The organism is Hymenobacter cheonanensis (assembly GCF_030581075.1).
In the GTDB taxonomy this organism is placed as follows: domain Bacteria; phylum Bacteroidota; class Bacteroidia; order Cytophagales; family Hymenobacteraceae; genus Hymenobacter.
The window spans coordinates 56,231-281,804 of record NZ_JAUQSW010000005.1; the positions used below are offsets into that span (position 1 = coordinate 56,231).

Sequence of the window (225,574 nt, forward strand, 5' to 3'; positions counted from 1 at the left end):
GGCCGCGTGAAAGCTAACGTGAACCTGGCCGAGGCGCTGAAAGTGTACCCCGTAGCCGGCGTGACCGCCCGCGGCCAGCTTTTCGTGGATGCCACCGGCAAGGGCACCTACTCGAAAACCCAGATGCCGGTGGTGAACGCCGCCATCAAGATGACCAACGGCTACGTGAAATCGAACAAGTTTCCGGCGCCCATTGAGGATATTAACCTGAGCGGCACGGTAGTGAATACAACTGGCCAGGTGAACGATACCTACGTGAATCTGCCGCAGTTTCACATGGTGCTGGAAGGTGAGCAGCTCGATGGCCGCCTGGCGGCCCACAACATCAACTCGCCGGTGTTCGACGCCAACGTGAAGGGCACGGTGGATTTGACGAAAATCACCAAAATCTTCCCGCTCCAGGGTATGACCGTGACGGGCCGGGTATCGGGCAACGTGGCCGCCGCCGGCAACATGGCCGATGTGGAAGCCGGCCGCTACCAGAACGTGAAGGCTAGCGGCACAGTGCAGGCCCGCAACGTGACCTACCGCAGTAAAGAGCTGCCGCAGGGCGTGAACATCAGCAGCGCGGCCGGCACGTTCAACAACAACCAGATTGTCGTTCAGCAGCTTAACGGTACGGCGGGCACCTCCGACTTTGCCGCCAACGGCACGGTGAGCAACTACCTGGGTTACCTTTTCACGCCCGGCCAGCCGCTGCGCGGCACGATGAACGTGACTTCGCACAACTTCAACGTGAACGAGTTTATGGTGGACCCGGTGAGCGAGAAACCTACCCCCGGCGCTGTGCAGAAAGCGCCCGCCAAGGCCGACGGCGTAGTGCCGATTCCGAAATTCTTCGACCTCGTGCTGAATAGCAAGGTCGACAACGTGACCTACGACAACCTGAAGCTGCAAAACGCCACCGGCACCGTGACGGTGAAAAATGAAGTGGCGACGCTCAAAAACCTGACATTTAATACGCTAGGGGCTACCTTCGGCACCACCGGCAGCTATAACACCCAGAACCTGGCGCACCCCAAGTTTGACCTGGGGCTGAACATCAAAAACCTCGATTTCCAGAAGGCCTTTGCTTCATTCAACTCGGTGAAGGCGCTGGTGCCGCTGGCCGCCGTGGTGCAGGGCGTGTTCAATACCAACTTCAGCGCCAGCGGCGAAATGGGCCAGGATATGCTGCCCAAGCTGACCACGCTGAGCGGCAAGGGCTTGTTTGACATCGTGAAAGCCAGCGTGTTGCAGTCGCCGGTGCTCTCCCAGATTGCCAGCCTCACGACCCTGCCCGAGTTGAAAAACCTGAGCGTGGTTAACAAGATTGTGGATGCCCAGATTGTGGACGGCAAGCTCGTGGTGAAACCCTTCGACCTCACGGTGGGCGACGTGAAGATGACGCTCGGCGGCACCAACAGCCTCAACGGCCTGCTAACCTACGTGGCGGCCATCAACACGCCCACCGGCAAGCTCGGCAATGCGCTTAGCAGCAAGCTTACGCAGCTTACGGGCGTGCAGAATATTCAGGGCACCGACCGCGTGACGCTGGGCCTCAACATCGGCGGCACCGTGACGAGCCCGGTGGTGAAGCTGACCAGCGGCAGCCTCAAGGACCAGGGCAAAGCCATCGTGACCAACGTGGTGAAAACCAAGCTCACCGACGCCCTCATCGGGCTAGCCAACAAAAACAAGGCGAAAACCGACAGCACCCAGAAGGCCACTGCCACGGCCCAGCAAACCTCGCAGGAGCAGCTTAACCTGGAAATTCAGAAGAAGAAGCTCGAAGCCCAGGAGAAGGCTAAGCAAGCTATTGGGGCGGGATTGAATAGCCTGTTTGGCGGGCGCAAAAAAGCGGCTACGCCCGCCCCGGCGCCGGCCGATACTGCGAAGAAATAGGATATTTTGAAGTAGGCGCAGCGGCATTTGGCAGCGTTTTTGAGGAAGCAGGCCCGGCAACCGAAAGGTTGACCGGGCCTTTTTACTTCGCTAATCTCTTTCCCATGAAAATTTATCGTCTCCTGAGCCTGGCGGCTGCCGCCTCGCTAGCCCTGGCCAGCTGCTCGAAAAGTGCCGACAGTGCCAATGCGAGCGCGGCCAAGCTGGAGGTGCGTCTCACCGACGCGCCCGGCAACTTTAGCAGCGTAGTGCTTGATGTGCAGCAAATTGAAGTGCATCTGAAAGACGATAGTGACCCGAGCGGCTGGCAAACGCTGGCCTTCACGCCGCAGGCCGTAAATGTACTCGACTACGTCAATGGCAAGTCGGCGCTGCTGGTGAGCACCGATTTTGCGCCCGGCGACCTCAAGGAAATCCGCCTGTTGCTAGGCCCCAATAGCTACGTGGTAGGCACCGACGGCCAGCAGTACGCCCTCAAAACGCCGAGCGGCCAGACCTCGGGCGTAAAGCTGAAATTGGATAAAGTGACCCTGGCTGCCGGCTCAACCTACCAATTGCTGCTTGATTTCGACGTGGCCAAGTCCGTGGTGGAGCGCGGCAACTGGAAGGCCGGCAACGATAAGAAGGAGCGCTACCTGCTCAAGCCCGTTATCCGGCTGGTGGCGCAGGACCTGCGCGGCGGCCTGCGCGGCACCGTGAGCCCCGCCGCTGCCCGGCCGCAGGTGCTGGCCATCCGGGCGGCCATCACCGGCCCCGATACGGTGAGCACGTTTGCCGATGCCTCGGGCGCGTATCAACTCAATGGGCTAGCGGCCGGCACGTATCAGGTGCAGTTTTTCCCGACTACGGTGGCCCCGATGGGTCAGCCGGCCTACAAAGCCGTGGTGCGCCCCGGTATTGCGGTAACTAATAACCAAGTGACGGACCTGGGCGTGACGCCGCTGAATTAACGGAAGTCATAACGCGAAAAGGGCCATTTCCTGAGCAAGAAATGGCCCTTTTTTGTGCTTGGTGGGCTAGCTCAGCTGCTGCACCAAAGCCAGCAGCTCGTGCTGGGTGGTGCGGGTGTTGTCGTGGTCGTACCAGGCATTTACCTGGGCCGTGATGTCTTTAGGTGGCGTTTGGCGCGCTTTTAAGTCCTGCATCAGCGTTTGCAAAGGCGCTGGGCGCGGACCCCACACGGCGGCCTGAGTGCGCGAGCCGGCGTGCAAGAGCACGGCAATGGGCATGGCCCGGCCACCATTGGTAAGGTAGCGGTCGATGAGGTCAATGTTGGCGCTGCGCAAGAAGTAGCGCGTTTCAATGTGGCCGCCGCTAGCCTGCGCCACGGCTTCCAGGATGGGAACGGTGTGTGAGGCATCGCCGCACCACCCCTCGGTGATAATAGCCCACAAATACTGGCCAGTGAGGCTGTTGAGCGCCGCTTGCAGCGCGGGCAACAGGTGTATCGTGGGGGCAATGTTGTCCATGCGCGCCACGCTTTCGCGATAATAAGGCAGCTGCTTAGCCAGGTGCTCGTCGGGCTGCGGCGTGGCTAGCGCCTCGGCAATATGCTGACGGTAAGCGGCGTAGGAAAGGCCAGTGGCTAGCTGGTCGGTGGTGAGTACGGGGGCGGTAGAAGCAGTCATGAAAAGAGGAAAAGGAATGACACCTTAACGAAAAAGCCACCCCAACGGTGGCTTTTCAGCGCATTACCTAAAACCTGCGCCATTAACCACGGAAGAAAAGCGAAGCCAAAAGCCGTGAAGCTTGCTTTAGTCCGGGTTCTGCCAGCCGCCGCCCAGGGCGCGGTAGAGGTTTACGCTTTGCAGCAATTGGGCCTGGCGGGCATCGGCCAGGCTCAGCTCGGCTTCGAGCACGCTGCGCTGCGCGGTAATTATCTCTAGGTAAGACGCATAGCCGGCCACGAACAGCTCGTTGGAAGTCGCCACGGCCTTGCGAAGCTGGTCTACCTCGCGGGCGCGGAGGTCGGCGGCGGCCCGGAAGTTTTCGAGGCCTTTGAGGCCTACCACCACTTCGCGGAAGCCCGTTTGCAGCGTCTGCTGGTAGCGGTAGTAGCTTTCGTAGTTGCTGGCGATGGCTTGGCGCAGGTCGGCGCGGTACTGCGCCCGGTTGAGGATGGGGCCGGCTAATCCGCCCACCGCCCCAAATACTACCGAGCTGGGGTCAAGCAGCAGGTTGGCCCGGAAGGCGTTGAGGCCCACGTAGGGCGTGAGGGTGAGGCTGGGCAGGAAGGCAGCGCGGGCGGCGGCGACTTCGGCGCGGTTGGCTTGCAGCGCTAGCTCGGCCTGGCGCACATCGGGGCGGCGCAGCAGCGAGGTGGCCGGCAAGCCGGCGGCCAGGGTAGCCGGCAGGGGTTGAGTGGGCAGCAGGCGGCTGCGCCGGATGGGCTGCGGGTAGCGGCCCAGCAGCTGGTTAAGGCTGGTTTCGGTTTCGACGATGCGCTGGCGGGTTTCGAAGGCCAGGCTTTGGGTGCGCAGGGCCTGGGCGGCGAATTGCTGCACGGCCAGCTCGGTGACGCGGCCCGCCTGCTTCTGAATTTTAGTCAGGCGCAGGCCTTCTTCCTGAAAGCGGGCGTTGCGCTCCAGCGTGGCTAGCTGGCTGTCAAGGGTCAGAAGCTCATAATAGGCGCGGGCTACGTCGGCCACCACGTTGGTGATGACCAGGTTGCGGCCCTGCTCCGAGGCTAGCACGCGCAGGTAGGCCGCTTTGCGCCGGCTGCGAAGCTTGCCCCACAGGTCCACTTCCCACGAGCTGCGCAGGCCCACGAACAGGTCGGGCACGAGCGGGCCGGGAATGCGCTGGCGGCCGTCGATATTCTGCGAAAGGTTAGTGTCGTAGTTGCCTACGCCATTGAGCGTGTACTGGCCGTAGCGGTCGAGCGCCGCCGTGCCCGTGGCCGCCACCGTAGGGAACAGCGCCCCGCGCCGCGCCAGGTACTGCGCCTGAAACGTCTCAACCCGCGTGAGGGCCACCCGCAAATCCAGGTTCTGGCGCAGCGCCGTGTCGATGAGGCCTACCAGGGCCGAGTCTTTGAAGAATTGTCGCCAGGGTAAGGAGCCGGTACTGAGCGTGTCGCTCGTATTGGCGGCCTGGGTGAAGGCCTTGGGCATGGCTGGGCCGGCGCTAGGGTCGGCGGGCGCGGCTACGCGGCAGCTGGCGGCGAGCAGGATAATCAGGAGGAATGCGGGTAAGCGGACCATGAGGTTTTTGTTCGGGCGGGCAGCCCCACCCCCGGCCCCTCCCCTGCGGGGGAGGGGAGCCACGGCGGCGTTTAAGGTTATAAAACAAGTGGCTCTAGCGTGTTAGCGCCGAAGCGGCAGGCTCCCCTCCGGTGAACCTGGGGGTTTTTATTATGAAATCAACGCCAGTTAGCGCTGAAGCGGCAGGCTCCCCTCCCCCGCAGGGGAGGGGCCGGGGGTGGGGCTGCCCTAATGCGCTACCAACTCCGGCTCGGCCTGAGCTACCGGCTGCTTCGCCTTGGCATCCAACTTCTTGGGCTTCTCGAAGCTGGCAAACAGCACGTACAAGCCCGGAATCAGCACCATGCCGAAAACGGTGCCGATGAGCATACCGCCCGCCGCCGCCGTGCCGATGGAGCGGTTGCCGAGCGCGCCGGCCCCGCTAGCCAGCACCAGCGGAATAAGGCCCGCGATGAAGGCAAACGAAGTCATCAAAATCGGCCGCAGGCGCGATACCGCGCCCTGCACGGCGGCCTCCAGCACGGTGGCGCCGGCGCGGCGGCGCTGCTCGGCAAACTCGATGACGAGGATGGCGTTTTTGCCCAGCAGGCCGATGAGCATCACCAAGGCTACCTGGGCGTAGATGTTGTTTTCGAGGCCTAGCAGCTTGAGGCTGAGGAAGGCGCCGAACACGCCGGTGGGCAAGCTCAGCAGCACCGGCAGCGGCAGCAGCAGGCTTTCGTACTGCGCGGCCAGCAGCAGGTACACAAATGCCAACACTAGGGCAAACACGTAGAGCGCCTGGTCGCCGCTCAGGATTTGCTCGCGGGTCATGCCGCTCCATTCGTAGCTGAAACCTTTGGGGAGCACGTCGGCGGCCACTTTTTCGATGGCCGCGATGGCATCGCCCGAGCTGTGGCCTGCGGCGGCGTCGCCGTTTATCATGGCCGAGGTGTACATGTTGTAGCGCGTGAGCTGGTCGGGGCCGAAAACGCGCTCCAGCTTCACGAAGGTAGAAAAGGGCACCAGTTCGCCGCGCGTGTTTTTCACGTGCAGGGCTAGCAGGTCGTCGGGCCGGCCGCGGTACTCGGGGCCGGCCTGCACCATCACCTTATACATCTGGCCGAAGCGGATGAAGTTGGAGGCGTAGTAGCTACCCAGCAGCGTTTGCAGGGTGCTCATGGCCTTTTCCACGGTCACGCCTTTTTTGGCGGCCATGTCCTGGTCGATGTGGATGAGGTACTGCGGGAAGTTGGGGTCGAAGCCCGTGAACGCGCCGTTGATGGCCGGCGACTTATCCAGCGCCGCCAGGAAAGCCTGCGACACCCTGGCCGTTTGCTGCAAGTCGCCGCGGCCCGTTTTATCGAGGATGCGCAGCTCAAAGCCACTGCTGTTGCCGAAGCCCGGCACCGTGGGCGGCGGCAAAAACTGGATGTCGGCGTCGGTAACCCCGGCCGTCTTCTTTTCCAGCTCCTTGATGATAGCGGCCACCGACTGCTCGCGCTCGTCCCACGCCTTCAAGTTAATCATACCCATCCCGTAGCTCGACCCGGCCACGTCGTTCACCAAGCTGTAGCCGGCTAGGGTCGAAACCGACTCCACCGGCCCCAGCTTCTGGGCAATGCGCTGCACCTGGGCCAGCACGGCCTCGGTGCGCTCCACGGTAGCGCCGGCCGGCGTGGTCACGTTGATGTACACCATGCCTTGGTCCTCGGTCGGGATAAAGCCTGAGGGCAGGATGCGGCTCACGCCCCAGGTAGCCCCGAAAAACAGCAGCAGCGCCCCGATAGTAACAAGCCGGCGGCCGGCAATGCCGCCCAGCAAGCGCTGGTAGCCGCCGGCTAGCCCCTCATACTTGTTGTTAAAGCCCTTAAAGAACCGGCCCACCAGCCCCGTGCGTTCGCCCTCGTGCTGCTTCAGCAGGAGCGCGCAGAGTGCGGGCGTGAGCGTCACGGCATTGACGCCCGAAATGACGATGGCGATGGCCAGCGTAAGCGAAAACTGGCGGTAGAACACGCCCACCGGCCCATCCATAAACGACACCGGAATGAACACCGCCGACATCACCAACGTGATGGCAATCAGCGAGCTACTGATTTCGTGCATGGCCTCGAAGGTGGCGCTGCGGGCATCCATGTGCTTCTGCTGCATCTTGGCGTGCACGGCCTCCACCACCACAATGGCGTTATCGACCACGATGCCGATGGCGAGTACCAACGCAAAGAGCGTGAGCAGGTTAATCGAAAAGCCCAGCATCTGCATGAAAGCGAGCGTGCCGATGAGTGCCACCGGCACCGCTAGGGCCGGAATGAGCGTGGAGCGCCAATCCTGCAAAAACAAATACACGATGACGAACACCAGTAAAAACGCCTCCACCAGCGTGCGCAGCACCTCGTGAATACTGGCGTCGAGGAAGCGCGACACGTCGTAGGCAATGCTGTACTTCATGCCGGGCGGGAAGCTCGTGGCTTGCAGCTCGGCCATGCGCTTTTTCACGTTGGCGATTACGTCGCTAGCGTTCGAGCCGGGGCGCTGCTTGAGCATGATGGCCGCCGAGGGCTGCCCGTCGTTCTTCGACGACATGCCGTAGGTAAGCGAGCCAAACTCGACATCGGCCACCGCCTTGAGGCGCAGCACCGAGCCGTCGGGGTTCGAGCGAATAACGATGTTGCGGTACTGCTCGGGCTCAAACAGCTTGCCCGTGTAGCGCAGCACGTACTGCAACTGCTGGGCCGCGCCGCCCGAGCTTTCGCCCGACTTGCCGGGGGCCGCCTCCACGTTCTGGGCCCTGATGGCTTCCACAATCTCATCGGTGCCCACGTCGTAGGCGGCCATGCGGTCGGGCTTCAGCCACACCCGCATCGAGTATTCGCGCGAGCCCATAATCTCGGCAAAGCCCACGCCGTTGATGCGCTTAAGCTCCTGCAAGACGTTGATATCGGCAAAGTTGTAAATAAACTTCTCGCCCGCCGCCTTGTCGTCGCTCGTGATGTTGAGGTAGAGCAGCATCGAGTTTACCTCCTTCTCGGTCGTCACGCCGGCCTTGATAACCTCCTCGGGCAATTCGTCAATCACGGTCGTCACGCGGTTTTGCACGCCCACGGCCGCCAGGTCGGGGTCGGTGCCCACCTCGAAGAACACCGTGATAAGCGTCACGCCATTATTGGAGCTTACCGAGTTCATATAGGTCATGCCCGGCACGCCGTTGATGGCGCGCTCCAGCGGCGTAGCCACGGCCTTGGCGCACACCTCGGCGTTGGCGCCGGTGTACTTGGCCGTTACGGTCACCGAGGGCGGCACGATGTCTGGGAACTGCGTGATGGGCAGCGTGAACAGGGCTAGCCCGCCCAGCAGCACCAGAAACACGGAGATGACCAGCGAGAGTATCGGCCGGCGAATGAAGATGTCGAACATGGATTCTGGGTATTAAATCTTGGTCGTTCTGGCGGGGTGCCCCACCCCCGGCCCCTCCCCTGCGGGGGAGGGGAGCCGAGCGTCAGGTCGCGTAAGTAGTCGTCAGGCTCCCCTCCCCCGCAGGGGAGGGGCCGGGGGTGGGGCTGCTACTGCGCGGCCACGGCCAGCGAGTCCATCACCACGGCCTTAGCCTTGATTACCTGCTTGTCGTGCAGCTCGGGCGCGCCCTCGTACACCACGCGCTCGCCGGGCTTCAGGCCTTCCTTCACCACGTAGAAATCGCCTAGCCGCGTTTGGGGCACGAAGCTGCGGGTGTGCACCATGCCGCCAGGGTCCACCACGTACACGTAGTTCTGGTCCTGAATCTCGAACACGGCCTTCTGCGGCAGCAGCAGCGCCGAAGGCAACTGGCTGGTCAGGCGGATTTTACCCGAGGCGCCGTGCTTGAGCAGGCGGTCGGGGTTGGGGAAGCGGGCGCGCAGGGCGATGGAGCCGGTATTGGGGTTGAACTCGCTCTCAGCCGTTTCGATGTGGCCGGCCAGGGGGTAGGGGTCGCCGTTGGCCAGGGTCAGGCGCACCGAGTCGGAGTGCAGCTCGGGGTGCTCGCGGCGGGCCTTGCTGTAGTTCATGTAGCTGCCCTCGGCCACGTCGAAGTAGGCAAAAACCGAGCTGAGGTCCGACACAGTAGTAAGTAAGGTGCCTTCCTCCACCACGCTGCCTACTTTGAGCGGAATGCGGTCGAGCACGCCATCGAAGGGCGAGCGCACCAGCGTGTAGCTCAGGCTAAGGCGGGCGGCGGCCTCACCGGCGCGGGCATCGGCCACGCGGGCGTCGGCCTCTTTTACCTTGCTCGTAGAAAGGGCCAGCTCGGTTTTGGCGATGATGTTCTTATCGACCAGCAGGCGCACGCGGTCGCGCTCCACGCGCACGGCGGCGGCCTGGGCCAGGGCGCTGGCCACGGCGGCCTGGGCCTGGCTCAGCTTGTTCTGGTAAGCGCTGGCATTGAGGCGGAACAGCGGCTGGCCCTTCTTCACGGGCTTGCCCTCATCCACAAAAATCTGTTCCAGGAAACCCGCTACCTGGGCGCGCACTTCCACGTTGCGCACGGCCTGCACGTCGGCCACGTAGTCGCGGTGCAGCTGCTGCTCCGAGGTTTTGAGCGTGACGACCGGCACCACGGGCGGGGCCTCGGCGGTGTCCTTTTCGGCCTTGGCCGAGCAGCCGCCCAGGCCCAGCGCCAGCAAGCCCGCCGCGCCGGCCGTGGCCAGGTAATGAAACAAAGAGCGGCTACACAAGGGGTTCATATGGAAGGAGATATGCAAGTAAAAAAGCCCCGGCCCGCTACTGGGCCGAGGTAGCGGCCGTGGGCACGGCCTGAGGGAGAGTGGTAGGCCGCAAGGCCAGTAGGCTGTCCTGCTGCTGGTGGTCGGCCTGGCAGCGAGCCAGTAAGCGCTGTGTGAGGCGCAGGTCGGCTTCGGTTTCTTGCAGGTCGTCGTAGTCGGCCGCTACTAGCGGCCGGCTGTAGAGTAGAAACCCGTTGAGTACCAGCGACAATGCCAATGCTCCGGCCAGCAGCATCGATAAAAAATTTAGGGACCGGAAGGAGCGGGGCATGGCAAAGCGGGGCAGTGGCAACTGCCCGCAAAGCACTCCAGCCGACATTAAAACGGTATGAGAACCGGATTAGAAAACATGAAAATGGAGTGAAGGCACCATCGGCATGGCGTTTTTTCGGAGAATCACTTGTTTGCTACACCGGCAGCGCCGGCAGCCACACCGTGGCTGTGGTGCCCTCGCCCACCGCCGAGGCCAGCTCCAGCCGGCCACCGTGGCGTTGCACAATGCGCTGGGTAAGGGGCAGGCCTAGCCCATAGCCGGGGCGGCCCACCGCGCCGGCCGCCCGGTAGAGCGGCTCGTAAATGTGGCTCAGCTCGTCGGGGCTGAGGCCGGGGCCGGCGTCGGTGACGCGCACGCGCAGGGTGGCGGGGCTGGCGTAGCCCAGCTCGGCCACTACCGGGCCGGCCGAATATTTGGCGGCATTGTCGAGCAGGTTGAGCAGGGCCGTGGTGAGCAGCTCAGCGTTGCCGGGCAACATAAAGATGTCGCCCTCGGGCTCATTGGGTAAGGTGCCGAAGGCTAGCCGCAGGTCGCGGCCGGGGTACTTGGCGCGGGCAAAGTCCAGGGCCTGGTTCAGGCACTCATCGAGGCGCACCGGCGTGAAGGTGGGCAGGGTGCCATCGGCTTTGGCCAGGGCTAGGAGGCTAGCGGTGAGGCTCTGCAAGTGGCGGGCGGCATCGAGCGAGTGGGCCAGGCTCTCGCGGGCGGCGGGCAGATTATCATCATAGGCCAAGGCCGTTTCGAGGGTGCCGGTGAGGGTGGTGAGGGGCGTGCGCAGCTCGTGCGAGGCGTGGGCCAGGAAGCTTTTTTGAGCCTCAAAGGCCTGCTCCAGCCCGGCCAGCATCTCATTGAAAACGCGGGCTAGCTGCGCCAGCTCATCGCGGCCATTGCCCTCAGATAAGCGCCGGCCCAGGCTGGTAGCCGAAATGCGCCCCGCCTGCCGGCTGATGCGCGCTACCGGCGCCAGCGCCGCGCCCGCGAAGTACCACCCGGCTAAAATGGTGAGCGCCAGCGCTCCTACGTTGCCCACCAGCAGCAGCAGCCCCAGCTGGTGCAGCCGCGCCCAGCCCACCTGGTCCTCAGCCGAGACGAAAATGCCGTATTGCTCGCCCTCGTGGCGGTAACCCATGCCCACGGTTTCGCGCTGCTGGCCGGTGGCAAAGGCGGTGGGCTGGTCGGGCCGCAGGCTAGCCAGGTGCGCCTGGTTCAGGGCCTGGTCAATGTCGTCGGCGCTGCTGTAGCGCAGGTTGCCGTCGGGGCCGTAAATGCTTATCTGCTCGTTGGTTAAAGTCAGCAAATCGCGGCGGCGCAGGCTGCCCAGCTTGCCGGTTTCGAGCTTGCCAGGGCGGATAAGCAGCCGCGCCGCTAGGGTTACGCTCGTGCCCAGCCGGTGCTCGAAGCGCTGCGCCCGCGTGCTGGCATTGAAGTAATAGATGAACGCCGAGAAGCTGACCTGAATAGCCAGCACCACCAGCGTAAAGCGCAGCATCAGCTTATTGCGAATCAGCATGGGTAGCAGATACAAAGTAGAAAACAGTCGTCATGCTGAACCCAGTGAAGCATCTCGCCCGAATTGTTGAGCAGAGCGGATGAGGCGAGCGAGATGCTTCACTGCGTGGACGCCAGATAGGAATGACGACCTTATCCTTGTGTTAATGCCGAGCAGTTGACTTTATCCCTCGCGCATCACGTAGCCCATGCCCACCACGGTATGGATGAGCTTGGGCGAAAAATCACGGTCGAGCTTCTTGCGCAAGTAGCTTACGTACACGTCGATAACATTAGTCGTCGTGTCGAAGTCCAGGTCCCAGACGCGCTCGGCAATGTCTACGCGCGAGATGACGCGGCCGCGGTTGCGCAGCAGGTGCTCCAGCAGCGAGTATTCGCGAGTGGTGAGGTCGATGCGCTGGCCGGCGCGGGTCACGGTTTTGGCGTCGAGGTCGAGCACGAGGTCGGCCATGCGCAGCTCGCGGCGCTCGCCGTTGGCCACGGCGTAGCGCTGGGTGAGGGCGCGGGCGCGCATCAGCAACTCTCTGAATTCGAAGGGCTTGACTAGGTAGTCGTCGGCCCCGGCGGCAAAACCGGCCTCCTTGTCGTCGAGGCTATCGAGGGCCGTGAGCAGCAGCAGCGGCACGCGCTGGCTAGCCCCCCTAATGCGGCGGCACAGCTCCACGCCGTTCACGTAGGGCAGGTTTACATCGAGAATGACCAGGTCGTAGGGCTGCTGCTCGTAGAGCGACCAGCCGGTGCGCCCGTCGTAGGCCACGGTCACGTCGTATCCCTCGTGCTCGAAGCCTTTTTTCACAAACGAGGCCAGCGGCGGCTCGTCCTCAACCAGCAGAATTTTCATAAGCTACAAGGCTAGCCAGCACGGCAAAGCGCCAGCCCGAAAACCAAAACAGGCCGCCCCGCAAGCTAGTGCCGGGCGGCCCGCTAGGGCACTAACAAAAGGCTTATAATTGCGGCGCTACCTGGCCGGCCTGCTCGCGGCAGTAGGTGATAAAATCAGAGTTAACGGGCTCCAGGCCCGCCTCGCGCATTTTCACGGCTACCTGGCCGCGGTGGTAGCTGGCGTGCACCACGCAGTGGGTCAGGATGTCGCTCACCTCCGAGTCGAAGGCATCGCCCTGCGAGTTGGTATACTGAATGTGGCGGGTCAGCTCGGCCTCGTCGGTGGTGGCGCAGAGGTCGGCAAACTTCTGCGACGTTTGCTCGTGCCAGTGGTGCAGGCCGGCCAGGTCGTGCTCTTGCCACACTTTGAGAGGGCTAGCCGTGCCGGTGAGGCGGGCAATCCAGATGGCCTGGGCATTGATAACGTGGCTGAAAATGCGCAGCGCGGCCTTGGGCTCCTCGTGGCCGGCGGCTACTGATGAGTCGAGGCGGCGCAGCAGCGTTTCGTTGGCCCACACGTTGAAAACGCCGAGCTTGGCGATGGTATTAATCATGAGATAGATGAAAAATGAGCGTTTGTCATTGCGAGCGCAGCGAAGCAATCGCATCAGCACGTAATCGTTCGGGTATCGTGCTGATGCGATTGCTTCGCTGCGCTCGCAATGACAAAAGTAAATGCCCTAGCGGGGGTCTTGCCACACGAGCTGCTCGTTGGTTTTGCGCTTGTCGAAGCTGGCGCACTTGCCATCGCCCTTGCCGGTAATCCCGCCCTCGGGGTGGCACAGGACTTTGCCCTTGGCATCGTACAAAACCGACTGCTGGTCGCAGCACGGGGCCGTTTCGTAATACACAGTTTGGCCCTCGTACTGGTAGCGCGAAATACGGATAATGGGGTTGCGCTTGCGCGTGGCCAGAATATTCTGAATGCGGCTTTGCAGCCACTGCGGCCGGGCGGTGCTGTCGAGGCGCATGTCGCGGGCGGGCACGGCGTCCACGGTGTTGGTGCTGGTAGGGGCGGGCGTATTGGGCTCACTCACAAAGCCTTCGGCGGGCGGCGTGGTGGGCGTGTTCACCACCACATCTTGCTGGCAGGCGCCCAGTAGCAGGGCTAGCGCGGTAAACGGAATAAATGAACGGCGCATGGTAACGGGAGGTAGAAAAGCAGGCGTAAAACTGCGTATGCTTACGCCAACGGCCCCCAATAGTTAGCGCCCCCATATGGCCCATATTTTGGGCCCGAACACCAGGGCGCCCACGGCCAGCGCGCCAAATGCGGCCAGCAGCACGCCGGCCGCCGCCACATCCTTGGTTTTGCCCGCTAGGGGGTGGTACTCGGGCGATACCAGGTTGGTAAGCGTTTCGATGGCCGTGTTGAACAGCTCGGCGGCCCACACGCCCGCCACGGCCAGCGCCACCAGGGCCCACTCAGTAGCAGTGAGCCCGAAGTACAGCCCCAGCCCCAGCACCGCCGCCGAGGCCACGGCGTGAAACTGCAAGTGCAGCTCGGAGCGCAGGGCCACCCCCACGCCCCGAAAGGCGTGCCCGAAGCTGGCGATGCGGCGGCGCAGCAGCCCGGGCCGGGCGGGCGGGCGGGGGCTAGCCACGGGCATCAAACTCGGCAAACGTGGTGCGGCGCAGCTCGGGCCACTCGGGCCGGATGATGCTGAAAATCACCGTGTCGCGCCGCCCGCCGCCCTGCGTGAGGCGGTGGCTGCGCAGGGTGCCTTCCTCGGTGGCGCCCATGCGGCGCATGGCGGTTTGCGACTTGTGGTTGCGGCTGTCGGTTTCAAGCTCTACGCGCTCGTAGTTCAGCTGGTCGAAGGCGTGGGTGAGCAGCAGGTGCTTGGCCGCCCGGTTGAGGCCGGTGCGCTGAAAATCGGTGCCCACCCAGGTGTAGCCGATGCTCAGCTTCTGGTTTTCGGGGTCTACGTTGTAGTAGCTGGTGCTGCCCGCCAGCCGCCCGCTAGCCCGGTCAATGATGGCAAAGGCGTAGCGGCGGCCCGCCTGGCGGTCCTGCGCAGCCTGGGCCAGGTAGTCGGCCAGGCTCAGGGCATCGTCGGCGCGGGTGATGGTGAACGCCCAGATTTCGGGCTCGAAAGCGATAGCCTTCAACTCCTCAAAATCGGCGGTGTCGAGCGGGCGCAGGCGCACGCGGCTATTTTCCAGAACGAGGTTTTGGGCGAAATCCATAGCGCAGCAGGCAGGATGGTAGGCCGCAAAGATGCGAAAAAACCGCGCCCAACCGCCGGCTAGCCCTCACGGTTGCGCCGGGCAGTGGCTAGCCACGTAGGCTTTGTACTCGGCATAGGTAGGCTCCTGCACCAGGCTTTTGAGGGCGCGCACGTGCGGGTCGGCGAGGTCGTTGGACTGGCTGCGCAGCAGCATAAACCGCAACCCGGTTTGCAGCGGCGCGCAGTCGCCAGCCTCGGCCAGGGCCTTGGTTTTCAGTAAGGAATAATCAAACGCCGCCCGCTCGCTAGCCTGCGTATCGCGCTGGCCGGGCGGCACCTGGCTGAAATAATGCAGGTGCCCCACCTCGTGGTACAGCACCACTACCAGCCGGTTGTCATCAAAGCCCGGCTGTGAGCTTTCCAAAAAACGACGGTCGAGCCGCACGGCCCCGTTGCCGAACGCGGCGGCCGGCGAGCCCAGCGGCCCCGCATTCGTCACCACCACAAAGCGCCGCAGCAGCGGGTCGTGCTCGCGCACATCGGCCAGCGCCGCCGTGAACTTGGGGTACTGCCGCGCCGCCTGAGCCAGCACCGCCTGCGCCGTGGCCGCATCGACGGGCACCGCCTGCGCCATCTGGGCGCGGCTGGCCAGTGGAGCGAGGCCTAGCAACAGGCCGAAAATCAACAAGTGGCGCATACCTGATTAATAATAAAAAAACGTCCGACAAAAACGTCCGTCATGCTGAGCTTGCCGAAGCATCTCTACCGAGCAACACCCAAGCGGTGCGGTAGAGATGCTTCGACAAGCTCAGCATGACGGACGTTTTTATCTTTTAGTTAAGAGGTTATCTTAATTCTAAAACTAGCCCACGTTAATCTCGCCCACCATGTCCTCAGGCTTCAACCATTGGTCAAACTGCTCGGGCGTGACGTAGCCGAGTTGCACGGCGGTTTCCTTCAGGGTCGAGTTGTTTTTGTGGGCCGTTTGGGCAATTTCGGCGGCTTTGTAGTAGCCGATGTGCGGGTTGAGGGCCGTCACGAGCATCAGGCTGCTATCCACGTGCTTTTTGATATTGGGCAAAATAGGCGTGATGCCCACGGCGCACTTGTCGTTGAAGGCCACGCACACGTCGCCGATGAGGCGGGCCGAGTGCAGGAAGTTGAAAATCATGACCGGCTTAAACACGTTCAGCTCGAAGTGGCCCATCGAGCCGCCCACCGTGATGGCCACGTCATTGCCCATCACCTGGGCGGCCACCATCGTCATGGCCTCGCACTGGGTAGGGTTCACCTTGCCGGGCATGATGCTGGAGCCGGGCTCGTTGTCGGGAATTGAGATTTCGCCGATGCCCGCGCGCGGGCCGCTGCTGAGCATGCGCACGTCGTTGGCGATTTTCATCAAGCTCACAGCCACCGTTTTAAGGGCGCCGTGGGCTTCCACGATGGCATCGTGGGCGGCCAGGGCCTCAAACTTGTTTTCGGCCGTGATGAAGGGCAGGCCCGTGAGGTCGGCAATGTGCTTGGCCACGTTTTCGGAGTAGCCGGCGGGCGTGTTGATGCCGGTGCCCACGGCAGTGCCGCCCAGCGCCAGCTCGCTCAGGTGGGCTAGGGTGTTGTGGATGGCGCGCAGGCCGTGGTCAAGCTGCGAGGCATAGCCCGAAAACTCCTGGCCCAAGGTCAGCGGCGTGGCATCCATGAAGTGGGTGCGGCCGATTTTAACGATGTCCTTGAACTCGATAGCCTTGGCCTTCAGCGTGTCGCGCAGCTTGGTGATGCCTGGAATCGTAGTTTCAACTAGAATCTTGTAGGCCGCGATGTGCATGGCCGTCGGGAAGGTATCGTTGCTCGACTGCGACTTATTTACGTCGTCGTTCGGGGCCAGAAACTTCTTCTCATCACCCAGCAGGCCGCCGTGCAGCACGTGGCCGCGGTAGGCAATGACCTCGTTCATGTTCATGTTGCTCTGCGTGCCCGAGCCGGTCTGCCACACCACCAGCGGAAACTGGTCGGCCAGCTTGCCGTCCAGAATCTCGTCGGCCACGCGGCCAATCAACTCGGCTTTTTCGGCCTCCAGAATGCCCGCGTCGCGATTGGTGAGGGCGGCGGCTTTCTTGAGGTAGGCGAAGGCTTTGATGATTTCCTTCGGCATCTTATTGATATCCTGCGCAATCGGGAAATTTTCGATGCTGCGCTGGGTTTGGGCGCCCCAATAGGCGTCGGCGGGCACTTGCACCTGGCCCATGGTATCTTTTTCGGTGCGGAACTGGCTCATTTGAACGATGTAGGAGTGGGAAAACTGCCTCTGGCAACGGCCGCAAAAGTACACCGGCGGGCGGGCGCGGGGCGGGGCCCGGCAGCCATTGGCGGGGCTAGCCCGTACACCCGGCAGTTTCCCCACTGTTTTCCACGATTATGAACCAGCCCACGCCCACTTCCGACCCCCACACCGAGCCGCCCGTACCCACCGAAGGCAACGGCGTGCCCGATTACTCGCACCTCGAAATCCACACCGAGTCGGACCTGCCCACGCCCGACAAAGCCGGCGGTAGCGCCACCGAGCCCGAAAGCGGCGGCGGCTACAGCGGCTAGGGGCTGCTGTTAGTATTGGCAAAAAGCAACTGCAACTGTCATGCTGACGAAGGAAGCATCTCATCAGGTTTGCACCACAACGGCGCTACCCTGATGAGATGCTTCCTTCGTCAGCATGACAGCCATTTTTAAGCTCGTACCTAAAATCCTGGCTAGCTTGGTAGCCCGGTACGAACGCCCGTGCCGCAGCATCCCTGCCTCATGTCGATTTCTACCCTAGCCCGCGCTGCCGCTAGCCTGCTACTGGCTGCCGCCGTGGCCGGCTGCCAATCCGGCGCTAGTACTTCTGCTACCTCAACTGCCGCCGGCCCCAGCCTCACCGCTTACTTTCCGGCGCCCGAGGCGGGCGTGAAAACGGGCGGCATCCAGGTTGTTCCGATAACGACGCCCAAGGGCAGGTTCAACGTCTGGACCAAGCGCTTCGGCAACAACCCCAAAATCAGGGTGTTGCTGCTCAATGGCGGGCCGGGCGCCACGCACGAGTATTTCGAGTGCATGGAGAGCTTTTTGCCCCAGGAAGGCATCGAGTTTATCTATTACGACCAGCTAGGGTGCGGCAACTCCGACAACCCCCGCGATACCAGCATGTGGAGCCTGCCGCGCTACGTGGAAGAAGTGGAGCAGGTGCGCCAGGCGCTGAAGCTGGATAAAAACAACTTCTACCTGCTGGGCCACAGCTGGGGCGGCATCCTGGCCGCCGAGTACGCCTTCAAGTATCAGCAAAATCTCAAGGGGCTCATCATCAGCAACATGATGATGAGCTGCCCCGCCTACGGCAAGTACGCCGACGAGGTGCTGGCCAAGCAGATGAAGCCCGCAGTGCTCAAGGAAATCCGCCAGATTGAGGCCAAGAAGGATTTCAGCAACCCGCGCTACATGGGCCTGCTGGAGCCCAATTTCTACGCCCAGCACCTGTGCCGCATTGTGCCCAACCCCGAGCCCGTGACCCGCGCCATGAGCAAGATTAATCAGTCGCTCTACGTGACGATGCAGGGGCCTAGCGAGTTCGGCATCTCGGGCAAGCTCACCACCTGGGACCGCACCAGGGACCTGCCGAAGCTCACCATTCCGGTGCTCAGCATCGGCGGCAAGTACGATACCATGGACCCCGCCCACATGGCCTGGATAGCCACCCAGGTGAAGCAGGGCGCGTCGCTCATCTGCCCGCAGGGCAGCCACATGAGCATGTACGACGACCAGCAAACCTACATGACAGGCTTCGTCAAATTCCTAAAAACGGTGGACGACGGCTCGTTCAGGGCCGGCACCAAGCTGTAGGGCCAGCTACTCAAACACCACCGGCACGTCCACAACCTGCGCCGCCCGCCGCCCGCCGCTGATGCCGGGCACCCAGCTAGGGCCTTCTTGCAGCAGGCGCACGGCCTCGGCGTCGTAGTCGGGGCGCAGCTTGCGCACGGCCTCGGCCTGCTCAATCTTGCCATCGGCCCCCAGGTGCAGGCGCACCAGCACCCGGCCCGCCTGGCGGCCGCCATCGCGGCTTTCGGGTTCAAATTCGGCCGCGCCTTTTTTCAGGTACTCGCGCAGGGCCGCGTAGCCGCCGGTGGGGCTGGCCGGCAGGGCCGGCGGTGGCGGCATGGCCGCCCGCAGCTTGGCCAGCGGCTCGCTCACGCGGGCGGGCGCGGCGGCTACGGGCGGCGCAGTAGCCGCCGGAGCCGCTACGGGGGTGTTAACCTCGGCCAGCACGGCCGAATCACGGGTAGGGCTGGCGGCCGGCGTGGGGCTAGCCACCGCAGCCGGCGGGGCCGCTGCCACCGGGCGCGAGCGGGCCGCTGGGCGCCTGGCCACCGCCGGGGCCGTGGTGGCGCGTGGGCGCGGGGGCACGGCGGCCACTGGGGCAGGGGCAGCTGGCGCAGCACCGGCTGCGGCAGAAGCTGCCGGGGCAGAAGATACTGCTGCCACCTCTGGCGCTGCCGGTGCCGATGGGGCGGCGGGCGCCACCCGGGGCGCGGTGGTGGCCGTGATGCGAGCCGTGGCCGGGGCCTGCTGCCGCTGCTGCCAGGCCCACCAGCCGCCGGCCACCAGCCCCAGCAGCAAGGCCGCCGCGGCCGCTAGCTGCGGGGCTAGCCAGCGGTGGCGCCGTGGCATGGCCACTTGCCGCGCCGGAGCGGCCTGCTGCTGCACGCGCTGGCGCAGGCGCTGCTGCAGCTGGGCCAGGGCCTGGTCGGTGGTGGCGGGCGAGGTTTGCAGCAGGCCATCCAAAATGTCGGCGCAGCGGGGGCAGGCCAGCGTGTGGGCCTCCACGCGGTGCTGGGCCGCCGGGGCTAGTGTGCCCGCTGCATACTGGCGCAGCAGCGCCACCGGCAGGTGCGGGCCGGCCGGGGCAGTAGCGTTCAGCAGCGGGTTGGTGGGCAGCATTGGGGTTAATTAGGAGTTATAAAGTATGAATTATGAGTTGGCGAGGCGGTGTAGCAGCGTTGAAGTGGGTGAAGTGAAATGAAGTACAAGGCAACTTTTACTCCTTTATTCCTCACTCTTCATCCTCAGTTCCTTACTTAAGGTGCGCTTGAGCATACGGCGGCCGTTTTGCAGGTGGCTTTTCACAAGGTTGAGGGCTAGCCCGGTGGCGGCTACTATTTCCTGATACGATTTTTCTTCGAGGTAAAACAACTCCAGGCAGCGGCGCTGCTCGGGCGGCAGCTGGCTGAGGGCCAGTTCCAGGGCTTGCAGGTCGGCCTCGTGCTGGCTGGCCTCTTCGGCCTCGGCCCCGGCATCGGGCAGATGCCGGGCGGCCGCGTTTTCCACATCGCTGGCCTCGGGCAGCAGCACCAGCGGGCCGCCGCTGGCCGTGCCACGCTGCCGGGCGCGCAGCTCCATGAGGCAAAAATTGCGGGCCGTGGTGTAGAGCCAGGCGCCAAAATTTTCGGGTGCGTGGGTGCGCAGCTTGGTCACGAGCTGCTCGAAAAGCTGCATGGTAGCATCCTGGGCGTCCTCATCGGGCGGGGCCAGGTAGCGGCGGCACACCGCAAACACCTCGGGCAGGTGCCGCTCGTAGAGCAGGCCTAGCGCGGCCACGTCGCCGCCCTGGCGGTAGCGCGCCAGCACCTCCTGGTCGGAGAGGGCAGCGGCAGGAACGGCGGAGGCACGGCGGCGAAAGAACACGGCAGCAAAATACGCTCCGCCGGCCCGTTGGCGCACAAAAAAGCCCGCGCCGGGGGCGCGGGCTTTTCTTCGGCAGGCAATGATTACTGCTTAGCGGCAGCTTTCATGTTCTCCTTAGTCTGGCGGGCCGACTTGGCGGCGGCGTCGCCCATGGCATTCATTTTGTCGCCGGCGGCATCCATTTTGGCATCCATTTTAGCACCGGCCTCCTTAGCGTTCATTTTAGCGCGGTCGGCGGCGGCGTCCATCTTGGCACCGGCGGCGTCCATTTTAGCGCCCATTTTCTCGCCGGCAGCATCCATTTTGTCGCCGGCGCGGTCGGCGGCGGCGTCCATTTTAGCACCTACCGAGTCGGCGCTGGGGGTGGTTACCTCGGTGGTCGTGGTGGTGGTGCCGTCGGCGTTCTTGGTGGTGTCGGTGTCGGTAGAGCAGGCGGTGAAGCTCAGAGCCACTGCAGCGGCAAACAGGGTTTTCAGCGAAGTAGTCATAAGTAATGAAAAAGAGGGGGTGGTGAAACTGTGCGCCTTAATTAGCTCAAAGTCTAAAAGGTAACCTTTGCCGGCCGGGGCACCCACCAACTTTTTTGGGGTGGGCCTAGTATAGCCAGCCAACGTTACTTTCCCCCCCTGCTCATGGACTCTACTGCCTCGACCCCCCATTCCGCCCCCGCGCCCGAAATTCAGCTGCACGTCAGCGACGAGCAAAGCACGGCCTTGCTCACCGATACCCTCAACCTGCTGGGCCAGGGCCTGCCCAATGCCGACGGGGCCACCGGCCTGCACGAGCTGGAGCGCTGGGAAACCGTGCTGGCCGCCAGCGACCGCCCCGGCCTGGCCAAGATAAAGCAGGAAGTAAGCCTGTTGCGCCGCATGCTAAGCTCCGAAGATACCCAGAGCCACGAGGTGGCCGAGGTGCTGGCCAGCCTCGGCGCCGAAGCCGCCAAGGTGGCCGACGAGTCGGGCAACGGCTACGCCGACCCGCTGCATAACCTGAGCAAAGTGCTCATCAAGGCCAGCAATCTGCTCTCGCGCTAGGGTACCTGGCTTCTCATAAGCAGCAAGCCCCACCGATGTTGAAAGTCGGTGGGGCTTGCTGGTTTCATACTGTTTCAGGTTAGGCACTGCTGCCCGCGCGGGCGTTGGCTACGGGCTGCTGGTGCACACTCTCCACCACTTGGCCACTGACGGTAGTCGTGCCCGTAGTCGGGTCCTGGCTGCAACTGCCTAATAGGGCCAGCAGCAATACGGCGAAGACGTGGAAAATTTTCATCGGAGTAAATTTAAAATATTGAAAAATAAGGCAATAACAGGGGTGGTACAGCCGCCCCTGTTTTAGTTGCTGCGTAATCTTGAGCTGCTGGCGGCTCAGCACCTGCTGGCCGCGCATGATGTGCACGAAGTAGAGGCCGGCGGGCAGCTTATCGGTTTTCAGGCGCAGCACTTGTTCGCCGTGGCTCTGCTGCTCGGCGCGGGGCCGGCCCTGCCCATCGAAAAGGCGCACCGTGATGGGGTTTTTGGCCGAGGCCGAGGCGGCGCTGCCTGGGCTCAGATGCACTTCCACCGCCTCGCGGGCGGGGTTGGGGTAGAGCGTGGCCGTGGACTCAGTAGTGGGGCCGGTCAGGTTATTGGCGCAGTCCGCGTCGTGGGTCACGTGGAAGTAGCTGGTGGCTTGCAGCGGGTTGGGGCCCGCGCAAGCCGAGCTTACCGCTACCGTCACGGGTAGGTAGTCGATGGCCGGGTCGGTGGGCAGGGTGTAGTTTACTTCGGTCTGCCCGTTAAACTGCGGCTGCGCCTGCCCGTTAATCACCCAGCGGTAGTCGGTGCCCAGGTTGTCGCCGCTGGCCGTAAGCGTAGCCGGCAGCCCGGCGCAGTCGCCCGTGATGCCCACGTAGAGGCTGGCCGTGCAGGGCGGGGGCTGGCAGGCCAGCCCGGTCAGGCCCAGCGCCGGGTTGGCGTAGGGGTGCGCGGTGGGGGCTAGCGAAAACTGGCCCGTAACGGCCAGATTGAGGCTGGCCGAGTTCTCGATGCAGACAAAGCCACCGTCTTCTACCAGCAGCCGGCCACTTAGGTTCAGGCTGGCGCCCTGGCGCACTACCAGCGTGGCCCCGGCCGCCACGCGCAGCACCGAGCCGGCGCTCACGCTCAGCTGCCCGCCGCTGCGCAGGTCGAGCAGGCTGTTGGCGGCCAGCAGCAGCGTGGCGGTGTAAGTGCTGCCGGTGCCCACCGCCACCTGCCCGCTATTGTTGACCTGCACCACCGTGGCGCAGTTGGAGGTGTACACGTCGAAGTTGCCCTGGGGTGGGTTGGCCTGGGTGGCCGGCGTGCCGCCGCTCACGGGCAGGCTGCCGTTGTTGAGGTACAGCCGCCCGCCCGCGTTCACCTGCACCGAGGCCAGCAGGTGCCGGTAGGGGCTGCCAAAGTTGTAGGCCGTGGTGAGCGCGGCCGGCAGCCGGTGCGCCGACTCGCGCAGCTCGTTCTGAATCCAGGTAGTATTGTCGGTGTAGTACGACGTGTTGTAGGCGCTGGGATAGGCCGAGCCCTGGCCGTTGGTTATTTGCAGGTGCGGCTCGTTTACGCCACCGGCTGCGAAATAGGCATCAAAAGCATATTTAGCACGATTAGGTCGGTCATTAGGATGAATCTGATTCTTAACATTATACCCAAAGTTCGGACTGTTAATCGGCCCGGCGTCCTGCACATCCAGGGTGCTGATGGTGGGCATGAAGGTATTGGTATTGCCGCCCGACACCAGGCAGTGGCCGCTCACGTCCTGGGCATCGCCGGCCGTGCGCTCGCTGGAGCCGGGCGCGGTGTCGTAGTTGCCCCAGTTGGGGTCATAGGTCTTCGTGTGCTGGTAAATGCTAAACGGCCTCTGCCAGTAAAGCACCGTATGGTCGCTGCGGCCCATGGCGTAGGCAAAGTTGGTTCCGACCACATAAGGAGTGCCTCTGAACGGATTAACGCTGGTGCGCAGCATCAGCATGCCCGGCGACATATCGGGCGGGAAGGCCGCCTGCCCGCTGCCGTTGGCCACGGCCACCTTGCGCAGCAGCGAGGGGTAGCTGCCCGGCGAGGCCTGCCAGGCCTGCCAGGCCGTGCGGTAGGGCGTGGCCATGTCGGCGAAGTGAAACACAATCATCTGCATGGTGGCCTCGCGCAGCAGCTTGGTATGCACCACTTCCTCGACACTGCCGGCGCCTATCCAGGCGCCCTGCAGCCGGTCAAACAGGTATTGCAGGCCCAGCGGCACGTTGGCCCCGCGGTGGGGCGAGTCGAACGAGACGTAGAGGCGGCTGTTGTGGCACAGCTGCTGCTGCTCCATCCAGGCCAGGGCAAAGCGCGAAACCTGCCCGCCCATGCTGGCCCCGATTACCAGCGTCTCGTCGGCGTCGGCGGTGCGGTTGGCGGGCTGGTTTATCCATTGCAGCAGCTCCACCAGCACCATGGCATTGTGCTGAAGCAGGCTGGCCCCGTCCGAAAAATCGAGGTAGATAATGTCGTAGTTGCCCCCGTTGATGCCGTTGGGAAACGTTTGGGTGGCCGGCGCCTGCAGCTGCGCCCGCAGCGCCGGAAACTGCTCCAGGTTTTTGTAGCCGTCGTTGTAGTCCACCATCTCGTTCCAGCCGGCCGTGCCGTTGCGGTAGCCGCCAAACTGCTGGGCCGGCCCGGTTTCAAAGTCGCTGAGCGGCAGCGGCCCCGTTTGGGCAATGTAGTGGTTGAGGCCCGAGGCCCCGGCCGCGTTGCGGTAGGCCGGAAAGTCAATGCCTTCCACAAATACCAGCGGGTGGCGCAGCCGGTGAGTACCATCGGGCAGCGCGGGGTTGTCATCAGCATACTTTATCCAGGCAATGGCCGAAGCCCGGCCATTGGGCCCCGATACCACGCCCGCCGGCGGCACGAAGGTGCCCCACTGGCGGCTGGCTACCAGGCCCAGGGCCACATCGGGGCGGGTAGTAGCCAGCGTGGTGGCACTCAGCCTGGCCGCTCCTATATACCCCGTAGCCGGGTTGCTCACCAGCAAAATGCTGCCACTGCTTACGCTGGGCGGGGGCACGTAGGAGATGCCCGCGCCGGCTGTGCCAGCGCCCGGCTGGGGGGCAGCCGGGGTCAGCCCAGCCAGCCCGGCCGGGGTTATCTGCACCTGAATAGTCGAGCCCATGGCCACGGTGCGCGCGCCGTAGCCATCGCCAAAGTCGAGGCGCACGGTGGCTGGTACCGCGGTGGTGCCCAGCCAGAACTCGGGCCCCACGTAGAGGCTCAGCGTGCCGCCGGCCGCCGGTAGGGGCAGCGCCACCGAAAAAAACTGCCCCGTGGTGTAGGGGCTCCGGCTCCTATCGGGGCCGTCGGCCACGCGCTCGTTCACCGAGTCGATGGTAATAAGCCGGTCGCGGGCGGCGGTAGCCGCAAGTTCATTGTAGGTGTAGCTCAGCATAAGCAGCGGCACGCTGCCCTGCTGTACGCGCTGGGCTACGCGCCCTTGCAGCGTGGCCAGGGTCGGAAACCGGGTAGTATCGAGCGCCGCGTGGTAAAACTCCCAGTACTGCTGCTCAAACGTGCGGTAGCTGGTGGTAGTGTCGCCCTGCCCGGCGTAGCGGTGCGGGTTGGTAATGAACAGCATCCGGTTTAGCAGCACCCCGGTCGGGATGCGCGCGGAATTGAGGCCGCCCAGGGCGGCCCGTAACTCCTTGAGCGGGTTGCCCATGTCGGCAGTGGCTGCCTGCTGGCTCCAGCCAAGCGTATAAGTTGTGGACTCATACAGAAAAGAGAAAAAGGTGAAAAAAGAAGCGTATGGAGCAGGCCGCAGCCTGACGAAGCTGCCGGGTAGCAAGGCAGTATGGGCAAGCAGTGCCCTGGCCTGGCACCGCGCTGCTTCGGAAGCAAACGTAGCCGGGGGGGCCAGCCAGGCAATTTTTTTAGTTTGCTTTAGTAGACTCTTATAGAGCAGGCTTTTCCAAGTTAAAATTCTGATAATAAATAAATTATATGAAATAATTCTGGCACCAGAAAAGTATGGGCTAGCTGCATGTCAAAAATATTCTGTTGCTGTAATACCAGAAAAGTAAATACGCCAACCGGCCGATTAGTAGCACCAAAGGCCAGGCTGGCTGGCAAGGAGCTAGCCCGGCGCCCGCATTTCGCCCCCGGCGGCCCGACCTTTGCGCCCGCAAGTAGCCTAGCCCATGATTACCCTCTACGACCCCTTCGAGGGGATGCAGTTCGGCCCCGGCCGCTGCTTTCTTACCGGCCAGCCCGTGGGCCCGGCCGATACCATCCCGGTGTTTGCCGAGTGGCTGCAAGCTGCCTATGGCCTGGCCGGGCGCCCGCTCTACCTGCTCGACCAGAGCCAGACTACCTACGGCGCCCTGCGCCTGCCGCTAGCCCCCGCGCTGCACCCACGCCTGGCTGAGCTAGAAGCTGAAATTCAAGTAGCCGCCCAGGCCGGCCCCACCGCGCTGCGCGCCCTGCCGCCCGCCCGGCTGTGGCAGTGGCTGGCCAAAATGTTCTACGGCATCTTCGTCACGGAGCTGTTGCAGCAGCAGGCGCCGCTCATCAAGCCCCAGTACCCGCTGGTCGAGAACGCGCAGCTGGTGCAGCGGTTTCGGGCGTTTTTTCAGCTGCTGCAAGGCCTGCGCGTGCCCACCGACTACGCCGATTTTGTACCCGGCTCAGTGTTCGTGCTGGAGGCCGATGGCGCGTATGAGGCGCCGGCCTTTGAGCTGGACGATGACCTCAATACCTTGGTTATGAGCATCAAGCTTGGGCAGTCGGTAATCGTGGCTACGCTCGTCGATATCGGCCTCATCGGCCAGGCCATGCGCCAGGTAGTTGCCGATGCCCAGCGGCCGCTGCACCCGGCGCAGGTGGCCGAGTTCAAGGCCCGCGCCTACTACGCGGCCTACCTGCTGGCGGTGGTGCCCGACATCTACCCGCGCCGCCCCACGCCCGCCGATGCGCCCGGCGCCGAGCTGGTGCTCGATGCCCTGGTGGACGACGTGACGTCGGCCATCTTCAGCCCTTGGGACAACCTGGGCTACGGCCACACCCTCACCGGCCTGTGGCCGCGCTGGGGCCTCACCGAAGCCCAGATTCTGGCCAACCCCTTTCAACCACTCACCCTGCTCTACGATGCCGCTGGCCAGCCCCAGCCTGCCGCCGAGGCAGCCGAGCAGCTGGCCGTGCTCACCTACCAAAATAAAGCGCAGCTATAAGCAAGCTCAACCGAACGGCTAGCCCCCGCTGCCCGTATGCCAAACCCCGGCCCTGCTTCCAGGTCGGGGTTTTTCTTTTCCTGTTCCACTTTATGCGCTCCGTTCTTTTCTCTTCCTGCGCCGTGGCGGCGGCCGGCTTGCTGCTGGCTGGCTGCAATTCGGGCTCCTCTACTGCCGACAAGCCGCGCGGCACTATGCCCGCCGACTCGACCGCCGCCCACGTGCCGGCCCCGGTGCCCGCGGGCTCGCCGCTCACCATCGTGGCCGAGTTTGATGCGCCCCAGGTAACCGGCGTGGCCGTGGCGCCGGGCGGCAAAGTCTTTGCCTTTTCGCCGCGCTGGGATTATAACCCTACCTACCCCGTGGCCGTGGTGGGGCCTAGCAACACCCTCACGCCCTACCCCGATGCCGGCTGGTGCATGTGGAATGACTCGGTGAAAACGGAACCCCTCAAGCACTGGATTTGCCCGCAGGCCGGCTACGTCGATAAGCAGGGTATGCTTTGGATTATTGACCCCGCCGCCCCCGGCCTCAAGTTCACGGTGCCCGGCGGCGTGAAACTGGTCAAGACCGACCCCAAAACCAATAAGGTAGTGCAGGTTATTCCTTTTCCGGAGAGCGTGGCGCCGCGCCACTCATACCTCAACGATGTGCGCATCGACCTGCAAAACAACTACGCCTACCTCACCGACTCGGGCACTGGCGCGCTGGTGGTAGTCGACTTGAAAACCACCAAATCGCGCCAGCTGCTGGCCAAACAGCCGGCTACGTTGCCCGATAAGAACTTCATTACCAAGGCCCAGGGCAAAGCCCTGTACGACCCCATGGGCAAGCCCGGCCAGTTTAAGGCCGACGGCATTGCGCTCAGCACCGACAACCAGTACCTGTATTTCCGCGCCTTGTCGGGCCACTCGCTCTACCGCATCAAAACCGCCGCCCTGCGCGACGCTAGCCTGAGCACGGCCCAGCTAACGGCCCAGCTCGAAAAGCTGCCCGATGCCCCCGCCTGCGACGGCATGGAGCTTGACAGCAAGAACAATCTCTACCTCACAGGCTTCGAAACCGGCTCCATCCTGCGCCGCACACCCGCGGGCAAAATCGAAACCGTAGTGCAGGAGCAGCGTCTCGAATGGCCCGATACCTTTGCCTGGGACCCCGACGGCAATACTATCTACTTCACCACCTCGGCCATTCATAAGCAGCCGAACTGGAATAAAGGCGTGGGCCAGCCCCACGAGCCCTACCGCATCTACAAAATGGCGCTGGCGAAATAATCCTTCCGCTTGGTTTTAGCCAGGAAAAGGCCGCGTTCGCTAGCGTTCGCGGCTTTTTTGAGCCTGGCCAGCGAGATAGCGCGCATCGGACTGGCGGCCAGGCTGGAGTCGGGGGCACTGGTGGCCGCTACCAGCTTGATTTTTACGTTCTTCGTGCAAATGTCGATTTTCTCGCGGGTGTGCGTCAGAATATCGAGGCAATGCCGATGGCGCTTGTTCATGGTGTCGTGTACCGTGTACACGCCATCCAGCGTCGGCGAAATACCCGTGATGGATACTTGGTCGCCGTACTGAAAGTCGCCGCCCCAGCGCGCCAGCAAATCACGCGAAAGAGCCAGCCACCGGGTGCGGCTGCTGTAGTGGGGCTTGATGGTAGAGTTATCAGCTGTCGTAAATGGCTCGTTATCGGTTTGATTAACAACAGGTTGATAAGCAGTGGCCGTAACCGTGTAGGTGAATGGCTCGGCCAGCGGCACCGGGTGGGCGGCGGCCTTAGCAGCTGGTTGCAGGTCGTGGTAAGCGCCCTCCGTTGTAAGAAAAGCAGCCAGCTTGATGCCCACCATTGTTTGGCTCTGGCTTTGACGCCGGTGGTGGGCTACGCTGAGGGTAGCCATCGCTAAGAGCAGAAAGGTTATTAGTTTAGCATTGTGCATTGGTAAGTAGGTGAGTTAGCTGCCATTTAAGCCTGGCATCGCGGGCTGCTAGCTGCGGCAAACGCAGAAAGTCCTTAACAGTGAAGGAGATGCATTGGTTATTGAAAAAAAGGATTGTCCAATAGCTGCGAACTCTTGTAGCCACAGGAGGCAGATTGGTCTTGGAAAATTTATTAAAATTCACGATTTGTGAATATCGATGTCAGGTGTGCTGCATTGTTAGCCTAGCATCGGCAACTGTGCTGCCGCCCTAGCCCAGGCAGGGCAAAGCCACCATGCTGGCTATTTCGCTTAAATTAGCCGTACTACAAAATGGTCAGCAGCTTTCGACAAACATAATCTGCTGACTATCAAACAAATTTGTGAAACCGCATGTAGGTTTTTGACTTATTGCCAATTACTTTACTTTTGCAGGTAATTCAGCCTGACCTTTTCAAATTCCCGTCATGGATACTTACTCTTATATCGCCAATGCTGACGCGGCGGCCATCGAAACGCTTTATCAAGCGTACCGAAACAACCCCGAATCCGTCGATTTTGGCTGGCGTAAGTTCTTTGAGGGGTTTGATTTTTCGCAGCAGTTTCCCGAAGGAGCGTCGGTGCTGCCCGCCACTGGTACTGTGCCGGCCGCCAATGGCAGCTCGCCCAAAACCGCCGCTAGTCCCGCGCCCGGCCCTGTGCCTCAGCCCGATGGCTACGGGGTGCTGAGCACCGAGGCTTCTACCAACGATGCCCCTGGGCTAGCCACCGGCGCGGTAGCCAGCGACAAGGAAACGGCCGTGCGCAATCTTATTCAGGCTTTCCGGAGCCGCGGCCACCTGCGCGCCAAAACCAACCCGGTGCGCGAGCGCAAAGACCGCAAAGAGCGCCTTAACCTGGCCGATTTTGGCCTGAGCGAGGCTGACCTGGACACCAAATTTCGGCAGGGCGAAGACCTGGGCCTGGGCCAGGGCGCCACGCTGCGCGAGATTGTGGCGGCGCTCACGAGCATCTATGCCGGCACCGTGGGCTTCGAGTACACCTACATCCGCGACCCGCAGGTGCTGGAGTGGTTCCAGCAAAAAACCGAGCACGACGCGCTGGCTTTCAACCCCGATGTTGAGTATAAGAAGCGCATTCTGAAGAAGTTGAATGAGGCCGTGGTCTTCGAAAACTTCCTGCACACCAAGTTTCTGGGGCAGAAGCGCTTCTCGCTCGAAGGTGGCGAAACGACGATTCCGGCCCTCGATGCCATCATCAACCGGGGCGCCGAGCTAGGGGTGAAGGAAGTGATGATTGGCATGGCCCACCGCGGCCGCCTGAACGTGCTGGCCAACATCATGGGCAAAACCTACGAGCAGATTTTCTCGGAGTTTGAGGGCACGGCCACGCCCGACCTCACGATGGGCGACGGCGACGTGAAGTACCACATGGGCTACTCGTCGGAGGTAGAAGCCATTAATGGTCAGAAAGTTAACCTGAAGCTAGCCCCCAACCCCTCGCACCTGGAGGCGGTGAACCCGGTGGTGGAGGGCTTCGTGCGGGCCAAGATTGAGCACCAGTACGGCGGCGACTACCACCAGATTCTGCCCATCCTCATCCACGGCGACGCGGCCCTGGCCGGCCAGGGTATCGGCTACGAGGTAACGCAGATGTCGCAGCTGGAAGGCTACAAAACGGGCGGCACAATTCACTTCGTGATTAATAATCAGGTGGGCTTTACCACTGATTTTGAGGACGCTCGCTCGTCTATCTACAGCACCGACCTGGCCAAGATTATCGACGCGCCGGTGATTCACGTGAACGGCGACGACCCCGAGGCGGTGGTGTTTGCGGTGCGGCTAGCCACCGAATACCGGCAGCAGTTCCACGCCGATATCTTCATCGACATGGTGTGCTACCGCCGCCACGGCCACAACGAGTCGGACGAGCCCAAATTCACGCAGCCCACGCTCTATAACGTTATCTCGAAGCACCCCAACCCGCGCGAGGTGTACAACGCCCGCCTGGTAGAGCGCGGCGACGTAGACGCGCAGCTGGCGGCCCAGATGGACAAGGAGTTTCGCGACACGCTACAGGCCCGCCTCGACCAGGTGAAGCAGCAGCCGCTACCGTATAAGTACCAGGCGCTCGAAAACGAGTGGCGCACGCTGCGCCGCAGCACCAACGAAGACTTTGAGCAGTCGCCCGAAACCGGTATTTCGGCCGAAACGGTGGAGCGCGTGGCGAAGGCGCTGACCACGATTCCCGAGAATTTCCGGCCCATTAAGCAGATTGATAACCTGCTGAAGGAGCGCCGCAAAATGTTCTACGAAACCCGCGTGCTAAACTGGGCGGCCGGCGAACTGCTCGCCTACGGCTCGCTGCTGACCGAGAAGCACATTGTGCGCGTGAGCGGCCAGGATGTGCAGCGCGGCACGTTCTCGCACCGCCACGCGGTGCTGCACGACGCGGAGACGTCGGCCCCCTACAACTCGCTCAACCACCTGGAGGGTGAACACGAGCAGCTGAGCATCTACAACTCGCTGCTGAGCGAGTACGCCGTGCTAGGCTTCGAATTTGGCTACGGCATGGCCAACCCCACGGCCCTGGTGGTGTGGGAGGCGCAGTTTGGGGACTTCGCCAACGGCGCCCAGACTATGATTGACCAGTTTGTAGTGAGCAGCGAAAGCAAGTGGCAGCGCATGAACGGCCTCGTAATGCTGCTGCCCCACGGCTACGAAGGCCAGGGCCCCGAGCACTCCAATGCCCGCCCCGAGCGCTTTTTGCAGCTGGCCGCCGAAAACAACATCGTGGTGGCCAACATCACGACGCCGGCCAACTTCTTCCACGCCCTGCGCCGCCAGCTGACGTGGAGCTTCCGCAAACCGCTGGTGGTGATGTCGCCCAAGTCGATGCTGCGCAACCCACTGTGCGTGTCGCCCATCGAGGACTTCACGAGCGGCCGCTTCCAGGAGGTGCTGGGCGATGGCTTTGCCGATGCCAAGAAAGTGAAGCGCGTGCTACTGTGCTCGGGCAAGGTATACTACGACCTGCTCGACGAGCAGCAGCAGTCCGACCGCAAGGACGTGGCCATTGTGCGCCTTGAGCAACTGCACCCCTTCCCCAAAAAGCAGCTCGACGCGGAGCTGGCCAAGTACCCCAAAGCCAAGGTATACTGGGTGCAGGAAGAGCCCGAAAACATGGGCTACTGGAACTACCTGCTGCGCTTCATGCGCCGCGACCTCGAAGACGTGGTGGCCCGCAAGCCCTCGGCTTCGCCCGCCACCGGCTACAACAAGGTGCACGTGAAGGAGCAGAAGGAAATAGTGGCCCGCGCCTTCGACAAGCCCAAGGAAGCCGTGGCCGACGAGCAGATTAAGGAAACCAGCGCCGTCGCCAAGACGCTCGACTAGCCCTTTCCTGCGTAGTGTAAGCCGTAGCCGGTGGTGGCTCGTTTGCTGCCGGCGCCTATTCCTTCTTCTTTGTGGCCAGCAGCCGGCTGCTCTGTGCGTAGCGCTGTTTCTTTGCCTTTAATACCCTCTGCCATCCTCCCATGCCCACCGAAATTAAAATTCCCGCCGTCGGCGAATCCATCACCGAAGTCACCATTGCCAAGTGGCTGAAAAAAGACGGCGAGGCCGTGAAGCGCGACGAAGTAATCGCCGAGCTGGAATCGGACAAGGCTACCTTTGAGCTGCCTGCCGAAGCCGACGGCACGCTCAAAATACTAGTGGCTGAGGGCGAAACCATTGGCATCGGCACCGCCATTGCCCAGCTCGACGGCGCCGGGGCTAGCCCCGCGCCGGCCGGAGCCCCCGCGCCGGCGGCCCCCGCGGCCGCGTCAGCCGACCCCGTTTCGCAGGGCGAGCAAAACCCGCAGGCCAGCGACCAGAGCGGCTACGGCGGCACGCCCGCCGACCGCCCCGCCAGCGACCCGGCCACGCCCGGCGCGCCGGCTTCGGCGCCCGCTGCTAGCCCCGCCGCCGGGGGGGGCGTGGTAGAAATGAAAATTCCCGCCGTGGGCGAGTCTATCACCGAAGTAACGGTGGCCAAATGGCTGAAGCCCGATGGTGCCCAGGTGAGCCGCGATGAGGTAATTGCCGAACTGGAATCGGACAAGGCCACCTTTGAGCTGCCCGCCGAAGGCAGCGGCACCCTGCGCCACGCCGTGAAAGAAGGCGAAACCATTGGTATCGGCGCGCTCATCGCTCGCATCGAAGGTGGTAGCGGTGCGGCTGCGGCTCCGACCGCCAGCGCCCCTGCGCCGGCCGCTGCTGCTCCGGCAGCTTCCCCGCTGGTCAGCAGTGGGGCCAGTACCTACGCTACCGGCGTGCCCTCACCGGCCGCTGGCAAAATTCTGGGCGAGAAAGGCATCAGCCCTGCCGACGTGGCCGGCTCGGGCCGCGACGGCCGCATTACGAAGGAAGACGCCCAGAATGCCCAGGCCAAGCCCGCAGCTGCCCCAGCGGCGGCTACTGCCACTGCCCCGGCGGCGGCTAGCCCTGCTGCGGCCCCGGCCGGCGAGCGCGGCCAGCGCCGCGAGCGCATGAGCAACCTGCGCAAGACGGTAGCCCGCCGCCTGGTAACGGTGAAAAACGAAACGGCCATGCTCACCACCTTCAACGAGGTGAACATGCAGCCCATCATGGACCTGCGCACCAAGTTCAAAGACAAGTTTAAGGAGAAGAATGGCGTGAACCTGGGCTTTATGTCCTTCTTCACCAAGGCCGTGTGCGTGGCCTTGCAGGAGTGGCCGGCCGTGAATGCCTACATCGACGGCGACAGCATCGTGTACTCCGATTTCTGCGACATCAGCATCGCCGTATCGGCCCCCAAGGGCCTGGTAGTGCCGGTCATCCGCAACGCCGAAAAGCTGAGCTTTGACGGGGTAGAAAAGGAAGTGGTGCGCCTGGCCGGGCTAGCCCGCGACAACAAGCTAACCATTGAGCAGATGACGGGCGGCACGTTTACCATCACCAACGGCGGCATCTTCGGCTCCATGCTGAGCACGCCCATTATTAACGCCCCGCAGTCGGCCATTCTGGGCATGCACAACATCATTCAGCGCCCCATCGCCGAGAACGGCCAGGTGGTTATTCGCCCCATGATGTACCTGGCCCTGAGCTACGACCACCGCATTATCGACGGCCGCGAGTCGGTGTCGTTCCTGGTGCGGGTGAAGGAACTGCTCGAAGACCCGACCCGTTTGCTGCTTGGTGTTTAGAAAATATAAAATTGTGTTTTATAAAGGCTGCCTCTGAAAAGAGGCAGCCTTTTTTATAAAATATTCATTTTATAAAAATCTGATTTTCAGGCATTAAAAAAAGCAAGTTTCCTTTTGCTACGTATTTATACATAACCTGTGCTAGTGGTTAAGTGGTATCTTTGATTGATTCTAATATTGTAAAACCAGCTAGTATGAGCCGTTTTGCTTCTCCAAACTGTCATTCTTGCCCTAGCCGCCAAAGCCCGCTGCTGGGGTGCTGCCTGGCTGATGAATTGGAATTTATCGCCACCACTAAGTCGGCGCAGTTTTACCAAAAGGGCCAGGCTATCTACCAGCAGGGCAACCCCGTGCTTGGCATGCACTGCATTCATCAGGGTAAGGTGAAGCTGGCCAAAGTGGGCGGCGATGGCAAGGAGCACATTACGCGGCTGGTGCACCACGGCGATGTGCTGGGCGTGCGGGCAATGCTGAGCGGCGGGCAGTACTCGACCTCGGCAGTGGCGCTCGATGACTGCGTGGTGTGTTTTGTGCCGCGGCCCGATGTGCTGCGGCTTATCCAGTCCAACCGGCAGTTTTCCAACACGCTGCTTCAAATGCTGGCTACCAGCCTGGGCGAAGCCGAAGAGCAGCTGCTGCGCTTGGCCTACAAGCCCGTGCGCGAGCGCCTGGCCGAAGCCCTGCTGCTGGTGCGCCGCACCTTCGACTCGGCCGGGGCGCCGGGCGAGCCGTTCACCATTGCCCTCTCGCGCGAAGACCTGGCCGCCCTGGTGGGCACGGCCAAAGAAACCGTGAGCCGCCTGCTCACCGAATACAAGGATGCAGGCATTGTGGCCACCCGGGGCAGCCAGATAATGCTGCTCGAAGAAGGGCGGCTGCTCGCCATCTCTACCCGCTACGACTAAGCCCGAGCCTACGTCACCCGCTTCTAAAAAGGCCAGCAACCGGATACGCTCCCGGTTGCTGGCCTTTTTTGGGAATAGTAGGAAAACAGATTTCATATTTTATAAATAAAGTACAATTTCATAATTTGCTCATCATTAATTATTTTGACGAAAGTCAAAGAAATATTTGACGAATGTCATTTTTTATAATATGCCTGTAATAGAGCTTTGTAACAGCTGAAAGGGACGTTTTAACGCTTGCTAAGCCCGCTTGCTTTGTCGGCATAAAATGCGCTGTTCAGTATGTCTCATAAATTTTATCCTATTAGCCAAATTCAACAACGGCTTGCCTGGCAGGTACACGCTGCCCGGCAAAACCCCGGCGGGACCTCAGTTGCCCGTGCGCTATGAAGTTACCTTTTCTCCGCTACCTGCCCGGCCTGGGCAGCCCGCCGGTTCGCCAGGTGGTGGGCGGGCCCGGCACCCCTAGTGCCCCGGCCGAAGCCGCCCTGCACTACTTGCTGGCCGAGCTGCCCGAGCTGTTGCTGGCAGCCGTGCTGGACCTGCCTACGGGCCAGCTGCTGGCTACTTATGCGGCCGAGCGCGGCTATCAGCCCAGCCTGCTGGCGGCCCCGGTGGCGGCGGTGGTGCAGCTGCTACAGCAGCAAAGCCCGCCCCCCGAGCAGCCGGTTGAAGTGCTGCTGACGCTGGCCAGCCAGCTGCACCTGGTGCGGCTGCGCTCGGGTAGCCAGCAGGTGCTGTTTCTGGCCGTCGGCAGCCACGATACCAACCTGGCGCTGCTGCGCCAGCTGGCCGAAAATGCCGTGCAGCTACTCGAAACTACTAGCTAAGGCGCTGCTCGCGCTCCGCTTTCTTCCTCCCGCTTTTCACCTTTTTTCCCTCCCTCTTTTCTATGAAGCTCACGGCTACCCCTTTCGACCCTCAGACCGGCGAACTCCTGCCCGTGTACCGCGATGCGTATCTGCGCGGCGATTTGGCCCGGGCTTCGGCCCAAGCCGTGGAGGACTACCTGCACCGCGATGCCGGCCAGGCGCACTCCACCGTTACGCGCTGGCACCAGCTGCATACCGAAGAGGCCGCGGCCGCCCCTGGCTGGGTGCAGCAGCAGCTCACCTTCATCCGCGAGCAGCCCCAGCGCTTCCGCCGCCGCGCCCTGAGCCTGGTAACGGTGAGCGCCCTGCTGGCCGGCGTGAGCATGGCCGCCACCAACCACCCATCCAACGTGCTGCCCATCACCAGGCTGCCCGTGGCCAGCGCCCTGCCCGCCGTGGCCAGCCTCGAAGCGGTGGCCCCCAGCGCCGCCTCAGCCGCGGCCGCCAGCCGCACCGTGCTGCTGCACGGCCGCATCCTGAACGAGAAAGGCCAGCCGCTGGCCGGCGCCACCGTGCTGCGCAAAGGCACCAGCCAGGGCACCAGCACCGATGCCCAGGGCAACTACTCGCTGCGCGTGCCCGCCGATGGCCTGGCCACGCTGCAATACGGCTACGGGGGCTATACCGAGCAGGAAGTAGCCGCTGGCCAGGCCAAGGCCGGCGAAGCCGTGACGCTGCAGCCTAAAGCTCCTAAGCGCAAGCACTGGCTCTTTTTCTAATACTTTGACTTACCAGGGCCTAGCCGCCCTTGCCCGACGACGTGAAAGCGAAAACCTACCGCAAACTAGTCGCCCGCAAACTCCAAGAAGACGCACTAAAACTGCAGCAAGCTTTACCCATTACCCCCCCTAATACCCCTTCCTTAGCCAACATGGCCTACTCTAAGAATAGCCCCGCCGGGCAAGCAGTTGAAGCAATTATTACCGATTTGCCGGGCCTGATGGCCGTGGCCATAGTAGATGTTCAGTCGGGCATGGCCCTGGCTTCGCACTCCAACACGCCCAGCATCAACCCGGAAACCGCCGCCGCCTACAATACCGAAGTAGTAAAGCAAAAGCAGAAAGCTATGGCCGCTCTCAAGCTGCAGGGCGAAACGATTGAGGACATCCTCATCACCCTCACCAACCAGCTGCACCTGCTCAAGCTGAACCCGGCCGGCAGCAAGTTTATTTACCTCGTGGTGAATTCGCGTGATACCAACCTGGCCATTGCCCGCGAGGTGCTGCGCTCGCACGCGGCCAGCATCAACTAACCTGTTTCCTGCGCTAAAACACGGCTAGCACGAGCCCGGTCGCCCAGCGGCCGGGCTTTTGCGTGGGCGGGGTGGCCGTTTTGAGGGGCTTTGCGTTTAATCGCAAATCCTTTTCCGATTCTCCCCTTCATGAAATCCAAGAAGTCGAAAGCTCCGGCCGCGCCCCGCGCCGCCAAGTTTTGGCCCGCGCTGGGCTTTGCCGCCCTCACAGGCTCGCGCGCTACCAGCGGCCCCATGTTTCTCAGCGATTATCTGTCGAGCCGCGCGCTGGCGCCGGGCATGGCTAAGTCGCCGTTGCGCCTGCTGGCCAAGCCCGGCGTGGCTAGCCTGCTCAAGGTGCTGACGGCCGGCGAGCTGGTGGGCGATAAGTTGCCCAACACCCCCAACCGCATTGTACCGCAGCAGCTTACCACCCGCGCCGCCTCGGGCGCGCTGGTAGGGGCCACCTGGTACAAGAGCCAGGGCGGTAGTGCCCTCAAAGGGGCTCTAGTGGGCAGCCTGGGTGCCGTGGCCGCCACCTTCCTGACCTTTTACTTGCGCAAGGGTATCAGCGAAAAAACGGGTATCGACTCCGCCACCGTCGGGGCGGGCGAGGATGCCCTGGTGCTGGCCGGCGGCGTGGCCCTCAGCCCCAAGCCCAAGCGCTAACGATTGCAGCAAAAAGCGCGGGCTTCGGGGGCTAGGTGCCCCCGGGGCCCGCGTATCTTTGCCGGAACCTACCGGCGGCTTCGGCCTGTTTTCGTGCTTATGAATCAATACGACGTTACCGTTATCGGCTCGGGGCCGGGCGGCTATGTGGCGGCCATTCGCTGCGCCCAGCTAGGGCTCAAAACTGCCCTCATCGAGAAATACCCCACACTAGGGGGCACCTGCCTCAACGTGGGCTGCATTCCCAGCAAAGCCCTGCTCGACAGCACCGAGCACTACCACAATGCCCACACCACCTTCAAGGAGCACGGCATTGAGCTGGAAAACCTGGCGGTGAACATGAACCAGATGATAGACCGGAAAAACGGCGTCGTGAAGGCCAATGTGGACGGCATCGCCTACCTGATGAAGAAAAACAAAATCGACGTGCTGCGGGGCGTCGGTTCGTTTGTCGATAAGAACCACCTCAGCATCGCGCCCACCGAGGGCGGCGAGACGCAGCAGATTGAAACCAAGAACGTTATCATCGCCACCGGCTCCAAGCCCACGGTGCTGCCGTTCATTCAGCAGGACAAGCAGCGCATCATCACGAGCACCGAGGCCTTGAACATCCGTGAAGTGCCCAAGCACCTCATCGTGATTGGCGGCGGCGTTATCGGCCTCGAAATGGCCTCGGTGTACGCTAGGGTCGGCGCCAAGGTGAGCGTAGTTGAGTTCACCGACAGCCTCATCCCGACGATGGACCTAGCGCTGGGCAAGGAGTTGAAGCGCATTCTGGGCAAAATCGGCATTGAGTTTTACCTCGGCCACAAGGTAACCAGCGCCACCCGCGCGGGCGATACCGTGACCGTGACCGCCACCACGCCCAAGGGTGAGGAGCTGAAGCTGGAAGGCGACTACTGCCTCGTGGCCGTGGGCCGTGCGCCCTACACGGCCGGCCTCAACCTCGAAGCCGCCGGCGTAGAGCTGGAAGAACGGGGCCGCATCAAGGTCGATGCGCACCTGCAAACCAACGTGCCCGGCATCTACGCCATCGGCGACGTAATTCGCGGGGCCATGCTAGCCCATAAGGCTGAGGAAGAAGGTACCTACGTGGCCGAAACCATCGTGGGCCAGAAGCCGCACATCAACTACCTGCTCATCCCCGGCGTGGTGTACACCTGGCCCGAGGTGGCCGGCGTGGGCTTCACCGAAGAACAGCTTAAGCAGGAAGGCCGCGCCTACAAGGTGGGCTCGTTCCCGTTTAAGGCCAGCGGGCGCGCCCGCGCCAGCATGGACACCGACGGCTTCGTGAAAGTGCTGGCCGACAAGACGACCGACGAAATTCTGGGCGTGCACATGATAGGCCCGCGCATCGCCGACCTCATTGCGGAGGCCGTGACGGCCATGGAGTTCCGCGCCTCGGCCGAGGATGTGGCCCGCATGAGCCACGCCCACCCCACGTATGCCGAGGCCATGAAGGAAGCCTGCCTGGCGGCTACCGAGAACCGGGCTATTCACATGTAGCCCGTTGGTTTTGCAACGCGAAAGCGGCTGAAACTCTGGGAGCTTCAGCCGCTTTTTTGTGCCATTACGCGTGCCAGGCTAGCGGGAGTAGGGCGCCTCAAAGGCCACCAGGTCTTTAGGGTCTTGCCCGTATTGGTTGGGGCCCAGGTCGTCGGCGGTGCAATCCAGAACCAGCAGCCACATAATACCGACAAAGGGCACGAGCACAATGAGCGTGAACCAGCCGCTCTTCCCTACGTCGTGCAGCCGGCGCACCCCCACGGCGAGGCCGGGAAAGAACATGGCCAGGGAATAGAGGCTGGAAATAAATCCGGCTGCATTGGGCGATGGGTCGATAATACTATCCAGAAAAAAAAGCTACTATCCCGAAAATGAGCTGAAAAAGCACAAACATCCAATACTCTTTGCGGCGAGCCCGGCCACTAAAGACGAAGTAATTTTTTAGAGCGTGTAGAAAATACTGCATTAGCAATTCAAGCTTTACTTCCTTACTCGTAAGGCTTTTCAGGCGGCCCCCCGTTTATTAAAGTGGGTTCTGGCCTCCACTCGCAAACATAGATACTACGCAGGCGCCCGCCGGGCAACTTTCTCGCCCCGGCTTGCGAATACGCTAGCCCACCGGCGGCCCACCTGTCGCCCAGTTTCACTATGGCCTTTCCGTTAGAGTTTCTCCTCACCCAAGCTTTACGCCACACACTCATGCCAAAGGATAAAAAGAAACACTCGAAAAAAGACGAGCTGTCGGGCGATATTCTGGAGATGGCGGCCCTCTCGCTCAAGAAGTTTCGCAAGGTGACCAAGCAAATTGGCAAGCTCAGCACCGGCCAGAAGGTAGTGGGCGGCCTGGCCCTGCTGGCCGCCGGCCTCACCTACCTGGCCCAGCAGCAAGCCGATGAGCCCAGCGCAAGCGACGATGAAATGACATCGGCCGTGGACTTCTCTGCGCCGCGCAAGCGCAAAAAGGGCACCAGCCCCGATGCCGAATAGCCTGGCTGCCGCCCGGTGCCGAGGGAGGCTAGCCGGTATTGCACAACCTTTTGCGGGTGGCTGCGAATACCCGGCGTGCGCTAGCCCTGCGCTCATCCTTAGACCCTAGCCCCATGAAAAAGAACAAGAAAAAGAAAGCTGCCAAGAAAGCCGCCCTGCTCGGCGGCACCGCCAAGTCGCTCAGGAAGCTGAGTAAAAACAGTGTGGGCAAGCTCAGCACCACTCAAAAAGTATTGGCCGGCGCCACGCTGGGCGTGCTAGGGGTGCGCTACTTAGTGAAAAAGCTGGGCAAGCCCAAGGCTACCACGGCCGAAGCCGACTACGCCAGCGCGGGCGCCAGCAACGATACCTTTGGTACAGCAGCCAGTGAGTAGCCTGCAGCGGCTACGCTAGCAGCCAGAAGCGCCAGCCTCCCCAGTAGCGGCTGTACTGCTGCCAGAAGGATTGCATTTCGCTGCTGGGCGGTAAGCCCCGCGGCGCGGCGTAGGCGCTGTAGTTCAGGCTGTCGGTAAATACGTGATGCTCCTTGGTTATCAGATTGTAAGTGAAGTAAGAAGTTCTTTCGGCCTTCGCACACAGTATCTCATCAGCTACCTGAAATTTATCGACTTGCTGAGAGCCAGCCATATCTGACACCGTAAAAGGTACGCTGCCCTCGAAATAAGCATCGGTGCCATTTATCTGCTGCATCTCCTCGCCGTGGCCTAGCGGAATGCGCGCTGAATCGCCCAGGCCGTGGTCGCCCCAGTAGGTGCACGAAAACAGAAACAGCGCCGCATAAGCCACCACAAAGCTGCGCCGCCAAAGCCGCCACCCCTGGCGGCTGGCCCATAACCAAGCTAGGTTTGCCGGCCAAGTGTTGGCCAGCCAGGCTAGCCCGCACGCCAGGGCAGCGTAGAAGCTGGCCTGAATAGCAATTTTGACCAGGGTAAAAACGAAGCCGAATAAGTATTCCATAAAAGCCGAACCGGCGCTGCCCGATTGCCCGGCTAAGTACCGACCAAAACTAAAAAAGCGTCGGCCACCCCACGGGTGGCCGACGCTTTTTTAGTTTTGGCTGGGCTGGCAGCGAAGCGCTAGGCGCTCATCTTTACGCGCACGGCGGTCGGGCCTTTCATGCCCGGCTCTACCTCAAACGTTACTTTGTTGCCTTCAAGCAGCGTGAGGCCCCCGAGGGCGTTGGCGTGCACGAAAATGCTTTCCTGGCTCACGGCATCCTTAATGAAGCCGTAGCCCTTCGACGAGTTGAAGAACGTAACCGTGCCGGTGCGCTGGGTATCTTCCGGCTCGCGGTCTTCCTGCTTGGGCACCCCAATCTGGATGTCCTCCAGGTTGATTTCCTTTTTCTTTTTAGTAGGGTCGGGCGGCGTGGTGGTGATGTTGCCGTTCTCATCGACGTAGGCCAGCATCTCTTCCAGGCTGGAATCCTTCTTGTTGGCTTGGCGCTCTTCGCGGCGCTCAGCTTTCTCCTGCTGCTTTTTCAGCCGCTTTTTTTCGTTTTCTTTCTTGCTGAAACTCTCTTGCGCTCTGGCCATAGGGGGTTGATAGGGTATTCGGCTGCTGCCGGCGTGAAACCAGCACCGGGCGGCAACGGACTATTGTAGAACCACCTTGCACCGGAATAAGTCCCGAATTTACTCCTTATTTTCTGAAAAACTGCTGACCTCCCGGCTAGCCCCGGCCGGCAGGCCCGCGAGCAGCACCTCGCCCACGCGCACGCGCACCAGCCGCAGGGTCGGAAAACCCACAGCGGCCGTCATTTTGCGCACCTGCCGGAACTTGCCTTCCGTCACGACGATGGCCACCCAGCTCGTGGGCCCGTGGCGGTCGTCGCGAATGCGCCGGCCCCGCGGCGGCAGGTCGGGCACTTCTGCCAGCAGGCGCGCCTGGCAGGGCAGGGTGCGGTAGGGTGTGCCCTGAATGCTGATGTCGACGCCCGTTTGCAGGCTAGTCAGCGCCTCGGGCGTGAGCAAGCCATCAACCTGGGCGTAGTATTCCTTCTCCACGTGGCGGCTGCGCACCTGCTCGCTCACGCGGCCATCGGTGGTAAGCAGCAGCAGGCCCTCGCTGTCCTCATCGAGCCGCCCGATGGCCATGGTGCCGGCCGGAAAATCACCAAGCTCGCCCAGAAAGTGCTTCTTTTTCACCTCCTTGGCAAACTCGCTGGTAAACTGGCTGAGGTAGCCCCAGGGCTTGTGCAGCACAAAGTGGCGGTGGGCGGGCGGGTCGGTAGCTAGGGGCATGGCCGGCAAAAATACGGCCCCGGGCCGCCGGCTACAGCAGCGCGTCGAGGTTGGCCAGCACGGCGGTGGCCAGGCCATAGGCCAGTACCTGGTGCGCGCGCCGGTTGAGGTGGCTGGCATCGACGAAAAGCTGCTGGCTAGGGCGCAGCAGGCGGTGCGAATCGAGCCAGTGGCAATTGGCGCGGGCCACTAGCCGGCGGCGCAGCAGCCAGCCGCCCACCCGCCGCACGGCGTTTTGGGTGGGGTGCAGGCTCGGGAAGGGAGACAGAAAAATGAAGCTGGTGCCTGGATGCCGCCGAATGCAGGCATTGAGGGCCCAAAAGCTGCGCCGGTGCGCCGGCGAGAGCAGCCACAGCAGCGTTGTAAGCAGGCTGAGGCCGCCCACCCGCAGCCAGTGCCGCACCTGGGCCGCCGGCAAAGGCCAGGCGCTGGCCGCGGCCGCCGGGGGCGCCGTAGGTTTGGGCGGCTTCGTCGTGTGGCCGGCCCCGGCTGGCTCTGGCGGCTGCGGCCAAAGCACCGCGCGCAGCTGCCGCAGCAAGGGCCGGAAGCTGTCGGCAAACTCATGGTTGCCAAGCTGCAACACCACGTGCGTAGGCTGTAGCTGGTCGATAAGCCGCAGGTGCTCGGGCAGGCGCGTAAATTTCAGGTGCGCCACCTGCCCCACGAGCTGGCCCCCTAGCAGCTCGTTCAGCTGCGCTGGAAAGGCCTGGCTGTGCCCAATGGGGTAGCCGGCCACGTGGCAGCCGCCCAACACAACTAGCGCTACAGGTTTCATGGGTGCCAGGCGGGTAAGTAGGGTACTTAGAAGCCGCCCGGCGCCCGGCGTTTAAGCGCGTGCCAGAAAAAAATGTTAAAAGGTAATATTTGCTTGGTTGTGAAGTATTGATGAGCCATGCAACGGGCTAGCCGGCGCATGGCCGCCGCGCCAGAGCCAACCTCTTAGCTTACCTGCCGTTAGGATAAGTCATTTAATTTTCTGAAGCCTTACCTTTTCCATGTCTGATAAACCCACCATTTTCCCGCCCCAGCACCAGGACGCGGGCGCCGGCAAGCCCGGCCTCGAATACAAGATGACCCCCGAGCCCGAATACATTCGCGAAGGCTACAAGGGGGCCGATAAGCTCAAGGGCAAAGCGGCCCTCATCACGGGCGGCGACTCGGGCATCGGGCGGGCCGTGGCCGTGCACTTTGCCCGCGAAGGCGCCGACGTGGCCATCGTGTACTTCCCTACCGAGCAGCAGGATGCCGAAAAAGTGCAGCAGCTGGTGCAGGCCGAAGGCCGCCGCTGCCTGCTGCTGCCCGGCGACCTGAAAGTGTCCGCCTTCTGCGACGAAGTGGTGGCCCGCACCGTGGCCGAGTACGGCCAGCTCGATGTTGTGGTGAACAACGCCGCCGAGCAAAACTGGCACGACACCATCGAGGAGATTACCGACGATGAGCTTGATAGCATCTTCAACCTCAACATCATCGCGCAGTTCCGCATTGTGCGCTCGGCCCTGAAGCACCTCAAAGAGGGCGCGGCCATCATCAATACCACCTCGGTAAACGCTTATAAGGGCAACGAGGCGCTGCTCGACTACACCTCGACCAAGGGCGCTATTGAGGCCTTCACCAGGGCCTTGTCGCTGCAGCTTATCAAGAAAGGCATTCGGGTAAACTCGGTAGCGCCGGGCCCCATCTGGACGCCGTTTGTGACGGGCGTGGGCTTGCTCAAGCTGCCGCTTTTTGGCCACGATGTGCCCATGGGCCGCGCCGGCCAGCCCTCCGAGGTGGCGCCCGCCTACGTGTTCCTGGCTTCGGAAGACGCCTCGTACTTCTCGGGCCAGACGCTGCACCCCAACGGGGGCTCGGTAGTGAACGCCTAGCTAGGCGCTTGCAGTAAAATAGTAGATGCCAGCTCTTTACATAGGGGCTGGCAACTACGTTTTCAACCCGGCCGTATTACGGCAAAACCAGGCGACAAGCCGCACCTTACTTGCTCTTAAACTCATGAAATCCAACCTCCTTCTGCTGGCTACGGCCGCTACGGTTGCCCTAGCCTCCTGCTCGCAGGAAAAGAAGACCGAAACCACCGAAACGACGACCGTGCCCGGCGGCACGGCTGAAACTACTACTACCACCACTACGGACACCACCAGCTACCGCAGCAGCGCCGACCAGCTGGCCAACCAGGTAGCCACCGACGTGCGCGCTACCGATGCCGCTACCAAGGCCCGCCTCCAGCAGATTTACTACAGCCGTGGCCGCGCCCTGCGCGACCTCGACGCCCGCACCGATACCGTGGGCCGCTACGCCGCCGTGCGCAACCTCAACGACATGACCACCCGCGAGGTGAAAACCGTGGTGACGGACCCCGCCGCCTACAGCACCTACACCGCCAACCAGGGCAACTACTACGCCGGCCCCTACACGGCCGCTACCACCACCACCACGACCACCACTACTACCGCCGCCCGCCCCGGCGTGCGCGCCAGCGTAAGCCAGGGCACGGCCGTGAAAAAGCTTGAGAACAAAGACGATAGCCACAAGGTGAAATACGAAAATGGCGGTAAAATCAAGCGCCACGACGATGGCTCGGTGAAAATCAAGCGCGCCGACGGCACCAAGATTAAAATTGACGAGAACGGTCACCGCACCGTGAAAAAAGGCTTGTTTTAAGCCACTCGCTTCTTCCGTAGAAAGGCCCGCTTCCAGCTCGGAGGCGGGCCTTTTTGTGCTCAATGCCCTTGAAAATCCCGGCCGGAGAAAGCGGCGGCTTAAACAGTCCGTCAGGCCGCGCCTAATGTGCAATACATTGCTGTATCTTTCAACTCCTCAACCGGATAGGCCGGATGTATTGCCAGCCGTCGCGGCCTTTTCCACCCCATGTCTGCACTTGCCCCTAGCCCCGCCGCGCCCTCGGTAGCCCCCGACAGCCCCAACCGCTTCGCCGCCGAGTTTGCGGCCCTGCGGGCCAATGCACCCGCGCTGCGGGCCGAGGGCGCGGCGGCGCGGCGGCAGCGGCTGGCCCGGCTGGCCGATTGGCTGCTGGCCAACCGCCTGGCCATTCAGCAGGCTTTGTATCAAGATTTTAAAAAGCCGCCCGAGGAAACCGACCTCACCGAAATCTGGCCCTCGCTCACCGAGCTGCGACACACGGGCCGCCAGCTCAAAAAGTGGCTGGCCCCGCGGGCCGTGGGCACCCCGCTGGCCCTGGTGGGTGCCCGGGGCTGGGTGCAGCCCGAGCCCAAGGGCGTGGTGCTCATTATCGCGCCCTGGAACTACCCGTTTTACCTGGCCCTCGACCCGCTGGCCTCGGCCATTGCGGCCGGCAACGCCGTGGTGGTGAAGCCCGCCGAGCAAACGCCCGCTACCTCGGCCCTGCTGCGCCGCTTGGCCGAGGAGCTGTTTCGGCCCGATGAGGTGCTGGTGCTGGAAGGCGGCAAGGAGGTGGCCGGCGAGCTGCTGCGCCTGCCCTGGAACCACATTTTCTTCACCGGCTCGCCGCAGATTGGCAAAATTGTGATGCGCGCCGCCGCCGAGCACCTTAGCGGCATTACGCTGGAGCTAGGGGGCAAAAGCCCGGTGATAGTGGACGAAACGGCCAACCTGCGCGACGCGGCCGAGAAAATAGTGTGGGGCAAGTTCTTGAATGCCGGCCAAACCTGCGTGGCGCCCGACTACCTGCTGGTGCACGCCAGCGTGCACGAGGCGCTGCTAGCCGAGCTGCAACGAGCCATTCACAACTACTACGGGCCCGATAATGAGGCTATTAAAGCGTCAGGTTCCTTCGCCCGCATTGTTAATACCCACCACTTTGCCCGCCTGGCCGCGCTGCTCGAAGATGCCCAGGCGCGCGGCGCCACCGTGGCCCAGGGCGGCAGCCTCGACGAGCACCAGCTGTACTTCGAGCCCACCATCCTGACCCAGGTGCCGGCCGGCGCGGCCGTGCTCGAAGAAGAAATATTTGGCCCGCTGCTGCCGGTGCTCACCTTCGAGCGCCTGCCCGAGGCGGCGGCCTACGTGAATGCCCGCCTGCCGCCGCTGGCGCAGTACGTGTTCACGGCTAGCCCCGCCAACCGCCGCTACCTGCTCGATACGGTGGCCGCCGGCGGCGCGGCGGTGAACGAGACGATTATTCAGCTCGCGCACCCCGACTTGCCCTTTGGCGGGGTGGGCAACAGCGGCCTGGGCAAGGCCCACGGCCACGCGGGCTTTCTGGCGTTCAGCAACGAGAAGGCGGTGTTGCAGCAGCGGGTGGGCCTCACCGGCATCAAGCAGTTTTACCCGCCCTACACCGGGCGGGTGCGCCGCCTGCTAGGCCTGCTGCTGAAGTACTTGTAGCCGCTGGCCGGGCAATAGCCGGGGCGCTGCCAGGCCGGGCAGAAGTGGTTGGCCAGCAACCGTTTTGTTACTGGCCCCCGCGGGCTCGCAGCGTCCGTAGTTGCGGGTACGCAGCCGCTAGGGTCAGGCTGGTGGCCTGGCCGTGTACATTTGGAGAAAATTATTCCGCATGGACCAAGCTGCTTCACCCCCGCGCCACTACACGCTGAAAGAATACTTCGCGCTGCAAGAAAAGAGCGCCGTGCGGCACGAATACCTGGAGGGCGAAGTGTTTGCAGTTGAGGGTAATAGCATTGCGCACAACATTATTAAGGGCAACCTGGTGGCCGCCCTGCGGCCCGAGGCCCGGCGCCGCGCCTGCCGCGTGCTCGACGAGAGCGTGCTGCTGGTGGTGCGCGCCAACGCCTTTTATACCTACCCCGACGTGCTGGTGACCGGCGACCCCGCCGACCTGCGCGATGCCTACCTGGTGCGCCACCCGGTGCTGGTGGCGGAAATTCTGTCGTCGGCCACGGCCGAGTACGACCGCACCGAGAAGTTTGCCAACTACCAGCAGCTGCCTAGCTTGCGCCACTACGTGCTGGTGTCGCAAACGGCCTGGGTGGTCGAATGGTTTCGGCGCGATGAGGCCGGGCAGTGGGTCTACACTCTGCTCACCACCGCCGAGAGCGTACTCAGAATCCCCGACCTGGGCCTGGTGCTGGCCCTGCGCGACCTCTACGACGACACCGACGTGGCGCCCCGCCGCGTGCTGCCGAGCCTGGAGTAGGCAGCGGGGCAGGCTATCAACCCTTGGCTCGTTCTCAAAAGCAGCCCTGGTTAGCGCCTCTGCTGCATCTCAGCCTGAATCTGGGCCCGCTTCACCTGCATTTCGCGGTAGGAGGTGGGGCCAAGTATCTGGCGCAACTGCTTATCGGACGAGGCATTGATGCGGGCCAGGGCCGCGTTGAGCTGCGGCGACTGCGCCGGGTACTGCTGGCGCGCGGCGTTTACCTGCTCCACGGTCGAGTTTAGTACCTGGCGGGCGCGGGTGGTCTGGTCGGGGCGCAGGTGCAGCACGGTCGTCATGGCATCGGCCAGGTCGCGGGCGGCGGTGGGCGGCGTGGGCGAGTCGGTGGTGCGCACGGGCTCAACTACTACGGGCGCGGCCTCGGGGCGGTGCCGGTGAAAGACGGAGCAGCTGGAAGCCGCCAGGCTAAGCGTGAGGGCGGCAAGAAAGAAGCGGGCAGGTGTCATGGCGAAAGAAGGGCGAAAAAGCGCGTTTGCCTACGGTACGCAAAAGCCGCCCACCCGGGTAAAGCCGGCCGGCTAAAACACCCTAGCGGTAGCCCCGGGGCGGGCGCCGCGGATAGCGCAGCGGCAAAACCGACTGGCCTGACTGCCGCAGCCGCTCATACTGCGCCGGGCTTAGCAGCCGGCACTGGGCGGCGTGGGCACTGTCGACGATGCGCGCGGCGGCGCGGTTGGCTTCGCCGGCCGGCAGCCCGCGCAGGGCCTGAAACTTGGTATGCACACTGTCGTCGAGGCGCCGCAATTGGCTTACCTGCTCCACCGTGACGCCCGGCCCTAGCACCCGGTACACATTCTGCGTGCAATTACCAAAAACCAACAGCGCGGCTAGCCCCAGCAGGGCTAGCCGCGCGGCGGATATTTTAGGTAAGCGTTTCATCAGCGGCAAGTTAGCGCCGCTGGCGCTGGTGCGCCGGTTAGGCGGGCTAGGCCACCAGCAGGCGGGTCATCACCTTTTTTTCCTGCAGGTCGAGCGCAATCTGGGCTAGCGCCTCGCGCAGGCACTCCTCTACCGCATCAACGAGTACTTGCAGCTGCTCGGTGGCAAACTCGCCGGCCCAGGTATCGAGCTTTTCTACCGACGACAGCGGCTGCCAGGCGTTGAGGTGCTGCAGGCTCGGCTTCAGCATATGGGCCGTGTCTTTCAGCAGGTTCAGGTCGGCGGTGAGCAGGCCCCGGCGCAGGTCTTGCAGCGCCTCCTCGCAGCTCTCGGTAAAGGTTTGCAGCATAAATACCACAAACTCGGGGTCGCCCTGGCCCGCCTTCAACAGGTCGTCGATGCTGTACAGATTGGGGCTGCTTACGAGGCGCGCGGGCTCGGCAGCGGGCTCGGCCGGGCCGGCGGCTTCCTGGGCCGCAACCTCGCCGGTGGGCAGCACCCAATCGTGCAGCAGCTGCAGCAGCTGTAGCTCCTGAAACGGCTTGGCCAGGTAGCCGTTCATGCCGGCGGCCAGGCATTTCTCGCGCTCCCCATTAATGGCGTTGGCCGTGAGAGCGATAATGGGCGTGGTGATGGCGAGCTGCTGGCGCAGCAGCGCCGTGGCCGCGTAGCCGTCCATCACGGGCATTTGCACATCCATCAAAATCAGGTCGAAGCGCTGGCGCTGCACGGCCTCTACGGCCTGCGCCCCGTGCTCGGCTTCGATAACATCGACCTCGGCTTGCGTAAGGAACGACTTGGCAATCTGACGGTTAAACATGTTGTCCTCTACCAGCAGCACGCGCTTGCCGCGCAGGTGCTCGCGCTGCTGGGGCGTGAGCGGCGGCATTTTGCGCCGCTTCACCGATTGCGCCGAGCCGATGGGCAGGTGCAGCGTGAAGCAGGTGGTGGTGCCCTTGTTTTTCTGGCTGCTCACATCCACCTCGCTGCCCATGAGGCGCACCAGGTCGCGGCAAATGCTGAGGCCTAGCCCCGTGCCCCCAAACCGGCGCGTCACCGACGTATCGGCCTGGCTGAACTCGGTGAACATGGTGGCCATGTACTCGGGCTCAATGCCGATGCCCGTGTCGGTAACCCGAAACTCGACGGCCACCGTGTCGGCGGGGGCGTCGGGCTTGCTGGGTTTCAGCGCACACTCTACCGTTACCATGCCTTTGTGGGTGAATTTCAAGGCATTATCGGCCAGGTTAAGCAGCACCTGCCGAATGCGGTAGGGGTCGCCGAGCAGCACCGGCGGCACCTGTGGGCTCAGTATCGTGACGAGGCCCAGCCCCTTTTCGGCGGCCTTAAAGCGCAGCGTTTGCTCGACCTGGGCCAGCAGGTGCGCCGGCGAGAAGCCGATAATCTCCAGCATCAGCTTGCCGGCTTCGAGCTTCGAGAGGTCCAGCACGTCGTTGATGATGACGAGCAGGTTCTCGGCCGAGGTAGTGATGGCCTGCTGGTAGCTGAGCTGGTCGTGGGCGAGCGGCGTTTTGGCCAGCAGCTGGCTCATGCCCAGAATGGCGTTCATGGGCGTGCGAATTTCGTGGCTCATGTTGGCCAGAAAAGCCTCCTTGAGCCGCGACGACTCCTCGGCCGCCAGCTTGGCCTGGGTCAGCGTTTGCTCGGCCTCCACGCGCTCCGTAATGTCGAGCCCGTAGCCCACAATGAGGTGCAGCGACCCATCGGGGTGAAACACCGGGTGCAGGCAGCGCAGCTGGTGGCGGGTGCCATCGGGGCGCTCAAAGCTTTCTTCGTAGGTGATAACCCGGCGCGCGCGCACAGCCTGTTCCAGCTGGCCGTGGCGCGTTTCGGCCATGGCGCGGGGCCGGTTGGTGCGCTCAAAGTACGCGAAGTTGTCCTTGCCAATTACCCATTGCCGCACTTCCGGGTCTTTGATACCGCACTCATTCACAAACACGTACCGGAATTGCGCGTCGAATACGCCAATGTCGGTCGGCAATTGGTTAAGCACAAACTCGTAGAACGCCTGCTGCTCGGTGAGCTTCTGCTCGGCCAGCCGCTGGGCGGTGGTGTCTACGCCGGTGCCCACCATCAGGCGCAGGGTGCCATCGGGGCCATACAGGGGCTGAAACAGCCGCTGCCAGTGCTGCGGGCCCTGGTCGCTCGGGATGGTTTCTTCCCACTGCACGGCCGCCTGGCCGTGGCGGGCTTCCTCGAAGCGGGCGCGGCGCGCGGCGGCCACCTCGGCGGGCAGCCGGCGGTAGGCGCAGTAGTCGTCGTCGGTTTTGCCGATGGCCCACTCGCGCACGGCCAGCGTTTTGATGGCGCGGGTATTGATAAAGCGGAAGCGGTGCTCGGCGTCGAACACGACCACATCCACGGCCAGCGAATTGAGGATGGCCTCGTAAAACTCGTGCTGCTCGGCCAGGCGCTGCTCGGTGGCGTGCAGGGCCTCGCTGCTGGTAAGGTAGAGCGTGGCGCAGGTGTCGCCGGGGCCGGGCACGGCCTGCACCGAGTACCAGCGGTCGGCCAGCGTCACGTCTTGCTGCTGGGTGGTGCCCAGGCGCAGGGCCGCCCGCACCAGCGGCAGCAAGTGGCCGTTCGACCGCCCGGCGTGGGTGAGCACGCGGCCCAGCGCCAGGGCGGCGGGGTTGGCATAGCGCACCTGGCCGGTGGCCGTGAGGCGCAGCACCGGGTGCGGGTTTTGGTCGCTCAGCGGCTGCCCTTCCTGCTGGCCCGGCTCGGTGGCCGGGGTAGCAAATGGGGCAGGGGCGGCAATGGCCGGCCCGCTGGCCTCGGCCGGCGCGGTGCCCAGCAGCGCCAGCAGGCGGCCGCTTTGCACTTCCAGCTGGGTTTGCGCCAGGGCTAGGGCCTGGCGAAGCTCAGCAATCTGGGCTTCGGCCTGCACTCGCCAGCTCTTATCATCTTCGGAGGTAATACTAGATGCAGAAGAGGTAGTAGTAGAATCAAATGCAATTGACATATAAAGAGCAGGCACAGATAGACTAGTAGCAAATATACGAGAAAGATGTGCGCTAAGGTCTTTACCAGCTGGCTTTTAATTTTTTCATCAATAGTATTATGGGTTAAGCAAATTATGATTTTTCTAATTTTGGCAGATTGACTTTTTACCTATGTGCCTTAGGCTCTAGCGAGTAGGTAATCAAGAGGTATCTAGCAGGTTTTGCAAAAAGAAAAATGACGCGCGCCGCACCAGCACCGTGGCCGTGGGCTAGGCTGCTCAGTTAGTGGTAGTTGCCTTCAGGCCCTGCGCCGTATAATGAGCCAGCGCCATGATGGTAAGCATGGGGTTGGCGCCGCTGCACGCCGGAAATGCCGAGCCATCGGCCACGTAGAGGCCGCGTACCTCCACGGTTTCGCCGCTGGGCTTGGTGGGGTGGGTGCGGGCCTGGCCGCCGAGGCGGCAGGTGCTCATCTGGTGGGCGCTGTAGAGGCCGTAGCGGTTGGGCTGCCAGGGCAGGCTGGCGAGCCGGGCCAGCAGCTCGGGGTTTTGGAGCACGCCGCCGTGGGCGTGCAGCGTGGGCAGCGTGCCGTGGGGCAGGTACACGGTGTAGGCCCCGGCCGCCACGTGAATTTCGGCGGCGGCGCGCACGCCGGCTAGCATACTGGCGCGGTCGAAGGCCGACAGGCGGTAGTCGATGAGCGGGGCGCCGTGGCGGTCGGTGCGCACCCGGCCGCCGTCGCGGTCGCGTGTCAGCACGATAAACGAGCCCAGGTGGTCGGCGGCCTGCAATAATTGCCGGTGCTGCTCGCCCGAGCGCCAGGGCAGCACCATGGCCAGCAGGCCGGGGTGGGTGGGCGGCGTTTCGAGCTTCACACCAAAGTTGCTGCCGCCCAGGCGCGTAAAGGTGTCATTCACCACGCTCATGCTAGGGCCGTGCCACGAGTGCATGGGGTGCGGGTAGTGCGCGGCCACCGCCACAGTGGGGTGCAGGTGCAGGTGCCGCCCCAGGTGCGGGTGCCGCAGCCCCGAGCGCAGCAGCAAAGCCGGCGTTTGGATGGCGCCGCCCGCCACCACCACGCGCTCGGCCCGCACGCTGATGCGCACCCGCTGGCCGGTGGCGGTGGTGTGCACGGCCTCGGCGCCGGTGGCGCGGCCCGCTACTGTGGTTACGCGCTCGGCCCGGGTATTGGGCAGCAGCCGGGCGCCGTGGGCGGCGGCGGTGCGCAGGTAGGTGTTGAGGGTGCCCTGCTTGTGGCCGTGGGCATCGCCCAGCGTAGAGTAGCCCAGGCCCCGAAAATGCTGGTCCGAGTCGGTCACACCCTTTTCGTTGCGCGGAATGAGGCTAGTGGCCTGCCCCAGCCGGGCCGAGCCGTCGCGCAGGGCCTGGTTCTGGCCGTTGTGGCGCGGGTAGTCGGTATTCACGCTCAGCGCGGCGGCCACCGCATCGAGGCTTTTTTGAAAATCGGGGCCCGTGAAGTGCGGCGCGTCGTGCTCGCCAGCCCATTCTGCCAGCACATAATCGGGGGTGCGGAAGGCGCCGGCCCAGTTTACGGTAGTGCCGCCGCCCAGGCAGGCGCCGGCCAGGATGCCCACGCTGCCATCGCGGGTGCTGAGGGCGCCGCGCGCGTCGTAGAGGCGCCCCAGCATATCCACCTCGCGCTGCGTAAAGTCGGGGCCGTGCAGGTAGGGGCCAGCCTCCAGCACCAGCACGTCGTGGCCGGCCTGGGCCAGCTCGCCGGCCACCACGCCGCCGCCCGCCCCCGAGCCAATTACCAGCACCTGGCAGTGGTAGGTGGTATCGGTGGTGGGGGCTAGCGGCCGCAGAGGGTGCCCGGTGGCGCCGGGCGGGGTGCCATCGGGGGCAGGCTGGGGGCCGGGGTAGCCCAGGGCAATCCAGGCTGGGTTGGGCGAGCCATCGGCCGGGCTGTCGCCGTAGTACAGAAAGGTGCACAGCTTGCGCAGCACCTGAAAGCCCTGGCGCAGCGACGCCAGCCGCGAGCCGGCCCAGCTTTGCAGCAGGTGCTCGCGCTGGGCGGGGGCCAGGGCCCGAAACGGCCGCAGCGGCCCCCACCACGTGAGGCCGGCCAGCGGCTTGTTCAGGATATCAAGCAGCTGCCCAAACTCGGCCTGTGCCCCCAGCGGCTGCGCCTGAATGGCGGCGGCCAGCTTGGCCAGGTCAACCAGAGCCGAGCCGGGCGGCGGGCTGCCCGCCGGCCCGGCTGGGATAAACGTGTCGGCCAGGGCGCGCAGGGTGGCGGCACGGGCAGGAGTGAGCACAAACATGAATGAGCAGGCTAGGGGCTTAGGCGCAGAGGTTGAGGCGGAAAAGATAAGCCGCGATTCGCAAAGTAGTAGGCGTGCCGAGTAGTTTGCCTATAGGGTAAGCTCCGGCTTGCTGAGCGCTAGGGGAGCGATGGCCATGCGCCCAGCAAGCCAAAGCTTACCCTGCATTTTACCTTTGCCCGATGGCCAAGCTTTTGCGCACCCCCGAAACCCAGCACCGCGTTCACTTCCAGGACTGCGATATGCTGGGGCATCTCAATAATGCCCGCTACCTCGACTATTTCCTCAACGCCCGCGAAGACCAGGTGGCCGAGCACTACACCCTGAACATGGGTGAGCTGGCCCGCGAGCAGCAGGCGGCCTGGGTTATTACCAAGCACCACCTCAGCTACCTCAAGCCCGCGCGGCAGGGCGTGCTGGTGCGCATCAGCAGCCAGATTATCCACTTCGACAACTCTAACCTGGTGGTAGAGATGCAGATGCGTAGCGACGATGGCCAGCGCCTGCTAGCCCTGCTGTGGTCGGAAATGGCCTTCGTGAAGCTGCCCGCCGGCACCCGCACCGACCACGCCGACGCCCTCATGGACCTGCTCGAGGAGCTGGATGTGCCGGGCATCGACTACGACCCCGATGGCTTCGACGACCGGGTGAAGGCCGTGCGCCAGGAGCTGAAAAAGGTGCGCCGTGCCGCCGGCCAGCCCGACTAGGCCCGGCCCCGGCCACAACCCCGCGCCAAGGCAGGGCGTAAAGTGGAAACCCCCGGCGGCGAACTCCCGCCGCCTTTCCTTTTCCACCAGTACTATGTCCCTTTTCAGCAGCGATAAGCTTAAAGGCAAGCGCATTGCCATTCTGGCCACCGATGGCTTCGAGCAGGTAGAACTTACCGAGCCCCAGAAATTTCTTAAAAACGAAGGCGCCACGGTCGACGTTATTTCCCTTAAGTCAGGCTCCATTAAAGGCTGGGACATGACGGACTGGGGCGATAAAGTAGACGTGGATAAAACCCTCGACGACGCCAAAGTAGCCGACTACGACGCCCTGGTGCTACCCGGCGGCCAGATAAACCCCGACAAGCTGCGCGTAGAGCCCAAGGCCGTGGATTTTGTGCGCGACTTTGCCCACTCGGGCAAGCTGGTGGCCGCCATTTGCCACGGCTCCTGGACGCTGATTGAGGCCGACGTGGTGCGCGGCCGGCACATGACAAGCTGGCCCAGCGTGAAAACCGACCTGCGCAACGCCGGCGCCGAGTGGCAGGATGCGGAAGTGGTGGTTGATGGCAACTTCATCACCAGCCGCAAGCCCGAGGACCTCGACGCCTTCAATAAGAAAATTGAGGAGAAGCTGCTCGGCACGGCCAGCTAGGGCTGCTTAACCCGCACAAGCAAGCGAAAACGCCTGTCATTGCGCACGCAATGACAGGCGTTTTTATATGAAAATGAGTGGCTTAGCGCCCTAAAATCCACCACATAGCCACATCAAATATCAGCAAGAAGGCGCCTTGCAGCTGCACCGAGCGGCCGTAGCCGTAGAGGCGCTCGGGGCGCCTGGCGCTGGGGTAAGTGGCCCGGTTGAGCAGCCACAGCGCCACCATGAGGTAGCCAATGTCGAGGATGGCGTTGAAGAGAAAAATCTGGCCGGTAAGGTGCATATCGGCCAGCGCCCCGGAGGGGCCGAAGCCCACCGGCGGCCGGCCGGGGTGCGTGCGCAAAATGCCCACCGCCGCCAGCACGGCATTGACGAACGCCCAGGCGCAGTTCATGAGGTGAAAGTGGTGGGCCGACTCGCGGCGGTCGGTGCGCGGCAGGTGGTAGCCACTCACCGCCAGGTTGAGCAGGGCCCAAACGCCGAGTACGCTCAGGCCCCGGCCCAGTAGCAGCTCGTGGTGCTGGTAGGCCGCCAGCCAGGCCGGCGCGGCCACAAGAGTAGAAAGCAGCATAGCCACAAAGTACGCCCCCGGCCCGGCTAGTGCGCAATGCCGATGCCCAGGTACACCTGCAGCACCGAGTTGCGAATGTTAGGGTCCGTTACGAGCGTGCTCAGCGGCTGGCCGTTGTAGGTGAGAGCCGCGCCATCCTTATACAGGTTGGCAAAGCTGAGGTCGTAGCGCACGCCCAGGCGGGCGGGGCCCAGCCGGGCCTCGGCCCCCAGCACGCCCCCAAAATCGAAGCGGTGGTAGCCGCTCTGGCTCACGTCGAGGTCCTGGCCACCGCTGCGGGCGCCGGTAAGCACCGACACCTGCGGGCCCAGGTGAAAACTCAGCGTTTCGGTGATGTTGCCCACAAATAGCACCGGCACCGCCACGTAGTCGAGGCGGTTATCCTGCTGGCCGCCGCTAGCCGCCGTGGTGCTCTGGAAGCCCTTGCGCGAGTACAGCGCCTCCACCTGCACCGAGGCAAAATGCGTGAAGCCGTACTGCCCGTACACGCCGGCGTGGAAAGTCTTCAGCTGGTCGCGGCTGGTAAAAATGCTGGTGCCGCTGCCCTGCAAGTCGCTGTAGCTCAGGCCACCCTTAATACCGAAGCCGGTGTTGCGCGAGGTAGTGCCTTGGCCTTCGGAATAATCGCTGGCCGAGGGCAGGCCCCGTACCTGGGCGTGGGCCGCGCCAGTGGCCGCGAGCGCGGCGAGAAGCAACAATGCGTGTTTCATGCTTTCCCAACGCCCAGCTAGCCCGAAAGTTGCGGGCAATAGCGCGGCAACTGCCCCGCCGGCGTACTTTTGCGCCCGGCGGGCCTGGCGCGCCGCCCGGTTTTGGGGAGTTAGCTCAGCTGGTTAGAGCGCTACCTTGACATGGTAGAGGTCATCGGTTCGATTCCGATACTGCCCACCAATACCCTCTCTACCTCGTGTGGAGAGGGTATTTACTATTAATGCCCCCGGTTTTGCCCCCGGTTTCTTTCGACTGCCTTCTTTTGTTGGTGTGATTTAAGTGCCTATTTCTCGGCACGAGTGCACTAAGGAGTAAGGGTAAAACCATGCTTGGTAGCTTATCATGCTAACCCCTTCTCTTAACAACCTGCCCATTTTTCGCATTGAGCACAGAGACAACTTGCCCTATATTTTAGAGCACGGGATGCACACAAGCGGTCATGCGCAACTCAACCCAAATCACATTTTCATTGGGAATGCAAAGATTACAGCTGATAGGCACAGCAAGGCGGTGCGGCCTGTAGATGTGAGCCCTGAACAAGCTCACCAGTACGGTAATCTTGGAGATTACGTGCCTTTCTACTTTGGGCCACGTTCGCCAATGCTAGGCTCTATTATGCTTGGTACCGAGGGGGTGTTGCAACGGCCTCAAAAAGAGATAGTTTATCTGTGTTGCCGATTCAGGACGGTACTAGAAACTGGTTGGCAGTATGCCTTTACGGACGGGCAAGCCAAGATGACAATCACAGCATTCTATCATAATCCGGACTCTCTAAATAAGCTTCATTGGGACACTATCTACGCCCGTCAGTGGTTTAATACAACAGAAGAATTTGACCGGCGAAGGCGCAAACAAGCTGAATTATTGGTGCATTCACATGTCCCACCTAGCTGGATTGAAGCAATCGTTGTGTATGATGACGATGTGCGTACATTCGCTCAAGCTGTCGTTGACCGCTTGAACCACCCAGCCGTTATTCGAGTAAACCCTCCCACCCCGAAGCTTAATAACTGCGGTTTTTACTATCCATGATTACCTACCACACCGGCGATTTGCTGCAAGCTCCTGCCCAAGCTCTCGTTAACACCGTCAACACTGTTGGCGTGATGGGGAAGGGCATTGCCTTGCAGTTCAAGGAGCAGTTTAAAGAAAACCTGCGTGCTTACTTGAAGGCATGTAAAGAAGGTACGATTGAGCCTGGTAAGTTGTTGGTTGTGCGCGACCACACACTTGAGGGCGGGGAAAAAGTGATTATTAACTTCCCTACAAAGACGAACTGGAAACAGAAGTCCAAGTACTCGTACATAGAAGACGGGCTACGAGATTTAGCCCGCATCATTCCCGAGTATGGGATTACAAGCATAGCTATTCCTCCCCTAGGTTGCGGCAATGGTGGCCTGGAATGGGACATAGTTAAGCCTTTGATGGAACAGTATTTAGGTGGCCTGGCCGATGTGAATGTCCAGATTTTCGAACCTAATGATGCTGTGAAGTCTGTTTTACAGCAACAGAGCGTCACCAAAACAGTGTCCCTGACCCCAGCAAGGGCCATATTTCTCTACAGCATGTTCGCCTATGAAGCGCTAGGGGAGCCAGCCAGTCTGTTTGTAGCGAATAAATTAGCCTATTTCCTCCAACGCATGGGAGAAGATATGCGTCTCAAGTTTACGGCTGCTAGATATGGGCCGTATGCTGATGGCGTACGCCATGTACTATACCGACTCAATGGGACTTACCTGATGGGACTGGAGCAGCAGAGCATTAAGCCCTTTGAACCCGTACAGCTTAATTATGACAGGTTGGAGGAAGTCGTGAGCTTCATCTCTAAAGAGCTAAGCTTCGAACAGCAGCAGAGGCTAAGAGACATGCTAAAACTGATTACTGGCTTTGAGTCAGCGCTGTCTCTTGAGGTGCTAGGCACAGTTGCCTTTATCCTAGAAAAGCAGCCTACCTATAATCAGGAGCAAGTTCTCGAAGCAGTGGGCAAGTGGTCTGAACGCAAAAAAGCAATCATGCCCAAAAAGTACATTGATATTGCTTATAGCCACTTGCATACATACAAAAGTGATATGGCTTTTGCTTAGTAGAGGATTTAAAGTTAAGCCCCGCCAGCACACGCCAGCGGGGCTTTTTTGTTACCCTCGCTTCTTGGGCTTCGCCTGAGCCAGCGCCGTAGCAGCTAGCCGCCGGGCGATGGCTGAAGAGTTGGGGTTGCTGAGGACTCGGCTGGCGAGGCTAGCCATTTTGGCGGAGGTGGTTTTGTTGCTGACCATGGTGAGACAGGGTTTTAGTGGAACCATGCCGCAAGGGTAGCAGGCGACCCCGCGGGGCCGGAAATTGGTGTGCCTCGTTTGGCCATAGTTGGAAAGCCAGCCGCTCCCGTAGCTTGCCGTAGTGAAAGCTTGGTTACTCCTCTTCCTACTTCTGGCTAGCCCCGCTGCAGCGCAGCGCCCCACAGCCGAAGCAGCAAAGCCAGCTGTGTCCTTCTGGCCCATCAACTACCCCACAGGCACAGTGGTATTCACGGCGCCCACCTCGCACCCGCTGGCGCCGGCCCTCTCTCAGGCTGAGCACCTACGCGCTTGGCTTACTATCACCTGCTCGATGTGGACGGAGCTGCAAACGCAGGCCGACTCAACCCAGCTGTACCAAGGCCAGCTGCGTGGCGTGCACGCGGGCGTAGCACTGCGGTTTGCCGTGCAGGTGCGTCGGGAGCGGGCTGGCTGGAAATACCTGCTTCTCGCTTTTCATGTGCGCTCGCCCACAGGTAACCCTGACCTCGTGCACTGGTTGCCTCTAGAGCGCTTGCTTGACGACCGAGACTTTGGCCCTGACATCAGGAGTTTTCAACAGCAGCTACAGCGTGCCTTGCCAAATTTGGGTAGGTAGAAAATCGAGTATCGGCTTTACCAGTTCTTGGTCAGCAGGCCGTTGCCCTTCAGAAACAGGCTACCTCGTGGACAGCATGGTCAGAGAACATCTGTAGCATCCCCCACGCTATGTAGAATGCGCACGTGTAGTAAAGGCCGGCCCCGACTAACACAACCCAGAGGAGCCAGTAAAGGGGCGTGTTGACTTTAGACCGGAAGACGAGTGGCAGTAGCGTGACGGGGAGGGCCAGCCCAAAATAAAGAGAGTAGTCGGTAGCCATTGCCGGAAATAGCGCCATCTGCATGCCCAGTAAGGTAAGTGGCAGTAGTATGAGCAGCCAACGAAGCAGCAGTTTCAGGGTGCGCATGGGCCAGTAGGGTTGGGTTGCTACTTCATTACACCAGCGGCTAATTGGTAACCCATACTTAAGGCCTGTATAGCGCGAGCATCAGACTAGCGTAGTCGACGGCACTGGTACCGGGTGCTGAACTCGCCAACTACGCCACACAGCAAGTAGGAGCAGCACGAGGGCCAGAGCGAAGCGACGGGGCCAGCGAGTGAGGTAGCGGTGGCGACGGTGGGTGAGCATGGGGCAAAGAAAAGCCCCAGCCCAAATGTGGACTGGGGCTTTTCTGACCTAACATCAGTGGGTTACGGATAATGGCTTATCTAATAATTGCTTGCCATCTTTAAACAGGCGCACATGGTAGATGCCAGTAGGCAGGGATAGAGTATTGATGGAGGAACTCACACTTCCAGTCGGGAATACAACCTCTCTTACAACAGCGCCGATATTATTGTAAATAATAGCTTTCCCTCCTTCTCCTAAATTAACGGTTATTTGGCTTGTTGCTGGATTAGGGTAGAAGGCAGGCTCTGCTTGCGCTGACTCAACGGGACTGCTACCTTCCAAGGTGGATACTTTTCCAAAGTCTTGCGTGCTTGGTGGGGGAGGGCTGCTTATGTAATAACTGCTGATAGCCTTAGTGCGCGTCTGTTGCTGCCCACACGCGTCTGTGTAAGTCAATATTATATTTCCACTATAATAATTATTATCTACCTGAACTTTGACATAAGCAGTACCCTGCCCTTCGGTAATATACCACCCATTCGGGAAAGACCAACTGTAGTTGAACAGGTCAGTAGCGGCGGCGTACTGAGCGAACGTTCCACCTGGCATGGTATCAAGACCATCAATGGCTATTCCTCCAGCTGTGCGATTTATGATAAATGTCTCGGTCGAACTAGTTGATGGACATCCACTATTATTAGCCGTCACTGTTACCTGACCAGAGGTTGCGGTTGAATTAGCAGTAGAAAATATAACTCCTGCGTGACCACCTGACACATAAGTACTGCTTATTACCCAGCCCATAGTATTTTGCCAAGTATACGAATCTGCTCCAGGCACAACAGGAATGTAGATACTTGGGTGTGCTAAATCGCAATTCGTTTCATAAGATGATATGGTCGTAGTACCTGTGATATCAGGTGAGCCAACCGCAATCTCGTAAGTACGGTCTCCATGATTGTTATTCCAACCGAAACCATCATTCGAGGTGGTAACATGAAGGTGGCCTAGAGTGCCGCGTACATTAGTCCATCTGATTGTAACAGATAATTGACCATTAAAATTTGTATATCCATAAGTGGAAATCTCCTGCAAACTGACATTAGAATATTTATTGCCCCTATAGTCAGTCCAAGCTACTATTGTACCGGCATCAGCATTGATTTTAATATTAAAGCCGTTTGCTGCGTCACCAGCAATGGAATAAGTAGACGTTGTCCCAGGGCAAGGCTGGGTATCCCCTCCAATGTAAACGTCAAATAGGACATCTGAAGCCCATGCGATGTTACCTGTCAAGAGAAAAAAAACGAAGAGTGGTAGAAAGAATTTCATTCGGCTATCTTGGGAAAGTGAGGAAAAATTTTCTGTAATAATACTACGGATATGCTAGTTATAATAAGGATTGTAAAGTTTTACATTTCAGTTTTCTAGTGCTCAGTCAGGGAAGCTAGTTGCCTTAATTTCTGGTAGTGGCGGTAATCTGCTAGTAGCTTACGGCCAGATTCTTCTGCCACGTAGGACGTGCCTAAAGTAGCCTACCGCAGTACACAGGCACCAGCAGTAGAGAAATCCAATAATGACAACTACTAGGTTGGCCACTCAAAACTCAACTGAATAGGTGGTTATATGCCGGCCCTGCTGAAAGTCATCTAGCTAGGCGCCGCCCAAGAAAAACAGGCTGCCAACTACATAGTAGCCGAATACGACTAGCACAACTCCAACAAAAAGTAGTCAAGGCAGGAAAAAGGACGCACTTTATTCGAGTAGAAACTTAATGCCATGTGCGTAATCCTCCGGCGGCCCACTGCTCACGAAGCTCCCGAGCACCACCGCCTGCCCCTGGCCATCATCCACGCCGACCTCGACAAAGAAGCCGCGTCCCTCATCGGCGCAGTGGTAGAGGTTGACGCCGCCGTCCTCGTCCCAGCGCTGGGCCAGGAAGGTGCCGTGCTTGAGCACCCAGTAGAGCTGCACCACGGGCGAGAGCAGGCGGAAGGCCATGGCTATTTAGGCTGCAGGGAGTAGAACTGCCGACGCCCGTAGTGAAAACTCACTACGACGTCCTGGCTGAGAAAGGAGAAGCCCAGCACCCCCTGGTAAGGCAGCGCCCGGCCACTGCTGGGGCGGGCCAGCGTGGCGAGCACTACCGGCAAATCATGCCAGTCATTTCCGCCCACGGTCAAGAAGGGTAGGAGGGCACGCTGCGCTGCCTGCCGGCCGGCCGCGCCAATCATCACTTCGGACCCCAGTACGCGCGGCCGCGCGGGGGCAGGCAGGCGCTGGCTAAAGGCGGCGTCGAGGTTGTTGGCCATGGCACCCGTGTCGAGTAGCAACCAGACCGGTACCTGGCCAATGGTGCCGGCTACTACAGGCAGACCTTTTTCCAGCGTGAAGGCCACGGAGTCGCGCCGCGTAAACGGGCGCGGCCCTGGTCGGCTCAGGGGGTAGCACGTCAGCTGCCGGTGGGCATAGTCCAGCACTACTTCGTACTCGCGCAGCACCCCGTAGCCTACCAGCCCCAGCAGATGCGGTACCGCCCGGCGGATGGGCGCCAGAGAAGTAGCGATTGCCGTCAGGTTGGCGTAGCGGGCGCTTCCAAGCTGAAAGCTGCGCACGCGCACCTGCTGCTGGGCAACTACGCCCGTGGCGCTCAGCCCGCGGGTTGGGGCAGGCTGCAAGTGAGTGCTGAACGCGGCCTGGTCTAACAGCAGGCCGTATTGGCAGCCCGTATCGAGCACGAAGTCCCCCTTTTGGTCATTGAGCGGCAGGTTGCGCAGCACAACCAGCCCCCCCACCAAATCAAAGGGCAGGCGGATAACGGCGGGCTGGGCGCGGCTTGGTGCCGCCAGTACCAGGAAGCTCAGCAGCGATAGTAGAAGCGTGGGGGCAGGCATGGCGGCAAAGAAAAGCGCTGCTCGCTCGGTGAGGGCCTGGCTACTGGCGGTAAGGCTGCCTGCGCCTGTTGGGGGCTGCCCTACTTCCGCCCGACCTTTGGGCGCTAACTACCCTTTCCATGAAGTATACCTGGTTCCGCAGTGGCGCACTGGCTTTTGTCGCCCTGCTCGCCGTTTCCTGCGCTAAAACAGACGACGCCACCCCCTCGCCGGCAGCTGGCCGTGACGATAACCTGGCCCTGGGCAACCCTAGCGGCGCCGTGGCTAGCTCTGCCTCACCCACGAACTACCTCCTCGTAAAGGCCCAGTACACGCTATCCTATAATCGGGACCAGGGCAAGCCGAATTGGGTGAGCTGGCACCTGAGCAGCGCCTGGCTAGGCAGCGCGCCGCGGCAGGATGACTTTCGGGTGGATGCGGACCTGCCCAGTGGGTGGTACCAGGTGAAGGCCACTGACTACAGCGGCTCTGGCTTTGACCGTGGGCACAACTGCCCCAGCGCCGACCGCACGAGTACGGTAGCCGACAACTCGGCCACGTTCCTGATGAGTAACATGATGCCGCAGGCGCCGCAGAATAACCAGCAGACCTGGGCCAATCTCGAAAACTACGCCCGCTCGCTAGTCGACGCTGGCAACGAACTCTACATCATCTGTGGCTCCTACGGCAAGGGCGGCACGGGTAGCGCGGGCTACGAAACGACTATCGCCGGCGGCAAGGTGACGGTACCGGCGCGCTGCTGGAAAGTGCTGGTGGTGCTGCCGGTGGGTAACAACGACGTAAGCCGTATCACGGCCAGTACCCGGGTTATCGCTGTCAATACGCCCAATGATAATGCGCTCAGTTCAAATTGGGGCAGCTATCGTACCAGCGTCGATGCGATAGAATCTGCTACGGGTTACGACCTGCTTTCTACTCTGCCAATGAGTTTGCAAGCTACCCTCGAATCGCAAACGGATACCGGCCCAACTAACTGAGCCGGGTGGGCCTACCTAAGGGAACGTACCTATAGATACGCTACAAATGAAAAAGCCCCAATGCTTCTGTATTGGGGCTTTTCAAATGCAAGACCTTCCAAGCCTTGCGCTAGTTGTCCGAATGACATAGGACCAAACAAAGGTAGAGTAGGAGTAAGAAAAGGGCAGCCTACTGAAAAAAATATTAGGTGCCACCCAGGACAGCCGTCACATAAGCCCAGACGGTGCAGTTCTTCCTCGTCCCCAATGTGCAATTGCTTCTTAAATAGCTTCAAGCAGCTGAAAGCAAGTTAATTATCACCCACCTTCTAAGATTTGTAAGGCTCTCAATTCATAACATATTGTTAATACACCACTAGCATTGCTTTCATCATTTAGGTTTATTCAGCATAAATAGCAATTAATCAATTATTTAGCCCTCAAGCGGAAGTTGGTAAGCGCTGAGCGTTCTTTGTGTATTGCCTATAATCCGGCAATAATGTCCGTCAGTAATTTCCACGTTTTTCGCTTTCATGAAGAATACTTTACGCCACTACTGTGCGCTTTTACTCTTGCCCCTGCTCGTCATTCAGGCTAGGGGAGTCGCCGCGCAAACAGTAGCGCCAACCCAAGAGGCTTTCGAGTCGGGCACCAAGCCTGACTACGCTACCAGCACCGTTACGCTCAGTACCGGTGACTGGACGTTTACCGACGCGCTGCTCGGTACCGACGCCAACGACCACAAGGCCGGCGTTCAGGCCGCTCGCGTCGAAAACAATGGCAAGCTGACGATGAACTTCTACCTGCCGGGTGGGGCACAGGTCGTCACCGTTAGGCACGCCGCCTACGGCACCGATGCCAGCAGCGGCTGGGAATTGTGGGCGCAGGCGCAGAGCTGCGGCTGCAATAACTGGTCGAAGGTGGGGGCTACCGTTTTCAGCACCACCACCACGCTGCAAACGGCGGCCTTTACCGTAGCCATCCCTGGCAACGTCAAGTTCGAGATTCGCAAGGTCAGCGGCGGCAGCGCCCGCCTCAACCTCGACGACTTTTCCGTAACGGCCTACGGCCAGGTGCCCGCCTATCCCGACAACGACAACCTAGCGATGGGCAACCCCAGCGGGGCCACGCCCGATACAAACTTCCCCAACAACTACCTGTTGACCAAGTCGCAGTACGTGGTAGGCTACAATGCCAGCCAGGGCAAGCCTAACTGGGTCAGTTGGCACCTTGACAAGAGTAACCGCGGTGCGGTTGGGCGCGCAGGTGATTTTGCCAGCGACCCATCGCTACCTACTGGTTTCTATCAGGTACAGCCTACCAGCTACTCGGGCACGGGCTTCGACCGGGGCCACAATTGCCCTAGTGCTGACCGTACCAACACCATTCCTGACAACACGGCGACCTTTCTCATGTCCAACATGATGCCGCAGGCGCCGCGCAACAACCAGCAGACTTGGGCGGGGCTGGAAAACTACACCCGCACTTTTGTAGATACCGGTAATTACGAGGTCTACATTGTTTGCGGTAGCTACGGCAAGGGAGGTACCGGCGTGCTTACCAATGGTACCCTCGTGTATGCCGAAACGATTGACCAAGGGCGCGTGCAGGTACCTAGTCGCACTTGGAAAGTCATTGTACTCTTGCCAGTCGGCAGCAATGACGTAGCCCGTGTGGACGCTAGCACACGCATCATTGCGGTTGACTTGCCTAACGATAACGGCCTCGATACCAACTGGGGTGTCTACCGCACCAGCGTCGATGCCATCGAGGCGGCCACCGGCTACGACCTGCTGTCGGCCTTGCCTACGAGCGTGCAGGCCGTGGTGGAGGCCAAGGTTGATAACGGGCCCACCCAGTAAGCGGCCTCGCCACATTCCCTTCTCGTCTTAGCCGGCGGTTCGCCCGCCTTTGTCTATGTTCCTTTTTACTTTATCCCCCTTGCGCCGGTACTTGCCGGCGTTGCTTGCCTTGCTACCACTGCTGGCGCAGGCGCAGCTCAAGATTACGCAGGCTGCTACGCCAACTACTGAGAGTTTTGACGGCATGAATACCGCCGCCACAGTTGGGACGGCCGCGACACTACCCACCGGCTTTCAGCTAACGCCAACTGCTACTACGGCTGCCCCTACGCCCGTCTACGGCGCGTCCGGTAATACTACCGTAACAACCCAATCCACGACGTACAAAAACAACTTCACAACTGGGGGTAGCTACAATTTTGGCGATGGTGGCACCAACGCAGCAAGTGCCACCGACCGGGCCCTGGGCTTTCTGCCGAGCAGCGGAGCCGGGGCCGGGTTGCCACGCTCCATCTTGGTAGCTATTCAGAATACGACGAGCTCCTCGATACAGGACTTGCAAGTGAAGTTCGACCTGGAACAATACCGCATTGCCTCTGCGACCAATACCTACGCCTGGAGCTTCTTTTCTAGCACCGATGGCGCTGCCTGGACTAGTCGGCCTGACGGGGACCAGAGCTTTGCTGCAAACGCCGCCGCTTCCTCTAGCAATCCTATTTATTACTATCCCCCTAACGTTACCAACAAGGTTGTCACACTCTCTGGCGTGAACTTGGCGAGCGGCAGCACGCTGTACCTGCGCTGGACAATGTCAGGTAGCAGCAGCACCAGCGCCCAGGCCATCGGGCTCGACAATCTAGTGCTCACGCCTACGCTGGGCACTGGCGGTGGCGGTAGCACCACCCCGACAGCTAGCCTCAGCACCACAGCCAGCGCCTATGCCAGCCCCTATTGTGTTACAAGTAACGCTGGCAGCACTGCATTCAACGTGGCCTTTACCAGCAGCAATGTAGCTGCCGGCAGCACCTACGCCGCCCAACTCTCCGATGCCAGCGGTAGCTTCTCCACGGACTTAACCCAAAACCTTATCGGCTCGGGCAATAGCTCGCCCATCTCGGCCAGTATCCCCGCTGGCACACCCAGCGGCAGCGGCTACCGTATCCGCGTGGTCAGTGGCACGCTGGCCAGCGCCAATAACAACGGCACGGACATAGTCGTAACGCTGGCTCCCAGCACCAACCCAGTTACGCTCAACTCTACCGCCGCCCAGGTCTTCACGACCAATACCAGCGGTACGGCGCTGACTGCCAAGGCCAGCGTGGCCTCTACCTATGCCTGGTATTACGGCACCAGTACCGGTACCTACGCTACTGCCATCAGCGGGGCTACATCTGCCACCTACCAGCCTAAGGGCAGCGATTTCCCCGGTGCCGGCACGTACTACCTAGTAGCGCGGGCCACCAGCAACTGCGGCGCCGTGGTCGGCACCAGCGACCCGGTGCAGCTTACTATTTCCCCAGCTGCCACTGCCTTTACGTTGTCAGCTACCAGCCTGCCCGACTTCGGCAGCGTAGCCGTGGGCAGCACCTCGGCCGTTAAGTCATTCTCTGTCTCGGCTACTTCTCTCACCGGGCCGCTCGTTATCACACCCCCGGCAGGCTTCGAAATCCGTACCGGCGCCACGGCCTTCGCCTGCTGCGCCATCACGCTCACGCCCGATGCTAACGGCAATGTGCCCGCCACTACTATCGATGTGCGCTTTGCTCCCCTCGCGGCTCAGCCCTACAGCGCGCAGGTCGCTCTCACCACTAGCGGCCTGTCTGAGCAAGACGTGGCCGTGACGGGTACCGGTATCGCCCCGATTTACCCGGCCGCCGTGGCCAGCATCGCCCCCAGCAACGTGGGTAAAACCTCCGCCACAGCCGGCGGCACCGTGACCGACGAGGGCGGTAGCCCTGTCACCAGCCGCGGGGTAGTGTACGGCTTCGGACCCGACCCGACCGTGAGCAGCGGCTCGGTGGCAGCCGGCAGCGGCCTGGGCACCTTCACGACCCAACTCACGGGGCTGCTGCCCGACAGTGTTTACTACGTGCGTGCCTACGCCACCAACGCCTTGGGCACCAGCTACGGCGAGCAGTTTACGTTCACGACGCAGCCGCAGCCGCTCGATGCCGAGCCCACGACTCCGTCGATTATCGCCGTCAGCAACCAGCGTCCTACCCGCGTCCTGCTCACCTTCAGCGGTGGCCAGCCTGGCGTCAAGCATTTGGTGCTGGCCCGCCTCAACGGTCCCGTTGCTGTTAAGCCGCAGGATGCCACCGCCTACACGGCTAGCCCCGTTTTCGGCCAGGGGCAGCTGCTGGGCACCGCCTCCTACGTCGTACTGTCGGCCGCTCAGGACACGGTAACCATCAAAGGCCTGCGGCCCAACACGCCCTACTCGTTTGCCGTGTATGACTACCAGGATTTGAACGGTACGCCCTACGCTCAGAACTACCTGACTAGCGCGGCTGACTCGCTGACGCTCACCACCCCGGCGCTGCCCCCGACGCTGCTGCTGCGCGAAGACTTCGAGTACGCCGCCGGCACGGCCCTGACGGCCAACGGCTGGACAGCCCACAGCACGGGTAGCAATACGATTAACGTAGCCACGGGTAGCCTGACCTACGCAGGCTACAGCGACGGCAAGGGCAACTCGGCCGCGTTGCGCGCCAGCGGCGAGGACGTGAGCCGGCAGTTCACTACCGTTTACCCTCGCACGGCCGTGTACCTATCCTTCGTGGTGACCGTGAGTAGCGTTAACACCACGGGCGATTATTTCCTGCACCTGGGCCCCACTACGCTCAGTTCTAACTTCCGGCCCCGTGTCTTCGTGCGCCAGGCCGCCTCGGGCAATGCCATTCAGTTCGGTGTCAGCGACAACGGCGCGGCCGTTTATACCACTGCCACCTACTCGCTCAACACGCCTTACTTGCTATTGGTCAAATACAGCTTTGACGAAACCGGCAGCACGAGCGAACTCTACGTGAACCCGGACCCGAAAGGCAGCAGCGTCTATCGCGTGTCGGCCACGCCCGACGTAAGCGTGAGCGGCACCACGTCGCCTTCCGACATCGGTACGCTCGCCTTGCGGCAGGGCACCAGTTCGCCTGCCCTGGTAGTGGATGATATTCAGCTGGCCACGGCCTTCCCGCTCACCACGACTCCGCTGCCGGTTACGCTGACCCAGTTCACGGCTCAGGCCCAGGGCCGCGGTGTGCAGCTGGCCTGGCAAACGGCCAGCGAAGTGAACAGCGACCACTTCGTAGTGGAGCGCTCACTTGATGGGCGCACGTTCAGCCCGCTGCAAACCGTGCCCGCCGCGGGCAGCAGCAGCACGCCCCGCACGTATGCCGCCCTTGACACCCAGGCCCAGGCCACCGGTGCTACCCAGCTCTACTACCGCCTGCGGAGCGTGGACCATGATGGCACCAGCACGTACTCGTCCGTGCAGGCCGTAATGCTGGCGCCCGCCGCTAGTGGGCTGGCCCTATTCCCGAATCCCATAGCCGGCGGCGCGACCACGCTTATGGGTGCCAGTGCTGGCGCCCGCGTGCAGGTGCTCGACGCGCTGGGGCGCGTAGTTGCCACGGCTACCGCAGATGCAGCCGGCACGGCGCACCTGACGCTGCCGGCGGGTGTGGCCAGCGGCGTGTACGTCGTGCGCACCGGGGCCCAGGCGCTGCGTCTGCTAGTCAATTAAGCGGGCCCGCAACGCGCAGGCAAGAAGCCCCCGGCCGTATGGTCGGGGGCTTCTTTATAGTAGGGAAGTAATTAGTAACACTTTATGCACCTGCGTAAATTGGATGCCTGCGCTTCATGCTGGGTTACCACCAGCGTTCTTTGAGGCAGCAAACAAGGTGCTAGGGACGTAAGCCATTGAGTGGTCTTATGTTGCCTGAAGGAGAATAGCCCATACACGCCGTAGTTTGGCAATATGAAAGCTCGCCGTTGCCTACTGGCCTTGCTGCCGGCCGCTGCCCTTGCCTTTGGGACGCCTACCCCCAAGCCCCATCTGGCAGTTATCGCCTACTATGCAGGCGACGCCGCCGCCTTTCAGCAGTACCCTACCGAGAAGCTGACCCACATCATCTACAGCTTTCTGCACCTGCAAGGTACTCAGCTCGCCTTTGACAACGCACAGTCAGCCGCGACCGTGGCGGCGCTGGTAAAGCTAAAAGCGCAGCACCCGCAGCTAAAGGTGCTGCTCTCGCTCGGCGGCTGGACGGGCTGCCTCACCTGCTCACAGGTATTTTCTACCGAACAGGGTCGCGCTACTTTCGCCGCGTCGGTGAAAAAGGTGCTGGAGGCGACCCACACGGACGGCATTGACTTGGATTGGGAGTACCCCGCCATCGCCGGCCCACCCGGCCACCGCTTTGCGCCCGAGGACCGACACAATTTCACCCTGCTGGTTCAGACGCTGCGGGCTACGCTAGGCAGTCGATACGAAATCAGCTTCGCCGCCGGGGGCTTCCCAGCCTACTTGCGTCATTCTGTGGAGTGGCCAGCCGTGATGGCGGTAGTGGACCGGGTCAATCTGATGAGCTACGATTTGGTCAATGGCTACAGTACCCGCACGGGCCACCATACGCCCTTGTACTCGACGCCACCGCAGCAGGAGTCGGTGGACGATGGAGTGCGCTTTCTGGACTCGGTGGGAGTAGCTCCGGGCAAGATTGTCATCGGGGCCGCTTTCTACGCCCGCGTGTTCGGGCAGGTCTCTCCGGCCGCCAATGGCCTCTACCAAACCGGTAGTTTTCGGCGGGCAGTCAACTACCGGGACTTTGGCGACAGCTTGTCAGCGGCGCAGGGGTTCAGCCAGTACTGGGACAGCACGGCGCAGGCCCCATACGCCTATAATCCTCGTCGGCAGGAATTTGCCACGTTTGATGATGCGCGTTCCCTGCGGCTCAAGGCGCGCTACGCGCGGGCCAGGCACCTGGGCGGCGTGATGTTTTGGGAGTTGACGGGTGACGCACCACAACACGGGTTGCTGGACGACCTATACCAAGCAGCTCAGTAGAATACGTAGCCATAAACCATACTCTGCTCACCTTTTTACTCAATAGCACTTCATGCACCCGCGTAAACCGGATGCCTGGGCTTCGCGCTGAGTCATCACTAGCGTTTGGTAGGTGCAGCGGCGCATGGCCGAACAGTCCTCGCTGCTGTGGTACACCTCTGTGCGGCCGTTGCCACAGACGTAGACCTTGGGGCCAGCCGCAACCTTGGGACTAACCTTATGACTGGCCGTGGTTGGGCGGGGTGCCGAACTCGTGCTGCTGTAGGCGCTGCCCCCGGCCGCCTCCACGCTGGCCCAGTCCACGTTAGCCGTAACCTGATTTTGCTCCTCGACGAGGTAGTCGGTGCGCACGTAGCCCGTGTGGCCAGCTACCTGCACCTGACTCCAGCCATCTGGCCTTTCTGCTACCAACTGCAGGCGGCTGGCGCCGGCGATGATGGCACTGGCTTTAGCTGTCGCATCGGGCCGCGCGCGGAGCGTAAGCGAGGTGGCATTGACATAGCGGTATGCAAGACTGGTTTCGGTCTGGATTAGACTGTCAGAAGCAGTAGCCGTCTGGGCTGAACTCCACAATGGGAGCAGATAAGTAAGTAGTAGGAGTAAGATTCTAGGCATAGAGAAAAAGTAGAAATAGGGTGGATGATTTAAAGCAAAGTAAGTATAGGAACCTGTAAGAGTTAGCTCTCACAGGTCTGCGCTTTTATTACCCCCTGTTCTTGTTCGGCTGCTGGTGTAGCTTTCGGGCATGAAAAAGCTGTTGTTACTTGGAGGGCTACTGGTCATGGGCCTAGTGGGGAATAAGCAGGCGCTAGCACAGGCGCAACCCGACGAGCTGCGTCAGCGCATCGCCCGCCTTGATGCGGAGATGTTTGCGGCCTTCAACGCGCACGACATTCCCAAGCTCATGAGCTATTTCACCCCCAATCTGGAATTCTACCACGATAAAGGCGGGCTAGCCGGCTTCGCCCAAACGCAGCAGGGCTTCACGCAGGTTAGCAAGCAGTCGCCGGATATCCACCGCGAGCTGGTGCCAGGCAGCTTGGAGGTATATCCGGTGCCGGGCTACGGGGCTATTGAAGTGGGGGAGCATCGCTTTTGCCATCAGGAGAACGGCAAGCCCGATTGTGGCACGTTCAAGTTCACTATGCTTTGGCAGCAGCAGAAAGACGGGGCTTGGCGCGTGGCCCGCGTGGTCAGCTACGGGCACTAGCCTTTAGCACAGCCTTTTTTTAGGTAGCTTGGTAGCATGAAAATCCTGCTCGTCGCCCTGCTCTGCCTGCTCACCTTCACCTCGGCCCACGCGCAAGCCTGGCCCCGCAACCCGACCACGGGCAAGGTAGAGTTTAAGGGCACACTGCCCTGGCCAGCCAGTGCCAAAACTGAAGCCCAGCGGCGAGCACTGGTGCGGCGGTGGTATCTGGCGAAGTTGACCGATGAGACGCCGCAGGCAGTGGCCGAGAGCGCCCGTACGGTGGTAAGCCCGACATTACTAACTTACGCCGGACTGCCTATTGCTGTTGTAATTGGTAGTGACCGCTTACCAAATCACGCCACGCTCGCTTACATTATAGACCTTAAGCCGCTCCCTCGTGGGTTGAGCTTCCAATTAAGCGAGCTTCAGTTTAGCCGCGTCAACGATACGCACTTGGGCCCTGAGTTAGAACAAGTACTAACGGCCGACTCAGTTGCCGACCGCCCGGCCCTGGCGGCCCTACGCAGGCGGCTAGCCAGCGCGCTCGCCACCTGGTAGTATGCCCAGACGCAACAACGCCCCGACCTGACCGGCCGGGGCGTTGTTGTTTAAAGGGTAGCGAAGCCGCGGGCCTGCTCTATCCCAGCTAAATACTCCTGCTCCCGCATAATCTCATCATGAGAGCGAGGGCCGCCTCCGGTGGGCTTACGCTTTATCTCATCAGTATTATCGGCGGTCTTGGCCGCGTGGTCAGCAGCGCGTGCCGTGTTGTTAGCGGTAGCCTCGGTGTTGCCCACAAGCTGGGCTAAGTAGGCGTTGGTGCGCTGCTGCTGGCTAGCCAGCGCGCCCACGTCGGCGGCCGAGGCGTAGCCCCCGGCGGGCGCGCCGCCCCGGTTAAGGATGCCGCCCGCCTCCAGGTAGCTGGCCGGCGGGGGCTGGGTGTTGACTACGGTCGTGTAGGCGCTCATGGCCAGCGCGCGCATGTAGTCCGCCGGCCCCAGGGTGCGGGCCCGGCCCTCGGTGCGCAGCATCGCCAATACGGGGGCATTGCGGGCGCTCGCGTCCCGGGGCGTAATGGCCTCGCCGCCCTCGGCCTCGAAGCCAGGCACCCCAGCCACGGTGAACGGGATGCCGCCCTGCGCGTGGCGTGGGCCGCGCAGTACCCCGTCACTACCTAGCGCCCCGGTGCCGGCCTCGTACTTTACAGCGGTGGCCAGCGACTTGGCCGAAGCCACGGCGGCGGCGACGGCAGCCACCGCCGCGATAATGGCGGGGATATTGGCCGGGAAGGGTAAAGCTGCCGCGCCAGCCACGGCCGTAACGCCCGCATCTACCGCCTTAGCGGCGGCGGCTACGTTAGCGGCTAGCGTGGTCGCCGCTGAAAGTTCTAAGCCAATCTTTTGCAGGCGGTGCTGTTGGGCGAGTTGGGCTTTTTCTTCCCGCGCGGCGGCGGCCTTGGCGCCCGCAATCTTGCCGACCTCGGCCCGCTCTTTTTCTAGCTTTTCCAGGTAGTACTGGCGCGCCGCGCCCTGGCTATTGGCCAATTTGCTCTCGTCGCTGCTAATGGTGCTTTGCAGTTGGCTGAGCTGCTCGGTGGCCGCCTGCAAACGAGCCTGCGCATCGGTCAGGGCCTGCTGGTTTTGCTGCACGGCCGCGTCCAGGAAGGCGCTAGCCACCTGCTGGCCGGCTTGGTAGAGCTGGCCGAACGAGTCGGTGAAGGCCTGCTTTAACTCTTCAGCCTGTTTCTTGGCTTCCTCCGACGTGGTGGAGTCGACGCCAAAAAAGGCCTTAATGAGTTTCAGCCCAAGGTCAGGCCGTTGCTTGGCCAGGCTATCGGTGTAGACCTGGGTAGTGTAGTCGAGGCCGCCTTTTATAAAATCACGCTCGGCTTGCTTGCCCGCCTCTTCGATATCCTTGCCCTGCTGCTGCTGCTCCAGGCGCAGGGCCTTTTCCCGCGCGTTGTACTCGGCCTGCAGCACGAGCAGGGCTTGGTAGTCGGCCTCGCGCTGGGTGCGCTCCTTGGTCGAACTGTCCTTGTCGAGGCTCAGCAGCAACTCGGCCGTGCGCAGGCGCAGCCCCAACGTGTCTTTGCCCTCTTTTTCGAGCAGGGCAAGCTTGTTCTGGCTGGCCAGCAACTCGGCCTGCCGGCGCTTTTGGTCGAACTCCTGCGCGTGGGCATCTTTAAGCAGGGCAATCTTGTCGAGTTGCTGCTGAATGGCAGCTGCGTCCTGAGTGCCGGCTGCGCGTAGGTGGGCGAGCAGCTTTTCCTCTTGTTGTAATTGGAGCGCAAACGCATCCTCCCCTTTTTGCTGCTCCAAGGCAATTCGCCCCTCCAAAGCCGCTTGCCGGGCCGCAAACAGCTTCTCGTTTACTTCTTTTTCATGGGCAATCTTCAGGGCGGCAAGCACGCTCTGCTGGGCTTCAATCGCCACCTTTTCGGGCTGGGCCGCCGCTTGCAGGGTGCGCAGCTTCTGCTGCTCCAGGTCGAGCTGGGCCTGGTAGGCCTGCTTGCCGGCCGCCTGCTCCAGGCCCAGGATGCCATTGAGCCGGGCCAGCGTTTCGGCCTCGGCCTCCTCCTTGGCCTTTTTCTTCTGGGCCTTGTTGAAGGCCGCCAGCTCGGCCACGGCATCGCCGTAGGCTTTTTTCTCTTCCTCCGTGCCCTGCTTGAGTACGGCAATCTTTTGCTCCAACAACTGACGCTCCTGGGCCACGGTGTTGTAGCCGCCGGCCTGGTTGATTTTGAGCAGCCGCTCGTTTTGGTCAATCTGGGCCTGCAACTCCTGGCGGTGGGCGTCGGCTACTACCCCGGCCGCGCCCTGGCGGTAGGCCGTGGCTACGTCCTTGCCCGCCTGGCTGGCCGTGGCCGCCGCGCCCGCAAAGTCGAAGCTGGCCAAGTCCCACAGCACGGTGAGCAAGTCCTTGCCGCCCGCAATCATGGCCTCGAAGCCCCCCACTACCCCGGCCTTGAACTTGGTAAACGTGCTCTCCGAGCTACTCACCGTATCGCCGAATTGCACCCACAACGCAATCAGCGTACCCACGAGGGCCACCACCGCGCCGATGCCGGTGGAGATGAGCGCGGCGCGCGTGATTTTCGCGCCGGTGCTGGCGCCCTCGGCCGCCGTGAGCCAGGCCTTGCCGCTGGCTACGATGGATTTGACGAGGCTCAGGTTCTCGCCGTTGAGTAGCTTGCTAACGCCATCCACCGAGGCCAGCACGCCCGTGAGCTGCTGCATGCGCTGGGTGTATTCCTGGGCCGTGGCCGAGCTCAGGCCAAATACCTGCCCGAGCGTCGTAACCACGCCCACGGTGCCGGTCAGCGCGCCCGTCAGGATGCCGAACGCCTTAGCCTGGGCCTCGGGGTTGCTGGCCTGCAAGGCCTGGGCCAGCCCGCGCAGCTTGCTTTCCTGCTCGCCAATCTGCTGAATCTTGGCCGCCGCCTCGGCCGAGCCCTCCGTGAGGTGCTGCAATTCGGCCTTGAGCGCCTCCACCTCCTGCCCGATGGCCCCGAAGGTGCCGGGGGCAAACTCCTTGGCCGCCGCCTGCGCCGCGCCCTGGTACTGCTTGACGCTGGCGGCCAGCTCCTTCACCGTCGCCGCCTGCTGGCCCACGGCCGCGCCCGCCGCCTCGGCCGCCTGCTTGGCGGCCTGGTAGTCGATGCGGCTTTCCTGCACGATGGAGTTGAGCCGCTGCTGGGCAGTCACGTTCTTGTCGAGCGCGGCCGCCGCGCGCAGGGCCGCCTCGCCGGCCGGGGCCGCCTTCTGGGCCTGAATAAGTTGCTTCTGCTCGGCCGTGAGCGCGCGCAGGGCCTGGGTGTTCTCGTCGTAGACCTGCTTGGCTTCTTTGGCCTCCTGGTTGGCCGCCGCCGCGCGGTTCTTGAGCTCACCCAGCGCCTTACTGGCCGTGTCAAGCTGCTGCTGGCTTTGGCCTAGGTCTAGCTGAATCTGATAGATTTTAGTAGTCGTGCTCATCGGGCCTTAGCGTTTCGGGTGCTGCGTGAGTGCCGCGCTACGGCGGTGGTAGCAGAGGACGGTAAAAACGTTGCTAGCTGCCTCCGCACGAGCTTGAGCCAGCGTTTGGCCAGCCACCGCCCCATACTCCAGTAGAAGCCCCGTGGGGCCGAAGTCGGCGAAGTCGCCAGCCCCTGCTCCAGCGCGTGCACTACCTGCTCGACCAGGGGCCGAGCGGCCAAATACCTCTGGATAGGCAGGGCCAAGGGTAGCGCACGCAGCAAAAAAGACTGGATGGCGGGCCAGGCCAGGCGCATGGGCAATGTCTCGAAGGCCTGGGCCGCGTCGCGCACCGTCACGGCGCTCTGCGGCTGGCCGGCGGGGCAGTAGAGTACGGCCAGCAGTTGCGGGGCCACGCGCAGTGGGTTCCCCTCGCACCCTTGCAGGAAGGTGGAGAGGGCCTCCCACTGCCCGGCCGTCAAATCGTCAAAGGCCCCGGTGTGGGTGTAGGCCGTGCCGAGGTGGGTGAAGCTTGGCGCCGGCTCGCCAGCCGCCGGTAGCGGGCCGTCGAAGAGCCAGGGGGCGGCGTCGTAGATGGGCAGCAGCAGGCTCAGGCTGGCCAGGAAGGGCTCGGCCGTGGGCAGGCCCAACAGCGTGGCCAGGGCCTCACAGCCGGCGGGATTGGCGAAAGGGTGTACCGTGGGCGTGATGCCGGCGGGCACAGGCTGGGCAGCCAGGGCCAGGGCTACGTAGGGCGCCAGTGGCACCTCGGCCCAGCTTTCGGGCAGCTGCCCGGTGAGTACCTCCCCATCGGAGGCGGTTATCTTGAGTTGGTGCATAGAAGTCGAGAGCTAGGGTAAAAAAAGGGGGCGAGTAGTGGCGCGGCGCCAGGCCCGGCTTAGCCAACGCAGCATCAGGTGGGGACGCGCAGGCGGCGTGGCCGTGGCCGTGGCCTCCAATGCGTGGAGCGTCTGTCCAACCATTGGCCGCAGGGCGAGGTAGCGCGTTACGTCATTAGGTGCTAGGACTTCGGGCACGATGAATTGTAGTAGGAAGGGCCAGGCCAGGCTCATCGGCAAGTGCTCGAAGGACTGTGCGCCCGCCCGCATGTACTCGGCCGTGGGCGCTACCCCGTCGGGGGTGTAGAGCGTGGCCAGCAGCTGCGGCAGGCAGTGCAGCGGGTTACCATCGGTTTCGCGCAGATACCACAGCAGCACCCGCTCGCGGTTGGCGGCGGCCACCGGGCCGAGTTCGGCCGCCGAGGCGTAACGGTAGTGCGTGCCTAGGTGCGTGAAGCCGGTAACGAGCTCCTCGGCCAGGGGCAGCGGCCCGACGAACAGCCAGGGTGCGAGCTCGTAGAGGCTCAGCAGCCGACTTGCCCGACTGTAGAGCGGCTCGCCCGTGGGCAGGCCCAGCAGGTGGGCCAGGGCATTGCAGCCGGCCTCACTAATGTAGGCGTGCGCCGTGGGCGTGATACAAGCCGGCACTGGTCGGGCGGTGGCCACCAAGTCGACGTAGGGCCGAAACGGTACCTCGGCCCACGACTCGGGCAACTGGCCAGTGAGCAATTCACCGTCACTGGCTTCTACGTGAAGTGTACGCATGCTAAAGAGGTAAAAAGTGAGAAAAGTGGGGGTGGATAGGGCGGCCAGCACTCAGGTGCGCACCCACTGCTTTTTGATACCCTGCCGGCGGGCCAGTTCCTGCAGCTTAGGCAGGGCAATGCCGAGCTCGGCGGCGATTTGCGGCATGGTCTGGCGGCCATACTCGCGGCGCAGGTAGCGCACGGTAGCAGCCGCGTGGTGGAGGTAGGGGCGCGGCATGCTAGGCGGGGTCGGTGAGGTTGGCCCAGGCCTGCGCGAAGGTTTTGCGCAGCGCCGCCTTCATGCGTTCTACCCGGCGCCAGATGGGCGTATGCTGCACCTGGCCGAAGTGGGCGGCAATGTCCCGGTACGGCATGCCGTCGATGTGCAGGCGCAGCATAATGCGGTCGGCAAAGCTGAACTGGGCGCGCACTTCGGCCATGACCTGCTCGGCCAGCTCGGCCTGCGGGTCACTCGTGGGGGCAGCGCCCAGCCCAGTAGTGGGCTCGGCCAGCTGCCGATTAACGGCCTTGGCGGCCCACGGCGCGCTGCCTTCGTCATTGCGGCCAGCAGAGCCCGCCTCCAGCGCCTGGAAGTCCAGGCGTACCTCCCGGCCGGCTAGCTGGCTCTGCTTGCGGAATTGATTGCGCAGGCTGGTGTAGAGGTAAAACTGGTAGCGCTCGCCCGCGAAGCCGTTGCGCTGAATCGCATCGTGGCAGTTGAGCAGGGTCTGCTGGTAGAGGTCCATGCCGGCCTCGGGGCAGCCCGTGAGCTTGCGGGCCAGGGCCAGCAAGGGAACGCGGTGGCGGTCGGCGGCTTCGAGACAGGCAATAGCTTGGGCTTCGCGGGTAGCTAATGGTATCATTAACTCCCAAGTTGTCGCCTACTTAACGCAGCCGTTGTGGTAAGTGGTTTCTGGCTAGGCGGCGGCGGGTAGTCCGCCAGCCGCGGCGGGGCCGTGGGCTAGCGCGCCGTAGCACGTAGGCCCTGCCCAGCGAGGGGGCTAGTGCTCGGGCGGGTAACGCCACTGCGGGGCCCCGTTGAAGGCGCGCTTGCGGATGCCGTGGCGTCGGGCCAGGTCGAGCACCTTGCGCGGGTTATCGACGCCGAAGTACTCGGCTAGGCGTTTGAGGCTCTGCTGGGGGTAGTGTTTACGCAAATAGTCGATTTCGGCGGGGGTGTACATCCGGTACTTCATGCAGGGGCGGTAGCGGGGGGAGGGTGTGTGGGCGGTAAAAGGGTGGAGTGCGGGGAGAGCAGGCGCGGGGGGCAGCTGGCTCCCGCCCGTGCGTGGGGGTGTTGCAATGTGTTGCGTGGGGCCGGGCGGCAGGCCGGCGGGCGGGTGAGGTGGGTGCCCAAACTGCGGCGTTGGCTCTTTTTAGGGCGAGTCCGAAAAGTCCGATTTTGCGGAGGCTGGCCCTTTTTATAGGACTCGGAAAACTCGGATTTTGTAGGGTTGGCTCCTTTTTATAGGACTCCGAAAACTCCGATTTTATAGGTAGGCTTCACTGCCTGGTATCGGCAGTTGCCTGCTTTTTATAGGCGTCAGATTCGTCAGGTTTTCTAGCGGCTGGCCCTTTTTGTAGCGACTCAGATTACTCAGAGTTGAGGGCTACTATTGTCTACTGGCTGGCCTGGCTAGCCCACCGTTGAGCCCTTTTTTATAGAACTCCGAAAACTCCGATTTTATGTCAACAATTGTAAACAGGGGCTCGGGGACAATAGCGGGCTGGTTGAATTGGTAATCAGCAGGTTGTGGCAGAAAAGAGGCGGCGCGTTTGTCACAGGGAAAAGCGGCCGTTTTATGTCAAGAATTGTCAAGTGGGCAATACCCAGTAGCAGGGGGCTGCGTGGGCTGCTGCAGCTGGGCGCGCAGGCGGTTGACGTGGGCGCCTTCGCGCAGCAGTTCCTTAGCTAGGCGCTCGTTTTCGCGCTGCACCTCGGCTAGCTGCTGGCTGAGCACCACGGCCCGGTTGACTTGGGGCAGGCGATTGTAGGCGGCGGCCGCGCACAGCAGGGCGGCGAAGGCGGGGCTATCGGTGTCGACGGGCACCCCGGCGGCGAGTAGGGCTAGGCGGGCGTGGCGCAGGTGGTCGGGAATGATGAGCGGGGCGGGCATGAGGAGGTAGGGTAGGGGTGGAAAGTGGGGTCGGGCAGCGCGCCCACGGCCGCCAGCCGGCGCAGGTAGATTGCGTGGGCGGCGTGCTCGGCTAGGGTAGCCGCTGGGCCGGGCGGTAGGCTAGGCCGGCAGGCGGCGCAGCGGCAAGGCTTAGAAAGGGTCATCGTCGGCGGGAGTAGCGGGGAGCGTGATGGGCCGGCCGCCCGGATGCCAGCCCTTGGGCACCTCGTCAAAGGCGCTGGGGCTAGCCGTGCGCAGCAGCTGGGGTTGGTAGTCGGACGTGGCCAGGGTGGGGGCGGGTGTCGCTGACCCTGCGACGGGTAGCACGTTGGTACCGTGTTGGCTGTAGCGCTGCCGGGCTAGCACATCGAGCGGGGCATGGCCAAGCTTAGGGTCCAGGTAGCGCGAGCTTCCCCGCTCATAGTTCAGGCGTACACCCTCCTTGGGTGTCTTCATGCCCACGATACCCTCCTGCTTGATTTTGCGGGCGTAGAAGTCTACGGCCGTATCAGTGGGGTCGTCATCAGCGTAGGGCCGGTGCACCACGAGGAAGTTATCCACCTTGTTGGCCCACATGCGGCCCCCGCTTACGCTGTATTGGTCGGGCACGCGCAGGTTCATTTCCTTGTCTTTGGTGCGCGCATCACCTGACGGGTGGGCGCAAACCACCCCGCATTGGTGCAAGTCCTCAGTGAAGTCGAGTAGCTCATTAAGCTGGGCGCGCAGCATCTCATCTTCGCGCCCGCCGTACTCGCGCAGGTTGCTGGCCAGCGCGTTCCAGGGGTCGATGAGGTAACCCTGCAAGTCGAAGGTGCTGATTGCGTGGCGCAGCACCGGCAGCAGTTCACTGAGTGTGGCGGCCTTGCGCGGGTCGATGAGATGAAAGTGCCCCAGCACCCAGCGCGCCGCATCCTCGTACTGGCCGAAGCTCATGCGGCGCGGGCTTTTGAAGTTGGCGCTCTGCCCAACGTAGCTCTGCACGAGTTTGGTAATGATGCGGCGGGCAGGCATATTCTCAGGCACGTAGAGCGCCCACTTCCAGCCCTCGTAGACGCTTTTGGTGAGCATGAGCTGGAGCATCAGTTCGCTTTTGCCGTGGCCAGGCCAGCCCGTAACTACCGTTACTTCGTCGGGTAGCCAGGACCAATAAGGCGTGAGGGAGGGAAAGTGCGTGGGCCGGCCGTTGGGGTCCTCGTTATCCCAGGCGTGTTTCATCTCCGTCCACACGGCCTCGGCGGTCAGTAGAGCCTCGGTTGCGGGGGGCAGTGGGGCGTAGGCAGGGGCGGCCTGTAGGCTGGCCTGTGTGGTAAAGCGTTGCAGATTAGGCGGCATGGGGCAGGCGTAGGACGGAAGAGGTAGGGGAAAGCGCAGCCACCTCCTCGGGGGTGGCCAGTAGCAGGCCCAAGCGCACGAGGTGACGTTCGTAGGCCGGCAAGGCGCGCCCCCGACTCGGTGGCTGGGTGAGCACGGGCGCGCTTGGTGAGCAAAAGCGTTCCAGAAGGGTGAGGGCTAGGCCTTGCCAGTCGATTTGCAGGGCCTGCTCCAACGGCCGGGGTTGGGTATAGGCTAGCAGTTGGTGTAGCTGCTGATTAAGAGCGGCCACGTTGGCGCGGTGCACGCCTAGCTCCTGCTGCACCTGCGTATCGTAGGCCGCGACCGCATCCAAGGCGGCGCGTAGCATCTGCATGTGCTGAAATTGGTAGTCCGAGAGTTCAGGCCGGGCCAGCGCTTTCTCGCACGAGACGAACAGCGGCAACAAGGCTTGCTCCAGCGCATGGCCGGCGGCCTCGGTGGCCGCCTCCACGGGGGCCGGGTCTTGCGCGGGCAGCAGTAGGGGGAGCGGGGAGGTAGGCATGCGCGGTTAGTGATTGGAAGCCTGGCCGGCCTGCTGCAGGCGGGCCAGGTATTGAGCGTGGGTTAGATTGCTGTCGAGGCCGAACAGGGCGGCCGGGTCGTAGCTGGACGGGGCGTTAGGCGTTGGGGCCGGCGGGCGGCGCTCCTGCTCGGCCTGCCATTTGGCGTAGGCCTCGGGCGTGCTGTCGTACTCCAGTCCTGACCAATCATGCGCGATTGCCCGCTCCATCATTTTGAGCGCAAATCCTTCCTGGTACTTACCCAGCGTGGTTAGTAATCGCCGCAGGGCTGTTACTGGCTTTTTGCGCTGTTTAGGGCCAGCAGCAAACTCGGCCCACAACTTGGTAAATTCAGGGCTTGGGTGGGGCAGCACCAAGGCCGCTATCTGCTCGGCAAGCGCCGCTGGCTTTTTAGCTTTTTTACCCGCTTCCTTTTTTTTAGAAATCAAAGGCGAGGTGGCGGCGCTAGCCGCGTCTACTCCTGCCTTTTCTTTATCTATATTAAGGGTGTCAAAATTTGATGGGTTCTTTGATGGGTTTAGCTGCTCAAAGGCATCAGATTTTGACGAGTTTACTGAATCCTGAACCGTAAACCCATCAAATTTTGACGGGATAGCTGACGGTAACCCATCAAAATTTGATGGGTTTAGCTGCTCAAAGGCATCAGATTTTGACGAGTTTACTGAATCCTGAACCGTAAACCCATCAAATTTTGACGGGATAGCTGACGGTAACCCATCAAAATTTGATGGGTTTAGCTGCTCAAAGGCATCAGATTTTGACGAGTTTAAGAGCCGGTAGGTTGTGGCCGCGTTTCGTCCGGTTCCGCCTGTTGTTATAGCCAGTAGCTCACGCGAAACCAACTGCGCCCGGCAGTCCTTCATCGTATTAATGGCGAAACCGCACACGGCCGCTATGTAGGGGTCAGACTTGGCAAACTCAACTGGCCAGCCAGCCAGATTAGCTAGGTGCAGCAGCTTCAGGTATAGCCGGGTGGTGTTGCCCGAGAACGCCTGCGCGTGGTCGCACTTCTCAAATAGTACGATGTAATCCAGGTAGCTCATCATGGGCGCGTAGTAGCCGCGAAGGGCATGATAGGGCCGGCGCCGTAGCGCTGGTGCATGGTGGCCACGATGCGGCGCACCTGCTCAATCAGGGCCGTAGGGTCGGGCGGTGGGGGCAACGCCGCGTGCCGGGCGTAGAGATTGAGCACGGGGGCGGTGGCCTGCTGGCCTTGCGCTAGCCCGGCCTTATGCCCCCGCACCCAGCCGAGGCGGTAGAGCGGGTCGGCTTCGCGGTAGGCCAGAAGCTGGGCGGGCGTCAGGCGCAGAATGTCTATGTCTACCGGGGGTAGACAGGCCCGCACGGCCTGCTCGTACTGACCTAGTGCCTTCAGCAGCCCCCCAAGGGCCGGTGCTTGAGGCCCCTGCGTGGCGGCGAGCTGCTGCAACTCGGCGCGTAGACTCTGGCTTGCCAGGTTCAGGCGCGCGGTGGCACTAGCGCTACTCACGGGCCCCTCCTTCCTGCTCCGTCGATAGGGATGCCGCCCCTACCTGCTCTACCCAGTCCAGTGCCCGGCGGTAGGTGCACGCATCGCGGGTGCTAGGCTCATTGGCTAGCCCAGCCCGCAGCACGTCCGCCACGTAACCAAAATCCAACAGGCCTAGCGGCCGCTTGGGCGTAGTCAATAGGTACTCGGCTAGCCAGGCGCCGACCTTGTAGAGAGGTAGCGGGCAAAGCTGAGGCAGGAACCATCGGGGGAAAGACGGATGCCAGAGAATATTGCCGCCGGGCGCCGGGGCGCAGCCCAGGCCGGTGGGTGTTTCGTCCGTTGGTGCCGCCGCGGCGGCTAGTGCAACAGCAGCGGCGCTACGCTGGGATAATACTGCGTTGGATAGGCGTAGGCACGAGATAGTGTGCGCCGCAAGGGGCTGAGCAGGGAATGGAGTGGCGGACATAGGAAAAGTGATAAGCAGTTGGGACAGCAGGGCGGCGGGCTAGGTTTGTGGCAACTCGGCCGGGGTGATGCCGCAGCGCAGCATGGCAGCAAAGGCAGCCGTGAGGGTAGCGGGCACATCGGCCGCGGTGAGTTGCTCCAGGGTATGGCCACGGGCTACCTGCTCATCTAAAAAGCCGGCGGTTGCGGCCTTAGCAGGCTCCAAGCGGCGCAGCACCTGGCGGCCCGAGAGCGAGCGCACGCGCAGGCCCCGCGCTACCGCATCGCGCACGTACTGGCTGGGCGTGCGGGCTGTGAGGCACTTCATCACGCCCCGGTGGTGCGCCATGATGTCGCGCGGGTCGCCGTTGAGTCGGAACAGGCGGCCGGCCGTGGCCTTGACCTGTTGCACCTGCACGGCGGGCTTGGTGAAGTCAGGCAGGGGCACCGTGGGTGGCGGCGTGCGCAACTGGGCCTCCATCCGGTCGAACTGTTCGATGTAGCCCTGCCGGAACTCGGCGGCCTTCTTGCCGATGAAGCCCAGCACGAGAAAGGTGAAGCCGGCGCGCGTCATGACGACCTGCCGCTGCTTCTTGCCTCGGCTATCGGTGTAAGTTGACGGCGCCAGGTTAAGCCGCGAAAACTCGGCATCGCATTCTAACTTGTCGAGCGCCTTAAGCACCGACTTATGCGAGCGGCCGAAGGCCTTGGCCACCCGGCGCGAGTCGGTCACCGGGTTGCCTTTTTTGGAGGAATAAACTAGGATACTCATTGGCCCGACTGGTTAGGCAGCAGCGCTTAGGGCCGGGGCGGCTTCGCTGGGCGGGGGGGCAGCCTGGGTGGCCAGCAGGGCCGCGCCCGCCTGCTCCACCCAGGCTAAGGCGCGAGCCAGGCGCAGGGCAGCTAGTGGTGTGGGGTTGTCGGCCAAGGCTTCGGCCAGCAGGTCGCGCAGGTAGCCATAATCAATGAGGTCCAGCGGGCGGCCCTGGTTGTAGTAGCTAGCCAGCTTTTGGTGTATCACGGCTACTTCCACTAGCGAAGTCCCCCCAATTGAAGCCACGTACTCATCGGCAAAAGCGGGGTGCCACATGATTTCGCGGCCGTAGCGCCCATCCGGCCGGTTGTACTGCGCCTGCATCTGCTCTTGCAAGTCCTCGGCCGCATCAATGCGGCGGTGGTACTCGTCGTGAGGCAGTCCGTAGCATGAAACGGCGGGGACAACTGTATGTAGCAAGGTGGCTACGGGAGGCGTGTAGAGAGCGGAAATTTGGGCAGCGTTCATTAGGTGAGGTGGGGTGAAAAATGAAGGCAAAGGCGTGGCCAGACTATGCGAAATAGCCGAGGTAAAAGCCAGGAAATGAAGGGTTATTAGTTGGGCGGCATATCGCCCAGGTACTCGCGAACGGCGCGCTCGCTCACGCGATAGTTTTTCTTGCCGGCGCAGGTGTAGCGCAGCTGGCCGGTGCGCAGCAGCTCGTAGGCTGAGCGCTCGCTGATGTCGAGGCGCGAAGTGAGCAGCCCATCGTGGGGGCGGGCAGGGTCGGGCTCCCCACTCAGGCGGTACACCACCGAGAGAGCAGCCTGCTCGGCCTCGGCGGCCAGGCGGTCACGCTGCTGAGCTTCGAGGATGCGCGCCGTGGTGGCAGCGTCCTCGAACTGTAGTAGGCCGTTGGCAGTGGTGAAGGTGACCATAGCAGCAGGCTCTAGGCGGCGTTAGGAATGGTGGCCAGCGTCTGAGCGGCCTCAATTGCGCCAGAATCTTTAGCCATACGCAATGCCTCTTGCACGGCGGCATGAGTTTAAGTGCTAAACTGACAGCCTGTTGAGTAATGCCTAGCTTTTCTGCAATTTTTTTGACTCCTCCATGAGGAACAATGGAGCGAATATTCCGACCTGCTGCTTTCATATGCATGCTTTTTACTTACATTTGCGTTCATTCAGCTTTACAACTCAAATGTAAAGTAAAATGTTTCGCTTGTCAAGTAAAATGCATTGTAATTCTAGCGAAATGTTTGTAGAAAATTCATAAACATTTATTAATCAAGACAATGTCAGGCAAAACTCCTTTGGGCGCCAAAATACTATCCCTTCGCAAGGGCCTTGGCGAGACTCAAGGTTCTCTCGGTGCTAAAGTAGGTGTAAGCCGCGCAGCTATATCGCAGTTTGAACTAGGTGACAGCATCCCTTCTGCTGAAACAAGAGCTAAGTTATCAGCCGCTTTAGGGTTTGACTTATCCACGGTGTGGAGTACAGCTGCCGACGAGAATGAGTCTAGTGATACGTTCATCAGTTTGATATTTTACTCTATAAATGACTACGCGGGCCTAATAGATAATCCAATTGACTTCGTAACTATAAATGATGATGATTCGGATGGGGAGAGGCTGACCTCTTTGGAGCGCATGCCGAGAAATAGAGTCCCAGTACTTCGAGTAGCAGGCATGGATTATGGCTCCTCTTTCGTAATCGAGATAGGAAGCAACAATATGGGCGCACGTTATCCCAGTGGTGCTCGATATGTGGCAGATGTGGTGCCAATAGACGAGGTAAAATACGCGCTCGGGGTGCATATTTTTGTGTGGAGAAGAAGTCTGATTCTGCGCAGAATAGTCTCTAATCAAGATGGTAGAATCTTAGCTCGGGTTGATGCTACCGGAGAGGAAATAAGCTGGGAGTTCCACGATATCATAAATGAAATGGCAGCGGATAGATGCCAATTGTTTCGACTACGTCAGGCAGTTCATCTACCTGCTGAGGACTAGCTATGGAACTCATCTTCCGCCAGCGCCTCGACCGCCCCGATAAAGCCGGCCGGGCGGCCATCTTCGGGGACCTGCACTGGGCCGGCGGCCACCGCTGGAAGATGCCGACCGGCGTTAAGGTGCTACCCACCCACTGGCAGCCCACTAAGGCGAAGAAAATCCACACGGCCGCCGAAAATAGCAGCCAGTTCAACCTGCGCCTCACCCGGCTGCTCACGGCCGTGCAGTCCGTATTCACCACCGCCGAGGGCGCGGGCCGGCCCGAAGCCACCGTGACGCAGGCCGAACTAGAAGCCGCCGTGCTGGCCGTGGGCGCGGGCAGCCAGCGGCGGGCCCGGCCCACGCCCGCCGCCGTGGCTGCTGCGGCCGCTGAGCAGCCGCTAACCGATACAGCCAGCTGGGCCGAGTTTGAGGCGCGCTGGCGGTCCGAGAACGAGCACCTGCTAGCCGATAGCTACCTGCGCATGTACCGGCAGGTGGTGAGCAGCCTAACCGAGTTCGACCCCAAGCTGCGGCTGGCCGGCCTCACGCGCGAGCGCCTAGCGCAGTACGTGGCCTGGCTGTTTGCCGACGGCAAGCGCGAATCGACGGTGCAGCGCCACTACATCTTTCTGCGCGAATGCCACCGCATGGTGGGGCGAGTAGTGCCGAAGTGGCTGGGCAAGTTCACCGTGCGCCAGGGCCGCCGGCCTACGCTTCGGCGGGCCGAGGTGCTGGCCCTGGCCGCGGCTGCCGACCTGGCGCCGGACCTGCTGGCCGAGCGCGACGCCTTCCTGCTCCAGCTGCACCTGCTGCTGCGCGACGTGGACCTGCGCGCCCTCAAGCCCCACCACGTTAGCGCCCACGAGCTGCCCGGCCACGGCCCGACCCTGTGCGTGGAGCTCTACCAACAGAAAACGAGTGAGCCAGTGCTGATACCGTTGCCGCCGGCGGCGGCGGCTATCTGGCAGCGCTGCGCCGGCCAGCTGAATCTGCCCAGCCAGCAGGAGCGTAACCGCCGGCTTAAAGTGCTGGGCCAGGCTGTGGGGCTGGAGCGTGAATTTGTAGAGGTGATATTCTCAGGCAAAACCCGGAGCGAGCAGGTGCGGCCGATGTGGCAGGTGCTCACCACCCACACGGCGCGCCACACCGGCGCCGGGCTGTTGGTGCTGGGTAGCGAGGGCGACCAGACACTAAAGGAGATTGCCCTGGGCCACGTGTCGGCCAGCGTCTACGGCTACGACACGCTGGAGCGCTACGGCCCGCGGCTACTCGAGGCCTGGCAGGTGGCGCTGGGAACATAGTAGGCCCAGCACTGGTAATCACGAGTGCTAGGCCTGCTATGTTGACTATTATCCAGACTTATTGAATTGTGAGCTTGCCAATGGCCGTACCAGTATGTACCTGATAGAGGCCAGCTGGCAAACCACTTATATCAAGTGTACCGCTAGCCGGTAGCTTCGCCTGCAGGCAAATACGTCCAGTGAGGTCATAAACAGTTACGCTGCTGCTTGATGTGACCTGGCTAAGCTGCACCGTACGACTTGCGGGGTTTGGGTATAGAGTGAGAGGAGCAAGTGTAGCCACTCCGCGCGTGGCAGTCACGATAGTTGGGAAAGCATAGATGCTTAGCTCATTATCTGTTAGTACGTAAGCCATATTATTAGCTGCTACCAGGGCGTTGGCACCTTGGGTGCCCATAGCCACAGCTTCAAGTGGGGTGCTTGCACTCGAAGCCATAAAGTAGCCACGCAAGGGCTCTGCACTACTCGGCGCGGCCGAGATAAATGGACTAGTCTCACCACAAGTGAATACGGTCTGTGTGCCCGCGGCTAGCCGGGTGCCGTAGTTGCCCGCCCGCGACTGCACAAGAGTAGGTTGTAATGGATTACTAAGTGAGTAGAAGCGTAGCGTGTTACTTGGAATACTACCGGCGTATACGGACTGAGCTAAACCAGCGGCGAGTGTACCGCTAGCCGCGCGGATAGTACCAGGCATCGTGCCGGGAGAGCTGATTGGTTGGGCTGGATTACGCACATCAAGCGTGGCAAATACTGCGTTGGCATACTGCACGTACGCCGTGGTGCCAGTAAGGTTCAAGCCAATAATACCACTCAGGGAGTAGGGTAGGTCTATGGTGCGCTCCTGGGCCAGGTAAGTATAGCCTGAGCTGGCAACCATAGGAGTACGATTATAAACATAAGCCTGATTACGGTCATCCGGCACGACGTATATGTAGTCGCCAGTAGCCGCGATAAAGTCTTCCTCGCCGACTACAATATCAGCAGTGCGTACGGCAGGGCTAGCAGGATTACGAACATCTACAGTCCATAATGCTCCAAAATGGGGCGTCGTAAGGTTACTGTGATAGGAAGTCACGCAGAGCAGGCCATTGCTAACCACGGCATGGCGAGGCGGCAGGGCAGAGAGGTTACCCGCGTTGGGTAAGGCAATAGCGCTGAGTAAGCGTGGGGCCGCTGGTGTGCTCATGTCGTATATCCGTAAGCCTTGCTGGCCGGCGCTGGCGGTGAGCACGTAGGCGGTGGTGCCATCGACAACTAGTTCAGTGCCGTAGCTGGGCATGGTCACGCTGCCTAGCTTAGCAAGAGCAGCCTGGGCTCGGGCAGCAACAGTGCCTAGTAGCAGTAGACTGGGAAGCATAAAGTAGTGGATGCGCATATGGAAAAGGACAAGGGAGTACAAATTACAGGACCGATTAGAGACTACTAGCGTTGCACACGGCCTGACCTATTTTATTTTGGCGCATAAGCATTTCACTGCTGCAAGTGCTTACCGGGGGCAAAAGTGAAAATTGCCCCCGGTTTTCAGGTAAAACGCTGCCAGAACTTGCAGCTAGCTCGCCAGCAAAACCCACCCAACAGCGCAGAACGGCACTTTTGCCGGCAGGCTTCGGCACCGTACGGCAAACCATTGAGCACGATACTGCCCACTAAAGATGCCCTTCAGAAGTATTCTGAAGGGCATCTTTATTTCTTGCTTCTTGCGGAGGGCTAGCGAAATAGCTTGCCAGCGAGTACGTTTGCCGTCGTCTTTTTTTTTGCTGCGCCATGCTGTTTGCCATTCTGTTGCCCGGTATCTCCATGATTTTCCGGGGCCACGTGCTCAAAGGAATTCTCTGCGGCATCCTGCACCTTACCCTCATCGGCTGGATTCCGGCCGCCATCTGGGCGGTGGCCTCCTACCAACAGGACCAGGCCGAAAAGCGCCACCGCGAAACCCTGGAGGTGCTGGCCCGGCAAGGGCGAGCCCTGTAGGCTGGAGCGGCCCTAGCGGCTCAGGGCCAGCACTTCTTCCAGCACCTGGCGCGAGTTGGCCAGGCGCGGCACCTTGCGCTGGCCGCCCAGCCGGCCCCGGCCCCGCAGCCAGGCCTCGAAGGTGCCGGCCGGCACGAAGTGCACGCGCGGCGGGGCCAGCGCCAGGTCGCGATGGCGCTTGGCATCGTAGTCGGAGTTTAGCTTGCGCAGCTCGCTGTCAAGCAATTGGCTGAACTGGCCGGCGTTGGCGGGGGGCGGGCCGCTCAGCTCCACGGCCCACTCGTGGCCGCCGCGCGAGGTGCCGGTGGCCGCCGCAAAGTACACGGGCGCGGCCGTGAAATCGCGCACGGCGCAGCCCGTGGCCCGGGCCGCCGCCGTAATGGCCGCCTCCGCATTCTCGACCACTACTTCTTCCCCAAACGCATTGAGAAAGTGCTTGGTACGCCCCGTAATGCGCACCCGGTAGGGCCGCAGCGAGGTAAAGCGCACGGTATCGCCCACCAGATAGCGCCACAGCCCCGCGCTGCTGCTAATGACCAGCGCGTAGCTAGGCCCTATAACCACGTCTTCGAGCGGCACCGGGCGCGGGTCGGGGCTCTCGAACTGCTCGGCCGGCAAAAACTCGTAGTAGATGCCGTGCTCCAGCAGCAGCAGCAGGTCGGGCGCGCCTGGCTCATCCTGCAAGGCAAAGTAGCCCTCCGAAGCATTATAGATTTCGAGGTAGCGCAGCTGCCCGCCGGGCAGCAGCTCGTCAAACAGCCCCTGGTAGGGCCCAAACGCCACCGCGCCGTGCAAAAACAGCCCTAGCCGGGGCCACACCTGGCGCAGGTCGTCGGCGCCGGCCAGGGCCAGCACGCGGCGCAGCAGCACCAGCATCCAGGTGGGCACGCCGGCCAGCACGCGCACATCCTGGCGCAGCACGTGCCGGGCAATGCGCTCAATTTTCTCCTCCCACTCATCGAGCAGGGCTAGCGGCAGGGGCGGGGTGCGCAGCGCCTGCGCCCAGCCCGGCAGGCTCTGCATAATGAGGGCCGACACATCGCCGGCCACCGCGCCCCCGCCAAAGGGGCTAGGCCCCAGGCTGCCGCCCAGGCTCAGGGTTTTGCCCTGAATAATGCGCTGGCCAGGGTAGAGGTGGGTGGCCAGGGCCAGCATATCGCGCCCGGCCCGGTAGTGGTTGTCGTGCAGGGCCTCGCGGGTGAGGGGGATGTACTTGCTGCGGGCATTGGTGGTGCCGCTGCTGCGCGCCTGCCACTGCGGCGCTGGGCCGGGCCACAGCACATCGGGCTGGCCCAGCAGCACTTTTTCCAGCTCGGGGTAGAGCTGCTCGTAGGTGCTCACGGGCACGCGCCCGGCAAACTGGCTGGGGCTCAGGCCCGGCGCGTAGCCGTAGCGCCGGCCCCAGGCCGTGCCCTGCGCCCGGCCCAGCAGGTGGCGCAGCACCGCCGCCTGCGCCGCCAGCGGCTCATGCCGCACCCGCGCCAGCCGGGGCAGGCTAGCCAGCTGAACGGCGCGGGCAACAAGCTGGTCGAGCACGGCAAAGTAGTTAGGAATCAGAAATATTGTCTGTCATTGCCGCGCGCCACTGCGTTAGGCTCGCAAGGACAGACAATAGCGTATAATAAAAATTTTATTCAAACGTCTTGCGCTTGAACTCGAAGTTGCGGCCCAGGTACACGCGGCGCACGGTTTCGTCGGCGGCCAGCTCTTCGGCGGTGCCGGCTTTCAGCAGCTTGCCTTCAAAAAGCAGGTAGGCGCGGTCCACAATGCTCAGGGTCGAGTTCACGTCGTGGTCGGTGATGAGGATGCCGATATTGCGGTGCTTGAGCTTGGCCACGATGCCCTGGATTTCTTCGGTCGCGATGGGGTCCACGCCCGCAAACGGCTCGTCGAGGAGCACAAATTTGGGGTCTACGGCCAGGGCGCGGGCTATTTCGGTGCGGCGGCGCTCGCCGCCGCTCAGCACCTTGCCCAGGTTTTTGCGCACGTGGCCCAGGCTGAACTCGTCGAGCAGCTCCTCCACTTTATCGTGCTGCGCTTTTTTGGGCAGGTCCGTCATTTCGAGCACCGAGAGAATGTTTTCCTCCACGCTCAGGTCCCGAAACACGCTGGCTTCCTGGGCCAGGTAGCCCATGCCGCGCCGCGCCCGCTGGTAGATAGGCAGGCGCGTCACCTCCTCGTCATCCAGAAAAATGCGGCCGCCGTTGGGCTTTACCATGCCCACCATCATGTAGAAGCAGGTGGTTTTGCCGGCGCCGTTGGGGCCTAGCAGCCCCACTATTTCGCCCTGCGCCACGCTGAGCGACATGTCGTTGACGACGGTGCGGGCTTTGTATTGCTTGACGAGGTGCTCGGCGCGGAGTATCATAGGCTATGGGGCAAAGGTAAAACCGGGCGCGCGGGCAGCGCGCCAGCCCCCTAACCGCCATTGCCGGCCCGAAAGTATGCGCGCCTTACCAGGCCGCCCGGCCACCAGAAACTGTTCCGAAGCTGGGTGAAATCTGAGTAAACCAGCCCGGAAAATAAAAATTCTTAAAAAGTTCCCGGTAGTTGAATCCAAGAATGGGACCCGGGCGTAAGTGTTTGACTAACCGATAAATAATTCGGTGAGTAAGTAATCGCTTTTCTGCGCTTTACGCTGCCGTTTTTTTCGTCATACGTGGGTGCAGTGCCCTCTGCGGCCCGCAATTTTCGCAGGCTACACCATGCCCACGCATTCGTTGCGCGGGTCGCTACCCAAGATATCAGCTTGATTTTTTTGCCGGCTTGCCCAGGCTTCCTGCGGCCGGCCCGGCCTATTAGCCAGCTTCCTTTTTTGCCAGGTTATTGTGTTGCTGCTGAGCGCACTACGTAAGTAGCGCGCTCAGCAGCGTTGTCGTCCATTTTCCCACTTTTCCCACCTCATTTTCCCATGAAGCACCAATTAACCAAGCCAATGCAGTGGCTGGTGGCGGCTGGCGCCGTCACGGCGCTCTCGGTCTGGGCTACCACGCGCTACACGCCCCTGGAGGCCAGTAGCCACCGCGAAGCCCCGCTGATTGCCGACGACCCGCTGGCCGATAACACCGATGTGTACGCCTTTGTGGACCCCAACGACGCCAGCCGGGTGGTGCTCATTGCCAACTACATCCCGTTTCAGCTGCCGCAGGGCGGGCCCAATTACTACACGTTCGGGGAGAATGTGCGGTACGAGATTCACGTTAAAAATAACGCCAATACTACGGGCGACGACATTATTTATCGCTTCACTTTTACACGAACCAACCAGGACGGGACTACTTTTTTCAACGTCCGGCTAGGGGCCCAAAACCTCAAAACTGTTTATACCTGCGAGAAAATCGTGGGCGGCGTATCGACTACCATCGTCGCTAATGGCGAAGTGCCGGCCTATAACATCGGGCCGCGCTCCATCAGCTCGGGCGTGGGCCTGAGCCAGGCTTCGTACGCGGCTTACCGCCAGGGCAAGGTGGCCAACGCTACCGGGGGTGGCAGCGAGCAGGTGTTCTGCGGCTCGTCCGACGACCCGTTTTTTGTGGACCTGGGGGCAATATTTGACTTGGCCGGCCTGCGCGTGAACCGCGGCAGCCGCGACGGCCTGGCCAAGTACAACGTGCACTCGATTGCGCTCAGCATCCCGATTTCGACGCTGCAAAAAGACCACAAGGATGTATCGGCCCGCGCCAATATCCTGGACCCCGACTACGTGATTGGCGTGTGGGCTTCGGCTAGCCGCCCCACGTTGCGCACCCTCAACGGCACTGCCGGCAATGGCACCACCACGGCCAGCGGCACCTACGTGCAGGTGTCGCGCCTGGGTATGCCCCTGATGAATGAGGCCATCAACCCCATCGGCAGCAAGGATGCCTGGAACCGCGCCACCCCTTACACCGAGGCCGCCATTACCGATAACTATCTGTCAAACCCCGAGCTAGGCCTCTACACCGCCGACAATACCCCCGTGGCCCCGGCCGCGCCCAAGTCGGCCGGCCAGACCTTCTACGGCGAGAACGTGCCCGCCCTGATGGCGCTGCGCATGCAAACCAAGTCGCTGTATGGCCGCCTGCCCGCGCCGTATGATGGCGGCTTCGACTTCCGCAACCAGGCGCCGGGCCTGTACCCGCTCAAGGGTACGACCCTGGTGGCCAATACGGCCCTGGCCGACAATAACTACGGCAGCTACTTGCTGGTGGCCAACAGCCCCCGCTCGGTGGATTTGAAGCCAATTTTCCATACCGGCGTGCCTAACCTGCCGCCCTACCAGCTAGCCGTGGGCAAAGCCGGCGGCAATCCGCTGGCGGCGGGTAAGCCATTCGTAAACAACTTCTTGCCGCTAATGGGCACCGCCAATGGTGGCCCTGGCGGCGACATGCTGCGCCTGAATATGGCCGTGCCGGCTACCCCGCGCAACTCGCCCGACTTCAGCAACCAGGGCCTGATTGCGGCGGCCGTGCTCGGCCTCACCGACCCACGCTTTAACACGACCCAGACTTTACAGAATATCCCCAACATGGACGGCTTCCCCAACGGGCGCCGCCTCGAAGACGAAGTAGTGAAGATTGAGTTGCAGGCCGTGGGTGGCGCCGTGCTGGCGGCCATCGGCCTGTGGTACGACGACTTTGGCCCCACCGCCACCAACCCCGTGACGCCGAGCCTGAAGGGGGTGCTGAATTTCACCGCCGGGGTTGAGAAAAACGACACGACGTTCCTGGCCAGCTTCCCCTACGTGCAAACGCCGTGGCAGGGTACCCGCATTCGTCGCTAACTCATTGTCTCACTTATTGCTATCGTCTACTCAAATGATTTCCAAACAACTACGCGCTTACGTCGCGCTGCCCGCTTTTGCGGCCGCGGCCGTAGCGGGCCTGGCCACCTGGAGCCAGCTTCGCTACACGCCTCTGGAGGCTTCTTCGCACCGCGAAGCTCCGCTGATTGCCGACGACCCGGTGGCCGACAACACCGACCTCTACGCGTTTAAAGACCCCAACGACGCCGGCAAAATCATCATCATCGCCAACTACATCCCGTTTGAGCTGCCACAGGGCGGGCCGAACTACTCGACGTTTGGCGAGAATGTGCGCTACGAGATTCACGTCAAGAACAACACCGCGACCACGGGCGACGACGTCACGTACCGCTTCACCTTCACGCGCACCAACCAAGACCCTAGCACGTTTTTCAACATCCGGCTGGGGGCGCAGAATCTGAGAACTACGTATACCTGCGATAAAATCACGGCCAGCGGCACGACTACCATCGTTACGGGCGGCGTGGTGCCGCCCAATAACATTGGGCCGCGCTCCATCAACGGCGGGGCGGGGCTGAACTCGGCTACGAGCTACACCGACCGCCGCCTGAACGCCATTACGCTGGCCAGCACGGGCGAGCGCATTTTGTGCGGCCCGGCCGACGACCCGTTTTTTGCCGACCTGGGGGCCATTTTTGATTTGGCCAACATCCGGGGGGCTTCGGGCGGGGCAGGCACGCCTACCGATGGTTTGAGCCACAAAAACTGCCACGCCATCGCGCTGAGCATTCCGGTCGAGAACCTGCAAAAAACGGGTAAGACCATCGACCAGGCGGCCAATATCCTGGACCCCGACTACGTGATTGGGGTGTGGGCCTCGGCCAGCCGGCCCGCTATGCAAACGCTGAGCAGCACCGCCAACCCCACCAACAGCGGCACCTGGGTGCAGGTATCGCGCCTGGGTATGCCGCTCACCAATGAGGTGATTAACCCCGTTGGGGCCAAGGATGCCTGGAACGCCCGCACCCCCGGCAACGAGGCCGCCGAAACCGATGGCTACCTCCAGAACCCCGAGCTGGGCTTGTACTTGGACGACAGCAAGTTTGGCGGCTCCGTGCCGGGCCTGGCCAATTTGCGTACCCAAACCAAGTCGCTGGCCGGCCAGCCCGGCTTTCCGGCCAATGGCTTTGACTTCCGCAACGGTGCGGCGGGCTTGAGTGCCTTGTACAATGCGGCCCCTGGCTCTAATGCCGGCACTGCCTTTGCGCCCTCGCCGGCCGGCTTCGGCGAGTATCTACTCAACAGCGGCCAGTCGGGTAGCCCGCGCTCGGTCGATATCAAGCCCATTTTCCATACCGGTGTGCCCAACCTGCCGCCCTACCAGCTGGCTACCGGCAAAGCGCTGATTTCCGGCGGCAATGGCGTAAACCCGCTCACGGCCGGTAAGCCGTTCATCAACAACTTTCTGCCAGTTATTGGCGACATGCTGCGCCTGAACATGGCCGTGCCCGCCACCCCGCGCACCTCGGCCGATTTCAGCAACCAGGGGCTCTTGCAGGCCGCGGTACTCGGCCTCACCGACCCGCGCTATAACAAGGACGCCAGCTTGCAGAGCATCCCTAACATGGACGGCTTTCCCAACGGGCGCCGCCTGGAGGACGCCGTGGACCAGATTGAGCTGAAAGCCGTGAGCGGCGTGGTGCTGGCGGCCATCGGCCTGTGGTACGACGACTTTACCACGGCTAGCCCCTCGCCCGTAACGGCGCAGCTGGGTAAAGTGCTGACCTTCACTACCGGCGTAGAACGCAACGATACGACCATCCGGGCCACGTTCCCCTTCCTGCAAACGCCCTGGAGCGGCACCAGCCCGGCCAGCGGCCCCACCAACACCGTGGTAGCCCCCGACCTGACGGTGAGCACCGCCATGCCCGTAGAAGCTGGCACGTATAACAACATCACCATCACCAGCACCGGCGTAGCCTCGTTTAATGGCCCCATTGTGGTAAACGGTACGCTGACGGTGCAAAGCGGCGGCACCCTGAGCACGCGCGGTGTGCTGGCTACCAATTGCCAGGCCATCACGGGCGGCGGCAGCTTTGTGCTGCAAGCCGGCGCTACGCTGCGCATCTGCGCCACCGACGGCATTGCTGCCACCGGGGCTAGCGGCGCCATTCAGCTTACCGGCAGCCGCTCGTTCTCCAACGATGCCAGCTACGAGTACATCGGCTCGGATGCCCAGACCTCGGGCGCCGGCCTGCCGGGCCGCGTGCGCAGCCTCACGGTGAACAATGCCGCCGGCCTCACGCTCAACAATGGCGGGGTGGCCGTGGCCCAGGCCGTGGCCCTTACCAACGGCAACCTGACCACCAGCAGCAGCCAGATGCTGACGCTACTCTCGACGCCCACTGCCGGCACCGCCCTCGTGGTGAACACCAACGGCGTGGTGAGCGGCCCGGCTACCATGCAGCGCGCCATCGACCCCTTCTTCAACGCCGGGGCCGGCTACCGCCACTATAGCTCGCCGGTGACCAGCACCACGCTCAGCGACCTGACTACCACGGCCGGCTTCAGCCCGATTTACAACACGGCCTACAACACGTCGACCACCCCTAACCTGGTGACGCCCTTCCCGAACGTGTATGCCTACGACCAGAGCCGCGTGACGACCAGCGGCAGCGCGGGCTCGATTGACTTCGACAAGGGCTTCTTCGTGCCGCAGGCTACTGATGTGATGACGCCGCTGCGCGGCTACGACCTCAACATCGCGGCCAGCTCGACGGTAGACCTGATGGGTACGCTCAACAACGGCCCGCAGAGCATTGCCGGCCTGGCGCGTGGCACCCAAACGCAGAGCGGCTGGCAGCTGCTGGGCAACCCCTATCCGTCGCCCATCGATTTGAGCCAGACGGGTGGCATTGCCAGCACCAACATGGACGCCGCCGTGTACGTGTACCAAAGCACCGGCCAGTACGTGGGCCAGTACCGCAGCTACGTCAATGGCATGGGCGGCGGCACCCCGCTGGTGGCCGCCATGCAGGGCTTCTTTAAGCGCGTGACGACGCCTAGCCAGATGGCCAGCTTCGCCCTCACCAACGATGTGCGCGTGACCACTTTCGCTACCACGCCGAGCTTCAACCGCACCGCCGCCGATACCCGGCCCCAGGTGCGCCTGCGCCTGCAGGGCAGCACGCCGCTCATCGATGAAACCACGGTGTACTTCGAGCAGGGCGCCACGGCCGCCTTCGACCCGCGCTTCGACGCCTTTAAGCTGCCCAACTCGTCGGGCATGAGCATTAGCAGCCTGATTACCAACGAGGAGCTATCCATCAACGGGCTGGCCCCGTTCACGGGTGCTACCGTTACGGTGCCGCTCAACGTGCAGGTGTCGGGCCCCGGCAGCTACAGCCTGAATGCCATCGACCTGCTCAACTTCAGCTCGGCCACGCCGGTGTACCTGCTCGATACCCAGACCGGCGCCCGCATCGACCTCAGCAAGCAGGCCGTCTATAGCTTCACGGCCAATACGGCCTCGCTGCCCGGCCGCTTTAGCCTGCTCTTCGGCGCCTCACCGCTCGCTACGGCCCCTGCCGCCGTGGCCAATCAGGTGAAGCTTTTCCCGAACCCCGCCAAGGGCAGCTTCACGGTGGTAGTGCCCGCCGAGCTGGGTCGTGAGGCCGTTACGGCCACGCTCTTCAACCAGCTAGGCCAGCAAGTGGCCCAGCAGGTATTGCCCATGACCGCCGCCGGTGCCTCGGCCCAGTTCGATGTGTCGTACCTATCGCTGGGCGTGTACACGCTCCGCCTCAAATCGGGCGATAACCAAGTAACCAAGCGCGTAGTAGTAGCCCAGTAGCGCCCCGGCCGGCTAGCCGCCCTGCCCGGGTAGCTAGCCGGCCCAAAGGCACTTTTCCCCTTCCAGCTTTCCTTCCATGAAAAATAAATTTCTTCTCAACGCCCTGGCCACCACGGCCATAGGCTTGTTGCTGACTGCCACGGCGGCGCGGGCGCAGGCGCCCGGCTCGGGTGGCCCCACGCCCGGCAACACTACGCCCGACCCAACCCAGGTGCCCATTGATGGCGGTGCCTCCCTGCTGCTGGCCAGCGGCGTAGCCTTTGGCCTGAAAAAGCTGCGCGACCGCCGGAAGGCGCGCTAGCCCCCTGGCCCTCTCTTGCGCGCCGGCTCTTTCCGCAGGGGAGGGGCCGGCGTTTTTGTTGGCTAAAGTGCCTACGCCGGCTTTATTGAGACCCGGCGGGCGGCCAGTAGCGGCGAGGCCGCTAGCTTTGCTCCTGGCCGGCTCCCGGCGGCGCGTATCACCTAGCTACTTTTCCTATGCCAGCTTCCGACCCGCAAAAACAGCAACTTTTTCAGGCCATTGCCGAGCGCCTCAGCGCCCAGGGCTTTCGCGTAGACCGCCACGACCCGAACCGGCCCTGGGGCGGTTTTTTCGTGCTTGATGAAAGCCAGGCTCAGCAGTTTGCCGACGTGTACTTCAATGGCCTCGATGTGGGCAAGCTGCGCATTGCGGGCCAGCTCAGCCCCAAGATTTTGCTTGTGGCCCCGCACCAGCGCCTGAGCTGGCAGTACCACCACCGCCGCGCCGAAATCTGGCAGGTGGTGGAAGGCCCCGTGGGCGTGGCCATCAGCGACACCGACGAGCAAACCGAAGTAAAATCGTATCAGCCCGGTGAGCGCATCCTGCTGGCCCAGGGCGAGCGCCACCGCCTGGTGGGCCTGGCCGGCTGGGGCGTCATCGCCGAAATCTGGCAGCACACCGACGCCAACAATCCTTCCGACGAGGACGACATCGTGCGGGTGCAGGACGATTTTGGCCGCTAGCCCCGCCGCGCCGGCCCGCGAGCCCAGCGGCCGCCGCTGGCTGCGCTACGGGCTGGCGCTGCTGTTCGTGAGTGCGGGCGTGCTGCATTTTGTCCGGCCCGCGCCGTTTTTGCGCATCGTGCCGCCGGCCCTGCCCGCGCCCGGGCTGCTGGTGCTGCTGAGCGGCGCAGCCGAGGTGGTGGGTGGGCTGGGGCTGCTGCTGCCCGCTACCCGGCGCCTTGCTGGCTGGGGCCTGCTGGCGCTGCTTGCGGCCGTGTTTCCGGCCAATGTATACATGGTGGGCCTAGCCGGTGCGCTGCACATCCCGGCCTGGGTACTGTGGGCGCGCCTGCCGCTGCAGCCGCTGCTGATGTGGGCCGTGTGGCGGGTAGCAATTTGGCGGGGCTAGCGGGTTACTTATTGCCGCTTCCGGGTACTATAAGGCGGACTGACTTCTGCGCAGAAGAGCCCTTTTTCAGATACCTCCCTACCCCCGGATAAGCCATGAAAAAAGTGCTTTGCCTGCTCGCCGTGCCCTTTGCGCTGGCCAGCTGCCACCAAACCGAGAGAACCGAGCTGGTAACGGCTCCCTACCAGGCCCCGCCCCCAGCCGAGGCCCTAGCCCCGCCCGCGGCTGCCGAAACAGGCGATACCTACGCCAAGATTGACGAAAATCTTTTCCGGTCCGTGGCCCGCGAGCCGCTGAGCACCTTCAGCCTCGACGTGGACCGGGCCAGCTACGCCAACGTGCGGCGCTTCCTGACCGATGGCCAGCTGCCCCCGCCCGACGCCGTGCGCGTGGAGGAGCTGCTCAACTATTTCGACTACGAGCTGCCCGCGCCGGCTGCCGCCAGCCCCGACCCGGTGCGCATCAGCACCGAGCTGAGCGACTGCCCCTGGGCGCCCGGCCACCAATTGGCCCGCATCGGCATTCAGGCCAAAAAAGTAGAAACGGCCAGCCTGCCGCCCGCCAACCTGGTGTTTCTGATTGATGTGTCGGGCTCGATGCAGGGCGACGACCGCCTGCCGCTGGTGCGCGCCGGCCTGCAGCTGCTGGTGCGCCAGCTGCGGCCCCAGGACCACGTGGCGCTGGTGGCCTACGCCGGGGCGGCCGGCCTGGTGCTGCCGCCCACCTCGGGCGCCGACCAAGCCACCATTCTCGACGCGCTTGACCGGCTGGAGGCGGGCGGCTCCACGGCGGGCGGCGAGGGCCTGCGCCTGGCCTACGCCGTGGCCCGGCAAAACTTTCAGAAAGAAGGCAATACCCGCGTTATCCTGGCCACGGATGGTGATTTTAACGTGGGCGAAACCTCCGATGCGGCGCTGGAGCAGCTCATTACGCAGGAGCGCGAATCGGGCGTGTTTCTGACCGTGCTGGGCGTAGGGCGCGGCAACCTGCGCGACAGCCGCATGGAGCTGCTGGCCGACAAGGGCAACGGCAACTACGCCTACCTCGATACCCTCGACGAGGCCCAGCGCACGCTGGTGGCGCAGTTTGGCGGCACGCTCTTCACGGTAGCGAAGGATGTGAAGCTGCAAGTCGAGTTCAACCCTAACCGGGTGGCCGACTACCGCCTCATCGGCTACGAAAACCGCCTGCTCGCCAACGAAGATTTCAACAACGACCGCAAAGACGCCGGCGAGCTGGGCGCGGGCCACACCGTCACGGCTCTCTACGAAATTGTGCCCGTGGGCTCGGATAAGCCGTTGGTTGATAACTTGAAATATCAGCCCGGCCCGGCTAGCCCATCAGCCCTGTCCACTACCGACGCCGCCGACGTGCTTACCGTGAAGCTGCGCTACCAGGCCCCCCAGGGTGGCCCTAGCCAGCTGCTGGCCCAGCCCTTGGCCGGGGCCGCCTGGCCCATCGCCCAGGCTTCGGCCGACCAGCAGCTGGCCGCCGCCGTGGCCGAGTTTGGGCTGCTGCTGCGCCAGAGCCCGCAGCGCGGCACGGCCACCTACGAAAGCGCCGCCCAGCTAGCCCAGGCCGGCCGGCCCGCCGACCCCAACGGCGCCCGCGCCGAGCTGGCCCGCCTGGTGCAGCGAGCCCAGGAAATAACGGCGGCCAACCCAACCGCCAGCCTCCGCTAGGGTTAGTAGCGCGGACTACCTCGTCCGCGCTACTACTTTCGCCGCCTATGTCGCAGCCTACTCTTCAACGCCGCCTGGGCTTAGTGCAGGCTACGGCGCTCAATATGATTGACATGGTGGGCATCGGGCCCTTCGTGACGTTGCCGCTCGTGATGGGTTTCATGGGGCCCAACTTCCTGCTGGCGTGGCTGGTAGGTGCGGCGCTGGCCGCCGTCGATGGCCTCATCTGGAGCGAGCTGGGCGCGGCCTACCCCGAGGCGGGCGGCTCGTACCGCTTTCTCAAGCTAGCCTACGGCGAGCAGAAATGGGGCCGCTACATGTCGTTTCTCTACGTGTGGCAAACGCTTATTCAGTCGCCGCTGGTGCTGGCCTCGGGCGCCATTGGCTTTGCGCAGTATTTCAGCTACTTGGTGCCGCTGCCCTTGTGGTGGCAGCCCAAGCTGGTGGCCGGCTCGGTGGTGCTGCTGCTGATAGCCTTGCTCTACCGCCGCATCGAGGACATTGGCAAGCTCGGCGTGACGCTGTGGGTGGGCGTGCTGGGGCTCATGGGCTGGCTGATTTTCGGCGGCCTTACCCACGCCAACCACCCGGTGGCCTGGCTGCCGGCCGGTGGCGTGGGCAAGCTGCCCGCCCTGCTGCTGAGCGTGGCGATGGGCCAGGCCGCCGTCAAAACCATCTATTCGTACCTAGGATACTACAACGTGTGCCACCTAGGTGCCGAAATCGTGCGGCCCGAGCGCGTCATTCCGCGCAGCATTTTCCTGAGCATCCTGGGCATCGCGGCGCTGTATCTGTTGCTGAACTGGAGCGTGGGCACCGTCATTCCGTGGGAGGAAGTGCAGGGCTGGCAGGCCGGCGCCGGCGATAAGTCGCAGTTCATTATCAGCGTGTTTATGGAACGGCTCTACGGGCCGGCCGCCGCGCAGGCGGCCACGGCACTAGTGCTGCTGGTGGCGTTTGCCTCGCTGTTTGCGGTGCTGCTAGGGTACTCGCGCATCCCCTACGCGGCGGCGGCCGATGGCGAGTTTCTGCCCGTGTTTGGCAAGCTGCACCCCACCAAGCAGTTTCCTTACGTGTCGCTGCTGCTGCTGGGGGGCGTGGGCTTCGTGTTCAGCTTGTTGTTTCGGTTGGGAGAGGTCATTTCGGCTATCCTGGCCATGCGCATTCTGGTGCAGTTTGTGGGGCAGGCGGTGGGGCTGGTGCTGCTGCGCCGCCGGCGCGGCACGGCGGCATTGCCCTTCAAAATGCCGCTCTACCCGCTGCCCGTTATTGTGGCCGTTATCGTGTGGCTAGCTGTGTTTGCGGGCATCGCGCCGGCCGAGGTGAGCTGGGGCGGGCTCCACTTCAAGCTCTATTTCCAGTTTGCGGCGCTGGGCATGATGGCGCTGGGCACGCTGGCTTTTCTGCTCTGGAGCAAGCGACAGGGCAAGTGGCCTTATGAAAGGCAGAGGGCGCAAGTATAGCAGTACTAGTGATTACCGCTTACTTTAGCGCCGATGAGAAACACGCTTCTTCCTTCTCTGGCGGTGGCGGGGCTAGCGGGCTTGCTCTCGGCCTGTGCTTCTACCAGCTACCTGCGGCCCGGCTTTCGGCTGGCCGAAGTGCAGAACTTGGTCTTTACGCCACCCATGTCGGCGGTAGCCATTGTGCGCACGGGCTACCACACGGTGGTCGATTCGCAGGCCACGGCCACCTCGGTAAGCCTGCTGCGCAAGACATTGGTGCGGCACCGCTTTCAGCTGGGCTTGCAGCAAGAGCTGGCCGTGCCCGACTCGCTGCGGCCGGCGGCCCGCCAGGAAATCTACCGGGCCGTGGAAGGCATCAAGACGCACCCGCGCCTGGCCGGCGGCGCCCAGCTGCCGGTGCTGGATTACGTGCTTGATAAGCAGCACCAACGCTATGCATTGGTGACGGCCGCTGCGGGCTTCACGCAAGAGGTTACGAAGTACGATATTCGACGAACACAGTCGGGTAACCGCAGTTTGCCTGCGGCCGTGCGCACGCCTGGGCCTGGGCCGGTCGTCGCGCACGCAAAGTCCAACATTTACCTCTTTCTCTACGACCGCGAGCGCCAAGCCATTGTCTACTACACCAGTACGGTGCCCACGGAGGAGCACAACCCCCTGGACGAGGCTAGCCTGGAAGGGCAATTCAGCCAAATGCTACGCAAAGATTTTCCGGTAGTACCGCACTAAGCGCGCGGCGGGCTGCCAGGGTACTGTTTGGTAGCACTGCGCCCTGGGCCGCTGAGCTTGCCGATAGGTGGGTTGAGAGGGCTAGCGATTATCCGAAGCTATAGGTAGCAGATTTGCTGTTTTCGTTGCCCAACGGGTGACAGCTCGCTTCTTTTTCAGAGTTAAAGCGAGGCACTTTTTAGGCATTCTTCCTGTGGCTATGCTTATTTCTCTTGACTGTGTGTAAGCTACTTACCGCGCTGTTATCAAGTGCCTTGCTGGCTGGCTGCACAGCTAGCAGCCTGGTGTACCGCGGTTTTCGAATGCCCCTGGCGCAAGACCTGGCCTTCGTTTCGCCCGTGACTACGGTAGCCGTCAGCCGCAATTTTTCGCCGGCCACCGCCGATAAAGCCGCCACCCTCGAATCGGCGCGGCTCCTGAGCCTGGCGCTGCTACAGCACCGGGCCGCGCTGCGGCTGCGCCAGGAAGTCACGATTCCGGACTCGCTTCTGCTGCAAGCCCGTAAAGAACTCTACGACGCGGTACTGGGTATTGAGGCGCATTGGCAGCTGGCCAGCGGAGCCAATTTGCCGGTGCTCGACTACCTGCTGAGCCAGCAAAGCCAGCGCTATGCCCTGCTCACGGTAGCGAGCGGGCTCACGTTTATTCCGAAGCGGAGCCGCCCCCTGCTTACTGACCAGCCCCGCCTGGGAGGCAGCGCCGGAAACTCGCCCACTACAGACGGGCAGCCGAAATCGAATATCTTTCTGCTCATCTACGACCAGCAGCGGCACGCCATTGTCTACTACCAGCACTCGCCGCCCCTCGCCACAACCGAGCCGCTGGATGCGCTCAACCTGGAAAAACAGTTTGCCAGGCTGCTGAAAAAAGATTTTTCTCCAGCTAAAGGCCTGAATTGAAGCTATTTTTTGTGGCAAAAGAACAAGCGCCCCGGCTGGGCCGCTAGCCGAATTGCGCCCGCACAGCGGTGGCCCAACCCGGGCGCCGGCAGGTAGCCGCAGCGCCAGCCCGGCGCCGGGCTGGCGCTGCCCTTAACTCAACCCAGCCAGTGCCGCAGCCCGCCCGCCACCAGCGCCCCGGTGAGGGTGTTGAGGAAGTTGACCGCGTTGTTGCGCAGGTAGCCCCGCCGCTCCAGCGTGGCCCCGAGCACCGAGTCGGCCAGGTTGCCGGCGGTGCCCGCCACCAGCAGCCACCAAAAGGCCGGCCCCCACCCGGCGCCCAGGCAGTAGCAGGCCGCCAGCCCGGCCGTGCCTGCTAGCCCCAGGGCCGTGCCTTCCAGGCTCACCACGCCGTTGAGGCCGCGCGTGTCGGGCTTCAGGGTGAGGATGTTATAGTAGCGCCGGCCGTACACGTTGCCCAGCTCCGAGGCCAGGGTATCGGCGGTGGCGGCGGCAAAGCTGCCGGCCAGCATCAGGTGGGCTAGCGGCGCCCAGGGCGGCCACTGCCAGGCCAGCAGGCCTGCTAGGCCCGCCACCCCGGCATTGGCCACTACCTGGCCGGCAGTGCGGCGGCCCCGGTTTTCTTCGGCTAGCCCCAGGCGGCGCTTGTCGGCCACGCGCCAGCTGGAGGCAACCGTGCCCAGCCCAAAAAACAGGGCCAGCAGCGTCAGCCCGCCAAAGCCCGTGCCCAAGTAAATAAGAAGCCCCAGCGCGCCGCCCACCCACACGGCGGCCGTCGTCAGCTTGCCTGCCCGCGCGCTGTAGCCCATGCCCAGGCCAAGCAACACTAACACAAAGCCGAGGCGGAGTAAAGTAGGCATAAGGCTAGCCTAGCCGCTTTTCGTAACAAAAAAAGCGCAGCCCCGGCCGAAACGCCAGCTTTATCTCGCCCGCAAAGCGGTAGCCCAGCTTCGGAAACAGCCGCTGCGTGGCCACGTTTTCCGAATTGGTATCCACGCGCAGCGTGCGCAGGCCTAGCTGGCGGGCCTCGTGCTCGGCCTGGCGCAGCAGGGCGGCCGCCACGCCCCGGCCCTGGGCGGCGGGCGCCACGGCCAGCCGGTGCGTCACCAAGGCCGGCGCGGCGGCATCCCAGTCAGCATCGGCGTATTCGGGGTCTTGGTCCTGCGTGAGGGCGGCCACGCCTTCTAGCTCGCCCAGGCGCTCGGCCACCCACAAGTGCTGGCGCTCAATGTCCTGGGCAAAAACTGCTTCGTTGGGGTACTCGCTGGTCCACTGCATGTTGCCGCTGGCATTCATTAGCGGCACCACGGCGCGCACCAGCGCCACGATGGCCGGCAGGTCGGCCGCCGTAGCGCGGCGCAAGGTCAAGTCAGTTGTCATAGTATCTGGAATTGCCTAACAAAAATTAACCGTCAAAAAGAACGTCATGCTGAGCTTGCCGAAGCAGCTTGCTTGCATCGTTGAGGAGTGACCCTAGCGATGCGAGCAAGCTGCTTCGGCAAGCTCAGCATGACGTTCGCTTTACCTGGTTTGGACTAAGAAACCTAGCCGCGGCGCAGCACCTCGGCCGCGTCCTTGGCGAAGTACGTGAGGATGGCGTCGGCGCCGGCGCGCTTGATGCTCATCAGCACTTCCATCATGGTTTTTTCGCCATCGACCCAGCCATTTTGGGCGGCGGCCTTTATCATGGCGTACTCGCCGCTCACGTTGTAGGCCGTCACGGGCAGGTTGGTGTTGTTTTTCACCTCCCGAATAATATCGAGGTAACTCAAGGCGGGCTTAATCATCACCATGTCAGCGCCTTCGATTTCGTCGAGCTGCAGCTCGCGTAATGCTTCGAGTCGGTTGGCGGGGTTCATTTGATAGCTCTTTTTATCGCCCTTCTTAGGCGCCGAGTCCAGCGCATCGCGGAACGGGCCGTAGAAGGCCGACGCGTACTTGGCCGTGTAGCTCATGATGCTGACGTGCGAGAACGCGTTGCGGTCGAGCACGTCGCGTATCCAGGCCACGCGGCCGTCCATCATGTCGCTGGGCCCGATGATGTCGGCACCGGCGCGGGCCTGAGCCAAGGCCATCTGGCCCAGCACTTCGAGGCTGGCGTCGTTGAGAATCTCGCCGGTTTCCTGGTTTACCACGCCGTCGTGGCCGTCGCTGGAGTAGGGGTCCATCGCCACGTCGGTCATCAGCACCACGTCCGGAAACTGGCGCTTGATGTCGGCCACCGTTTTCAAGTAGAGGCCGTCCATGTTGGTCGATTCGCGGGCTAGCGGGTCTTTCACCGCATCGCTCAGGCCCGGGAAGGGCGCGAACGAGTGGATACCCAGCTCCACAGCGGCCCCAATTTCGTCGATAATGCGGTCGGCCGAGTAGCGGTACACGCCGGGCATCGACTTCACTTCGAGGCGCTGGTTCTGGCCTTCAACTACAAAAACCGGGTAAATAAAATCGTGGGTGGTGAGGCGCGTTTCCTGCACCATGTCGCGGATAACCTGCGACTTACGATTGCGGCGGGGGCGATGAGTTGGAATCATAGGAATCAGAACCAATGAGGCGAATAAGTAGCCATAACCAGTGGGCCGGCCAAAAAGATTGCGGCGCCAGCTGCTAGTGGCGTAATATTATCGCATGGTAGTACTTATTCAGAAAGTGAGTGGCCTGGCGCTGGTGCTTGGCGTGGGCGGCCTGGTTGCTTCTTGCGCGAAGAAAGACGCCCCACCCGAAACGCCGGGCTTTCGCCTCTTTACCAATCAGGCGGAAATTATGGACGCCACCGTGAAGGCAAATTTTCGGAAGCGTTCGGCTGACAGGTTTCCTGATGTCTTGGTTTTTGACCCTAGTGAGAAGGTTATATTTATTAATTCTGATACTGTGAAAATAGGTCCGGTTGGCCCCCGGTATTCAGTGATAAAAAAGGGTAACCAGTATCTATTTTATTCCCCGCAGGCAGAGCTAATCTATAAAAGAGATGAGCTAGTTTGGAACATGCAGAAATACGCCGCTCCCAGAGTGCCTATTATCGGTTCTCCTTACTATCTCGGCACAACTCAAAAGGTGCTGGTCGGCTATGAGGAAGGCAAGCAAATGCGATTTCCTTACTTTCAGTACTACTTGATTAAGCCCAACGCAACACCTTTTAATCGCACTTCAGGCTTTCTATTCAACGAGTTAAATGAAAACGTTATTTCTGAAATTACTGGGGTAGATACACTCGCAGTGCAAACCGGTAGTGCCACCACACCCATTCAGTAGGGAGGCCATGTAAATAGAAGCTACGCGGCTAGGCCTTCTTTTTCTTGCCGCCGCTTACCAGGCTATACAATAGAAACAGTACCACCAGCGCGCCCACTGCCAGCCCCAGCCCACCCCAAAAGCTCACGCCCGGAATGAGGGCAAACAGCGCGGCCAGGCCTGCCAGCACCGCCAGCGTTACGCCAATAAAAAATAGCGCCACCCGGCCCAGCCCATTTTCGGCCTCGCCCTCGGTAGCGTGCCGCCGCCTCAGGTGCTGCGTAAGCTGCCAGCTAGCTTTGGCCGGCGCGGCTAGGGTAAGTAACGTGCTTTGGGGCAAAGCTTTAAGCGCGACGGCGAGCCGGCGCGGGCGCAGCCGTTGCGCTGGTGGTGCCGGTAGCTTAGTGCTGGGCGTCGCCGTGGCTTCGGGGGGTGCTGCCGCCGCTACAATCGTTATCTCGGGGCTAGTTGCGGCCGGCGCGGCGGCCACTGGCCCCGACGTGGCCGTAGCGGGCTGAAACTGAAAAGCAACCTGTTCGCCGCGGCAGCCCGCCAGCAGCAGCGCTGGCACCAGAAAGAAAAGTTTTCGCATGAGGCCTTATACTCAAAAAGCCCGGATAACGTCGGCAATAATGACGCAGGCCTCGCGCAATTCGGCTTCGGTGATGACCAGCGGCGGCGCAAACCGGATAATATCGCCGTGCGTGGGCTTGGCCAGCACGCCGCGCTCCATCAGGCTCACGCACACGTCCCAGGCCGTGCGGCCGTCTTCGCTAGGGTTGATAACCACGGCGTTGAGCAGGCCGCGGCCGCGCACCAAGTCCACGGTATCGGGGCACTCGCGCTGCACCTGGCGCATCTCTTCGCGAAAAATCTCCCCTAGCCGGAAAGCATTGTCAGCCAGCTTTTCATCGAGCAGTACGTCGAGCGCAGCCTGCATTACGGCGCAGGCCAGCGGGTTGCCGCCGAAGGTGGAGCCGTGCTGGCCGGGCTGAATGGTGAGCATAATCTCGTCATTGGCCAGCACTGCCGATACCGGCAGCACGCCGCCGCTCAGGGCCTTGCCCAGGATGAGAATGTCGCCGCGCACGCCCTCGTAGTCGGTGGCCAGCAGCTTGCCGGTGCGGCCCAGCCCGGTCTGAATTTCATCGGTGAGCAGCAACACGTTGTGCTGGCGGCACAGCGAGGCCGCGCCGGCCAGGTAGCCCTCGCTAGGCACCACCACGCCCGCTTCGCCCTGGATGGGCTCGACCAAGAAGCCGCATACGTGCGGGTCGGCCAGCGCCTCGGCCAGGGCCGCCAGGTCATCGTAGGGCACCACCTGGTAGCCCGGCACAAAGGGCCCGAAGCCGCCCGTGCTGTCGCCGTCGGTACTGAAGGAGATGATGCCCGTGGTGCGGCCGTGAAAATTGTGCTCGGCCACCACAATGCGCGCCTGGTTGGGCGCAATGCCCTTTTCCTGGTAGCCCCACTTGCGGGCCAGCTTGAGGGCCGTTTCCACGGCCTCGGCGCCCGAGTTCATTAATAATGCCTTATCGTAGCCGAACAGCTCGCAGAGCTGCTTTTCGGCCGCCCCGAGCCGGTCGTTAAAGAAAGCCCGCGAGGTGAGGGTCAGCTTTTGCGCCTGCTCGGTGAGTGCCCCGATAATGCGCGGGTGGCAATGGCCCTGGTTTACAGCAGAATAAGCCGACAGGAAATCAACATACTGGCGGCCAGCCACGTCCCACAGGTGCACACCCTGGCCCCGGCTCAGCACCACGGGCAGCGGGTGGTAGTTGTGGGCACCGTACTGGTCTTCGAGCTGCATCAGCTCTTCGGCGCGCGAGGTGGCGGGGGCGTGGGTGGTCGACATAGAGTGGGCGGGCTAGTGGAGAAGGGAGTCGTTCAAAATTACAAACAAAGAACCGGCCGGTTCGGGTCGGCCCCGCGCCGCTTCTACCTTTGCCCGCCTATGGAAACCTTGCACAATCCTGACGCCCCGCAGGCGGTAGGCCCCTACGCCCAGGCTATTGTGGCCGGCGGCTTCGTGTTTTGCTCGGGCCAGACGCCGCTCGTACCCGCCACCATGCGCATCGAGGCCACCACTATCGAAGAGCAAACGCACCAGGTGCTCCACAACCTGCGCACGGTGCTTGCCAGCCGCAGCCTGGGGCTAGCCGACATCGTAAAAACCACCGTGTTCCTGAAAAACTTCGCCGATTTTGCGCGCATGAATGCCGTGTACGCCGAGGTGTTTGGCGCCCACCGGCCGGCCCGCACCACCGTCGAGGTATCGCGCCTGCCGCTGGAAGCCCTGGTTGAAATCGAGTGCATCGCCGCCCTGCCCGATGGCCGCTGACCCACGCCTGGCCGCCTTCGCCGCCCTGCCGCTGCAGTCCGGCGACTTCTACTACACTCCCGAGGGCTACCTCGTTTTCACCGCGCAGTACCACCGCCGCCGGGGCTTTTGCTGCGGCAACGGCTGCCGCCACTGCCCCTGGAAGAAAAATAAGAACGCCGAATAAAGCCTGCAAAAAAGCGACTAGCGGCCGCAGCAATTTCCTCGCCGCTCATTCTCAATCGCTTTACGATTTGGTAATTGGCTGAAAATTGCCGATATTTGCGGCCCGTTTCGGAATAGCATCATCTAACCCTTCGATATCATGGCCCGAGTTTGTGATTTGACCGGCAAGCGTACCCGCGTAGGCAACAACGTATCGCACGCCAACAACAAAACCAAGCGTAAGTTCTACCCCAACTTGCAGAAAAAGCGCTTCTACATCCCCGAGCAAGACGCCTGGGTTACGCTTAAAGTAGCGGCTTCGACCATCCGCACCATCAACAAGAATGGCATCATGGCCACCTTGAAGAAGGCTAAGGAGCAGGGCTTCATCGTTTACTAGTCCGCTTTTTTTAGCGGCCGGTCGTAGGTTTTTTCGGGCCTGCCAACTGCGCGCCGGTGCCGGCCGCTAGCCCCTGCGGGAGGCTGGCTGCCAGCACCGGCTTCGTTGTGCTAAGCCCCTTAAGCCTGCCAGCACCCATAGCCCGGCACTTGCCCCGCGCAATGCCAGCTAGTTAAAAGCGCTAAAAAAGCAGTGGCAGCCTGACTTTTAGCGTAGTATCACCCCGGCTGCTTGCGAAGTTCAGAAAAAAAACTGTACCTTTGCAGTCCTAAAATTAAAAACTAACCCCCCTCCCGTCGCGATGGCCAAGAAAGGAAACCGGGTGCAGGTTATCATGGAGTGCACCGAGCATAAAAACTCGGGTATGCCGGGCACCTCGCGCTACATCACCACCAAGAACCGCAAGAACACCCCCGAGCGCATCGAGCTGAAGAAATTCAACCCGATTCTGCGTAAAATGACTGTTCACAAGGAAATTAAATAACCTGAGTCATGGCTAAGAAAGTAGTAGCAACGCTGAAAACCGCCACCGGCAAAGACTGGGCGAAAGTTATCCGCGCCGTAAAATCGGAGAAAACCGGTGCCTATACCTTCAAGGAGGAAATGGTACCCGTAGACAAGGTACAAGACGTGCTGGCCGGCAAATAAGCTGCCTAGCCGCTGATGAAGCAAAAAAGTCCCACCTTCGTGGGACTTTTTTCGTGTTTAGGCAACTCCAAAACGTCATGCAGCGCGCAGCGAAGCATCTCGCGTGTATCACTAACCTCTAGCCGTTAGAAATTACTGCTGCACGCGAGATGCTTCGCTGCGCGCTGCATGACGTTCTTATAGTAATAGCATATGGGCCTCTTCGACTTTTTTAAGAAAGACAAGGAAAACAAGGAGCAGCAGCAAGCCCTCGACGAAGGCCTGCAGAAGACGAAAACCAACTTCTTCGACCAGCTCAGCAAGGCCGTGGTGGGCAAAAGCACCGTGGACGAGGCCGTGCTCGACGACCTCGAAACCTTGCTCGTGCACGCCGACGTGGGCATCGACACGACGGTAAAAGTTATCGACCGCATCGAGAAGCGCGTGGCCCGCGACAAGTACGTGAACACCAATGAACTCGACCGCATCTTGCGTGAAGAGATTGTGGCCCTGCTCGACGCGCATGGCGACACCACGGGCTCGCGCGCCATCCTGGATAGGCCCGACAGCCCCGGCCACCCCTTTGTGATAATGGTGGTGGGCGTGAACGGCGTGGGTAAAACCACGACCATTGGCAAGCTAGCCCACCGTTTTCACGCGGCGGGCAAGAAGGTGGTGCTGGGCGCGGCCGATACCTTCCGGGCCGCGGCTGTGGACCAACTCATTGTGTGGGGCCAGCGGGTGGGCGTGCCGGTCATTAGCCACGGCATGAACACCGACCCCGCCGCCGTGGCCTACGACGCCGTGCTGAAGGGCGTGGAGATGGGCGCCGATGTGGTAATTATCGACACCGCCGGCCGCCTGCACAACAAGGTGAACCTGATGAACGAGCTTAGCAAAATCAAGCGCGTAATGCAGAAAGTTATTCCGGAGGCGCCGCACGAGGTGTTGCTTGTGCTCGACGGCAGCACCGGCCAGAATGCCTTTTTGCAGGCCAAGGAGTTTACTCGTGCCACGGAGGTGTCGGCCCTGGCCATTACCAAGCTCGATGGCACGGCCAAGGGCGGCGTGGTTATCGGCATCAGTGACCAGTTCAGCATCCCGGTGCGCTACATCGGAGTGGGTGAGAAGATGACTGATTTGCAGCTCTTCGACCGCCATACGTTCGTCAATTCGCTGTTCAAGAAATAGCCTTGGCACTGAAAAACGACCTAGCGAAAGCGCCCGGCAAACTACCGGGCGCTTTCGTGCGTTGGGGAAACTCATTCAGCTACCAGTTTTTGTGATGCGCGTTCTATACCTGGCCTTGCTGGCCAGCGGCCTGCTAGCCGCCTGCAACTCCAATACCGACACCACCACGACCATCCCCAACGTGCCGGTAAACGTGCAGCTCGACCTGCTAGACCAGCAAAACAAGGCCCTGCGCTTCGATAATGGCGTGGTGGCCATTCCGCCGGGCAGCGCCAACGGCCAGGGTGGCGTAAAAGGCATTTACGTGGTGCGCCAGAATGCCACGAGCTACCTGGCCTTCGAGCGCAACTGCCCTTACCAGCCCCTGAGCGCCTGCGCCACCGTGACACTCGACAAAAGCTCCCGTTTATTCTTTCGGGACAGTTGCTGCACTTCCCAATTCAATCTGCAAGGGCTCGTAACGGGCGGCCCGGCCCCGCGCTCGCTGCGCCAGTACAGCACCAGCCTGAGCGGTAGCTTACTGACAATCACGAACTAACGAAAATGCTGCGTAAAAAAACAGCAAATTTTTGCCGTCGGCTTGTTTTCTGAAAAAACCTGTTCCTATCTTTGTGGCCCGAAAGCGCCGGTTTCGGGATATAAAGCTTCCTTAGCTCAGCCGGTTAGAGCATCTGACTGTTAATCAGAGGGTCCCTGGTTCGAGCCCAGGAGGGAGCGCTTTTAGGTAAAAGCCCGCTGTAAATCATGTATTTACAGCGGGCTTTTTGTTGGATATTCTTTCTGTTTCAGCGTGCTAGCCCCGGCTGGGGCCGTAGAAGTTGCCGCCGTAGTCGCGCGCATGGTCGCGCCAGATGCTGTGGTAGTGAATCTGGCTATGGTAAACGATGCCGTTCTGGCACACAAACTCAATCCAGACGCTGGGGCCGTCGATGCGCAGGTAGTCGCCCTGCGTGGTGAAATTGCCGGTGCCCGCGTAGGCGACGTAAGTATCGGCCAGCTGGTGCTGGTAGCTGGCTAGCAGGCTGGCGGCGGTGGCGTCGTCCGCATCGTTGACCCAGGGCGCCATCGCGGCCATCACGAGGGCTTGCTGAGCCTGGCTGAGCTGGCGGACTGGCAAGCCTATTTTAGTAGTGGGAAATTTGCCATCCTGCCCGGGGCCAAGTACCACGTCGAAGAAGCTCTGGCTGAGCCTGGCCTTGGCTTGCTGGGCCGGGGTGAGGCCGCGGAGCAGAGCTAGCATGGCCGCGGCCTCGGTGCTCATGGGGGAGTAGGTGCGGCCCTTGGGGAGCACTTTGGCGTTGGTGGTAGTAAAGCTAAGGGGCTCAACGCCCTCAAACTTGGGCGTAGCCCCGGTTACGGCCCCCTGGCCAAAGGTGACGTTGGTAGCCAGGTGGTGGCCGCCAAACTGGAGCATCCAGGTGCCGGTGGCAGAGGGCGTGCCCAGGAAGGCGATGAAATATACGCCGCTGCCGTAGTCGCCCGGACCCAGGCCGGGCGGGCCGCCGCGCCGCCCGCCAGCGCCGCGCCGCATACCCGGCGGGGGCGGGCCACCCATGCCGGGTGGGGGGCCACCAGGCCGCATACCGGGGGGCGGGCCGGCTCCCGGCCGGCCGGGCCCGAAGCCAGCGGGCGCCGCATTGAGGTTATCGTCGGCCGCCCGCAGCTGCTGAATTTCGCTGTAGCCTTCGTTGGCAGCGGTGCCGGTGGCGGCTTGTATCACGGCTAGCGCAGCCCTGGTTTGGGCGCTATCAAGGTCGCTCAGCTTCAGGCCTGGCCGGGGTACGAAGCTGGCCGGCAGGTTGGACCACTGCGCGGCCTTGGCGGCGGTAAAGTCCTGAAGCACAGTGTCGCGTTGGCTAGCGCTCAGTGTGGCCAGGAAGGCATTCGCCGCCTTCACTACGTTAGCGGCAGGGCTGGCAGCCTGAGGGGCGGCTAACGAGCTAGCGGCAGGAGCGGCCGCAACGGAAGAAGTGCCAGGGTCTTGCTGGCAAGCGGTACCAACCAGCAGCGCCGCGGCGGCGGCGAGGCAACTAAGAGATTTCATGCAAGTAAACAGTTAACTAGGAGTGGGATAAGCTGTCTTAGTAAGTATTGACGGAGAAGCGGGCGAGTTGGTGAGGCCATAGTCAGGATAGCTGCCAGGTAGCAAATGAGGTAGTATCTGATAGTTTGGCTGTGATGATAATCGTCTAAAAGTCAAGTAGTTTATTAGTTATTTTCAGTCGCTAAGCTGGCTTTCCAGATAAGCATTTCACCCTTGCCGGTGGGCACTACCACGCTCGTGACGCCGGGGGTGGCCTGCACTAGGGCGGTAAATGACTGAAGCTGCTCGTGGTGCGACACCGCATTATCGACCACTACCAACCCGCCAGGCCGCACCAGGGGCAGGAGCCGGGGCCAGAGTTCGACGTATTGTGAGCGGTCGGCATCGAGAAACACGAAGTCGAAGGGGGCCAGGGAGGTGCGCGCTAGCCAGTCGGCTACCGGGGCGGGCACCTGCGTAATGCACTCGCTGAGGCCCACTTGCGCGAAATTGGCGCGGGCCAGGGCGGCCCGGGTGGCATTCAGCTCTACGGTCGTGACGTGCCCGCCGGTGGCCTGGCAGGCATCGGCCAGCCAAATGGTGGAGTAGCCGGTAGACGTGCCGATTTCCAGGATGCGCCGGGCGCCGACGGCTTGCAGCAGCAGGGCCAGAAACGGACCCGTATCGGGCGTGATGTTGAGGTAGCGGTCGGCCCGCTGGGCCACCTGCTGGTCGTGGGCCTGATAATCGGCCGCCAGCTGCTGAAGAAAAGCAAGTCGTGACTCGGTCATAAAAAGCGCGCGGGATGCGGAGAGCGTAGCTACTCGGGGCCTATGGCCGGCAAGATGCAGGCGGAAGCCGGGGCTTTTCGCCGAAATTTTACACATCAGCCGATTTCATCGCCCGGCGCCCGCTATTTGCCGGCTAGCCCGGCGCGCCGGGCCAAGGCCAGCGCAATGAGCCACCAGCGTGCCGGCGCGTGGGCGGGCCGTTGGCCCATCAAGGTAGCCCCTTACATGCAAACGGGCCCCTGGCTGCACGCCAGGGGCCCGTTTGAGGGAGATAAGTGGCCTAGGTTGTACGGACAATTACATTTGCGTTCGTGAGTAATCTAGATGAAATCAGTGACGACGCGTGGGCGGCCTTGGCGCCGCATTTGGCAGGCAAAGCGGGCGACGTGGGCCGCACAGGGACTGATAACCGCCTCTTTCTCAACGCTGTGTTCTGGGTAGCGCGCCACGGCTGCGCCTGGCGGGCACTACCAGCTCGCTTTGGCAAGCACGATACGCTGCGCAAACGCAGCCGGCGCTGGGCCCAAAAAGGGATTTGGCAGCGCTTGTTCCAGGCCGTACAGCGCCCCGACCTGGACTGGGTAATGCTGGATTCGACCGTCGTGCGGGCCCATGCGCAGGCGGCGGGTAGCCGAAAAAAAGCCGTGTCGGCGACGAAGCCCTCGGCCGCAGCCGCGGCGGGCTGAGCACCAAGATACACGTGCTGGCTGACGCCCAGGGCCGGCCGGTGCAGGCTGTGCTTAGCGCGGGCCAGCAGCACGATTGCCGGCGGGCGCTGGACTTGCTGCAAGCCGTGCAGAAAGCCGGCAAAGTACTGGCCGACAAGGCCTATGATACGAACCAGGTGCTGGCCGCTGTGGCTGCCCTGGGGGCCGAGGCCGTCATTCCCAGCCAGCCCCGGCGCCGCATCGCCCGCCCGGTAGATACGGCCGGCTACCGGCAGCGCAACCGGATTGAGCGGCTGATGAGCCGGCTCAAGCAGTTTCGTCGGTTGGCCACGCGCTACGATAAAACGGCCAGCAGCTACCTCGGCTTTGTCCATTTCGTGTGTGCCATGCTTTGGCTTCGCTAATTGTCCGTACAACCTAGTCGGCCTACCAGAATACCGAGTACAGCGCCACGATGATGCCGATTATCAGCACGGCGCCGCCCACGAAAGTGGCGTGGGGCTTGAACATCGACGAGTCGATTTCGAGGCCGTTGGTTTTTACACCGCGCGCGTTTTCGAGGAGGCTGATGAGCACCATGCCGATGATGCAGAACATGAACACGAAGCCCATGCGGTCGAGAAACGGAATCTCATAGATGCTGGAGCCTTCGGGCCGCACGGCAAAGCCAAACGGGGCCAGGAACGACAAATCCATCATGCCGGGCAAAAACTTGAGCAGCACCGATAGCAGGAACCCGCCGATGGTGGCAAACAGCGCCGCGCTCGACGTGGCTTTTTTCCAGAAGAAGCCCAGGATGAACATGGCAAAAATACCCGGCGACACAAAGCCCGTGTACTCCTGAATGTACTGAAAACCACCCTTTTTGTCGATGCCCAGGTGCGGGGCAATGAGCACGCCCAGAATCATGGCTACGACCACGGCAATCTTGCCGGTGGCTACCAGGGTTTTCTCCGAAGCGGTGGGGTTGATGACCTTCTTGTATACGTCGAGCGTGAAGATGGTGGCAATCGAGTTGGCTTTGCCGGCTAGCGAGGCCACCACGGCCGCCGTGAGGGCGGCAAACGACAGGCCTTTGAGGCCCACCGGCAAGATGTTGAGCAGTACCGGGTAAGCACGGTCAGGATTCAGGTCGGCGCCCGAGCCGAACTCGCCGGCGCCAAACACATTCTGCTTGTAGAGCACGTAGGCCGCGATGCCCGGAATAACCACGATAACCGGCATCAGGAGCTTCAGGAAAGCGGCGAAGAGCAGGCCGCCGCGGGCCGTGGGCAGGTCGGCGCCGAGGGCGCGCTGCGTGATGTACTGGTTGCAGCCCCAGTAGTTGAGGTTCACAATCCACATGCCCCCTAGCAGCACGGTGAGGCCCGGCAGGTCGAGGTAGTTGGGGTTGTCGCGCTTGAAAATCATGTGGAAGTGGTCGTTGGCGGCCGTCTTCATGATGCTGAAGCCGTTGAGGATGCCCGTGGTGCCGTTGTGCTCGGCCACTAGGGTCAGGGCCAGGTAGGTAGTGGCCAGCCCGCCCAGGATGAGGAAGAACACCTGGATAACGTCCGTAAAACCAATTACTTTCATGCCGCCCAGCGTAATAATCACGGCGAAGATGGCCAGCGCGTACATGCAGAAGTTCAGGTTCAGGCCGGCGATGCTGCTCACGGCAATGGCGCCGAGGTAGAGAATCGACGTCAGGTTTACCACCACGTAGAGCAAGAGCCAGAAAATGGCCATAATCATGGCCACCGTGCCGTTGTAGCGCTGGTGCAGAAACTGCGGCATGGTGAAAATCCGGTTTTTGAGATACACCGGAATGAAGAACACCGCCACGATGATGAGCGTGATGGAGGCCATCCACTCGTAGGTGGCGATGGCTAGCCCCATCTTGAAGCCCGAGCCAGACATGCCCACAAATTGCTCGGCCGAGATGTTGCTGGCAATCAGCGACGAGCCGATGGCCCACCACGTGAGCGAGCCCTCGGCCAGGAAGTAGTCTTTCGAATCGCCCTCCACGGTGCCATCGTGGCCCGTTTTGCGGTTATAAATCCAGAGGCCGTAGCCGGCGACGATTAAAAAGTAAACAAAAAAGACTATGTAGTCTAGCGTAGCCAGCTGGTGCATAGGGCGGGAAAAAACGAATGGAAAACGAAAGTAGGGCAAATATCAGCTTGCATACCTATGCAAACGATTGCACGATTGAAAATCAACCCTACGGCGCCACGTGCCACCAGTCGATGGCGGCGTAGCCTGGCGCCCCATCGGTCATGGTGCTCAGGCAGAAGAGCCCCAGCTTGGCGCCCACCCAGCGCCCCTCCCGGGCCGTGAACTCGGGGCCGAGCAAAGTGAATTGCCGGCCATCGAGGCTGTAGCTGAACTGGCAGCGTGCCCCGGCCCGCACCGCCACGCGCAGGTAGAGCGGCTGGCCGGCGGCCAGGGGCGGCGCGGTGGCCGCAGTGGTTTCGGCCGCGCCCTTGTCGGCCTGGAGGCAGGTGGTTTGGCTGAGGGCCAGCCAGCCGTCGGGCTGGCGCGTGAGGCTGAGGGTGGCGTAGTCCAGGCCCAGCACTACCAGGCCGGCGCGGTCGCCGGTAGCCAGGCCTTGCAGCGTAAGCTTGGCGGTGGCCGTGAACCGCTCGGCGGGCAGCTTTTGCAGCAGCAGGCTGGGCACGAGGTAGAGATTTGGGGCTTCGGCCGGGGCGGGCCCGGCCGCCAGGGCTAGCTGGCCGGGCGCGGCGGCCGGCAACCCGGCCAGCCACTGCGGCTGCGGGTTGGCCTGCCACTGCCATTGCAGGCCGGGCCGGCCGCTGGCAAATTCATCAGAGGTGGCCGGCACGGCCAGGGGCACCTTGCCGGGCACGGCCGGCTTGCGGTAGCCGGGCACGGGCTCGCCGGTGCCGTCGCCGTCGGGGTCGAGGCCGATAATGGGCCAGTCGTTTTGCCAAACCATCGGTTGCAGGTGCACTACCCGGCCGTAGGCGCCCTGGTCCTGAAAGTGCAGAAACCAATCCTGCCTGCCATCGGGCGTATCGACCCACGCGCCTTGGTGCGGGCCATTGACGGGGCTTTTTCCCTGAGCCATGACGACTTTGTCTTCGTAAGGCCCGAACACCTGCTTGCTGCGCAAGGCCACCTGCCAGCCGGTTTTCACGCCGCCGCCCGGCGCAAAAATGTAGTAGTAGCCGTGGCGCTTGTAAAGCTTCGGTCCCTCGATGGTGGGGTGGTCTTTATGCCCATCAAAAACCAGCTTGTCTTCTCCGAGCAGGCCTAGCCCGTCGGGCGTCATTTCGCTCACGTGAAGCACGCTCTTGATGCCTGCCCGGCTGCCCGCAAAAGCGTGCACGAGGTAGGCGCGGCCGTCCTCATCCCAGAAGGGGCAGGGGTCAATCCAGCCCTTGGCCGCCTTCACGCACACCGGCGCGCTCCAAGGGCCGGCGGGGTTTGGGGCCGTGGTCACGAAAATACCTAGGTCGGGGTCGGGGTAGTAGAGGTAAAATTTGCCCTGGTGGTAGCGCAGCGCCGGGGCCCACACGCCGTTGCCGGGCTGCACGTGGGCGTAGCGGTCGCGCGGCGGCTGCACGGGCAGCGCGTGGCCGATTATCGTCCAGTTAACGAGGTCTTTAGAATGCAGAATGGGCAGCCCCGGCGCCATATTGAAGCTCGACGAGGTGAGGTAGTAGTCGGCGCCTACGCGCACCACGTCGGGGTCAGAGTAGTCGGCGTAGAGCACTGGGTTTTTATAGCGGCCATTACCCAGGTCGGGCACCCAGGGAGCGGGCGTTTGGGCCGGTGCCACCAAGGCTCGGCAGGCAGCAGCTAGGGCAAAAAACAAGGCAAGCAGGCGCATGGCGGGCGGGTAAAGGCCGGAAGCAAAACCTGAAAGTAGAAAAAGGTGGCTGATAGCTGCATGGCGGGCGGCGGGCGGTGCCGCGAGCTAGTAACGCGGCGTTGTATTTTTGTAGGCATACCTACTTTGTTGCTTGTGAAAAAAGCGCTGTACCTCATCGGCTCGCCCAACCAAACCACCCAGATGCACCGTGTGGCGCAGCTTTTGGAAGATGAGTACGAACCCTACTTCAGCCAGCTTTACTACGACGGCTGGATGCGCGGCTTCTACGAGTGGCTGCTGCGCAACAATATCCTCGACAAGACCATTGTGCAGGGCTTGGTAAAGGAAAAAGCCGACCGCTACATTGCGCAGCACCAGCTGCGCCGCGACTTCGAAAACCGCGAGCTGGGCCTCGAGTACGACCTGGTGGTGTGCTGCTCCGACATTGTGGTGCCGTGGCCGCTGCTCAGGCGCACCAAGTCGGTGTTTGTGCAGGAGGGCATGACCGACCCTATGCACCTGTGGGCACGCCTAGTGAAGCGCTTCACGAGCTTTCCCATTCTGGCCATCGGCACCTCGCTCAATGGCATGAACAATTGCTGCGACGTCTACTGCGTGGCCTCTCCGGGCTACGCCGAGCACTTCAAAATGATTGGCGTGGACCCCGGCAAGCTGGTCGTAACGGGTATCCCCAACTTCGACGACGTGGAGAAGCTGCGCAGCAACAGCTTTCCGCACCGCGGCTATGTACTCGTAGCTACTACCGATATGCGCGAAACCTTCCGGCCCGACAACCGCAAGAAATTCATTCGCGCCGCCACGCGCATTGCCGCCGGCCGGCCCATGATTTTCAAGTTTCACCCCAACGAGGAGATGGACCGCGCCACCGCCGAGGTCAAAAAATACGCGCCGCCCGGCACGCTCATCTACACCAGCGGCAATACTGAAGAGATGATAGCCAACTCGGTGGAGTTGATAACCCAGTACAGCACCGTAGCTTACGTGGGCTTGGCGCTCGGTATTCCGGTGCACTCTTACTTCGACGTTGAGGACCTCAAGCGCAAGCTGCCCATCCAGAACGGCGGCACCAGCGCCCAGCGCATTGCCGACATTTGCCGGCAGTTTGGGCGCTTCCAGGGTACCGGGCCGGCCTTCCTCAGGCAGTACAAGCCTGCGGCACCCCAGCCCGCGCCGGCCTCAATGGCCGAAACAGCCCGCTAGCCCTGAATAAGGAACTATTGGGCCGCCAGCGTTACACTTTGTGCCAATTTTGTTACGTTTTATACTTTAAGCAATGCTCACCCTCATTCAGGCCCGGCGGGGCTCGTCGCGCCTTCCCGATAAAGTAAGCCTCGACCTGGTGGGCCGGCCGCTGCTGGTGCGGCAGGTCGAGCGGGTGCAGCAGGCCAGCCGGGCGGGCCGCGTGGCCGTCATCACTACTACCGACCCCGGCGACGACGCGCTGGCCGAGCTGTGCCAAAAGTATAGCATCGACGTGTTTCGGGGCAATGCCCTCGACCTGCTCGACCGCCACTACCAGGCGGCGCAGCACTTTGGTGAGACGGAGGCCGTGGTGAAAATACCCAGCGACTGCCCGCTCATCGACCCGGCCATCATCGACAAGGTGCTCGGGGTGTATGAGGCCACCAGGGGCCAGTACGACTTCGTGAGCAACCTGCACCCCGCCACCTATCCCGATGGCAACGATGTGGAGGTGATGACCCTGGCTGCCCTCGAAACGGCCTGGCGCGAGGCCCGGCGCCCGCTGGAGCGCGAGCACACCACGCCCTTCTTCTGGGAAAACCCCGAGCGCTTCCGGCTTGCCAACGTGGCCTGGGAAACGGGCCTCGACTACTCGATGTCGCACCGCTTCACCATTGACTACCCGGCCGACTACGATTTTATAAAAGCCGTGTACGAAGCGCTTTACCCCGCCAACCCCAGCTTCGGGCTAGCTGATATTCTGACTTTATTAAAACAAAGGCCGGACATTTACGCCTTAAATGCCGACCTGGCCGGCGTGAACTGGTACCGCAACCACTTAGATGAGCTTAAAACCGTGGACGCGGGCAATACAAAGCACTTATAATGCAGGCAGTAAGAACGTCGTGCTGACCCCAGTGAAGCATCTTGCTCGCAGTGCTAGGACAGTAGCCCAACGGTTCGAGCAGATGCTTCACTGCATTTAGCATGACAACAATTTTGATTTGACGTTTCTGTTTCTATGACTTCCGAAAAAAAACAAGCGCTCTCCGAGCTTGCCCTGCGCGTGCGCGAGCACATCGTTCGCCTCAGCACCGATGGCGGCTGCTTCACGGGCGCCTCGCTGAGCTGCGCCGACCTGTTGGTGTATCTCTACGCCGACTTCCTCAACGTGAACCCGGGCAACCTGACGGACCCCGAGCGCGACTACCTCTTCCTGAGCAAAGGCCACGACGTGCCCGCCCTCTACGGCACGTTTGCCGAGCTGGGCTTTATGCCCAAGGAGCGGCTGGCCAACCACCTGAAATCGAACGACAGCATCTACTGGCACCCCAACCGCAGCGTGCCGGGCGTCGAGTTTCACTCGGGCTCGCTAGGGCACCTGCCGAGCGTGGCGCTGGGCGTGGCCATGGATGCCAAGCTGCGCGGCCAAAGCCAGCACGTTATCGTCATCACCGGCGACGGCGAGCTGAACGAGGGCACCTGCTGGGAGGCCGTGCTGGTGGCCAGCGCCAAAAAGATGAATAACCTGACTATCGTGGTGGACCGCAACCACTTCCAGGCCAATATCGCTACCGAGGAGCTGATTCCGCTGGAGCCGCTAGCTCCGAAATTCGAGGCTTTCGGCGCGGTAGTGAAGCGCATTGATGGCCACGACTTTGCGGCGCTGGAAGAGGCCTTTACCGCGCTGCCGTTCAGCGAGGATAAGCCGTCGGTTATCATCTGCGACACGGTGCGCGGCCGGGGCCTGCCCAGCATCGAGCGCCGCGCCGACCGCTGGTTCTGCAACTTCAGCAGCGAGGAAATTACCTCGCTCCTCAAAGAGCTGCACAGCCAGGAAGCCACCAAGCTCACGAGCGAAACCCTGACCGTTAGATAATTAGCAAGATGAATTACGAGCAGCTTATCCACGAAACCGCCCTGGCCGACGAGCGCCTGCTGGTGATGACGGCCGAAAACCGCGCCCTTATCCGCAACCTGCCTGGCCCGTTGGGCGCCCGCTTCATCGATACCGGCATCACGGAGCAAACCCTGATTGGGGCCGCCGCCGGGCTAGCCCTGCGGGGCCGCGTGCCGGTGGTGCACGCGCTGGCGACCTTTCTCACGCTGCGGGCGTTCGAGTTTATCCGCACCGACGTGGGTATTCCGCATTTGCCGGTGAAAATCAGCGCCTTCGTGCCCGGTTTCCTGTCCGATGGCAACGGCCCCACCCACCAGGCTATCGAGGACGTATCGCTCATGCGCGGCATTCCCGGCATGACGGTTTTCGCGCCCGCCGACGAGGCTGATATGCTCGCCATGCTGCCCGCCATCTGGGCCTCGCCCGACCCCGCCTACCTGCGTGTGAACACCCGGCCCGGCACCTACCAGCACGAGCCCTTCGTGCTGGGCAAGGCCGAAATCGTGAGCGAAGGCAAGGACATTACCATCCTCACCTACGGCATGCTCTTCGAGCAAGCGCTCATCGCCAAGGACTTGCTGACTGAGGCCGGCTACTCGGTGGGCCTCGTGAATCTGCGCAGCCTCAAGCCTTTAGACACTGACGCCGTGCTGAACGTGGTGCGTGGCGGCAGCCTTGTAGTAACGCTGGAAGACCACTTCCAGACCGGCGGCCTCTACTCCATCCTGGCCGAGCTGCTGCTAGAGCACGAGCTGACGGCCAAAGTGCTGCCGCTAGCCCTCAAAGAGCGCTGGTACAAGCCCGGCCTGCTGAGCGAAGTGCTCGAATACGAAGGCTTTACCGGCCAGCACATTGCCCGCCGCATCGGCGAGCGCCTGGGCGATGGCGCCCACACTTTCGGCGCCAAAACCAAGGTGGTCGAAAACGAATTTGCCGAGTAAGCTGCTGTGCCACCGTCCGTCATGCAGAGCGCAGCGAAGCATCTCGCTCGCGCCGTCGGGTTGGTAACCTACCGATTCGAGCGAGATGCTTCGCTGCGCTCTGCATGACGTTCTTATTTGACGTTTCTTTTTGTCTCAAGCCCATCTTATGAAATTCCCTAAATCCGACGACCTCTACGCCCGGGCGCAGAAAATCATGACCCCGGTTACCCAAACCCTCGCCAAGGGGCCGGGCCAGTACACCAAAGGCGCCAGCCCCAAGTACGTGAAGCGCGGCAAGGGCGCGCACGTGTGGGATGTCGATGGCAACGAGTACATTGACTATCAGATGGGTATCGGCCCGCTGAGCCTGGGCTACGCCTACCCCCGCGTAGACGAGGCTATTAAGGCGCAGCTCGAAGACGGCATTACGTTTTCGATGATGCACGAGCTGGAAGTAGAGGTAGCGGAGCTGATTCACGAGATTATTCCGAACGCCGAGAGCATTCGCATCTCCAAAACCGGCGCCGATGTGTGCTCGGCGGCGGTGCGTGTGTCGCGCGCCTTCACCGGCCGCAAGGACGTGCTGTGCTGCGGCTACCACGGCTGGCACGACTGGTACATCGGCACCACGAGCCGCGACAAGGGTATTCCGCAGGAGAGTAAGGACTTGGTAAGCGCGTTTGAGTACAACAACCTCGACTCGTTCAAGGAATTGCTGACGCCCGACGTGGCCTGCGTTATTCTGGAGCCGTTCATTTTTGACGCGCCCAAGGATAATTTCCTGCACGAAGTAGCCCGCCTCTGCAAGGAGAACGGCACGCTGCTGATTTTTGACGAGATGTGGACCGGCTTCCGCATCGCCATCGGCGGTGCGCAGGAGTATTTCGGCATCACGCCCGACCTGGCCGTGTACTCGAAAGCCTGCGCTAATGGTATGCCCATCGCCCTGCTGACCGGCCGCAAAGACGTGCTGCAACTGTTTGAGCAGGACGTATTTTTCTTCACCACTTTCGGCGGCGAAGCGCTGAGCCTGGCGGCTACCATCGCCACCATCAGCGAGATGCGCGAGAAAAACGTGCCCGCTTTCCTGGCTAGCCAGGGCAACAAGCTGAAGGAAGGCTACAATAAAATAGCCGCCGACCTCGGCCTGAGCAGCTATACCAAGTGCTACGGCTACGACTGCCGCAGCATTGTGACCTTTGACCCCAGCGCCGGCAACCCGCTGGAAGTAAAGGCCTTCGTGCAGCAGGAACTGTTCAAGCAGGGCATTCTGTGGGGCGGCTTCCACAACATGAGCTTCTCGCACACCGACGAAGACGTAGCCAAAACCCTGGCCGCCTACGAAGCCGTGCTGCCGATGCTGAAAGACGCCATCGACAAAGGCGACGTGGCTAGCCGCCTCGAAGGCGAGCCGGTAGAAGCCGTGTTCCGCAAGGTGACCAATGCCGCGCCGGTGAAGGCAAAGTAGCATGCCCCACCCCCGGTCCCTCCCCTGCGGGGGAGGGGTGCCGGAGGACTTATATCATTGAACTAGCTTAGCAAACCAGCGCTTGCGCCGCCGTGGCTCCCCTCTCCCGCAGGGGAGGGACCGGGGGTGGGGCTGAACGTATGAACTTCTTCGATTTAACCAACAAAACGGCCATCGTCACGGGTGCCTGCGGCCTCATTGGCCAGAAGCACTGCGAGGCGCTGGCCCTGGCCGGCGCCCACGTGGTCGTGGCTGACCTCGACCTCGACAAAGCCCGCGAGGTAGCGGCTAGCCTGCCCGGCGCGGTGCACCTGCCGCTGGCCGTCGATGTAACCTCGCCCGAGTCGCTGGCTGCTGCGCGCGATACCATCATCGCGCATTTCGGGCACATCGATGTGCTGGTGAACAATGCCGCCATCAACGACATGTTTGAGAACCCGGCGCTGGCGGCCGACCTCAGCAAGTTTGAGAACTTTCCGCTGGCTACGTTTCATAAAGTGCTGGAAGTGAACGTGACCGGCATTTTCCTGGCGGCGCAGGTTTTTGGCACGCCAATGGCCGAGCAGGGCAGCGGCTCCATCATCAACGTGGCCAGCACCTACGGCATCGTGGGGCCCGACCAGAGCATTTACCGCAACGAGGCTGGCGAGCAAACCTTTTATAAGTCACCGTCTTACCCGATGACCAAAGGGGCAGTGGTGAACTTTACCCGCTACCTGGCTGCCTACTGGGGCGCCAAGGGGGTGCGCGTGAATACGCTCTCGCCGGGCGGCGTAGAGAACAGCCAGGACGCCTTCTTCGTGAAGCAATACAGCGCAAAAACGCCGCTGGGCCGCATGGCCGCGCCCACCGACTACCAGGGCGCCGTGGTGTTCCTAGCCTCCGATGCCTCGGCCTACATGACGGGGGCCAACCTCGTGGTAGACGGCGGCTGGACGGCCATCTGAGCCAGCGAACTAGTAGCGCGGCGGCGGCAGGCCTGCGCGTGGTAATGTGCGGCTGTCGTCCTGCCCAAAGGAGCCGCGCCCGCGCTACTAGCCGTTCTGTATTAATTTCGGATAGAATTTCACCCAACCCTTACATGAAGCACGTTGACCTCGCCGCCAAAGCCAGCCGCATTAAGCTCGTTCTGACCGACTGCGACGGCGTTCTTACCGATGGGGGCGTGTACTACGGCGAAAGCGGCGAGGTGCTCAAGCGCTTCAACATCCGCGATGGCATGGGCGTGGAGCGCCTGCGCGCCGTGGGCGTCGAAACGGGCATCGTGACGGGTGAGCGCTCGCCCTCCGTCAGCAAGCGCGCCGAGAAGCTCAAAATCACCGAGCTGCATCTGGGTATCAAAGACAAGGCGCCGTTGCTGCTGGAAATTCTGACGCGCACCGGCCTCACGGCCGAGCAGGTGGCTTTTATTGGCGATGATACCAATGACGTAGCTATTCTGGGGCTGGTGGGGCTAGCCGCCTGCCCCGGCGATGCTACGGTATTTGCCCGCAACGCGGCCGATTACCGCTGCCGGGCCCGCGGCGGCCACGGCGCCTTCCGCGAGCTGGCCGAGCTGATTATCAGCTGCCAGGGCGGGGCGCCGGTGCCCAACCACGGCTCGGAGTAGGGCCAGCGTAAAATAAAATCGCGTTGCTTGCGTCAGTTGGCGGCAGGGTAGCCCAAACTCCCCGCTGGCTGCGCTGTTAGGTTGCTTTTCGTTCTTTTTCGGCTTTTATTTTTTGCCCACCACTCTACTATGTCTGTAGTTCAAATCAAGAAAAACCGCGCCATTGGCCCCGGCCAGCCGTGCTACATCATTGCCGAAATCGGCATCAACCACAACGGCTCGCTCGACCTGGCCAAGCAGCTCATCGACGCGGCCGTGACGGCCGGCGCCGACGCCGTGAAGTTTCAGAAGCGCACGCCCGAGCTGTGCGTGCCCAAGGACCAGTGGGAAAAAATGCGCGACACCCCCTGGGGCCGCATGAGCTACATCGACTACAAGCGCAAAACGGAGTTTGGCCTGGCCGAATACACCGCCATCGACGACTACTGCAAGGCGAAGGGCATCGATTGGTTTGCCTCGTGCTGGGATGAGCCCTCGGTTGATTTCATGGAGCAGTTTCAGCCCGTGCTCTATAAAATGGCCAGCGCTTCGCTCACCGACAAGCCCCTGCTCGACCGCGTGCGCGCCACCGGCCGCCCCCTCATGCTGAGCACCGGCATGAGCACCCAACAGGAAATCACCGACGCCGTAGCCTACGTAGGTCTTGATAACCTGATGATTGCGCACTCGACCTCGGCCTATCCCTGCCCGCCGCAGGAGCTGAACCTGCGCATGATTCAGACCTTGCAGGCGCAGTTTCCCGGCACGCCCATCGGCTACTCGGGCCACGAAACCGGCCTGAGCACCACCGTTACGGCCGTGGCCCTGGGCGCTACGTTCGTCGAGCGGCACTTCACCCTCGACCGCGCCATGTGGGGCTCCGACCACGCCGCCAGCGTGGAGCCGGGTGGCCTGGCCAAGATGGTGCGCGACATCCGCGACACCGAGGCGGGCCTCGGCGACGGCGTGAAGGTGGTGTACGAGAGCGAGAAAGAGCCCCTGCGCCGCCTGCGCCGCGAGGTAACGGCCGCGTAAGGAAGCGCATTTATCAAGCGCTCTTCTTAAGCCACATTCAACAACGTCCGTTATGCTGAGCTTGCCGAAGCATCTTGCCCAAACCGCTAGGGGTACTAATTCCAACGGTGCGACCAAGATGCTTCGGCAAGCTCAGCATGACGGACGTTGTGTATTTTTAACCAACTCGAAACCCTAGCCTTTTTGCTGAAAAGCGAACATTCGGCCGCGCCAGGCAGTTAAGGGCGGAGTTATCAAGTCATCGAATACGCTATGCTAGAGTCGATAAGCCAGTTCTACCACAGCCTCAACGCCGTGGGCCGCACTACCATGATAACCACGCCCATCCTGCTGCTGGCGGTGGTGGTGCTGCTGGTGCTCGAGCGCAGGATGCCGTACCGCAAGGGCCTGCCTTTTTTCCGCGAAGGGCTGTTTGTGGATTTGTTCTGGTACACGCTGGTGCAGAGCTACTTTCTGCAAATCCTGATTTTTGGGTTCCTTATCGCGCCGCTGGCCAAGCACTTCGGGGCTCAGTTCCACATCATGGATAGCTGGCCGGTGGTGGCGCAGGTCGCGTTTTTTGTCGTTACCCACGACTTTTACATCTACTGGTTTCACCGCTTTCAGCACAGCAGCGCCTTCTTTTGGCGCACCCACGAGGCGCACCACTCGGGCAAGCAGGTGGACTGGCTGGCCGGCTCGCGCTCGCACATCGTCGAGATTATTATCAACCAAACCATCGAGTTTGCGCCTATCGTGCTGCTAGGGGCCAACCCCGTAGTGGTGCCCATCAAGGCGCTGATTGATGCCGTGTGGGGCATGTACATTCACGCCAACATCGACGTGAAATCGGGTAAGCTGCAATATTTTATCAATGGCCCCGAAATGCACCTCTGGCACCACGCCGACCACGAGGAGGTGTACTACGCTAACTTCTCGACCAAATTTGCGGTCTGGGACTGGCTCTTTGGTACCGCCTTTTTACCCGAAAACCGCAAGCCGCAGCGCTGGGGCCTGCCCTACGCTTTCCCGAAAGACTATTTTGCGCAGCACGCCTTCTCGGTGGTGCGCTTCGATGAGAAGGCCCTGGCCGAGCGCTCGGCGGCCTTCCGCACCTACCACGGCGTGCGCTGGCGGGTGCTGGGCTGGCTAGGCCAGCGCGTGCCCGCTGCCAAAGTTTTGCAAGGCTGGGAAGTGCCCGAAGACGTGCACGAAACCGTGCCTGCCCCCCGCCCCGGCGGCAACCCCACGGCCGAACCCGCCGTTGCCTCTGAATCTTCCCGCCCCGCCGTAACCGCCGCATCTTGACACTAAGCTTTAACCCCGCCTGGCTTTTTCTTTTCCTCGCTTCCGTGATGGAAGTATGCTGGAACTATAGCCTCAAATACACGAGCGTGGCCAAGATAAAGGCCATCGACTGGTCACACTTTTTCTCTTCGGCCACGGGCGTGCTCACGCTGCTGCCGGCCATCGGGTACGTAGGTTTTGGGGTGGCCAACGTGTTTTTCTTCTCCAAGGCGCTCAACGTCATTCCCGCTTCCACGGCCTTCGCCATCTGGATGGGCATTGCCCTGGTCGGCATCAAAATCGTGGATACGCTGGTGCTGAAAGAGGCTTTTCAGTGGGTGCACGTCTTTTACATCGGCTGCATCCTGGTCGGCATCATCGGCCTGAAGCGCACGGCGTAGAACAGGTTGGCTAAAACAAAAAATAACGCCAGGCTTCGCGAAGCCTGGCGTTATTTTTTGGTACGCTCCTGAGCGGTTACGCCGCCGCCTGCTTGGCAAACTGTACGTTGATAAGCAGCCTCACATCGTCGCCGAGCACGATGGCGCCGGCCTCGGTGATGCCGCCCCAGCTCAGGCCATAGTCTTTGCGGTTGATTTTGCCCGTTACCTCAAAGCCGGCCTTGGTGTTGCCGTAGAAGTCTACGGCCGTGCCACCGTACTCTACCTCGAGGGTTACGGGCTTGGTCACGTCCCTGATGGTGAGGTCGCCGGTGAGCTTATAATCGCTGCCACCCGCCTTCGTGAAGGAGGTGGACTGGAATTTAATTTGCGGGTATTGCGCGGCGTTGAAGAAGTCTTCGGCCTTAAGGTGCGCATCGCGCTGCTCCTGGTTGGTATCGATGCTGTCTACCTCAAGTGAAAATTCCACCTGGCCGTTGTCGAAGTCATCGCCTTCGGTTTGGGCAGTGCCCGCAAACTTTTTGAACGAGCCGGTTACGGTTGAGATAACCAAGTGCTTGATTTTAAACTGCACTTCGGAATGCATCGGGTCGAGAACCCATTTGGTAGTGGCCATGCTTGGAAAGAAAAAGGGTGAAACGTGCGGCAAATATAGCGGCAATTTTCTTAAATCATGTACCAACATCATTCGAATTAACTCGCAGCTGAGGCAGTAACTTGCCTCATGCGAAAACTGCTTGCCGCGCTAGGGCTGGCGCTGCTCTCCGGCGGCCCGGCCGGGGCCCAAAGCCTACCCATTCTCAGCCAAAACCCGCCCGACCTGCGCTGGCAGGAAATCCGCAGCCCGCACTTCCGGGTGCTGTATCCAAAAGGGCTCGACACGGCGGCCCGGCGCACCGCTGGCCGCCTGGAGGCCGTGCACGGCCCCGACGGCGCCACGCTAGGGGTGCAGGCCCGGCCCATTGCGGTGGTGATGCAAAACCAAACCACCGTGAGCAACGGCTTCGTAACGTTTTTGCCGCGCCACGCCGAGTTTTTTACCACCCCCGACCAGGGCCAGGGGCTGGGCACCGTGGACTGGCTCGATGGGCTGGTGGTGCACGAGTTTCGGCACGTTAACCAGTTCGATAAGGCGCGGCAGGGATTTGGGCGGGTGGTGGTGCCACTCCTGGGCGACGGCGGGCTAGGGGTGGCGGCGGTGGGCGTGCCGCAGTGGTTTTTTGAGGGCGACGCGGTGGGCACCGAAACGGCCCTCACGCGCAGCGGGCGCGGGCGCATTCCGTACTTCGGCGTGGGCCTGCGGGCCAATTTGCTCGAAGGGCGTCGCTATACTTACCAAAAGGCGGTGAACGGCTCGCTACGCGACAACGTACCCAACTGGTACGTGCTGGGCTATTATTTAACTTCTTATGCCAAAGCGCACTACGGCCCCGACGTGTGGCGCCGGGCGCTGGATGAGTATTACCGCTTTCCGTTCTACCCCTTCTCGTTTTCCAACGGCCTGCGCCGCACCACCGGCCTGCGCGTAGAGGACCTCTATGCCCGCACCATGCGCGAGCTGGACTCGACCTGGCGGGCGCAGGCGGCCGCCCGGCCCGCCCCCACGCCGGTGCGCGAGCTGGCCGGGCAGGCGCCCCCACGGGTGTTTACGCAGTATCAATACCCGCAGTATGTGAGCGACAGCACGGTGCTGGCCCTCAAAAGCGGCCTCGGCGATATTGCGCAACTGGTGCTGCTAGGCCGGCACGGGCGCGAAGAGCGGGTGTTTACGCTGGGCCAGCAGAATATTCCGGAAATGCTGTCGGTGGGCGGGGGCAAGGTAGTGTGGCCCGAGTTTCGGCAAGACCCGCGCTGGGGCCAGCGCATCTACTCCGAGCTGAAGGTGCTGGATTTGAAGACCGGCCGGCTCACGCGCCTGGGCCGGGGGCAGCGCTACGCGGCCGCCGCGCTTTCGCCCAATGGCGAACTCATTGTGGCCGTGCGCACCGACGAGGCCTACCACCACGCGCTGGTGATACTCGACGCCGCTACCGGCGCGGTGGTGCGCACGCTGCCCAACCCGCACAACGACTTTTACCAGCAGCCGCGCTGGTCGCCGAGCAGCCAGGCCATTGTGGCGGTAGCCCTGAGCGCGGCGGGCAAGACCCTGCAGCTCATCGAGCCCACGAGCGGGCTGGAGGTCAATATATTGCCGGTAGCCAACGTGAACCTGGCCAACCCGCAGCTGTGGGGCGAGTACGTGCTGTACAATTCGCCGCAGTCGGGCGTGGATAATATCTACGCCGTCAAGTACAGCACGCACCAGACTTACCAAGTAACGAACCGGCCCTTTGGCGCCTACCACGCGGCCGTGGCCCCCGATGGCCGCCACCTGGCCCTGCACGACTACCGCGCCACCGGCGCCCGCGTGGTCGAAATGCCCCTGGACCCCAGCACCTGGCTAGCCCTGCCCCAGCCCGCGCTCGACGATGCGCCCGCGCCCTTCGTGGCGGCGCTGGCGGCCGGCGAGCCGGCCGCGGCGCGCATTGCGGCGCTGCTGGCCTCGCCCGATTCGAGCGGGCCGCGCTACGGGGTGCGGCGCTACCGGCCGCTGGCCCACGCCTTCCGGGTGTTCAGCTACGGGGTGGTGCAGAGCCCGAGCGGCAACGCCGTGAGCGTGGGCCTGCGCTCGCAGGATTTTTTGAGTACGACCCAGCTTTTCGCGGGCCTGAGCTACGACCAGACCGAGCGCACGCTGGCCGCTACCGGCGCCCTCAGCTACCAGGGCCGCTACCCGGTGCTCGACGTGGAAGCTACCTACGGCGGGCGCAACGCCACGCGCTACTTCGACCGCGCCGCGCCGCTCGACAGCCTGCGCGGCACGCAGTGGCAGTATGCCCGCCTGCTGGCCGGCGTACGCCTGCCGCTGGTGCTCACGCGCTCCAAGTACTTGCAGGCCCTCACGCTGGGGGCCTACTACCTGCACGAGCGGGTGTATAACTACTCGGCTACGCTGCGCAGCCTTTCCGAAGTGGGGCCCAACACGCCGCTGCACGCCGTGCAAACCTCGCTGGCCTACGCCAGCCAGCTCAAGCAGAGTGCCCGCGATGTGGCACCGCGCGGCGGCGCCACGCTGCTGGCTACGTATCGCACTACGCCCTTTGGCACGGCCTTGCAGGCTAGCCAGGTGGGGGTGCAGGCAGGCGTGTACCTGCCGGGGCTGGCCAGGCACCACGCGGTGCGGCTGCGCGGCGGCTTCCAGTATCAGCAGCAGCAGCAGTACAGTTTTACCGCCGCCATCTCCTTTCCCAGGGCCGAAACGAGCTACGTGAGCTTTGACCGGCTAGCCGTGGGCAGTGTCGATTACAGCCTGCCGCTGGCCTTCGTGCACTGGTCGGTGGGGCGCGTGCTGTACGTGCAGCGGCTGCGGGCTACTGCCTTCGGCGATTTTGCCCGGGGCAGCAGCCTCGTCAACCTGCGCACTACCACGGGCCAGCTAGTGGCCACACGGGTTTACCAGGATTACCAAAACTACGGGGCCGATTTCATGGCCTTGTTCAACGTTTTTCACCTGCGCACGCCCCTGGAGGCGGGGGTGCGGGTGGCTTACAGCAGCTACCAGCAGGCATGGGTGGTGCAGCCGCTGGCCTTCAACGTGCGGCTGTAGCGGCCGCCCGGGCCCGCGCTATTTCGCAGCGGCGCGCTCCTGGTCGGCTAGGGTAAAGCGCGTGAGGTAGGCCGTTTCCTCGGCCACGTCGGCGTGGGCCAGGTTCGACTCGCGGATGAGCAGCACGCTGCCGTATAGCAGCAAAAGCGCCCCTAGCACGCTGAGGGCGGCGATAATCCAGGCCCGCGAGATGTTGGTAAGCTCAAACACGCCAATGGCCAGGATGCTGCCAATAAAAATGCTGAGCGTGAGGTGCAGACTGGTCATGGCCCGTTGCAGCAGCCGCGCCCGCCGAATGGCAAACAGGAGCTGCTGCGTAAGGTGGCCGTGCTCGGCCGGGTCGGGCGTGGAGGTGGTGGCCTGCTGCTGGTTTTGGCGCAGCAGCTGGGCCACCTCGCGCTGGCGGTCGAGGCTGCGGCTGAGCCGCTGCGAAGTGGTAAGAATAAGCGAGCCGCACGCCGACACCAGGATGGCCGGCGTAAACATGGCCGACAGAATGGAAAGCGTACCCGAGAGGTTGGCCATAAAGCAGGGCTGGCGTCAGATGATAGGCTTGACTTCCAGCTCTTTCTCCTTAAGCGGCGCCTTGGCCTTGCCAATGATGTAGCGCATCCCCTTATCTTGGGTAATGTAGTTCCAGGCCCAGGCAATGAACACGGCAATGCGGTTGCGGAAGCTCACCAGGGCCAGCACGTGCACCAGGCTCCAGCCCAGCCACCCTAGCCAACCCGTGATGTGGTACTGCTTGCCAAAGAGCTGAATATCGCCCACCGCCCGGTGCCGGCCAATGGTTGCCATGGTGCCTTTGTCTTCATACACAAAGGGTTGCAGCGGCTGCTTTTGCAGCAGGCGCTGCAAGTTCTCGCCCAGCAGCCGGCCCTGCTGAATGGCGGGCTGCGCCACCTGCGGGTGGCCATCGGGGTAGCCCTGGGCCGCCATCTGGGCAATGTCGCCGATGGCAAACACATTGTCGTAGCCCGCCACCTGGTTGAATTCGTTGACCTGGTAGCGGTTCGACTTGAGCAGCGCGGCGGGGTCGAGGCCCGGCACCGGCGCGCCGGTTACGCCCGCCGCCCAAATAAGGGTGCGCGCTATCAGGTTTTCGCCGCTCTTGAGCGTTACCGTGTAGCCGTCGTAAGAAGTCACCCGGTTATCGAGCCACACCTGCACGTTCAGCTCCTCCAAGTACTTGAGGGCGTGCGCCGAAGCCTCGGCCGACATGCCCTTGAGCAGCACCGGCCCGCTCTGCACCAGGTGAATATCCATCTGCTTCAAATCCAGCTCGGGGTAGTCGCGCGGAAACACGTGGGCGCGTAGCTCGCTCAGGGCGCCGGCCATTTCCACGCCGGTGGGGCCGCCGCCCACAATCACGAAGTCGAGCATACTGTTGAGCTGCACCACGTCGCCGATTTGCAGCGCCTGCTCGAAGTTGGAGAGCAGTGTATTGCGCAGCTCAATGGCATCGGGAACGCTCTTGAGGCTGATGGAATTTTTCTCCATCTGCTTGTCGCCGAAGTAGTTGGAGGTAGTGCCGGTGGCCAGCACCAGGTAGTCGTAGCGCACCTGGCCTATCGAGGTTTCGACTACCTTGGCAATTGGGTCAACGCACAGCACCTCGGCCATGCGGAAGAAGAAATTTTCCTGCTCGTTCAGAATCTTACGAAACGGCGACACGATGCTGTCGGCGTTGAGCCCCGCCGTGGCTACCTGGTACAGTAAAGGCCAGAACCCGTGGTAGTTCTGCTTGTCGATGAGCACTACCTGCACCGGCGCATCGGCCAGCGACTTGGCTAGCTGGAGGCCGCCAAAGCCGCCGCCCACAATCACAACGCGAGGCTTGCCGAGGTCGGCGATTTTCGTAAGTCCTTCCATAGGGATAAAGTGGGGAAGCGCGAAGCTAACGCTGCCAGGCCCAGGGCCTAATACGGCCTGGCTGGGTATTGGTAGGCCCAAGAACGCAAAAAGGTCAGCAACGTCGGTTGCTGACCTTCGGGACAGTGGCGGTTATCTCCTTATTTGCTGTTGGTATCGAGGCTCTTAAGGTAAGCTACCAGCTCGGTGCGCTGGGTCGGAGTGACCACGTAGAAGGGGTGCGGCGAGGTTTTACCGCGCTTGGGGTCTAGCAGTTCATCAAGACTGTGCACCGAGTCGTCGTGCAGAAACACCGGCTTGCGGGCCAGGTCGAGCAGCAGCGGCAAGGCATTGCCCCGAATGCCGCCGCCCGGGCTGGCGTCCACCACAATCATCTTATCGTCAAACGTGCCGGGCGCATTCTGAATGGGCGTGAGCGGGGCCTTGCGCTGGGCAATAACCTTGGGCGCGTAGGCCGGCCAGATAACGTTCATGGGCACGAGCTTGCTTTGCACAGCCACGCCTTGGTTGGTATTGTGGCAGGCCGTGCATTTTTCTGACACGAACAGCGCGCGGCCTTTAGCCACCAGGGCGGGGCTAGCCGCCCGGCCCTGGGGCGCAGGCAGGCTGTTCACATAGGCTTGCAGGTCGCGGAGCTTCTGCTCGTCTACGCGCTTGCCGGTGGGCGTGGGCGGGTCGCCGGGCTTGCCCTGCATGTGGGCCGTCACGTAGGGGTAGCCCGTGACGCCGGTGGTGGCCAGCACGCGCTGGTAGCCCGCCAGCATCGAGTCGCCGGCCGTGGCGCCCAGGGTATGAATAAACTGCTTGCCCCCCGGCGAAAGCAGGTTGGTCTGGTCAAACAGCGCGGTATAAACGGTATTATTAAAATCGTTCAGGTCACTGTTCTGGCCCGATGAGCCGTAGGGCGCTGCCAGGTCCTGGCGGAAAAAAGGCGCGATATGAATCGGGTTGCCATTGCCATCGGGCGAGTCGTCAAACGTACCGATGGGATAGTATTTCGGATTGCTGAAATAAGCGTCAAACTCGGCCTCCGTCGATTTGGCCGTCAGGCCCTTGGGTGCGCGGCCAATGGTGCTGCCATCGGGGTTTTGCAGCTGCGCTGTGGTGAATAGCGCCCGGGTGTTGGCGCCCGTAGCCAGCAGCTTACCCACATTGAGGCCGTGCGGCGTGGGCCCGTCGATGCGCTTGCCAATGGTGCCTTTGCCCGTCACTTCATACATCGACTTGTCGGTAATGGCATGGCACAAGGCGCACGTCACGCCCACCTTGCCACCCTTGGGCACCATGCCAATAACGGCATTGGCCTTCACCAGCGCGTCGAGCGTGGCGGGGTCGTTCAGCTTGGGCGCCTTAGCGGGCGAGAGGTCGGTTTTAACCTCGCTGGCCAGCGCGGCTTTCAAGTCGGCCGGAATCGCATCTACGTCAAAGCTCACGCCGGCTTGCAGGGCTTGCAGCACCGTTAGCTTGGCGGCTTTCATGCCTTGAGGCATCCGCACGGCATCGGTCCAGAAGCCCTCGTCGCCAAAAGTTTCGTAGCGATATACATCACGCCCGGCCTCCACGCTGCCCGTCCGAAGCGAGGCATTGGTGGCCGTAGCACCCGTTGTAGTAGTGTCACCCACGGCCTCGTGAGCGGTGGTGGGGGTGCTGGTTTGGCTGGTCGAGTTGCCTTGGCAGGCCACCACAACCACAGCCAAGCCCGACACCAACAGGGCCGGAATGCGTAAGTGCTGTAAATTTTTCATTGAGCAAAGGCAAAGAAGCGGGTGCTTAAGTAAGCGTTGGTTCAACCATACGCCCAGCAGATAATCCGGGTTATCAAACGCTTAGGTGAAATGTTTCGAGCATTGCGCTTGTGCCAGGGGCAAGAAACAAACAGTCTCTTGGTGGTCAACTCACTAAGTGCGGTTGCCGCAGTGGTTAGAAAATGATATAACCTTCTGCCTCTAAAACAGGTAATCAAATTTTTAGCTGTTCACAAACCTATCCTTTTCCCATGAAAAAAATCCTTTTAGGCCTCGCGCTAGCCCTCGGGGGCGGCCTGAGTGCCTGCTCCTCCGCCGTGAACGTGGAGCAGCAGTCCAATGTAAACTTTGCTAATTACCGCACCTTCGACTTTGCCGATACGGAGGTAAAAGCCCCCGGCGACCCAAACCCGCTGCTACGCAGCCCTATTGCCCAAGACCGCATCAAGCAGGCCATTGCCAGCGAAATGGCTAAGCGCGGCCTGCGCGAGGTAGACAATAACCCCGACCTGCTCATCACCACCCACACCTACGTGGAGCGGGCCGAGCGCACGGTGTACGACACCTATCCCGGCCCTAACTACGCCTACCCCTACGCCGTGGGCTACCGGGGGGCTTTCCTGCCCATCAACTACGGCTACTGGTACACGCCGGCCTACTACAGCCGGCCGCGCACCGAGCAATACCGCGAGGGCACGCTCATCATTGACTTCATCGACCGCCGCACTAATAACCTGGTGTGGCGCGGCTCCCTGGCCGACCCGGTTGATGACCCCGCCCGCCTGGGCAGCGAATTCAGCAAGTCGGCCAAGGACATTCTCGATAAATTCCCGGTTGATAAAGAGAAAAAATCGTAGGGCCGCTTAGGTACTAGTAAAATTCAGCGCGCTGCCGGCCCCGGGCCGGCGGCGCGCTTGTGGTTTAGGGCTAGCCCCTAGTAGTGCTGCTCGATGGCGACGGTAACTGCGCCCGCCGCAAAGCCGGCGTGGAAGAAAAAGCCGCCGGGGCAGGCTTGCTCACCAAAGCCGCGGCTAGCCCCGGCCCGCTGTTCCACATGCTCAACCGGGTGGCGGTGCAGGCGCCGCAAGCCTGGTGGCTGGGCGACCGCGCCGCCAGCATGGCTGCCTGTCCGGGCATTTGGCCCGCGCATTTCAGAGGCGTAGCCCGCGGCCCCGGCCAGCTGCCCAAGCCCAATGCTACCCTGTGGCAAGTGCTGAAGCACGGCTGCTACTTCGCGGCCAGCAAGCGCAAAGCCCAGGGGGCCAGCGCTGTTGGCCCGCACCTCGACCCGGCGCGCAACACCTCGGCTAGCTTCCGCTGCTGCTGCGAAGGGCTGGCCGCGCGGCAATAGCTATGCGCCCTCTTTCTCATAAAAGAACTCGGCCGCGCCGGCTGCCCCTAGCCGCTGCTGCGCCTCGCGGGCGCGCAGCTCGATGCGCCGGATTTTGCCGCTGATAGTCTTGGGCAGCTCTTCGACAAATTCCAGGATGCGCGGCATCTTATACGGCGCCAAGTGGGCGCGGCCGTAGGCAAACAGCTCCCGGGCCAGCGCGGGGCTAGCCACGGTACCGGGCGAGAGGATAACGAACGCCTTGATTTCGTGGCCTTTGATGGGGTGAGGCGAACCCACCACGGCGGCCTCCACCACGGCTGAATGCTCGACGAGCACGCTCTCGACCTCGAAAGGGCCCACGCGGTAGTCGCTCGATTTTATCACGTCGTCGTCGCGGCCCACAAACCAGAGGTAGCCATCGGCATCGCGGTAAGCCTTGTCGCCGGTGTAGTACAGGCCGTGGCGAAACACGCTGGCTGCCCGCCCGGGCTCGCCGAAGTAGCCGGTAAACAAGCCGTTGGGCCGCCCGGTGCCGGTGCGCACCGCAATGTGGCCCTCGGCCAGGTCGGGCAGCTCGCGGCCCTCGTCGTCGGCAATTACCACCTCGTACATAAACGATGGCCGGCCCATGCTGCCCAGGCGCACCGCATCGCCGGGCAGGTTATACACCATGCAGGTGCTTTCCGACTGCCCGTAGCCGTCGCGGATAAGCTGGCCGGTGCCGCGCTGCCAGGCCTCAATCACTTCGGGGTTAAGTGGTTCGCCGGCGCTCACGCACTCGCGAAAGCTGAAATTATACGCCCCCAGGTCTTCGAGCACCAGCAGCCGCAGCACCGTGGGCGGCGCACAAAACGTGGTAACGCGCTCCCGGGCCAGCGCCGCCAGCAGCGGCCCCGCCGCAAAGCGCCCGCTGCCTTGGTAGGCCACCAGCGTGGCGCCCACGCTGAGGGGCGCAAAAAAGCTGCTCCAGGCAAACTTGGCCCAGCCGGCCTGCGCAATGTTGCAGTGCCGGTCGGTGGGCCGCAGCCCCACCCAGGCGGCGGTGCTGAGGTGGCCTACGGGGTACGAAAAGTGCGTGTGCGTCACTACTTTGGGTAGGCCCGTAGTGCCCGAAGTGAAAAACAAAAACAGCGGGTCGTCGGCGCGGGTGGTGGCGGCTTCAGCGTGGGTGGGCAGGTCGGCTAGCCCCGCAAAGCCGACCCAGCCGGGGCGCCGCGCCGCAGGGCCGCCCACCAGCATCTTGAGCCGGACGCGCTGACCCAGGACCTGCTCGGCGGCGTCTATTTTGGCCGCGTTCTCCGGGTCGGCAATGACTACGGCGGGCAGCAGCCGGCCAAAGCGGTATTCCAAATCCTTTACGGTGAGGATACTAGCCGCCGGAACCAGCAGCTGCCCACCCTTGATGCCGGCCACGTAGGTGGCCCACAGCTCGGCACACACCGGCACCATCAGCATCACGGCCTGCTGCGGCAGCACCCCGGCGGCGCGCCAAAAGTGCAGCAGCTGGTTGGCCCGGCCGGCCAGCCCGGCGTAGGTAATAGGCTGATTTCCCGTGTCATCGGCCAGCACCAGGGCGGGCTTGTCGGGGTGGTTGGCCACGTGCAGGCCTTCCAGAATTTCGGTAGCCCAATTAAAGTATTCGGGCTTGGGCACCGGCCGGGCGGCCAGCTCGTGGTAGGTGCCGGCCTCAACAATACGCTGAAATTCTTGAAAGTAGCGTTGCATACGGTGGAGTAGCGTGGGGTGGGAGGCTGCAAGGTAACCGGCGCCGGCTAGGAACGATTTGCGGCCAGCCGTAAGTTTACAGAGCAACCAGCAGCCCTTAGCCGCCTCCTTATGAAGACTTTGCCATTGGCCGCGCTAGTTCTGAGCGGCTTTTCGTTGGGCGCTCGGCCCACGCTGCCGCCCACCAAAGCCACCGAAACCGTGACGGTAGTGGTGTCGGCCCTGGCCTCGACGCAATCGGTGGTGAAGCTTAATTTTTACAACGCCGCCGACAAGTTTTTGCAAAAAGACCAGCAGGCGTTTCGGGTGGTGGTGAAACCCGAGGGCAAAACCGAGATTTCGGTGCCCGTGGAGCTTACGCCCGGCGAGTGGGCCGTGGCCCTGACCCAGGACACCAACAACAACGACAAGCTTGACAAGAACTTTCTGGGTATCCCAACCGAGCCCTACGCGTTTTCCAACAATGTGCGCCCGCGCTTTGCCGCGCCCAAGTTTGAGGAGTGCAAGTTTATGGTGAGCGGCCCCGGCAAGGTAGTGGCCATAACCGCCTGGAACTAAGCCCCTGGCGCGCCCGGGCCGAGCGCCCGCACCGGCCGCAGGCTACCTAAAAACTGATTCGTTTTTTTCGACGGAAAAAGCCCCTGATAATGCACATCAGGGGCTTTTTTGTGAACTATACTTGGAAATAAACTCAGCCGCTTGCTGGCTAAGTTACGGTTTTTTATTTGGCTTAAAGCCATGATTTATTGTAACATTGGGGCCAATAGTGCGAGCTAGCGCTGCATGTTGGCTCGCACTGCACTCTTTTTTCTGCAATTCTGACTATGATGCAACGCGCTACGCTCATGCGCTTTAGGCGAGTATTCGTGCTGCTAGGGCTGGCAAGCCTGCCGAGCGCCGCCGCCTGGGCACAATGCACCACGTGCAGCACCACCCTCGACGCTAAAACAAACAACTATACGGCCAAGCGCGGCGAAGTAGTGTGCATTCCGGCGGGCGTCACCTTTACGGGCACCATCAACGTGCCCCAGGATGGGGTCACGATATGCAATAGCGGCACTATCACGGGCACCATCAGCGTGAACCCGGGAACGGTGGGGACGGTGATTAACAACGTGGGGGCTATCTCGACCAACAACATCCGGCTGGACGCGGCCACCGTTATCAACAACGGGAGCAGCGATGGCGGCACAACGGTGGTGGCGGGGGCTAGCTGGGGCGGCTACCTGGGCGGCACCATTACGGCGGCTCTCACCATCACGAACTACGCGGGCTGGCAGGCGCAGCTACAGCCTCTGCCCGGTGGCACTATCAACAACCGCAGCGGCGCCACCTGGAGCGGCTACCTAACCGTGGGTGCCGACCTGGCCATCACCAACGCGGGCACCTGGACCTCGCAGGTGCAGGAAGGCAGCAACAGCCCCACCATCAGCATCATACAAAACGGCGGCACCTGGAGTGGCTACGTGGGTGGCGGCAGCGGCTCGCTGCGCATCACCAACAATGCCAGCTGGACGCAGGGCTTCAACTTCCCGAGTGGGGCGAATAATGCCTTCACAACGGCCCGCGGGGCTACTACTACCCTCAATGGCTACCTGGGCATGGGCGGCACGGTGGCGCTGACCAACAGCGGCACCATGAACGTACCCAACGGCATGGCCGCGGTGGGCAGCACGTCGAGCCTGACCAACGCGGCGGGCAGCACCTTTGCCGTGACGGGCGATTTTACCAACCAGGGCACACTCAGCAACCTGGGCACGCTCACCAGTTCGAGTAATTTTACGAATAGCGGTACTATTACGGGCGGCGGGGCCGCGCAGCGCGGCAATTTCCGGTCGGCGGGCTACACCGTGAACAACGGTAATTTTGGGGCCGACGGCAGCTACCTCGATTTCTGCGACAGCACGCCGCCCACCCCCGCCAGCAACGGCTTCGACTCGCGGGGGGGCACCGTGGGAACCAACGTGACGTTTTGCGCAGCCGCACAAAGTACTACACCGCTTCCCGTTGTGCTTACGCACTTTAGCGCGCAGCAGCGCGGCGCCGTGGTACTGGTGCAGTGGGCCACCGCGTCGGAGGTCAACAGCAAGGAGTTTGTAGTGGAGCGCAGCGCCGACGGCCGCCAGTTTGAGGCCCTGCAAACCGTGGCCAGCCGCGGCACCCCAGCCGCGGCCAGCACCTACACCGCCACCGATGCGCAGCCCCTGGCCGGCCTCAGCTACTACCGCCTGCGCCAGGTAGACCAGGATGGCACCCGCCGCTATTCGCCCGTGGCAAATGTGAGCCGGGCCGTGGCCTTTGGGGCCTACCCCAACCCCACGCCCGACGCCCTGACCCTCGACCTGAACACGCTGCCCCCCGGCCCCTGCGCCGTGCGCCTGCTAAGCCTGCCTGGCCAGGTGCTGCTGAGCCAGGCGCTGGCCGGTGGCCAAACCCAATTGCTGAGCCTGGCGCCCCTGCCCGCTGGCACCTACCTGCTCGAAGTAACCTCGGCAGCCCAAAGCCGCAGCGTGCAGCGCGTGGTAAAGCGCTAGCTAGTAGCGCGAAACGGGTGCCCGCCCCGCGCCAGCCGCTCGGCCAGCTCCACGGCGTAGCGGGCGCGGGTGTCCGGGCGCTTGGCATCGGCCACCTTGCGGGCCATAGCCCGGCGCATGGCGCCAGTTTGGGCCTGGAAGGCCGTTTCGGCCTCGGGCCAGGCGGCCAGGGCCTCGGCCAGCTCATCGGGCAGGTCTACGTAGTCGGGGTTCGGGTCGGGCGTCAGGCTTACCTCCAGCTCCTGGCCAACTGCCAGCCCTAGCCGCTGGCACAGCTCCTTGCGCAGCAGCAGGTAGCGCCCGCCGCCTTCCTGCGGCAGCAGGCCCAGGCGCTCGGCGTGGCCGTTGAGCGTGGCTACTACGCGCTTGGTAGCCTTGCCGCCCACCGCCTGCCACGCGTGGGCGGGTACCTGCACAACCTGCGTGGGCATGAAGCTAGGGCCGCCGGCCTCTAATACAGCGCGAAATGTATTTGTCATACTATCAAAGAGTTGTCTAAAAAATAGCGCTGGCGGCGAAGCGCAGGGCTAGCCCGCCCGCACCTGCCCGGTGCCGCGCACCAGCCACTTATAGCTCGTCAGTTCCTCCAGGCCCATCGGGCCGCGGGCGTGCAGCTTCTGGGTGCTGATGCCGATTTCGGCCCCTAGCCCGAACTGCGCGCCGTCGGTGAAGGCCGTGGAAGCGTTGGCGTACACGGCCGCCGCATCCACCACCTGCAAGAAGGTGTCGATATGCCCGGCATCTTCCGAAATAATGGCCTCGCTGTGGCGCGAGCCGTGCGCGGCAATGTGGTCGAGGGCCGCGTCTAGGTCGGCCACGGTTTTGATGGCCAGCTTATAATCCAAAAACTCAGTGCCGAAATGCGCCTCGCTCGCTTCGGCCAGCAGTGCGGCCGGGTAGTGGCCAGCCAGCGCCGCGTAGGCCGGCGCATCGGCAAAAAGCTGCACCTGCGCCTGGGCCAGCGGGGCGGCCAGGGCCGGCAGGTCGGCCAGGCGGTTTTGGTTGATTAACAAGCAGTCAAGTGAATTGCACACGCTCACGCGGCGCGTTTTGGCATTGGCGATGATGGCCGCGCCTTTGGCTAAGTCGCCGGTTTCATCAAAATACGTGTGCACCACGCCGGCCCCGGTTTCGATGACGGGCACGCGCGCGTTCTGGCGCACGTAGTCAATCAGCCCCTGGCTGCCCCGCGGAATAACCACATCTACCAGCCCCACCGCCAGCAGCAGGGCCTCGGTGGCGGCGCGCTCGGGCGGCAACAGCGTGGCGGCGCCCAGCGGCAGGCCGTGGCGCAGCAGCACCGGCCCGGCCACCTCAATAAGCGCCGCGTTGGAAGCCGCCGCATCGGAGCCGCCCTTCAGCAGGCAGGCGTTGCCGGTTTTCAGGCACAGGGCCAGGCTGTCGAAGGTCACGTTGGGCCGCGCCTCGTAGATGATGCCCACTACCCCCAGCGGCACGCGCACCTTCTTCAGCTGCAAGCCGTTGGGCAGCGTCTTTTCGCTGATAACCGACCCTAGCGGCGAAGGCAGGCCGGCCACGTTGCGCAGGTCGTGGGCCATGCCGGCCAGGCGCTCGGGCGTGAGGCGCAGGCGGTCGTGGCGCGGGTCGGTGGCGGGCAGGCGGGCCAGGTCTTTGGCGTTTTCGGCCAGTACAAAGTCGATGTGGGCGAGCAGGGCGTCGGCCAGGTCGCGTAGCGCGGCATCGATGGTAGCGGGCGGCACCGTGGCCAGGCGGCGGCTAGCCTGCCGGGCGGCGCGGAAGTAAGCAGTATACTCGGTCATGGCGCGTAGGGTAAGCGTTGGCTTGCCTCTTTACTGGCGGGAAAGGCAAGCTAACGCCTACCCTACATTTTCGGTCAGAAACAGGTAGTCGTAGTGCACCAGCGGGCGCTGGCCGTGCTGGCCCAGGCGCTCGCGGGCCTTGTCGGCGCCGTACTCGGCCAGGCCCAGGCCCAGCGCGTGGCCGGCCTCATCAACGAGCCGGATGAGGTCGCCTTTCTGGAAATCGCCTTCGATGCGCGTAATGCCCACCGGCAGCAGGCTGGTGGCCTTGGCGGGGGCTAGCAGGGCGGCGCGGGCGCCGGCGTTTACGTGCACGGTGGCCTGCGCGGCCTGCGCGTGGGCTAGCCACTTCTTGGTGCCCGACGCGCGTTTGCTGGGCTGAAACCAGGTATTGATAGCGCTATCAGCCAGGATATTGGGTAGAATATCGGCCTTCTTTCCATTGGCAATGTGCACGCTGATGCCCAGCCCGGCCACCTTGTGCGCGATAGAGCACTTGGTGAGCATGCCGCCGCGCCCGAACTGCGAGCGCGTGGCCGTGATGAACTCGGCAAAGCTGGTGTCGTGCGGCGCAATCTGGCGGATAACCTGCGCGCCCGGCTGGCTAGGGTCGCCGTCAAAAATACCGTCCACGTTGCTCAGGATGATGAGCGCATCGGCATTGAGCATACTGGCTACCAGCCCGGCCAGCTCGTCGTTGTCGGTAAACATCAGCTCGGTTACCGAAATCACATCGTTTTCGTTTACAATGGGAATGACGTTTTGCTGGAGCAATTCCTGGAAGCAGTTGCGCATGTTCAGGTAGTGCTGGCGGTCGCGGAAGTCCTCCTTGGTCACCAGCACCTGGGCGCCCAGCAGGCCGTGCGGGGCCAGCAGCGCGGCGTAGAGGCTCAGCAGCTTTACCTGGCCCACGGCGGCCAGCAGCTGGCGGCTGCGCACGGCATCGGCCTTGGGCGGCAGCGTGATGAGGCTGCGCCCCGCTGCCACTGCGCCCGACGATACGAGGATGATTTCCAAGCCCTGGTTTTTGAGGCCCACTATCTGGGCCACCAGTTGGGCCATGCGGTCCTCGTCGGGCAGGCCATTGGGCTGGGCGAGCACGTTGGAACCGATTTTGACAACGAGGCGGCGGTAGGGCAGGGGCATGGCAGCGGCAGAGAAGAGGGCCAAAACTACCGCCGCCCGGCTACTTAGCGCGTGTTAAGCTTTGCCCAACCCAAATGCCCGTCATGCAGAGCGCAGCGAAGCATCTCGCTCTCGCCGCTAGGATTGCTAACCTAACGATGCGAGCGAGATGCTTCGCTGCGCTCTGCATGACGGGCGTGTTAATATCAGTAGACCTTCTGGGGATAGCGCTGTTATTAGGGCTCCCTTATCGGGGCCGCCTGGCCCTGCTTATTCCCTATGAAAGCCTATAAACTGCACGACCCCAAGAGCCTCGCCAACTTCAAGCTGGGCGACTACGACGAGCCCACCGCCCGCGACTACGAGGTGAAAATTCAAATTAAAGCCGTGTCGCTCAACTACCGCGACTGGGCCCTGGCCAACGGCTGGTTTGGCTACCCCGGCGAAAAGCTGCCCATGATTCCGTTCAGCGACGCGGCCGGCGTGGTTACGGCGGTGGGCGCGGGCGTCACCCGGTTTCAGCCCGGCGACCGCGTGGCTGTCAATTTCTTCCCCGACTGGGCCGACGGCGCCTTCACGGCCGCCAAGGTGCACCGCTCGCTGGGCGGCAGCACCGACGGCGTGCTGGCCGAGTACGTGGCCTTTCCCGAAAGCGCGGTAGTGAAGGTGCCCGACTCGTTCTCGTTTGAGGAAGCAGCGGCCTTTCCCTGCGCGGGCGTCACGGCCTGGCACTCGCTGGTAGCGCAGGCCCAGCTGCGGCCCGGCGATACGGTGCTGCTGCAAGGCACGGGCGGCGTGTCCGTCTTTGGTCTCCAAATCGCCAAGCTGTTTGGTGCCCAGGTTATTATCACCTCCAGCTCGGATGAGAAGCTGGCCCAGGCGAAAGCCCTGGGTGCCGACCACGGCATCAACTACAAAACCACGCCCAATTGGGAGGATGAAGTGCGTGAGCTGACCCAGGGCGAAGGCGCCACCTACGTGCTCGAAGTGGCCGGCCAGATGGCCCGCTCGCTGCGCGCCCTTAAGCCGGGCGGCACGGTGTTTCAAATCGGGCAGGTGTCGCCCAGCGACGAGGCGCCCAACCTGCGCATGGTGCCGCTGCTCACGCAGCGCCTGCAAGGCATTTACGTAGGCAGCACCCAGATGCTGAGCGACTTGCTCAAGGCATTCGATACCAATCAGCTAAAGCCCGTTATCAGCGAAGTTTTTGACTTCGATAAAGTGCCCGACGCCCTGGCCCACATGGGCAGCGGCGCGCACTTCGGCAAGATTGTGGTGCGCGTGGGCTAGCCCATATTTAGCGAAAAAGGCCGGCTGTTCGTGGTAGAGCGGCCGGCCTTTTTCGGTTTGATAATCCCGCCTTCCGTATAGCCCCACCCCCGGCCCCTCCCCTGCGGGTGAGGGGAGCCAGTCGTCTGCTGACGTTGGCTTGCGTCAGGCTCCCCTCCCCCGCAGGGGAGGGGCCGGGGGTGGGGCCGCACGCTAGCCCGGCAACTGCAAGCCCGCCAGCTGCTTATTAATAAAATCAAGCTCCTCGAAGCTCAGCTGCACGTCTATCGCCTTGGCGTTTTGCACGGCCTGTTCGGGGTTGCGGGCGCCCACCAGCGCCACCGTAATGCCGGGTTGCGCCAGCGTCCAGCGCAGCACCAGCTGGCCGAGGGTGGCGTTTTTGGTTTCGGCCAGAGGGCGGATTTTATTGAGAAACTCGTTGACCTTCGTCACCGCCTCGGGCTTGAACAGCTTGTTAGTGCTGCGCAGGTCGCTGGCGTCGAAATGCTGGCCGGGCTTCATTTTGCCGGTGAGCAGGCCTAGCTGCAAGGGGCTGTATACCAGAATTCCCTGGTGGTGCTGCTGGGCGTAAGGCACCACGTCTTTTTCAATGTCGCGGCGCAACATGCTGTACGGCACCTGGTTGCTGGCTAGCTTGATGGTCTTCTCCGCTTCTTCCAACTGCGCCACCGAGTAGTTGCTGACGCCCGCGGCGCGCACCTTGCCCTGCTCGATGAGGCGCTGCACAGCCTCCATCGTTTCACTTATCGGCGTCGTCACATCGGGCCAGTGCTGCTGGTAGAGGTCGATGTAGTCGGTGCCCAGGCGCTTGAGGCTGTCCTCGCACTCCTTGATGATGCTATCGCGGCTAGCATACTTGTACACGTCCACGTCCTGGCCGTCGTTGTTTTTGGTCTTCATGGCGAAGTCGCCCTTGGCCTCGTCCCAGCGCATACCAAACTTGGTGAGCACCTGCACCTTGTCGCGCGGCAGGCTCTTAATGGCCTCGCCCACAATCTGTTCGCTCAGGCCCATGCCGTAAATGGGCGCCGTGTCGATGCTGGTCACCCCCAGGTCGTAGGCGGCGTGAATGGCGCCCACGGCGTCGTTTTGCTCGGTGCCGCCCCACATCCAGCCGCCGACCGCCCAGCTGCCAAAAGTGATGCGCGACACGCGGACGTCGGACGAGCCTAATTTCTGATATTCCATAAGTTAAGAAAGACAAAGACAAAAAAATACGTCTTCCTTAACCCCGCCGCCCGGCCGAAGGTTACGCCCCGGCTAGCCCCGGCGGGCCGAACGCGGGCGGCTGGCCGGGTGTTGAGCAGGCAGGAAACCAAACATTTTGCCGCCCGCGCGGCTTCGTGCCTTTCCAGTCATCCCCTAGCCTTGTCTTCCTATGAAAGTTGAAATCTGGTCCGATGTGGTGTGCCCCTTTTGCTATGTCGGCAAGCGCAAGTTTGAGAACGCCCTGGGCCAGTTTGCCCACCGCGACGATGTGCAAATCGAGTGGAAAAGCTTTCAGCTCACCCCCGATTTTGTGCCCGTGCCCGGCGAGAGCATCCACGCCTCGCTAGCCAAGAAAAAAGGCGTATCCGAATCTGAAGGCCGCCGCATGGGCGACCAGATGACGCAGATAGCCAAGGAAGTAGGCCTAGCTTACGACTTCGACAAGACTATTCCGGCCAATACCTTTTTAGCGCACCAGCTCATCCACTTTGCGGCCCACCAGGGCCAGCAGGGCGCCATGAAGGAGCGCCTGTTTGCCGCCTACTACCTCGAAGGCCAGGACCTGAACTCGCTCGACACCCTGGCTAGCCTCGCTGCCGAAATCGGCCTCGATGCCGCCGCGGCCCGCCAGGCCCTGGCGGCCGGCACCTACGCCAACGAAGTGCGCCGCGACGAGTACGAGGCCCAGCAAATTGGCGTGCGCGGCGTGCCCTTCTTCGTCTTCGACGATAAATATGCCGTGTCGGGCGCCCAGCCCAGCGAAGTATTTGCCGAGGTGCTTGACAAAGTGTGGGCCGAGGCGCACCCCAAAGCCCAGCCTACTATGCTGGCCAACGGCCCCGCCTGCGGCCCCGAGGGCTGCGACTAAAAGTAGATGAGCGTGAAGACGATATAAAAAGCCCCGGTGCCCACGCGCCGGGGCTTTTTAGCGCAATGGGGGCTAGCTGAGCCATTGCTTCATACTTTCGCTATCCGGCCCGGCGTAGGTTTAGAAGTGCGCGGGGCCAGCGCTGCTTTAGCTGATTACTATGATTGATAAAAATTCAACCAACGCACCCATAATCAAGCGGTTGGGCGCGTGGCTGGTGCCGGTGGCGGGGGCGCTGTCGCTGATGGCCTTTCGCCTGCCCACCGACGAAAATCCCATCCGCATTATTGCCGAGAAGCTGAGCGCCTACTACGCCGCCACGCTGCCCGAAAAAGCCTACCTGCACCTCGACCGCCCCGCCTACGGCACCGGCGAAACCATCTGGCTCAGCGCCTACGTGGTCGATGCCCTGCGCCACCGGCCCGATACGCTGAGCAAGGTGCTGCACGTGGACCTGCTCTCGCCGCAACGCCAGGTGGTAGCGCGCCGCACGCTGCGCCTGGTGGGCGGCCGCGCCGCCGGCGATATTGAGCTGGGCGACAGCCTGGTGGCCGGCACCTACCTGCTGCGCGCCTACACCACCTGGATGCTCAATGCCGGCCCCGACTACGTGTTTCAGCGCCAGCTGCAAGTGTGGCCCGCCTCACCCGACCAAGCGGCCTCGGAGCCGCTGGCCCCCATCAGTACGAAAACGGCCGCCGGGCCAGGTACCCTGCCCGCCGGCAAGGTCGATGTGCAGTTCTTCCCCGAAGGCGGCACCCTGGTGGCGGGGCTGCCCGCCACCGTGGGTATTAAGGCGCAGGCGGCCACCGGGCGCGGGGCGGCCATCAGCGGCCAGGTGCTCGATGAGCAGGGCAAGGCCGTGGGCCCGGCCTTTGCGGCGCCGCACGCGGGCATGGGCCGGGTCAGCTTTACGCCCGCCGCCGGCCAGCGCTACCACGCCCGCGTGAAGCTGCCCGATGGCACCAGCGCCGACTACCCGCTGCCCGCCGTGCAGCCCACCGGCTACAGCCTGCACGTGGCCGACGCCGGCGATAGCTACACCGTGGAGGCCCGCTACAAGGGTGTGCCCGGCGCGCCGGTGCCCGGCCCCGTAATGCTGCTCACCGAGGTGCGGGGCTACCTCGTGGGCCTGGTGCCGCGCCCCATCACCGATGATGGCGCGCCCGTGACCTGGAAAGTTACCAAAGCCCGCTACCCCAGTGGCATCCTGCACCTTACGCTGTTTGATGCCCAGAGCAGCGTGCAGGCCGAGCGCCTGGCCTTCGTGCTGAACGGGCCGCCCGCCCTGAAGGTGGTGCTCACGCCCGACCGCGCCGCCTATGCCCCCCACGACCCCGTGCACGTGAAGGTGCAGGTGCAGGATGCCGCCGGCCAGCCCGTGGCCACCCACCTCTCGGTAACCGTGGCCGAGGCCGGCGCCGCTGGCCTCGACCCCGAGGGCGGCAACGTGGCCACCAACCTGCTGCTAACTTCTGACCTGGCCGGCTACGTCGAAAACCCGACGTATTACTTCCAGAATAACACCGCCGAAACCACCCAGGCCCTCGACAACCTGCTGCTCACCCAGGGCTGGCGCCGCTACGTGTGGAAGCAGGTGCTGGGCCCCGGCCGCCCGGCCTTTCCCTACGCCGTCGAGCAGGACATCACGCTCGCGGGCCGGGTTACGGGCATGGGCCAGAATGGCATTCCGAACAGCCAGCTCACCTTCATCCAGAGCAAGCCCACGCGCAGCGTGCTCACTGCCAGCACCGATGCCGAGGGGCGCTTCCGCTTCACCGGCTTTCCGGGGCGCGATACGTCGGTGGTAACCTTGCAGGCCCGCCGCCAGACGGGCGGCTCCAACGTCATGATTCGGCCCGACCTGGGGCCGCCCACCTTTGGGGCGCCCCTGCCGCCGCTGCCGCCCCTGGCTGCCGCCTCGCCCGCCGTGGCCGACTACCTGCGCCGCAGCCGCCAGCAGCAGGTGCAGGAGCGCCAGAACCGCCCCCAGGGCGACATTCGCAACGTGCAGCTCGGCAACGTGGCCGTGACGGGCAAGAAGGAGCTGGTGGCCCGCGATGACCCCCGCCGCCTCTACGGCGCGGTGGCCAATACCGTCGTAGACTTTGCCAACAACCTCTCGGCGCAGTCGGGCCTCAGCATCTTTCAGGTGCTGCAAGGGCGCGTGGCCGGCCTCACCATCACCGGCAGCCCCCCCGATATGAGCGTGCAGATTCGGGGCGCGGGCACGCCTATCTTCATCCTCGACGGCATGAAGGTTGATGACCAGGCCATCAGCTCCATCCCGGCCAATCAGGTCGAGAGCGTAGAGGTATTTAAAGGGCCCGAGGCGGCCATGTTCGGCAACGGGGCCAACGGCGGCGTAATTGCCGTGTACACCAAGCGCGGCGACAAAAACTACCGGGGCGCCGACAAAGGCCCTAGCCCCGGCATTTTGGTGATAAAGGTGCCCGGCTTTTACCAGGCCAAGGAGTTTTACCAGCCGCGCTACGGCGCGCCCGTGCTCAATGCGCCCGCCTCCGACGCCCGCCGCCTCACCCTCTACTGGGACCCCGAGTTCAGCACCGACATTAAGGGCCAGGGCGAGTTCCTGTTCTACACCGCCGACGGCGGCGGCAATTTCCAGATTGCCACCGAGGGCGTGAGCCTAGCCGGCGACCCTAGCCAGGGCAAAGCCACCATCTACGTGGCTCCCAAAACGAAGTAAGCTGCTGCCACGGCTTCGCAAAAAAAGCCCGCCGCCGGGTGCAACATCCGGCGGCGGGCTTTTTTATGCCTCGGGTAGAAAATGCCCCTAGCTGGCCGCCCGAAACACTTTGTCTTCCAGGCGCTTGATGCGGGGCTCCTGGCCTTCTACGCCGGGCAGGCGCTGGGCCAGGCCATCTACCTTATCGGCATCTGCCCGCATCAGCTGCAGCATTTGCAGCTGCGTCTGTACCACGCCATCGAGGCGCGAGTCCGTGCTTTCCTGGCGCTTCAGCAGCACCCGCAGGGCCTCCACGGCCACATCTTGCCGCTGTCCCTGGGTCTTGATTTCAGCCAGCAGCACGTCCTGCCGCTGCTCGGTTTCGGTGTGGCGGGCCTCTGATATTTTCAGGATATTGATAATGTCGCCAATCTGGTCGCCAACGGCATCCAGGCGTATTTCCTGCCGCTCCAGGCTGGCGGTATGGCGAGTTGCAATTTCTGCCAGGCTGTGCAGTACCTCGGTGTGGCTGTTCAGTACCTCCGTGTTGCTATGGATTACCTCGGTTTGGCCATTTAAAAGCTCACCCAGGCTGTTGATAGATTCACCGTGATTACCAAGTATTTGCAGAATGCGCGCAATCTGCTCCGCTTGCTGGTCCTGCTTGCGGGCCAGGTCCACCAGCAGGCTCTCTAATTGGTCGAAGCGTTTATTAATATCCATTGGCCGGGCTTTTTATTTGCTAAGGTACTGGTTTCAAGCCAATACCATTTCGGCGGCCCCTAGCTCCACGAGCAGGCGCTGGGCCATGCCCACGTTCCTGATGCCATCGATGGTGATTTGCAGCTTGTCTTTCTGGTCCTTCATGCGGGCCGTGCGCGGGTGGGTTTGCACGAAGTTGAGAATCTGCCCAAACTGCTCGCCCTGGAAGTAGGCCTCGTGCCCGGCGCCGGCGGGCAGGTAGGCCCGCAGCGTTTCGCGCTTCAAGGTCAGCTTCTCGAAGCCCAGGCGGCTAGCCTGCCAGCGCAGCTTCACAATATCCACGAGCTGCTGCACCTGCTCGGGCAGCGGGCCGAAGCGGTCGGTCATGCTGGCCACCAATTTGGCCAGCTCCTCGGGCTTCTGCGCGCGGTCGAGCTTGGCATAAAGCTGCAGGCGCTCCGACACGTTGTTGACGTAGGTATCCGGAATGAGCACCGGCAAATCAGTCTCAATCTGGGTTTCCTTGGCGCCCTGGCTGAGCGCGCCGGCCGCCAGTTGCAGGCGCTGCTGGCTGGTGCCGGCCGTGCCCTCGCCCAGAAACAGGTCCCGAAACTCGGTTTCCTTCAGTTCCTGCACCGCTTCATCCAGCACCTGGTGGTACGCCTCGTAGCCCAGGTCGTTGATGAAGCCCGACTGCTCGCCCCCTAGCAGGTTGCCCGCGCCCCGAATGTCGAGGTCGCGCATAGCCACGTTGAAGCCCGCCCCCAGGTCCGAAAACTCCTCCAGTGTGTGCAGGCGCTTGCGGGCATCGGAGGGCAGGTTGGCTACCGGCGGCGTCAGCAGGTAGCAGTAGGCCTTGCGGTTCGAGCGGCCCACGCGGCCGCGCATCTGGTGCAAATCGCTGAGGCCCGTCAGGTGCGCCCGGTTGATAATGATGGTGTTCGCATTTGGAATATCAAGCCCGCTCTCGATGATGTTGGTCGAAACCAGCACGTCAAATTCGCCCTCCACAAACTTCATCATGCGCTTTTCCAGCTCCTCGCCTTCCATCTGGCCGTGGGCAAACGTGACCCGGGCATTGGGCACCAGCCGCACTATCATGGCGGCTACCTCGATGATGTCGCTCACCCGGTTGTGCACAAAAAACACCTGCCCGCCGCGCTTCAGCTCGCGCGCCACGGCATCGCGAATCAGGGTTTCGTCGAACACGTGCAGCTCCGTGGTTACGGGCTGGCGGTTGGGCGGCGGCGTGGCAATCACGCTCAGGTCGCGGGCGCCCATCAGCGAAAAGTGCAGCGTGCGCGGTATCGGCGTGGCCGAGAGCGTGAGCGTATCCACGTTCACCTTGATTTCTTTGAGCTTGTCCTTGGTTTTGACGCCGAATTTCTGCTCTTCGTCAATGATGAGCAAGCCCAAATCCTTGAATTGTAGCTTCTTATTAGTTAGCGCGTGTGTGCCGATGAGAATATCGGTGCGGCCCGCCGCCACGCGCTCCATCGTCTCCTTCACCTGCTTCGGCGACTTGAAACGGTTGATGTACTCCACCGTCACCGGCAGGTTGGCTAGCCGGTCGCGGAAGGTCTTGTAGTGCTGCATCGCCAGGATGGTCGTGGGCACCAGCACCGCCACCTGCTTGCCATCGGCCGCCGCCTTAAAGGCCGCCCGAATGGCAATTTCCGTCTTGCCAAAGCCCACGTCGCCGCACACCAGTCGGTCCATGGGGTGGGGCTGCTGCATGTCGTTTTTCACGTCCTCCGTGGCCTTGGCCTGGTCGGGCGTGTCTTCATAAATGAAGCTCGATTCCAGTTCGGCCTGCATAAAGCCGTCCTTCGAAAAGGCGAAGCCCGGCGCCGTTTTTCGCTTGGCATACAGCCGGATAAGGTCGGCCGCAATGTCCTTAACCTTCTTCTTAACCGACTTCTTCTTGTTCTCCCACTCCGGCGAGCCCAGCTTGCTCATGGTGGGCGGCGCGCCCTCCGCGCCGCTGTACTTAGCTATCTTGTGCAGGGCGTGAATGCTGACCGTCAGCACGTCATCATCGCGGTACACCAGGCGGATGGCCTCCTGCACGTGCCCGTTTATCTCAATCTGCGTCAGGCCCGCGAAGCGGGCAATGCCATAGTCCTGGTGCGTCACGTAATCGCCGGGCTGCAAGGTTTTCAGCTCGCGCAGCGTCAGGGCTTTCTTCTTCGAAAACTTCTTGGTTTCCTGCGCCCGGTAGTAGCGCTCAAACAGTTGGTGGTCAGTGTACACAGCCAGGCCTAGCTGCTCGTCTACGTAGCCTTCGCGCAGGGCAATGAGCAGGTGCTGAAACTGCACGTTGGGGTCTAGCTCGTCGAAAATCGTGCGCAGCCGGTCGGCCTGACGCACCGAGTCGGCGGCGATAACGGTGGTGAAATCGCGCACCTTATTCTCCCGGATATTCTTCAGCAGGCGCTCAAAATCCTTGTTGAAGCTCGGCTGCGGCTTGGCCGTAAACTTGAATTCCTGGGCACTTTTAAAGTAAAACCGCTTACCAAACTCCACAACGGCAAACTCGTCGAAGCACTTTTTCAGGCTCTTGCCGTTCTCAAACAAGTCGGCCGGCTTCGACACAATCTGCATGCCGCCAGCCTCTTCCAGTACCTTCTTAAAGTTGCTTTCGGCCTTGTCAAACAACTCCGTTACCACATCCAGCGTCTGGCGCATATCCTTGACCCACAGGCAGCTAGTGCGCGGCAAAAACTCCAGAAACGACTCGCGCCGCTCCTGCAAGAGCTTGGTTTGCACGTTCGGAATAATGCTTACGCTCTGGCGCGGCTCTACCGAAAGCTGGGTTTCGGGGTTAAAGGTGCGGATGCTCTCAATCTCGTCGCCAAACAGCTCGATGCGGTACGGCAGCTCATTGGCGTAGCTGAACACGTCTACGATGCCGCCGCGCACCGCGTACTGCCCGGCCTCGTACACAAAATCCGACTTCTCGAAGTCGTACTGCCCTAGCAGCTCGCCCAGAAAATTCACGTCCAGCTTGTCGCCCACCTTGGCCGAAAACGTGTTTTGTACCAAGCTTTGGCGGTTGATAACCTTCTCGCTCAGCGCCTCAGGGTAGGTTACGATGAGCGGCGCCGCCCCCAGTGCCGCCACGCCAGCCTGCCGGCTGGCATTGAGCTGGTTAAGTACTTCGGCGCGCATCAGCACGTTGGCGTTTTCGGTTTCGTCAAACTCGTAGGGCCGCTTGTAGGAACTGGGGAACAGCAGCGCTTCCGGCCCCTCGGGCAGCAGGTGGCGCAGGTCGGCCATAAAGAGCGCCGCCTCGTCCTTGTCGTGCAAAACGAACACGTTGGGGTGCGCAAAGTGGGCGCTGGCCGCCGCCACTACGGCATCTTGCGAGCCCACCAGGCCGCGCAGCTGCACGCGCAGCTCGCCGCCGCGGGCCGCATCGTCGGCCGGGCGGCCGGCCTCGGCGGGCTGGTAGGCGGCTAGCAAGCGCGCGCTCAGGGTTTGCAGCTCGGCGTCGAGGCGATAAAGACGAAGAAAATCAGCTACTTGCACAGGATATTGCTAACGGACAACTAAAAAACGGCCAGCCCGGCCGGGGAAATTCCGGTCGGGCTAGGCGCTGGGTTAATACCGCTGCCAAGCTCCGAAAGTTTCCGCCGTAACTTGGGCCAAGATTTTTAGTATAGTAGTGATATGAATCCGCGTGACCTACCTGAAGTCGTGGCCGAATTAATTATTGAAATGCACGAAGTGCGCTCGGAGCTAAAAGAAGTGCGTACCGAAATAAAGGCTATGCGCGAAGACCTGAAAGCCATGCCCGAGCAGATTGGGACGGCTACCATTCGGGCGCTGGAGCCCTTCCTCAATCGCCTGCTGGAGCACGACGACCAATTGCGCAAGCACGAAGGCCGCCTCAATAATCTCGAATCTCCCCAGCAGTAAGTAGTTAAGTAGTTGCGCGGTTCTGCTCACCTGGCCATTGGCCTCATTACGGGCCTAGCCGTGGCTAGCCTCGTGCCCCAAATTCCGTTTTCGGTAGCCGGCATTGCGCTGGCGGGCTTCTCCTCCCTCGCCCCCGACCTCGACCACCCCGACAGCAAGCTCAGCCATCGGCTAGGGTTCGTACACGGCTACGTGCGCTGGGCTTTTGGCGCGGCGGCGCTGGGGCTGGGCGCCTACGGGTATTTTCAGCAGGTGCCCGGGCCTGAGCAGCGCCTCACCTACATTGCGGGGCTGGCCTTCGCGCTGGTGGGCGTGGCGCTGCAGGGCGGCTCAGCCCGCAAGCTGGCGCTGCTTTTTACGGGGCTAGCCACGGTGCTGGCGGGCCTCTACGCGCAGTTTGTGTGGCTGAGTTTGCTAGGGGCCTTCATCAGCCTGGCGCCGTTCACCGGCCACCGCACCTGGACGCACACTATCTGGGCCACGCTGCTCTGGACCTACATCGGCTACCTGGCCAACCGTAGCCTGGGCTGGCGCGGCATAGCCCACTATGCCGGCGCCGGCTACGCCTCGCACCTGCTGGCCGACACGCTTACCAAGGCCGGCGTGCAGTGGTTGCGTCCTATTTCCCTCTGCTTTCGCATTCCGCTGCTCAGCACCGGCTCCAAGGCGGGCAACCTGATGGAGGCGGCCATCTGCGTGGGCTACGGGCTGCTGGTTCTGGGGCTGGCTATCGGGCGGATTGGGTTTTAAAATGAATAACTTGTGTATGTACTTGTCCTGCCTTAGCTTCGCATCAGAGCGAATGATACGGCGGCGGTAAAAGTATCCTGGTGTATAGTATAACAGCTCGGCTCACCTAGGCCCGGGCACCCCGTCAGTCGCTTATTCTTACTGTGTTAGTTCGCCGGGCAGTTAGCCCGCCTACTTTATTTCAACTGCTACCCCATTCTCAAATTTTTACCCCCACCAACTTACCAGTTTTTATGAACCAGATGAATAGTCCGCTCATCCGGGTCGGCGTTTTTTACGACGGCAATTATTTTCTTAAAATTAGCGATTATTACTATTTCCAGCACGAGCGCAAGGCCCGCATCAGCCTCGAAGGCCTGCACGAATTTATCCGCCACCAGGTAGCCGAAGAAGAAGATGTGGACGTGCGCCTGGCGCAGATTACAACTTCGCACTTTTTCCGGGGTCGCCTCTCGGCCACCGAAGCCCGCGACAAAGACCGCCTGTTTCACGACCGCCTGCTCGACGATATTCTGATGAACCTGGGCGTGTGCACGCACTACATGCCCCTCAAAACCCGCGACGGCCGCCTGCAAGAGAAAGGCATCGACGTGTGGCTGAGCTTAGAAGCCCTCGAAATGGCGCTGCACAAAACCCTCGATGTGGTGGTACTCATCGCGGGCGACTCCGATTACGTGCCCCTCATTCGTAAGCTCAACACGGTGGGTACCCGCGTGATGCTGCTTAACTGGGACTTTAAGTACGAAGACTTTAAGGGCGAAACCCGCGTAACCCGCGCCTCGCAGCACCTGCTCGAGCAGGCTACCTACCCGGTGGCCATGCACGCCGTTATCGACCGCGGCCTGCAGGAGCAGGACGAGGTAGTGGAGAACATGTTCGTGACGCAGAGCGAGCCCGCCGCGTTTGCCAGCGTGGCGGCCCCCTCGGCGCCCGCCGCCCACACCAACGGCCAGAGCTACGCACCGGCTGCCTCAGCAGCGGCGGTGGCCGCAGCGGCAGCTAGCCGCGGCGTGCGCCCCACCGGCCCCACGGCCGCCGGCCCGGTAGGCACCATCGGCATCAGCACCATCAAAAACCTGAAAAACGGGTTTGGCTTCGTGGTGATGCCGCCCAACAACTTGTTTTTCAGCTACGCCGATTTATCGGAAGGCGACTTCAACGACCTGCGCGAGGGCGACTGGGTCGAGTTTACGGTGGGCCGCAACCACCGCGACGAAGACTGTGCCCGCAATGTGCGCAAGGTAGCCGCCCCCACCATGACCGGCGACGAAGACGGCGACTACGAGCCGAGCGCCGCCGCACAGTCGGTGAGCGCCGTGCTGTAATTGGTTAAGCAGTAGAAAGGTAAAAGGAGGAATTGCTGCTGGTGAAACCGGCGGCAACTCCTCCTTTTTTATGGCGCTTACGCTGCCTCGCTACAAGTTCTTTTTGCTGGCCGGGTAGCGGTTGAACGTGCCCAGGCCCTGCGCCACGGCCGGGTCTTCGCCGGCTTCGGCTGCCTGCCGGTAAATGGTGCCGCTCACCACCATAATAGACTTGCCCGCGTGCTCGACCTGCGCCACGGCCCGCAGCTCATCGCCGAGGTGCACGGGCCGCAAGTAGTTGATTTTGAACTCAACCGTCGACACCAGCTCGCCGGCCGTGAAGGCCTGAGTGAGCGCCGCCGCCCCTAGCACGGCATCCATAAGGCCGGCCAGCACGCCGCCGTGCGCCGTGCCCGGCGATGACAAGTGCGCCTCCCCGATAACCATGCGGTACTCGGCCTGGCCGGGCGCGGGCACCGTCAGGGCCATGCCATTGGCCTGGCCGTAGCGGTTGATGCGGTTGTAGTGGGCTACCAGGGCGGGCCAATCAGGGAGTGCTTGCGGCATAGGAAAAGGAAGCGGAAAACGCGAAAAATTGCCTTACGTTGAAGAGCGGGGCGGCGAAGATGCACCCCAACTCGCTGCCGGGCACCCCTACCTTTGCCCGGCCGACCGGGGCTAGCGGCCGCCGCCTCGTTTTACTTAATCTTACCTTACTCATGCCCTCCTTCGATATCGTCAGCAAAGTAGACCCGCAAACGCTGGAAAACGCCATCAACACCGCCAAAAAAGAGCTGGCTACGCGCTACGACCTGCGCGACACCAAGGGCGGCATCGAGCTGAATAAAAAGGATAATACCGTGCTGCTCAGCTCCGAAAACTCGATGCGCATCAAGGCGCTGGAGGATATTCTGCTCACGCGCATCGTGAAGCAGGGCATTGATGGCACGGCCCTCGACTTCACGGCCGAGGAGCAGGCTAGCGGCACGCTGGTGAAGAAAACTGTGAAAGTGCGCGCCGGGGTCGATAAGGACGCGGGCCGCAAAATCATCAAGACCATCAAGGATAGCAAAATTAAGGTGGAGGCCCAGATGCAGGACGACCAGATTCGGGTTTCGGCCAAGAAAATCGACGATTTGCAGGCTGTGATTGCCCTGCTGCGCCGCACCGACAACGGCCAGCCGCTCCAGTTTGTGAATATGAAATCGTAACGAATGCGCGCAAACAGCGATTGAGTACCAGGCGGCCGGCGGGCCAATGCCGCCGGCCGCCGTATTTTTCACCCTTCATTCACTTTTACCTACCTTACTACCTGCCGTTTGTCACCATTCGCTGCTTTTTCTTCCGAGCATTTTGCGGCTTTCTCGCAGGTGCAAACCTGGGTTAGCCTGCTCACTCTCACGCTGATGGAAATCGTGCTGGGGATTGACAACATCATCTTTATCTCCATCACCGTCAACCGGCTAGCCCCCAGCGAGCAGACGCGGGGCCGCACCATCGGGCTGCTGCTGGCGCTGCTGTTTCGCATTGGGCTGCTCATGAGCATCTCCTGGATTGTGAGCCTGCGTTCGGCGCTGTTCACCATTAATATTCCGCCCATACTCGAAAACTTTGGTGTGAGCGGGCGCGACCTGATTTTGCTGGCCGGCGGCCTGTTCCTGATTTACAAGAGCATCACGGAGATTCATACCAAACTGCAGGGCGAAGAGGAAGAGGAAACTACCAATAAGGCCCATGCCAAACTGGGGGCAATTATCCTGCAAATCATCGTTATCGACATCGTGTTCAGCTTCGACTCCATCCTCACGGCTGTGGGCTTGGTCGACAACGTGCTGGTGATGATAGCCGCCGTTATCTGCGCCATGGGCATTATGCTGGCCTTCAGCGGCACGGTGGCCGACTTTGTGAATCGCAACCCTACTATTAAAATGCTGGCGTTATTATTCCTCATCGCAATTGGCTTTATGCTCGTGCTGGAAGCTGTCCATAAGGAAGTAGAAAAGGGCTACCTATACTTTGCTATGGCTTTCGCGCTGATAGTAGAACTGCTGAATATGCGCCTACGCCGCAAAAGCAAAAAGGGGCCGGTGCAACTGCGCGACTCGCGCTACGACTAGCCCCTAGCCGCCACCAACTTCCAAAACAGCGCGTTGCTCACCCCGGGCGGCGCGCTGTTTTGCTAGGTGGGCAGGTAAGTAAGCAACTCGGGCACGCTGCTGAGCACGCGCTGCTCGGCCAGGCCGAGCAGGCGGCGCGTAAGCTCGGGGCGGTGCTGGCGGTAGAAGGCCAGCTCGGGCGCGGTGAGCAGGCCCACGGCCAGCCCCGCCAGGGTGGCGCGCAGGCGGGCATTGCGGGCCAGCAGCTCGGTAAGCAGGCGCGTGGCCTCGGTGGGGGCGGCGGTGGCCAGGGGCAGGCGGTAGTCGCGGGCAAAGTCGGCCACGGTAGCTAGCAGCACCGCGTGCTGCAGCTTGAGCACCGGGCGCAGCACCTGCTGCTGAAAGTCGGCCACAGTGCCAGGGGTAGGAATGGCGGCCGGCTGGCCGGCAATGGCCGGGCGCAGGGCCAGCAGCGCCGCCTCGGGGCGGGTAGGAGAGTCGGAAGTAGCCATAAGCCTGCGTAGTACGCGCACAAAAAAAGCCCGGCCGAAGCCGGGCTTTTTTTGTGCGCGTACTACGCAGGCTTAACTAGTGCATAGTAAGCAATCATTCTGCACCACCCGCTCCACCGTTATATGTGCTAGTGATGTAAGCATCGCTAGATTTTTCATAAATATTTGAAGGAGAATAAGTGCCCATGCCATACTCTAGTTTCAAAGAGTAACGACCTACTTGTGAATCGTACGCTGAAGAGTAGGCTCCACCGTTGAATACCTCAAGAGGAAGTTCTATCAGCAAACCATCTACTAGATGTGGGTCAACGCTTCCCATATACAGTTCCTGACCGTCTGGTTTTGTCAGATAAAATCTGATAAAGTCCGCATGATACAAGTTGATGCATAACGGATAGGCAAACGAAGCATATATCTTCTTCGTTACAGCGCTATTTGACAGACGGTAGTAAGTTTGGGGAAAGCTTGTGTTGTTCAAAGAGTTTTGTTTGGACTCATCCTTGATTAATGGTATGTAAGAGTACATTTCGTGATTGCACGACACATCAGCGGTGCTATTAAGTTGGCTCTGTGTCGGCGTGGGTTGGTCGCTATCTATTTTCTTACAAGCATTGAGCCCGACAATCGCAGCCAAAGACAGGGTAAGTAAAAGCTTCATTCGTGAAAAAGGAAAAGGGTTGGAAGAAAGAAAAACTAGGATAGTTTTTTTGACAAGCTTAAAAAATATATTCACTTAGGGCAAATGTAATGTTATTAAGTAAATATTAATAATTTTTATAGGCCACTGCACAAAAAAAGCCCGGCTTCAGCCGGGCTTTTTTTGTGCAGTGGCGGCTAGGGCCGTTTAGTGCTGAATGGTCACCTTGGTCGTGAAGTTGCCTTCGGTGGTGGCTACGCGCACAATGTAGAGGCCGGTGGCGAGGTGGCTGGTATTCAGCTCTACGCCGCTTTGCTGCATCTGGGCGGTGGGCACCGTAGTCGAGAGCACCGTTTTGCCGAGCAGGTCGAGCACCGTGACGCGCATGGGAGCGGCGCTGGGCAGCTGCGTGCGCACCGTGAGGCGGTCCTGGGCCGGGTTGGGGTAGGCTTCGAGGCTGGCGCTGGTGGTTACGCCCGTGGCAGTGGCCAAGGGGATAACCTTGGTTTGGGGCGGCAGGTCGAAGGCCTGCACAATGCCCGTTACCTTAGGCTGGCCGTTCACGCGGTCGCCCTGCTTGGCGCTGTAGCCCATGCCGCGGCGGGCAAACACGTTCCAGATGAGGTCAGCGTTGGCGGCGCGGTTGGTAGAAGTATCGGCGCGCAAAATGGCGTCGCGGCCATCGAGGAAGCCCGGCTGGCATACTTGCAGCTTGCAGCCATCGAGCACTAGTTTCAGGGTCTTGTTGTTGCCGCCGGTGGTGCTGGCGAAGAAATCGGCGTTGTAGCCGTACTTGCTAATCATGGCCCAGTTCAGGTCCCAGAGCACGCTACACCATACTTCGCCTACATCATGAGTCTCGCTGAACTGCGTGTTAATGTTAGGGCCTAGCTGGGCATAAGTATAGTTATTGCCCGAGGCTGACATATCGGTGGTGTAGGGCTTATGGCGGAAGCCTGGAATACCGAATGGGCCAAGGCTATTGTCGTAGGCGCCCGAGTAGCGCTTGGTGCTGCCCATGTCGCTGGGCAGGGTCGTCATCCAGAGGCCAAAGAAGTCGCTCCAGCCTTCGCCCATAGTCTGGTTGCCAGTGGTGTTGTCGAGGCAGGTGGTAGAGCCGCCACCGGTGAGGCGGTTGCTGATGCCGTGGCCAAACTCGTGCGATACCACGCCGTTGTCGAACGTGCCGTCGAAGTCGGGGCCTAGCGCCGCCGCTACGTTGATGGTGCCACCCGCCTGCAAGGCGGCCCGCAGCTTAAAGCCGTCGGCCCCGCTGATGAAGATGGCCGGAATGCGAATGCCCACCGTATCGGTGCCGCCAAACGCGGTGAGGCCGGTGGTGGCCAGCGAGTCGAACACGATAACGCCGGTGGCGCCGTTGGCCTGCGCCCGCTTCACCTTGGGCGCAAACTGGTTGTTGGCCCGGGGGCTGAGGCCGGTGAGCTGCGGGCAACCGCCGCGCTGAATAAAGGCAATGTTGCCCGACACGTCGGCCGCATTCACGAAGGGCGTGGCGCAGCCGTGGTCGCCGCCATCGGCCGATACGCCGTCGTTGACGAGCACAAGCTTACCTGCCAGCGGCTTCTTGAAAAGGCGCGGCCCGAAGGAAACGGCCGTGAACTTGTAGGCGCCGGCCACCGTGCTAGGGCCCGTCACGGTCAGTACGTTAGCATTCTGATTCTGAAACAGGTACATGCGCATCCGGCCGCTGGTACCATCGGGCAGGGTGGCAAAGTTGGCGTTGTCGAGGCCGCTACCGTCCTGGGCCTGGGCCAGCACGTAGTCGTTGCCCTTGCCCAGGGCCGTCAGGTTCTTGTACTGAAAGTTGCCCGACACCTCGTCGAAGCCATGCGCCATCATCACGTCGTGGAGCATGTTGTTCCAGTAGAACAGGTTGGTGATGCCGGAGGCCAGGTTGCCCGGGTCGCGCGAGCCCTTGGTCTGGTCGAAGGGGAAGTCGAAAGTCAGCGTCGGCCCGCCGTCGGGCGAGGAAGTAGGGGAATTGAGGTTAGCGGTCGCCGTATTGCTGTAGTTGTCGAAAGCGGCTACGTTGTTGCCGCGCGTCAGGTACTTGCCGCTAGAGGCCAGTGAGTAGCTATCGGCAAAAAAGCCCGTGGGCACCTTCGATTCTTCTACCTGCCAGCCCACGGGCGAGTACAGCGCATTGGCCGAGCTTAGCAGCACGCTGCTGCGCCCCGCAATAAGCGGGTTTTCGTAGGGCACCGGCACCACGGTCAGGCTGTTGGCCGGCGCGGTGGTGCTCAGCACCGATTTGGCGGCGGCCGGCGCAAAGGCCAGGGCCTGCTGGCGGCTAGCCGCGGCGTGCTGCTGCTGCTGGCGGAAGGTGGTGGCCTCGTGGGTCACGAAGTCATTCTTATCTACCAGCTGGCCGGTGGCGGCATCAATGCGGGCGTTCCAGTAGTGCTCCTGGTCGAGCTGGGCAATGCTTACCTCCCACACCAGCACCAGCTTATCGTTCTGGCGGGTGTACAGGAGGCGCACCGGAATGTTCTCCTCCGAAATGCCCCCGTTGTTGAAAACCATGCCGTCGGCCACGCGGGCTTCTACCACGGTGCGCAGGCCCACGGGCCGGGGCAGCCCCAGGCTTACCGCGGCGGCCACCACGGCCTGCTCGGGCGTGAGCGTAGGGGTGGGCGCGCCGGCCTTGGCCGTGGCATTGGTCACAAAGTCCTGCGCCGCAAAAATAACCTTGCCCGTTTTGTCGGTGTGCACGGCCCCGGTGGCATTGAACACCACCAGCCCGTTCACGCGCTGTTGCAAGTAGGTATGCGTGATGCCGGTGCTGGCATCGGTATACGTATTGGTAACTAGTGGGTTAGACACATCGCCGGCGCTCAGGCCCTGGGCCTTGGCCCGGGCAGTGAAGGCTGCCACGGCTGCGGGGGCCTGCTGGGCCGCCGCCAGGCCGGGCAGTGCCAGTGCCGCAGCAAGTGCCAAGGTACGGTAGCCCAAACGGGTAGAAAACAACGTCATAGAAAAGGAATTAGGTACAAAAAAGAGTTGTGAGCGCAGGCTTCAAAGATAAACAAATTTCTGAAATGAGGGCTATCAATTTTCCCTGAAAAAATCAGCAAAAATGCAAATTCTCTTCAAGCTTCACGGCCGCGCTTTTCAAACAAAAACCTCCATCTTAAGCAGCACATCCCACAGCACCACGCCCGCCGCCACGCTCACGTTGAGCGAGTGCTTGGTGCCGAGCTGCGGAATCTCCACGGCGGCCTCGCACAGGGCCAGCACCTCATCATCGACCCCAAACACCTCGTTGCCCAGCACCAGGGCTAGCGGCCGGCCCGGCGCGGGCCGAAACTGCGGTAGCGGCACCGAGCCCGTTGTTTGCTCCACGGCCACGAGCTGGTAGCCGGCCGCCAGCAGCTGCCGGGCGGCCTCCAGGGTGGTGGCGGTGTGCGTCCAGGCCACCGATTCGGTGCTGCCCAGGGCCGTTTTGGTAATTTCGCGGTGCGGCGGCCGGCCCGTAACGCCGCACAGGTAGAGGTGGGCTAGCGCAAAGGCATCGGCGGTGCGAAACACGGCGCCCACGTTGTGCAGCGAGCGCACATTGTCGAGCACCAGCACCACCGGGCTTTTGGGCGTAGCTTTAAAATCGGCCACCGGCAGGCGGTTCATCTCCTGCATCGTGAGTTTGCGCATGGAAGTAGGGCGAACTTTGTGGCTCGCGAAAGAGGTTTTGCAAGCCCCATTTGTCTTTGCGCTCGCAAAGACAGACGCTTAATTTAATTTACTGATTGAAAACGGCGAGCCCCAAAGTTCGCGCTTCTGCCTTGTCTACCGCTCCTGCTCCCGCCGCCTCGTCTAAGTTCGCCATTAAGTCGCTGGGGCCCGACCACATCAAGCCCGCCGCGGTGGCCGAGACGCCACTCATGCGCCAGTACTACCAACTGAAGCAGGAGCACCCGGGCGCGGTGCTGCTGTTTCGGGTGGGCGACTTTTACGAAACCTTTGGCGAAGACGCCGTTACGGCCGCCCGCATCCTCGACATCACGCTCACCAAACGCGGCGCGGGCACGGCCAGCGAGGTGGCGCTGGCCGGCTTTCCGCACCACTCGCTCGATACCTACCTGCCCAAGCTGGTGCGCGCCGGCCAGCGCGTGGCCATCTGCGACCAGCTCGAAGACCCCAAGCAAGCCAAGGGCCTAGTAAAAAGGGGCATCACCGAACTCGTGACGCCCGGCGTGAGCCTGCACGACAACACCCTGGAGCGCCGCCAGAACAACTACCTCGCCGCCGTGCACTTCGGCAAAACGGAGGGCGGCATTTCGTTTTTGGACATCAGCACCGGCGAGTTTCTGGTGGCACAGGGCACCATCGACTACCTAGGCAAGCTGCTGCAAAACTTCCGGCCCGCCGAGGTGCTGTTTTGCAAGCGCAACCGGGGCGAGTTTGAAGGTCATTTCGGCCCCGATTTCTGCACCTACGCGCTTGATGAGTGGGTTTTCGGCCCCGACTACGCCCACGATACCCTCACGCGGCACTTCCGCACTACTTCGCTCAAGGGCTTCGGCGTCGATAACCTGCGGGAAGGCGTGATTGCGGCCGGCTGCATTCTGCACTACCTGGCCGAAACCAAGCACACTGATATTCAGCACGTAGCCTCGCTAGGGCGCCTCGAAGAGGACAAGTACGTGTGGCTCGACCGCTTCACGGTGCGCAACCTGGAGCTGGTGCAGGCCCAGCACCCCGGCGGCGTGCCGCTCATCGACATTCTCGACCAAACCCTGACGCCGATGGGTGCCCGCCTGCTGCGCAAATGGGTGGTGCTGCCGCTGAAGGAAGTCAGCCAGATTCAGCGCCGCCTCGACACCGTGGCGGCCCTGGTGGCCGACCCCGAGCTGCTGGAAGAAGTGCAAACCCAGCTGCGCCCCATCAATGATTTAGAGCGCCTTATCTCGAAAGTGGCCGTGCGCCGCGTGAACCCGCGCGAGCTTTTGCAGCTGGCCAGGGCCTTGGAAAGCATTGCGCCGCTACGCGAAAAGCTGGCCGCCTCGGGCGTGCGGGCGCTGGAAAAGCTGGCCGACCAGCTCAACCCCTGCACCTCGCTGCGCAAGGAAATTCAAACCAAAATCCGGCCCGATGCGCCGCTGCTCACTAACCAGGGCCACGTCATCATGGATGGCGTGGATGCCGAGCTGGACGAGCTGCGGGGGCTAGCCTTCTCGGGCAAGGACTTTCTGCTGAAAATGCAGCAGCGCGAGCAGGCAGCCACGGGTATTTCATCTTTGAAAGTGGCTTATAACAAGGTGTTTGGCTACTACCTTGAAGTCAGTAATGCCCACAAAAACAAGGTGCCGCCCGAGTGGATTCGCAAGCAAACCCTCGTGAACGCCGAGCGCTACGTAACCGAGGAGCTGAAGACCTACGAGGAGAAGATTCTCAATGCCGAGGAGCAGTTATTTGTCATTGAAAGCCGTATCTACCAGGAAGTTGTGCTGGCCGCGCTCGACTTCGTGAGCCAGGTGCAGCAGAACGCCCGCGCCATTGGCGTGCTCGACTGCCTGGCCTCGTTTGCGGCCACGGCGCGGCAGTACCGCTATGCTAGGCCCACCGTGAACGACGGGCCGACGCTGGATATTAAAGGCGGGCGCCACCCGGTGATTGAGCGCCAGCTGCCGCCCGGCGAAAGCTACATCCCCAACGACCTGTGCCTGAGCCAGGACGACCAGCAGATTGTGGTGATAACCGGCCCCAACATGGCCGGTAAGTCGGCGCTGCTGCGCCAGACGGCGCTCATTGTGCTGCTAGCCCAGATTGGCTCGTTTGTGCCCGCCGACGAGGCCACCATCGGCATCATCGACAAGATTTTTACCCGCGTGGGGGCTAGCGATAACCTCAGCAAGGGCGAAAGCACCTTCATGGTGGAGATGACCGAAACGGCCAGCATCCTGAACAATCTCTCGAACCGCAGCCTCGTGCTGATGGACGAAATCGGGCGCGGCACCAGCACCTACGACGGCATCAGCATTGCCTGGGCCATTGTGGAGCACCTGCACAACAACCCCAAGGCGCGGGCTAAAACGCTGTTTGCCACTCACTACCACGAGCTTAATCAACTGGCCGACGACTGCCCGCGGGTGCGCAACTACCACGTGGCCGTGCAGGAAGCCGATGGCCGCGTGCTCTTTTTGCGCAAGCTGCGGCCCGGTGGCTCCGAGCACTCGTTCGGCATTCATGTGGCGCGCATGGCCGGCATGCCGCCCGCCGTGGTGCTGCGCGCCAACGAGATAATGCACCACCTGGAGCAGGAGCGCACCCAAACCGGCCTGGCCGAAACCCCGGACACTGGCGCGCCCACCGAGCTGGACGAGCTACTGGCCGGCCTCGACGAGCAGCCCCGGGCCGGCGCCCAGCCCCGGCCCCGCGCCACCACGGCCGTGGCCTCGGCGCCCAAGATTCAGCTCAGCATGTTTGAGCCCGGCGACCCCAAGCTGGAGCAGCTGCGCGAGCTGCTGCAAGTGCTGGACATCAATACGCTTACGCCCATTGAGGCGCTGCTGAAATTGCAGGAGCTGAAGGGGCTGGCTAACTCCTGAGTGAGCGAACCAGCGGCTAGCCGGCGGTGTTGTAAAGAATCCGGTGGAAGCACGTCTAACGTATAAAATCCATCACTTTCCATGACTCCCATGACCAAGCTTTTGTCGGCCGCTTCTGGCCTGGGCCTGCTGGCCCTCGCGGCCTGCGGCTCGCAGCAGCCTGCCCAGGCGCAGGCCCAAACGCCCGCCGCGCAAGTGGCCTCTACGGCCGGCTTCGCGCCTAAAAACCTCACCGGGCTTGCCCAGGCCACCTTTGCGGGCGGCTGCTTCTGGGCGCAGGAAGAGGCGTTTGAGGAAATAAAGGGCGTGAAGCAAGTGGTAAGCGGCTACGCTGGCGGCACTGTGCCGCACCCCAGCTACGAGCAGGTGGCGGGCCAGCAAACCGGCCACACCGAAACGGTGAACATCTACTACGACCCCAAAGTGATTAGCTACCAGGAGCTGGCCAACATCTTTTTCACGGCCAGCCACGACCCCACGCAGCTCAACCGCCAGGGCCCCGACACGGGCCCCGAGTATCGCTCGGCGGTGTTCTACCGCACGCCCGAGGAGAAAAAAATCATCGAGCAAACCATTGCTAAGGTCAACGCCTCGAAGGAGTACAGCGATAAGATTGTGACCCAGGTGGTGCCCTTCACCCAGTTCTGGGATGCCGAGGCTTACCACCAGGGCTACTACCGCCTCAACCCTGATAACCCCTACATCGCTAATGTGTCGGAGCACAAGGTGGCACACGTGCGCAAGCTTTTTCCGCAAGACCTGAAGGCTAACCTGCCCAATCTGTAGGGAGCTAGCCCCTGCCAATAGCAAAGCCCTGGCTTAGCGGTGTAACAACCGCTAAGCCAGGGCTTTATCGTTAAGGGTTTCGGCCTTGTTCCAGCTACCGGGCGGGCGCCGCAGTGCCCACGCTGGCGGCCCAGCGGCGGGCCTGCTCGGCATCGGCAAAGTATTGTGTATCGAAGGGGGCGTGCGCCGTGGCGCGCTGCATAATGGTGCTGATGCCCATGCGGTTAAGCGCATCCTGCGACTCGACAATGGCCAGGCGGTGCACCCCTAGCTTGGCAAATTCGGGAAACCACACCTGGTTTATCCAGTCCTGGTCGGCGGGCCGAATGGTGCGCAGCAGCGTGTTATTGGCTACCCAGCCCTGCACGCGGTGCTGGCGGGCCAGGCGCAGCGCCTCGGTTAGGGCCGTGCGCAGCTGCTCCGAATTAACAAAGCCCAGCCATTCGGTTTCGAGCGTAGCACCGGCCGGGTAGTGGTGCAATTGCACAAAAGAAGTATGGTAAATAATCGGCATTGCAGAAATAAAACGCGACTTAAATGCAACCAGCGGAGTACTTTACCCGAAATTACGGTATTCGCCGTGAACTGTTCGTTAAGCCACCCTCCCTGCCCACCCTGGGTATCATTTCCTTTTCCCTCCTGCTTTCGTTTTTTTCGTGATGGTGGAATCCAAGCTGCCCGATGTCGGCGTCAGCATTTTTTCGCAAATGACTTTGCTGGCTCAGCAAACCGGGGCCATCAACCTGGCTCAAGGTTTTCCGGACTACGACCCGCCGCTGGCCCTGCGCGAGGCGCTGGCCCGGCACGCGCTGGCTAGCGGCAGCCACCAGTACGCGCCCATGCCGGGCCTGCTGCGCCTGCGCCAGGCCATTGCGGCCCAGGCGGCCCGCTTGCAGCCCGGCGCGCCGCCGCCCGATGCCGAAACCGAGGTCACCATCACGGCTGGGGCCACCGAGGCGCTGTATAGTGTGCTGGCGGCCGTAGTGCGGCCCGGCGACGAAGTCATTATCCTGGAGCCGGCCTACGACCTTTATGGGCCGGCCGTGCGCCTGCAGGGCGGCGTGCCGCGCTACGTGCGCCTGCCGGCACCCGACTTCCGGCCCGACTGGGAGGCAGTGCGGGCGGCCGTATCGCCCCGCACCCGGCTCATCATGGTCAACTCGCCGCACAACCCCAGCGGGGCCGTGTTTAGCGAGGCCGACTGGGCCGCGCTGGCTAGCCTCGTTGAGGGCACCGAAGTGCTGGTGCTCTCGGATGAGGTATACGAGCACCTGGTGTTTGATGAGGTGGCGCCGCGCAGCGCCCGCCAGCACCCGGCGCTGCGGGCGCGCAGCTTCGTGGTGTCGTCGTTTGGCAAGACCTACCACGCTACCGGCTGGAAGGTGGGCTACTGCCTGGCCCCGCCCGCGCTCACGGCCGAGCTGCGGCGGGTGCACCAGTTCGTGACCTTCGCCGTGAGCACGCCTACCCAGCATGCCCTGGCCGACGTGCTGGAGGCCGACCCCACCGATGCCCACGCCCGGGGGCTAGCCGGCTTTTACCAGGCCAAGCGCGACGAGTTTGCAGGCCTGCTGGCCGGCGCGGGCTGGGACCTGCGGCCCGTGCCGGGCGGCTACTTTCAGCTGGCCGGCTACGCGCAGTTTTCGCAGCTGGGCGACCGGGCGTTTGCCGAGGAACTGGCGCGCAGCTGGGGCGTGGCGGTAGTGCCCGTGTCGGCTTTTTACCACGATGGGTACGATGTTGGGTTGGTGCGCTTTTGCTTTGCCAAAGGCCCCGCCACGCTGCAGGCGGCGGCCCGGCGGCTAGCCCGCCCGCCGGCCCTGGAGGCTGGTTAGCTAATATGTTAGAACTGCCCGTTGCTTGCCGATTTTCTATACTTACTACCTGAGAGCGCTGTGCTGCCGAAGAATTTACCTTTAGAATGAATGATTTAACTGTATCCCTGGTCCAAACTACTTTGCACTGGCACGACCCGGCCGCCAACCGGGCGCAGCTCGACGACCTGCTGGCCTCGGCCCTGCCCGGCGCCGGCATCACCGACCTCATTGTGCTGCCCGAGATGTTTACGACCGGCTTCAGTATGGCGGCTGCCACCCAGGCTGAGCCTTACCCCGGCCCCACCCTCGACTGGATGCGTGAGCAGGCCGTGCGCTACGATGCCGTGGTGACGGGCAGCGTGCTCACCGAGGAGGGTGGCGCGTACTTCAACCGCCTGCTGTGGGTGCGCCCCGATGGCTCGCACAGCGCCTACGACAAGCGCCACCTGTTTCGGCTGGCCGGCGAGCACGAGGTGTTTACGGCCGGGGCCTGCCGCTTGCTGGAAGAGTGGCGCGGCTGGCGCATCCGGCCGCTTATCTGCTACGATTTGCGCTTCCCGGTATGGAGCCGCAACAGCCCGCACGAGCCCTACGACCTGCTGCTGTACGTAGCCAACTGGCCGCAGGCGCGCATCGAAATCTGGCGCACGCTGCTGCGCGCCCGGGCCATCGAAAACCTGGCTTATACGGTGGGCGTCAACCGCCTGGGCACCGATGGCTCGAAGCTGGATTATTCGGGTCAGTCGGCTTTGCTCGACATTCATGGCGAGTACTTAGCCCAGGCCGGCAACCTGCAAACCGTGCTCACGCACACGCTACAGGCCGCGCCGCTGCAAGAGCTGCGCCAGCAGCTACCCTTTTTGCTTGATGCCGACCACTTCGAGCTGCCCGACGCGTGCTAGCCTGGCGCCGGCCGGGCTAGCTTACTGGCCCACCGCCAGCCGCTGGCTGGTGGCGGTGCCATCAGCGGCGGTGGCCTGCACCACGTAAAGGCCCGGCGCCAGGCCGCGCAGGTCGAGGCGGCGCGTGCGGGCCAGCGTGGCGTCGGTGCGCACGAGGCGGCCGGCCAGGTCGAAGAGGCGCAGGCTGGTAGGCAGGGCGGTTTCGACGGTGGCGGCCCCGGTGGCGGGGTTGGGGTAGAGGCTGAGGGCTAGCGTGGCGGCCGCGCTGGGGCGGGCGGCCAGCACCGTGCGGTTGCGGGGCAGGTAGCTCAAAAGGCCGCCGGTTTCGGTGCCCACGTACAGCTCGGGCACGCCGTCCTGGTTGAGGTCGGCGGCGGCGGCGGCGTAGCGCAGCACGTAGCCCTGGCCCAGCCGGGCGGGCTCGTACTGGCTGGTGAAGCTGTTGTAAAACAAGCTGGTAGTGCCCGTAAAGCTGCCGCTTTGGGTCTGGAAAGCGCTGTAGAGCGCCACCGTGCCCCGGCCATCGAGGGTGAGCAAATCGGGGCGGCCGTCGCCGTCGAAGTCGGCTACGGCCGGCGCCAGGTAAGGCGGGCGGGCCCCCTGGTCGAGCAGCTGGCCGTAGTCGTTATTAGCCAGCACAAACAGGTTATCCACGTTGCCGCCGGCCGCCGCGCCCTGGTTGCGGAAGTAGCGCAGGCTGCCGCCCGCCTCCTGGGTATCGTTGGTGCCGAGCAAAAGGTCCACGTAGCCATCGCCGTCCACATCAAAAAAGCACGGCGTGTCGCCCTGCCGGGCGGGCAGCACGCCGCTGCCCGCCGCGCCCTGCGGCTTGAAGTAGCTGGCCCTGGCCAGGCTGAAGCTCATCGGCTGGCCGGCCGCCGCCGCGTTCAGGATGTAGCGCAGCTGGTTGGTGGTGCCGTTGTACACCGAGTACACGAGGTCGAGAGCGCCGTCGCGGTTCACGTCGGCCAGGGCTGGGCGCAGGCTCTCAAACTTGACGCTGGGCGTGCCGGCCGCCGCGGCGGCTAGCCCCAGGTAGTCGTCGGTAACGAGCCGAAACACCGGCCGGCGCGCCGTGCCCACGTTGCGGTAGTAGTAGAGGCTGGCCCGGTAGTAGCCGTTCACGAGGTCGGCCTGGTTGCCTATTAGCATGTCGGTCAGCCCGTCGCCGTCGATGTCGCCGAAGGCCGGCACGCTGCCCTCGCTCACGTCGAGCATGTCGTTTTGCAGAAAGCCATCATTGGCCAAGCTGAAGCTGGGCACGGCCGCGGCGCTGGCCGCCGCGTTCTGATACAGCCGGATGCTGTGGCGCATACTCACGCGGTCGAGCGAGTTGTCCGTCATGTTGGGTGCCACCACGAGGTCAGGCACGCCATCAAAGTTGGCATCGAATGAATACGGCGCCGGAAATACCGGCAGGCTCACCGGCGCAGCAGCCGATGGGAAAGCGCTGCTCACCCCACTAGCCGCCAGCAGGCCATTAACGGTGCTGTTGCCCGAGTTGAGCAGGCGCGTGAGCTGCGGGCAGTTGTCGCGGCCATCGAGCAGGTCGAGCTTGCCATCGCCGTTCAGGTCGAGCAGCAACACGCTGTGGCCGGGGCTGTGCTGCACTTTGTAGATGGCGCAGGCCGAGCTGCCCGCCGGCTGGTACAGGGCGCAGTCGCCGGCGCAGGCCACGAGCTGGCCCCAGTAGTTGGTGCTTTGGGTGAAGGAGCTGATGCCGCCGCAGCTGCTGGTGCTGGTGTTGAGGTACATTTCCAGCACGGTAGAGCCCACAAAATCGTAGGTCAGAATATCAAGCCGGCCATCGCCGTTTACATCTTGAATAGAAGGGGTATTGTACGAGCCAATGTTGAGGTTACTCACGTAGCCGTTGGCAATGGGAAATGACAGGAAGGGGCTAGCCAGCACGAAAGAAGGCCGCCCGCTGGCATCGGCCACGTTGTGAAACACCCGGATATCGCCCCCGCTGGCGAAGGTGAACAGGTCGGCCCGGCCGTCGCAGTCGTAGTCGCGCAGCAGCGCCCAGCCCGAGAGGTCGCCCGGAAACACGGCCTCGTACTCGGGCGCGTACTGCCAGCGCCGGCCGCTAGCCCCGGCCACGCTCAGGAAGGTGTAGGTGCGCGCCGTTTCGCGGTCGAAGGCGAAGAGGTCGGCCTGGCCGTCGTTGTTGAGGTCGATGGTGCTGAACTGCGGCGTGTTGAGGCCGCCCGCCCAGGCGTGGGCCAGCGTATCGGTGCCCTGCACCACCTTGGCCACGCTGCCAAAGGCAAAGCCAAACTGCGAGTTGGCCGCCGTCTGCGCCCGGGCCGCGCTCAGTGCACCTAACAGGATGATAGCCAAGAGAAAACAACGCCGCATAAGCCAAAAGTAAAGTGCCCGTACCGGCTAACAACGCTAACCGGGCCGTAAGTTGCACCCAATAAGGAGGAATGGAGAATGAAGAAGGCGGAAGCAACCACCGCTGCCCAGCCGGTGGGCAGTTCCTGATTCTTCCTTGATACTTAAGCAGATGACCCTCTACGACCACTACCTCGCCGCCCAGGGCCAGGTCAGCACCGATTCGCGCCAGCCCCAGCCCGGCACCCTGTTCTTTGCCCTCAATGGCCCTAGCTTTCGCGGGGCCGATTTTGCCGGGGGCGCCCTGGCGCAGGGCGCGCGCCACGCCGTGGTCGACGATGAACGCCTGGCCGCCCACGACCCCGCGCACTACACCTACGTGCCCGACCCGCTGGCCGCCCTGCAAGCCCTGGCCCGCGAGCACCGCCGCCGCTTCCGGGGCCCCGTGCTGGCCGTGACGGGCTCAAACGGCAAAACCACCACCAAGGAGCTGCTGACGGTGGTGCTGGCCCAGAAGTACAACGTGCTGGCCACCATCGGCAATTTGAATAATCACATTGGCGTGCCGCTCACGCTGCTGCGCCTGCGCCCGCAGGAGCACGAAATTGCCATCATCGAGATGGGCGCCAACCACCAGGGCGAAATTGCGGCCTACTGCCAGTGGGCCGAGCCCACGCACGGCCTCATCACCAACATCGGCAAGGCCCACCTCGAAGGCTTTGGCGGCGAGGCAGGTATTGCCAAAGGCAAGGGCGAACTATTTGACTACCTGGCCAGCCACAGCGGCACGGCCTTCGTCAACACCCTCGATGCCAAGCTGCCCGCCCTGGCTAGCCCCGTGCCGCAGCGCATCAGCTACCCCGGCGCGGCCGATGCGTACCCGGCCAGCCTGCTGGCCGCCGACCCGGCCCTGCGCCTGCGCCTCTGGGACGGCACCGAGGTAGCCGGCCAACTCACGGGCGAGTACAATTTTCCCAACATGGCCGCCGCCGCCGCCGTGGGCGCGTTTTTTGAAGTGCCCGCCGCTCAAGTAGCCGTTGCCCTGGCTGGCTACAACCCCCAAAACAACCGCTCGCAGCTCGTGCGCACGGCCGGCGGCAACGACCTTATTCTCGACGCCTACAATGCCAACCCCAGCAGCATGGCGGCCGCGCTGCGCAGCTTTGCCCAGCGCCCCGTGGCAGCCGGTCAGGGCCGGCTAGCCATCCTGGGCGACATGTTTGAGCTGGGCGAAAGCGCTGAGAGCGAGCACCGTGCCCTAGGCAAGCTGCTGGCTGAGGTGGGCCTCGATAACGTGCTGCTCATCGGCCCGCTCATGCAGGCGGCTGCCCAGGCCCAGCCCGCTGCCCAGCACTTTGCCGATAAAACGGCCGCCGCCGTGTGGCTGGCCGGGCACCCCGCCGCCGGCCAGCTCGTGCTGCTCAAAGGCTCGCGCGGCATGGGTCTGGAAACCCTGCTACCGCTGCTATAAACGAACTAAAACGGGTTGTCCAGCTCGGCCAGGGTAGGTAGTATCGCATCCTTGGGCGATACCAGGGCCTCGCCCTCGAAGCCCCAGTCGATGCCTAGTGCGGGGTCATCCCAGCGCAGGCCGCTTTCGGCGGCGGGGGCGTAATAGTCGGAGCACTTGTAGAGAAACAAGGTGTTGTCTTCCAGCGCCACGAAGCCGTGGGCGAAGCCTTCGGGCACGTAAAAGGCATTGCCCAGCTCGGCCGTGAGCAGCACCTTGGCGTGCTGGCCAAAGGTGGGCGAGCGGTGGCGCAGGTCTACCACCACGTCGAGGGCCCGGCCCTGGGCCACGCGTACCAGCTTGGCCTGGGCGTGGGGCGGGCGCTGAAAGTGCAGCCCGCGCAGGGTGCCCGCCTTGGAGATGCTTTGGTTGTCCTGCACCCAGTGGTGGCGGGGCAGGCCTAGCCCTTCCATAGTGCGGGCGCTGAACGACTCGAAAAAAGCGCCGCGCGGGTCGCCAAAAATGCGGGGCCGGAATTCCAGCAGGCCCGGCAGGGGGTGCGTAATAATTTCCATAGTCAGAAGCTAAAAATAAGGCCGGCGGGGCAGTATTCGTGGTGGGCAACCGTCCTGGCGGCCGGGCTACGCCGCCCGCCCGCGGCCCTGGCCGGCTTCCGCCACGGCCGCCAGGTACTGGCCTAGCACGAGCTGCTCGTCAAACTTTTCTTCGGCCAGCTGGCGGCTGGCGGCACCCAGGGCGGCTAGCCGGGCGGGCGGCAGCTGAGCCACCGCAAGCAGCTTGTCGGCCAGGTCGGCGGCGTCGCGCACCTGGCACAGGTAGCCGTTGCGGCCGTTCTGCACGGTTTCGCGGCAGCCGGGTACATCGGTGGTTACCAATGGTTTGCCGCAGGCGGCGGCTTCGAGCAGGGTTTTAGGCGTGCCTTCGCGGTAGCTGGGCAGCACCACGCAGTCGGCCTGGTGCAGGTGGGCGGCCACGTTGTCGGAGGTGCCCAGGTAGTCGATGTCGCCGGCCCCTAGCCACTGCTCAAACGTGGCCCGGGGCACTCCCACGCCGCCCGCCTCGTCGAGGGCCCCTAGCAGCTGAAACCGCACTGCGCCGGCCGGCAGGGCGGCCCGCACCTGCTTGGCGGCTTCAAAATATTCGACAATGCCTTTCTCGTAGAGCACCCGCGCCACCATCAGGAAGGTAAACGGCTCGCCGGGCGCCTGCTCGGCGGCCGGGGCGGGCCGGAAGCGCGCCAAATCGACGCCCGAGCCGGGCACCAGGCCCGTGAGCGCCGGCTTGATGAGGCCGTAGCGGATGAAAAGCTCGCGGTCGTCGTTGTTCTGAAAAAACACCTTGTGCGGAAACTGGAAGGCTAGCCGGTACAGGCCCCGCGCCACCTTGCTCACCAGGTTTTCGACGATAAACACCGTGCCCAGCCCGCTCACATTGTTGATGCTGGGCACGCCCGCAATGCGCGCGGCCAGCGTGCCGTAAATGTTGGGCTTGATGGTGAAGTGCAGCACCACATCGGGCCGCTCGCGCCGGTACACCGCCACGAAGCGCCGCGTCAGTTGCACATCCTTAAGCGGGTTGGTGCCCTTGTTTTCCATCAGGATGGGCACGTAGCGGCAGCCTAACTCTGTCTCCAGCCGGTCGGAATAAGCATCGGGCGGTGCGATGGCCAGCACCTCGTGGCCCGCCGCCTGCAGGGCGCGCACCAGGCCGCGCCGAAAATTCCAAATGTTCCAGGAGGTATTGATGACGAGGGCAACGCGCACGGGCTAGCGGGGGACAGAAAGCAGGAAAAGCACTAAAACGGGGCAAAGGTCGGGCCGGATGCCGCGCCGCTCGCTATTAAAGTAGAATCGGCGGTTACTTTCGGGTTGGTTTTTGCGTTATGATTCCGTAATGAAGCTTTTCAAAATTGCCGGCCTGGGGCTGGCCAGCCTGGTGGGGGCTAGCGCGGCGCAGGCCGCGCCGCCCGCGCCCGGTCGGCTCCTGTTTCAAAAAAACTGCCAGCGCTGCCACGGCAAAGACGGCCGCCTGGGCCTGAACGGCGCCCACGACCTGACCAAGAGTAACCTCAATGCCTTCGGGCGCACCTACTTGGTTACCAATGGTATGCGCAAAATGCCGTCGTTCAGCAAAACCCTGACGCCTGCCCAGATTGAGCAGGTCGTTGCCTATTCTCTCACGCTTAAGTAGCGCCGGCCCGGCCGCTGGCCGCCGTCGCTCTCCGCTTTTATATGTCCAAATCCAAAGACAACAACGGCCAGGGCAGCACCCGGCACGTGGGCGCCACCGACCACACGCCCGCCCGGCGCGATACCAAGCTCGACCGCCTGCTCAAAACTAAAACCTACGAAACGGCCAAGGAGGTCGAAACCGCCGTGCTGGTAAGCGTGCCCCCGCGCCGCCAAACCGATGCCCAGACCACCGAGTACCTCGACGAGCTGGCCTTCCTCATCGAAACGGCCGGCGCCGCGGCCACCAAGCGCTTTGTGCAGAAGCTCGACAAGCCCGACATCCGCAGCTACGTGGGCGAGGGCAAGCTAGCCGAAATAAAGGCCTGGGTGACGCACGAAAAAACTAGCATGGTGGTGTTCGACGATGACCTGTCGCCGTCGCAGCTCCGCAACCTGGAAGCCGAGCTGAAGGTGAAAATCGTGGACAGGTCGCTGCTTATTCTCGACATTTTTGCGTTGCGGGCCAAGTCGGCCACCTCGCGCACGCAGGTCGAACTGGCGCAGTATCAGTACTTATTGCCCCGCCTCACCGGCCTCTGGACCCACTTGGACAAGCAGCGCGGCGGCGTGGGCATGAAAGGCCCGGGCGAAACCGAAATCGAAACCGACCGCCGGATTGTGCGCGACCGCATCGCGTTCTTGAAAGAGAAGCTCGAAGACCTCGACAAGCAAGCGCACACCCAGCGCAAGACGCGCACCAACACCATCCGGGTGGCGCTGGTGGGCTACACCAACGTGGGCAAAAGCACCATCATGAATCTGCTGGGCAAAGCCGAAGTCTTTGCCGAAAACAAGCTGTTTGCGACCGTGGACGCCACCACCCGCAAGGTAGTGCTCGACAACCACGTGCCTTTTCTACTGTCTGATACCGTGGGCTTTATCCGTAAGCTGCCCACCAAGCTCATTGAGAGCTTTAAGAGCACGCTCGATGAGATTCGCGAGGCCGATTTGCTGATTCACGTGGTGGATATTTCGCACCCGGCCTTTGAGGAGCACATTGAGGTGGTGAACGAGACGCTACGCGAAATCGGCGCGGCCGACAAGCCCGCGCTGCTCGTATTCAATAAGATAGACCAGTACAAGGCCGAGGAAAACCCGGCGCCCGTCTTCGACCAAGACGATGACGCCGATGCCGAGTGGCCCACCGACCAGCACGAGGCCGCGCCGCGCCCGCCCCTGGAGCAGCTGCAGGAAACTTACATGGCCCGTATGCACGACCCAGTGGTGTTCATTTCGGCCCAAAACAAGGACAATATCGAAGCCCTGCGCGAGTTGCTGGCCCGCCGCGTGGGCGAGCTGGCCGCCAAGCGCTTCCCGCACTTCCAGGCCGGCTACGGCGAGTATTCTGCCTAGCTAGCCCACGTTGCAGCAATAAAACCCGCTCTGGTTGGAGCGGGTTTTTTAATGCCCAATTCTAAAGATAATTTGAAGATAAACCAGGAATGAGTAAGCGGTGAAAAGCCATTCAAAAAATGTTGCCTGCGCAAAAACAGGTTTAAATGAAGCAGGGGCTGATTTGGCGATAATCAAGTACTTACGAGTAAGTTCGACAGTGGGAAAAATGCTTTTTAAGTGATAGGTTTGACTTATTCCCTGTTCTCAAAGCCAAACCACGCAATATGAAAAAAACCGTTTACTCACTTCTGCTGGCGCTAGGTAGCCTGGGGGCCGCGCAGGCCCAGGTGATGCCGGCCCACCGCGAGTGCGCCACCATGGAGGTACTCGACCGCCAGCTGGCCGCCGACCCTGGCCTGGCCGCCCGCCTGCAAGCCATCGACCAGCAGGCTACGGCCTATGCCGCGCAGAAGGCCGCTGGCCGCGCCAACCTCAAAACCTCGTCGGGTATTATTGTTACCATTCCGGTGGTGGTGCACGTGCTGTATAATACTGCTGCCCAAAACATTACCGACGCGCAGGTGCAGTCGCAGATTGACGTGCTGAACGCCGACTACCACAAGCTGAACGGCGACCTGAGCAAGGTTCCGGCCGCCTTCGCTAGCCTCGTGGGCGACGCGGGCGTGCAGTTTGTGCTGGCCAAGCAGGACCCCAGCGGCAAGGCCACGACGGGTATTATCCACAAGAGCACCACCGCCACGAGCTTCGATACCAGCGACAAGATGAAGTACAGCAGCAGCGGCGGCGACGATGCCTGGCCGGCCGGCTCATACCTCAACATGTGGAGCTGCAACCTTGGCGGCGGGCTGCTGGGCTACGCGCAGTTTCCGGGCGGCGCGGCGGCTACCGATGGCGTGGCCATCCTGTACTCGGCCTTCGGCACCGGCGGCTCGGCTGTGGCGCCCTACGGCCTGGGCCGTACTGCCACCCACGAGGTGGGCCACTGGCTGAATTTGCGCCACATTTGGGGTGATGCCCGCTGCGGCAACGACCAGGTGAGCGACACGCCCACCCAGCAAACCAGCAACTACGGCTGCCCCGCCTTCCCGCACGTCACGTGCTCGAACGGGCCTAACGGCGACATGTTCATGAACTACATGGACTACGTGGACGATGCCTGCATGCAGATGTTTTCGAGCGGCCAGGGCGACCGTATGGATGCCTTGTTTGCCAGCGGCGGCACCCGCGTATCGCTGCTAAGCTCGGTGGGCGGGCTAGCCCCCGGCACCTTGCCCACGCCTACCCCTACGCCCACGCCCACCGTGGTCTACTGCACCAGCCAGGGCAATAGCGCGGCGCAATTTATTGACTACGTGCAGCTAGGCAGCATCAGCCGCAGCAGCGGCGCCGATGGCGGCTACTTCGATGGCACGGCCAGCAGCACCAGCGTGGCGCCCGGCAGCAGCCAAACCATCAGCTTCTCGGCCGGCTTCGCCAACAAGGCTTATACCGAATACTTTGACGTGTACGCCGACTGGAACCAGGACGGCGACTTCGCTGACGCCGGCGAAACGCTGCTGACGACTACCGGCAGTTCCGGCAAAACCACCCGCTCGGGCACCTTCACCGTGCCCGCCTCGGCTAGCCCCGGCGCCACCCGCCTGCGCGTGGTAATGAGCAACAGCAGCGCCACCGGCAGCTGTGGCACCTACAGCGGCGGCGAAACCGAGGACTACACCCTCACGGTGAGCGGCGCGGCGGCCCGCTCGGCCAATACGGCCGTGGCCTACAGCATTTACCCCAACCCGGCCACCGATGTGCTCAGCATTCAGCGCCCGGCCTCGGTCGATGCCGCCGCCGAGCTGACGGTGCGCGTGTATGACCTGCGCGGCGCCGAGGTGCACGGCCTGACCCTGGCCGACGACCAGCTGCGCATCGGCACCCTGAGCCAGGGCGTGTACCTGCTCACCATCGGCGACGGCACCACTACCTCGCACCAGCGCTTTGTGAAGCAGTAGGAGCTGGCAAACTGCCCACAAAAAAGGCCGGTCAGCAATGACCGGCCTTTTTTGTGACTTGATACCTGGCGAATTACTGCGCCGCAACGGGCAGCACGGCGGCCAGCTTCTTGCCCAGCTCCTCGCCGCGGATGTTCTTGGCCACGATGCGGCCATCGGGCCCCACGAGGAAGTTTTGGGGGATGGACTGGATGCCGTAGAGCTGGGCCACGTCGTTTTTCCAGAACTTGAGGTCCGAGACCTGAGTCCAGGCCAGGCCGTCGGCGTCGATGGCCTTGAGCCAGGCGTCGCGGCCGTTCTCGCGGTCGAGCGACACGCCTAGCACCGTAAAGTTGCGGTTCTTAAACTGGTTGTAGTTGGCCACCACGTTGGGGTTTTCGCCCCGGCAGGGCCCGCACCAGCTGGCCCAGAAATCAACCAGCACGTACTTGCCCCGAAAATCGCGCAGCGATACGGGCTTGCCGTTCACATCGTTCTGCGTGAACTCGGGCGCCATTGCCCCCACGCTCGTGAGCTGGGCCTTGGCAATTTTGGCGGCGTATTTCTCGCCGCGGGGGCTTTGGCGCACGGCCGGGGCTAGCCCCGCAAACAGCGGCGCTACCTCGTTGGCATCGAGGCTGTAGCCGCCGTAATCTTCGAGGGCGTAGAGGCTGGCCAGACTATTGGGCGTGGTCTGGATAAACTGCTTGAGCAAAAGCTTGTTGGCAGCTTCGGCGGCGTCGTAGCGCTTGTCTATCTGGGCTTCGTAGGCTTTGTCCTTGCGCTTTTCTTCCGGGGCGGCGCGCCACTCGGCCATTACGGCATCCATTTGGGCCGTAGTGGCCTGGGTGGTTTTGCGCAGGCGCATATAGTCCAGGTTGAGCGGGGTGCCGGCCAGCACGGCGTGGGTCAGCGAGTCGGGGCTGAGCACGCGCACGGTGCCGGGCTCCAGGTACAGCTGCATCCGCTGGCTAGGGGCGGGGCGGTGCAGGGTAAAAGCCCGGCCGGGCTTGGCCAGCAGCAGCGTAGCCAGCACCGGCGCCGTCACGTTGCCCTTGAAGGTGAAGCGGCCTTTCTGCACCGTGGCCGAGTCAATATCGAAGCCTTCCTTGCCCGGCGTGAGGATATACGCCTTGGTGGGCAGCAGCTTGGGGCTGAGCTGCCCTTGCACCGTGTAGGCGCCGCTCTGGGCTAGCGAGAGGGTAGGGGCCAGCAGGGCCAGGGCCACCGGCAGGGCGTAGCGCGTGCGTAGTGTTTTCATAAGACCGGGTGAAAAGTGCTTGTCTGTAAGGGGTTAGCTGCGAAATTGACGCCGCCAATATACAGCGTTTCGCGCTTTGCCCGCCTGCTCGCCGCAGTAGTAGCCACTGGCAAAGGCCGGTCAGTGCTGACTGGCCTTTGCGCTCTACTCAACACAGTGCTACTTACTGGGCTTTGGCGGGCAGCACGGCGGCCAGCTTCTTGCCCAGCTCCTCGCCGCGCACATTCTTAGCCACGATGCGGCCATCGGGGCCGACGAGGAAATTTTGCGGAATGGCTTGAATACCATAGCGCTGGGCTGCGTCGTTTTTCCAGAACCTGAGGTCTGACACCTGGGTCCAGGCTAGCCCGTCGGTTTCGATGGCTTTGAGCCAGGCATCGCGGCCGTTCTCGCGGTCGAGCGACACGCCGAGTACCGTGAAGTTGCGGGTCTTGTACTGGGTGTAGCTGGCTACTACGTTGGGGTTTTCGGCGCGGCAGGGGCCGCACCAGCTGGCCCAGAAATCGACCAGCACGTACTTGCCCCGAAAATCGCGCAGCGACACGGGCTTGCCGGTTGGGTCATTTTGGGTAAATTCGGGGGCCATGCTGCCTACCGCCGTGAGCTTGGCCGTGGCTAGCCTCGTGGCAAATTCCTGCCCGCCCTGGCTACTGCGCACAGCCGGGGCCAGGCCATCGAAAAGCGGCTCGGCCGTAGTGGGGTCGATGTCGTAGCCCGCGTAGCGATTTAAGGCGTTCAGGCTCACCAAGCTCTGAGGAGTGGCTTTGATGAAGCTCGCCAGCACCACTTTCTGGGCTGCCTCAATAGCCTCGTACTGCTTATCGAGCGCGTCGCTAAAGGCCTTGTCTTTGCGCTGCTCGGGGGTGGCGGCCTGGTAGCTGGCCATCAGCTTGTCGAGCTGTGCAGCGGTGGGCTTCAGCGCCTCGGTAAGCCGCGCATTGTCGGCATTAAGCGGGGTGCCCTGCACCGTGGCGTGGGGTAAAGAGTCGGGGCTGCTCACCTTAATAAGGCTTGGTTCCAGGTAAACGCTCAGCGGCTGGGCCATGCGCTGGCCCCGCTTGGGGTGCCGAAACGCCTGCATCTGCGCGGGCGCAATTACAAAAAGGCCAGCCTGCGTACCTACCGGGGCCGTGCCCCGCAGCGTAAACTTGCCGCCCACAATCTGCGCCGAATCGGGCTTGCTGCTGAGGGTATTATAAAACATATAGGCCATGCCCGTGGCCGGACTCCCCAACTTGCCCTGCACCGTGTAGGGCGCTAGCTTTTGCGCGCTGGCCAGCATCGGCTGGGGCGGCGGGGGAGGAGGAGGGGCTAGCTGCCCCCAGGCCAGTGCCGGGCCGAGCAGCGCCAGCGTGGCGCTGGCCTGAAGCAAGCGTGTTTTCATACAGGCAAAGTACAACATATTCATAATTTCTACTAGCCTTTCTTTCCGCCCCAGCGCCTAGCTTCGCAGCATGAAAACCCTGTACCTGATGCGCCACGCCAAATCGAGCTGGAGCTTCGACGAGCTTACCGACCAGGAGCGCCCCCTCAACGACCGCGGCCGCACCGATGCGCCCCACATGGGCCAGGCCCTGGCCAAGCGCCAGCTAGCCCTCGACCTACTGGTAAGCTCGCCCGCCGTGCGGGCCCTGAGCACGGCCGTGCTCGTGGCCCGCGAGCTAGGCTACCCGCACGATAAAATCACGGTAGAGCCAGCTATTTACCAGGCCGACCTCGATACGCTGCTGAGCGTAATCCGGGAGTTGCCCGACTCGGCCAATTCAGCCTTGCTCACTGGCCACAACCCTACCATCACCGACACGGCCAACTATCTGCTGCCCAATAACAGCCTTACCCATGAGATGCCCACGGCCGCCGTGGTGTGCATCCGCTTCCAAACCGACCACTGGGCCGAGGCCGGCCCGGCTACTGCTGAGTTTTACTTCTACGACTACCCGAAAAGTACTTAGCTGGCCGGGGTAACAAAGAGCTAACCCTGGCCGGGCGGGCTAGCCAAGCTGTTTGGCCCGGCGGTTGCGTACAAGGCTGCGGCCGCCCGGCTGCCCGCTGCGTGCGGGTGGCCGGGCACCGCCGCGCCCGGCCCTCTTTCCCTTGCCCGCTCCCCGAATGAAGACCCTTCCCCGCGACCTAAGCTGGCTGCGTTTTAATGCCCGTGTACTGCAAGAGGCGCAGTGCGCCACCGTGCCGCTGCTCGAGCGCCTCAAGTTTCTGGCCATCTTCTCGGCCAACCTCGACGAGTTTTTCAAGGTGCGGGTAGCCACGCTGCGGCGCCTGGTCAAGCTCAAGAAGAAAACCCGCGCCCAGCTGCCCCACGAGCGCCCCAAGCGCCTGCTGGCCGAGGTACTGGCCGAGGTGCACCGCCAGCAGGAGGCCTTTGGCCGCACTTTCCGCGAGGTGCTGCTGCCCGAGCTGCAAGCCGCCGGCATCCGGCTGCTCACGGCCGAGGAGCTTACCGACGACCAGTGCGACTGGGTGAAAACTTACTTTGAGGAGAAGGTGCGCGACCTGCTCTCGCCAGTGGTGCTCGACGATACCCTGCACCAGCTTTTTCTGAAAGACCAGGCCGTGTACCTCACCTTCGACCTGACCCAGCCCCTGGCGGCGGGCAAAAAAAAGAAGGCCGGCGGCGAGCGCGTGGTGGTGATGGAGCTGCCGACCAAGCGCCACGGCGGGCGCTTTGTGGCCCTGCCCGGCGGCGCAGGCACCGCCGCCGACCCGCACCTGGTGCTGTTTCTCGACGATGTGGTGCGGGCCGGGGCAGCTAGCCTCTTCCCGGGCTATGGGCAAGTGCAAGTGAATGCCGTGAAGCTGAGCCGCGATGCCGAGCTGGATATTGAGGAGGAAGTATCGGGCGATTTGATGGCCAAAATCAAGAGCAGCCTCGCCAAGCGCGCCACCGGCTACCCGGCCCGCCTGCTCTTCGACCCCGCCACGCCCAAGAGCGTCCTCAAAGCCATCAAGCAGAAAACCGGCATCGAGGACGAGGAGCTGGTGGAAGGCAGCCGCTACCACAACTTCCGCGATTTTTTCGGCTTCCCCGACTTCGGGCGCCGCGACCTGCTGAACCCGGCCTGGCCCGAGCTGCCGCACCCCAGCCTGCCGCGCACCGGCCCGCTGCTGCCCGCCCTGGCCCGGCGCGACCACCTGCTGCACCCACCCTTCCAGAGCTTCGACGTGGTGCCGCGCCTGCTGCGCGAGGCCGCGCTAGACCCCCGCGTGAGTGCCATCAGCATCACGCTCTACCGCGTGGCGCCCAAAAGCGCCGTGGCCAAAGCCCTGCTCAAGGCCGTGAAAAACGGCAAGCAGGTAACCGTGGTGGTAGAGTTAAAAGCCCGCTTTGATGAGGAAAGCAACCTGCACTGGGCCGAAAAATTGCAGCGGGCCGGCGCGCACGTCATCTTCACGCCGCCCGAGCTTAAGTGCCACGCCAAGCTGCTGCTCATTACGCGCCGCGAGGAGAGCGACGACCAAATTAGTGGCAGCCAGCCGCGCCGCTACGCTTACCTCAGCTCGGGCAATTTCAACGAGGCCACGGCGCACCTCTACGCCGACCACGGCCTGTTCACGACTAGCCCCGAAATCACGGCTGAGGTCGACCAGGTATTCCGCTACTTCATTACGGGTGAGGAGCCTGGCCACCTGCACCACCTGCTCGTGGCGCCCTTCACGCTGCGCAAGCAGCTGCTCAAGCTCATTGCCGCCGAGGCTAGCCGCGCCAAAAAAGGCGAAGCTGCCTACATTCTGCTGAAAGTAAACTCGCTGGAAGACAGCGGCATGATAGCCGCGCTCTACGAGGCTAGCCAGGCCGGGGTGCGCATCGAGCTGCTCATCCGGGGCATCGGCTGCCTGGTGCCGGGCGAGCCGGGGCTGAGCGAAAACATCAGCCAGCGCGGCCTGCTGGACAGGTACCTGGAGCACGCCCGCATCTACGTGTTCGGCAACGGCGGCGCGGAAAAAGTGTACGTATCGTCGGCCGACTGGATGGGCCGCAACCTTGACCGTCGCGTGGAAGTTGCCTTCCCGCTGCTCGATGATACGCTGCGCGCCGAAATCCGCCACCTGCTTGACCTGGAGCGGGCCGACAACGTGAAGGCTCGTGACTTCAACAACAACTACTGCCTGCCCGCCGAGGGCCAGCCCCCGCTGCGCGCCCAGGAGGCCGAGCGGCAGTACCTGCAAAAGCTGGCGCGCCGACGCCGGGCAGTTAGCGCTAAATCTTAAAGTTTAGATGGTTAGCCAGAGAAGTTTAGCGCGTTTATGGAACTGTGCTTATACTACCTGTCAAGGTGCTTTATGCCTCCCCTGGCAATGAGAAGCTAGTGCTTCGTCTCGATGCTGTGCTGGTATTATTAAAGGAAGGCCCTTAATACGCTATCCTAAAATAGGAACCATAACCCATCTTCTAGCCCCCTTTGTAAAGAAAAGCTGCTTTCCTTTACAAAGGGGGCAATGCTTTGTAAAGAAAAGCTGCTTTCCTTTACAAAGCCGATTGCACAGGCACTTCGTGCAAGCGGTCACCCTGTATGCAGCCAACCTGGCAACCCGACCTGCTACCACCCGCCGCCGACCTGGAAACGCGGGCTGTCCTGAAAAAGCTACCCGCCGCCCGAGCGGCCTTAGCGGAGTTGAAAGGTATTGCTGCCACTATTCCCAACGAAAGTATTCTGCTGGACACCCTCCCGTTGCAGGAGGCCAAAGACAGCTCAGCCGTTGAAAACATTATCACCACGCATGATGAGTTATTCCAAGCAGAAGTACAAGTGGCCGAAAGCCATTCTTCGAAGGAAGTGCAGCGCTACGCTGCCGCGCTTCGGCTAGGTGTGGGCTTAGTGCGCCAGTACGGCTTCTTGAGCGTGAATCATCTGGCTCAGATTCAGCAGCAGCTGGAGCAGAACAATGCGGGCTACCGCCGCCAGCCCGGCACCACGCTTAAAAACCAGCGTGGAGAAATCGTGTACACTCCGCCGCAGGACAACGATACGATTATGCGCCTGATGGGTAACCTGGAGCAATACCTCAACGATGACACCTTGAGCGACGCCGACCCCCTGGTGAAAATGGCCGTGCTGCATTTCCAGTTCGAAAGCATCCACCCGTTCTATGATGGCAATGGCCGCACCGGCCGTATCCTTAATATTTTGTACCTGGTGCTGAAAGGCCTGCTCGATATTCCGGTACTGTACCTAAGCCGCTTTATCATTCGCAACAAAGCCGATTACTATCAGCACCTGCAAGCAGTGCGCGACACGGGCGAATGGGAGCCATGGCTGCTCTACCTCCTCACGGGCGTAGAGCAGACGGCCCGCGAAAGCATCGTCCTTATCGGCGAAATGCGCCAGCTGATGCAGCACACGAAGCAGCAGCTGCGAGGCTACAAGTTTTACAGCCAGGATTTGCTCAACAACTTATTTCGCCACCCCTACACCCGCATCGAGTTTTTGCAGGCCGAGCTAAAAGTGAGCCGCCCCACTGCCTCGTCCTACCTCAACCAGCTGGCCGCCGATGGCGTGCTGGTGAAGCACCGCCTCGTAACGGCCAACTACTACGTCAACCAGCCGCTGTTTGAGTTGCTGGCGCGGCTGGGGTAGCAGGTAGTGATACTATCTTACTACTCTTACCTATTAAATCTTATGGCCAAGAAATATCAGGTTTTCATCAGTTCAACGTTCGACGACCTTAAGGAGCACCGCGACGCAGTAGTAAAGGCCGTGCTTCAACTCGGCCACTTGCCGGTAGGCATGGAGATGTTCAACGCTGGCGACCAAACCCAGTGGGAAACCATCAAAAGTTACATAGACAGCTCTGACTACTACCTCGTGGTGCTCGCCCACCGTTACGGCTCCAGAGACCCCGTTAGTGGCTTGAGCTATACAGAAACGGAATATGATTACGCTGGGGCAAAGGGCATTCCGCGTCTGGGCTTTGTGATTGATAAAGCCGCAACGTGGCCAGTTGATATGGTAGAAGCAAAAGCCAAAAAGAAGCTGGATGACTTTAAAAAGAAGGTTGGCAAGGCTCGCGTTATCAAGTTTTAGGATACACTTGATAAGTTAGCTTATCATGTATCGCTTTCGCTAGGTAATGAAATCGCCATTAATCCACGTACTGGGTGGGTGCGGGCTACAGAGGCGGCTAGCCCACATGTGGCAGAGGAATTAGCGCGATTAAGCAAGGAAAATAAACAGTTGCAAATCGAGCTTTTTAAATTTCAAGAAAGTAATCCCTTAGAAAACTTGATAAGGCTTATGAAAAATAATCCTGTTAAAGTAGTCTTTGATATTGACAACAGTATCGTATTGAAAGATATTTTTGAAATAGCCTGCGACCTGCTACCGGATGCGACTTCTTTCGGGATTGCTAATAGGGTTGCAAAAGATAAGAGACTTGATAGAGAACAGTGGTATGATTTTATGGGAGTGGCAGAAGAAGCATTAGAGGAGCTGCAGCGTTTAGGCATCATGAATAACCTTGATTATGTAACTAAACAACGTCATGATGTTAGTGGCAATTCGGTTTATCAGGTGAAATTATGGAAACTTACCGAAAGAGGAACACAGCTTTATACTCTGTTGAAATATACTAGTGCCAGCCAACCTGATTTATAATGAGCCCGCTCCTAACTAAGTAGAAAAGCCGAGAAGTCTGGTCATACATAAAGCCCCAGCCGCTACGCTGGCAGCCGGGGCTTCTTGTTTCTAGTAGTGACTACTTCGCGGCGGTCACCAGGCTAGCCGGATTCGCCCCATACTCCGCATCCACAAGCACCCGCACCTGCTCATGGGCAGCTACCAACTCAGGCGGGGTGCTAGCCAGGTTGGGCACGCGCACGTCGGGGCGGGTGAGGGCCTAGCGGGCTTCGGCCAGGTGCTGCACGGCGGCTTCGCGCAGGAGGCTGCCGCTGGCTATCTGCTGGCGCGGGGTGTCGAGTAGGGATTGAGGCATTCGTGCAGGGCTTGCAGGTGGGCGGTGGTCACCAGTTCTTGGCCAACGCGGTGGCCAGGGAATGGGCCGTGGCGCAGAGATTTTCGAGGGGGCTACTTGGGCCGCGCATGTCATCGAGGCCCGAGCGGGTGTAAGCAGCGGGGGCCAGGTCGGCGTGGCTGCCTTCGAGGTAAAGCGCCTTCAGGCCCTGCACCACGAGCATGGCTGCGTTGCGGATGGCCATCTCAACCTGGCCTTTGGCCTCGGTATATCCCCGGCTGCCTTTATGGTTGCGGGTGTTTTCGGAGAAAAAATAGCAGGGCAGCAGTTTTGGCAGACCTTTTTCTAAGTAGGGCACTATTACTCCTCACTTCCTTAGCGCCGCACGCCGGCCTTCTCCAGCAGCTTGCGCGGGGGCACGGCAAAGAGTTCGAGGCTTAGGTAGGGCGCGCCGCCCAGCCGGGTACGAATGATGCGCTCGCGGTCGGCATTGGTGCGGTCGAAGGCATCGAAGGCGTAGTTGTAGCGGTAGCCGGCCTCGGCCCCTAGCCACAGAAATGACAGCAGCTCGCGCTCCCAGCGCCCGCGAAACTTGACCTCGGTTTCGCGCAGCTCCAGGGTAGTCAGCGTCTGGCGGTCGGGGCGGGCGAGGGGCTGGCGAAGGTTCACAATGTAGTTGAAGCCATCGACCGAGTAGCCGGCGTAGAAGATGGAGCGCTCGGAGGCGTTGTAGCGGGCCGTGACGCGGGCCGGAAACAGCGCCTCCACGCCCCAGCGGTCGTTGAAGGTGCGGTTGTAGATAATGGCCGGGTACAAGCTCAGCCGCCCAAACGTGTAGCCGTACTGAAAGCCCACGCCCCACGAAAAGCGCGGGCTGCGCTTCCAGCCATAAAAGGCCTCGGCCGAGTAGCGCAGGTAGTTGGTGGTGCGCAGGTCGCCGCCCGAGTTGTAGTCGCCGGCCAGCTCGCCTTTCACCCTAGCCAAGTACCAGTGCACCGCATCGACGGGCCGGATGATAGCCACCTGCGCGCCGGTGCTCTTAAGACCCTTGTTTTCGATGTTGTCGAACAGCTCGTAGTTGCTGGGCACCGTCCGGAATTGAAACTCCTCGCGGTCGTAATTCAGCCCCACGATAATTTTGAGGTGCGGCCGGTTCCAGGCCGGAATGTAGCCTTTGATGGTGAGGCGGGCATTTTTGGTGGCGTCCGTCTCGTAGTTGGCCACGCCCGGCACCTCGCCCGTGGCGCTCACCCGAAAGGTGGGCATCCGCTCGTAGCGCACGATGATGCCCTTGCTAGGCCCCATGCCCAGCACCGAGGGGTTGGCAAACTGCTGCTTGTCGCGCAGGTCGGCCGCGCCGCGCGCCGTGTCGAGGGCCGTTGGTGCCGGCGCCGGGTAAATGCGGGGCACATCCTGAGCGCGGGCCTGCATTGCTAGGGCAAGCAAGCTGGGGAGGAGATAGCCTTTAAGGCAGAAGCAGGTAGTGTAGCGTGGCATAGGCAGGCCAAAGTCCCGCCAAGCGCGGGGCCGGCCTGCTTACGTGAATATCTGATGAATGGCTGCCTCAGTCTTGCCATTGCATCACCAAGAAGCTAGGCCGGGGCAAATGGCAAAAAAACCACGTTGTGAAAGCCCTCCGGTGAGGCCGGCTGGGGGTGCAGGCTGCCATCGGCCTGCACGTAGTGGGGCACGTAGCCAAAGGCGGCCAGCCACTGGCCAATAGCTGCCGCCGACTGGCCGGTGCCCGCCAGAATAGTTGGCTCCAGCTCTAGCAGCAGGGCGGGCCGCAGGGTGGCCAGCAGGTGCGTCATGCCCTGCAGGGCCAGCCACTCGGCCCCTTCAATATCCATCTTGACGAGGCGCACGGCCGGCCAACCGCTGGTGTAAGCATCCAGGGTGGTGGCCTCTACGGTGATGGGGGCGTGTAGCTCGTCGGTGTAGGCGTAGAGCGAGGCCATGCCCGAATTGCCGGCCGGGGGTAGGTACAGGGCCACCGGGCCAGGCGCACTGCCCACGGCCAGCTCTGCCACGGTAATGTTGGCCAGGTTGTTAAGGGCAATTTGCTGGCGCAGGCGCGCGGCCGTGGCGGGCACCGGCTCGAAGGCGTAAACCCGGCCTAGCGGCCCCACCCGCTGCGCGGCCACCAGGCTATAGAGGCCAATATTGGCGCCCACATCCAGAAAAACATCGCCCGGCCGCAGGTAGCTTTCCAGAAAAAGCAGCCCGCGCTCTTCGTAAGAGCCTAAGAAGTAGATGTGCTGCTGAATCCAGTCGGCTAGCTCCAGGTTTAGCCGCAGGCCGGGCCGGAACGCCACGGTTTTGTGCACACCGTCGAACAGCCGCCACGGGGCAAACAAGCGCTTGTAGAAGCCATAGTAGCGGGCGCGTAGGGCCGGCACCCGAAACAACTGCCGAAAGCCCGCGGCCAGAAGGTGCTTCATACGGAGCAGAAATAGGCATGGGCCGCGCGGCCCACGCGGCGCCTAGAACAGGAAATCGAACCCCACATACACCAGCTTTTCCTCGCCCACCGAATAAGTGACGTTGATAACCGTGGCGTCGAGAATATTGACGAAGGCGCCGCCGCCGAAGCCGGTGTGGAAGGCTTGCAGGCCGCTGCGCGTGTCAACGCCCGAGTACACGCGGCCCGCATCGGCCAGGCCCATCACGCCGAAGGTGCCGGGAAAGAGGTAGGCATTGAACTTGAACAGGTGCAGGCGGGCCTCAAAGTTGGCGTAGAGCGCGTCGCGGCCCGCATAGCGGGTGCGGCGGTAGCCCCGCAGGTTGGTGGTGCCCCCAAGCGTGTTGGCCTGGTAAAAGCGGTAGTCGCCGATGTTATGCTGCCAGCCCACGCGCCCGGCGTAGGTGATGCGGAACGGGAAGTTGGGCGTGAGGTAGGCCTTCAGCTCCGAAGAAATGCGGCCAAAGGTGAGCTGCTCGCCGTTGAGCTGGAAGTTGTACTGCGCCTCGTTGTGCCACTGAATACCGATGCGCGGGTCTTTGGGCGTCGACTGCGCGCCGAAATTGAGGTACACCAGGCCGCCCAGGTAGGTATTGGCCTGAAAGTCGGAATTGCGGATGCCGAAGCGGCGGTTTTCGAGCCCCGCCCCAATGCTGTCCTTGATAACTGTCCCAATCTGGTCGTCCATCACTCGGAAGCGCTCGAACTGCGGCCCCACGCCAAACGTGCCGAAGCTGAAGAGCTTGCGCTCGAAGGTGGGGGCAATGTAGAGGCGGTCGAAGCGCACGCGGTAGGCGCTGTTTACCGAGCGGTTGGTGGGGTTGTCCTCGTGCTCGACGGCATAGTTCTGGGTGTTGTTGCCGATGCCGAAGAAGTTGTAGAGCAGCTGCGGGCCGTAGTATTGGGCCGCCACGTGCAGGTCAGTTTTGCCGCCGAATACGCTCGTAAACTGCCCCACGTAGCGCAGGTTGTAGGCCCCGCTGCGGGCCGGCGCAATATTGGCCGTCAGGCTTTGCTCCGAGCCGAAGGGCTCGCGTCGGAAGGCATAGCGCCGGTGCGTAACGCCGCCCCCTAGCAGCAGGCCATCATCAATGTTATAGCCAAAAAACAGCGCCGGCCCGGTGTAATTGAGGCGGTAGTCCTTGAGGTCGAAGCGGTGCGGGTGGTCGTAGCGGCTCACGTCTACGCCGGGCTCGAGGCGCAGGCGCGCCTCGCCCAGGCGGTTCTGGATGACGTTGCCGGTGTCGGCATCGTAAATCTGGGTGCGGTGCCGGATGCCCGCCACCCGCGAGTTGTCGATGATGGTATCGCGCCCGGTGCCCCCGATAATGCGGATTTTGTGGCCCTGACGCTCGTCGCCGCTCAGGTCATACACATCCTGCCCGCTGATGCCGTAGAGGCGAATCTCGTCCGTCACGCGGTCGAAGGTGCGGTCGTACAGCACCTTGGTCAGCTGGCCTTTCTTGCTGATTTTCTGCATCACCACGCGGGTGTGGTGGTCGGGCAGGCGCGTTACCGTAAACTTCTCGCGCTTTTGCGAGCCGCGCACTTCCACAATGTCGCTCATTACATCCGAGTACTTGCGGGCCACGTCGGGCAGCAGGTCGCGGCGGCTCTTGAGCTTGGCCACAATTTCGGCGCCGTGCTCGGCATAAATCTGGCTAGGCCACTTGTCGCGGAAAGCCTTTTCGATAACGGCATCGGTGAGCTGGGCCTTCATAATCTCGGCCTGCTTCACCCATTCTTCGCGGCTCACGCCGCTCAGGTACAGGCGGTCGTTCGAGAGGCCGGTCTGGTTGAGGCCTTTGTAGTCGCCGTAGTCGTAGCCGAAGTTTTGGAAGTTGCGCACCGCAAACTTTTTGGAAATCAAGGTCGGCAGCACGCCATCGCCCTTGAAGAAGGCAATATCGCGGTCTTCGGGCACGGCGGTGTAAATCTTGTCGCCGTCGTCGGTTTTGCGCTGGGCCCAGCGCCACTGGTCCTCGTGGCGGTCCCAGTCGCCAATCCACATATCAAACAGGCGCGAGCGGGCAAAGGCCGGTTGGTCGACCTGGTTGTCGTTGTCCTCCAGCAGGTTTTCGAGCATCTTATCGGTGCTCACCAGCTTCTTGGCGTAGCCTAGCGAAGCATCGGTATCCTGGCTTCCTTTGGCATCTTCTTCGAGCGCGGCGGGCGTGTTGGCAAAGCGCTGCTGATACTGCCCGAGCGCGGGGTCGTTGGGGATGTAAACGTAGCGCGGGTTGGTGTGCAGGATGCCGGCCGCCGTGGCCAGCGGCGGCAGCACAAACGAGGCGTAGGGGTGCTGGGCCGAAATCTGGTCTTGCAGCACGGCCCGGGCCAGCCCGGTGCGGAAGTTCTCGGGCAGCACGGCGGCGGGGTCCTTGTCGATGCCACGCACGGTGTAGTAGTAGCCATCCTCGTTGCGCACCTTCAGCGAGGCCGTTTGCTTGCCGCCGCCCGTTTTGTAGGGCACTAGTCCGCCCTCGGCAGTCTTGATGTCGAGCACCGGAAACTTCACCGGCGTGGCCCACTCGCGGCGGTAGTGCTCGCCCAGCAGCCAGTTGTGAAACTTGCCGTGCTGGTTGTAGCTAGGGTTGACGGCTACCGTCACGGTGCTGTCTTGGTAGTCGGGGCGGCGCTCGGCCGAGGTCACCACGGGCGCGCCGGTGGGCTGGTTGGGCGTGCCGGTCGAGGCGGCGTTTTCGAGGTCGTCGCGGCTCTGGTTGCCCTTCACGGTTTGGGCGGTGCCGGCCGGGGCGCGGGTGCCCTGCACGGGGCCGGCGTCGGGCTTGGTGGTGTTCACGGCGCCGCCGGGGCCTTTGCCCGCGCTAGCCACCCCGCCGCGGCCCAGGTCGGCATACACCTGCTGGCGATACACGCGGCGGGCCGTCTGGCCCTTGTCGGCATCGCTCGGAATGAAATATTCGACCCACACCTGGCCGTCGTCGTAGTAATTGAGCCTGGCGAAGCCTTTTTCCTTGTCCGAAAACAGGGCGTCGCCGCCGTTGCCGGGTTTTACGTGCTGGGTTTTGCAGCCCGAGCCACTCGTGATGAAGTGTGCCTTGCTCAGCGCATCGTCGTAGTACTGCAGGTTGTGCTCGTGGCCGTTGGCATACACCACGTTGGGGTATTTGGCAAACAGCTCGCGGAGGTTCTTCTTGTAGCTCTGATAGGCCGGGTAAGCCAAGTCCTGCGCAATGCCGCCGTATTTGCGGGCTAGCGGGTACACCGAGCCGATAATGGGCAGCGGCAAAAAGGCGTATTTCTGCACAATGCTGAGCGGAAACACGTGGTCGGCAAACGTGAAGTAGCCGCCGTGAATGCCGTCCGAAAACAGCGGGTGGTGCGTCACAATCAGAATGTGCTTGCTCTGGTTACGCTTGATAACTTCCTCCAGCTGGGCGTACACTTCTTCCTCCGTATCGGCCCCGCAGGCGTCGCCGAAGGGCCGGTTGGCCTGGTCGGTAATAAACCACTGCGAGTTGAGGGCAATCATCACCAGGTCGTCGCGCAGCCGGATTTCGTAGGGCCCGGGGCAGCCATCGCGCGGCACCAGAAAATCGCCGGTATACGAAAACTCGGTCGAGTCCTGGGCCAGGTAGTGCTCGGCGTAGGCCTGCTCGCGGTTTACCTGGGCTAGCCCGCCCTTGTAGCCCTGAATCCAGTCGTGGTTGCCGGGCGTCATGTATTTCTCGCCCTTGTAGCCCTTCAAAATGTTGAGCTGCGTATTGAGGCGGCCCTCGGCAATCTTGCGGTCGTAGGCGCCCTCGGGCGGCATTCCCTGGTTGTAGATGTTATCGCCCAAGAACACTACCGCGCTCTTGCTGCCCGCCTGTAGCATTTGCTGGCGCATAAAGTTGAGCGAGGGCTCGCCGCCCTTCTCAATCGGGATGGGGCTGCCTACATCGCCAATCAAAAACACCGAGTAGCGCATACGGCTCGAATCGGGCGGCAGCTTTTTTTCCCAGCCTAGGGCCTTGCCCCGGTAGTTGGGCTTGTAACCGGGCGGCGGATTAAAATCGGACTCGCCGGCTTCGCCCAATTCTTCCAGCTGTGCGGCAGCGGTGAAGGGGAGGGTAGCTAGCAGGCTAAGGCAGAAGAAAAGGCGGAAAAAGAGCGTCATAGAAACAAAACTACAACCCACAAATGGGGCTATAAGGAAAGTGCAAAACCAATTGCAGTGAGTAGCAAACCAGTTGCCCACCAGCTCCGCAGGCAGCCACGAAATGCGTTGCTGCCTGCCAATGAAGAAAAACTGAACTCAATCTGTGCGCAGCTACGCAAAGCCAGCAGTCACGGTTGAGCTTGTCCGCTAACCCGCGCCCCGGCGCCCCCGTTGAAAGCCCGCCCCCGGGCCGAACCCAACGCCAGCCGGCGGTTGTTTCTTGCGTTGAATTATGGCTACTACTACTCTCCCCGCCGAAGCCGACCTGCCGGCTGCTGCTACCCCGGATGCCGCGCCCGACAAGGCCGATAAGCCCGCCAAAGCGCCCAAACCCGAGCCTTCGGCCCTGGTGCAGGCGGCCCAGGCCTACCTCGAGCCCGTGCTCGAAAAAGAGCTTGACCCGCGCCTCACCTACCACACCCTGGCCCACACGGCCTACGTGGTGAAGCAGGCGCGCAACCTGGCCGACGATGCCAAGCTCAGCCCCGAGCAAACCGAAGAGCTGCTGCTAGCCGCCTGGTTTCACGACTCGGGCTACCTCGATACCTACGATGGGCACGAGTACAAGAGCATGGCCCGTGCCGAGGCCTGGCTGCGAGAGCAGCACTACGACCCGGCGCGCATCGAGGTCATAAAAAATCTCATCCGGGCCACGCACCGCAATGAGAAGGCTAATACCGAGCTGGAAAAAATGCTCGTCGATGCCGACATGAGCAACCTGGCGGCCGATGACTTCCGAGCCCGCGCCGAGCTTATCCGCAACGAGTGGGAGCTGGCCCTCGACAAATCGTACACCACCCCCGACTGGGCCGAGCTGCAGCTCAACTTCATGCTAGCCCACAAATATCAGTCGGAGGCCGGCAAGGCGCGCTATAAAAAGTGCCTCAAGGCTAATATCGAAGACCAGCGCGACCACCTTAAAAAGGCCGCCAAAAAAGCCAAGAAGAAGGAAAAAGAAGCCACCGAAACCTTCGCCGAGCCCAAGCGGGGCATCGAAACCATGTTCCGCACCATGTACTCCAACCACATGAAGCTCTCGGATATGGCCGATAAAAAAGCGGGCATGATGATTCAGCTTAATGCGGTAATTCTTTCTATTATAATTACTTACCTGGGAGCTAAGTCGTCGGTGCTAGCCCCTACGGGCAATGCCAGCTTCACGCGCAACCCCATCCTGGCCGTGCCCATGGGCGTGCTGCTGCTCACGGCGCTCGGGTCGGTCACGTCGGCCATCCTCTCGGCCCAGCCCGATGTTACGAGCTTTAAATGGCTGAAGCGCAACCCCGAAATTGCTACCAACCGGCGGGTTAACCTGCTGTTTTTCGGGCAGTTTACCAAGCTTAGCCTGCAGCACTTCCAGGAGGGTATGCGCGAGCTGATGCGCCAGAAAGACACGCTCTACAACAACATGGTAACCGACGTGTACTACCTCGGCGAGGTGCTCGACCGCAAGTATAAGCTGCTACGCGTGAGCTACTCCATTTTTATGGTCGGGCTTATTCTTACAGCGCTCTCGTTTGGGATAGTACTCGCGTATAAGATGTAGCTGGGCCGCCCCGGCGACGTAACTTTGTGGCCTGGCTGCGTAGTTCAAGGGATAGAATAGGCGTTTCCTAAACGCTTGATAGCAGTTCGAATCTGCTCGTGGCTACATATATTGCTTGCATAATACTCCTGTCCGCAGCGCGGACAGGAGTATTTTAGTTTAAGCGCTGGTAGTGGGTGTATTAACTGATTGTTAATCAGATTGTCCTCATAATTACTTCATGTTTAGTAAATGAAGCAGGTAGTAGCTTTGCTTCGGCACCCAAGCCGATTGTTCTACCTCTTATCTCCTTTTCCATGAAGCAAGTATTTCGTTACCTGGCCGCGCCGTTGCTGAGCGTGGCGCTACTGGCCGGCTGCGCTCGTCAGGAAGCTAGCCCCACCCTGCCGGCCGCCGTCAACCTGAGCCAGGATGCCTCGGCGCCCGGCTTCCCCGAAGGTTTTGAAACTGGCACCAAAACTGCGTACACCAGCGGCAGCGTCACGCTGGGCTCGGGCTCCTGGACTCTCAACGATGCCCTGATTGGCAACACCACGGCCGATGCCAAAACGGGTAGCCAGTCGGCTAGGGTGCGCAACAGCGGCACGCTGAGCATGAACTTCGACCTGAGCGGCGGCGCGGGCGTAGTAACGGTGGGCCACGCCCTCTACGGCACCGACGCCAGCGGCACCTGGGAGCTGTGGGCCAGCGCCAACGGCGGCTCGTCGTATGCTAAGGTGGGCAGCACCATCACCACCAGTAGCACCGCGCTGAACACGGCCAGCTTCACAGTGAATATTGCCGGTGCTGTGCGCCTGCAGGTGCGCAAAACCGACGGCAGCACCAACCGGCTCAACTTCGATAACATCACGGTAGAAAGCTACAGCGGCACCGGCACGGGCGGCGGGGGCACCACCACGGGCGGCAAAAAATTCCTCTTCGACGCCAGCCACGGCGAACTGGCCGGCAATGCCGATTGGGCGCTCGACGTAGATGGCGGCGTGGTGCCGCGTTACCCCACACCGGCCGCCTCGGGCATCACGGCCAGCACGTCGGAAACCTACTGGACGGCCGCGCTCTCCTCGTGGGGCGTGGCCCTGGTGAAGCTCGGCAACTCGGTCGAGAACCTGCCTAGCGGCACGGCTATCACCTACGGCAACACTTCGAACCCGCAGGACCTGGCCAACTACAACGTATTCGTGATTGACGAGCCGAATAACCTGTTCACCGCCAGCGAGAAAACGGCCATTCTCAACTTCGTGAAAAACGGCGGCGGTCTGTTCATGATTTCCGACCACACCGTGTCGGACCGCGACAACGATGGCTACGACTCGCCGGCCATCTGGAACGACTTGATGACCAACAACTCGGTGCAGGCCAACCCGTTTGGCTACAGCATTGCGCTCACTAACATCTCCGAAACCAGCGCCAACGTGCTGGCTAGCAGCACCAACGTTATCCTGCACGGTTCGCAGGGCAACGTGACCCAGCTCAAATTCTCGAACGGCGCCACCATCACCAAAACCAGCGGCTCGCAGGCCACGCCGCTTATTTGGCAGGGTAGCTCGGCGCAGGGCCTCAGCAACATTATGTGCGCCACCAGCACGTTTGGCACGGGCCGCGTTTTCGTCATCACCGACTCGTCGCCGGCCGACGACGGCACCGGCAGCCCTGGCAACACGGTGTATCCCGGCTGGACGGAAATTTCGAGCCACGCTCCGCTGCACCTGAACGCCTCGCTTTGGCTGGCCAAGCAGCAGTAAGCAATGCGCTAAGCGCAAAAAAAGCCCCTGGCATAGTGCCAGGGGCTTTTTTTATAAAGTGGGGGCTAGCGTTGCTACAACCGGAACTGCGCGCCAACCTTCACCCCAAAGTTGGGCGGGGCAGTGCCGTTGCGCGTGGTGGGCTGCTCATTGCGGTACGTAACGCGGTGAATAAAATCGACCCGCAGAAATTTGAAGATGTTCTCGACGCCGTAGCCGGCCTCGATGTAGGGCGCCTTGCCCAGCGAGGGCAGCAAAAACTGGTTGCCGCGCCCATCTACGGGCGAGAGCTTGTTGGCATCGGTGAGGCCGCCGTAGAGGAAGTTGGCGGTGGCCACCAGGCGCCAGTTGAAGCGCCGGATGCCCGGAATGGCGTTCAGGATGATGCCCTCGAAGTGGTGGTCGAGGCGCAGCGATACCGAGCGGTCGGTCACAAACTCAAAGTAATTGAGCAGGTTAAACGAGTTAATGTTATAGAAGGGCGTCTGGTTGCCGAGCGGTGCCTTCAGCAGCAGGTACGATACTTCCGACGGAATGTAGCTGCCCTCCACGCGGTAGTTGAGCCGCCCGAAGTGTCCGGCCGACAAGCTGTGCGTAACCAGCAGGTTGTACTTGTTGTACGTGTTGTTGCCCCGAAACCAGTCGATGGTGCCGAAGGTGTAGCGGAATGTAAACACCGGCCAGCGCTTGAGGCCGATGGCGCGGCGGCGGTTTTCGGCCTGCACCAGGTTTTCGTCGGGCGCGTAGCGCGATTCCAGCACCACCTCGGTTTGGTGCAGCTTGTCGGGCGTCAGGTCGGTGGGGTCGCCGCCGGGGCGCGGCTGGGTGCGCACCTGAAACTGCGGCACGCTGTTTTGGTAGCGCAAAATCACGGTTTGGGTGAAGCCGTGAAACAGGTCGCGCTGCACGCTCAGCAGCGACAAATCGCGCATAATGGGCAGCCCCTCGCGGAAGCGGCCCCAGCGCGAGGCGGCCACGAAGAGGTTATTATCGGGCAAAAAGTCGTTGTCCAGCAGCGCGTACTGCTCCACATCGTGCCGGTACTCGCCGCCAAAAACCGTCCAGTGCCGCCGCTCGGCAATGTAGTTGGCTCGCAGGCCATACTTGAAGCGGCCGTCCATGGTGCCGTAGGCCACGTAGGGCTGGTACACCCAGTTGCGGCTGAAAGCCGGCGTGGTGCGAAAGCCCAGCCGGAAGCGCGCGCCCTCAAAGTTGTTGTAAGCGAAGGTGTTGATGATGGGGCCTAGCTCAATCATGCCCCGGTCGCCCACGCGCCGGTAGCCGTTGATGAATAGGTCAATCCAATCGAGGGTGCTGCGCACGGCCGGTAGCTCGCGCGCCGAGTCGAGCACGGCAAAGGTCTGGCGCTCGCTCAGGCTCAGCGTGTCGGGCCGGTTTTTATCGAAGTAGCCCTCGGTGGCGCCGCTAGGCAGCAGGCCGCTTATCAGGCCGCTGGTTTCGCTATCGGTGCCTGGCTCCATCACCGTGCTCACGATGGGCTGGTCGTAGAAACTGCCCGGGTGCTGCGTGTTGCGCTGAAAGCCCGAGTTGACGGTGGTGAAGCGCACGCGCATGGCGGCCTGCTTGTCGCCGGGGCGCACGGCCACTACCAAGCGGGTGCGGGCGGCTAGCCCCGGCCCCTGCGCGGGCGGCGTCAGCTCCTGCTGAATACGCAAGTCACTCACGAAGTTGAGGTTGGCGTGCTCGCTGGCTATCACATCGATGCGGCGCAGGGCGTATTTGTCCTTCGTAATCCAGATGGTGCCGGCAAAAGCCAGGTCGTGGTCGCGCTTGGGTGCCACCGCAATCTTGTAGCACATATCCTGGCCCACCAGCAGCGAGTCTTGCAGGGTATAGTCGTAGGTAAGGCGCCCGCCGGCCGAAATGGGCGAGATAAAGTCTTTACCCAGAATATTTTGCCAGTTGGGATAGAAGTCGAAGTTCTGAAAATTCGACCCTAGCATCTGGCTCAGCACCGAGCCTTCGCGGGGGCCGGCGCCGCGCATCTGCTTGTGCAGAATGTCTTCGCGCCGGTGCATGGGCGGGCCGTACTTCACGTACACTTTCGAGCCCACTTCGGAGGCAAATAGCGGCAGCGGGGCATCGGGGTCGGAGGCGGCGGCCGAGCCGTGGCGGGCAGCCAGGGCTCGCATATCCTTCACTACCTTGCGATTGGCCAGGGCCTTCGGAATATCAGCCAGGCTGACCTCGATGCGGTTGTACGAGTCGAACTCGGCCGACGTGAGAGCAGTGCGCTCGTTTTCGGGCTTGTGCTTCTGCACCTCGCGCAGGATGCGAAAGGCCGGATTTTCGGGCTGGCGCGACGACACAAATACTTCGCCCAGCGCTACGCCGCCGCCTTTTTTGAGGCGAAACAGCACGGTTTGGGGCGAGGTAGCGGCCAGCTTCTTGCGCAGCGTAAGAAAGCCGAGCGACGAGGCGGCCAGCGAGTCGACGCCATCTACGGCCAGCTTAAACTTGCCCTCCAGGTCGGCCGTGACGCCAATGCTGGTGTGCGGTACGAAGATGGAGGCAAACGGCACTGGCTCGCCCGTGGCGGCCTCCACCACCTGCCCGCTAATGGCAATTCGTTGGGCCACGGCGAGCCGGCCGGTCAGGAGCAGGCCCAGCAGCAGTAGCGAAACGGTAAATTTCATAGAATTAGAGCGATACGCGAAGCTTTGGGGAAGGGGGACACGCTCGCAAGTTACGCAAGGTGCGGCAGGTAGCAACTAGTTCCAAACGCCCGGCGGGCGGGCAGCTTCATGGGCGTCTTACTCCAAAAATGCAATTGATTATCAATAAATTAAAGCAGGGTAGCAACCCGGAATTAGCCCCGGGCCACTACCCGAACAGCGCTTTTTTCTGTGCCAACGGCCAGCCCTACACTTCGACTTTCAGCGTGGCGGGCCGCTCGGTTACCTCAAACAGCTCGCCGTGGGGCACGATGGTAATCTGGCCGTACTCCTGCAGCAGCTGCTTGTAGGCCTCGGCCACCGGGCGCGGCTTGCGGTCGAGGTCGAAGAGGCCGCAGGCATTCACGGTGCCCTTTTTCTCGGCTAGCCCGGTTTCCCAGTCCACCTGGTCGATGAGCGAGTACCACGTGAAGCCCAGCACCGGCACCCCTTCCTTACGCATACGCAGGATATTGACCCACTGCTTCCAGAGCCAGGTGGGCGCCTCCTTGGCGTCAAATACGTTGGTTTCGGTGTGCATCACCGGCTTCTTGTAGCGCTGGTAGTAGTCGTGGGTGATGGTGTACCACCCTAGCACGTCCATGCTGGTGCAAATTTCCCCGTTGGGCAGCATTATTTTTTCGTTGCGGCCGTAGTAGTCGTTGCCCATTACCTGGTAGCCGGGCGGCTCGCCGGCCATAAACCAATCGTATTCCTGGCGAGTCATACCATTGTCGTACAAGTAATTAAGTACCTGGCCGTCGGGCTGGTGCGCATAGAGCAAGTCGAGCGCCGCAAAGCGCAGCTTGTTGTCCAGCTGTACTTCGGGGGTGTGCTCGGCGCGTAGCTCGTGGGTAAATTCGGCCGACTCGCTTTGCACAATCACGCAGTCGGGGCGGTGCTTGGCAATCTTCTGGGTACCCATGATGCTAGCCGCCACCGTGTGCTTGAGGGCGGTTACGAACCCCTTGTCAGTCTTCAGCTGCTCGTTCCAGAGGCCGTCTTTGGCGCTCGATTTGGCCGTGACGTAAATCTCATTCACCGGCGTGTAGTAGCGCACCCAGGGGTAACGCTTGGCTACCTCTTCGCAGTAGGCGGCGAAATGCACCGGCAGTTCGGGGTTCTGGAAATTGCCCAGCCAGTCGGGCACCCCAAAGTGCATTAGGTCCAGAATGGGCGTAATGCCCAGGCGCTGCATCTCGGCCATGGCCAGGTCGGCAAACTCCCAGTCGTATTTATCAGCGCTGAGCTGAATGTTGTAGTAGGGCAGGCCGTAGCGCAACACCTTCAGGCCCATGCCTTTCACTAGGCCCAGGTCTTCCTTGTAGCGGTTGTAGTGGTCGCACTCGGCCAGCAGGTCGCGGCGGGTTTTGCCGTGGTCGATGGTGGGGTAGCTGCACTCGATGCCGGTGGCAAACATAAAGTTGTTGGGCAGCCCCGTGGGCAGGCCGTTGCCGTTGTGCCCGCGGGCGCCCCCAAACTCATCACCCTCGTAGTTGCCGCTGCCGAAATGCTGCTTTATCTCGGTGAGAAAGGATTTCATAAATAAGTAGTTAACAAGGAGAAGCGAACAATGAGCCGGTAAAAAATGAGAGGCTGGCCCACTCACTGTTCACTGCGCATAGTCGACTAATATTTAAGCGTCGCGCCGCCGCTCCTTCGCCAGAAACTGGTCGGCGGTGCGCAGGCTTAGGGCCATAATGGTAAGGGCCGGATTAACACTCAAGGCGCTCGGAAACACCGAGTTGTCGCAGATGTATAGGTTGGGCACGTCGAAGGCCCGGCCGTTGCGGTCTACCACGGCATCGTCGCCGCTCAGGCCCATGCGGGCCGTGCCAATAACGTGGGCATAGCGCTGAAACGACCAGATGTCGGTAGCCCCAGCGGCCTCCCAGATGGCGCGCATTGTTTTGTCGGCGTGCGCGTTCATGCGGTGCTCGTTTTCCTGAGCCGTGAAGTGCAGGCGCGGCTTGGGCAGCTGGCGGGCGTCCTGCTCATCGCTCAGCTCCAGGTAGTTATCGGCGTGGGGTAGGCAGTCACCCAGGATGTTGATGCCCGCAATGTGGTTGAATTGCCGCAGGTAGTCGCGCAGCGGCTGGCCCCACATCTTGCGGCCGCGCGCCACCTGGCCCGCAAATGTAACCGGCATTACACCAATGCTTTGCAGCAGGTAGCCGCCCGCAAAATCGGCATCCTTAGGCCGGTGGGTATCCTGCGAGATAAGGCCGCCGGGAATGCCTTTAGTGGGGCGCACCTCATCGGCAAAAGTGCCCCACACCTGCAGGCCAGGATGGGCCATCAGGTTGCGGCCCACCTGGCCACTGGTGAGGGCTAGCTCGTTGAGCAGCAGCAGGCGCGGCGTCTCAACCGAGCCCCCGCACAAGAACAGGTTGCGGCAGGCTAGCCGGTGCGTTTGGCCATTCTGGGTGTACACCACGGCCGAAATGTGGCCCTGGCCATTGCGCTCAATCTCGGTCACGAAGCTGTTGGGCCGAATCTCGGCGCCATACTTCACGGCTAGCGGAATATAAGTAACGTCCATGCTCGACTTGGCGCCGTTGGAGCAGCCTGCCTGGCAAAAGCCACGGTTGGTGCAGGCCTCGCGCCAACCCAGCCCTTCCTGGTAGTAGCGGGCCGAAAGCGCCGCATTAGCTGCCGGGGCCGTCTTGATGCCAAGTTTTTCGGCGCCGCGCACCATCAGCTGGGCGGCACTATTGAGTGGCAGCGGGGCTAGCGCGTAGCCCTTGGGGCGGGCGGGGCCCCAGGGATAAGGCGTGGGGCCCGAAATACCCAGAAACTGTTCTACCTCTTCAAAATAAGGCGCCAGGTCGTCGTAGGTCAGCGGCCAGTCTTCGCCCTGGCCAAAGTCGCGCTTCACGTGCAGGTCGTCGGGCAGAGGACGGGGTGTGTAGGCAGTGTAGTGCAGCGTGGAGCCGCCCACGCCGGTGCCCGAGTTGTTTTTGCCCATTGCCAGCGGGTCGCCGCCGGCGGCCAGGCGCTCATCATTCCAAAACAGAAAGTCCTGCGCTTTTTCGTCGGTGGCAAAGTCGGTTTCGGGGTTGTGCCAGGGGCCGGCCTCTAGGGCCACCACGCGCAGGCCGGCCTGCGCTAGCCGGGCCAGCAGCGGCGCGCCCCCCGCACCCAGCCCAATCACAATGCAATCGACCACTTCGGTGGTAGCAGGCAGTGGCAGTGGCTGCTCCTGCGGAATATCGGCGGCGGCTAGGGTATCGTTTTCGGCCAGCAGCTCGCGTAGCAGCGGGTCTTGGATAGCGGGCTCGGTCGGGCTGATAATGCCTTCCTCGGCGATTTCTTCGTCGGGCATACTGGTAGGATAACTTTTAGCTTGCCACTGTCAGGCCGGTAGCTAAAATACTGTTAATAATTAATTTAACTATTCGGCAAGCTGAAGCTTGCCCTACACCTCGCGGGCTTCCTTTTCGTTGAGTCCGATTTTGGTCCAGGCCGGCAGGTCGGCGTAGCCTACGTAGCCAATTTCGTCCTGTGCCCAGGGGTGGGCATAGTAGGTTTCGGTTAGCTCGGCCAGCAATTCTTCAAAAAAGCGGCCGGCGGGCAGGGTTTGCCAGGTGGCGCCGGGCGGGTTGCCGCTGGCCAGGGCCCCTAGCACTTCGTCTTGCTGATTGGCGGCAAGCTGCTCAAAATCAGCTTTAAATAAGCTGTGCGCAATTTCCTGCACGCCGCCCAGGCCCAGGCGATAGGCCTCGCGGTCGGGGGGCAGGGCATCGTAGCGCCAGCCATCGGCGCGGCCTTCGGCCAGGCGCTGGTCTACGGCCGGGGCTAGCGGAATGGGCACGGGCCGCTCGGGCTGCGGCAGTAGCCGCGCCGCTACGGCTTCGAGCAGCCGGTAAGCTTCGGGCGCCAAAAACTGTGGGGTGTACGCTGCGCCCGTAGCAGCCAGGCGTTGGGTGAGGGCGGCGCGGGTAGCCGCCGAAACGTGCGCCGTGGGGAGCAATTCCTGAGAAGACATGCCAAAAAAATCAGGTTGAAGCAATGCTGCGGCCTGGTGGCGCTTCAGAATTGCTTCAACCTGAACGGCAAAATCGGCCAGAAGTTTAGCAGTTTTCAGAAGTTTACTTATTCGTCGCTGCTCAGCTTGCCGCCCGTCACGTGCACCAGCGCGCCGGTCATAAATGAGCCGTCCTGCGAGGCCAGCAGCACGTAGGCCGGGGCTAGCTCCTCGGGTTGGCCGGGGCGCTTAAGGGCCACTTCGTGCCCAAATTTTTCAATTTCATTCATTGGCATGGTGCCCGGAATGTTAGGCGTCCACACCGGCCCCGGCACCACGCAGTTCACCCGAATGTTGCGCTCGCCCAAGTACAGCGCCAGCGACTTGGTGAGGGCGTGAATGCCCGCCTTGGTACAGGCATAATCCACCAAGATTGGGATGCCCACAATGCCCACGATACTGCCCGTGTTAATGATGCAGTCGCCGCTTTGCAGGTGCGGAATGGCGGCCTGCGCCATCCACATGTAGCCCATAATGTTGGTGTCGAAAGCCCGGCGAATCTGGGCTTCCGGAATGTCCTCAAACTTCTCCTGGGCCATCTGAAAGGCCGCGTTGTTGACCAGAATATTCAGGCCGCCTAGCTCCTGGCGCACCAGGCGCACGGCCTGGAAGGCCTGCTCGCGGTCGCGCACATCAAGTTGCAGCACCTGGCACTTGCGGCCTTCCTGCTCTACGAGGTGCTTGGTTTCCTGGGCATCCACCTGGTTTTCGTTGAAAAGGATTGCCACATCGGCGCCCTCCTTGGCAAACGCCACGGCCACGGCCCGGCCAATACCCGAGTCGGCCCCGGTGATAAGGGCAATTTTTCCCTCCAGCTTGCCGGCGGCGCGGTAGGCAGCCAAGCTGCTTTGGGGCTGAAACTTCATGTCGGCCTGCTTGGCCGGGTAAGGCAGTTTTTGGGCGTGCTCCTTCATGTCCTTGGCGGTGGGGCGCTTGGGCGGGGCAGCAGGCTTGGTGCGGGTAGGCATAGTAGAAAAGGCTAAAAGGGAATGGTCAGCTTACGTAAAACCGCGCGGCACGGCTAGCCGGCCATCTTGCCCCATTTACCCCGCTGACCCGGCCAATTGGGAGCATCACGGGCTGCGGCCAAGTAGTATAAAACCGGGTCCGGTATAGGTGGCTGAATCATAATTTATCGATGTGATAAGTCTGCAAATGAGGCTTTGCTGGTATTTTGCGACGGTTTACGCGGTTAGTGAAGTGCGTTCCCGGTAGAGTTAAACTTTATGAAAAAATTATTACTTTTCCTTGCGCTACTTACGTTTGCCAACCGCTGTGCATACGCGGTGCCTGGCTACCCAGCTCCTGGCGACCCGCCCCGCCTTAATGGCCAATGGCAGGGGCCATTGCAGGTGCCGGGCGGCACGCTCACGCTGCTTATCACCATTGTGCCGCTTAGCAACGGCACCTACTACGCCGCCCTCGATGTGCCGCAGCAGCGCATCAACCGCATGCCCGTGGAGGTAGAGCTGAAAGACGATAACCTGGTGCTGCGCGTGGAGCAGGCCGGCAGTCATTTTGAAGGTAAAGTGCTGGCCGGCGGCGATAAGCTGGTAGGCACCTGGCAGCAGCCCGGCCTCAAAACCGCGCTGACCCTGGCGCGCGGCACGGCCCCGGCCGCCGCCCAGGCCACCAAAAAGCTCCGCCTCACGCCGCCCTATCGCGAGTCGGAAGTGACGTTCTACAACCCCGTGGCGAAGAGTAAGCTCAGCGGCACGCTCACCATCCCGAGCGGCGAGGGGCCGTTTGCGGCCGTGGCCCTGGTGTCTGACTCGGGGCCGCAGGACCGCGACGCCGACTGGCAGGGCTACCGCCTGTTTGGCATGCTCGCCGATTACCTCACCCGGCACGGCATTGCCGTGCTGCGCTACGACGACCGGGGCGTGGGCAAGTCGGGCGGCGATTTCACCCGCGCTACCACCGCCGACTTCGTGACCGATGCCCGTGCGGCGCTCACCTTTCTGCGCGACCAGCCGCTCATTGCTCCGCAGCAGGTAGGCCTGCTCGGCCACGGCGAGGGCGGCAACGTGGCCCTGCTAGCCGCCGCCGAGCCGCTCGAGGCACCGGCCTTCGTGGTGGCGCTGGCCGCCTCCGGGCAGCCGGGGCGCGATGTGCTGCGCCGCCAGCAGGGCGAGATTATGCGCCTCATCGGGGCCGACGGCGCGCAGGTGAAAGCCGCCCAGGGCTTGTTTGACCGCTTGGTCGAAACCGTGCGCCAAACGCCCAACACGGCCGCCGCCCGGGCCAAAATCATTACGCTGCTGCGCAGCAGCAATACCGCCCTCGACGAGCCCATGGCCCGCGCCCGGGCCGCGCAGCTTACCTCGCCCTGGTCGCGCTACTTCTTCGACTTCGACCCTACCAACCGCCTGGCACTGGTGCGCTGCCCAGTGCTGCTGCTCAACGGCACGGCCGATTTGCAGGTGGCCGCCGGCCGCAATATGTCGTTGTTGCAGAAGGGCTTGCGCCAGTCGGGCCAGGCGGTGCAGGCGCACCGGCTAGGGGGCGTCAACCACCTGTTTCAGGATGACCCCACCAAGTGGCCCATCGTGGCCGGCGAGCGCCAAGCCGCTTTCTCACCCGAAGGCCTTGAGTACCTGCACGCCTGGCTGCTTGAGCGCGGGCGCCTGGCCAAGGCTCCCCTGCCCGTGACGGTGCGCCGCCCCGCCCCGCGCCCCAAGGCCCTCACACCACTACGCCCGCGCACCCGCCGGGTGGCCGCCGCCCGCTAGCCTCGTATAGCTGGCCTACCAGGGCAGGTGTCCATCGTTGTGAAAGTAGCCGCCGGTGGGGCCATCGGCGGGCAGCAGGGCTAGCCGCACGGCCGTTTTGGCACCTTCAGCTACGCTCAGGGGCGCGTTGTCGCCGCCTAGGTCGGTTTTAACCCAGCCCGGGTGGGCGGCGTTGACCTTGATGGCGGTATCGGCCAGGTGCTGGGCCAGCACCACCGTCAGCATGTTCAGCGCTGCCTTCGAGGAGGTATAGCCCGGCGTAGCCCAGCTGCCGCCCTGCCCCTGGCTGATGGCCGTGAGCGAGCCCAGAATACTGCTCTGGTTGACGATGCGCCCGGCCGGCGCCTGCCGCAGCAGCGGCAGCAGCGCCTGCGTAATGGCGTAGGGCCCAATTACATTGGCCTCGTAAGTCTGGCGCAGGGTGTCGGGGCTCACGTCGGGTCCCTGGTCGAGCTGCACGCCGGCATTGTTCACGAGCACATCGAGGCGGCCAAACTGCGTTTCGAAAAACGTGGGCAGGGTGGCAATTTCCTCGGCGCTCGTTACATCCAGGGTCACGTCGTGCGCGTCAAGGCCCTGGGCGCGCAGCTCGGCGGCGGGCGCGGCGGCTTTGCCCGCGCGGGCCCCTAGCACTACCGTGAGGCCCTGCTGGCCGAGCTGGCGGGCTATTTCGAGGCCTAGCCCCTTGTTGGCCCCCGTAATGAGGGCGACTTGTTGCGGGTGTTTTTCCATGCCAGCATAAAGCCGGATGTCCCCGCAAAAGTTAGGGCTAGCCCGGCCTCAAAAATTCAGCCCGCAGTGAAAGCAGTGGTGCGCCCGGCCCTGCAAGGGGTAGCGCCGCAGCCGCGACAGCAGCGCCACAAACCAGTGCGCCGCTCCGGGCTGGGCCGCCGCATCGGTCGCCACTTCGGCCGAGCCGCACCGGGGGCAGGTGAGGGCATCGGGGGGGCTAGCGGCTGGGTCGGCCTGGCCGCCGCGCACGGCCTGCATCACCACGGGCGGGCGCAGCACTTCGGCCGCCCGGGCGGCGTCGCGCTGGTACACGTGCAGCCGCACGCCGCCCGCCACCGGGCTATACATGCGGTTGAGCGACACCAGGTTTTCGTTGGTCAGAAAACACGGAATACCGGCCGCCTCCAGCTGCGTGCGCGCCAAATGCGCCGCCAGCGGCTCGTAGAAAGAGTCGAGCACGATAATATTCTCCGACTTGGGCGGCGTAAAATCAGTGGTCATAAAAAAGTGTCGGCCAGCTTGCTACCGCAAAGTACCACCATCCCGCATGAAGATTTGGGGCTAGCGCCGGCGGGCCTGCCTGCTAAACAAAGCTGGCTACTTTTTAGTGGCCGCGTGCAGGTCGCGGGCTGTGCGCTTGGCGCGCAGCGCCGTAAACTCGGCCTGCCACGCCCGGATGCGCAGCTCCTCGCGAGCCGGCAAATCGAGCCGGATGCGGGCTAGCTGCGCGTTCAGGCGACGGTAGGTGTCCTGGGCGTAGTCCCAGTCGCGGGCCTGCCAGCCGGCCTGGCGCACGCGGGTGGCGCGCAGCAGCTCGCCATAAGCCCCCGCAATGGTAGCCGGGGTGAGGCTGGCCACCTGGTCGGCGTAGCTGCCGAGCAGCGCCTGGTCCATTATTTTTTGCTTGGAGGTGGCGAGCGGCACCGCCCGGCGCGCGTGGTTGGCCGAGTCGAAGCGGGCCGTTTGGCGTCCCAGGCGGCGCAGCGTGCGGCCGGTATTGTGGGCAGCCGTGTCCAGCTTGGTCATTTCCTGGCGCACTATTTCCTGGCGCTCACGCGGGGTCGAGTCGCAGCCGGCCAGCAGCAGGGCCATGCCCAGGCTCAGCCAAGGCATAAGAGAAGCAGTTTTCATGGCGCCAACATACGGCTGCGGCCCGCTTAAGGCTGCGCCAGCCGGAAGTTCAGCGGCAGCTCGTACTCCACGGCCACGGCGCGGCGGCCCATACGGGCCGGTATCCATTGCTCGGGCACGGTGCGGGCCACGCGCAGGGCCTCCTCGTCGCAGCCGCCCCCAATGCGCTGCACCAGGCGGTAGTTGCTGAGGTGCCCTAGCGTATCTATCACGAAGGCGACCACCACCTTACCCTGAATATTACGCGCCTGGGCCGCCTCCGGGTAGCTGAGCCGGCTTGTGTACTCGGCCAGGGCCGCGTCGCTGCCAATGAACAGCGGCGGCTGGTCGGGCCGCACGTAGCTCCACTTGCCGGGGCTTACCTCGGTGTGGCACGTAATGTCGGGCCCCGGCCGAAAATACAGTAATTGGTGGGCATCGTAATCGTAGCGTTGCACCACCACTTTCTCGTGCGAGGGCGTGTAGCCGTAGTATTCCCAGATGCCAGTTTTTTGTCCTTTGGTAAGAAAGCCTTTTTCGTATTTTGTTTCTCGCAGCCGCTGCGCGCTAGCCGGCTGGGCAAGCAAAAGGCTGCCTGTCATCAGGAAAAAGGCATAAAAGCAATAACGAGTAGAAAGAATCATAGAGTGGGTGGGAAAAGAAAGAAGTATAACTTTGGATGGCTCCAAATTACTGATTACTGCTTACAGTCGCAACCCCACCACCGGGCCTAAAAAAAGCCGGCTGCCCTAGTAGAGCAGCCGGCTTTTTGCCGAGCTAATTATTAGCCCGTACTCATACTTAGGGCATCAGCACCTTGTTCACTACGTGAATCACGCCGTTGCTCTGAATTACGTCGGCAATGGTTACCTGGGCAATGCCGCCTTTTTCGTCTTTCAGCTCAATATTTTTGCCTTTCATCATGGCCGTCAGGGTTTCGCCCTGCACCGTAGTAAGCTTAGCCGAGCCACCGCCGGCCTTAATAGCCTTCATCAGGTCGGCCGACGTCATCTTACCCGATACCACGTGGTAGGTCAGGATTTTGGTGAGGGTAGCCTTGTTTTCGGGCTTCACCAGGGTTTCGACCGTGCCGGCAGGCAGGGCGTTAAAAGCCTCGTTGGTAGGCGCAAATACGGTGAAAGGACCGGGGCCCGACAGCGTCTCCACCAGGCCGGCGGCCTTCACGGCAGCTACCAGCGTGGTGTGGTCTTTCGAGTTAACAGCGTTCTCGATGATGTTTTTCGTGGGGTACATTGGGGCGCCGCCCACCATCACGGTCTTGGCTTTCTGGGCCGAAGCCGTTTGAACGCCGGCCGTGCCAAGCAGTGCCACAATGGCGAGGGTTGCAAAAGAGAATTTCATGGGTAAGGGGAAAGAAAAAATAGTTGAGGATGGAACCTGCCTCACCTACGGCGGGGCTTAGCCGACTGGATTTGGCAACCCCCAAAAAATGTCTGAACCGCGCCAAGTATTGAACTGCGAAAATTTTTCGCCTTGAAAATGAAGCTACAAGCTGCCGTAGTACGAAAAAATAGTGCCCGCCACTTGCGCGCTGCCCGCTTTTGTCTACCTTTGTACCACCAATCGCCACTACGGCGAACAAACCTCAAGCGAGAGTAGCTCAGTTGGTAGAGCGCGACCTTGCCAAGGTCGAGGTCGCGAGTTCGAACCTCGTCTCCCGCTCCAAAACAGAAAAGACGTTGCTTATTTGCAACGTCTTTTCTGTTTTATTAGCGCTTGCAAATAGCATTGCTCAATATTTAACTATTTGAGCCAGAGTGGTGTAATGGTAGCCACGAGGGACTTAAAATCCCTTGCTTTCACGAGCGTACGGGTTCGAGTCCCGTCTCTGGTACAATACCAAAAGCCCGGTTGCAGCTAGCTGCAACCGGGCTTTTGCAATAATTAGAGTACTCAGCTAGGCCGCTACCTGGAGCAGGGGCTCCAGCACGGCCCATACATTGGCTGCCAGCAGGCGCTGGCCGGCGGCGTTGGGGTGCACGCGGTCGGGCAGGTTCAACTCGGGGCGGCCTAGCACGCCGGCCAGCAGCGAGGGCACGAAAGCCACGCCTTCGGCCTCGGCCAGGGTGCGGAATAATGCGCTGAAATCCTGGGCGTAGCGCCCCAGGCCAGGTAAGCCCAGCGGGCCCAGGTCAAACGGAAAATCGAGGCCCGCCAGCACCAGCTGAGCCGCCGGAAACTGGCGCCGCACCTCGTGCAGAATAGCCCGCAGGTTGGCCACCGTTTCGCGCACCGGAATGCCGCGCAGGCCGTCGTTGGCTCCCAGGGCCAGCACGAAAATATCGGGTGCTTGGCGCGCCAGCACGCTGGCCAGGCGCTGGCGCCCGCCGGCACTGGTTTCGCCGCTCACGCCGTAGTTGAAGGCCCGGAAAGCCAGGCCGGCTGCGTCGAGTTTCTCCTGAATGCGGGCCGGGAAGCTGTCGGCTGCCGGCAGGCCGTAGCCAGCCGTGAGACTATCGCCAAAGAAGAGGATATTCTTCATAAAGAAAACCGCCCCGCCAGCCGGCTACCAGGGCCAGCGACGGGGCGTTGTAGAAAATAATCGGTGTGATAATTTGCTGAAAGCGAAGTAGCTGGGTGTTAGGTGTCAGCCAGCGCTTCAACTGCCCCAATTATGTAAACAACGGGGCTATCCGGAAAATTTCGTAATTAGGGATTGAGCAGGCTCAGGCCAAAAAAGAATAGCAGCTGCACCAGGTATACCAGCGGCACCAGCGGGTTGCGCTTCGGGAACGGCGTGCGCACGAACAGCACTTGCAGGAAAAGCGCCAGCAAAAACCAGTCGCGGAAATTGCGCAGCGGCACCACGTCGCCGGTCCAGTGCCAGAAATCGTAGCGGCCCGCAATGGGCTCCAGGCACAGGTCGAGGCCCACCATGAGAATAGCAGCTACCAGCACGCGCACCGGCCGCGACACGGGTAAGTAGGCCGCTAGCATGCCACCCAGGTAGGTCACCATCAGCCAGTTGAGGCCGATGAGCCAGGGCGTGTGCATGTATTGCGGGCCTAGCGTGGCGCCGTAGGTGTAGTGCCCAAACAGCAGCCCGGTATTGGTGCCCACCACTTCGGCCACCATGCCCAGCAGAAAAACCTGCATGGCCATCAGCCAGAACGACAGATTGCGCCCGGGCTGAAAAATCAGCAGCAAACCCACCGTCAGTAGCAGCGTGAGGGGCGTGTACTGGAGGTAAAAAGCCTTGTCCTGGCTGAAGGCCAGCCCCACAAAGCCGGTGATGTGAAACAGCAGTACCAGCCCCTGGGCCAGCCGTACCCGGCCGGGAGACGCCGCCGGGGCGGGTAAATTTGAAAACTCCATAGGTGAGGAGTTATGAGTTATGAATTAAAAGCTGTGAGTTGACCTACAGTGCATTAGCTACACTAACTCATAACTCATAATTGCTAACTCATAACTTAAGAAGCAATGAGTTCGGCGACAATTTTGGCCGAAAGTAAACACAGCGGAATGCCGCCGCCCGGATGCACCGAGCCGCCGCAAAAGTACAGCCCCGCTAGCCGGCCCGAAAAATTGGGATGTCGCAAAAAAGCGGCCAGTGCATTATTGCTCGAACTGCCGTAGAGCGCGCCGCCAAACGACGACGTGTCGGCTGCAATGCCGGGGGGCGTCCAGGTTTTCTCGGCCTGGATAAGAGGCTCAAGGTCAGTGCCCAGCGCCTGGCTGAGCTTGGCTAGCACCGTGCGGCGCGTTTGGGCCGTGAGGGCGGCCCAGTCCTGGCCCTGGTCGTGCGGCACGTTCACCATCACAAACCAGTTTTCGTGGCCGGCCGGGGCATCAGTGGGCGTTTTTTTGCTCGTGATATTGACGTAGACCGTTACATCGTCGGCCACAGTTTTTTGCTGGAAGATGGCGTCGAACTCGGCTTTGTAATCCTTGGAAAAGAAGATGTTATGCACATCAAGCTCCGGAAATTCGCGCCCGATGCCCCAGTAAAAAATGAGCGCCGACGACGAGCGCGGCTGCCCCAGCGTGCGCTCGGGGGCTGGCTGGCTAGGCAGCAGATGGCGGTAGGTGGGCACCACATCCATGTTGCTCACCACCACGCCGAAATCATAGATATCGAGGTCAGTGCGCAAACCCGTGACGAGGCCGGCAGCCGTGAGAATCTCGCGCACGGGTTCGTTAAAGCGAAATTTCACTCCAAACTCCTCGGCTAGCCGGTGCAGGCTGCTGGCAATGGCGTAGATGCCGCCCTCGGGGTAAAACGCCCCGATGCCGTGCTCCAAATGCGGAATGAGCGAGAGCGTGGCCGGCGCCTGGTAAGGGTCGGAGCCGTTGTAAGTAGCGTAGCGGTCAAAGAGTTGCACCAGGCGCGGGTTGCTGGAAAAGGCTTTTTCGTGGCGCGCGTGCATGGTGCCCGTGAGGCCTAGCGAGGGCAGGGCGGCAACGGCTTTCAGGGTTTCGGGGCTGAAGTAGGTGTCGGCTTTGTGCAGCGACTTGTGCAGGAACGTGCCCGCGGTGGCGTCGTAGGCCTTGCCGCTACGGGCCAGAAACTGCGTAACCTGCGTGGCCGGCACGCCCAGCTTGGCTTCGACCTCGGCCGCAAACTGGCTAGGGTCGGCCCAGGCGGTGAGGCGCGTGCAGTCGGCAAAAAAGTAGTTGGTAATGGGGTCCAGCCGCTCGTAGCGAAAATAATCGGCCGGGTTGCGGTGGGCGAGGCGGAAAATGTCATCCACCAACTGCGGCAAAGTGAACAGCGACGGGCCGGCGTCGAAGCGGTAGCCGCCGGGCAGGCTGAACTGGTGCATCTTGCCCCCAAACGACGGGCTGGCCTCAAATACCGTAACCGGGTGCCCGGCCACGGCCAGGCGCGCCGCCGCCGCCAGCCCCGCCACGCCGGCCCCGATGATGGCCACCGGCTGGCGCGAGGGCGAAGTTTTCTTTTTCGTAAACACTAGGCTAGTAACCGCTGCGGCCGGGGTAGAAGTTGCCCGACGCGGGCGAAAATACCGCCCGCCGCCGCGGCCCGCCCTACCTTCGCGGCGGTTTACAGCTGCTTCGATTTTAAAAAATTAACCAGCGGACGGTTTTTGGCCTGTTTCCCAACGGGCCGGAATGAAAAGGGAAGCGGGTGAAACTCCCGCACAGACGCGCTACTGTAAGTGCCATTTGTGGCCACCGCCCCATAGTTTTCCATTGGCTAGCCCCCGGGCCGGCTGAGAAGGATGGGCGGCCGGCCGGCACAAAGTCAGGAGACCTGCCGGCCGCCATTTGATGCTTCCTCCGCGCTTTGGGGCTCCGCATCAGGTTTGGCACGCCGGCAGGCCAGCGGCTGCCCGGGGCGGCCGCTGGGCGGGGCGTAGCTAGGTCTGCATGAGGCGATTAGGGCAAGTAAGGAGCAGGTCGGGCGCTGGGCCGTCACTTCTCAAAACTTGCTTATGTTAGCCCTTGCCGACCAGATTGCCCGCGCCGAAACGCGCATCTTTAAAGCCGTTTTCCCGAATACTGTCAACCACTACGACACGCTTTTTGGCGGGGCCACCCTGCACATGATGGACGAGGTGGCCTTCATCACGGCCACGCGGTTTTCGCGCCTCAAAATGGTCACGGTGTCGTCCGATAAGGTCGATTTTACCCATCCCATTCCCGGCGGCACCCTAGTCGAATTAATCGGCAATGTGGTGCGCGTGGGCACCACCAGCCTGCAAGTGCGGGTCGAACTGTTCGTTGAGCAGATGTATTCCGAAGAGCGCCTGCTGGCCGTAACGGGCTCCTTCACCTTCGTGGCCGTGGACGACCAGCGCCGGCCCACGCCCATTCGGCCGGCGGTAGTCGCTACGGTATAAAACCGCCCGTCATGCTGAGCTTGCCGAAGCATCTTGGCAAGTCTAACGGTTCGACCAAGATGCTTCGGCAAGCTCAGCATGACGGGCGGTTTTACTCTTCGCTAGGTTATTCTACCGCCAGCACTAGGCCCTTCAAGTACGCGCCTTCGGGGTGAAACAAGCTCACCGGGTGGTCGGCGGGCTGGGTGAGGCGGTGCAGGATGCGTGCCGGGCGCCCGGCCTCGATGGCGGCGGCCAGCACCGCGCCCTCAAACAGCTCGGGGCTAACCACTTGCGAGCACGAAAACGTAAACAGCAGCCCGCCCGGGGCCAGGTGGCGCAGGCCGGCCAGGTTGAGGCGCTTATAGCCCATCAGGGCGTTGTGACGGGCGCTGAGGTGCTTGGCGTAGGCGGGCGGGTCGAGGATAATGAGGTCGTAGGGCTCTTCGCTCACCGGGTTTTTGAAAAAGTGCTGCACATCCTGGGCGTAGGCGGCGTGGCGCTCGGCGTGGCCACTGAGCTGGGCGTTGCGGTCGGTCAGCTCGATGGCTTTTTTGCTGGCATCGACCGAGTGTACGAGGCTGGCCCCGGCCTCCAGCGCATACACCGAGAAGCCGCCGGTGTAGCAAAAGGTATTGAGCACGCGGCGGCCGGGCGCGTAGCGGGCCAGCAGCGCGCGGTTGTCGCGCTGGTCGATGAAGAAGCCGGTCTTCTGGCCGGTTTCCCAATCCACGGCGAATTGCTGGCCGTTTTCGGTCACCAAATGCTCGCGGCCGCTGCTTTCGCCGAAAAGGTAGCCGTTTTGAGCATCAGGCACGGCCTGGGCGGGCACGGTTTCGGCGCTCTTGTCGTAGATGGCGCGCAGGCGCTCGCCCAGCACCGCTTGCAGGGCGCTGGCCACCTCGTGGCGGGCAAAGTACATGCCTGGGCTGTGCGCCTGAATAACGGCCGTGTCGCCGTAGACATCAATGATGAGGCCCGGCAGGCCATCACCCTCGCCGTGCGTGAGGCGGTACACATCGGTAGTGCCGCCTGGCGCGGCTAGCCCCAGGCGCTGGCGCAGCTGGTAGGCATTGCGCAGGCTGTTTTCCCAAAAAGCGGGGCTAGGCAGCTGGGCTTCAGGGCCAAAGTCGAACAAACGCACCGCGATGGAGCCGCCCGGCGAGAAGTGCCCCGTGCCCAGCAGCTCACCATTCGAGGCTTCTACGCGCACGGCATCGCCCTCTTTGGCCTCGCCCTTGAGCTTGGCAATGGCGCCCGAAAATACCCAGGGATGGCGGCGGCGGGGCGACTGGTCTTTACCGGGCTTGAGGACGATGGTGGCGGGCATGGCAGAGGATTTAAAGAAAAGCGCACGGGCAAAAGGCCAGCCAGTCAAAAGAGTTGGCTTCGGTGCGAACTACAAAGTTCGCCCTACTTGAACCAACGCCGGTACACTGGCCCGCGCAACTTGAACTGCGCCCACATGGCGGGCCGAAGTAGCCAGTCGAGCCAGCGGCGGCCGGTACTGAAGGTGATGTCCTCTACAATGACGCTGCCGCCGCCCGCCGCGGGCTCGATGAGGTGGCGGTGCCGCCACTGCCGCAGCGGCGCGGGCAAAACCTGACCCTCATCCACAAAAAAGTGCGTGCCATCGGGCAGCACGCCATTGTCCGTAATGAGGGAAGTCCAGCGCCAGCGCTTGGGGCCAGCTTGCAGTTCAATGGCCACGGTATCGCCGGTGCGGGAGCCATCGTAGCGCAGCAAATGAAACTTCGGAAACGGCGGGGCCAGGGCCACAAACAGCTCGCGGGTGAAGCCCGCTGCCACCATAGCTGGCGGCTGGGCCACGGGAAAACGAAGGAGCAGGTGCATAGGGCTGGGGAGAGAAAGCCGGCCGCTTGGCGCCCGGCTTGGTAAGTTTGGCGGGCTAGCCCGCTTCTTACGTACGAGCTAGCCTTAGAAAAGTAGGCCAGCCCCGGCCCTCCCGCATGGCAAACGACGATACCTTGCCCGGCCCCCCGGCCGGCCGCCCCACCGAACTGCAGCAGCTCGAAGCCGCCCTGGCGGCCGGGGTCATCACGCCCGAGCTGTTTGCCACGTTGCGGGCCAAGCTGGCGCCGGCCGAACCCGCGGCCGCCCCGCCAGCCAGCCGGCCCGCGCCCGCCGCGCCCAGCCAGGAGTTGCCGTCGCTGCTCGAAATGTTTGGGAGCGCCCCTGGCCCCGTGGTGCCAACGCCCAGCCCGCCGGCTGTTCCGGCAGCCCCGGCCAGCCCTACCCGGCCGCCAACTACCGCTGCTGACGAGGCCGCCGCTCGCCGCCGCATAGAAGAGCACCTGGCCAGGCTGCGCCAGGAAGAGCAGGCCGCCAAGCTGCGCCAGGCCACGGCCCCCGTGGCCCCGCCGGCCGCGGTGCCCGCCCCGCCCGCGCCTGCTTTTTATCCGGAGCCAAAGCCCACGCCCACATTTTACCCGGCTAGCCCGCCCGCGCCACCCGTGGCGCCGGCTCCGGCTGCGCTACCGGCGGCTGGCCCACCGGCCGCCACGCCCCGCCGGCCGGCCCCGGAGCCGGTCAGCCGCGGGCGCAGCTTGCTGCCGCTGCTTTGGGTGCTGCTGCTGGCCGTGGGGGGCGGGCTAGCGTATTATTTCACCAGTACCAGCCACCCCGATGAGGAGCTGACTACCCACCAGCCGGCGGCGCCCGAGCCGGTGCCTGCCGCGGTGCCCAAGCCAGTGAAGCCCAAGCGTACCAAGGCGGCCAAACGCGCCAAAACCAAAAAGAAAGCCGTAAAAGCTTCCGTAGCAGTTAGCGAGGCTAGTGGCCCCGATGACCTGGCTAACGACCCTAGCCCAACCTCCGTAGCTGCCCCGGTGCCCGCTGCCAGCGTAGCGGAGCCCACCGGCCGGCCCCTGGCAGCGGCCGCCGAGGCCGGCGACGATGCGGCCGCCACCCAGGTGCGCAATGCAATGGCGAGCTACTACGCCGACCTCAACGCCCCGCCGCTGCACGCCAGCCAGCACTTTGCCCCGCAGGTCGAGCGGCTCTACATCCGGCAAAACCTGACGCCTGAGGCCATTGACGCCGAGCTGGCCCGCACCTTCTTTCCCGATAACCAGCACGCAGTGTGCCAGATAGAGCCCGGTACGCTGCGCGTAAGCAGCCCCGCCGCCGACGGCAGCCGCACGGCCACGTTTACCGAGGTCATGCGGCTCTACCGGGTGTCGCTCCAGAAATACCAGCGGCTGCGCACCCAGGTGCGGGTGCGCTTCAACGCCGCCTACCAGATTGTGTACATGCGCCAGGAAAAGCTGCTGGCCAACACGTTTGAGGAGTAGTACTACTTGCCTAGTGAGCCGATTTTAGGCTGAATCTGGATGATAAAGCGCTTGTTCTTCGCCTCTTCGCGAAAGCCGGTGTAGCGGCCCGCGCCCTTGAAGCCGCTGCCGGCGGCCACCAGCTCCAGGTTGGCCGGAAATTGCAGGCCGGCGCTCTCCCAGAGGCGAATAACCTCCATGGCGCGGTTGTAGCTGAGCTGGCGCACGGCCGCACCGTCGAGGTTGCGCGGGTCGGTGTCGGGCAGGTTGGGGTTTTTGGCGGCGCGGCCTTCCACCACCACCAGGTACTGCACATTGTCGGCGCGGTTGAGGGCCTGCATCTGGCCTAGCAAAAAGCGCCCGGCCTCGATAAGCGGCTGGCGCGCCTCGGCCGGCAGCTCGTAGCGCTGGGCCCGAAACTCGACCGGGAAATTCAGCTCGTAGCGCTTGTAGCGCTGGTTGTACACGAAGTAGCGCGGGTCTTCGAGCCTAGCCAGCGCGGCCCGAATCTCATCCAGCTTTTTCTTTTCCTTCAGCTGCACTTCGAGGCGGGCCTTGGCCTGCTCCAGGCCCGCCTGCTTGTCCTGAAAGCGCTTGTAGCTGAGTACAAACAGCACGAGCATAACCAGGAACAGGGCCGTCATCAGGTCCACGTAGCTCGGCCAGAAAAAGTCGCGGCGGTTGGGGTTCATGGAGCCGGGCTATTTCCTGTTCAGGCCTAGCGCCTTCTGGAGCCAGCTGCGCTGGGTAAGCTGCTCAAGCACGGCGTTGGTGCGCGTTACCTGGGCCAGCAGCTGATGCTGCAAAACCGAATCGTCCTCAATGCGGGTTTGCAGCGCGCGCATTGCCTGCGCGGTTTGCAAGGCCTGGCGCTCCTGCAACTGGTTCAGGGCCTGCTGCTGCGCCGGCAGCTCGCTAAACGGACTGAGGTACTGCACAATACGCTCGTACACATTGTCTTTGCTGAGGGCCTGAAAATGGTCTTCCAACACCCGCGCCGCCTGGTCGGCCTCCTGCTTAAGCACGGTCATGCGCTGGCGCATCACGCCGGCCAGCTCGTGGTACTGCGTATCCATAAACTGCTCCGACTGCCGGGCCAGCCGGTCGAGTTCAGTCTGGTTTTGGCGAAAAAAGCTGAGCTGCGCCTGCACCGTGCCCGCGTGCTGCTGCACGAGGGCCGGCACTTGGTTGAGGCCGGTTTCGAGGCCCGTAAGGCGGGCCAGCAGGCTGGTGATTTTACCGGCCACCTCACCGCCGTTGCGCAGCATCTCGTTGAGCTGCTGCTGGTAAGCCAGGAAATTCTCGAAGTGATGCGCGCTCTGCGCCACCTTATCAAACACCCGAATGCTGGCGTCGGCCATCTGGGTGTAGCCCACTTTTTGCAGCTGCTCCAGAAAGTCTTTCTGGGTGCTGATATTCTCGTTCAGGGCCCGCACGATGGGCCCAAACTCGTAAATCTTGCTCAAAAACTCCTGGTTGAAGGCGTCGAGCACAGCCTTGAGGCTGCCCAGGCTGCCAGCCATATCGGAGTGCAGAATGGGCAGCAGCTGCACCTGCAAAAACGTGTAGTAGTCGTTGCGGCGCCCTTCGGCCTGGCGGTGCGCGTCTCTGTACAGCGCACTGCCCCAGAGCGTGAGGCCCAGCCCGCAAAGGCTGCCAATCATGGCCACCGTCACGCCCCGCAAAAAGCCCTGAATGCCGGCCTCATCAAAGCGGCCGCTGCCCGCCAGCAACCCCGCTAGCCCCAGAATGGCCCCCAGGAAGGTGCCCATCAGCCCGATGTAGAGCGGGGCTGAGGTGCTGCTCTGCACCTCGGCATCGAGGGCCACGGCGCGGCGCTCGGCAATGCTTTGCAGGATGTTGAAATCGGCAGTGCCCTTGTTTTTGAGCAGGTAGGCGTTGGTGTCCTGCACCACGGCTTCGAAGGCGGGTGTGGCGCCGGTAGCCAGCAGCACGTCGGCCTGCTGGCCGCTCACTTCGTCTCGGTGCTGGGCTAGCCGCAGGGTGCTGCTGGGCGGAAACAGCGCCGCCAGCTGTGCGCTAGCCCCCCGGCTGTACCAGAAGGCCCGCGCCTGAAACCCAATAACCATAAGCAGCGCGAGCCATTCCAGTGCCTCCATGCCGCGAAGTTACTCGAAGTGCACCTGTGCTTTGCGGGTTATCTGCCAGTCGCCGCTGGCCGTGCGCTGGGCCTGCCCCGGCGCGTCGGTGACGATGCGCGACACGCTGCCCTTCGGAAACGGATACTCGCAGGCGCCGCCCAGAATATTCTGGTGGCTGCCGATGTAGCCGGCGTGCCCGGCCGGGTTGCTCGCCACCACAAACTGCGCTTGGTCGGGGGCATCGGCGGCCATTGTTAGCTCGAAGATGGAGTACGAAGCCGGGGCTTCGGCCAGCATATCGCGCTTAAAAAAGCCGTCGATGGGCTGCTGGTTGGCATACAGCGTGCGGGTCGGGGGCGCCGCCACTGGCTCGGGCTGATAGCCGGCGGGAGATTCTTCCACGATTGGAGCCGGCTCGGCAGGGGCGGGGCTAGCAACGGGCGGGGGCGGAGCAGGCACAGCTACCGGGGCTGGCTGGGGCGCCGCCGCTTTAGCCAGCGTGGTTTTAACCGATTGAGCTGGCTTGGTGGGCGCATCGGGGGCGGGGCGGGCGCCGGGCAGCTTGCCCACCTCGCGCTGCAGCATAGTCCGTATTTCGGTCCGCATCTCATCGGTGAGGGTGCTGAGCGCCGGGGCCGAATGGCTGTGGTGGCGGTGCCCCGACCGCGAGCCCCGGCCCTTCAGCAAGGACACCAGCAGGCTGATAACGGAAAGAGCCAGTGCCAGATAGGTGAGCAGCATAGAAGTAGAAGAAGTAGGAGTGATGGTGGCCGCGCTGGCTGGCGCTGCCGCCTGGACCGGCACCGCTGCGGCCGAATCTGGCGCCGCTACCGGCGCGGCAACAGGGGCGGCGGCCACCGGCCCGGGCGCACCCGGGAAGGCTAGCGCGTGCAGCGTGTTGCGCAGCTGCAAAAAAGTAGCCTTGCCCTGGCGGCTCGGGTTGTTGTCGAGCAGGGTAGTGGCCAGGGTGGTGGCTAGCGCGGCCGCTGGCTCGTTTTTAGCGCTCACAATCTTGAAATCGCCCAGCAGCTTCAGCGTGTGCGCCTGCTTGGGGATGGCCTTGCGCTCTAGCTGCACCACCTTGTCGAGGCTGCGGCCAAAGGCTTTCACGCTGCTGCTGTCGATGGTTTGGAGCAGCTGCGGGCGTAGCGTAGCCAGGGCCGGGTCGTCGGTATATACGTAGCGGGCCGTGGCGGCCCACATGCGGGCGCGCACATCGGCCGGCGGCACGTTGGTAGCCGGGTTGGCCATTGTGGGGTTCTGAGCCCGGGCGGGGGCCCCTAGCCCGATAGCTACTACTGCCAGGCCGGCCAGCGTGCCGAACTTAATGCGTTTGCGAAGCATAGTAGCGCTTGAAAAGCTCACGGCCCAACTGAAACAGGGAATCGCGGAAAGGGAAGAAAAACAGCGTCTCGGGCAGGCGGTCGTCGGCGTTGGTGCCGCTGTCGCGCAGCGAGTTCAGGCCAGCGCGCAGGCTGTCCTTGAGCTTGCCATCGAGGAAATTATACACGAAATCGGGGTCGATTTCCACGTTCAGCTCATCGAGCAGCCCGCGGATTTCGGCCGAATCGTGGGTGATGAAGCGCACCAGGCGCCGGGCGTTGGCAATTACTTCATCCTCAATAGTATCGCTTTCGGCCTCGGCCAGGGTAAAGGCCTGGGGCGGGCCGGCGGGCGCATCGGCCGGCAGCACGCCGGGCAGCACAAACTCGGCCGGGGCTTTGGCCTGGGCGGCGTCGCCGCCGGCCTGCTTCCATAGCACCGAGCCGTTGGCGGTGGCTTCCTTGGGCTGGCTCACCAGCGTGAGGCGGAAGTCGCTGGGGGCGGTTTGGCCCGAGGCAAACTCCAGAATGAGCTTGCCAACCTCGGTGAGCGTGCCGAGCTGCGGGTCGAGGTCAAGCATCCGCAAATAGGTGCTGCCCTTGCCGCTGAAGCACAGGTGGCGCGGCACCGCCAGCTGCCGGGCCTGGCACACCTGCCCCACGTGGTACACCACCGCCGCGTAGTGCAGCAGCAGCACAATGCGCAGTTGCCGCGCGCTGCGCAGCTCGCGGCTGAATTCCAGCTGCTTATCAAAGTTGAAGAGCAGGCTCACCACGTCGGCCGAGGTAGCCTTGCTTTCGAGGGCGGCGCGCACCACCTCGCGGGCGGCGGCAGCCTCCTGGCTCACGGGCTTGTTGGCGGTGCGGGCCACGTAGTAGTAGAGCAGGCCATTTTGCTGGCGCGCGCCGCCGAAGGCGCCATCGCCCCACAGCACATCGCCGGCAAAGCGGAACGAGAGCGTGGCCTCGGGCTTTTTACCGCGCAGCAGCAGCACGTCGGTGGTGCCGCCGCCGATGTCGATGTTCACCACGTTGTCGCGCTCCGAGGGCACGATGCCGCCGTCGGTGTGGCGGTCGGTGAGGTACAGGTACGGCGCCCACGACTCGCTGAGGTCGGCTAGCCGCTGGCCCGGCTCCTCGCCAAACACGCGCTCAAACTCTTGGTACCAAATGTCGTGGAAGTCGCGCCGAGCCACGGTTTTCATGCTCAGCGGGCGCGACCATACCACCTGCGTGGCGCGCACATCGCCTTCATTCAGCGCCACTTTGTGCTTGATGAGCAGCAGCAGCTCACGGATATAGGCGCGAATACGCTCGACCCCGGCGGCGCGCTCGCCGCCTTCGGTGTTCCACTTCAGGTTGGTGCGGTAGCGGCCATCCTCGGGGTGGTTGTAGAGGAAGCCGTCGCGGCTCAGGTAAAAGCCGATGTTGATGCTGCCAAACAGCTGCGGGTTGCCCTCGCTGATGAACGCCGGCGACTCGCACGTAGCCGTGCGAATCGGGAACGCCGACTCGGCGCCCTCAATGCCAATGAAGGCGGGCACAAACTCGCGGTTGCGCACCGTGTCGGCCAGGGGCATGGTGCCAAACGAGTCGGGGCCGTAGCGCTTGGGCAATACGAAATCGGAGGAGGGCAGCGGGCGGTTCAGCATCACCACTTCCATCTCGCGCTCGGTGCCAATGCGGAAGGGCTGGGGCTCGGGCCGGTCGGCGGTAGCGAAGGCCACGTGCGTATTGGTGGTGCCGAAGTCCACGGCAAACGTGTAGCGCTGGGCGCCAGGGCTCACCACCTGCCAGCGCGGCACCAGCAGGCCGGTAGCCGGCGCCGAAAGCTGGCCGCTCACCGGCGTTTCCACTTCCATAAAGTCGAAGGCCGTGCCTACCACCTCATAATAGGTGCTAGCCGGCCCCCGCGGGTTGCGGCCCATGCGCTGGCGGGCGCGCACGCCCCGCGTGCCACCGGGCACCAAAGTTGGCAGCGCCTGCCCGCCTTGGTAAAAGTTGAGCTTGGCCAGGTCGGCGCCCTCATTCTGGTCGGCTAGCTGCACGTAGTACGGGCCGTTGTCGCGGGCATTCACGCCCTCAAACTTGTAGAACGGGAACACGCCCACGTCGAGGCGGGCGCTTACGCGGCCGCCGCGGTAGGGCGTCTTGGGCGAGTCGCTGCGCACGGCCTCTACCGCGGCATCGGCGCCCTGGCTAGGGCCGGGGCGGAAGTAGTAGCTGCGCTCGTACACCACCTCGCGCCCGCTGGTCACGGGCACGGCCAGCCGCAGCTGCACGTGGTTGTCGAACAGCGTGAGGCGCAATTGCTTATCCAGGTCGGCCGGCTCGAAATAATCGAACCACGCCCGCTTGATAGGCAGCAAAAAGCGCAGCGGCCGGTCCTCGGGCCGGGCGCCCGGCTCGGGCTGCACCTGGCCAAAATAGAAGCGCTCGGTATTCACCGCGAAGGGCACTTCGAGCAGCCGGTCTTCCAGAAAGTCGTTGACCGTCAGGAAGGGATATTGTATCCCCAGCGTTTCCAAGCGGCGCTCTTCCAGGCGCTGGTTCTCGTAGCCGTACTGGATAACCGTCTGGTCGGTACCCGCCGTGCCACCGAAGTAGTCGCTGCGGCGCAGGTCGAGGCCGGGCATCAGCACCAGCGGAATTTTACCGGCCTGCGGCACCCGCTCATTAAAGCGAATAAACCAGTCGGAGGTCGTTTTCTGCTGCGCCTCGGCTTGCTTAAACAGCGTGATGCCGCGCACCTGCACCGCGTTGCCCAGCGCGTCGCGCAGCGGCTCGTAGTGCTGCTCGAAGGTGGCCACGTTCGGCTTTTCCTCGGCTAGGGCCTGCACGCGGCCCTTATCGGTAGCGGCCAGAAACTGCGCGATGCACTGCGCAAAATTCTCCTGCCGCAGCTCGGGGTGCACCTCGAAGAGCCCAAAAATGTAGCTCTGAAACTCGGCGCTGCGCTGATTGAGCGGCACTACCTGATTATCGAAGTAAAAACCGTTGCCGTCGCCCTTGCGCTGCATATTCAGCCGCGGCACGGCCGGGTGCGCAAACACCAGCGTGAAGGGCGAGGTGCCCCCTAGCAGCTGCCGGGTTTCGCGCCCGCTGGCGTCGCGGCTATCGGCAAAAATGAGGTACAGCGTATCCAGCTCGCGAAAGTGCGGGTCGGCCAGGTACAGGCGCAACGTATTGCCCAGCAGGCGGATGCGCGGCTCGCGGCTCTGCGTCAGTAGGTCTACCTGCTCCTTCTTGGCCCAGGGCACGAAGCGCAGTTTATACGCATCAGTAGCCTTGTTGTAAAACATCAGCTCCAACATGTCCCAGCACTGCGCTACCAGCCTATGGTAGAGCGAGTTGCCCTGCGGCTGCTGGCGCACAAACTTGAAGGCCGTTTCCAGCAGGTGCATGCGCCCAAACGGCGTCGGAATGGCCGTAGCCGTGCGGCGCGGGTTGTCGCCGGCGGGGTCCTGCATTTTCTCGGCTTCGCCGGCCGTGATGCGGTCCGACTCCTGCCAGCCGCGCAGCGTGGGCTTGCCGCGGTCAAGGAGCTGAAGGATGTTACTCATAAAAATCTGTTAAACAGACGCTCCTCTGCGGCACGATTCCTACTTAGAACGTCATGCTGAACGCAGTGAAGCATCTCGCTTGGATTAGTAACTCAATCGTCAGCAACGGAGCGAGCGAGATGCCTCACTGCGTTCAGCATGACGACCATAAAAAGAAAATTGGTCAGTTGACTTAATGACTATTGCAGCAACTGCTGCCCGCTCACTACTTCATCCATCACCTCCGTGAAGGTGCGGACCAGCGCCGTGGCCGGCGAGCTAGCCGTGTCATTGGCCACGGCCTGGCTCAGGCGCTTGTCCAGCATCACCCGGATTTGCTTGGGGTCGATAACGTCTGACTTCCCAAATAAGCCTTTCTTCTTCAATTCTTTGCCGGCTA

At 62.3% G+C, this 225,574-nt stretch carries 202 protein-coding genes, 5 tRNA genes, 1 pseudogene and 1 riboswitch (2 of these 209 cut by a window edge); of the genes and pseudogenes, 99 read left to right on the forward strand and 109 right to left on the reverse strand.

Features of this window, described 5'->3' with window-relative positions:
• Positions 1-1,884, forward strand: the 3' portion of a protein-coding gene (locus tag Q5H89_RS11170) for an AsmA family protein (protein ID WP_305019399.1). The gene continues 1,155 nt to the left of window position 1, outside the view; only the last 1,884 of its 3,039 coding nucleotides appear in the window; its start codon lies beyond the left edge, outside the window; the stop codon is at positions 1,882-1,884.
• 104 nt (positions 1,885-1,988) lie between these two features.
• Positions 1,989-2,834, forward strand: a complete 846-nt coding sequence (locus tag Q5H89_RS11175; RefSeq protein WP_305019400.1) for a DUF4382 domain-containing protein — start codon at positions 1,989-1,991, stop codon at positions 2,832-2,834.
• A 66-nt stretch (positions 2,835-2,900) separates the two neighbouring features.
• Here the strand turns inward: Q5H89_RS11175 and Q5H89_RS11180 are convergent, their stop codons facing one another.
• From Q5H89_RS11180 to fumC, 13 genes are all read right to left on the reverse strand, one after another.
• Complete coding sequence (locus Q5H89_RS11180; RefSeq protein WP_305019401.1) at positions 2,901-3,512, reverse strand: thioredoxin family protein; 612 nt, start codon at positions 3,510-3,512, stop codon at positions 2,901-2,903.
• A 126-nt stretch (positions 3,513-3,638) separates the two neighbouring features.
• Positions 3,639-5,087 (reverse strand): efflux transporter outer membrane subunit, encoded by a 1,449-nt coding sequence (locus Q5H89_RS11185; RefSeq protein WP_305019402.1) that lies wholly within the window; start codon positions 5,085-5,087, stop codon positions 3,639-3,641.
• 228 nt (positions 5,088-5,315) lie between these two features.
• Positions 5,316-8,480, reverse strand: coding sequence for an efflux RND transporter permease subunit (locus tag Q5H89_RS11190; protein ID WP_305019403.1), 3,165 nt, complete (start codon positions 8,478-8,480; stop codon positions 5,316-5,318).
• Positions 8,481-8,626: 146 nt separating this feature from the next.
• The gene (locus Q5H89_RS11195; RefSeq protein ID WP_305019404.1) at positions 8,627-9,784 is read right to left on the reverse strand and encodes an efflux RND transporter periplasmic adaptor subunit; all 1,158 of its coding nucleotides are present in this window, start codon (positions 9,782-9,784) and stop codon (positions 8,627-8,629) included.
• Positions 9,785-9,821: 37 nt separating this feature from the next.
• The gene (locus Q5H89_RS11200; protein WP_305019405.1) at positions 9,822-10,094 is read right to left on the reverse strand and encodes a hypothetical protein; all 273 of its coding nucleotides are present in this window, start codon (positions 10,092-10,094) and stop codon (positions 9,822-9,824) included.
• A gap of 136 nt (positions 10,095-10,230) precedes the next feature.
• Positions 10,231-11,607 carry a sensor histidine kinase gene (locus Q5H89_RS11205; protein WP_305019406.1) on the reverse strand — a complete coding sequence of 459 codons (1,377 nt, stop codon included), beginning with the start codon at positions 11,605-11,607 and terminating at the stop codon, positions 10,231-10,233.
• Positions 11,608-11,769: 162 nt separating this feature from the next.
• Positions 11,770-12,447, reverse strand: a complete 678-nt coding sequence (locus Q5H89_RS11210; protein WP_305019407.1) for a response regulator transcription factor — start codon at positions 12,445-12,447, stop codon at positions 11,770-11,772.
• A gap of 103 nt (positions 12,448-12,550) precedes the next feature.
• Positions 12,551-13,042 (reverse strand): DinB family protein, encoded by a 492-nt coding sequence (locus Q5H89_RS11215; protein WP_305019408.1) that lies wholly within the window; start codon positions 13,040-13,042, stop codon positions 12,551-12,553.
• Between the two features lie 126 nt (positions 13,043-13,168).
• Positions 13,169-13,630, reverse strand: coding sequence for a DUF6970 domain-containing protein (locus Q5H89_RS11220; protein ID WP_305019409.1), 462 nt, complete (start codon positions 13,628-13,630; stop codon positions 13,169-13,171).
• Between the two features lie 63 nt (positions 13,631-13,693).
• Positions 13,694-14,092 carry a diacylglycerol kinase family protein gene (locus Q5H89_RS11225; RefSeq protein WP_305019410.1) on the reverse strand — a complete coding sequence of 133 codons (399 nt, stop codon included), beginning with the start codon at positions 14,090-14,092 and terminating at the stop codon, positions 13,694-13,696.
• On the reverse strand, positions 14,085-14,678 hold the full coding sequence (locus Q5H89_RS11230; RefSeq protein ID WP_305019411.1) for a GNAT family N-acetyltransferase: 594 nt from the start codon (positions 14,676-14,678) through the stop codon (positions 14,085-14,087). Before Q5H89_RS11230 ends, Q5H89_RS11225 begins: the two co-directional genes overlap by 8 nt.
• 66 nt (positions 14,679-14,744) lie before the next feature.
• Positions 14,745-15,356 (reverse strand): hypothetical protein, encoded by a 612-nt coding sequence (locus Q5H89_RS11235; protein ID WP_305019412.1) that lies wholly within the window; start codon positions 15,354-15,356, stop codon positions 14,745-14,747.
• A 165-nt stretch (positions 15,357-15,521) separates the two neighbouring features.
• Positions 15,522-16,931, reverse strand: coding sequence for a class II fumarate hydratase (gene fumC, locus Q5H89_RS11240; protein WP_305019413.1), 1,410 nt, complete (start codon positions 16,929-16,931; stop codon positions 15,522-15,524).
• A 140-nt stretch (positions 16,932-17,071) separates the two neighbouring features.
• On the opposite strand from fumC, the gene Q5H89_RS11245 reads away from it, so the two are divergent.
• Both Q5H89_RS11245 and Q5H89_RS11250 read left to right on the forward strand, forming a co-directional pair.
• Complete coding sequence (locus tag Q5H89_RS11245; RefSeq protein WP_305019414.1) at positions 17,072-17,248, forward strand: hypothetical protein; 177 nt, start codon at positions 17,072-17,074, stop codon at positions 17,246-17,248.
• 201 nt (positions 17,249-17,449) lie between these two features.
• Positions 17,450-18,526 carry a proline iminopeptidase-family hydrolase gene (locus Q5H89_RS11250; protein ID WP_305019415.1) on the forward strand — a complete coding sequence of 359 codons (1,077 nt, stop codon included), beginning with the start codon at positions 17,450-17,452 and terminating at the stop codon, positions 18,524-18,526.
• A 6-nt stretch (positions 18,527-18,532) separates the two neighbouring features.
• Here the strand turns inward: Q5H89_RS11250 and Q5H89_RS11255 are convergent, their stop codons facing one another.
• The 3 genes from Q5H89_RS11255 to Q5H89_RS11265 form a co-directional block, all read right to left on the reverse strand.
• Positions 18,533-19,624, reverse strand: coding sequence for an energy transducer TonB (locus Q5H89_RS11255; protein WP_305019416.1), 1,092 nt, complete (start codon positions 19,622-19,624; stop codon positions 18,533-18,535).
• A 105-nt stretch (positions 19,625-19,729) separates the two neighbouring features.
• A complete protein-coding gene (locus tag Q5H89_RS11260; RefSeq protein ID WP_305019417.1) occupies positions 19,730-20,368 on the reverse strand; it encodes an RNA polymerase sigma factor in 639 nt (212 codons plus the stop codon).
• A gap of 83 nt (positions 20,369-20,451) precedes the next feature.
• Complete coding sequence (locus tag Q5H89_RS11265; RefSeq protein WP_305019418.1) at positions 20,452-20,856, reverse strand: hypothetical protein; 405 nt, start codon at positions 20,854-20,856, stop codon at positions 20,452-20,454.
• A 144-nt stretch (positions 20,857-21,000) separates the two neighbouring features.
• Here Q5H89_RS11265 and Q5H89_RS11270 point away from each other — a divergent pair, with 144 nt between their 5' ends.
• Positions 21,001-21,402, forward strand: coding sequence for a hypothetical protein (locus tag Q5H89_RS11270; RefSeq protein WP_305019419.1), 402 nt, complete (start codon positions 21,001-21,003; stop codon positions 21,400-21,402).
• Between the two features lie 79 nt (positions 21,403-21,481).
• Here the strand turns inward: Q5H89_RS11270 and Q5H89_RS11275 are convergent, their stop codons facing one another.
• Positions 21,482-25,069 carry a T9SS type A sorting domain-containing protein gene (locus tag Q5H89_RS11275; protein ID WP_305019420.1) on the reverse strand — a complete coding sequence of 1,196 codons (3,588 nt, stop codon included), beginning with the start codon at positions 25,067-25,069 and terminating at the stop codon, positions 21,482-21,484.
• Between the two features lie 478 nt (positions 25,070-25,547).
• On the opposite strand from Q5H89_RS11275, the gene Q5H89_RS11280 reads away from it, so the two are divergent.
• Both Q5H89_RS11280 and Q5H89_RS11285 read left to right on the forward strand, forming a co-directional pair.
• Entirely contained in the window at positions 25,548-26,576 is a 1,029-nt protein-coding gene (locus tag Q5H89_RS11280; protein ID WP_305019421.1) for a hypothetical protein, read from the forward strand.
• Between the two features lie 92 nt (positions 26,577-26,668).
• On the forward strand, positions 26,669-27,850 hold the full coding sequence (locus tag Q5H89_RS11285) for an SMP-30/gluconolactonase/LRE family protein (protein ID WP_305019422.1): 1,182 nt from the start codon (positions 26,669-26,671) through the stop codon (positions 27,848-27,850).
• On the opposite strand, the gene Q5H89_RS11290 is transcribed toward Q5H89_RS11285, so the two are convergent.
• Positions 27,826-28,464 (reverse strand): hypothetical protein, encoded by a 639-nt coding sequence (locus Q5H89_RS11290; protein WP_305019423.1) that lies wholly within the window; start codon positions 28,462-28,464, stop codon positions 27,826-27,828. The genes Q5H89_RS11285 and Q5H89_RS11290 overlap by 25 nt on opposite strands.
• Positions 28,465-28,949: 485 nt before the next feature.
• Between Q5H89_RS11290 and Q5H89_RS11295 the strand changes: the two genes are divergently transcribed.
• The 8 genes from Q5H89_RS11295 (at position 28,950) to lpdA (ending at position 38,871) form a co-directional block, all read left to right on the forward strand.
• Positions 28,950-31,877, forward strand: a complete 2,928-nt coding sequence (locus Q5H89_RS11295) for a 2-oxoglutarate dehydrogenase E1 component (RefSeq protein ID WP_305019424.1) — start codon at positions 28,950-28,952, stop codon at positions 31,875-31,877.
• Positions 31,878-32,017: 140 nt separating this feature from the next.
• Positions 32,018-33,688 carry a 2-oxoglutarate dehydrogenase complex dihydrolipoyllysine-residue succinyltransferase gene (gene odhB, locus Q5H89_RS11300; RefSeq protein ID WP_305019425.1) on the forward strand — a complete coding sequence of 557 codons (1,671 nt, stop codon included), beginning with the start codon at positions 32,018-32,020 and terminating at the stop codon, positions 33,686-33,688.
• A 275-nt stretch (positions 33,689-33,963) separates the two neighbouring features.
• On the forward strand, positions 33,964-34,593 hold the full coding sequence (locus Q5H89_RS11305; protein ID WP_305019426.1) for a Crp/Fnr family transcriptional regulator: 630 nt from the start codon (positions 33,964-33,966) through the stop codon (positions 34,591-34,593).
• Between the two features lie 386 nt (positions 34,594-34,979).
• A complete protein-coding gene (locus Q5H89_RS11310; RefSeq protein ID WP_305019427.1) occupies positions 34,980-35,423 on the forward strand; it encodes a hypothetical protein in 444 nt (147 codons plus the stop codon).
• Between the two features lie 62 nt (positions 35,424-35,485).
• Positions 35,486-36,184 (forward strand): carboxypeptidase-like regulatory domain-containing protein, encoded by a 699-nt coding sequence (locus tag Q5H89_RS11315; protein WP_305019428.1) that lies wholly within the window; start codon positions 35,486-35,488, stop codon positions 36,182-36,184.
• A gap of 152 nt (positions 36,185-36,336) precedes the next feature.
• A complete protein-coding gene (locus tag Q5H89_RS11320; protein WP_305019429.1) occupies positions 36,337-36,717 on the forward strand; it encodes a hypothetical protein in 381 nt (126 codons plus the stop codon).
• A 129-nt stretch (positions 36,718-36,846) separates the two neighbouring features.
• On the forward strand, positions 36,847-37,365 hold the full coding sequence (locus tag Q5H89_RS11325; RefSeq protein ID WP_305019430.1) for a DUF4126 family protein: 519 nt from the start codon (positions 36,847-36,849) through the stop codon (positions 37,363-37,365).
• A gap of 99 nt (positions 37,366-37,464) precedes the next feature.
• Positions 37,465-38,871 (forward strand): dihydrolipoyl dehydrogenase, encoded by a 1,407-nt coding sequence (gene lpdA, locus Q5H89_RS11330; RefSeq protein WP_305019431.1) that lies wholly within the window; start codon positions 37,465-37,467, stop codon positions 38,869-38,871.
• A gap of 78 nt (positions 38,872-38,949) precedes the next feature.
• Here the strand turns inward: lpdA and Q5H89_RS11335 are convergent, their stop codons facing one another.
• Positions 38,950-39,153: a DUF805 domain-containing protein gene (locus Q5H89_RS11335; RefSeq protein WP_305019432.1), complete on the reverse strand. Its 204-nt coding sequence runs from the start codon at positions 39,151-39,153 to the stop codon at positions 38,950-38,952.
• A 58-nt stretch (positions 39,154-39,211) separates the two neighbouring features.
• Entirely contained in the window at positions 39,212-39,337 is a 126-nt protein-coding gene (locus tag Q5H89_RS23255) for a DUF805 domain-containing protein (protein ID WP_369810659.1), read from the reverse strand.
• A 233-nt stretch (positions 39,338-39,570) separates the two neighbouring features.
• Here Q5H89_RS23255 and Q5H89_RS11340 point away from each other — a divergent pair, with 233 nt between their 5' ends.
• Both Q5H89_RS11340 and Q5H89_RS11345 read left to right on the forward strand, forming a co-directional pair.
• Positions 39,571-39,858: a hypothetical protein gene (locus tag Q5H89_RS11340; protein WP_305019433.1), complete on the forward strand. Its 288-nt coding sequence runs from the start codon at positions 39,571-39,573 to the stop codon at positions 39,856-39,858.
• 113 nt (positions 39,859-39,971) lie between these two features.
• On the forward strand, positions 39,972-40,232 hold the full coding sequence (locus tag Q5H89_RS11345) for a hypothetical protein (protein WP_305019434.1): 261 nt from the start codon (positions 39,972-39,974) through the stop codon (positions 40,230-40,232).
• A 10-nt stretch (positions 40,233-40,242) separates the two neighbouring features.
• Here Q5H89_RS11345 and Q5H89_RS11350 read toward each other — a convergent pair whose 3' ends face one another.
• The 4 genes from Q5H89_RS11350 to Q5H89_RS11365 form a co-directional block, all read right to left on the reverse strand.
• Positions 40,243-40,815, reverse strand: coding sequence for a hypothetical protein (locus Q5H89_RS11350; RefSeq protein ID WP_305019435.1), 573 nt, complete (start codon positions 40,813-40,815; stop codon positions 40,243-40,245).
• Between the two features lie 119 nt (positions 40,816-40,934).
• Complete coding sequence (locus tag Q5H89_RS11355; protein WP_305019436.1) at positions 40,935-41,393, reverse strand: cold-shock protein; 459 nt, start codon at positions 41,391-41,393, stop codon at positions 40,935-40,937.
• A gap of 99 nt (positions 41,394-41,492) precedes the next feature.
• Entirely contained in the window at positions 41,493-42,101 is a 609-nt protein-coding gene (locus Q5H89_RS11360; RefSeq protein WP_305019437.1) for a pseudouridine synthase, read from the reverse strand.
• A 31-nt stretch (positions 42,102-42,132) separates the two neighbouring features.
• Entirely contained in the window at positions 42,133-42,876 is a 744-nt protein-coding gene (locus Q5H89_RS11365) for a hypothetical protein (RefSeq protein WP_305019438.1), read from the reverse strand.
• Positions 42,877-43,096: 220 nt separating this feature from the next.
• Here Q5H89_RS11365 and Q5H89_RS11370 point away from each other — a divergent pair, with 220 nt between their 5' ends.
• From Q5H89_RS11370 to Q5H89_RS11385, 4 genes are all read left to right on the forward strand, one after another.
• Positions 43,097-43,966: an SDR family oxidoreductase gene (locus tag Q5H89_RS11370; protein ID WP_305019439.1), complete on the forward strand. Its 870-nt coding sequence runs from the start codon at positions 43,097-43,099 to the stop codon at positions 43,964-43,966.
• Positions 43,967-44,090: 124 nt separating this feature from the next.
• Positions 44,091-44,759 (forward strand): hypothetical protein, encoded by a 669-nt coding sequence (locus Q5H89_RS11375; protein WP_305019440.1) that lies wholly within the window; start codon positions 44,091-44,093, stop codon positions 44,757-44,759.
• Between the two features lie 207 nt (positions 44,760-44,966).
• Positions 44,967-46,424, forward strand: coding sequence for an aldehyde dehydrogenase family protein (locus Q5H89_RS11380; protein WP_305019441.1), 1,458 nt, complete (start codon positions 44,967-44,969; stop codon positions 46,422-46,424).
• Positions 46,425-46,593: 169 nt separating this feature from the next.
• Positions 46,594-47,193, forward strand: coding sequence for a Uma2 family endonuclease (locus Q5H89_RS11385; RefSeq protein ID WP_305019442.1), 600 nt, complete (start codon positions 46,594-46,596; stop codon positions 47,191-47,193).
• Between the two features lie 50 nt (positions 47,194-47,243).
• Here Q5H89_RS11385 and Q5H89_RS11390 read toward each other — a convergent pair whose 3' ends face one another.
• The 4 genes from Q5H89_RS11390 to Q5H89_RS11405 all read right to left on the reverse strand — a co-directional run bounded on the left by Q5H89_RS11390 (position 47,244) and on the right by Q5H89_RS11405 (position 53,344).
• Positions 47,244-47,660 (reverse strand): hypothetical protein, encoded by a 417-nt coding sequence (locus tag Q5H89_RS11390; protein ID WP_305019443.1) that lies wholly within the window; start codon positions 47,658-47,660, stop codon positions 47,244-47,246.
• Between the two features lie 82 nt (positions 47,661-47,742).
• Complete coding sequence (locus tag Q5H89_RS11395) at positions 47,743-48,093, reverse strand: hypothetical protein (RefSeq protein ID WP_305019444.1); 351 nt, start codon at positions 48,091-48,093, stop codon at positions 47,743-47,745.
• A gap of 46 nt (positions 48,094-48,139) precedes the next feature.
• Positions 48,140-51,079, reverse strand: a complete 2,940-nt coding sequence (locus Q5H89_RS11400) for a hybrid sensor histidine kinase/response regulator (RefSeq protein WP_305019445.1) — start codon at positions 51,077-51,079, stop codon at positions 48,140-48,142.
• Between the two features lie 258 nt (positions 51,080-51,337).
• Positions 51,338-53,344, reverse strand: a complete 2,007-nt coding sequence (locus Q5H89_RS11405) for a GMC family oxidoreductase (protein WP_305019446.1) — start codon at positions 53,342-53,344, stop codon at positions 51,338-51,340.
• A gap of 182 nt (positions 53,345-53,526) precedes the next feature.
• Between Q5H89_RS11405 and Q5H89_RS11410 the strand changes: the two genes are divergently transcribed.
• Positions 53,527-54,051: an acyl-CoA thioesterase gene (locus Q5H89_RS11410; RefSeq protein ID WP_305019447.1), complete on the forward strand. Its 525-nt coding sequence runs from the start codon at positions 53,527-53,529 to the stop codon at positions 54,049-54,051.
• 94 nt (positions 54,052-54,145) lie between these two features.
• The gene (locus tag Q5H89_RS11415) at positions 54,146-54,706 is read left to right on the forward strand and encodes a type 1 glutamine amidotransferase domain-containing protein (RefSeq protein ID WP_305019448.1); all 561 of its coding nucleotides are present in this window, start codon (positions 54,146-54,148) and stop codon (positions 54,704-54,706) included.
• Positions 54,707-54,788: 82 nt separating this feature from the next.
• On the opposite strand, the gene Q5H89_RS11420 is transcribed toward Q5H89_RS11415, so the two are convergent.
• Together Q5H89_RS11420 and Q5H89_RS11425 are read right to left on the reverse strand one after the other, a co-directional pair.
• Positions 54,789-55,280 carry a DUF6992 family protein gene (locus tag Q5H89_RS11420; RefSeq protein ID WP_305019449.1) on the reverse strand — a complete coding sequence of 164 codons (492 nt, stop codon included), beginning with the start codon at positions 55,278-55,280 and terminating at the stop codon, positions 54,789-54,791.
• A gap of 26 nt (positions 55,281-55,306) precedes the next feature.
• Positions 55,307-55,990 (reverse strand): porin family protein, encoded by a 684-nt coding sequence (locus Q5H89_RS11425; protein WP_305019450.1) that lies wholly within the window; start codon positions 55,988-55,990, stop codon positions 55,307-55,309.
• 104 nt (positions 55,991-56,094) lie between these two features.
• On the opposite strand from Q5H89_RS11425, the gene Q5H89_RS11430 reads away from it, so the two are divergent.
• From Q5H89_RS11430 to Q5H89_RS11445, 4 genes are all read left to right on the forward strand, one after another.
• Positions 56,095-56,171: transfer RNA gene (locus tag Q5H89_RS11430), tRNA-Val, on the forward strand.
• A gap of 162 nt (positions 56,172-56,333) precedes the next feature.
• Positions 56,334-57,023: a type II toxin-antitoxin system toxin DNA ADP-ribosyl transferase DarT gene (darT, locus tag Q5H89_RS11435; RefSeq protein WP_305019451.1), complete on the forward strand. Its 690-nt coding sequence runs from the start codon at positions 56,334-56,336 to the stop codon at positions 57,021-57,023.
• Positions 57,020-58,075, forward strand: coding sequence for a type II toxin-antitoxin system antitoxin DNA ADP-ribosyl glycohydrolase DarG (darG, locus tag Q5H89_RS11440; RefSeq protein ID WP_305019452.1), 1,056 nt, complete (start codon positions 57,020-57,022; stop codon positions 58,073-58,075). The genes darT and darG overlap by 4 nt, the downstream gene beginning before the upstream one ends.
• Before the next feature lie 394 nt (positions 58,076-58,469).
• Positions 58,470-58,880, forward strand: coding sequence for a hypothetical protein (locus Q5H89_RS11445; RefSeq protein ID WP_305019453.1), 411 nt, complete (start codon positions 58,470-58,472; stop codon positions 58,878-58,880).
• Between the two features lie 625 nt (positions 58,881-59,505).
• Here Q5H89_RS11445 and Q5H89_RS11450 read toward each other — a convergent pair.
• The 3 genes from Q5H89_RS11450 to Q5H89_RS11460 all read right to left on the reverse strand — a co-directional run bounded on the left by Q5H89_RS11450 (position 59,506) and on the right by Q5H89_RS11460 (position 62,327).
• Complete coding sequence (locus Q5H89_RS11450; RefSeq protein WP_305019454.1) at positions 59,506-60,729, reverse strand: T9SS type A sorting domain-containing protein; 1,224 nt, start codon at positions 60,727-60,729, stop codon at positions 59,506-59,508.
• A gap of 459 nt (positions 60,730-61,188) precedes the next feature.
• The gene (locus tag Q5H89_RS11455; RefSeq protein ID WP_305019455.1) at positions 61,189-61,434 is read right to left on the reverse strand and encodes a hypothetical protein; all 246 of its coding nucleotides are present in this window, start codon (positions 61,432-61,434) and stop codon (positions 61,189-61,191) included.
• Positions 61,435-61,436: 2 nt separating this feature from the next.
• Positions 61,437-62,327 (reverse strand): retropepsin-like aspartic protease, encoded by an 891-nt coding sequence (locus Q5H89_RS11460; protein WP_305019456.1) that lies wholly within the window; start codon positions 62,325-62,327, stop codon positions 61,437-61,439.
• Between the two features lie 119 nt (positions 62,328-62,446).
• Between Q5H89_RS11460 and Q5H89_RS11465 the strand changes: the two genes are divergently transcribed.
• From Q5H89_RS11465 to Q5H89_RS11480, 4 genes are all read left to right on the forward strand, one after another.
• The gene (locus tag Q5H89_RS11465; protein ID WP_305019457.1) at positions 62,447-63,304 is read left to right on the forward strand and encodes a DNA/RNA non-specific endonuclease; all 858 of its coding nucleotides are present in this window, start codon (positions 62,447-62,449) and stop codon (positions 63,302-63,304) included.
• A 512-nt stretch (positions 63,305-63,816) separates the two neighbouring features.
• The gene (locus Q5H89_RS11470) at positions 63,817-65,145 is read left to right on the forward strand and encodes a DNA/RNA non-specific endonuclease (RefSeq protein ID WP_305019458.1); all 1,329 of its coding nucleotides are present in this window, start codon (positions 63,817-63,819) and stop codon (positions 65,143-65,145) included.
• A 109-nt stretch (positions 65,146-65,254) separates the two neighbouring features.
• Entirely contained in the window at positions 65,255-68,827 is a 3,573-nt protein-coding gene (locus tag Q5H89_RS11475) for a T9SS type A sorting domain-containing protein (protein ID WP_305019459.1), read from the forward strand.
• A gap of 234 nt (positions 68,828-69,061) precedes the next feature.
• Positions 69,062-70,150, forward strand: coding sequence for a glycoside hydrolase family 18 protein (locus Q5H89_RS11480; RefSeq protein ID WP_305019460.1), 1,089 nt, complete (start codon positions 69,062-69,064; stop codon positions 70,148-70,150).
• Positions 70,151-70,189: 39 nt separating this feature from the next.
• Here the strand turns inward: Q5H89_RS11480 and Q5H89_RS11485 are convergent, their stop codons facing one another.
• On the reverse strand, positions 70,190-70,765 hold the full coding sequence (locus Q5H89_RS11485; protein WP_305019461.1) for an SH3 domain-containing protein: 576 nt from the start codon (positions 70,763-70,765) through the stop codon (positions 70,190-70,192).
• A 130-nt stretch (positions 70,766-70,895) separates the two neighbouring features.
• On the opposite strand from Q5H89_RS11485, the gene Q5H89_RS11490 reads away from it, so the two are divergent.
• Positions 70,896-71,360 (forward strand): nuclear transport factor 2 family protein, encoded by a 465-nt coding sequence (locus Q5H89_RS11490; RefSeq protein WP_305019462.1) that lies wholly within the window; start codon positions 70,896-70,898, stop codon positions 71,358-71,360.
• Between the two features lie 36 nt (positions 71,361-71,396).
• Entirely contained in the window at positions 71,397-71,900 is a 504-nt protein-coding gene (locus tag Q5H89_RS11495) for a hypothetical protein (RefSeq protein ID WP_305019463.1), read from the forward strand.
• Positions 71,901-71,950: 50 nt separating this feature from the next.
• On the opposite strand, the gene Q5H89_RS11500 is transcribed toward Q5H89_RS11495, so the two are convergent.
• The 16 genes from Q5H89_RS11500 to Q5H89_RS11575 form a co-directional block, all read right to left on the reverse strand.
• The gene (locus Q5H89_RS11500) at positions 71,951-75,313 is read right to left on the reverse strand and encodes a hypothetical protein (protein ID WP_305019464.1); all 3,363 of its coding nucleotides are present in this window, start codon (positions 75,311-75,313) and stop codon (positions 71,951-71,953) included.
• Positions 75,310-76,131, reverse strand: a complete 822-nt coding sequence (locus tag Q5H89_RS11505; protein WP_305019465.1) for a hypothetical protein — start codon at positions 76,129-76,131, stop codon at positions 75,310-75,312. The genes Q5H89_RS11500 and Q5H89_RS11505 overlap by 4 nt, the downstream gene beginning before the upstream one ends.
• 12 nt (positions 76,132-76,143) lie before the next feature.
• Positions 76,144-76,896 carry a hypothetical protein gene (locus Q5H89_RS11510; RefSeq protein ID WP_305019466.1) on the reverse strand — a complete coding sequence of 251 codons (753 nt, stop codon included), beginning with the start codon at positions 76,894-76,896 and terminating at the stop codon, positions 76,144-76,146.
• A gap of 51 nt (positions 76,897-76,947) precedes the next feature.
• Positions 76,948-77,115, reverse strand: coding sequence for a hypothetical protein (locus Q5H89_RS11515; protein WP_305019467.1), 168 nt, complete (start codon positions 77,113-77,115; stop codon positions 76,948-76,950).
• Position 77,116: 1 nt separating this feature from the next.
• The gene (locus tag Q5H89_RS11520; protein ID WP_305019468.1) at positions 77,117-77,740 is read right to left on the reverse strand and encodes a sigma factor; all 624 of its coding nucleotides are present in this window, start codon (positions 77,738-77,740) and stop codon (positions 77,117-77,119) included.
• Between the two features lie 138 nt (positions 77,741-77,878).
• Positions 77,879-78,073 (reverse strand): hypothetical protein, encoded by a 195-nt coding sequence (locus tag Q5H89_RS11525; protein ID WP_305019469.1) that lies wholly within the window; start codon positions 78,071-78,073, stop codon positions 77,879-77,881.
• A gap of 609 nt (positions 78,074-78,682) precedes the next feature.
• Positions 78,683-78,994 (reverse strand): hypothetical protein, encoded by a 312-nt coding sequence (locus tag Q5H89_RS11530; protein ID WP_305019470.1) that lies wholly within the window; start codon positions 78,992-78,994, stop codon positions 78,683-78,685.
• Positions 78,946-79,158 carry a hypothetical protein gene (locus Q5H89_RS11535; RefSeq protein ID WP_305019471.1) on the reverse strand — a complete coding sequence of 71 codons (213 nt, stop codon included), beginning with the start codon at positions 79,156-79,158 and terminating at the stop codon, positions 78,946-78,948. Before Q5H89_RS11535 ends, Q5H89_RS11530 begins: the two co-directional genes overlap by 49 nt.
• Positions 79,145-80,326 (reverse strand): hypothetical protein, encoded by a 1,182-nt coding sequence (locus Q5H89_RS11540; protein ID WP_305019472.1) that lies wholly within the window; start codon positions 80,324-80,326, stop codon positions 79,145-79,147. Before Q5H89_RS11540 ends, Q5H89_RS11535 begins: the two co-directional genes overlap by 14 nt.
• Complete coding sequence (locus Q5H89_RS11545; protein WP_305019473.1) at positions 80,316-80,849, reverse strand: hypothetical protein; 534 nt, start codon at positions 80,847-80,849, stop codon at positions 80,316-80,318. Before Q5H89_RS11545 ends, Q5H89_RS11540 begins: the two co-directional genes overlap by 11 nt.
• Positions 80,850-80,855: 6 nt before the next feature.
• On the reverse strand, positions 80,856-81,911 hold the full coding sequence (locus tag Q5H89_RS11550) for a hypothetical protein (protein ID WP_305019474.1): 1,056 nt from the start codon (positions 81,909-81,911) through the stop codon (positions 80,856-80,858).
• Positions 81,911-82,357 carry a hypothetical protein gene (locus Q5H89_RS11555; protein ID WP_305019475.1) on the reverse strand — a complete coding sequence of 149 codons (447 nt, stop codon included), beginning with the start codon at positions 82,355-82,357 and terminating at the stop codon, positions 81,911-81,913. Before Q5H89_RS11555 ends, Q5H89_RS11550 begins: the two co-directional genes overlap by 1 nt.
• Positions 82,350-82,535, reverse strand: a complete 186-nt coding sequence (locus Q5H89_RS11560; protein ID WP_305019476.1) for a hypothetical protein — start codon at positions 82,533-82,535, stop codon at positions 82,350-82,352. The genes Q5H89_RS11555 and Q5H89_RS11560 overlap by 8 nt, the downstream gene beginning before the upstream one ends.
• Before the next feature lie 309 nt (positions 82,536-82,844).
• A complete protein-coding gene (locus Q5H89_RS11565; protein ID WP_305019477.1) occupies positions 82,845-83,555 on the reverse strand; it encodes a Rha family transcriptional regulator in 711 nt (236 codons plus the stop codon).
• Positions 83,556-83,567: 12 nt separating this feature from the next.
• Positions 83,568-84,065: a hypothetical protein gene (locus Q5H89_RS11570; RefSeq protein WP_305019478.1), complete on the reverse strand. Its 498-nt coding sequence runs from the start codon at positions 84,063-84,065 to the stop codon at positions 83,568-83,570.
• 86 nt (positions 84,066-84,151) lie between these two features.
• Positions 84,152-84,475, reverse strand: coding sequence for a hypothetical protein (locus Q5H89_RS11575; RefSeq protein ID WP_305019479.1), 324 nt, complete (start codon positions 84,473-84,475; stop codon positions 84,152-84,154).
• Between the two features lie 356 nt (positions 84,476-84,831).
• On the opposite strand from Q5H89_RS11575, the gene Q5H89_RS11580 reads away from it, so the two are divergent.
• Complete coding sequence (locus Q5H89_RS11580) at positions 84,832-85,545, forward strand: helix-turn-helix domain-containing protein (protein WP_305019480.1); 714 nt, start codon at positions 84,832-84,834, stop codon at positions 85,543-85,545.
• A 2-nt stretch (positions 85,546-85,547) separates the two neighbouring features.
• Entirely contained in the window at positions 85,548-86,828 is a 1,281-nt protein-coding gene (locus Q5H89_RS11585) for a hypothetical protein (RefSeq protein ID WP_305019481.1), read from the forward strand.
• Positions 86,829-86,886: 58 nt separating this feature from the next.
• Here Q5H89_RS11585 and Q5H89_RS11590 read toward each other — a convergent pair whose 3' ends face one another.
• Positions 86,887-88,203, reverse strand: a complete 1,317-nt coding sequence (locus Q5H89_RS11590; RefSeq protein ID WP_305019482.1) for a T9SS type A sorting domain-containing protein — start codon at positions 88,201-88,203, stop codon at positions 86,887-86,889.
• Between the two features lie 389 nt (positions 88,204-88,592).
• Between Q5H89_RS11590 and Q5H89_RS11595 the strand changes: the two genes are divergently transcribed.
• Positions 88,593-88,799, forward strand: a complete 207-nt coding sequence (locus Q5H89_RS11595) for a hypothetical protein (protein WP_305019483.1) — start codon at positions 88,593-88,595, stop codon at positions 88,797-88,799.
• Between the two features lie 12 nt (positions 88,800-88,811).
• Here the strand turns inward: Q5H89_RS11595 and Q5H89_RS11600 are convergent, their stop codons facing one another.
• Entirely contained in the window at positions 88,812-90,335 is a 1,524-nt protein-coding gene (locus tag Q5H89_RS11600) for a GH3 auxin-responsive promoter family protein (protein ID WP_305019484.1), read from the reverse strand.
• 94 nt (positions 90,336-90,429) lie between these two features.
• On the reverse strand, positions 90,430-91,167 hold the full coding sequence (lptB, locus tag Q5H89_RS11605; RefSeq protein ID WP_305019485.1) for an LPS export ABC transporter ATP-binding protein: 738 nt from the start codon (positions 91,165-91,167) through the stop codon (positions 90,430-90,432).
• A gap of 543 nt (positions 91,168-91,710) precedes the next feature.
• Here lptB and Q5H89_RS11610 point away from each other — a divergent pair.
• The 9 genes from Q5H89_RS11610 to Q5H89_RS11650 all read left to right on the forward strand — a co-directional run bounded on the left by Q5H89_RS11610 (position 91,711) and on the right by Q5H89_RS11650 (position 103,544).
• Positions 91,711-93,561 (forward strand): DUF4331 domain-containing protein, encoded by a 1,851-nt coding sequence (locus Q5H89_RS11610; RefSeq protein WP_305019486.1) that lies wholly within the window; start codon positions 91,711-91,713, stop codon positions 93,559-93,561.
• Positions 93,562-93,595: 34 nt separating this feature from the next.
• Positions 93,596-97,396: a DUF4331 family protein gene (locus tag Q5H89_RS11615; RefSeq protein WP_305019487.1), complete on the forward strand. Its 3,801-nt coding sequence runs from the start codon at positions 93,596-93,598 to the stop codon at positions 97,394-97,396.
• Between the two features lie 76 nt (positions 97,397-97,472).
• Complete coding sequence (locus tag Q5H89_RS11620) at positions 97,473-97,697, forward strand: PID-CTERM protein-sorting domain-containing protein (protein WP_305019488.1); 225 nt, start codon at positions 97,473-97,475, stop codon at positions 97,695-97,697.
• Between the two features lie 176 nt (positions 97,698-97,873).
• Positions 97,874-98,380: a phosphoheptose isomerase gene (locus Q5H89_RS11625; protein WP_305019489.1), complete on the forward strand. Its 507-nt coding sequence runs from the start codon at positions 97,874-97,876 to the stop codon at positions 98,378-98,380.
• Positions 98,370-98,768: a DoxX family protein gene (locus tag Q5H89_RS11630; protein ID WP_305019490.1), complete on the forward strand. Its 399-nt coding sequence runs from the start codon at positions 98,370-98,372 to the stop codon at positions 98,766-98,768. The genes Q5H89_RS11625 and Q5H89_RS11630 overlap by 11 nt, the downstream gene beginning before the upstream one ends.
• A 95-nt stretch (positions 98,769-98,863) precedes the next feature.
• The gene (locus Q5H89_RS11635) at positions 98,864-100,450 is read left to right on the forward strand and encodes a vWA domain-containing protein (protein ID WP_305019491.1); all 1,587 of its coding nucleotides are present in this window, start codon (positions 98,864-98,866) and stop codon (positions 100,448-100,450) included.
• A gap of 47 nt (positions 100,451-100,497) precedes the next feature.
• Positions 100,498-101,913: an APC family permease gene (locus tag Q5H89_RS11640; protein WP_305019492.1), complete on the forward strand. Its 1,416-nt coding sequence runs from the start codon at positions 100,498-100,500 to the stop codon at positions 101,911-101,913.
• Between the two features lie 33 nt (positions 101,914-101,946).
• The gene (locus tag Q5H89_RS11645) at positions 101,947-102,645 is read left to right on the forward strand and encodes a hypothetical protein (protein WP_305019493.1); all 699 of its coding nucleotides are present in this window, start codon (positions 101,947-101,949) and stop codon (positions 102,643-102,645) included.
• A gap of 302 nt (positions 102,646-102,947) precedes the next feature.
• Positions 102,948-103,544 (forward strand): hypothetical protein, encoded by a 597-nt coding sequence (locus Q5H89_RS11650; RefSeq protein ID WP_305019494.1) that lies wholly within the window; start codon positions 102,948-102,950, stop codon positions 103,542-103,544.
• A 137-nt stretch (positions 103,545-103,681) separates the two neighbouring features.
• Here Q5H89_RS11650 and Q5H89_RS11655 read toward each other — a convergent pair whose 3' ends face one another.
• The 3 genes from Q5H89_RS11655 to hemB form a co-directional block, all read right to left on the reverse strand.
• Complete coding sequence (locus Q5H89_RS11655; protein ID WP_305019495.1) at positions 103,682-104,404, reverse strand: DUF92 domain-containing protein; 723 nt, start codon at positions 104,402-104,404, stop codon at positions 103,682-103,684.
• Positions 104,405-104,408: 4 nt separating this feature from the next.
• Entirely contained in the window at positions 104,409-104,924 is a 516-nt protein-coding gene (locus Q5H89_RS11660; RefSeq protein ID WP_305019496.1) for a GNAT family N-acetyltransferase, read from the reverse strand.
• A 164-nt stretch (positions 104,925-105,088) separates the two neighbouring features.
• A complete protein-coding gene (hemB, locus tag Q5H89_RS11665) occupies positions 105,089-106,075 on the reverse strand; it encodes a porphobilinogen synthase (protein WP_305019497.1) in 987 nt (328 codons plus the stop codon).
• Between the two features lie 94 nt (positions 106,076-106,169).
• Between hemB and Q5H89_RS11670 the strand changes: the two genes are divergently transcribed.
• Positions 106,170-106,793, forward strand: a complete 624-nt coding sequence (locus tag Q5H89_RS11670; RefSeq protein WP_305019498.1) for a hypothetical protein — start codon at positions 106,170-106,172, stop codon at positions 106,791-106,793.
• 28 nt (positions 106,794-106,821) lie between these two features.
• Here Q5H89_RS11670 and Q5H89_RS11675 read toward each other — a convergent pair whose 3' ends face one another.
• Together Q5H89_RS11675 and rocD are read right to left on the reverse strand one after the other, a co-directional pair.
• On the reverse strand, positions 106,822-107,364 hold the full coding sequence (locus Q5H89_RS11675; protein ID WP_305019499.1) for a hypothetical protein: 543 nt from the start codon (positions 107,362-107,364) through the stop codon (positions 106,822-106,824).
• Between the two features lie 12 nt (positions 107,365-107,376).
• Complete coding sequence (gene rocD / locus Q5H89_RS11680) at positions 107,377-108,624, reverse strand: ornithine--oxo-acid transaminase (protein WP_305019500.1); 1,248 nt, start codon at positions 108,622-108,624, stop codon at positions 107,377-107,379.
• A 99-nt stretch (positions 108,625-108,723) separates the two neighbouring features.
• Between rocD and Q5H89_RS11685 the strand changes: the two genes are divergently transcribed.
• The 8 genes from Q5H89_RS11685 (at position 108,724) to Q5H89_RS11720 (ending at position 112,189) form a co-directional block, all read left to right on the forward strand.
• Positions 108,724-109,110 carry a RidA family protein gene (locus Q5H89_RS11685; RefSeq protein WP_305019501.1) on the forward strand — a complete coding sequence of 129 codons (387 nt, stop codon included), beginning with the start codon at positions 108,724-108,726 and terminating at the stop codon, positions 109,108-109,110.
• Positions 109,100-109,276, forward strand: a complete 177-nt coding sequence (locus tag Q5H89_RS11690; protein ID WP_305019502.1) for a DUF5522 domain-containing protein — start codon at positions 109,100-109,102, stop codon at positions 109,274-109,276. Before Q5H89_RS11685 ends, Q5H89_RS11690 begins: the two co-directional genes overlap by 11 nt.
• A gap of 138 nt (positions 109,277-109,414) precedes the next feature.
• Complete coding sequence (gene rpmB / locus Q5H89_RS11695) at positions 109,415-109,654, forward strand: 50S ribosomal protein L28 (protein ID WP_068339669.1); 240 nt, start codon at positions 109,415-109,417, stop codon at positions 109,652-109,654.
• Between the two features lie 301 nt (positions 109,655-109,955).
• Positions 109,956-110,138: a 50S ribosomal protein L33 gene (gene rpmG / locus Q5H89_RS11700; RefSeq protein ID WP_133659579.1), complete on the forward strand. Its 183-nt coding sequence runs from the start codon at positions 109,956-109,958 to the stop codon at positions 110,136-110,138.
• Between the two features lie 8 nt (positions 110,139-110,146).
• Complete coding sequence (locus Q5H89_RS11705) at positions 110,147-110,302, forward strand: DUF4295 domain-containing protein (RefSeq protein ID WP_173116529.1); 156 nt, start codon at positions 110,147-110,149, stop codon at positions 110,300-110,302.
• Positions 110,303-110,494: 192 nt separating this feature from the next.
• On the forward strand, positions 110,495-111,472 hold the full coding sequence (ftsY, locus tag Q5H89_RS11710; RefSeq protein ID WP_305019503.1) for a signal recognition particle-docking protein FtsY: 978 nt from the start codon (positions 110,495-110,497) through the stop codon (positions 111,470-111,472).
• Between the two features lie 94 nt (positions 111,473-111,566).
• Positions 111,567-112,010: a hypothetical protein gene (locus Q5H89_RS11715; RefSeq protein WP_305019504.1), complete on the forward strand. Its 444-nt coding sequence runs from the start codon at positions 111,567-111,569 to the stop codon at positions 112,008-112,010.
• A gap of 105 nt (positions 112,011-112,115) precedes the next feature.
• Positions 112,116-112,189, forward strand: a tRNA-Asn gene (locus Q5H89_RS11720).
• Between the two features lie 76 nt (positions 112,190-112,265).
• On the opposite strand, the gene Q5H89_RS11725 is transcribed toward Q5H89_RS11720, so the two are convergent.
• Together Q5H89_RS11725 and Q5H89_RS11730 are read right to left on the reverse strand one after the other, a co-directional pair.
• Positions 112,266-113,516 carry a DUF3500 domain-containing protein gene (locus Q5H89_RS11725; protein WP_305019505.1) on the reverse strand — a complete coding sequence of 417 codons (1,251 nt, stop codon included), beginning with the start codon at positions 113,514-113,516 and terminating at the stop codon, positions 112,266-112,268.
• Positions 113,517-113,680: 164 nt separating this feature from the next.
• Complete coding sequence (locus Q5H89_RS11730; protein WP_305019506.1) at positions 113,681-114,286, reverse strand: O-methyltransferase; 606 nt, start codon at positions 114,284-114,286, stop codon at positions 113,681-113,683.
• Between the two features lie 341 nt (positions 114,287-114,627).
• Here Q5H89_RS11730 and Q5H89_RS11735 point away from each other — a divergent pair.
• Positions 114,628-115,358, forward strand: a pseudogene (locus Q5H89_RS11735) (IS5 family transposase); the annotation flags it as partial.
• A gap of 22 nt (positions 115,359-115,380) precedes the next feature.
• Here Q5H89_RS11735 and Q5H89_RS11740 read toward each other — a convergent pair.
• Positions 115,381-117,069: a sodium:solute symporter family transporter gene (locus Q5H89_RS11740; protein ID WP_305019507.1), complete on the reverse strand. Its 1,689-nt coding sequence runs from the start codon at positions 117,067-117,069 to the stop codon at positions 115,381-115,383.
• Between the two features lie 88 nt (positions 117,070-117,157).
• Entirely contained in the window at positions 117,158-118,789 is a 1,632-nt protein-coding gene (locus Q5H89_RS11745) for a glycoside hydrolase family 43 protein (RefSeq protein ID WP_305019508.1), read from the reverse strand.
• Positions 118,790-118,924: 135 nt separating this feature from the next.
• On the opposite strand from Q5H89_RS11745, the gene Q5H89_RS11750 reads away from it, so the two are divergent.
• From Q5H89_RS11750 to Q5H89_RS11795, 10 genes are all read left to right on the forward strand, one after another.
• The gene (locus Q5H89_RS11750; protein WP_305019509.1) at positions 118,925-119,992 is read left to right on the forward strand and encodes a hypothetical protein; all 1,068 of its coding nucleotides are present in this window, start codon (positions 118,925-118,927) and stop codon (positions 119,990-119,992) included.
• Between the two features lie 73 nt (positions 119,993-120,065).
• On the forward strand, positions 120,066-120,860 hold the full coding sequence (locus Q5H89_RS11755; protein WP_305019510.1) for a glycosyltransferase family protein: 795 nt from the start codon (positions 120,066-120,068) through the stop codon (positions 120,858-120,860).
• A gap of 135 nt (positions 120,861-120,995) precedes the next feature.
• Entirely contained in the window at positions 120,996-121,853 is an 858-nt protein-coding gene (locus Q5H89_RS11760; protein WP_305019511.1) for a transketolase, read from the forward strand.
• A gap of 8 nt (positions 121,854-121,861) precedes the next feature.
• Positions 121,862-122,815 carry a transketolase family protein gene (locus tag Q5H89_RS11765; protein ID WP_305019512.1) on the forward strand — a complete coding sequence of 318 codons (954 nt, stop codon included), beginning with the start codon at positions 121,862-121,864 and terminating at the stop codon, positions 122,813-122,815.
• 148 nt (positions 122,816-122,963) lie between these two features.
• Positions 122,964-124,265, forward strand: a complete 1,302-nt coding sequence (locus Q5H89_RS11770; RefSeq protein WP_305019513.1) for an aminotransferase class III-fold pyridoxal phosphate-dependent enzyme — start codon at positions 122,964-122,966, stop codon at positions 124,263-124,265.
• 140 nt (positions 124,266-124,405) lie between these two features.
• Positions 124,406-125,212, forward strand: a complete 807-nt coding sequence (locus tag Q5H89_RS11775) for an SDR family oxidoreductase (protein ID WP_305019514.1) — start codon at positions 124,406-124,408, stop codon at positions 125,210-125,212.
• Positions 125,213-125,346: 134 nt separating this feature from the next.
• Entirely contained in the window at positions 125,347-125,874 is a 528-nt protein-coding gene (locus Q5H89_RS11780; RefSeq protein ID WP_305019515.1) for a KdsC family phosphatase, read from the forward strand.
• A gap of 129 nt (positions 125,875-126,003) precedes the next feature.
• Positions 126,004-126,888 carry an N-acetylneuraminate synthase family protein gene (locus Q5H89_RS11785; RefSeq protein ID WP_305019516.1) on the forward strand — a complete coding sequence of 295 codons (885 nt, stop codon included), beginning with the start codon at positions 126,004-126,006 and terminating at the stop codon, positions 126,886-126,888.
• 252 nt (positions 126,889-127,140) lie between these two features.
• Positions 127,141-128,175 (forward strand): sterol desaturase family protein, encoded by a 1,035-nt coding sequence (locus Q5H89_RS11790; RefSeq protein ID WP_305019517.1) that lies wholly within the window; start codon positions 127,141-127,143, stop codon positions 128,173-128,175.
• Positions 128,172-128,555: a DMT family transporter gene (locus tag Q5H89_RS11795; RefSeq protein ID WP_305019518.1), complete on the forward strand. Its 384-nt coding sequence runs from the start codon at positions 128,172-128,174 to the stop codon at positions 128,553-128,555. The genes Q5H89_RS11790 and Q5H89_RS11795 overlap by 4 nt, the downstream gene beginning before the upstream one ends.
• A 76-nt stretch (positions 128,556-128,631) precedes the next feature.
• Here the strand turns inward: Q5H89_RS11795 and Q5H89_RS11800 are convergent, their stop codons facing one another.
• The gene (locus Q5H89_RS11800; protein WP_305019519.1) at positions 128,632-129,171 is read right to left on the reverse strand and encodes a YceI family protein; all 540 of its coding nucleotides are present in this window, start codon (positions 129,169-129,171) and stop codon (positions 128,632-128,634) included.
• Between the two features lie 108 nt (positions 129,172-129,279).
• On the opposite strand from Q5H89_RS11800, the gene Q5H89_RS11805 reads away from it, so the two are divergent.
• Positions 129,280-132,201 (forward strand): hypothetical protein, encoded by a 2,922-nt coding sequence (locus Q5H89_RS11805; protein ID WP_305019520.1) that lies wholly within the window; start codon positions 129,280-129,282, stop codon positions 132,199-132,201.
• An 18-nt stretch (positions 132,202-132,219) separates the two neighbouring features.
• On the opposite strand, the gene Q5H89_RS11810 is transcribed toward Q5H89_RS11805, so the two are convergent.
• The 3 genes from Q5H89_RS11810 to Q5H89_RS11820 all read right to left on the reverse strand — a co-directional run bounded on the left by Q5H89_RS11810 (position 132,220) and on the right by Q5H89_RS11820 (position 135,818).
• On the reverse strand, positions 132,220-132,726 hold the full coding sequence (locus Q5H89_RS11810; protein WP_305019521.1) for a DUF2721 domain-containing protein: 507 nt from the start codon (positions 132,724-132,726) through the stop codon (positions 132,220-132,222).
• Positions 132,727-132,741: 15 nt separating this feature from the next.
• Entirely contained in the window at positions 132,742-134,073 is a 1,332-nt protein-coding gene (locus Q5H89_RS11815) for an NAD(P)/FAD-dependent oxidoreductase (RefSeq protein ID WP_305019522.1), read from the reverse strand.
• A gap of 140 nt (positions 134,074-134,213) precedes the next feature.
• The gene (locus Q5H89_RS11820) at positions 134,214-135,818 is read right to left on the reverse strand and encodes a hypothetical protein (protein ID WP_305019523.1); all 1,605 of its coding nucleotides are present in this window, start codon (positions 135,816-135,818) and stop codon (positions 134,214-134,216) included.
• Between the two features lie 251 nt (positions 135,819-136,069).
• Here Q5H89_RS11820 and Q5H89_RS11825 point away from each other — a divergent pair, with 251 nt between their 5' ends.
• On the forward strand, positions 136,070-136,675 hold the full coding sequence (locus tag Q5H89_RS11825) for a DUF4136 domain-containing protein (protein ID WP_305019524.1): 606 nt from the start codon (positions 136,070-136,072) through the stop codon (positions 136,673-136,675).
• Between the two features lie 83 nt (positions 136,676-136,758).
• Entirely contained in the window at positions 136,759-137,169 is a 411-nt protein-coding gene (locus Q5H89_RS11830; protein ID WP_305019525.1) for a hypothetical protein, read from the forward strand.
• Here the strand turns inward: Q5H89_RS11830 and Q5H89_RS11835 are convergent, their stop codons facing one another.
• On the reverse strand, positions 137,170-138,876 hold the full coding sequence (locus Q5H89_RS11835) for an acyl-CoA synthetase (protein WP_305019526.1): 1,707 nt from the start codon (positions 138,874-138,876) through the stop codon (positions 137,170-137,172).
• A 111-nt stretch (positions 138,877-138,987) separates the two neighbouring features.
• Here Q5H89_RS11835 and Q5H89_RS11840 point away from each other — a divergent pair, with 111 nt between their 5' ends.
• Both Q5H89_RS11840 and Q5H89_RS11845 read left to right on the forward strand, forming a co-directional pair.
• On the forward strand, positions 138,988-139,434 hold the full coding sequence (locus Q5H89_RS11840) for a DUF2141 domain-containing protein (RefSeq protein ID WP_305019527.1): 447 nt from the start codon (positions 138,988-138,990) through the stop codon (positions 139,432-139,434).
• 266 nt (positions 139,435-139,700) lie between these two features.
• The gene (locus Q5H89_RS11845) at positions 139,701-141,410 is read left to right on the forward strand and encodes a T9SS type A sorting domain-containing protein (protein ID WP_305019528.1); all 1,710 of its coding nucleotides are present in this window, start codon (positions 139,701-139,703) and stop codon (positions 141,408-141,410) included.
• Here the strand turns inward: Q5H89_RS11845 and Q5H89_RS11850 are convergent.
• Genes Q5H89_RS11850 through proB form a run of 3 tightly spaced genes read right to left on the reverse strand, consistent with a single transcriptional unit; the run spans position 141,407 to position 144,337 of the window.
• Entirely contained in the window at positions 141,407-141,889 is a 483-nt protein-coding gene (locus Q5H89_RS11850; RefSeq protein ID WP_305019529.1) for a YdeI/OmpD-associated family protein, read from the reverse strand. The genes Q5H89_RS11845 and Q5H89_RS11850 overlap by 4 nt on opposite strands.
• Before the next feature lie 48 nt (positions 141,890-141,937).
• A complete protein-coding gene (locus Q5H89_RS11855) occupies positions 141,938-143,191 on the reverse strand; it encodes a glutamate-5-semialdehyde dehydrogenase (RefSeq protein ID WP_305019530.1) in 1,254 nt (417 codons plus the stop codon).
• 57 nt (positions 143,192-143,248) lie between these two features.
• Positions 143,249-144,337 (reverse strand): glutamate 5-kinase, encoded by a 1,089-nt coding sequence (gene proB, locus Q5H89_RS11860; protein ID WP_305019531.1) that lies wholly within the window; start codon positions 144,335-144,337, stop codon positions 143,249-143,251.
• 258 nt (positions 144,338-144,595) lie between these two features.
• On the opposite strand from proB, the gene Q5H89_RS11865 reads away from it, so the two are divergent.
• Complete coding sequence (locus tag Q5H89_RS11865) at positions 144,596-145,606, forward strand: zinc-dependent alcohol dehydrogenase family protein (protein ID WP_305019532.1); 1,011 nt, start codon at positions 144,596-144,598, stop codon at positions 145,604-145,606.
• A gap of 192 nt (positions 145,607-145,798) precedes the next feature.
• Here Q5H89_RS11865 and Q5H89_RS11870 read toward each other — a convergent pair whose 3' ends face one another.
• Positions 145,799-146,794 (reverse strand): aldo/keto reductase, encoded by a 996-nt coding sequence (locus Q5H89_RS11870; protein ID WP_305019533.1) that lies wholly within the window; start codon positions 146,792-146,794, stop codon positions 145,799-145,801.
• A gap of 190 nt (positions 146,795-146,984) precedes the next feature.
• On the opposite strand from Q5H89_RS11870, the gene Q5H89_RS11875 reads away from it, so the two are divergent.
• Both Q5H89_RS11875 and Q5H89_RS11880 read left to right on the forward strand, forming a co-directional pair.
• Positions 146,985-147,683 (forward strand): DsbA family oxidoreductase, encoded by a 699-nt coding sequence (locus Q5H89_RS11875; RefSeq protein WP_305019534.1) that lies wholly within the window; start codon positions 146,985-146,987, stop codon positions 147,681-147,683.
• Positions 147,684-147,843: 160 nt separating this feature from the next.
• Positions 147,844-150,393: a TonB-dependent receptor plug domain-containing protein gene (locus tag Q5H89_RS11880; RefSeq protein WP_305019535.1), complete on the forward strand. Its 2,550-nt coding sequence runs from the start codon at positions 147,844-147,846 to the stop codon at positions 150,391-150,393.
• Positions 150,394-150,480: 87 nt separating this feature from the next.
• Here Q5H89_RS11880 and Q5H89_RS11885 read toward each other — a convergent pair whose 3' ends face one another.
• Entirely contained in the window at positions 150,481-151,095 is a 615-nt protein-coding gene (locus tag Q5H89_RS11885) for a hypothetical protein (protein ID WP_305019536.1), read from the reverse strand.
• Between the two features lie 33 nt (positions 151,096-151,128).
• A complete protein-coding gene (gene mfd / locus Q5H89_RS11890) occupies positions 151,129-154,605 on the reverse strand; it encodes a transcription-repair coupling factor (protein ID WP_305019537.1) in 3,477 nt (1,158 codons plus the stop codon).
• Positions 154,606-154,746: 141 nt separating this feature from the next.
• On the opposite strand from mfd, the gene Q5H89_RS11895 reads away from it, so the two are divergent.
• The 3 genes from Q5H89_RS11895 (at position 154,747) to Q5H89_RS11905 (ending at position 157,070) form a co-directional block, all read left to right on the forward strand.
• On the forward strand, positions 154,747-154,995 hold the full coding sequence (locus Q5H89_RS11895) for a hypothetical protein (protein WP_305019538.1): 249 nt from the start codon (positions 154,747-154,749) through the stop codon (positions 154,993-154,995).
• Positions 154,996-155,007: 12 nt separating this feature from the next.
• On the forward strand, positions 155,008-155,745 hold the full coding sequence (locus Q5H89_RS11900) for a metal-dependent hydrolase (protein WP_305019539.1): 738 nt from the start codon (positions 155,008-155,010) through the stop codon (positions 155,743-155,745).
• A 233-nt stretch (positions 155,746-155,978) separates the two neighbouring features.
• On the forward strand, positions 155,979-157,070 hold the full coding sequence (locus Q5H89_RS11905; protein ID WP_305019540.1) for an NYN domain-containing protein: 1,092 nt from the start codon (positions 155,979-155,981) through the stop codon (positions 157,068-157,070).
• 90 nt (positions 157,071-157,160) lie between these two features.
• Here Q5H89_RS11905 and Q5H89_RS11910 read toward each other — a convergent pair whose 3' ends face one another.
• Positions 157,161-157,616, reverse strand: a complete 456-nt coding sequence (locus Q5H89_RS11910) for a PaaI family thioesterase (RefSeq protein ID WP_305019541.1) — start codon at positions 157,614-157,616, stop codon at positions 157,161-157,163.
• A gap of 152 nt (positions 157,617-157,768) precedes the next feature.
• Here Q5H89_RS11910 and Q5H89_RS11915 point away from each other — a divergent pair, with 152 nt between their 5' ends.
• Both Q5H89_RS11915 and Q5H89_RS11920 read left to right on the forward strand, forming a co-directional pair.
• Positions 157,769-158,260: a YajQ family cyclic di-GMP-binding protein gene (locus tag Q5H89_RS11915; RefSeq protein WP_305019542.1), complete on the forward strand. Its 492-nt coding sequence runs from the start codon at positions 157,769-157,771 to the stop codon at positions 158,258-158,260.
• Between the two features lie 108 nt (positions 158,261-158,368).
• On the forward strand, positions 158,369-159,166 hold the full coding sequence (locus tag Q5H89_RS11920) for a TerC family protein (protein ID WP_305019543.1): 798 nt from the start codon (positions 158,369-158,371) through the stop codon (positions 159,164-159,166).
• A gap of 62 nt (positions 159,167-159,228) precedes the next feature.
• Here Q5H89_RS11920 and Q5H89_RS11925 read toward each other — a convergent pair whose 3' ends face one another.
• The 4 genes from Q5H89_RS11925 to Q5H89_RS11940 form a co-directional block, all read right to left on the reverse strand.
• Positions 159,229-159,657, reverse strand: a complete 429-nt coding sequence (locus Q5H89_RS11925; protein ID WP_305019544.1) for a hypothetical protein — start codon at positions 159,655-159,657, stop codon at positions 159,229-159,231.
• A 94-nt stretch (positions 159,658-159,751) separates the two neighbouring features.
• A complete protein-coding gene (locus tag Q5H89_RS11930) occupies positions 159,752-160,315 on the reverse strand; it encodes a hypothetical protein (RefSeq protein WP_305019545.1) in 564 nt (187 codons plus the stop codon).
• A 186-nt stretch (positions 160,316-160,501) separates the two neighbouring features.
• Positions 160,502-163,288, reverse strand: a complete 2,787-nt coding sequence (locus tag Q5H89_RS11935; protein WP_305019546.1) for a M36 family metallopeptidase — start codon at positions 163,286-163,288, stop codon at positions 160,502-160,504.
• Between the two features lie 138 nt (positions 163,289-163,426).
• Positions 163,427-163,963 carry an RNA methyltransferase gene (locus tag Q5H89_RS11940; RefSeq protein ID WP_305019547.1) on the reverse strand — a complete coding sequence of 179 codons (537 nt, stop codon included), beginning with the start codon at positions 163,961-163,963 and terminating at the stop codon, positions 163,427-163,429.
• Between the two features lie 230 nt (positions 163,964-164,193).
• Between Q5H89_RS11940 and mutS the strand changes: the two genes are divergently transcribed.
• A complete protein-coding gene (gene mutS / locus Q5H89_RS11945) occupies positions 164,194-166,860 on the forward strand; it encodes a DNA mismatch repair protein MutS (protein WP_305019665.1) in 2,667 nt (888 codons plus the stop codon).
• 90 nt (positions 166,861-166,950) lie between these two features.
• Positions 166,951-167,646 carry a peptide-methionine (S)-S-oxide reductase MsrA gene (gene msrA, locus Q5H89_RS11950; protein ID WP_305019548.1) on the forward strand — a complete coding sequence of 232 codons (696 nt, stop codon included), beginning with the start codon at positions 166,951-166,953 and terminating at the stop codon, positions 167,644-167,646.
• A gap of 94 nt (positions 167,647-167,740) precedes the next feature.
• Here the strand turns inward: msrA and Q5H89_RS11955 are convergent, their stop codons facing one another.
• Positions 167,741-168,160, reverse strand: a complete 420-nt coding sequence (locus tag Q5H89_RS11955; protein ID WP_305019549.1) for a hypothetical protein — start codon at positions 168,158-168,160, stop codon at positions 167,741-167,743.
• A gap of 145 nt (positions 168,161-168,305) precedes the next feature.
• Here Q5H89_RS11955 and Q5H89_RS11960 point away from each other — a divergent pair, with 145 nt between their 5' ends.
• Both Q5H89_RS11960 and Q5H89_RS11965 read left to right on the forward strand, forming a co-directional pair.
• Complete coding sequence (locus Q5H89_RS11960; RefSeq protein WP_305019550.1) at positions 168,306-169,481, forward strand: methionine aminotransferase; 1,176 nt, start codon at positions 168,306-168,308, stop codon at positions 169,479-169,481.
• Positions 169,482-169,567: 86 nt separating this feature from the next.
• Entirely contained in the window at positions 169,568-170,365 is a 798-nt protein-coding gene (locus Q5H89_RS11965; RefSeq protein WP_305019551.1) for an amidohydrolase, read from the forward strand.
• Positions 170,366-170,386: 21 nt separating this feature from the next.
• Here Q5H89_RS11965 and Q5H89_RS11970 read toward each other — a convergent pair whose 3' ends face one another.
• Positions 170,387-172,708, reverse strand: coding sequence for a T9SS type A sorting domain-containing protein (locus tag Q5H89_RS11970; RefSeq protein ID WP_305019552.1), 2,322 nt, complete (start codon positions 172,706-172,708; stop codon positions 170,387-170,389).
• 169 nt (positions 172,709-172,877) lie between these two features.
• Here Q5H89_RS11970 and Q5H89_RS11975 point away from each other — a divergent pair, with 169 nt between their 5' ends.
• The gene (locus Q5H89_RS11975; RefSeq protein WP_305019553.1) at positions 172,878-174,176 is read left to right on the forward strand and encodes a UDP-N-acetylmuramoyl-tripeptide--D-alanyl-D-alanine ligase; all 1,299 of its coding nucleotides are present in this window, start codon (positions 172,878-172,880) and stop codon (positions 174,174-174,176) included.
• A 5-nt stretch (positions 174,177-174,181) separates the two neighbouring features.
• Here the strand turns inward: Q5H89_RS11975 and rfbC are convergent, their stop codons facing one another.
• Together rfbC and Q5H89_RS11985 are read right to left on the reverse strand one after the other, a co-directional pair.
• The gene (gene rfbC / locus Q5H89_RS11980) at positions 174,182-174,730 is read right to left on the reverse strand and encodes a dTDP-4-dehydrorhamnose 3,5-epimerase (RefSeq protein ID WP_305019554.1); all 549 of its coding nucleotides are present in this window, start codon (positions 174,728-174,730) and stop codon (positions 174,182-174,184) included.
• A 66-nt stretch (positions 174,731-174,796) separates the two neighbouring features.
• Positions 174,797-175,939 carry a glycosyltransferase family 4 protein gene (locus Q5H89_RS11985; protein ID WP_305019555.1) on the reverse strand — a complete coding sequence of 381 codons (1,143 nt, stop codon included), beginning with the start codon at positions 175,937-175,939 and terminating at the stop codon, positions 174,797-174,799.
• A 130-nt stretch (positions 175,940-176,069) separates the two neighbouring features.
• Here Q5H89_RS11985 and Q5H89_RS11990 point away from each other — a divergent pair, with 130 nt between their 5' ends.
• The 3 genes from Q5H89_RS11990 (at position 176,070) to Q5H89_RS12000 (ending at position 179,760) form a co-directional block, all read left to right on the forward strand.
• A complete protein-coding gene (locus Q5H89_RS11990) occupies positions 176,070-176,366 on the forward strand; it encodes a c-type cytochrome (RefSeq protein ID WP_305019556.1) in 297 nt (98 codons plus the stop codon).
• A gap of 41 nt (positions 176,367-176,407) precedes the next feature.
• Positions 176,408-177,760 carry a GTPase HflX gene (hflX, locus tag Q5H89_RS11995; protein WP_305019557.1) on the forward strand — a complete coding sequence of 451 codons (1,353 nt, stop codon included), beginning with the start codon at positions 176,408-176,410 and terminating at the stop codon, positions 177,758-177,760.
• Between the two features lie 266 nt (positions 177,761-178,026).
• Complete coding sequence (locus tag Q5H89_RS12000) at positions 178,027-179,760, forward strand: GEVED domain-containing protein (protein WP_305019558.1); 1,734 nt, start codon at positions 178,027-178,029, stop codon at positions 179,758-179,760.
• A gap of 73 nt (positions 179,761-179,833) precedes the next feature.
• Here Q5H89_RS12000 and Q5H89_RS12005 read toward each other — a convergent pair whose 3' ends face one another.
• Positions 179,834-181,000, reverse strand: coding sequence for a TlpA disulfide reductase family protein (locus Q5H89_RS12005; RefSeq protein ID WP_305019559.1), 1,167 nt, complete (start codon positions 180,998-181,000; stop codon positions 179,834-179,836).
• A 163-nt stretch (positions 181,001-181,163) separates the two neighbouring features.
• A complete protein-coding gene (locus tag Q5H89_RS12010) occupies positions 181,164-182,384 on the reverse strand; it encodes a TlpA disulfide reductase family protein (protein ID WP_305019560.1) in 1,221 nt (406 codons plus the stop codon).
• Between the two features lie 70 nt (positions 182,385-182,454).
• Between Q5H89_RS12010 and Q5H89_RS12015 the strand changes: the two genes are divergently transcribed.
• From Q5H89_RS12015 to Q5H89_RS12035, 5 genes are all read left to right on the forward strand, one after another.
• Positions 182,455-182,952, forward strand: a complete 498-nt coding sequence (locus Q5H89_RS12015; protein WP_305019561.1) for a SixA phosphatase family protein — start codon at positions 182,455-182,457, stop codon at positions 182,950-182,952.
• 157 nt (positions 182,953-183,109) lie between these two features.
• On the forward strand, positions 183,110-185,224 hold the full coding sequence (ppk1, locus tag Q5H89_RS12020) for a polyphosphate kinase 1 (protein ID WP_305019562.1): 2,115 nt from the start codon (positions 183,110-183,112) through the stop codon (positions 185,222-185,224).
• Positions 185,225-185,526: 302 nt separating this feature from the next.
• Entirely contained in the window at positions 185,527-186,591 is a 1,065-nt protein-coding gene (locus Q5H89_RS12025; protein WP_305019563.1) for a Fic family protein, read from the forward strand.
• 42 nt (positions 186,592-186,633) lie between these two features.
• Positions 186,634-187,038: a DUF4062 domain-containing protein gene (locus tag Q5H89_RS12030; RefSeq protein WP_305019564.1), complete on the forward strand. Its 405-nt coding sequence runs from the start codon at positions 186,634-186,636 to the stop codon at positions 187,036-187,038.
• 108 nt (positions 187,039-187,146) lie between these two features.
• Positions 187,147-187,608 carry a hypothetical protein gene (locus tag Q5H89_RS12035; RefSeq protein WP_305019565.1) on the forward strand — a complete coding sequence of 154 codons (462 nt, stop codon included), beginning with the start codon at positions 187,147-187,149 and terminating at the stop codon, positions 187,606-187,608.
• A 100-nt stretch (positions 187,609-187,708) separates the two neighbouring features.
• Here the strand turns inward: Q5H89_RS12035 and Q5H89_RS12040 are convergent, their stop codons facing one another.
• From Q5H89_RS12040 to Q5H89_RS12060, 5 genes are all read right to left on the reverse strand, one after another.
• The gene (locus Q5H89_RS12040) at positions 187,709-187,831 is read right to left on the reverse strand and encodes a hypothetical protein (RefSeq protein ID WP_305019566.1); all 123 of its coding nucleotides are present in this window, start codon (positions 187,829-187,831) and stop codon (positions 187,709-187,711) included.
• Positions 187,832-187,973: 142 nt separating this feature from the next.
• Entirely contained in the window at positions 187,974-188,282 is a 309-nt protein-coding gene (locus tag Q5H89_RS12045) for a hypothetical protein (protein ID WP_305019567.1), read from the reverse strand.
• A gap of 17 nt (positions 188,283-188,299) precedes the next feature.
• Positions 188,300-189,355 (reverse strand): DUF6268 family outer membrane beta-barrel protein, encoded by a 1,056-nt coding sequence (locus tag Q5H89_RS12050; protein WP_305019568.1) that lies wholly within the window; start codon positions 189,353-189,355, stop codon positions 188,300-188,302.
• Positions 189,356-189,516: 161 nt separating this feature from the next.
• Complete coding sequence (locus Q5H89_RS12055; RefSeq protein ID WP_305019569.1) at positions 189,517-190,365, reverse strand: FkbM family methyltransferase; 849 nt, start codon at positions 190,363-190,365, stop codon at positions 189,517-189,519.
• Positions 190,366-190,407: 42 nt separating this feature from the next.
• Positions 190,408-194,508 carry a metallophosphoesterase gene (locus Q5H89_RS12060; RefSeq protein ID WP_305019570.1) on the reverse strand — a complete coding sequence of 1,367 codons (4,101 nt, stop codon included), beginning with the start codon at positions 194,506-194,508 and terminating at the stop codon, positions 190,408-190,410.
• A gap of 274 nt (positions 194,509-194,782) precedes the next feature.
• On the opposite strand from Q5H89_RS12060, the gene Q5H89_RS12065 reads away from it, so the two are divergent.
• From Q5H89_RS12065 to Q5H89_RS12075, 3 genes are all read left to right on the forward strand, one after another.
• Complete coding sequence (locus Q5H89_RS12065; RefSeq protein WP_305019571.1) at positions 194,783-196,096, forward strand: Pycsar system effector family protein; 1,314 nt, start codon at positions 194,783-194,785, stop codon at positions 196,094-196,096.
• Positions 196,097-196,129: 33 nt separating this feature from the next.
• Positions 196,130-196,201 (forward strand) — tRNA-Arg (locus tag Q5H89_RS12070).
• Positions 196,202-196,392: 191 nt separating this feature from the next.
• Positions 196,393-197,838 carry a hydrolase gene (locus Q5H89_RS12075; RefSeq protein WP_305019572.1) on the forward strand — a complete coding sequence of 482 codons (1,446 nt, stop codon included), beginning with the start codon at positions 196,393-196,395 and terminating at the stop codon, positions 197,836-197,838.
• A gap of 74 nt (positions 197,839-197,912) precedes the next feature.
• Here the strand turns inward: Q5H89_RS12075 and Q5H89_RS12080 are convergent, their stop codons facing one another.
• The 5 genes from Q5H89_RS12080 to Q5H89_RS12100 all read right to left on the reverse strand — a co-directional run bounded on the left by Q5H89_RS12080 (position 197,913) and on the right by Q5H89_RS12100 (position 205,508).
• Positions 197,913-200,495: a DUF5686 and carboxypeptidase-like regulatory domain-containing protein gene (locus Q5H89_RS12080; RefSeq protein WP_305019573.1), complete on the reverse strand. Its 2,583-nt coding sequence runs from the start codon at positions 200,493-200,495 to the stop codon at positions 197,913-197,915.
• 226 nt (positions 200,496-200,721) lie between these two features.
• Positions 200,722-202,056, reverse strand: coding sequence for a family 1 glycosylhydrolase (locus Q5H89_RS12085; protein ID WP_305019574.1), 1,335 nt, complete (start codon positions 202,054-202,056; stop codon positions 200,722-200,724).
• 93 nt (positions 202,057-202,149) lie between these two features.
• Positions 202,150-203,838 (reverse strand): GMC family oxidoreductase, encoded by a 1,689-nt coding sequence (locus Q5H89_RS12090; RefSeq protein ID WP_305019575.1) that lies wholly within the window; start codon positions 203,836-203,838, stop codon positions 202,150-202,152.
• 93 nt (positions 203,839-203,931) lie between these two features.
• A complete protein-coding gene (locus tag Q5H89_RS12095; protein ID WP_305019576.1) occupies positions 203,932-204,501 on the reverse strand; it encodes a gluconate 2-dehydrogenase subunit 3 family protein in 570 nt (189 codons plus the stop codon).
• Between the two features lie 107 nt (positions 204,502-204,608).
• Positions 204,609-205,508, reverse strand: a complete 900-nt coding sequence (locus Q5H89_RS12100) for an SDR family oxidoreductase (RefSeq protein WP_305019577.1) — start codon at positions 205,506-205,508, stop codon at positions 204,609-204,611.
• 258 nt (positions 205,509-205,766) lie between these two features.
• Between Q5H89_RS12100 and Q5H89_RS12105 the strand changes: the two genes are divergently transcribed.
• On the forward strand, positions 205,767-207,272 hold the full coding sequence (locus Q5H89_RS12105; protein WP_305019578.1) for an alpha/beta hydrolase family protein: 1,506 nt from the start codon (positions 205,767-205,769) through the stop codon (positions 207,270-207,272).
• Positions 207,273-207,287: 15 nt separating this feature from the next.
• Here the strand turns inward: Q5H89_RS12105 and Q5H89_RS12110 are convergent, their stop codons facing one another.
• The 5 genes from Q5H89_RS12110 to Q5H89_RS12130 all read right to left on the reverse strand — a co-directional run bounded on the left by Q5H89_RS12110 (position 207,288) and on the right by Q5H89_RS12130 (position 210,476).
• The gene (locus Q5H89_RS12110; protein WP_305019579.1) at positions 207,288-208,004 is read right to left on the reverse strand and encodes an SDR family oxidoreductase; all 717 of its coding nucleotides are present in this window, start codon (positions 208,002-208,004) and stop codon (positions 207,288-207,290) included.
• Positions 208,005-208,052: 48 nt separating this feature from the next.
• Positions 208,053-208,505: a putative signal transducing protein gene (locus Q5H89_RS12115; RefSeq protein ID WP_305019580.1), complete on the reverse strand. Its 453-nt coding sequence runs from the start codon at positions 208,503-208,505 to the stop codon at positions 208,053-208,055.
• Positions 208,506-208,601: 96 nt separating this feature from the next.
• The gene (locus Q5H89_RS12120; RefSeq protein WP_305019581.1) at positions 208,602-209,135 is read right to left on the reverse strand and encodes a hypothetical protein; all 534 of its coding nucleotides are present in this window, start codon (positions 209,133-209,135) and stop codon (positions 208,602-208,604) included.
• A gap of 26 nt (positions 209,136-209,161) precedes the next feature.
• Positions 209,162-209,758: an energy transducer TonB gene (locus Q5H89_RS12125; RefSeq protein WP_305019582.1), complete on the reverse strand. Its 597-nt coding sequence runs from the start codon at positions 209,756-209,758 to the stop codon at positions 209,162-209,164.
• 157 nt (positions 209,759-209,915) lie between these two features.
• A complete protein-coding gene (locus tag Q5H89_RS12130; RefSeq protein ID WP_305019583.1) occupies positions 209,916-210,476 on the reverse strand; it encodes a fasciclin domain-containing protein in 561 nt (186 codons plus the stop codon).
• A 248-nt stretch (positions 210,477-210,724) separates the two neighbouring features.
• On the opposite strand from Q5H89_RS12130, the gene Q5H89_RS12135 reads away from it, so the two are divergent.
• Positions 210,725-210,800, forward strand: a tRNA-Gly gene (locus tag Q5H89_RS12135).
• 86 nt (positions 210,801-210,886) lie between these two features.
• Positions 210,887-210,969 (forward strand) — tRNA-Leu (locus Q5H89_RS12140).
• 63 nt (positions 210,970-211,032) lie between these two features.
• On the opposite strand, the gene Q5H89_RS12145 is transcribed toward Q5H89_RS12140, so the two are convergent.
• The 3 genes from Q5H89_RS12145 to crtD all read right to left on the reverse strand — a co-directional run bounded on the left by Q5H89_RS12145 (position 211,033) and on the right by crtD (position 214,045).
• Positions 211,033-211,617: an arylesterase gene (locus Q5H89_RS12145; protein ID WP_305019584.1), complete on the reverse strand. Its 585-nt coding sequence runs from the start codon at positions 211,615-211,617 to the stop codon at positions 211,033-211,035.
• A gap of 167 nt (positions 211,618-211,784) precedes the next feature.
• Positions 211,785-212,450, reverse strand: a complete 666-nt coding sequence (locus Q5H89_RS12150) for a carotenoid biosynthesis protein (RefSeq protein WP_305019585.1) — start codon at positions 212,448-212,450, stop codon at positions 211,785-211,787.
• A gap of 95 nt (positions 212,451-212,545) precedes the next feature.
• Positions 212,546-214,045, reverse strand: a complete 1,500-nt coding sequence (crtD, locus tag Q5H89_RS12155; RefSeq protein WP_305019586.1) for a 1-hydroxycarotenoid 3,4-desaturase CrtD — start codon at positions 214,043-214,045, stop codon at positions 212,546-212,548.
• Between the two features lie 112 nt (positions 214,046-214,157).
• A riboswitch (cobalamin riboswitch) is annotated at positions 214,158-214,369 on the forward strand.
• Between the two features lie 159 nt (positions 214,370-214,528).
• On the opposite strand from crtD, the gene Q5H89_RS12160 reads away from it, so the two are divergent.
• Positions 214,529-214,936 carry an acyl-CoA thioesterase gene (locus Q5H89_RS12160; protein WP_305019587.1) on the forward strand — a complete coding sequence of 136 codons (408 nt, stop codon included), beginning with the start codon at positions 214,529-214,531 and terminating at the stop codon, positions 214,934-214,936.
• A gap of 106 nt (positions 214,937-215,042) precedes the next feature.
• Here the strand turns inward: Q5H89_RS12160 and Q5H89_RS12165 are convergent, their stop codons facing one another.
• On the reverse strand, positions 215,043-216,245 hold the full coding sequence (locus Q5H89_RS12165; RefSeq protein ID WP_305019588.1) for a class I SAM-dependent rRNA methyltransferase: 1,203 nt from the start codon (positions 216,243-216,245) through the stop codon (positions 215,043-215,045).
• Positions 216,246-216,328: 83 nt separating this feature from the next.
• Complete coding sequence (locus Q5H89_RS12170) at positions 216,329-216,769, reverse strand: SRPBCC family protein (protein ID WP_305019589.1); 441 nt, start codon at positions 216,767-216,769, stop codon at positions 216,329-216,331.
• A gap of 116 nt (positions 216,770-216,885) precedes the next feature.
• Between Q5H89_RS12170 and Q5H89_RS12175 the strand changes: the two genes are divergently transcribed.
• On the forward strand, positions 216,886-218,229 hold the full coding sequence (locus Q5H89_RS12175; protein ID WP_305019590.1) for a hypothetical protein: 1,344 nt from the start codon (positions 216,886-216,888) through the stop codon (positions 218,227-218,229).
• 2 nt (positions 218,230-218,231) lie between these two features.
• Here the strand turns inward: Q5H89_RS12175 and Q5H89_RS12180 are convergent, their stop codons facing one another.
• The 5 genes from Q5H89_RS12180 to Q5H89_RS12200 form a co-directional block, all read right to left on the reverse strand.
• Complete coding sequence (locus tag Q5H89_RS12180; RefSeq protein WP_305019591.1) at positions 218,232-218,900, reverse strand: hypothetical protein; 669 nt, start codon at positions 218,898-218,900, stop codon at positions 218,232-218,234.
• Positions 218,901-218,909: 9 nt separating this feature from the next.
• Complete coding sequence (locus Q5H89_RS12185; protein WP_305019592.1) at positions 218,910-220,328, reverse strand: hypothetical protein; 1,419 nt, start codon at positions 220,326-220,328, stop codon at positions 218,910-218,912.
• A 9-nt stretch (positions 220,329-220,337) separates the two neighbouring features.
• Positions 220,338-221,654, reverse strand: coding sequence for a hypothetical protein (locus tag Q5H89_RS12190; RefSeq protein ID WP_305019593.1), 1,317 nt, complete (start codon positions 221,652-221,654; stop codon positions 220,338-220,340).
• Positions 221,635-225,195, reverse strand: coding sequence for a hypothetical protein (locus Q5H89_RS12195; RefSeq protein ID WP_305019594.1), 3,561 nt, complete (start codon positions 225,193-225,195; stop codon positions 221,635-221,637). The genes Q5H89_RS12190 and Q5H89_RS12195 overlap by 20 nt, the downstream gene beginning before the upstream one ends.
• A 179-nt stretch (positions 225,196-225,374) precedes the next feature.
• On the reverse strand, positions 225,375-225,574 hold the end of the coding sequence (locus Q5H89_RS12200; protein ID WP_305019595.1) for a hypothetical protein. 1,354 nt of this gene lie beyond the right edge of the window; only the last 200 of its 1,554 coding nucleotides appear in the window; the start codon falls outside the window, past its right edge; its stop codon occupies positions 225,375-225,377.

Excerpts from the sequence above, each read along its gene's own strand:
- Q5H89_RS11175 (WP_305019400.1), top strand. The coding sequence starts at position 1,989 with ATGAAAATTTATCGTCTCCTGAGCCTGGCGGCTGCCGCCTCGCTAGCC.
- Q5H89_RS11180 (WP_305019401.1), bottom strand. The coding sequence starts at position 3,512 with ATGACTGCTTCTACCGCCCCCGTACTCACCACCGACCAGCTAGCCACT.
- Q5H89_RS11185 (WP_305019402.1), bottom strand. The coding sequence starts at position 5,087 with ATGGTCCGCTTACCCGCATTCCTCCTGATTATCCTGCTCGCCGCCAGC.
- Q5H89_RS11190 (WP_305019403.1), bottom strand. The coding sequence starts at position 8,480 with ATGTTCGACATCTTCATTCGCCGGCCGATACTCTCGCTGGTCATCTCC.
- Q5H89_RS11195 (WP_305019404.1), bottom strand. The coding sequence starts at position 9,784 with ATGAACCCCTTGTGTAGCCGCTCTTTGTTTCATTACCTGGCCACGGCC.
- Q5H89_RS11200 (WP_305019405.1), bottom strand. The coding sequence starts at position 10,094 with ATGCCCCGCTCCTTCCGGTCCCTAAATTTTTTATCGATGCTGCTGGCC.
- Q5H89_RS11205 (WP_305019406.1), bottom strand. The coding sequence starts at position 11,607 with ATGCTGATTCGCAATAAGCTGATGCTGCGCTTTACGCTGGTGGTGCTG.
- Q5H89_RS11210 (WP_305019407.1), bottom strand. The coding sequence starts at position 12,447 with ATGAAAATTCTGCTGGTTGAGGACGAGCCGCCGCTGGCCTCGTTTGTG.
- Q5H89_RS11215 (WP_305019408.1), bottom strand. The coding sequence starts at position 13,042 with ATGATTAATACCATCGCCAAGCTCGGCGTTTTCAACGTGTGGGCCAAC.
- Q5H89_RS11220 (WP_305019409.1), bottom strand. The coding sequence starts at position 13,630 with ATGCGCCGTTCATTTATTCCGTTTACCGCGCTAGCCCTGCTACTGGGC.
- Q5H89_RS11230 (WP_305019411.1), bottom strand. The coding sequence starts at position 14,678 with ATGGATTTCGCCCAAAACCTCGTTCTGGAAAATAGCCGCGTGCGCCTG.
- Q5H89_RS11235 (WP_305019412.1), bottom strand. The coding sequence starts at position 15,356 with ATGCGCCACTTGTTGATTTTCGGCCTGTTGCTAGGCCTCGCTCCACTG.
- fumC (WP_305019413.1), bottom strand. The coding sequence starts at position 16,931 with ATGAGCCAGTTCCGCACCGAAAAAGATACCATGGGCCAGGTGCAAGTG.
- Q5H89_RS11245 (WP_305019414.1), top strand. The coding sequence starts at position 17,072 with ATGAACCAGCCCACGCCCACTTCCGACCCCCACACCGAGCCGCCCGTA.
- Q5H89_RS11250 (WP_305019415.1), top strand. The coding sequence starts at position 17,450 with ATGTCGATTTCTACCCTAGCCCGCGCTGCCGCTAGCCTGCTACTGGCT.
- Q5H89_RS11255 (WP_305019416.1), bottom strand. The coding sequence starts at position 19,624 with ATGCTGCCCACCAACCCGCTGCTGAACGCTACTGCCCCGGCCGGCCCG.
- Q5H89_RS11265 (WP_305019418.1), bottom strand. The coding sequence starts at position 20,856 with ATGACTACTTCGCTGAAAACCCTGTTTGCCGCTGCAGTGGCTCTGAGC.
- Q5H89_RS11270 (WP_305019419.1), top strand. The coding sequence starts at position 21,001 with ATGGACTCTACTGCCTCGACCCCCCATTCCGCCCCCGCGCCCGAAATT.
- Q5H89_RS11275 (WP_305019420.1), bottom strand. The coding sequence starts at position 25,069 with ATGGGCAACCCGCTCAAGGAGTTACGGGCCGCCCTGGGCGGCCTCAAT.
- Q5H89_RS11280 (WP_305019421.1), top strand. The coding sequence starts at position 25,548 with ATGATTACCCTCTACGACCCCTTCGAGGGGATGCAGTTCGGCCCCGGC.
- Q5H89_RS11285 (WP_305019422.1), top strand. The coding sequence starts at position 26,669 with ATGCGCTCCGTTCTTTTCTCTTCCTGCGCCGTGGCGGCGGCCGGCTTG.
- Q5H89_RS11290 (WP_305019423.1), bottom strand. The coding sequence starts at position 28,464 with ATGGCTACCCTCAGCGTAGCCCACCACCGGCGTCAAAGCCAGAGCCAA.
- Q5H89_RS11295 (WP_305019424.1), top strand. The coding sequence starts at position 28,950 with ATGGATACTTACTCTTATATCGCCAATGCTGACGCGGCGGCCATCGAA.
- odhB (WP_305019425.1), top strand. The coding sequence starts at position 32,018 with ATGCCCACCGAAATTAAAATTCCCGCCGTCGGCGAATCCATCACCGAA.
- Q5H89_RS11310 (WP_305019427.1), top strand. The coding sequence starts at position 34,980 with ATGAAGTTACCTTTTCTCCGCTACCTGCCCGGCCTGGGCAGCCCGCCG.
- Q5H89_RS11315 (WP_305019428.1), top strand. The coding sequence starts at position 35,486 with ATGAAGCTCACGGCTACCCCTTTCGACCCTCAGACCGGCGAACTCCTG.
- Q5H89_RS11320 (WP_305019429.1), top strand. The coding sequence starts at position 36,337 with ATGGCCTACTCTAAGAATAGCCCCGCCGGGCAAGCAGTTGAAGCAATT.
- Q5H89_RS11325 (WP_305019430.1), top strand. The coding sequence starts at position 36,847 with ATGAAATCCAAGAAGTCGAAAGCTCCGGCCGCGCCCCGCGCCGCCAAG.
- lpdA (WP_305019431.1), top strand. The coding sequence starts at position 37,465 with ATGAATCAATACGACGTTACCGTTATCGGCTCGGGGCCGGGCGGCTAT.
- Q5H89_RS11335 (WP_305019432.1), bottom strand. The coding sequence starts at position 39,153 with ATGTTCTTTCCCGGCCTCGCCGTGGGGGTGCGCCGGCTGCACGACGTA.
- Q5H89_RS23255 (WP_369810659.1), bottom strand. The coding sequence starts at position 39,337 with ATGCAGTATTTTCTACACGCTCTAAAAAATTACTTCGTCTTTAGTGGC.
- Q5H89_RS11340 (WP_305019433.1), top strand. The coding sequence starts at position 39,571 with ATGCCAAAGGATAAAAAGAAACACTCGAAAAAAGACGAGCTGTCGGGC.
- Q5H89_RS11345 (WP_305019434.1), top strand. The coding sequence starts at position 39,972 with ATGAAAAAGAACAAGAAAAAGAAAGCTGCCAAGAAAGCCGCCCTGCTC.
- Q5H89_RS11350 (WP_305019435.1), bottom strand. The coding sequence starts at position 40,815 with ATGGAATACTTATTCGGCTTCGTTTTTACCCTGGTCAAAATTGCTATT.
- Q5H89_RS11355 (WP_305019436.1), bottom strand. The coding sequence starts at position 41,393 with ATGGCCAGAGCGCAAGAGAGTTTCAGCAAGAAAGAAAACGAAAAAAAG.
- Q5H89_RS11360 (WP_305019437.1), bottom strand. The coding sequence starts at position 42,101 with ATGCCCCTAGCTACCGACCCGCCCGCCCACCGCCACTTTGTGCTGCAC.
- Q5H89_RS11365 (WP_305019438.1), bottom strand. The coding sequence starts at position 42,876 with ATGAAACCTGTAGCGCTAGTTGTGTTGGGCGGCTGCCACGTGGCCGGC.
- Q5H89_RS11370 (WP_305019439.1), top strand. The coding sequence starts at position 43,097 with ATGTCTGATAAACCCACCATTTTCCCGCCCCAGCACCAGGACGCGGGC.
- Q5H89_RS11375 (WP_305019440.1), top strand. The coding sequence starts at position 44,091 with ATGAAATCCAACCTCCTTCTGCTGGCTACGGCCGCTACGGTTGCCCTA.
- Q5H89_RS11380 (WP_305019441.1), top strand. The coding sequence starts at position 44,967 with ATGTCTGCACTTGCCCCTAGCCCCGCCGCGCCCTCGGTAGCCCCCGAC.
- Q5H89_RS11385 (WP_305019442.1), top strand. The coding sequence starts at position 46,594 with ATGGACCAAGCTGCTTCACCCCCGCGCCACTACACGCTGAAAGAATAC.
- Q5H89_RS11390 (WP_305019443.1), bottom strand. The coding sequence starts at position 47,660 with ATGACACCTGCCCGCTTCTTTCTTGCCGCCCTCACGCTTAGCCTGGCG.
- Q5H89_RS11395 (WP_305019444.1), bottom strand. The coding sequence starts at position 48,093 with ATGAAACGCTTACCTAAAATATCCGCCGCGCGGCTAGCCCTGCTGGGG.
- Q5H89_RS11400 (WP_305019445.1), bottom strand. The coding sequence starts at position 51,079 with ATGTCAATTGCATTTGATTCTACTACTACCTCTTCTGCATCTAGTATT.
- Q5H89_RS11405 (WP_305019446.1), bottom strand. The coding sequence starts at position 53,344 with ATGTTTGTGCTCACTCCTGCCCGTGCCGCCACCCTGCGCGCCCTGGCC.
- Q5H89_RS11410 (WP_305019447.1), top strand. The coding sequence starts at position 53,527 with ATGGCCAAGCTTTTGCGCACCCCCGAAACCCAGCACCGCGTTCACTTC.
- Q5H89_RS11415 (WP_305019448.1), top strand. The coding sequence starts at position 54,146 with ATGTCCCTTTTCAGCAGCGATAAGCTTAAAGGCAAGCGCATTGCCATT.
- Q5H89_RS11420 (WP_305019449.1), bottom strand. The coding sequence starts at position 55,280 with ATGCTGCTTTCTACTCTTGTGGCCGCGCCGGCCTGGCTGGCGGCCTAC.
- Q5H89_RS11425 (WP_305019450.1), bottom strand. The coding sequence starts at position 55,990 with ATGAAACACGCATTGTTGCTTCTCGCCGCGCTCGCGGCCACTGGCGCG.
- darT (WP_305019451.1), top strand. The coding sequence starts at position 56,334 with ATGCTAACCCCTTCTCTTAACAACCTGCCCATTTTTCGCATTGAGCAC.
- darG (WP_305019452.1), top strand. The coding sequence starts at position 57,020 with ATGATTACCTACCACACCGGCGATTTGCTGCAAGCTCCTGCCCAAGCT.
- Q5H89_RS11455 (WP_305019455.1), bottom strand. The coding sequence starts at position 61,434 with ATGGCCTTCCGCCTGCTCTCGCCCGTGGTGCAGCTCTACTGGGTGCTC.
- Q5H89_RS11460 (WP_305019456.1), bottom strand. The coding sequence starts at position 62,327 with ATGCCTGCCCCCACGCTTCTACTATCGCTGCTGAGCTTCCTGGTACTG.
- Q5H89_RS11465 (WP_305019457.1), top strand. The coding sequence starts at position 62,447 with ATGAAGTATACCTGGTTCCGCAGTGGCGCACTGGCTTTTGTCGCCCTG.
- Q5H89_RS11470 (WP_305019458.1), top strand. The coding sequence starts at position 63,817 with ATGAAGAATACTTTACGCCACTACTGTGCGCTTTTACTCTTGCCCCTG.
- Q5H89_RS11480 (WP_305019460.1), top strand. The coding sequence starts at position 69,062 with ATGAAAGCTCGCCGTTGCCTACTGGCCTTGCTGCCGGCCGCTGCCCTT.
- Q5H89_RS11485 (WP_305019461.1), bottom strand. The coding sequence starts at position 70,765 with ATGCCTAGAATCTTACTCCTACTACTTACTTATCTGCTCCCATTGTGG.
- Q5H89_RS11490 (WP_305019462.1), top strand. The coding sequence starts at position 70,896 with ATGAAAAAGCTGTTGTTACTTGGAGGGCTACTGGTCATGGGCCTAGTG.
- Q5H89_RS11495 (WP_305019463.1), top strand. The coding sequence starts at position 71,397 with ATGAAAATCCTGCTCGTCGCCCTGCTCTGCCTGCTCACCTTCACCTCG.
- Q5H89_RS11500 (WP_305019464.1), bottom strand. The coding sequence starts at position 75,313 with ATGAGCACGACTACTAAAATCTATCAGATTCAGCTAGACCTAGGCCAA.
- Q5H89_RS11505 (WP_305019465.1), bottom strand. The coding sequence starts at position 76,131 with ATGCACCAACTCAAGATAACCGCCTCCGATGGGGAGGTACTCACCGGG.
- Q5H89_RS11510 (WP_305019466.1), bottom strand. The coding sequence starts at position 76,896 with ATGCGTACACTTCACGTAGAAGCCAGTGACGGTGAATTGCTCACTGGC.
- Q5H89_RS11515 (WP_305019467.1), bottom strand. The coding sequence starts at position 77,115 with ATGCCGCGCCCCTACCTCCACCACGCGGCTGCTACCGTGCGCTACCTG.
- Q5H89_RS11520 (WP_305019468.1), bottom strand. The coding sequence starts at position 77,740 with ATGATACCATTAGCTACCCGCGAAGCCCAAGCTATTGCCTGTCTCGAA.
- Q5H89_RS11525 (WP_305019469.1), bottom strand. The coding sequence starts at position 78,073 with ATGAAGTACCGGATGTACACCCCCGCCGAAATCGACTATTTGCGTAAA.
- Q5H89_RS11530 (WP_305019470.1), bottom strand. The coding sequence starts at position 78,994 with ATGCCCGCCCCGCTCATCATTCCCGACCACCTGCGCCACGCCCGCCTA.
- Q5H89_RS11535 (WP_305019471.1), bottom strand. The coding sequence starts at position 79,158 with ATGACCCTTTCTAAGCCTTGCCGCTGCGCCGCCTGCCGGCCTAGCCTA.
- Q5H89_RS11540 (WP_305019472.1), bottom strand. The coding sequence starts at position 80,326 with ATGCCGCCTAATCTGCAACGCTTTACCACACAGGCCAGCCTACAGGCC.
- Q5H89_RS11545 (WP_305019473.1), bottom strand. The coding sequence starts at position 80,849 with ATGCCTACCTCCCCGCTCCCCCTACTGCTGCCCGCGCAAGACCCGGCC.
- Q5H89_RS11550 (WP_305019474.1), bottom strand. The coding sequence starts at position 81,911 with ATGAGCTACCTGGATTACATCGTACTATTTGAGAAGTGCGACCACGCG.
- Q5H89_RS11565 (WP_305019477.1), bottom strand. The coding sequence starts at position 83,555 with ATGAGTATCCTAGTTTATTCCTCCAAAAAAGGCAACCCGGTGACCGAC.
- Q5H89_RS11570 (WP_305019478.1), bottom strand. The coding sequence starts at position 84,065 with ATGAACGCTGCCCAAATTTCCGCTCTCTACACGCCTCCCGTAGCCACC.
- Q5H89_RS11575 (WP_305019479.1), bottom strand. The coding sequence starts at position 84,475 with ATGGTCACCTTCACCACTGCCAACGGCCTACTACAGTTCGAGGACGCT.
- Q5H89_RS11580 (WP_305019480.1), top strand. The coding sequence starts at position 84,832 with ATGTCAGGCAAAACTCCTTTGGGCGCCAAAATACTATCCCTTCGCAAG.
- Q5H89_RS11585 (WP_305019481.1), top strand. The coding sequence starts at position 85,548 with ATGGAACTCATCTTCCGCCAGCGCCTCGACCGCCCCGATAAAGCCGGC.
- Q5H89_RS11590 (WP_305019482.1), bottom strand. The coding sequence starts at position 88,203 with ATGCGCATCCACTACTTTATGCTTCCCAGTCTACTGCTACTAGGCACT.
- Q5H89_RS11595 (WP_305019483.1), top strand. The coding sequence starts at position 88,593 with ATGCTGTTTGCCATTCTGTTGCCCGGTATCTCCATGATTTTCCGGGGC.
- lptB (WP_305019485.1), bottom strand. The coding sequence starts at position 91,167 with ATGATACTCCGCGCCGAGCACCTCGTCAAGCAATACAAAGCCCGCACC.
- Q5H89_RS11610 (WP_305019486.1), top strand. The coding sequence starts at position 91,711 with ATGAAGCACCAATTAACCAAGCCAATGCAGTGGCTGGTGGCGGCTGGC.
- Q5H89_RS11615 (WP_305019487.1), top strand. The coding sequence starts at position 93,596 with ATGATTTCCAAACAACTACGCGCTTACGTCGCGCTGCCCGCTTTTGCG.
- Q5H89_RS11620 (WP_305019488.1), top strand. The coding sequence starts at position 97,473 with ATGAAAAATAAATTTCTTCTCAACGCCCTGGCCACCACGGCCATAGGC.
- Q5H89_RS11625 (WP_305019489.1), top strand. The coding sequence starts at position 97,874 with ATGCCAGCTTCCGACCCGCAAAAACAGCAACTTTTTCAGGCCATTGCC.
- Q5H89_RS11635 (WP_305019491.1), top strand. The coding sequence starts at position 98,864 with ATGAAAAAAGTGCTTTGCCTGCTCGCCGTGCCCTTTGCGCTGGCCAGC.
- Q5H89_RS11640 (WP_305019492.1), top strand. The coding sequence starts at position 100,498 with ATGTCGCAGCCTACTCTTCAACGCCGCCTGGGCTTAGTGCAGGCTACG.
- Q5H89_RS11645 (WP_305019493.1), top strand. The coding sequence starts at position 101,947 with ATGAGAAACACGCTTCTTCCTTCTCTGGCGGTGGCGGGGCTAGCGGGC.
- Q5H89_RS11650 (WP_305019494.1), top strand. The coding sequence starts at position 102,948 with ATGCCCCTGGCGCAAGACCTGGCCTTCGTTTCGCCCGTGACTACGGTA.
- Q5H89_RS11655 (WP_305019495.1), bottom strand. The coding sequence starts at position 104,404 with ATGCCTACTTTACTCCGCCTCGGCTTTGTGTTAGTGTTGCTTGGCCTG.
- Q5H89_RS11660 (WP_305019496.1), bottom strand. The coding sequence starts at position 104,924 with ATGACAACTGACTTGACCTTGCGCCGCGCTACGGCGGCCGACCTGCCG.
- hemB (WP_305019497.1), bottom strand. The coding sequence starts at position 106,075 with ATGATTCCAACTCATCGCCCCCGCCGCAATCGTAAGTCGCAGGTTATC.
- Q5H89_RS11670 (WP_305019498.1), top strand. The coding sequence starts at position 106,170 with ATGGTAGTACTTATTCAGAAAGTGAGTGGCCTGGCGCTGGTGCTTGGC.
- Q5H89_RS11675 (WP_305019499.1), bottom strand. The coding sequence starts at position 107,364 with ATGCGAAAACTTTTCTTTCTGGTGCCAGCGCTGCTGCTGGCGGGCTGC.
- rocD (WP_305019500.1), bottom strand. The coding sequence starts at position 108,624 with ATGTCGACCACCCACGCCCCCGCCACCTCGCGCGCCGAAGAGCTGATG.
- Q5H89_RS11685 (WP_305019501.1), top strand. The coding sequence starts at position 108,724 with ATGGAAACCTTGCACAATCCTGACGCCCCGCAGGCGGTAGGCCCCTAC.
- Q5H89_RS11690 (WP_305019502.1), top strand. The coding sequence starts at position 109,100 with ATGGCCGCTGACCCACGCCTGGCCGCCTTCGCCGCCCTGCCGCTGCAG.
- rpmB (WP_068339669.1), top strand. The coding sequence starts at position 109,415 with ATGGCCCGAGTTTGTGATTTGACCGGCAAGCGTACCCGCGTAGGCAAC.
- rpmG (WP_133659579.1), top strand. The coding sequence starts at position 109,956 with ATGGCCAAGAAAGGAAACCGGGTGCAGGTTATCATGGAGTGCACCGAG.
- Q5H89_RS11705 (WP_173116529.1), top strand. The coding sequence starts at position 110,147 with ATGGCTAAGAAAGTAGTAGCAACGCTGAAAACCGCCACCGGCAAAGAC.
- ftsY (WP_305019503.1), top strand. The coding sequence starts at position 110,495 with ATGGGCCTCTTCGACTTTTTTAAGAAAGACAAGGAAAACAAGGAGCAG.
- Q5H89_RS11715 (WP_305019504.1), top strand. The coding sequence starts at position 111,567 with ATGCGCGTTCTATACCTGGCCTTGCTGGCCAGCGGCCTGCTAGCCGCC.
- Q5H89_RS11725 (WP_305019505.1), bottom strand. The coding sequence starts at position 113,516 with ATGAAATCTCTTAGTTGCCTCGCCGCCGCCGCGGCGCTGCTGGTTGGT.
- Q5H89_RS11730 (WP_305019506.1), bottom strand. The coding sequence starts at position 114,286 with ATGACCGAGTCACGACTTGCTTTTCTTCAGCAGCTGGCGGCCGATTAT.
- Q5H89_RS11740 (WP_305019507.1), bottom strand. The coding sequence starts at position 117,069 with ATGCACCAGCTGGCTACGCTAGACTACATAGTCTTTTTTGTTTACTTT.
- Q5H89_RS11745 (WP_305019508.1), bottom strand. The coding sequence starts at position 118,789 with ATGCGCCTGCTTGCCTTGTTTTTTGCCCTAGCTGCTGCCTGCCGAGCC.
- Q5H89_RS11755 (WP_305019510.1), top strand. The coding sequence starts at position 120,066 with ATGCTCACCCTCATTCAGGCCCGGCGGGGCTCGTCGCGCCTTCCCGAT.
- Q5H89_RS11760 (WP_305019511.1), top strand. The coding sequence starts at position 120,996 with ATGACTTCCGAAAAAAAACAAGCGCTCTCCGAGCTTGCCCTGCGCGTG.
- Q5H89_RS11765 (WP_305019512.1), top strand. The coding sequence starts at position 121,862 with ATGAATTACGAGCAGCTTATCCACGAAACCGCCCTGGCCGACGAGCGC.
- Q5H89_RS11770 (WP_305019513.1), top strand. The coding sequence starts at position 122,964 with ATGAAATTCCCTAAATCCGACGACCTCTACGCCCGGGCGCAGAAAATC.
- Q5H89_RS11775 (WP_305019514.1), top strand. The coding sequence starts at position 124,406 with ATGAACTTCTTCGATTTAACCAACAAAACGGCCATCGTCACGGGTGCC.
- Q5H89_RS11780 (WP_305019515.1), top strand. The coding sequence starts at position 125,347 with ATGAAGCACGTTGACCTCGCCGCCAAAGCCAGCCGCATTAAGCTCGTT.
- Q5H89_RS11785 (WP_305019516.1), top strand. The coding sequence starts at position 126,004 with ATGTCTGTAGTTCAAATCAAGAAAAACCGCGCCATTGGCCCCGGCCAG.
- Q5H89_RS11790 (WP_305019517.1), top strand. The coding sequence starts at position 127,141 with ATGCTAGAGTCGATAAGCCAGTTCTACCACAGCCTCAACGCCGTGGGC.
- Q5H89_RS11800 (WP_305019519.1), bottom strand. The coding sequence starts at position 129,171 with ATGGCCACTACCAAATGGGTTCTCGACCCGATGCATTCCGAAGTGCAG.
- Q5H89_RS11805 (WP_305019520.1), top strand. The coding sequence starts at position 129,280 with ATGCGAAAACTGCTTGCCGCGCTAGGGCTGGCGCTGCTCTCCGGCGGC.
- Q5H89_RS11810 (WP_305019521.1), bottom strand. The coding sequence starts at position 132,726 with ATGGCCAACCTCTCGGGTACGCTTTCCATTCTGTCGGCCATGTTTACG.
- Q5H89_RS11815 (WP_305019522.1), bottom strand. The coding sequence starts at position 134,073 with ATGGAAGGACTTACGAAAATCGCCGACCTCGGCAAGCCTCGCGTTGTG.
- Q5H89_RS11820 (WP_305019523.1), bottom strand. The coding sequence starts at position 135,818 with ATGAAAAATTTACAGCACTTACGCATTCCGGCCCTGTTGGTGTCGGGC.
- Q5H89_RS11825 (WP_305019524.1), top strand. The coding sequence starts at position 136,070 with ATGAAAAAAATCCTTTTAGGCCTCGCGCTAGCCCTCGGGGGCGGCCTG.
- Q5H89_RS11835 (WP_305019526.1), bottom strand. The coding sequence starts at position 138,876 with ATGCAACGCTACTTTCAAGAATTTCAGCGTATTGTTGAGGCCGGCACC.
- Q5H89_RS11840 (WP_305019527.1), top strand. The coding sequence starts at position 138,988 with ATGAAGACTTTGCCATTGGCCGCGCTAGTTCTGAGCGGCTTTTCGTTG.
- Q5H89_RS11845 (WP_305019528.1), top strand. The coding sequence starts at position 139,701 with ATGATGCAACGCGCTACGCTCATGCGCTTTAGGCGAGTATTCGTGCTG.
- Q5H89_RS11850 (WP_305019529.1), bottom strand. The coding sequence starts at position 141,889 with ATGACAAATACATTTCGCGCTGTATTAGAGGCCGGCGGCCCTAGCTTC.
- Q5H89_RS11855 (WP_305019530.1), bottom strand. The coding sequence starts at position 143,191 with ATGACCGAGTATACTGCTTACTTCCGCGCCGCCCGGCAGGCTAGCCGC.
- proB (WP_305019531.1), bottom strand. The coding sequence starts at position 144,337 with ATGCCCCTGCCCTACCGCCGCCTCGTTGTCAAAATCGGTTCCAACGTG.
- Q5H89_RS11865 (WP_305019532.1), top strand. The coding sequence starts at position 144,596 with ATGAAAGCCTATAAACTGCACGACCCCAAGAGCCTCGCCAACTTCAAG.
- Q5H89_RS11870 (WP_305019533.1), bottom strand. The coding sequence starts at position 146,794 with ATGGAATATCAGAAATTAGGCTCGTCCGACGTCCGCGTGTCGCGCATC.
- Q5H89_RS11875 (WP_305019534.1), top strand. The coding sequence starts at position 146,985 with ATGAAAGTTGAAATCTGGTCCGATGTGGTGTGCCCCTTTTGCTATGTC.
- Q5H89_RS11880 (WP_305019535.1), top strand. The coding sequence starts at position 147,844 with ATGATTGATAAAAATTCAACCAACGCACCCATAATCAAGCGGTTGGGC.
- Q5H89_RS11885 (WP_305019536.1), bottom strand. The coding sequence starts at position 151,095 with ATGGATATTAATAAACGCTTCGACCAATTAGAGAGCCTGCTGGTGGAC.
- Q5H89_RS11895 (WP_305019538.1), top strand. The coding sequence starts at position 154,747 with ATGAATCCGCGTGACCTACCTGAAGTCGTGGCCGAATTAATTATTGAA.
- Q5H89_RS11905 (WP_305019540.1), top strand. The coding sequence starts at position 155,979 with ATGAACCAGATGAATAGTCCGCTCATCCGGGTCGGCGTTTTTTACGAC.
- Q5H89_RS11910 (WP_305019541.1), bottom strand. The coding sequence starts at position 157,616 with ATGCCGCAAGCACTCCCTGATTGGCCCGCCCTGGTAGCCCACTACAAC.
- Q5H89_RS11915 (WP_305019542.1), top strand. The coding sequence starts at position 157,769 with ATGCCCTCCTTCGATATCGTCAGCAAAGTAGACCCGCAAACGCTGGAA.
- Q5H89_RS11925 (WP_305019544.1), bottom strand. The coding sequence starts at position 159,657 with ATGGCTACTTCCGACTCTCCTACCCGCCCCGAGGCGGCGCTGCTGGCC.
- Q5H89_RS11930 (WP_305019545.1), bottom strand. The coding sequence starts at position 160,315 with ATGAAGCTTTTACTTACCCTGTCTTTGGCTGCGATTGTCGGGCTCAAT.
- Q5H89_RS11935 (WP_305019546.1), bottom strand. The coding sequence starts at position 163,288 with ATGACGTTGTTTTCTACCCGTTTGGGCTACCGTACCTTGGCACTTGCT.
- Q5H89_RS11940 (WP_305019547.1), bottom strand. The coding sequence starts at position 163,963 with ATGCGCAAACTCACGATGCAGGAGATGAACCGCCTGCCGGTGGCCGAT.
- mutS (WP_305019665.1), top strand. The coding sequence starts at position 164,194 with ATGCGCCAGTACTACCAACTGAAGCAGGAGCACCCGGGCGCGGTGCTG.
- msrA (WP_305019548.1), top strand. The coding sequence starts at position 166,951 with ATGACCAAGCTTTTGTCGGCCGCTTCTGGCCTGGGCCTGCTGGCCCTC.
- Q5H89_RS11955 (WP_305019549.1), bottom strand. The coding sequence starts at position 168,160 with ATGCCGATTATTTACCATACTTCTTTTGTGCAATTGCACCACTACCCG.
- Q5H89_RS11960 (WP_305019550.1), top strand. The coding sequence starts at position 168,306 with ATGGTGGAATCCAAGCTGCCCGATGTCGGCGTCAGCATTTTTTCGCAA.
- Q5H89_RS11965 (WP_305019551.1), top strand. The coding sequence starts at position 169,568 with ATGAATGATTTAACTGTATCCCTGGTCCAAACTACTTTGCACTGGCAC.
- Q5H89_RS11975 (WP_305019553.1), top strand. The coding sequence starts at position 172,878 with ATGACCCTCTACGACCACTACCTCGCCGCCCAGGGCCAGGTCAGCACC.
- rfbC (WP_305019554.1), bottom strand. The coding sequence starts at position 174,730 with ATGGAAATTATTACGCACCCCCTGCCGGGCCTGCTGGAATTCCGGCCC.
- Q5H89_RS11990 (WP_305019556.1), top strand. The coding sequence starts at position 176,070 with ATGAAGCTTTTCAAAATTGCCGGCCTGGGGCTGGCCAGCCTGGTGGGG.
- hflX (WP_305019557.1), top strand. The coding sequence starts at position 176,408 with ATGTCCAAATCCAAAGACAACAACGGCCAGGGCAGCACCCGGCACGTG.
- Q5H89_RS12000 (WP_305019558.1), top strand. The coding sequence starts at position 178,027 with ATGAAAAAAACCGTTTACTCACTTCTGCTGGCGCTAGGTAGCCTGGGG.
- Q5H89_RS12005 (WP_305019559.1), bottom strand. The coding sequence starts at position 181,000 with ATGAAAACACTACGCACGCGCTACGCCCTGCCGGTGGCCCTGGCCCTG.
- Q5H89_RS12010 (WP_305019560.1), bottom strand. The coding sequence starts at position 182,384 with ATGAAAACACGCTTGCTTCAGGCCAGCGCCACGCTGGCGCTGCTCGGC.
- Q5H89_RS12015 (WP_305019561.1), top strand. The coding sequence starts at position 182,455 with ATGAAAACCCTGTACCTGATGCGCCACGCCAAATCGAGCTGGAGCTTC.
- ppk1 (WP_305019562.1), top strand. The coding sequence starts at position 183,110 with ATGAAGACCCTTCCCCGCGACCTAAGCTGGCTGCGTTTTAATGCCCGT.
- Q5H89_RS12025 (WP_305019563.1), top strand. The coding sequence starts at position 185,527 with ATGCAGCCAACCTGGCAACCCGACCTGCTACCACCCGCCGCCGACCTG.
- Q5H89_RS12030 (WP_305019564.1), top strand. The coding sequence starts at position 186,634 with ATGGCCAAGAAATATCAGGTTTTCATCAGTTCAACGTTCGACGACCTT.
- Q5H89_RS12050 (WP_305019568.1), bottom strand. The coding sequence starts at position 189,355 with ATGCAGGCCCGCGCTCAGGATGTGCCCCGCATTTACCCGGCGCCGGCA.
- Q5H89_RS12055 (WP_305019569.1), bottom strand. The coding sequence starts at position 190,365 with ATGAAGCACCTTCTGGCCGCGGGCTTTCGGCAGTTGTTTCGGGTGCCG.
- Q5H89_RS12060 (WP_305019570.1), bottom strand. The coding sequence starts at position 194,508 with ATGACGCTCTTTTTCCGCCTTTTCTTCTGCCTTAGCCTGCTAGCTACC.
- Q5H89_RS12065 (WP_305019571.1), top strand. The coding sequence starts at position 194,783 with ATGGCTACTACTACTCTCCCCGCCGAAGCCGACCTGCCGGCTGCTGCT.
- Q5H89_RS12075 (WP_305019572.1), top strand. The coding sequence starts at position 196,393 with ATGAAGCAAGTATTTCGTTACCTGGCCGCGCCGTTGCTGAGCGTGGCG.
- Q5H89_RS12080 (WP_305019573.1), bottom strand. The coding sequence starts at position 200,495 with ATGAAATTTACCGTTTCGCTACTGCTGCTGGGCCTGCTCCTGACCGGC.
- Q5H89_RS12085 (WP_305019574.1), bottom strand. The coding sequence starts at position 202,056 with ATGAAATCCTTTCTCACCGAGATAAAGCAGCATTTCGGCAGCGGCAAC.
- Q5H89_RS12090 (WP_305019575.1), bottom strand. The coding sequence starts at position 203,838 with ATGCCCGACGAAGAAATCGCCGAGGAAGGCATTATCAGCCCGACCGAG.
- Q5H89_RS12095 (WP_305019576.1), bottom strand. The coding sequence starts at position 204,501 with ATGTCTTCTCAGGAATTGCTCCCCACGGCGCACGTTTCGGCGGCTACC.
- Q5H89_RS12100 (WP_305019577.1), bottom strand. The coding sequence starts at position 205,508 with ATGCCTACCCGCACCAAGCCTGCTGCCCCGCCCAAGCGCCCCACCGCC.
- Q5H89_RS12105 (WP_305019578.1), top strand. The coding sequence starts at position 205,767 with ATGAAAAAATTATTACTTTTCCTTGCGCTACTTACGTTTGCCAACCGC.
- Q5H89_RS12110 (WP_305019579.1), bottom strand. The coding sequence starts at position 208,004 with ATGGAAAAACACCCGCAACAAGTCGCCCTCATTACGGGGGCCAACAAG.
- Q5H89_RS12115 (WP_305019580.1), bottom strand. The coding sequence starts at position 208,505 with ATGACCACTGATTTTACGCCGCCCAAGTCGGAGAATATTATCGTGCTC.
- Q5H89_RS12120 (WP_305019581.1), bottom strand. The coding sequence starts at position 209,135 with ATGAAAACTGCTTCTCTTATGCCTTGGCTGAGCCTGGGCATGGCCCTG.
- Q5H89_RS12125 (WP_305019582.1), bottom strand. The coding sequence starts at position 209,758 with ATGATTCTTTCTACTCGTTATTGCTTTTATGCCTTTTTCCTGATGACA.
- Q5H89_RS12130 (WP_305019583.1), bottom strand. The coding sequence starts at position 210,476 with ATGAAATTCTCTTTTGCAACCCTCGCCATTGTGGCACTGCTTGGCACG.
- Q5H89_RS12145 (WP_305019584.1), bottom strand. The coding sequence starts at position 211,617 with ATGAAGAATATCCTCTTCTTTGGCGATAGTCTCACGGCTGGCTACGGC.
- Q5H89_RS12150 (WP_305019585.1), bottom strand. The coding sequence starts at position 212,450 with ATGGAGTTTTCAAATTTACCCGCCCCGGCGGCGTCTCCCGGCCGGGTA.
- Q5H89_RS12160 (WP_305019587.1), top strand. The coding sequence starts at position 214,529 with ATGTTAGCCCTTGCCGACCAGATTGCCCGCGCCGAAACGCGCATCTTT.
- Q5H89_RS12165 (WP_305019588.1), bottom strand. The coding sequence starts at position 216,245 with ATGCCCGCCACCATCGTCCTCAAGCCCGGTAAAGACCAGTCGCCCCGC.
- Q5H89_RS12170 (WP_305019589.1), bottom strand. The coding sequence starts at position 216,769 with ATGCACCTGCTCCTTCGTTTTCCCGTGGCCCAGCCGCCAGCTATGGTG.
- Q5H89_RS12175 (WP_305019590.1), top strand. The coding sequence starts at position 216,886 with ATGGCAAACGACGATACCTTGCCCGGCCCCCCGGCCGGCCGCCCCACC.
- Q5H89_RS12180 (WP_305019591.1), bottom strand. The coding sequence starts at position 218,900 with ATGAACCCCAACCGCCGCGACTTTTTCTGGCCGAGCTACGTGGACCTG.
- Q5H89_RS12185 (WP_305019592.1), bottom strand. The coding sequence starts at position 220,328 with ATGGAGGCACTGGAATGGCTCGCGCTGCTTATGGTTATTGGGTTTCAG.
- Q5H89_RS12190 (WP_305019593.1), bottom strand. The coding sequence starts at position 221,654 with ATGCTTCGCAAACGCATTAAGTTCGGCACGCTGGCCGGCCTGGCAGTA.
- Q5H89_RS12195 (WP_305019594.1), bottom strand. The coding sequence starts at position 225,195 with ATGAGTAACATCCTTCAGCTCCTTGACCGCGGCAAGCCCACGCTGCGC.